Annotated in this window: 172 protein-coding genes, 1 tRNA gene and 2 pseudogenes (1 of these 175 only partly in view); 102 read left to right on the forward strand and 73 right to left on the reverse strand. The window is 47.9% G+C overall.

Annotated features, from left to right (window positions below; genetic code table 11):
* The 5 genes from ELAC_RS10610 to acpP all read left to right on the forward strand — a co-directional run.
* Positions 1-691 carry the 3' portion of a PP2C family serine/threonine-protein phosphatase gene (locus ELAC_RS10610; RefSeq protein ID WP_098039267.1) on the forward strand. It extends 1,022 nt beyond the left edge of the window, so 691 of the gene's 1,713 nt are visible here — the last part of the coding sequence; its start codon lies off the left edge, out of view; the stop codon is at positions 689-691.
* Positions 692-998: 307 nt separating this feature from the next.
* A complete protein-coding gene (locus ELAC_RS10615; RefSeq protein WP_098039268.1) occupies positions 999-2,000 on the forward strand; it encodes a beta-ketoacyl-ACP synthase III in 1,002 nt (333 codons plus the stop codon).
* Positions 2,001-2,041: 41 nt separating this feature from the next.
* A complete protein-coding gene (gene fabD / locus ELAC_RS10620) occupies positions 2,042-2,986 on the forward strand; it encodes an ACP S-malonyltransferase (protein WP_098039269.1) in 945 nt (314 codons plus the stop codon).
* A gap of 16 nt (positions 2,987-3,002) precedes the next feature.
* Positions 3,003-3,752, forward strand: a complete 750-nt coding sequence (gene fabG, locus ELAC_RS10625; protein ID WP_098039270.1) for a 3-oxoacyl-[acyl-carrier-protein] reductase — start codon at positions 3,003-3,005, stop codon at positions 3,750-3,752.
* A 30-nt stretch (positions 3,753-3,782) separates the two neighbouring features.
* Positions 3,783-4,022 (forward strand): acyl carrier protein, encoded by a 240-nt coding sequence (acpP, locus tag ELAC_RS10630; protein ID WP_098039271.1) that lies wholly within the window; start codon positions 3,783-3,785, stop codon positions 4,020-4,022.
* A 160-nt stretch (positions 4,023-4,182) separates the two neighbouring features.
* On the opposite strand, the gene ELAC_RS10635 is transcribed toward acpP, so the two are convergent.
* Both ELAC_RS10635 and ELAC_RS11955 read right to left on the reverse strand, forming a co-directional pair.
* Positions 4,183-5,466: a sodium/proline symporter gene (locus ELAC_RS10635; protein ID WP_239414544.1), complete on the reverse strand. Its 1,284-nt coding sequence runs from the start codon at positions 5,464-5,466 to the stop codon at positions 4,183-4,185.
* Positions 5,358-5,633, reverse strand: coding sequence for a sodium:solute symporter family transporter (locus tag ELAC_RS11955; protein WP_239414520.1), 276 nt, complete (start codon positions 5,631-5,633; stop codon positions 5,358-5,360). The genes ELAC_RS10635 and ELAC_RS11955 overlap by 109 nt, the downstream gene beginning before the upstream one ends.
* Before the next feature lie 531 nt (positions 5,634-6,164).
* Here ELAC_RS11955 and ELAC_RS10640 point away from each other — a divergent pair.
* Both ELAC_RS10640 and ELAC_RS10645 read left to right on the forward strand, forming a co-directional pair.
* Entirely contained in the window at positions 6,165-8,402 is a 2,238-nt protein-coding gene (locus tag ELAC_RS10640; protein ID WP_098039272.1) for a hypothetical protein, read from the forward strand.
* Between the two features lie 138 nt (positions 8,403-8,540).
* A complete protein-coding gene (locus ELAC_RS10645; RefSeq protein WP_098039273.1) occupies positions 8,541-9,641 on the forward strand; it encodes a class I fructose-bisphosphate aldolase in 1,101 nt (366 codons plus the stop codon).
* A gap of 6 nt (positions 9,642-9,647) precedes the next feature.
* Here the strand turns inward: ELAC_RS10645 and ELAC_RS10650 are convergent, their stop codons facing one another.
* Positions 9,648-10,346, reverse strand: a complete 699-nt coding sequence (locus tag ELAC_RS10650; RefSeq protein WP_158227874.1) for an SIMPL domain-containing protein — start codon at positions 10,344-10,346, stop codon at positions 9,648-9,650.
* 542 nt (positions 10,347-10,888) lie between these two features.
* Between ELAC_RS10650 and ELAC_RS10655 the strand changes: the two genes are divergently transcribed.
* Positions 10,889-12,145, forward strand: a complete 1,257-nt coding sequence (locus ELAC_RS10655; protein WP_098039275.1) for an MFS transporter — start codon at positions 10,889-10,891, stop codon at positions 12,143-12,145.
* A 27-nt stretch (positions 12,146-12,172) separates the two neighbouring features.
* Here ELAC_RS10655 and ELAC_RS10660 read toward each other — a convergent pair whose 3' ends face one another.
* A complete protein-coding gene (locus ELAC_RS10660) occupies positions 12,173-12,859 on the reverse strand; it encodes a DUF6629 family protein (RefSeq protein WP_098039276.1) in 687 nt (228 codons plus the stop codon).
* Positions 12,860-12,875: 16 nt separating this feature from the next.
* Positions 12,876-13,397, reverse strand: coding sequence for a hypothetical protein (locus tag ELAC_RS10665; protein WP_098039277.1), 522 nt, complete (start codon positions 13,395-13,397; stop codon positions 12,876-12,878).
* A 401-nt stretch (positions 13,398-13,798) separates the two neighbouring features.
* Between ELAC_RS10665 and ELAC_RS10675 the strand changes: the two genes are divergently transcribed.
* Entirely contained in the window at positions 13,799-14,689 is an 891-nt protein-coding gene (locus tag ELAC_RS10675; RefSeq protein WP_098039279.1) for a hypothetical protein, read from the forward strand.
* On the opposite strand, the gene deoC is transcribed toward ELAC_RS10675, so the two are convergent.
* Entirely contained in the window at positions 14,679-15,347 is a 669-nt protein-coding gene (gene deoC, locus ELAC_RS10680) for a deoxyribose-phosphate aldolase (protein ID WP_420810336.1), read from the reverse strand. The genes ELAC_RS10675 and deoC overlap by 11 nt on opposite strands.
* Positions 15,348-15,827: 480 nt before the next feature.
* Here deoC and ELAC_RS10690 point away from each other — a divergent pair, with 480 nt between their 5' ends.
* The gene (locus ELAC_RS10690; RefSeq protein WP_098039282.1) at positions 15,828-16,664 is read left to right on the forward strand and encodes a hypothetical protein; all 837 of its coding nucleotides are present in this window, start codon (positions 15,828-15,830) and stop codon (positions 16,662-16,664) included.
* Positions 16,661-17,041 (forward strand): hypothetical protein, encoded by a 381-nt coding sequence (locus ELAC_RS10695; protein WP_098039283.1) that lies wholly within the window; start codon positions 16,661-16,663, stop codon positions 17,039-17,041. Before ELAC_RS10690 ends, ELAC_RS10695 begins: the two co-directional genes overlap by 4 nt.
* 46 nt (positions 17,042-17,087) lie before the next feature.
* On the opposite strand, the gene ELAC_RS10700 is transcribed toward ELAC_RS10695, so the two are convergent.
* From ELAC_RS10700 to ELAC_RS10715, 4 genes are all read right to left on the reverse strand, one after another.
* On the reverse strand, positions 17,088-18,464 hold the full coding sequence (locus ELAC_RS10700) for a hypothetical protein (RefSeq protein ID WP_098039284.1): 1,377 nt from the start codon (positions 18,462-18,464) through the stop codon (positions 17,088-17,090).
* Between the two features lie 346 nt (positions 18,465-18,810).
* Positions 18,811-20,154: a 23S rRNA (uracil(1939)-C(5))-methyltransferase RlmD gene (gene rlmD / locus ELAC_RS10705; protein ID WP_098039285.1), complete on the reverse strand. Its 1,344-nt coding sequence runs from the start codon at positions 20,152-20,154 to the stop codon at positions 18,811-18,813.
* 2 nt (positions 20,155-20,156) lie between these two features.
* Positions 20,157-21,590: a 30S ribosomal protein S12 methylthiotransferase RimO gene (gene rimO / locus ELAC_RS10710; RefSeq protein ID WP_098039286.1), complete on the reverse strand. Its 1,434-nt coding sequence runs from the start codon at positions 21,588-21,590 to the stop codon at positions 20,157-20,159.
* Between the two features lie 127 nt (positions 21,591-21,717).
* Positions 21,718-22,236: an NUDIX hydrolase gene (locus ELAC_RS10715; RefSeq protein ID WP_098039287.1), complete on the reverse strand. Its 519-nt coding sequence runs from the start codon at positions 22,234-22,236 to the stop codon at positions 21,718-21,720.
* 409 nt (positions 22,237-22,645) lie between these two features.
* On the opposite strand from ELAC_RS10715, the gene ELAC_RS10720 reads away from it, so the two are divergent.
* The 4 genes from ELAC_RS10720 to ELAC_RS10735 all read left to right on the forward strand — a co-directional run bounded on the left by ELAC_RS10720 (position 22,646) and on the right by ELAC_RS10735 (position 25,797).
* A complete protein-coding gene (locus tag ELAC_RS10720; protein ID WP_239414522.1) occupies positions 22,646-23,626 on the forward strand; it encodes an NADP-dependent oxidoreductase in 981 nt (326 codons plus the stop codon).
* A 149-nt stretch (positions 23,627-23,775) separates the two neighbouring features.
* Positions 23,776-24,414, forward strand: a complete 639-nt coding sequence (locus ELAC_RS10725) for a GNAT family N-acetyltransferase (protein WP_098039289.1) — start codon at positions 23,776-23,778, stop codon at positions 24,412-24,414.
* A gap of 216 nt (positions 24,415-24,630) precedes the next feature.
* A complete protein-coding gene (locus ELAC_RS10730; protein ID WP_098039290.1) occupies positions 24,631-25,245 on the forward strand; it encodes a metallophosphoesterase family protein in 615 nt (204 codons plus the stop codon).
* Positions 25,246-25,362: 117 nt separating this feature from the next.
* On the forward strand, positions 25,363-25,797 hold the full coding sequence (locus tag ELAC_RS10735) for a baeRF12 domain-containing protein (protein WP_098039291.1): 435 nt from the start codon (positions 25,363-25,365) through the stop codon (positions 25,795-25,797).
* A 4-nt stretch (positions 25,798-25,801) separates the two neighbouring features.
* Here the strand turns inward: ELAC_RS10735 and ELAC_RS10740 are convergent, their stop codons facing one another.
* Positions 25,802-26,776, reverse strand: coding sequence for an MBL fold metallo-hydrolase (locus ELAC_RS10740; protein WP_098039292.1), 975 nt, complete (start codon positions 26,774-26,776; stop codon positions 25,802-25,804).
* A gap of 471 nt (positions 26,777-27,247) precedes the next feature.
* Between ELAC_RS10740 and ELAC_RS10745 the strand changes: the two genes are divergently transcribed.
* Entirely contained in the window at positions 27,248-28,243 is a 996-nt protein-coding gene (locus tag ELAC_RS10745) for an NAD(P)H-dependent flavin oxidoreductase (protein ID WP_098039293.1), read from the forward strand.
* Positions 28,244-28,372: 129 nt separating this feature from the next.
* Positions 28,373-29,869: an alpha,alpha-trehalose-phosphate synthase (UDP-forming) gene (locus tag ELAC_RS10750; RefSeq protein WP_098039294.1), complete on the forward strand. Its 1,497-nt coding sequence runs from the start codon at positions 28,373-28,375 to the stop codon at positions 29,867-29,869.
* Between the two features lies 1 nt (position 29,870).
* On the opposite strand, the gene upp is transcribed toward ELAC_RS10750, so the two are convergent.
* From upp to ELAC_RS10765, 3 genes are all read right to left on the reverse strand, one after another.
* A complete protein-coding gene (gene upp / locus ELAC_RS10755; RefSeq protein WP_098039295.1) occupies positions 29,871-30,617 on the reverse strand; it encodes a uracil phosphoribosyltransferase in 747 nt (248 codons plus the stop codon).
* A gap of 213 nt (positions 30,618-30,830) precedes the next feature.
* Complete coding sequence (locus ELAC_RS10760) at positions 30,831-31,877, reverse strand: AI-2E family transporter (protein ID WP_098039296.1); 1,047 nt, start codon at positions 31,875-31,877, stop codon at positions 30,831-30,833.
* 176 nt (positions 31,878-32,053) lie between these two features.
* The gene (locus ELAC_RS10765; protein WP_098039297.1) at positions 32,054-32,587 is read right to left on the reverse strand and encodes an HdeD family acid-resistance protein; all 534 of its coding nucleotides are present in this window, start codon (positions 32,585-32,587) and stop codon (positions 32,054-32,056) included.
* An 823-nt stretch (positions 32,588-33,410) separates the two neighbouring features.
* Here ELAC_RS10765 and ELAC_RS10770 point away from each other — a divergent pair.
* Complete coding sequence (locus ELAC_RS10770) at positions 33,411-37,034, forward strand: AAA family ATPase (RefSeq protein ID WP_098039298.1); 3,624 nt, start codon at positions 33,411-33,413, stop codon at positions 37,032-37,034.
* Between the two features lie 47 nt (positions 37,035-37,081).
* Here the strand turns inward: ELAC_RS10770 and ELAC_RS10775 are convergent, their stop codons facing one another.
* Both ELAC_RS10775 and ELAC_RS10780 read right to left on the reverse strand, forming a co-directional pair.
* Complete coding sequence (locus ELAC_RS10775; protein ID WP_098039299.1) at positions 37,082-38,506, reverse strand: RtcB family protein; 1,425 nt, start codon at positions 38,504-38,506, stop codon at positions 37,082-37,084.
* On the reverse strand, positions 38,499-39,326 hold the full coding sequence (locus ELAC_RS10780; RefSeq protein ID WP_098039300.1) for a 2'-5' RNA ligase family protein: 828 nt from the start codon (positions 39,324-39,326) through the stop codon (positions 38,499-38,501). Before ELAC_RS10780 ends, ELAC_RS10775 begins: the two co-directional genes overlap by 8 nt.
* 453 nt (positions 39,327-39,779) lie before the next feature.
* On the opposite strand from ELAC_RS10780, the gene ELAC_RS10785 reads away from it, so the two are divergent.
* The gene (locus tag ELAC_RS10785; protein WP_098039301.1) at positions 39,780-42,056 is read left to right on the forward strand and encodes a ubiquitin carboxyl-terminal hydrolase; all 2,277 of its coding nucleotides are present in this window, start codon (positions 39,780-39,782) and stop codon (positions 42,054-42,056) included.
* A gap of 232 nt (positions 42,057-42,288) precedes the next feature.
* Positions 42,289-44,823: a hypothetical protein gene (locus ELAC_RS10790; RefSeq protein ID WP_098039302.1), complete on the forward strand. Its 2,535-nt coding sequence runs from the start codon at positions 42,289-42,291 to the stop codon at positions 44,821-44,823.
* Between the two features lie 41 nt (positions 44,824-44,864).
* Here the strand turns inward: ELAC_RS10790 and recN are convergent, their stop codons facing one another.
* From recN to rnhC, 3 genes are all read right to left on the reverse strand, one after another.
* The gene (recN, locus tag ELAC_RS10795) at positions 44,865-46,472 is read right to left on the reverse strand and encodes a DNA repair protein RecN (RefSeq protein ID WP_098039303.1); all 1,608 of its coding nucleotides are present in this window, start codon (positions 46,470-46,472) and stop codon (positions 44,865-44,867) included.
* 13 nt (positions 46,473-46,485) lie between these two features.
* Complete coding sequence (locus tag ELAC_RS10800) at positions 46,486-46,926, reverse strand: hypothetical protein (RefSeq protein WP_098039304.1); 441 nt, start codon at positions 46,924-46,926, stop codon at positions 46,486-46,488.
* 138 nt (positions 46,927-47,064) lie between these two features.
* Positions 47,065-47,973, reverse strand: a complete 909-nt coding sequence (gene rnhC, locus ELAC_RS10805; protein WP_098039305.1) for a ribonuclease HIII — start codon at positions 47,971-47,973, stop codon at positions 47,065-47,067.
* Between the two features lie 480 nt (positions 47,974-48,453).
* Here rnhC and ELAC_RS10810 point away from each other — a divergent pair, with 480 nt between their 5' ends.
* Both ELAC_RS10810 and ELAC_RS10815 read left to right on the forward strand, forming a co-directional pair.
* The gene (locus ELAC_RS10810; RefSeq protein WP_420810337.1) at positions 48,454-48,858 is read left to right on the forward strand and encodes a helix-turn-helix domain-containing protein; all 405 of its coding nucleotides are present in this window, start codon (positions 48,454-48,456) and stop codon (positions 48,856-48,858) included.
* A complete protein-coding gene (locus tag ELAC_RS10815) occupies positions 48,858-50,021 on the forward strand; it encodes a DUF368 domain-containing protein (RefSeq protein ID WP_098039307.1) in 1,164 nt (387 codons plus the stop codon). The genes ELAC_RS10810 and ELAC_RS10815 overlap by 1 nt, the downstream gene beginning before the upstream one ends.
* A gap of 65 nt (positions 50,022-50,086) precedes the next feature.
* On the opposite strand, the gene truA is transcribed toward ELAC_RS10815, so the two are convergent.
* The 4 genes from truA to ELAC_RS10835 all read right to left on the reverse strand — a co-directional run bounded on the left by truA (position 50,087) and on the right by ELAC_RS10835 (position 52,901).
* The gene (truA, locus tag ELAC_RS10820) at positions 50,087-50,845 is read right to left on the reverse strand and encodes a tRNA pseudouridine(38-40) synthase TruA (protein WP_098039308.1); all 759 of its coding nucleotides are present in this window, start codon (positions 50,843-50,845) and stop codon (positions 50,087-50,089) included.
* Positions 50,838-51,434, reverse strand: coding sequence for a MarC family protein (locus ELAC_RS10825; protein ID WP_098039309.1), 597 nt, complete (start codon positions 51,432-51,434; stop codon positions 50,838-50,840). The genes truA and ELAC_RS10825 overlap by 8 nt, the downstream gene beginning before the upstream one ends.
* A gap of 40 nt (positions 51,435-51,474) precedes the next feature.
* Positions 51,475-52,074, reverse strand: a complete 600-nt coding sequence (locus ELAC_RS10830) for a MarC family protein (protein ID WP_239414524.1) — start codon at positions 52,072-52,074, stop codon at positions 51,475-51,477.
* Positions 52,075-52,370: 296 nt separating this feature from the next.
* A complete protein-coding gene (locus ELAC_RS10835) occupies positions 52,371-52,901 on the reverse strand; it encodes a hypothetical protein (RefSeq protein ID WP_098039310.1) in 531 nt (176 codons plus the stop codon).
* A 403-nt stretch (positions 52,902-53,304) separates the two neighbouring features.
* Here ELAC_RS10835 and ELAC_RS10840 point away from each other — a divergent pair, with 403 nt between their 5' ends.
* Both ELAC_RS10840 and ELAC_RS10845 read left to right on the forward strand, forming a co-directional pair.
* Positions 53,305-54,156: a metallophosphoesterase gene (locus ELAC_RS10840; protein WP_098039311.1), complete on the forward strand. Its 852-nt coding sequence runs from the start codon at positions 53,305-53,307 to the stop codon at positions 54,154-54,156.
* Between the two features lie 420 nt (positions 54,157-54,576).
* Positions 54,577-56,421 (forward strand): hypothetical protein, encoded by a 1,845-nt coding sequence (locus ELAC_RS10845; RefSeq protein ID WP_098039312.1) that lies wholly within the window; start codon positions 54,577-54,579, stop codon positions 56,419-56,421.
* An 88-nt stretch (positions 56,422-56,509) separates the two neighbouring features.
* Here ELAC_RS10845 and ELAC_RS10850 read toward each other — a convergent pair whose 3' ends face one another.
* Genes ELAC_RS10850 through recD2 form a run of 5 tightly spaced genes read right to left on the reverse strand, consistent with a single transcriptional unit; the run spans position 56,510 to position 62,557 of the window.
* The gene (locus ELAC_RS10850; RefSeq protein ID WP_098039313.1) at positions 56,510-57,721 is read right to left on the reverse strand and encodes an LL-diaminopimelate aminotransferase; all 1,212 of its coding nucleotides are present in this window, start codon (positions 57,719-57,721) and stop codon (positions 56,510-56,512) included.
* The gene (dapA, locus tag ELAC_RS10855; RefSeq protein ID WP_098039314.1) at positions 57,660-58,616 is read right to left on the reverse strand and encodes a 4-hydroxy-tetrahydrodipicolinate synthase; all 957 of its coding nucleotides are present in this window, start codon (positions 58,614-58,616) and stop codon (positions 57,660-57,662) included. Before dapA ends, ELAC_RS10850 begins: the two co-directional genes overlap by 62 nt.
* Entirely contained in the window at positions 58,603-59,394 is a 792-nt protein-coding gene (gene dapB, locus ELAC_RS10860; protein ID WP_098039315.1) for a 4-hydroxy-tetrahydrodipicolinate reductase, read from the reverse strand. The genes dapA and dapB overlap by 14 nt, the downstream gene beginning before the upstream one ends.
* Complete coding sequence (locus ELAC_RS10865) at positions 59,355-60,386, reverse strand: phospholipase D-like domain-containing protein (protein ID WP_098039316.1); 1,032 nt, start codon at positions 60,384-60,386, stop codon at positions 59,355-59,357. Before ELAC_RS10865 ends, dapB begins: the two co-directional genes overlap by 40 nt.
* Positions 60,383-62,557, reverse strand: coding sequence for an SF1B family DNA helicase RecD2 (recD2, locus tag ELAC_RS10870; RefSeq protein ID WP_098039317.1), 2,175 nt, complete (start codon positions 62,555-62,557; stop codon positions 60,383-60,385). The genes ELAC_RS10865 and recD2 overlap by 4 nt, the downstream gene beginning before the upstream one ends.
* A 200-nt stretch (positions 62,558-62,757) precedes the next feature.
* Between recD2 and ELAC_RS10875 the strand changes: the two genes are divergently transcribed.
* The gene (locus tag ELAC_RS10875) at positions 62,758-63,042 is read left to right on the forward strand and encodes a hypothetical protein (RefSeq protein ID WP_098039318.1); all 285 of its coding nucleotides are present in this window, start codon (positions 62,758-62,760) and stop codon (positions 63,040-63,042) included.
* Here ELAC_RS10875 and ELAC_RS10880 read toward each other — a convergent pair.
* Positions 63,039-63,644 carry a response regulator gene (locus tag ELAC_RS10880; RefSeq protein WP_098039319.1) on the reverse strand — a complete coding sequence of 202 codons (606 nt, stop codon included), beginning with the start codon at positions 63,642-63,644 and terminating at the stop codon, positions 63,039-63,041. The two genes, ELAC_RS10875 and ELAC_RS10880, sit on opposite strands and share 4 nt — an antisense overlap.
* Positions 63,645-63,993: 349 nt before the next feature.
* On the opposite strand from ELAC_RS10880, the gene dnaG reads away from it, so the two are divergent.
* The 3 genes from dnaG (at position 63,994) to ELAC_RS10895 (ending at position 67,201) form a co-directional block, all read left to right on the forward strand.
* Positions 63,994-65,796 (forward strand): DNA primase, encoded by a 1,803-nt coding sequence (gene dnaG, locus ELAC_RS10885; RefSeq protein ID WP_098039320.1) that lies wholly within the window; start codon positions 63,994-63,996, stop codon positions 65,794-65,796.
* Positions 65,797-65,807: 11 nt separating this feature from the next.
* Positions 65,808-66,230, forward strand: coding sequence for a thiol-disulfide oxidoreductase DCC family protein (locus tag ELAC_RS10890; RefSeq protein WP_098039321.1), 423 nt, complete (start codon positions 65,808-65,810; stop codon positions 66,228-66,230).
* A gap of 434 nt (positions 66,231-66,664) precedes the next feature.
* Positions 66,665-67,201 (forward strand): hypothetical protein, encoded by a 537-nt coding sequence (locus ELAC_RS10895; RefSeq protein WP_098039322.1) that lies wholly within the window; start codon positions 66,665-66,667, stop codon positions 67,199-67,201.
* A gap of 153 nt (positions 67,202-67,354) precedes the next feature.
* Here the strand turns inward: ELAC_RS10895 and glyS are convergent, their stop codons facing one another.
* Both glyS and ELAC_RS11680 read right to left on the reverse strand, forming a co-directional pair.
* Positions 67,355-70,405, reverse strand: a complete 3,051-nt coding sequence (gene glyS, locus ELAC_RS10900) for a glycine--tRNA ligase subunit beta (RefSeq protein ID WP_098039323.1) — start codon at positions 70,403-70,405, stop codon at positions 67,355-67,357.
* 285 nt (positions 70,406-70,690) lie between these two features.
* Entirely contained in the window at positions 70,691-71,068 is a 378-nt protein-coding gene (locus ELAC_RS11680) for a hypothetical protein (protein WP_143406503.1), read from the reverse strand.
* A gap of 196 nt (positions 71,069-71,264) precedes the next feature.
* Between ELAC_RS11680 and ELAC_RS10905 the strand changes: the two genes are divergently transcribed.
* The 8 genes and pseudogenes from ELAC_RS10905 (at position 71,265) to ELAC_RS10940 (ending at position 77,166) form a co-directional block, all read left to right on the forward strand.
* Positions 71,265-71,582: a type B 50S ribosomal protein L31 gene (locus ELAC_RS10905; protein ID WP_098039324.1), complete on the forward strand. Its 318-nt coding sequence runs from the start codon at positions 71,265-71,267 to the stop codon at positions 71,580-71,582.
* Positions 71,583-71,639: 57 nt separating this feature from the next.
* Positions 71,640-72,707 (forward strand): peptide chain release factor 1, encoded by a 1,068-nt coding sequence (prfA, locus tag ELAC_RS10910; protein WP_098039325.1) that lies wholly within the window; start codon positions 71,640-71,642, stop codon positions 72,705-72,707.
* A gap of 46 nt (positions 72,708-72,753) precedes the next feature.
* Positions 72,754-73,602 carry a peptide chain release factor N(5)-glutamine methyltransferase gene (prmC, locus tag ELAC_RS10915; protein WP_098039326.1) on the forward strand — a complete coding sequence of 283 codons (849 nt, stop codon included), beginning with the start codon at positions 72,754-72,756 and terminating at the stop codon, positions 73,600-73,602.
* A gap of 54 nt (positions 73,603-73,656) precedes the next feature.
* On the forward strand, positions 73,657-74,985 hold the full coding sequence (ffh, locus tag ELAC_RS10920) for a signal recognition particle protein (protein ID WP_098039327.1): 1,329 nt from the start codon (positions 73,657-73,659) through the stop codon (positions 74,983-74,985).
* Positions 74,976-75,314, forward strand: a complete 339-nt coding sequence (rpsP, locus tag ELAC_RS10925; protein WP_098039328.1) for a 30S ribosomal protein S16 — start codon at positions 74,976-74,978, stop codon at positions 75,312-75,314. The genes ffh and rpsP overlap by 10 nt, the downstream gene beginning before the upstream one ends.
* A gap of 20 nt (positions 75,315-75,334) precedes the next feature.
* A pseudogene (trmD, locus tag ELAC_RS10930) lies at positions 75,335-76,006 on the forward strand (tRNA (guanosine(37)-N1)-methyltransferase TrmD); the annotation flags it as partial.
* Between the two features lie 84 nt (positions 76,007-76,090).
* On the forward strand, positions 76,091-76,519 hold the full coding sequence (rplS, locus tag ELAC_RS10935) for a 50S ribosomal protein L19 (protein ID WP_098039330.1): 429 nt from the start codon (positions 76,091-76,093) through the stop codon (positions 76,517-76,519).
* Positions 76,519-77,166: a ribonuclease HII gene (locus ELAC_RS10940; RefSeq protein WP_098039331.1), complete on the forward strand. Its 648-nt coding sequence runs from the start codon at positions 76,519-76,521 to the stop codon at positions 77,164-77,166. Before rplS ends, ELAC_RS10940 begins: the two co-directional genes overlap by 1 nt.
* 287 nt (positions 77,167-77,453) lie before the next feature.
* Here ELAC_RS10940 and ELAC_RS10945 read toward each other — a convergent pair whose 3' ends face one another.
* Positions 77,454-78,488 (reverse strand): WD40 repeat domain-containing protein, encoded by a 1,035-nt coding sequence (locus tag ELAC_RS10945; protein ID WP_098039332.1) that lies wholly within the window; start codon positions 78,486-78,488, stop codon positions 77,454-77,456.
* Between the two features lie 44 nt (positions 78,489-78,532).
* Positions 78,533-79,357 (reverse strand): NADPH-dependent 7-cyano-7-deazaguanine reductase QueF, encoded by an 825-nt coding sequence (gene queF / locus ELAC_RS10950; protein WP_098039333.1) that lies wholly within the window; start codon positions 79,355-79,357, stop codon positions 78,533-78,535.
* Positions 79,358-79,724: 367 nt separating this feature from the next.
* Between queF and ELAC_RS10955 the strand changes: the two genes are divergently transcribed.
* Positions 79,725-80,555: a hypothetical protein gene (locus tag ELAC_RS10955; protein WP_143406504.1), complete on the forward strand. Its 831-nt coding sequence runs from the start codon at positions 79,725-79,727 to the stop codon at positions 80,553-80,555.
* A 544-nt stretch (positions 80,556-81,099) separates the two neighbouring features.
* Positions 81,100-82,191, forward strand: a complete 1,092-nt coding sequence (locus ELAC_RS10965) for a leucine-rich repeat domain-containing protein (protein WP_098039336.1) — start codon at positions 81,100-81,102, stop codon at positions 82,189-82,191.
* Between the two features lie 267 nt (positions 82,192-82,458).
* On the opposite strand, the gene ELAC_RS10970 is transcribed toward ELAC_RS10965, so the two are convergent.
* Both ELAC_RS10970 and ELAC_RS10975 read right to left on the reverse strand, forming a co-directional pair.
* The gene (locus ELAC_RS10970; RefSeq protein ID WP_098039337.1) at positions 82,459-84,501 is read right to left on the reverse strand and encodes a hypothetical protein; all 2,043 of its coding nucleotides are present in this window, start codon (positions 84,499-84,501) and stop codon (positions 82,459-82,461) included.
* Between the two features lie 484 nt (positions 84,502-84,985).
* Positions 84,986-87,007 (reverse strand): DUF3604 domain-containing protein, encoded by a 2,022-nt coding sequence (locus ELAC_RS10975; protein ID WP_098039338.1) that lies wholly within the window; start codon positions 87,005-87,007, stop codon positions 84,986-84,988.
* A 435-nt stretch (positions 87,008-87,442) separates the two neighbouring features.
* On the opposite strand from ELAC_RS10975, the gene hemH reads away from it, so the two are divergent.
* On the forward strand, positions 87,443-88,450 hold the full coding sequence (hemH, locus tag ELAC_RS10980; protein ID WP_098039339.1) for a ferrochelatase: 1,008 nt from the start codon (positions 87,443-87,445) through the stop codon (positions 88,448-88,450).
* A 185-nt stretch (positions 88,451-88,635) separates the two neighbouring features.
* Complete coding sequence (locus ELAC_RS10985; protein ID WP_098039340.1) at positions 88,636-89,214, forward strand: class I SAM-dependent methyltransferase; 579 nt, start codon at positions 88,636-88,638, stop codon at positions 89,212-89,214.
* A gap of 87 nt (positions 89,215-89,301) precedes the next feature.
* Here the strand turns inward: ELAC_RS10985 and ELAC_RS10990 are convergent, their stop codons facing one another.
* Positions 89,302-89,820, reverse strand: coding sequence for a hypothetical protein (locus ELAC_RS10990; protein WP_098039341.1), 519 nt, complete (start codon positions 89,818-89,820; stop codon positions 89,302-89,304).
* A gap of 151 nt (positions 89,821-89,971) precedes the next feature.
* A tRNA-Ser gene (locus tag ELAC_RS10995) sits at positions 89,972-90,059 on the reverse strand.
* 195 nt (positions 90,060-90,254) lie between these two features.
* Between ELAC_RS10995 and ELAC_RS11000 the strand changes: the two genes are divergently transcribed.
* Positions 90,255-92,456, forward strand: coding sequence for a hypothetical protein (locus tag ELAC_RS11000; RefSeq protein WP_098039342.1), 2,202 nt, complete (start codon positions 90,255-90,257; stop codon positions 92,454-92,456).
* A gap of 57 nt (positions 92,457-92,513) precedes the next feature.
* On the opposite strand, the gene ELAC_RS11005 is transcribed toward ELAC_RS11000, so the two are convergent.
* From ELAC_RS11005 to ELAC_RS11020, 4 genes are all read right to left on the reverse strand, one after another.
* A complete protein-coding gene (locus ELAC_RS11005) occupies positions 92,514-94,028 on the reverse strand; it encodes a carboxypeptidase M32 (protein ID WP_098039343.1) in 1,515 nt (504 codons plus the stop codon).
* A 2-nt stretch (positions 94,029-94,030) separates the two neighbouring features.
* Positions 94,031-95,248, reverse strand: coding sequence for an alanine racemase (alr, locus tag ELAC_RS11010; protein WP_098039344.1), 1,218 nt, complete (start codon positions 95,246-95,248; stop codon positions 94,031-94,033).
* A 101-nt stretch (positions 95,249-95,349) separates the two neighbouring features.
* Entirely contained in the window at positions 95,350-96,438 is a 1,089-nt protein-coding gene (locus ELAC_RS11015; protein WP_098039345.1) for an LptF/LptG family permease, read from the reverse strand.
* Positions 96,435-97,580, reverse strand: coding sequence for an LptF/LptG family permease (locus ELAC_RS11020; RefSeq protein WP_098039346.1), 1,146 nt, complete (start codon positions 97,578-97,580; stop codon positions 96,435-96,437). The genes ELAC_RS11015 and ELAC_RS11020 overlap by 4 nt, the downstream gene beginning before the upstream one ends.
* A gap of 515 nt (positions 97,581-98,095) precedes the next feature.
* Here ELAC_RS11020 and ELAC_RS11025 point away from each other — a divergent pair.
* The 7 genes from ELAC_RS11025 (at position 98,096) to miaA (ending at position 106,585) form a co-directional block, all read left to right on the forward strand.
* On the forward strand, positions 98,096-98,446 hold the full coding sequence (locus ELAC_RS11025; protein ID WP_098039347.1) for a DUF4339 domain-containing protein: 351 nt from the start codon (positions 98,096-98,098) through the stop codon (positions 98,444-98,446).
* 3 nt (positions 98,447-98,449) lie between these two features.
* Complete coding sequence (tilS, locus tag ELAC_RS11030; protein ID WP_098039348.1) at positions 98,450-99,808, forward strand: tRNA lysidine(34) synthetase TilS; 1,359 nt, start codon at positions 98,450-98,452, stop codon at positions 99,806-99,808.
* Between the two features lie 520 nt (positions 99,809-100,328).
* Positions 100,329-103,067, forward strand: a complete 2,739-nt coding sequence (gene ftsH / locus ELAC_RS11035; protein ID WP_098039349.1) for an ATP-dependent zinc metalloprotease FtsH — start codon at positions 100,329-100,331, stop codon at positions 103,065-103,067.
* Between the two features lie 3 nt (positions 103,068-103,070).
* The gene (locus ELAC_RS11040; RefSeq protein WP_098039350.1) at positions 103,071-103,511 is read left to right on the forward strand and encodes a nucleotide triphosphate diphosphatase NUDT15; all 441 of its coding nucleotides are present in this window, start codon (positions 103,071-103,073) and stop codon (positions 103,509-103,511) included.
* Between the two features lie 787 nt (positions 103,512-104,298).
* Entirely contained in the window at positions 104,299-104,673 is a 375-nt protein-coding gene (locus ELAC_RS11045) for a single-stranded DNA-binding protein (RefSeq protein ID WP_098039351.1), read from the forward strand.
* A gap of 61 nt (positions 104,674-104,734) precedes the next feature.
* Complete coding sequence (locus tag ELAC_RS11050; protein ID WP_098039352.1) at positions 104,735-105,088, forward strand: STAS domain-containing protein; 354 nt, start codon at positions 104,735-104,737, stop codon at positions 105,086-105,088.
* 456 nt (positions 105,089-105,544) lie between these two features.
* On the forward strand, positions 105,545-106,585 hold the full coding sequence (miaA, locus tag ELAC_RS11060) for a tRNA (adenosine(37)-N6)-dimethylallyltransferase MiaA (protein ID WP_098039354.1): 1,041 nt from the start codon (positions 105,545-105,547) through the stop codon (positions 106,583-106,585).
* A gap of 151 nt (positions 106,586-106,736) precedes the next feature.
* On the opposite strand, the gene ELAC_RS11065 is transcribed toward miaA, so the two are convergent.
* Together ELAC_RS11065 and ELAC_RS11070 are read right to left on the reverse strand one after the other, a co-directional pair.
* Positions 106,737-107,405 (reverse strand): DUF502 domain-containing protein, encoded by a 669-nt coding sequence (locus tag ELAC_RS11065; protein ID WP_098039355.1) that lies wholly within the window; start codon positions 107,403-107,405, stop codon positions 106,737-106,739.
* Between the two features lie 640 nt (positions 107,406-108,045).
* On the reverse strand, positions 108,046-110,265 hold the full coding sequence (locus tag ELAC_RS11070) for a ribonuclease R family protein (RefSeq protein WP_098039356.1): 2,220 nt from the start codon (positions 110,263-110,265) through the stop codon (positions 108,046-108,048).
* A gap of 509 nt (positions 110,266-110,774) precedes the next feature.
* On the opposite strand from ELAC_RS11070, the gene leuS reads away from it, so the two are divergent.
* On the forward strand, positions 110,775-113,333 hold the full coding sequence (leuS, locus tag ELAC_RS11075; protein ID WP_098039357.1) for a leucine--tRNA ligase: 2,559 nt from the start codon (positions 110,775-110,777) through the stop codon (positions 113,331-113,333).
* Positions 113,334-113,459: 126 nt separating this feature from the next.
* On the opposite strand, the gene ELAC_RS11080 is transcribed toward leuS, so the two are convergent.
* On the reverse strand, positions 113,460-116,384 hold the full coding sequence (locus tag ELAC_RS11080) for a hypothetical protein (RefSeq protein WP_098039358.1): 2,925 nt from the start codon (positions 116,382-116,384) through the stop codon (positions 113,460-113,462).
* A 517-nt stretch (positions 116,385-116,901) separates the two neighbouring features.
* On the opposite strand from ELAC_RS11080, the gene ELAC_RS11085 reads away from it, so the two are divergent.
* The 6 genes from ELAC_RS11085 (at position 116,902) to metG (ending at position 123,194) form a co-directional block, all read left to right on the forward strand.
* Positions 116,902-117,834, forward strand: a complete 933-nt coding sequence (locus ELAC_RS11085; RefSeq protein ID WP_098039359.1) for a C40 family peptidase — start codon at positions 116,902-116,904, stop codon at positions 117,832-117,834.
* 442 nt (positions 117,835-118,276) lie between these two features.
* Positions 118,277-119,158, forward strand: a complete 882-nt coding sequence (locus ELAC_RS11090; protein WP_098039360.1) for a YicC/YloC family endoribonuclease — start codon at positions 118,277-118,279, stop codon at positions 119,156-119,158.
* Positions 119,159-119,162: 4 nt separating this feature from the next.
* A complete protein-coding gene (gene gmk, locus ELAC_RS11095) occupies positions 119,163-119,756 on the forward strand; it encodes a guanylate kinase (RefSeq protein WP_098039361.1) in 594 nt (197 codons plus the stop codon).
* Positions 119,757-119,825: 69 nt separating this feature from the next.
* Positions 119,826-120,164 (forward strand): hypothetical protein, encoded by a 339-nt coding sequence (locus ELAC_RS11100; protein WP_098039362.1) that lies wholly within the window; start codon positions 119,826-119,828, stop codon positions 120,162-120,164.
* Positions 120,165-120,430: 266 nt separating this feature from the next.
* A complete protein-coding gene (locus ELAC_RS11105) occupies positions 120,431-121,126 on the forward strand; it encodes a hypothetical protein (protein ID WP_098039363.1) in 696 nt (231 codons plus the stop codon).
* Positions 121,127-121,142: 16 nt separating this feature from the next.
* A complete protein-coding gene (metG, locus tag ELAC_RS11110; RefSeq protein ID WP_098039364.1) occupies positions 121,143-123,194 on the forward strand; it encodes a methionine--tRNA ligase in 2,052 nt (683 codons plus the stop codon).
* 157 nt (positions 123,195-123,351) lie between these two features.
* On the opposite strand, the gene ELAC_RS11115 is transcribed toward metG, so the two are convergent.
* Positions 123,352-124,254: an NADAR family protein gene (locus ELAC_RS11115; RefSeq protein WP_098039365.1), complete on the reverse strand. Its 903-nt coding sequence runs from the start codon at positions 124,252-124,254 to the stop codon at positions 123,352-123,354.
* Between the two features lie 268 nt (positions 124,255-124,522).
* On the opposite strand from ELAC_RS11115, the gene ELAC_RS11120 reads away from it, so the two are divergent.
* The 3 genes from ELAC_RS11120 to ELAC_RS11130 all read left to right on the forward strand — a co-directional run bounded on the left by ELAC_RS11120 (position 124,523) and on the right by ELAC_RS11130 (position 127,065).
* Positions 124,523-125,959: a hypothetical protein gene (locus ELAC_RS11120; RefSeq protein ID WP_098039366.1), complete on the forward strand. Its 1,437-nt coding sequence runs from the start codon at positions 124,523-124,525 to the stop codon at positions 125,957-125,959.
* A gap of 339 nt (positions 125,960-126,298) precedes the next feature.
* Entirely contained in the window at positions 126,299-126,574 is a 276-nt protein-coding gene (gene rpmB / locus ELAC_RS11125) for a 50S ribosomal protein L28 (protein WP_098039367.1), read from the forward strand.
* A gap of 26 nt (positions 126,575-126,600) precedes the next feature.
* On the forward strand, positions 126,601-127,065 hold the full coding sequence (locus ELAC_RS11130) for a hypothetical protein (RefSeq protein ID WP_143406505.1): 465 nt from the start codon (positions 126,601-126,603) through the stop codon (positions 127,063-127,065).
* A 64-nt stretch (positions 127,066-127,129) separates the two neighbouring features.
* On the opposite strand, the gene surE is transcribed toward ELAC_RS11130, so the two are convergent.
* Positions 127,130-127,903, reverse strand: a complete 774-nt coding sequence (gene surE / locus ELAC_RS11135) for a 5'/3'-nucleotidase SurE (RefSeq protein WP_098039369.1) — start codon at positions 127,901-127,903, stop codon at positions 127,130-127,132.
* 232 nt (positions 127,904-128,135) lie between these two features.
* On the opposite strand from surE, the gene ELAC_RS11140 reads away from it, so the two are divergent.
* Positions 128,136-129,191 (forward strand): hypothetical protein, encoded by a 1,056-nt coding sequence (locus tag ELAC_RS11140; protein ID WP_098039370.1) that lies wholly within the window; start codon positions 128,136-128,138, stop codon positions 129,189-129,191.
* Between the two features lie 12 nt (positions 129,192-129,203).
* Here the strand turns inward: ELAC_RS11140 and ELAC_RS11145 are convergent, their stop codons facing one another.
* Together ELAC_RS11145 and ELAC_RS11150 are read right to left on the reverse strand one after the other, a co-directional pair.
* The gene (locus ELAC_RS11145; protein ID WP_098039371.1) at positions 129,204-131,036 is read right to left on the reverse strand and encodes a hypothetical protein; all 1,833 of its coding nucleotides are present in this window, start codon (positions 131,034-131,036) and stop codon (positions 129,204-129,206) included.
* Between the two features lie 172 nt (positions 131,037-131,208).
* Positions 131,209-134,187: a hypothetical protein gene (locus ELAC_RS11150; RefSeq protein WP_098039372.1), complete on the reverse strand. Its 2,979-nt coding sequence runs from the start codon at positions 134,185-134,187 to the stop codon at positions 131,209-131,211.
* 263 nt (positions 134,188-134,450) lie between these two features.
* On the opposite strand from ELAC_RS11150, the gene ispH reads away from it, so the two are divergent.
* The 9 genes and pseudogenes from ispH to ELAC_RS11195 all read left to right on the forward strand — a co-directional run bounded on the left by ispH (position 134,451) and on the right by ELAC_RS11195 (position 145,553).
* Positions 134,451-135,410 (forward strand): 4-hydroxy-3-methylbut-2-enyl diphosphate reductase, encoded by a 960-nt coding sequence (gene ispH, locus ELAC_RS11155; RefSeq protein ID WP_239414528.1) that lies wholly within the window; start codon positions 134,451-134,453, stop codon positions 135,408-135,410.
* Positions 135,411-135,489: 79 nt separating this feature from the next.
* A complete protein-coding gene (locus ELAC_RS11160; protein ID WP_098039373.1) occupies positions 135,490-136,425 on the forward strand; it encodes a hypothetical protein in 936 nt (311 codons plus the stop codon).
* A gap of 147 nt (positions 136,426-136,572) precedes the next feature.
* Positions 136,573-136,911, forward strand: coding sequence for a DciA family protein (locus tag ELAC_RS11165; RefSeq protein WP_239414530.1), 339 nt, complete (start codon positions 136,573-136,575; stop codon positions 136,909-136,911).
* A gap of 62 nt (positions 136,912-136,973) precedes the next feature.
* A complete protein-coding gene (gene gyrB, locus ELAC_RS11170; protein ID WP_098039436.1) occupies positions 136,974-139,463 on the forward strand; it encodes a DNA topoisomerase (ATP-hydrolyzing) subunit B in 2,490 nt (829 codons plus the stop codon).
* A gap of 24 nt (positions 139,464-139,487) precedes the next feature.
* Complete coding sequence (gene gyrA / locus ELAC_RS11175; protein ID WP_098039375.1) at positions 139,488-141,974, forward strand: DNA topoisomerase (ATP-hydrolyzing) subunit A; 2,487 nt, start codon at positions 139,488-139,490, stop codon at positions 141,972-141,974.
* A 10-nt stretch (positions 141,975-141,984) separates the two neighbouring features.
* Complete coding sequence (gene tmk / locus ELAC_RS11180) at positions 141,985-142,635, forward strand: dTMP kinase (protein ID WP_239414534.1); 651 nt, start codon at positions 141,985-141,987, stop codon at positions 142,633-142,635.
* A gap of 17 nt (positions 142,636-142,652) precedes the next feature.
* On the forward strand, positions 142,653-143,762 hold the full coding sequence (locus tag ELAC_RS11185) for a DNA polymerase III subunit (RefSeq protein WP_098039377.1): 1,110 nt from the start codon (positions 142,653-142,655) through the stop codon (positions 143,760-143,762).
* A 12-nt stretch (positions 143,763-143,774) separates the two neighbouring features.
* A pseudogene (gene trxB / locus ELAC_RS11190) lies at positions 143,775-144,750 on the forward strand (thioredoxin-disulfide reductase).
* On the forward strand, positions 144,747-145,553 hold the full coding sequence (locus ELAC_RS11195; RefSeq protein WP_098039378.1) for a hypothetical protein: 807 nt from the start codon (positions 144,747-144,749) through the stop codon (positions 145,551-145,553). The pseudogene trxB and the gene ELAC_RS11195 overlap by 4 nt, the downstream one beginning before the upstream one ends.
* Positions 145,554-145,754: 201 nt before the next feature.
* Here the strand turns inward: ELAC_RS11195 and acpS are convergent, their stop codons facing one another.
* Entirely contained in the window at positions 145,755-146,141 is a 387-nt protein-coding gene (gene acpS, locus ELAC_RS11200) for a holo-ACP synthase (RefSeq protein WP_098039437.1), read from the reverse strand.
* Positions 146,142-146,145: 4 nt separating this feature from the next.
* A complete protein-coding gene (locus tag ELAC_RS11205) occupies positions 146,146-147,252 on the reverse strand; it encodes a PIN/TRAM domain-containing protein (protein ID WP_098039379.1) in 1,107 nt (368 codons plus the stop codon).
* Positions 147,253-148,199: 947 nt separating this feature from the next.
* Between ELAC_RS11205 and ELAC_RS11215 the strand changes: the two genes are divergently transcribed.
* The gene (locus ELAC_RS11215; RefSeq protein WP_098039381.1) at positions 148,200-148,790 is read left to right on the forward strand and encodes a TetR/AcrR family transcriptional regulator; all 591 of its coding nucleotides are present in this window, start codon (positions 148,200-148,202) and stop codon (positions 148,788-148,790) included.
* A gap of 117 nt (positions 148,791-148,907) precedes the next feature.
* Here ELAC_RS11215 and ELAC_RS11220 read toward each other — a convergent pair whose 3' ends face one another.
* On the reverse strand, positions 148,908-149,303 hold the full coding sequence (locus ELAC_RS11220) for a Rid family detoxifying hydrolase (RefSeq protein ID WP_204250558.1): 396 nt from the start codon (positions 149,301-149,303) through the stop codon (positions 148,908-148,910).
* 337 nt (positions 149,304-149,640) lie between these two features.
* On the opposite strand from ELAC_RS11220, the gene ELAC_RS11225 reads away from it, so the two are divergent.
* On the forward strand, positions 149,641-150,651 hold the full coding sequence (locus tag ELAC_RS11225) for a hypothetical protein (protein WP_143406506.1): 1,011 nt from the start codon (positions 149,641-149,643) through the stop codon (positions 150,649-150,651).
* Here ELAC_RS11225 and ELAC_RS11230 read toward each other — a convergent pair.
* The gene (locus ELAC_RS11230; protein ID WP_098039383.1) at positions 150,648-151,052 is read right to left on the reverse strand and encodes a hypothetical protein; all 405 of its coding nucleotides are present in this window, start codon (positions 151,050-151,052) and stop codon (positions 150,648-150,650) included. The genes ELAC_RS11225 and ELAC_RS11230 overlap by 4 nt on opposite strands.
* A 74-nt stretch (positions 151,053-151,126) precedes the next feature.
* On the opposite strand from ELAC_RS11230, the gene ELAC_RS11235 reads away from it, so the two are divergent.
* Positions 151,127-152,035 carry a DMT family transporter gene (locus tag ELAC_RS11235; RefSeq protein ID WP_098039384.1) on the forward strand — a complete coding sequence of 303 codons (909 nt, stop codon included), beginning with the start codon at positions 151,127-151,129 and terminating at the stop codon, positions 152,033-152,035.
* On the opposite strand, the gene ELAC_RS11240 is transcribed toward ELAC_RS11235, so the two are convergent.
* The 4 genes from ELAC_RS11240 to ELAC_RS11255 all read right to left on the reverse strand — a co-directional run bounded on the left by ELAC_RS11240 (position 152,022) and on the right by ELAC_RS11255 (position 154,881).
* Positions 152,022-153,281 (reverse strand): ArsB/NhaD family transporter, encoded by a 1,260-nt coding sequence (locus tag ELAC_RS11240; RefSeq protein ID WP_098039385.1) that lies wholly within the window; start codon positions 153,279-153,281, stop codon positions 152,022-152,024. The genes ELAC_RS11235 and ELAC_RS11240 overlap by 14 nt on opposite strands.
* A 62-nt stretch (positions 153,282-153,343) precedes the next feature.
* Positions 153,344-153,670, reverse strand: a complete 327-nt coding sequence (locus ELAC_RS11245) for a hypothetical protein (protein WP_098039386.1) — start codon at positions 153,668-153,670, stop codon at positions 153,344-153,346.
* A 7-nt stretch (positions 153,671-153,677) separates the two neighbouring features.
* Positions 153,678-154,253, reverse strand: coding sequence for a chalcone isomerase family protein (locus ELAC_RS11250; RefSeq protein ID WP_158227877.1), 576 nt, complete (start codon positions 154,251-154,253; stop codon positions 153,678-153,680).
* A 292-nt stretch (positions 154,254-154,545) separates the two neighbouring features.
* The gene (locus ELAC_RS11255; protein WP_098039388.1) at positions 154,546-154,881 is read right to left on the reverse strand and encodes an ASCH domain-containing protein; all 336 of its coding nucleotides are present in this window, start codon (positions 154,879-154,881) and stop codon (positions 154,546-154,548) included.
* A 135-nt stretch (positions 154,882-155,016) separates the two neighbouring features.
* On the opposite strand from ELAC_RS11255, the gene ELAC_RS11260 reads away from it, so the two are divergent.
* The 16 genes from ELAC_RS11260 to ELAC_RS11335 all read left to right on the forward strand — a co-directional run bounded on the left by ELAC_RS11260 (position 155,017) and on the right by ELAC_RS11335 (position 172,518).
* Positions 155,017-155,646 carry a helix-turn-helix transcriptional regulator gene (locus ELAC_RS11260; RefSeq protein WP_098039389.1) on the forward strand — a complete coding sequence of 210 codons (630 nt, stop codon included), beginning with the start codon at positions 155,017-155,019 and terminating at the stop codon, positions 155,644-155,646.
* The gene (locus ELAC_RS11265; protein WP_098039390.1) at positions 155,647-156,510 is read left to right on the forward strand and encodes a PhzF family phenazine biosynthesis protein; all 864 of its coding nucleotides are present in this window, start codon (positions 155,647-155,649) and stop codon (positions 156,508-156,510) included.
* A gap of 9 nt (positions 156,511-156,519) precedes the next feature.
* The gene (locus ELAC_RS11270; RefSeq protein ID WP_098039391.1) at positions 156,520-157,461 is read left to right on the forward strand and encodes a pyridoxal-phosphate dependent enzyme; all 942 of its coding nucleotides are present in this window, start codon (positions 156,520-156,522) and stop codon (positions 157,459-157,461) included.
* Between the two features lie 539 nt (positions 157,462-158,000).
* Positions 158,001-159,392, forward strand: coding sequence for a hypothetical protein (locus ELAC_RS11275; protein ID WP_098039392.1), 1,392 nt, complete (start codon positions 158,001-158,003; stop codon positions 159,390-159,392).
* A gap of 15 nt (positions 159,393-159,407) precedes the next feature.
* Positions 159,408-160,607, forward strand: coding sequence for a purine-cytosine permease family protein (locus ELAC_RS11280; RefSeq protein WP_143406507.1), 1,200 nt, complete (start codon positions 159,408-159,410; stop codon positions 160,605-160,607).
* Positions 160,594-161,670: a DUF917 domain-containing protein gene (locus ELAC_RS11285; RefSeq protein WP_158227878.1), complete on the forward strand. Its 1,077-nt coding sequence runs from the start codon at positions 160,594-160,596 to the stop codon at positions 161,668-161,670. The genes ELAC_RS11280 and ELAC_RS11285 overlap by 14 nt, the downstream gene beginning before the upstream one ends.
* On the forward strand, positions 161,667-163,217 hold the full coding sequence (locus tag ELAC_RS11290) for a hydantoinase/oxoprolinase N-terminal domain-containing protein (protein ID WP_098039395.1): 1,551 nt from the start codon (positions 161,667-161,669) through the stop codon (positions 163,215-163,217). The genes ELAC_RS11285 and ELAC_RS11290 overlap by 4 nt, the downstream gene beginning before the upstream one ends.
* A 272-nt stretch (positions 163,218-163,489) precedes the next feature.
* A complete protein-coding gene (locus ELAC_RS11295) occupies positions 163,490-164,083 on the forward strand; it encodes a DMT family transporter (protein WP_098039396.1) in 594 nt (197 codons plus the stop codon).
* A 20-nt stretch (positions 164,084-164,103) separates the two neighbouring features.
* Entirely contained in the window at positions 164,104-164,469 is a 366-nt protein-coding gene (locus tag ELAC_RS11300; protein ID WP_476702594.1) for a DMT family transporter, read from the forward strand.
* A 47-nt stretch (positions 164,470-164,516) separates the two neighbouring features.
* A complete protein-coding gene (locus ELAC_RS11305; RefSeq protein ID WP_098039398.1) occupies positions 164,517-165,134 on the forward strand; it encodes a helix-turn-helix transcriptional regulator in 618 nt (205 codons plus the stop codon).
* The gene (locus ELAC_RS11310; protein ID WP_158227879.1) at positions 165,127-166,263 is read left to right on the forward strand and encodes an aminotransferase class I/II-fold pyridoxal phosphate-dependent enzyme; all 1,137 of its coding nucleotides are present in this window, start codon (positions 165,127-165,129) and stop codon (positions 166,261-166,263) included. Before ELAC_RS11305 ends, ELAC_RS11310 begins: the two co-directional genes overlap by 8 nt.
* Complete coding sequence (locus tag ELAC_RS11315) at positions 166,251-167,219, forward strand: ornithine cyclodeaminase family protein (RefSeq protein ID WP_098039400.1); 969 nt, start codon at positions 166,251-166,253, stop codon at positions 167,217-167,219. Before ELAC_RS11310 ends, ELAC_RS11315 begins: the two co-directional genes overlap by 13 nt.
* A 584-nt stretch (positions 167,220-167,803) precedes the next feature.
* The gene (locus ELAC_RS11320) at positions 167,804-168,814 is read left to right on the forward strand and encodes a patatin-like phospholipase family protein (RefSeq protein WP_239414540.1); all 1,011 of its coding nucleotides are present in this window, start codon (positions 167,804-167,806) and stop codon (positions 168,812-168,814) included.
* Between the two features lie 554 nt (positions 168,815-169,368).
* Entirely contained in the window at positions 169,369-169,575 is a 207-nt protein-coding gene (locus tag ELAC_RS11325) for a cold-shock protein (RefSeq protein ID WP_098039401.1), read from the forward strand.
* A gap of 363 nt (positions 169,576-169,938) precedes the next feature.
* Positions 169,939-171,294 carry a DEAD/DEAH box helicase gene (locus ELAC_RS11330; RefSeq protein ID WP_098039402.1) on the forward strand — a complete coding sequence of 452 codons (1,356 nt, stop codon included), beginning with the start codon at positions 169,939-169,941 and terminating at the stop codon, positions 171,292-171,294.
* A 54-nt stretch (positions 171,295-171,348) separates the two neighbouring features.
* Positions 171,349-172,518, forward strand: a complete 1,170-nt coding sequence (locus tag ELAC_RS11335) for a leucine-rich repeat domain-containing protein (RefSeq protein WP_143406508.1) — start codon at positions 171,349-171,351, stop codon at positions 172,516-172,518.
* A 20-nt stretch (positions 172,519-172,538) separates the two neighbouring features.
* Here ELAC_RS11335 and ELAC_RS11340 read toward each other — a convergent pair whose 3' ends face one another.
* Both ELAC_RS11340 and ELAC_RS11345 read right to left on the reverse strand, forming a co-directional pair.
* Positions 172,539-173,327, reverse strand: coding sequence for a hypothetical protein (locus tag ELAC_RS11340; RefSeq protein WP_098039404.1), 789 nt, complete (start codon positions 173,325-173,327; stop codon positions 172,539-172,541).
* 31 nt (positions 173,328-173,358) lie between these two features.
* Positions 173,359-174,390, reverse strand: a complete 1,032-nt coding sequence (locus ELAC_RS11345; RefSeq protein WP_098039405.1) for a protein-tyrosine phosphatase family protein — start codon at positions 174,388-174,390, stop codon at positions 173,359-173,361.
* 762 nt (positions 174,391-175,152) lie between these two features.
* Here ELAC_RS11345 and ELAC_RS11350 point away from each other — a divergent pair.
* The 8 genes from ELAC_RS11350 to ELAC_RS11385 all read left to right on the forward strand — a co-directional run bounded on the left by ELAC_RS11350 (position 175,153) and on the right by ELAC_RS11385 (position 183,071).
* Positions 175,153-176,025 (forward strand): polysaccharide pyruvyl transferase family protein, encoded by an 873-nt coding sequence (locus ELAC_RS11350; protein WP_098039406.1) that lies wholly within the window; start codon positions 175,153-175,155, stop codon positions 176,023-176,025.
* A gap of 8 nt (positions 176,026-176,033) precedes the next feature.
* Positions 176,034-177,068, forward strand: a complete 1,035-nt coding sequence (locus ELAC_RS11355; protein ID WP_158227880.1) for a glycoside hydrolase family protein — start codon at positions 176,034-176,036, stop codon at positions 177,066-177,068.
* A gap of 187 nt (positions 177,069-177,255) precedes the next feature.
* Positions 177,256-178,293 carry a hypothetical protein gene (locus ELAC_RS11360; protein WP_098039408.1) on the forward strand — a complete coding sequence of 346 codons (1,038 nt, stop codon included), beginning with the start codon at positions 177,256-177,258 and terminating at the stop codon, positions 178,291-178,293.
* A gap of 171 nt (positions 178,294-178,464) precedes the next feature.
* A complete protein-coding gene (locus tag ELAC_RS11365) occupies positions 178,465-179,550 on the forward strand; it encodes a glycoside hydrolase family 130 protein (RefSeq protein WP_098039409.1) in 1,086 nt (361 codons plus the stop codon).
* Positions 179,551-179,589: 39 nt separating this feature from the next.
* Complete coding sequence (locus ELAC_RS11370) at positions 179,590-180,252, forward strand: GntR family transcriptional regulator (RefSeq protein ID WP_098039410.1); 663 nt, start codon at positions 179,590-179,592, stop codon at positions 180,250-180,252.
* 1 nt (position 180,253) lies between these two features.
* On the forward strand, positions 180,254-181,630 hold the full coding sequence (locus tag ELAC_RS11375; protein WP_098039411.1) for an MATE family efflux transporter: 1,377 nt from the start codon (positions 180,254-180,256) through the stop codon (positions 181,628-181,630).
* A 638-nt stretch (positions 181,631-182,268) separates the two neighbouring features.
* A complete protein-coding gene (locus ELAC_RS11380; RefSeq protein WP_098039412.1) occupies positions 182,269-182,856 on the forward strand; it encodes an MC/SLC25 family protein in 588 nt (195 codons plus the stop codon).
* Complete coding sequence (locus tag ELAC_RS11385) at positions 182,853-183,071, forward strand: hypothetical protein (protein ID WP_098039413.1); 219 nt, start codon at positions 182,853-182,855, stop codon at positions 183,069-183,071. Before ELAC_RS11380 ends, ELAC_RS11385 begins: the two co-directional genes overlap by 4 nt.
* Before the next feature lie 94 nt (positions 183,072-183,165).
* Here ELAC_RS11385 and ELAC_RS11390 read toward each other — a convergent pair whose 3' ends face one another.
* Both ELAC_RS11390 and ELAC_RS11395 read right to left on the reverse strand, forming a co-directional pair.
* Positions 183,166-183,741: a hypothetical protein gene (locus ELAC_RS11390; protein WP_098039414.1), complete on the reverse strand. Its 576-nt coding sequence runs from the start codon at positions 183,739-183,741 to the stop codon at positions 183,166-183,168.
* Positions 183,742-183,912: 171 nt separating this feature from the next.
* Positions 183,913-184,440: a flavodoxin family protein gene (locus tag ELAC_RS11395; RefSeq protein ID WP_098039415.1), complete on the reverse strand. Its 528-nt coding sequence runs from the start codon at positions 184,438-184,440 to the stop codon at positions 183,913-183,915.
* Positions 184,441-184,626: 186 nt separating this feature from the next.
* On the opposite strand from ELAC_RS11395, the gene ELAC_RS11400 reads away from it, so the two are divergent.
* Positions 184,627-185,064 (forward strand): acyl-CoA thioesterase, encoded by a 438-nt coding sequence (locus ELAC_RS11400; RefSeq protein WP_098039416.1) that lies wholly within the window; start codon positions 184,627-184,629, stop codon positions 185,062-185,064.
* 131 nt (positions 185,065-185,195) lie between these two features.
* Here the strand turns inward: ELAC_RS11400 and ELAC_RS11405 are convergent, their stop codons facing one another.
* The 4 genes from ELAC_RS11405 to ELAC_RS11420 all read right to left on the reverse strand — a co-directional run bounded on the left by ELAC_RS11405 (position 185,196) and on the right by ELAC_RS11420 (position 192,942).
* Positions 185,196-186,569 carry an F-box/SEL1-like repeat protein gene (locus tag ELAC_RS11405; RefSeq protein WP_098039417.1) on the reverse strand — a complete coding sequence of 458 codons (1,374 nt, stop codon included), beginning with the start codon at positions 186,567-186,569 and terminating at the stop codon, positions 185,196-185,198.
* Positions 186,570-186,577: 8 nt separating this feature from the next.
* The gene (locus ELAC_RS11410) at positions 186,578-188,683 is read right to left on the reverse strand and encodes an ankyrin repeat domain-containing protein (protein WP_098039418.1); all 2,106 of its coding nucleotides are present in this window, start codon (positions 188,681-188,683) and stop codon (positions 186,578-186,580) included.
* Between the two features lie 78 nt (positions 188,684-188,761).
* A complete protein-coding gene (locus ELAC_RS11415; protein ID WP_098039419.1) occupies positions 188,762-190,843 on the reverse strand; it encodes an ankyrin repeat domain-containing protein in 2,082 nt (693 codons plus the stop codon).
* 92 nt (positions 190,844-190,935) lie between these two features.
* The gene (locus ELAC_RS11420) at positions 190,936-192,942 is read right to left on the reverse strand and encodes a hypothetical protein (RefSeq protein ID WP_143406509.1); all 2,007 of its coding nucleotides are present in this window, start codon (positions 192,940-192,942) and stop codon (positions 190,936-190,938) included.
* A gap of 102 nt (positions 192,943-193,044) precedes the next feature.
* Here ELAC_RS11420 and ELAC_RS11425 point away from each other — a divergent pair, with 102 nt between their 5' ends.
* Together ELAC_RS11425 and ELAC_RS11430 are read left to right on the forward strand one after the other, a co-directional pair.
* The gene (locus tag ELAC_RS11425) at positions 193,045-194,319 is read left to right on the forward strand and encodes a hypothetical protein (protein ID WP_098039421.1); all 1,275 of its coding nucleotides are present in this window, start codon (positions 193,045-193,047) and stop codon (positions 194,317-194,319) included.
* Between the two features lie 139 nt (positions 194,320-194,458).
* Positions 194,459-194,815 (forward strand): hypothetical protein, encoded by a 357-nt coding sequence (locus tag ELAC_RS11430; RefSeq protein WP_098039422.1) that lies wholly within the window; start codon positions 194,459-194,461, stop codon positions 194,813-194,815.
* Between the two features lie 104 nt (positions 194,816-194,919).
* Here ELAC_RS11430 and ELAC_RS11435 read toward each other — a convergent pair whose 3' ends face one another.
* Positions 194,920-196,323, reverse strand: coding sequence for an NTP/NDP exchange transporter (locus ELAC_RS11435; protein ID WP_158227881.1), 1,404 nt, complete (start codon positions 196,321-196,323; stop codon positions 194,920-194,922).
* A gap of 107 nt (positions 196,324-196,430) precedes the next feature.
* On the opposite strand from ELAC_RS11435, the gene ELAC_RS11440 reads away from it, so the two are divergent.
* Positions 196,431-197,297 carry a LysR family transcriptional regulator gene (locus tag ELAC_RS11440; protein ID WP_098039424.1) on the forward strand — a complete coding sequence of 289 codons (867 nt, stop codon included), beginning with the start codon at positions 196,431-196,433 and terminating at the stop codon, positions 197,295-197,297.
* Here the strand turns inward: ELAC_RS11440 and ELAC_RS11445 are convergent.
* The 8 genes from ELAC_RS11445 to ELAC_RS11480 all read right to left on the reverse strand — a co-directional run bounded on the left by ELAC_RS11445 (position 197,266) and on the right by ELAC_RS11480 (position 209,843).
* Complete coding sequence (locus ELAC_RS11445) at positions 197,266-198,702, reverse strand: efflux transporter outer membrane subunit (RefSeq protein ID WP_158227882.1); 1,437 nt, start codon at positions 198,700-198,702, stop codon at positions 197,266-197,268. The two genes, ELAC_RS11440 and ELAC_RS11445, sit on opposite strands and share 32 nt — an antisense overlap.
* Complete coding sequence (locus ELAC_RS11450) at positions 198,692-201,862, reverse strand: efflux RND transporter permease subunit (protein WP_098039426.1); 3,171 nt, start codon at positions 201,860-201,862, stop codon at positions 198,692-198,694. The genes ELAC_RS11445 and ELAC_RS11450 overlap by 11 nt, the downstream gene beginning before the upstream one ends.
* Before the next feature lie 7 nt (positions 201,863-201,869).
* Complete coding sequence (locus tag ELAC_RS11455; RefSeq protein WP_098039427.1) at positions 201,870-203,039, reverse strand: efflux RND transporter periplasmic adaptor subunit; 1,170 nt, start codon at positions 203,037-203,039, stop codon at positions 201,870-201,872.
* Between the two features lie 266 nt (positions 203,040-203,305).
* Positions 203,306-203,641, reverse strand: coding sequence for a tRNA-binding protein (locus ELAC_RS11460; RefSeq protein ID WP_098039428.1), 336 nt, complete (start codon positions 203,639-203,641; stop codon positions 203,306-203,308).
* A gap of 260 nt (positions 203,642-203,901) precedes the next feature.
* Positions 203,902-205,737, reverse strand: coding sequence for a GNAT family N-acetyltransferase (locus ELAC_RS11465; protein ID WP_098039429.1), 1,836 nt, complete (start codon positions 205,735-205,737; stop codon positions 203,902-203,904).
* 400 nt (positions 205,738-206,137) lie between these two features.
* Positions 206,138-206,728 (reverse strand): DNA-3-methyladenine glycosylase I, encoded by a 591-nt coding sequence (locus ELAC_RS11470; protein ID WP_204250559.1) that lies wholly within the window; start codon positions 206,726-206,728, stop codon positions 206,138-206,140.
* Positions 206,729-206,813: 85 nt separating this feature from the next.
* Positions 206,814-207,344: a type III secretion system chaperone family protein gene (locus ELAC_RS11475; RefSeq protein WP_098039430.1), complete on the reverse strand. Its 531-nt coding sequence runs from the start codon at positions 207,342-207,344 to the stop codon at positions 206,814-206,816.
* A gap of 12 nt (positions 207,345-207,356) precedes the next feature.
* A complete protein-coding gene (locus ELAC_RS11480) occupies positions 207,357-209,843 on the reverse strand; it encodes an ankyrin repeat domain-containing protein (protein WP_098039431.1) in 2,487 nt (828 codons plus the stop codon).
* A gap of 294 nt (positions 209,844-210,137) precedes the next feature.
* Between ELAC_RS11480 and ELAC_RS11960 the strand changes: the two genes are divergently transcribed.
* The 3 genes from ELAC_RS11960 to ELAC_RS11490 all read left to right on the forward strand — a co-directional run.
* A complete protein-coding gene (locus tag ELAC_RS11960) occupies positions 210,138-210,311 on the forward strand; it encodes a hypothetical protein (RefSeq protein WP_239414542.1) in 174 nt (57 codons plus the stop codon).
* 114 nt (positions 210,312-210,425) lie between these two features.
* On the forward strand, positions 210,426-210,638 hold the full coding sequence (locus ELAC_RS12025; RefSeq protein ID WP_338030014.1) for a hypothetical protein: 213 nt from the start codon (positions 210,426-210,428) through the stop codon (positions 210,636-210,638).
* Positions 210,583-211,328, forward strand: a 746-nt coding sequence (locus ELAC_RS11490; RefSeq protein WP_143406510.1) for a hypothetical protein, incomplete at its 3' end; no start/stop codon positions are given. The genes ELAC_RS12025 and ELAC_RS11490, both read left to right, overlap by 56 nt.

Below are 211,328 nucleotides of genomic sequence, written 5' to 3' on the forward strand. Positions count from 1 at the left end.
CACGATTGAGCGCCCTGAAGGAGCGATCGAGGTTCCGTGCTTTGCCGTGTTTGATGGTCACTGCGATGAGCGTTGCTCTCTCTTTTTGAAGAACCGTTTGGCTGGATTTATCACGGCAGAGCTGAAAGCGAGCCCTCTTCTCGATGATTTAAATATCACAAACGCTCTCAAACTGGCATTTGTCAAAGCCAATGCTGAATTTAAGAAAGAGTACTATTTAAGTGGATCGACAGCGGTGGTTGCCCTTTTAATTAAGGGGGCTCTTTGGGTTGCTAACACCGGCAGCTCGCGAGCCGTTCTCTCAGAAGGGGGTGTTGCCAGGCAGCTTAGTCAAGACGCAAAACCGACTAATGAAGAATTTAAAAAAGGGATTTTCAGCCGCGGCGGCTGGATGATTTATGGTAGGGTGAACGGCAAGCTTGCCATAGCCAGATCATTTGGTGTTCAGGGAGAACTTGGAGTGACGGCTAGGCCTAAAATTCGCAAAATAGACATAGAGCCAGACGAGCGAATGTCGAGGTATTTGATTCTCGCTTGCGACGGGTTATTTGATGTCGTCAGCTCAATCCAGGCGGCCTCTCAGGCCGAAGGCTTAACTGATCCGGCCGATGTTGCGGAGGTTTTGTTTCATCTGGCGTTTCAGCGGGGAACAAGGGACAACGTTACGGTGATGGTTGCCAAATTGAGCTAACTTGAAGGTTGCCGCCCGAGGGGCAAATTCATGAACAGTCAGTGGCGAGGGATTTCTTCCTTTTATTGGCAGTCTCCTTAGGATAAAGAACTTTCCTGTTTTTTCCCTGATATGCTATGATCCCTATTTAATTTTTTAAATCAGCGGCGTTCACTTTATGAACCGGCATCAATAAAAAGTTTTTATTCGGCTCGCGGGTTCTTGGGAACAATCGGTCGATACAAAATTTATTAGGGTGGGTTTGTGGTGTGGTTGGCGAAAAATCAGATCGTCAACTCATGAGATGTCTGCATTACCGACGAGGCGTATGGCAATAAAAAAGGCTGCGGTCATCCGTTCCATCGGATCGTATATTCCAGAAAAGGTGGTGACGAATAAAGACCTTGAGAAGGTTGTCGACACGACCGATGAGTGGATAGTTCAGAGGACGGGGATTCGTGAAAGGCGCATCGCTGCCCAAGATGAATATCCCTCGACTATGGGCGCTAAAGCCGCTAGGGAGGCGCTTGCCAAGGCCGGAATAGCCGCGTCAGATCTTGACGCGATCATCGTCGCGACCATGACACCCGATTACATTTCTCCTTCGACAGCGGTTTTAGTTCAAAAGGAGCTTGCCGCACTCTGTCCGGCATTCGATATAGGGGCTGCCTGCTCCGGCTATGTATTTGGGCTTTCGGTGGCTAAGGCCTACATCGAGTCGGGTGTTTTTAAGCGGATTCTCTTTGTCGCGACTGAAAAAATGTCCTCTTTCTTAAATTTTGAAGACCGTGCTTCCTGTGTTCTTTTCGGCGATGGCGCCACTGCCTGCATTATTGAAGAGGGAGGGACAGGTCTTAAAATTGGAGAGATTGTCCTCGGGACCGATGGAAGCGGGTATAACTTGATCATGATTCCTGCAGGAGGGGCCCGCCAAACTGCGGATGAGACCACCGTCAGGGAAAAGAAACATATGATCACCCTAGAGGGGAAGGAAGTGTTCAAGCACGCGGTGCGCCGGATGAACAAAGTCTTAGAGGAGTGCCTGCAAAAGAGCGGAATTGCCAAAGAACAGATCGCTTATCTCATCCCGCACCAGGCCAATGTCCGCATTATTGATTCTATCGTCAAGAATATGCAGTTTCCTGAAGAAAAAGTATGGGTAACCGTCGAGAAGTGGGCCAACACGAGCGCCTCCTCCATCGGTCTTGCCTTAAATGACCTATTGAACAAACGCCCACTGAAAGAGGGGGATATCATCGCGCTGACAGCATTTGGCGCCGGCCTGACGTTCGGGGCTGCCCTCTTAGAGAATGTATACGAACAGAAGTAGTGGTCGTCCTGAGAATGAACTATAGATAGCGGAGCCAATTAATGAGCAAACCTCACAAAATAGCCTTCCTGTTTCCCGGACAGGGAGCGCAATACCCTGGAATGGGAAAAGATTTTTTTGAAAGCTTTCCGGTGGTTCGCGAGACTTTTGAAGAAGCCGACGACCTTTTGGGTAGAAATATCTCAGACATTATCCTGAGAGGGCCAGAAGATATACTGACGAAGACCGTTAACAGCCAAACCGGTATCTTTATAGTATCGGCAGCACTCTTGCGTCTTGTACACGACCAGATGCCTGCGCTAAAACCGGCCGTTGCCGGGGGCTTAAGCCTTGGGGAGTATACGGCACTGGCGTCTATCTCCTCTGTTTCGTTTGAGGATTGCCTTCTTGTAGTCGAAAAACGCGGCAAATATATGAACGATGCCTGCGAAGAGACTAAAGGGACGATGGCAGTTGTCCTGGGACTGTCGGGCGAGGAAGTAACAGAGATTGTGGAAGATTTGGCTATGCCGGATGAGCTTTTTGCGGCCAATTTCAACTGTCCTGGGCAAGTTGTTATCTCAGGAACCCTTCGCGGCGTAGAGGCCGGATCTGCGCTGGCCAAAGAAAGGGGAGCGAAGAGAGTGTTGCCGCTTCAGGTCTATGGAGCTTTCCACAGCGGGCTGATGCGCTCGGCAGAAGAGCGGCTAAAACCGCATATTTTGTCACTCTCCCTGCGCAGAGGAGGAGCTGACTTAATCATGAACGTCACAGGCGATAAAGAAGAGAGTCTCGACAAGATCCGCACCAACTTGATCAGGCAGGTAACGAGTCCTGTGCGCTGGGAGCAATCGATCCGCAAGATGGAGGATATGGGCGTGGATCTCTACATCGAGATGGGCCCGGGCAAGACATTGGCCGGCTTCAACAAACGGATCGGGGTGAAAGCACCGACCATCAGCATTGAAAATGTCAAAGATCTTGAACAGCTAGCAGCATACCAATAGGAACAGGGGCATCAACATGCACGACTTTAAAGATAAAATCGCGCTGGTCACAGGCGGAACTTCGGGTATTGGCTTGGCGATTGCCGGTGCTTTCGCAAAGCAGGGAGCAACGACCTTGGTCATCGGGACCGATGCGGGAAGAGGGGAATCCGCTGTACAGTCCATAATGGAGCAAGTTCCGGGTGCTGACGTTCATTTTTTTAAAGCCAATGTCGGCAAAAAGGAAGAGGTTGATGCCACCATCAAGTCTATTCTGGAGAAGTTCAAGAGGGTCGATATTTTAGTTAACAACGCCGGTATTACCAAAGACGGCTTGATCATGCGGATGTCCGAAGAGGACTGGGATAGCGTGATGGATATTAATGTCAAATCTTGCTATAACTTATGCCAGGCTCTTGCCCGGCCTATGATGAAAGAGAGAAGCGGTCGCATCATCAACATCAGTAGCATCGTAGGGATCATGGGTAATCCGGGGCAGACCAATTATGCAGCGTCCAAGGCTGCGATGATCGGTTTCACTAAATCGCTTGCCAAAGAGCTTGCCCCGCGAGGGATTTTGGCTAATGTCGTAGCGCCGGGCTATATCGAGACGAAGATGACCGGGGCTTTAAATGACGGGCAGTTGAGCGAAGTGTCCAAGCAAGTGCCCCTCGGACGGATGGGACGTCCCGAGGAGATAGCGGATATGGTGCTATTTTTAGCCTCCCCGTCGGCAGGTTACATCACCGGCCAAGTCTTCACTGTCGATGGCGGCCTGCACATGTAAAATTACAATAACCAGCAATCAAGGAAACGTATGGCAAATATTGAACAAGAAGTGATCGACATCATCGTCGAACAGCTTGGCGTTGATAAGGATGAGGTCAAGCATGACAAGTCCTTCGTTGAGGATTTGAACGCAGACTCACTCGATCTTACTGAGCTCATCATGACTTTCGAAGAGCGTTTTGGCTGGGAAATCCCACAGGAAGCAGCGGAGAAGCTGAAGACTGTAGGTGATGCCGTAACCTATATTCAATCCCACAAGGGCAAATAAGCCACTTTTCTAATCGGAGATTCGAGGCATGCCTTGAATCTCCTGTCTCTTATGTCGCAAGTAATTTAGACAGATTCTAATCTTCAAAGCTGATTAGTTGATAAAAGCATCAATTCCGTGAATAGTTAAGCCCCTCTAAGCCAGAGGAGCCTAAATGTTGCTAGGCCACGACTTTGGGCGCGTAGGCTCTCGATACCAGATAGATTGTCAGGATGGAGGCGAAAAAGCCGGGAATCATCGAGGGGATATCAAAGCTGGAGATGTAGGGCAAGATGGAGGGCCAAAATCCTGCGATCAGGCCGCCGATGGCGATGCCGGCTATCGCGCCGTGGCGGTTTGCCTTTTTGTCGTAGAGGGCCATGATGATGGCCGGACCGAATGAGCATCCGAGTCCCGACCAAGCGTAAAGAACCGCTTTCTCCACAGTGGAATTTTTGGAGTAGGCCAAGTAGATGGAAAAGAAAGAGAGGGCGACGACGCTAAGTCTCGAAACCCATATCAGCTCTTTGTCGGATGCGTGTTTTTTCACAAAATACTTCCAAAAGTCCTCGCTGATGACCGAAGCGGAGACGATGATCTGGGAGTCCATGGTAGAGAGGGTTGCGGCGATGAGGCCACAGAGGATGAATCCACCGATCAGCGGGTTAAAAAGCTCTTTCACCATCACCACAAACACAAGCTGGGGGTCGTAGAGGGAGGCATTGAAGAAGCCGATGCCGATAAAGCCGACGATGGCTGCAAAGCCAAGAGCCAGCACTTGCCATGTCATCCCGACCCATTTGGATTTGACCAGTTCAGCCGGTGATTTGATGCCCATGAACTTAGTGACGATGTGAGGCTGTCCAAAATAGCCGAGTCCCCAGCCCATAGCCAGGAAGATAATTGAACGAATACTTTCCCAGGAGGAGTCCCCGATCAGGGTCATGGGGATGGCGTTGTCGCGGGCTACTTTGCTGACCTGTTGAAAGCCTCCGGGCATGTGTGTGTAGGTGATCAACGGCACGAGGAAGATGGCAAAGAGGAGGAACAGCGCCTGGAACTGATCGACCTTGGCGACAGTGTAGTAACCTCCGACAAACGAATAGATCATGGCAACGAACATGGCAACAGTGATGGCGATGGTGTAGTCGATGCCGAAGACCGCTTCGACAACGGTGCCGATGCCGATTAGGTTGGCGGCAAGGTAGCACCCCATGAAGAAGATGATGATCGTTGCGGTGATGATGCGTATCAAGCCTGATTTATCGTCGAAGCGGCTTTCAAGGAATGTTGATAAGGTGCTGCAGCCGCGCTTTTCCGTTTCAACCCTTAGTTTTGTGGCGATAAAATTCCAGTTTAAAAAAACTGCCAGTTTAAAAACATGCCAAGTATCAAGCCTAGTGCGATCCAGAGCGCAGGCATGCCTCCAAGGTAGATGGCTGCAGGGAAAGCCATGAAAAGCCAGGCGCTCATGTCGCTTGCATGCGCAGAGAATGCCGTTACCCAAAAGCTAAGAGAACGTCCCCCCATGATAAAATCTTGTGCGGTATTTTGCTGCCGGTGGGCAAAAATACCGATCAGTAAAATCACGGCGAAATAGAGAGAAAAGGCAATGATATATTGAGTATGCATACAATTCGCTAGTGTTAGGTATTATTGAATTTGAGTGTCGATTTTCTTAAAAGGCACGATCCTAGCACATGGTTTATTTGATTTTTTGCCAGGTAGCTGCCCGCAGTACCGTCTGTCACCTGGATTTCGCCTATTCCTTACAAGATGATGCTGGAATGCATCAAAATTGTTTTTGTTATGCTCGCAACGACAAGAACTCAAGCAAGCGTCTTTTCTGCAAAAATCCCCTGCTGATTTCAAGTAACGGTCAAGCGTTACAACGAATGGAATCGGCAGAAACTCGGTGAGTTCGCCCAGATGACAAAAACGGGAGTGCCAACCTACCATTTTATGAAGGATGCAAGCCTTATTGTCAATGAAATGTGCCGGGTTAGGTGGGGGAGGAGCGATCTTTAGATCGTAAATATTAAGTGTTTAATTCTGTTAAGCTAATATATTAAAACAAAGGTTGTATAATTCTAGTTATATAAAATGAAAACAAATTATATATTCTGCTAAAATTAAAATATATAGTTGTTTTCGGGGGAGTGTATGTCCTTGGAATCTGCCGGTGCTGCAAGATCCAATGCAGCGGTGAATTTTGACAGACTTGCCGGAGCCATTGAGCGCGAAGCGGGCGTTGACCGTTCAACGCAAGCCGGCGCCATGGAGGGGCGCCAAGTAACGGTGGGACTTCTAGGAAAAGATAAGCCTGTAAAATTTGAGATGATGACCAATGAAATGGTTCAGCAGTTCATGAAAATGAACCACGAGGAGCGGCAGGAAAGAATCGGGATGTTGCAGGCCAGGTTGCAAGAGGTAAAACATAACCCGAATTTTAGTGCTAAAGGACAGCAGGCAAACGCCAAGATCCAGCTGGCCATTACAGTTCCGATGCTGGTCAAGCAGCTGAAAAGTGAAGCGAAAGTCAACGATTTCCATGAGGCGCGAGCCCAGGAAGCGCAGATGAAAGAAGCGAGCATGAAAGCAATTCAGCAGGGAAAAGCCAGTGCAGCAAAAAATGCCAATTCCCTGGGAGATGTGGCAAAGTCTCTGGGAGAAAAATACATGGATGAATTTGCGAAAGTGAATATGGGAAGAGGATCTCCCGATGAAAAAATCAAACATTTTCAGGAGTTGTCGGCTCGTATTGACACGCAATTGAATAGTCCCCACGTCAATATGGCGCCCGAGGGAAGAAAAACGCTTGAGCAGCTTAAGGGTGTGATTGGAAAAACGATAGAGCTTGAGACAAATAAAAAGGTGATGCAGCAAGGCAAAGCAAAAGTTGCTGTAAACGCGGAAGGTTTAGGCACCGTGGCAAAAGCCCTTACCGAAAAATACATGGAGGATTTTGTCAAAGTAAAGACGGGGGAGGGGTCCCCGAAAGAAAAAATTGCCGAGTTTGAAAAACTGTCGGCTCGCATTCAGCAGCAATTGGATAGCGGCGCCCCCTTGGGTGAGAATGGAAGAGCAGCGCTGGATCAGATGAAGCAGGGGATTGGGCAGGCAATAGAACAGCAGAAAAAGCTGCTTCCGCTGGAGGCCAGGATGCCCACTATAAAGCCTCCACCACTGCCTTCAGGAGAGGCTTTACACAAGGCGTGGAACGCCAATATTGATAAGATTGTCAATTCTCCCGATAAATCGACCGAGCAAAAGATAAGTGAGCTCAAGAGCCGGTCGACTCTTATGAAAGTCGGTTTGCAAAATTGGAATAAGCACAATCCAGACAAGGCAGGCGAAAAGGCAACCCTTCAAGGCGATATAGAAAGATGCGAGAGTGAAATTCAAAAATTGATTTCCGGTGGAGGCAAAGGGGGTGCTGACGTTGAACGACAGCAAGCCCCTGAAAGACCTAAGTCCAAAGTTCTATCAGATGATGACATCGCTGCACAGGCTTACACAGCTGCAACAAGTGATCCCGTGGGCTTTAAGGCCGACGCTGCCAGAGATAAGCTTGGAAACATTTTGTATTCCTCCAAACCTGCCAATGAGAAACTCCAATTGTTACATGCAAAGCTGGAAGCGATTGACGATGATATGGCAGTAATCAAAGGTCTTAACAAAGACGCTGATGTTAAAGCGTTACAAGACGTGAAACAAGAATTTACAACGGTCATTGCCAAACTTAAGGATGAAATTTATCAATCGAGAAAAGCGTCAATGTCAGCTGTTGTCAAAGGGGATATAGATTTTTTTGTGAAAGACGCCTCCACAAAAACTAGTCAGGACATGATCGGAATTCTCAATAGTGCCAATGCTTCGGGATTTGGTACCAATACGTTGATGAGGAAGTACGATGCTGATGATGCGGCTATTTATGATCAGGGATTTACAAAAGCTTATTGTTACCTTGTGGAACACTCTGGAGAGGAATTGTTGCAGCCTTTGACGAATATCATGAGTGCCAATAACAAGGTTGCTGAGATAAGGAGTGAGTTGATCAATCAAAACCTTAGAGTATTTTATAATAATGACAATACGGTGGACCCCAAATCAGGTGAACCTCTGAGGGCGGCATCGAAAGCAACTGAGAACACAGACTTCAGGATAGTGGATGATTACAACAGTTCTGAGCTTTCTGCGGATCAAAGACAAGCCCTAGGAAGTGCCAAAGAAGAATTACTGAAGCTCAGAAATGAGATTATGCCCCATGTGGATGCTCTGGATAAGAAGGATCCTGTAGCGCAAAGTTTTGGGGGGTATCCTGAGATCAATATTAACAGGATGCTTAGAGAAGTGCGTTTTTTACTGGGTGAAATTAGCCGAGAAGAATATAGGATGTAAATTTTTTGCTCAGGAAATGTGAAATCGATGTTATCCGAATTAGCTAGCCAGTTCTTATAATTAAAAGAGAGTCTCGCGAAAAAAAAACGATAGCATTAGGATGGGGGAAGAAAAATTCCATTCCCCGAGGCTAAAGGCATGCAGACATTCGCTCAGCTGAAATCAGAGTTATCCTATAAAGACATCCAATCCCTTCTCGGAAAAGAGGCTGAAGAGCTTCTCGACTATCGCTGCACAAAGATCCGTAAGGAACAGCTTCCGGAGCCCGGACCGAACTGGGTCGACCGTATTTTCAAAGACAGCGACCGTAACAACCGTGTTCTGGGGTCACTCGAAGCCCTTTTTGGCCACGGGCGCCTGAAAGATACAGGCTATCTCTCCATTCTTCCGGTCGATCAGGGGATCGAGCACTCGGCTGGCGCTTCCTTCGCCCCCAACCCCCTCTATTTCGACCCTGAAAACATTGTCAGGCTGGCTGTCGAGGCCGGCTGCAATGGCGTTGCGTCTACTCTGGGAGTTTTAGGGATGGTGGCAAGAAAATATGCCCACAAGATTCCCTTCATCCTCAAGATCAACCACAATGAGCTCCTCTCTTTTCCCAACACCCACGATCAGATCCTTTTTACTTCGGTCAAAAGAGCTTATGACATGGGCGCTAAAGCGGTAGGGGCAACCATCTACTTCGGTTCCCAGGAGAGCCACCACCAGATCCAGGAGATTAGCGAAGCCTTTGAAATGGCCCATGAGCTGGGGTTGGCTACCATCTTGTGGTGTTACCTGCGCAACCCGGCCTTCAAAATTGACGGTACTGACTACCACCTCTCCGCCGACTTGACAGGACAGGCAAATCACTTAGGCCAGTGCATCGGCGCTGATATCGTCAAACAGAAGCTTCCTCTCGTTAACGGCGGCTACAAGGCGATGAACCAACTCAACAAAGGGTATGGCAAATGGTCTGAGAAGATGTATTCCGACCTCTGTGACATCGAAGACAATCCCATCGACCTCTGCCGCTATCAGGTGCTCAATACTACGCGAGTCGGCCTGATCAACTCCGGTGGGGAGTCGGGAAAAAATGACCTGCATGATGCCGTTAAAACAGCTGTCATCAATAAGAGGGCCGGTGGTATCGGTCTGATTAGCGGCAGAAAGACCTTCCAAAGACCTATGAAGGAAGGGGTACAGCTTTTTCATGCCATTCAGGACGTCTACCTCTGCAAAGAGATAGGATTGGCTTAAGAGATTTTAATCGATCTCGAATGTGATGCCCACTTGTGCCGATACGCTGACCGAACCAGGCTCTATCGGCATGGAGCTCTCGCCGGCATCCCGGGCCATATACAGGGCTGTCTTAAACCTGACGGGGGCAATGCCCGATTCCTGCTGGATCAGCAGCGGTTTTTTGATCTTAACAGAAGAGGCTTTGGCTAGAGTGGCGGCTGTATTCAGAGCGTTCTCTGCGGCCAGAGAGAGGGCTTCCTGCTCCGCCTCTTTATTGTCTTTCAGAGAAAAAACAAGGCTTTCGATCCTGTTTGCGCCGGCTTTTGCTGCTGAATCGATAAGCTTTCCTACCGATTTGAGATCTGATGTTCGTACCGTCAAAGTGCTTGTTGCGCGGTAGGCGACAGTTAACGGTGGTTTTGGTTTTTTAGGATCGATGGTTTCGTAGACGGGGTAGAGGGAGACAGTGTCTGTCGAATAAGTTGTCTCCTCTCCTGCACCGGCTTTGATACCCGCGATGACAGCTTCAATTTTGGCAGCCGTCTTTTTCATCGCTACATCGGCATATTTGTCTTCTTCTTCAACGCCGATGCTGACCGATACCATGTCAGGCGCTTTTTTTATCTCGGCAGTTCCCGTTACGATCAGTTTAGAGATTTCTTTTCCTTCATCGGCCTGGAGAGGGAGAGCAGCTAAGGAGATGAAACACATAAGTTTGAGCATCGGAGCACCCATCGGTCTGATCGTTTAAAAAATATTTTTTTGGTGTCTATCGGTATACAGGAAACAAATTATTTAAAAAATGGTAATATGAGAAAAACACGGTCGCCATTTTTTTATCTATCTGATAATTAAGATCATATACCGAAAGCCCTCAAAATATAGCTTTCGCGGAGCTTAAAATCTCAAAGTTTTGAGACACTCTCGGTATATCAAGCCCCTAAAAGATCCTGCCAAACGCTCTATACCGAAAGTGTCTCAGAATTTGGTTTTGGCAAAGAGAAACGCTCTCTAAGATTGAATGATTGTAAGTTACCTAATATTAAAAATATGAGATGACTTATTATCGTTCGGTCCCGAGGCCCTCTCAGAACCAGAACCCTAAATCGGGGGATCCTTTGTTATAAGAGACTGTTAGCGGATTCGGATTCCGTCGATTTGAGGGGCTAGATGCTAGGGTGATATTGACCCCAAATGCAACGGGAGGCAAATCTGCTAGCAGGCTTTAAGGCGTAACCGTTCTTTTAAAACAAAAGAGGTTGCCTATGCTCAGCGTATTCCAAATTAGGGGAATTCTGTCTCCGCTAATTTCTATTTTATTGATTATTTTCGGCACAGGGTTTTTCTATAGCTATATCAGCATGACGCTGAGGGATCAAGGCTATGGAGAGGAAGTGATTGGTCTCGTGCACTCTTGTTATTCTTTAGGACTTGTTCTTGGAGCCCTTTTTTTGGAAGGATTCATCTTAAGGGTCGGGCATATCAGGGCATATGCCGTATTCGCCGCGGTCTCGACGGCATCTTGTCTCGCCATGGGACTTTATTTTTCGCCGGCTCTTTGGTGCGCGATGCGCTTTTTGGCGGGCGGGGCGATTGCCGGTGTCTACATCGTGGTGGAGAGCTGGCTGCTTGACAAGAGCTCTCTTAGGACAAGAGCGGATGTGCTTTCCTTATATATGATCTGTTTCTATGGAGCGCAGGCAGTCTCGCAGTTTCTTTTAGACGTGGGCGATTTAAAAACGCTCCAGCCTTTCGCCTATTATGCTCTTTTTGTCACCCTCTCCATCTTGCCGCTTGCTGCCACTAAAGTGGAGACTCCTTTCATCAAGGAGCCGGAGCTGTTCAATGTACTGGGTCTTTATCGCCACTCACCATTCGGATTTATGGGGACACTCGTGTCAGGGATGATTTTAGGGTCAATCTATGCTTTCACGGCAAATTTTGGGCAGGAATTTAACCTCCAAGTCTCCTGGCTGGTGAGTCTGACGATATTTGGAGGCATGGCCTTTCAATGGCCTCTCGGTAAGTTGTCAGATGCCTACGATAGACGATGGGTGCTTTTTGGTATGAGCACGGCAAGTGTAGTGCCCTGCCTTTTACTGGTTCTCTATCCGTCTGTTGCCTGGTTGGCCTATTTATGCGCTTTTGTGGCGGGGGGCTTAACTTTCACTCTATACCCTATCAGCGTGGCGCAAGTGTGCGATCGCCTGTCGCAAAATGCCCTGACCTCAGCAACAGGAATTTTGGTTTTGGCATACGGTGGCGGCGCTGTCATCGGGCCTCTGATCAGTCCCGTCTTCATCAATTTTATGGGATATAAAGGCCTCTGGGTATCGATCATATTTTTCGCCCTCTTTCTCTCCTTCTTTGGGCTGGCTACCTATAATCCTTTACGCCGGACTGTTCATAAAAAAGCATGGGTTCCCTTCGGGAAATCAACACCTGTGGCTTATGAGCTAGACCCCAGGGTAAAAGAGGAGAGGCTGGAAGAGAGCGAAAGGCTCTATGCCAGTAAAAAATAGGTTTTGTCATGTCGCGAAGCGATCCGGTCAGCGCCTTTCTGCCAAGTGTCCTTGAGCTCTTACCACCATGGCGATAATGATGGAGAGCCAAGCGGAGAAAAAGCACCAGACCGAGGTGAAGGTGTTGTAGTAGAGGTAAAATGAGATAATGAGGGCAGCGAGTGAAAAGACGCCGAACAGCGAAAAGCCCCTGATCGACGAAATTAAAGAGGGTAAAATTACCGTTGCACCGTAGAGAAGAATGAATAAATTCAACGGCATGATCAACGGCTTTTCCGGAGTGTACTGAATGGACTTTTGAATGACTTGTAAGGTAATGCTGTTGTCTTTCAGGGATAGAACAGCAAGAGCTGCAGTCGCGATGCCGGCTAGCAGCAGAGCTCCTAAAAGAGTCTTGCGCGTAGGCTGCTTTTCAGGCAGGTAGGTCGAAAGCGGGATCCAGACTGGCCAGATGATGAAGGCGAAAAAGAGAAAAAGGGCCGCGAAAAATCCTGGCGTTGCCGCGATGCTGTTAAAAAACTGTAGCTTGATGGGTGATAGATTTTCATCGAAAGAGGCCCAAATGTTTCCTTCAGATAGCTGCTGGATGCCAAAAAAGAGGGGGATGAGCGCAGCCGGCAGGATTTTTTTTTGCTTGGCTGTCAGTACCGTATAGAGGCCTAACGTGGTCAGCAAGGTTCCTGATACGTAACTGGCTTCTTTAGAAAAACACACGGGGAAATCCTTTGTTTTAAGTGGTTTCAGAGGGGAGCGCGGTGTCGTTAGCTCTCCTGATGGTGTGGGAGTAAATTTGTCTTTCCTGGTGGAACTTGGCGGCCCTTTCTTGAAATTCGCGGATATCGCTGCGCAGCTTTGAAGAGATTGAGGCGAGGGCTGGCGAGTTTTTTGCGCTCTCTTGAATCCAGGTATCCATCTTATGCTCGATGATCTTTTTGGAATTTTTCCAAAAAAGGGGGATCTCTCCTTCTTTGAGACTCTCTCTAGTCGAGTGGTCGATGACGTCGTAGAGATCGATAATGAATCGGGAAGCTGTGTCTAAGACAGCGCGTACGATCGCCTCCTCTTTTTTGGCCGCAGCCAAGGAGGATTTTTCAATTTTATCGAAAGCTTCGTGGAAGTGTTTAGAATAAAGAGAGGATTTGAAATTGAAGAGCGCTTCCAAATACTGGTGAATTTCCTTGTCGCTGGGCATTTTGGTAATCTCCTTGATGCGGAAGCGTTTGCGTTTTCTGAGGAGCAGTAAGACCCTCATGCGACCTCACCTTGCCTGTTTCATATTCCTTTTGCAACTTAAAAAAAAGTGGATAGGTCGAGGAGGAACTTCGAGTTTAAAAGCCGATTTTGGAGAGCGCTTCCTTTTAGATCCCTTGAGAAAACTGCAATCAGATGCAAAGCGTACATATTTAGTTTTAGCGCTGTCTCTTAAAGACGAGAACCTGTTTCTGCCGAGATCGTGAGTGTTGTTTAAATAAATATATTGTTTGTTTATTTAGATGGTTTGGGGAATGTGGCCTGTTTAAAAAACATCCAAAAGTAGTATATTTTCCCTCAGAAAAATCGACGAAATCTGAATCCGTTAACATTATCTAAGTGGATAGGATCCTTCCGGGGTGAAGCATTTTTCAATTCCTTAAGTTTAACAAAGAGGTGCATATGTTGGCTTCGAGATCGCTACAATTAGATGGCTTCGGGTTTTACTTTGAAGAGGAGGAACACAATCTACAGGCACACATTGTCCCGCAGCTTTTGGGATCAACAGATGAGAAGCTGCTGACGATTCGCCGTGAAAATTTGAATCATGCTGTTGATTATGAGGGTAGTGTAATTATTTACAAGTCAACGGTCCTCTCTGTCTCTGCAGCAGAGGTTGAAATGACATCGTCGTCTTGCGATGGATTGATCCTCTCGGAGGGTAACGTCAAGTGCACCTTAAGTACTGCAAAAAAAATTGATGCGATGGGAGATGTCGATGTCTTGAGATGCTCCATCAAGGAATCGATAGAGGCAAGCGGCTCCGTAAAGGTCGCCTCGCTTCTGTGTCCGCTGGGTCTCTTGGCGGGAGATCGTGTGTGTGTAAAAAATGCGGAGATGATCACCACCGTCAAGGGGACAACGGCTCTGATTGTAAACAGTTCTGTTCAAAAAGCGGCCCTTTCAGATAGCGGCACTTTTGTCAGGACGAAAATCTTGGAGGAGATCAGCGGTACGGCATGCCGGATCGAACTCATCGGTTCAACGGCCAAGCGCATAATCTTCAAAAAGCCCTATTTCATCCCTGGAAGCGAGCACACGATTTCTGCCAAGGTTTCCGATGAATACAAAGCTGAGGGTAAAAAGCACAAGTCCCTCTCGTTTCTTTACCCCAGTGCAAAATCCTCCGAGTCCCGCGCGAGATATATCGCTGGATTGATCGACTCGGAAGTAGAGGAGATATTTTTTGATGACCCTGAAGGGTGGTGCATCGAGTTTGTCGGAACATCCAAAGTGACCCGGGTGGGATTGCTTGGTACGGATGAATATGAGATGTTTGATGTTACACTCTAAATTCGGCCGCTTCTTTCATTAAAAAAACCGAGGCGGAGCTTCCGATTCGGGTAGCTCCCGCTTCAAGAAGAGAGGATGCCTGGGAGTAATTTTTAATGCCCCCGGAAGCTTTGATGCCAAGCTGCCCCCCCACACATTCTTTAAGAAGGGCAATAGTCTCGACTAAGGCGCCCCCTTTACCGAATCCCGTGGATGTTTTAATAAAATCCGCCCCTCCTTCCTTGGAAGCGGTGCACAGAGAGCGGATTTCCTCGGGATCAAAGTTGCATGTTTCTAAAATGACTTTAAGGCAAGGCGGCTTCGCTGCTTTGATGACAGCCTCAATCTCTTCTTTGATGTAGCGAAACTTATGCTCTTTTGCTTTTCCCAGACAGATCACCATGTCGATATCGTGGGCGCCCTCCTTGACGGCTTTTTCTGCTTCTTTAGCTTTGATCAAAGGAAGGTTGCCTCCTAGAGGAAAACCGATGACGGTGGTCACTTTGACGGAAGAACCCCGGAGAAACGAGACGGCATCTTCTACCCAGACCGGAAGAACGCAGACGGAATAAAAGCGGTACGCAAGCGCCTCCTTGCAGAGGGCCTCTATTTCCGCTTTCGTGGCGTCTGCTTTCAGAAGAGTGTGGTCAATCAAAGGGGCTAGAGCGGATGGCTGGATCATTTGTCGGTCTCTTAAATGTTATCTCTGAGAGGAACAAGATAGGTGAGATTCGGAAGGTAAATCAAGTATTCTTTTCAATCCGTACAGTTTATACCGAAAGTATCTCAAAACTTGGCATGTGGGCTTTGAGAAAGCCTCGGGATTGAATGATCGTAAGCCACCTTATATTTCTAATATTAGGTGGCTTACGATCATTCAATCGCGAGAGCTTTCTCTTTGCCAAAAACCAAATTTTGAGACACTTTCGGTATATGTCGATAATGCCGCAAAATTTCACATTCTGAGGGACTTTCGGCATAGTTCCCGCCATCGATGGAGTCCAAAATCGCTAACAATCTCTTACTATCTTGAAGGTGTAGCAATAAATTACCGTCTTTTGTTTTTAAATGTTGTTTTTGTTTTAGGTATAAACTGGTATAACTTGCGTGAAATTAGATTTTTGTGTTAAAAACTGTTTTTTATTTTTCTTGGTATGACATGACCGTTTCCACCCATCAAGTGTTCAGGGAAGAGTATCCCTTTTTCAGCTATCAGGACAAGATCGCCGGCGGCAACGTCGAAGCGATTGAGGAAGCTGATCTTGTCTTTATTTTCGACAGACACAAAGACCCTGCGCATGAGGAGTTTTTTGCTGGAGTGATCGCCAATTATGCCGATAAGAGCGTTGACATCGCTTTGGTGGAGGAGTCAAGCGAACTCCTTGGCGAGTCTCTCTATGAGAAGCTACAGGAGAGATCGCCCAGAAAAGCGATCGCTTTGAGCGCCATGCAGATCTTCGGCTGGGACCATGCAGAGCGAGAGCTGTGGCTCAATAAACACAAAGACGAAATCCGCAAAATCCAGCATGCAGCGGAGATCCTTTCGGGAGAGAAGCAAGGGGGTGCCCATGAAAAAATCCAGGCCTTAGCTCTCCTTGCCGCCTGTCACAATGCGATCGAACCCGAATCTAAGATCGACCCGCGAAAACACGTTGACGGCATTCTTAAAAGCGTACAAGATGAACAGAACTCCTTGGTTACCAGATTGCAAGAGGCGGGCAGCGTTGTGATCGTGATGAAGCAGAGGGAGTTGGTTGTGCGTACATTCAATATCAGACAAGATTGTCTGGAGGCTTCCATTCAGAAAGCGGCTTCCCTTCTTAAAGCAAGAGGGGCGGAATCGACGTCCAGAAAGAAATTATTTATCGATCTGGGTACACACCACGCTTCCCTCACTGGGAATCCATTTATAGAAAAAGTCCAACCGTTTCTAGAACGTATAGGTTCACACTTTAAATACATATTATTAAATCCGGAAAAAGGAGTACTCAAATGATTATATGCGATTTTAATGTTCCCTTCAGAGATGTCAGCGTAGGCACAAGAGCCGGCCTTGCTTTCAACCACGCCGTCAACTGCCCAGCCCACGTCGTCAAAGCGATTGTCGAGATTGTCAAGTTGGTCTTTATCGCCATTGCCTGTGCCGTCACTCTCGGAAAATCACCGGAATTAAATCAATATCTGAAGCTCACTTGTGTCAAGGGAGTGATTCAAATTGTAGATGCAGCGGTTTCCGCCCTTGGGGTGTTCGCTCCTCTGAATGCGATGAAATGGAAGGCTGAAGCCTACCAGGGCATCATGAGCACAACTGAGGACTGGTTCGTAGGGGAATCGTTGGCAAACGGCTTTGCGGCGCTCAACATGAGAAGTTAAAATTGTCTTTCAGGGGAGTGTTCAACTCCCCCTTCTCTAGTCTTGTTTAAAAGTCGTCTTCGCTAAAAGACCCTCCCACAGTGTTACCTTTGTCATTTCCCTTTTCATCTGCAGGATAGGCTGTTTTGATGACCTCCTGCCTGAAATCCTCTACTTCAGAAAGGGATGGCGCCTCGGTCTTCATGGTTCCCATAGCTGAGTTCTTGATTAGGCGGTCATGGAGATGGCGGCAAACAAACACGCCGCAATTGTGCGCGTCATACTGATGTGGATAGGGGTTTTCCCTGATGAACCCGCCTTTTGTGAATTTATCCCGGCAAAATTCAAGCACATCGCGCAACGTTCCGCTTCCCTTTGCGAGCGGCTTGTTTTCGCTTACAATTCCTTTGGCATCGTAGTATTCTACGCAGTTGTCTTTAATTAAAATGACAGCGATGTGATTGCGCTCCCAAACGCCTTCGCCAGTAAATACAACGGGAATGACAACCGGCAGGCTGGGGTCTGTAAAGTAATCGGACTGGGAGTTGATAATGCTTTTGACTTGCTCTACAGTTTTGTTATTGACGGCGCTTCCCCCTGCCAAATGAAAGTCGTGAATCGCGTTTACCGGAGTTTTTTTACTGATTCCTTCGATGTAGTGATAGACATCGCTGCCGCCAAGTTGCTTGCCTCCATTCGCCACCCGCTGCTGTCCGCCCAAAGCGACACGATCAGAGCTCGCTTCATAGGCATAGGGAGAAAATGTGCCTACGGCAATTTCCTTGGCTGTATTGAAGCCGGAGGCGAGTTTACCAAGTACCGTCGGTCCTTGGCCATAAGTGCCCCACCATGAAGATACTTTTGGCAGGTCTTGCTCTAAGCCAGCGAATGCTTGACTCGGTTCCACTTCATTCGGAACATAGATGAAGCTTTTTCCTAAGTCGTTTTCCGCCTCTAGGAAAAGAAAACTGCTTGCTGACAAAATTCTTTGCGCCAGGTTCGACTCTTGTTCCTCAAAACGCTTAAGGCCCTCCTCAAACGCTTGGATAGTCTGGCTCAGCTCGTTCATTCCCTCGTGCTGCTTGCCTTCATACCGCTTGGCATAGACCTTTTGAATCTCTTTCATGCTCTCTAGCGCTTGCCCGGCTTTTAAGTAGAACTCCCTTGCGTTTGCTGCCTCCACCAAACTGTCAGAATGTTCAGCCTTGAACACCGTTTCACCGATCTCATTGAGCATGTCCTGGCAGGTACGGTTGATGACGGCGGTAGTCCCTTTTAAGTCGCTGCCGCTATACCAGCCTACGGTTCGCGCGAGGTAGCTGCCATCACTCGAGAAGAGTTTGCCGCTGCTGTCGCTTTTGATGGTGGCATGCTCGTTATTTTTGGGAAAGTTGACCAGGGCGTTCATGTTGTCCCTGAAATTCATGCTGGGTTCGTACTGCATACCTATTCTCCTCGCTTAAAACTTTACCGAATTATAGGCGCTGAATGTTCTTTGTAATTAAAGAAGTTGTTTAGATTGTTTAAATGCAAAATGTTTATATATGTATTATATAGTAAATAATTTAATTTATGTAAGGTGGTTGGTTGGGCTGAATGCGTGTCGATTTGGCGAGGGCACGAGCGTTTACGGGCTGGACAGGGGATTTGGAGAGCTGCTTGAGTGTGAAGCGACAAGTTGCCTATTGGCAAGATGATGAGGGACTTGGATCAGTCCAGAGTTAAGAGCCTGCACTAGAGCGCAAGTGGGAACGTTTTACTGATCAATGGGGTTTTATACCGAAAGTGTCTCACAGCCGGGATAACTTCACGACGGTTTCGACATGCATGGTCTGGGGAAACATATCAAACGGTTGGACCTTCTCAATTCTGTAGCCCCCGGCCTGCAGAGCGGCAAGATCCCTGGAGAGAGTGGCTGGGTCGCAGGAGGTGTAGACTATTGTCGCCGGCGCCAAGTTCAAAATCGCCTTCAAAGCCTTTTCATCACACCCTTTTCGCGGGGGATTTAAAAGGACGGTGTCGAAGCTCTCGCCCCGAAAGCTAATGCTTTCTACCGCTCCAGCCTTGAACTCGATATTGGCGATAGCGTTGAGACGGCTGTTTTCATAGGCATCTTCTACAGCGGCTTCCACCCACTCGATTCCTTTTACGAAACCGGCTTGACGTGCCATGATAAGCGACATCGTGCCTACTCCCGAGTAGCAGTCGAGCACCCGTGTCGTGTTCGTTGGCGCTGCAAATTCGAGCGTTTTGCGGTACATATTCTCGGCCTGCGCTGGATTAACCTGAAAAAATGAAGCAGGCGAGACAGTAAATCTTAAGCCGAGAAGCTCTTCCTGAATCGTGCTGGCGCCAGCAAGAAGCTCAAAGCTGTTTCCCAAGATAGTGTTGCCGGACTCCTTGTTGATAGAGAGGAACACTCCGGCGACATCGGGGCGTTTCTCCATCAGCCTCTTTGCCAGCTTCTCCATTTTCCCCTTTTCCCGCCCATTGGTGATGAAAACGGCCATCGTTTTTTTACTGGAAAGAGAGGTCTTGAGCAGAATATGCCTTAAAGCGCCCTGGCCTGTAGTTTCGGAGTAGGGAGTGATCTGCAGGAGGTTAGCTTCTTCTTCAAGCGCCTGCATGGCTTTGTCGCCCTCATCACAGTGGATCAGACAGGTAGATACGGGAACGATTGTGTGCGTGCGCTTTTCATAAAAGCCAAACACCAGCTTGCCATCGACCGCGGCAGCGGGCATTTGCACCTTATGCCGCCAATGGAATGGGTCGGGGGAGGGGATGCACTCTTCGACATGGACGTCGGTAAACTTGCCGATACGGGTCAAACACTCTTTGACCCTCTCCTGCTTGGCCTTAAGCTGGCCCGGGTAGCTGAGATGCTGGATCTGGCAGCCCCCGCAGGAGCCAAAAAGAGGACAGGGGGGAGCGATGCGGTCGGGGCTCTGCTGGACCACTTTCAGGAGCTTCGCTTCTGCAAAACGCTTCCTTTGTGCGGTGACTTCTACTTCGACAATTTCTTGTGGAAGCGCTCCATCAACGAACATGACCAGCTGGGATTGAACTCCGACGCCTTCTCCCCGATGCCCAAGAGAGCGGACGGACAAAAGATGGCTCTCTTGTGGGTCAGTCATGCTTAGAGAACCTTACCGACGAGATCGTATCCGGCCACTTCCGTGATTTTAACCCTGTAGCGCTTGCCGAAAGCGGTGACTTTTCTGCCGTCGTTGATGATGACAGCGCCGTCGATATCAGGGCATTGTCCCTTGTGGCGGCCAACCATCAGCATGTCTGTTTCCGGGTGGTAACCTTCGACAAAGACATCGATCGTTTTACCGATAAATCGCTTCTGTCTCTCCTCGAGGGCCTGCGCCTGCGCCTGCATCAATCTCTGGTAGCGCGTCTCTTTGACATCGTCGGCGATCTGATCTTCCATGTCGTAGGCATACGAACCCTTTTCGTTGGAGTATTTAAACACTCCGACGTTATCGAGCTTCCACTCTTTGACAAACTCAAGCAGCTCTTCAAATTCTTCGTCTTTCTCTCCGGGGAACCCGACGATCAGGCTGGTGCGGATGGTGACATCTTTTACTTTGGAGCGCAGCGTCTTGATGATGTTTTGAATCTCTTCTTTGGAGGTCGCCCGGTGCATCGATTTGAGCACTCTGTTATTGATGTGCTGGATGGGCATGTCAAGGTAAGGGAGAAGCCGCTTGTCTTGATTCATGATATCCAGAAGTTCTTCGGTGATTTCATCCGGGTAAAGATAGAGGAGTCGGAGCCAGAAATCCCCCTCTTCTTTCAGAATCTCTTTCAGCAGCATGACGAGGCCGTCTGACCTTTTCATCCCTTGATCTTTAGCGTAGTCTCCAAGGTCTTGGGCAATTAGAATGATCTCTTCGACGCCCTTGCCTCTCAATATGCGGAACTCTTTGATCACCTGCTCGACCGTTTTACTCTTAAGCGGTCCTTTGATGTTCGGAATAACGCAGTAGGCGCATTTTTTGCGGCAGCCTTCGGCAATCTTAAGGTATGCAAAGTGTTTTGGCGTGGAGAGTTGTCTTGGCACTTCGCCAGCTTCCAGAAAGCTCTTGGCAGAAGTGATCATCGTTCCCTGTTCTTCAGCCGAAACCGCCTTTAGAATTCCTTCGACATCACCTGATCCGAGCATGTAGTCGACTGAGGGGAAATGCTCTTTTACCTCTTCGGAGTGACGCTGCACCATGCAGCCGGTGACGATGACTTTAGCGCCCTTCTTCCTCATCTCCATCGCTTCGCCGATGCAAGAGAGAGATTCATCACGCGATGCCTGCAAAAAGCCGCAGGTGTTGATCACGATGAAGTCTGCTTTTTTCATCTCTTGTTCAGGCTCAAATCCAGCTTTCAGCAAGATACCGAGCATGACTTCCGTATCGACTAAGTTGCGGGGGCAGCCAAGGCTGATGAAGTGTATCTTGTTACCCGGTGTGTCAAACGTGATGGAGCCCTCTTTAGCCTTCTTTTTAGGCGCAGCGGCTTTTTTTGGACCCTCTTTCGGCAACTCTTTGTTTTCTTTGAAGATTGGAAGCATGGATATCACTTGTTAATGGTTGAAATTTATTTATTTCGAAGGAAAGCGCTTTATTATATCAGGAAAAGCAATAATTACCAATTTCTTTTTCAAAGAATCCGTTGACGCTTTTGACGATACAATTCGGTCATACCGAAAGTGTCGCAAAATGTTTTCCCCTTTCCCTCTCAAAGCTCCAGCCCATCACCTTTCCCCCTTGGTAGGGCATGTGGCCGTGAAAGGGGGCCTGATTTTTATCGAACACAAGGGGTAGGAAGTGGCGATCGCCTTCCCACATCGGCAGCGTATGGAGCTGATTGATAGGTACGAATTCAAGAGGGCCTTCGGCGCACTCTTTCAAGGGTGTCCCGGAAAAGCGCTCGATTAAGAAAATAAAGCCCAGCCAGTCCTCGCCGTTTTTGCCAAACCCCGTCCAGTTGACGGTGCCCCGCAGGTGAAGTTCTTCGGCGATGATGCCAGCTTCCTCAAAAATCTCCCGCTTCATGCACGAGAGGACATCTTCCCCTGCCTCCATCTTGCCGCCGAGACCGTTGTACTTCCCAAGGAATAGATCGTCTTCCCTCCCAATGCGGTGCACCATCAGGACTTGATCTTTTTCAGGGGAAAGTATGTAACCGAGAGTGCCAATGATTGGAGTATGGGGCATGCCTAACCTGCTGTCTATTTTTAAGGATCGGCAAGAACCTTATCCTCCTTTACATTTAACCTCAAGTCTCAACAGGAACCCGGTAACGGGATGGTCTCTGATGATTTTATTGATTGATTCGATCGGTTTTTGATTCATTTGTTTTGGCCCATAGGCAGTGTCGGGCAAAATCGTCGGAAGCTAAATCCGCTAGCAGACTCTCGGAGCGCCTATTCTCTGCTTGATCGAATCGTTCCGATTTGCGACATATAAGAGCTATCCATAAACTCAAAATTGTGCGCTTTGCTGTTGAATTTTGTTTTTGGACGCTCTTATACCGAAAGTGTCTCAATCTTGGAGAGCTTACTCTTTGCCTAAAACCAAATTTTGAGACACTTTCGGTTTAAATCGCTAACAATGCAATCCGGGTTTGTCAAAATCCGAAAAGGAAGAGGTGGCAATGAAGGCAGTGGTCGTCGAACATTTTGGCGGGCTTGAAGAGGTGAAGATGGCAGATGTGCCTAAGCCCAGCCCTGCAAAAGGAGAGGTGCTTATCCGCATCCGTGATGCGGGGGTCAACCCGGTTGACTGGAAAATTGGCGAAGGTGCCTTGAAAGACAAGATGCCCCATGAGTTCCCCTTGATTCTCGGATGGGACGCTGCCGGAGAGATCGCGGAGGTGGGCGAGGGTGTCAAAGGCTTTAAGGTCGGGGATGCTGTATTTGCTTATTGCCGCAAGCAAGTGGTCAGACATGGCACTTTCGCCGAATATATCGCCCTGGACGCAAAATATGCGGCCATAAAGCCTAAGAGCTTGAATTTCGCTGAAGCGGCGGCCATCCCTCTCGTAGCGCTCACCGCCTGGCAATCCCTGTTTGGTTTTGCGCGTCTGAAGGAAGGCGATACCTGCTTTATCTCTGCAGGCGCCGGAGGCGTCGGTTCATTTGCGATTCAGTTTGCCAAATGGAAAAAGGCAACTGTCTACACAACCGCCTCGTCAAATCACCATGGCTACGTAAAGAGCCTTGGAGCAGATCACGTGATCGACTACAACAAAGAGGACTTTGCTGAAGCGATCATGAAACATGAGCCCCAGGGACTCGATGTGGTATATGACTGCGTCGGCGGTAGCACTCTCAGGGCAAGTTTCCCCTTGGTAAAAAAGGGAGGTTCCTTAGTTTCGATTGTCAATTTCAATGTTGAAGAGCTGGGGAAGTCCTATCCCATACGCACCGGCTTTGTCTTCGTGGCGCCAAACGGCGAGCAGCTTGCTACTATCGCCGGCCTGATCGACCAAGGAGCCATAAAGCCAGCACATACCGAAGAGCTGAAGTTGGAAGAGGCTGTCTTGGCGCTGAAGAAAGTCAAAGCCGGCCACACGCAGGGAAAAATCGTGCTTAAGGTTAGCTAGACTGGGACTAGTCGAGTCTGCCTAAGATTTGAAATCACGGGCAGGCTCTTCTTAAGTACGCCGCCTGATTGATACAAACAGAAAGCAGCGCTACGCCATAAATTGATTTTTGGCATAGAATATACCCTCGATTTAATCAAGGATATATCATGCAGAGCCTCTCGATAAACCTACCAACGACTTCGTACGAGCCTTTTTTTCAAGAAGGCATGGATGAATTTGATCGGTTCCTAAAAGACTCCTTCTTTCCTGCAACCGAAATTGAAACCGGGCATGTTAAACCTTTGGAAGGAAGCTGCCGCGCTACTAAAAAACAATGGGGCTGCGACTACAAAATCGCCTTAATTGATAAAAGCGCCGATCAGGTCTTGAATTTTGGAGAGATCCACTTTTCCGCTTATCTTCCTTCAGTGATTGAAAGCCAACCGGAGCTTAACCCTGTCACCGTCGACTATATCCAAAATTATAAGACCGGGGTCTGGAAAGGTGTCGGTACCCATCTCATCCATATCGCATACAACGCCAGCAAGCTCATGGGCAGCGGCAACGTCAATGTGTACGCCTTATCCGATGCGGTCGGTTTCTATGAGAAAATGGGTTTTTCCGTCGACTGGGAGCATTACGAAGGGGACGATGCCGAAGGAGGGGTTCATCCTGCGCTGGTACAAAAAATCGAGGCTGCCTGGCAGAGGTGCATTAGCCGTGCTTTTAAAGAAGGAGATGCGCTGCATCTCTTGCTGGATGCCAAAGGAAAAGAACGTCTGCTCGAGCGCGTACTGAAGATATAAGACGCATTGTACCGAACATCTTTCTAAATCAGGTTTTCAGCAAAGAAAAGGTTTATTAACATTGCAAGTGACCTAATATTAGAAGGATGAGGTAGGTTATCTTCTCCCAGTCGTGAGGCCTTTCCCATAACTGCCGTGCCGAATTTTGAAACACTTTTGGTCCGCTATTTTGTGGATTCTTCCTAAGAAAAAGGGCAATCGTGTAGATTGACAGCTATGCTGATAGATGTAGAAAATGAAGAGATAGAGCTTCTTCCTGAGAAAGCCTTGTTCTGGCCGGCGATGGAGCTGCTGCTGGTGGCCGACATAGGCTGCGCTTTGACGGAAAAAAACTGGATGGAGAGCGGCGCTGCCGAGCTGGATCGGCTCAAAGCGATTTTCAAGAAGAGGCCTGTTAAGCGCGTGGTACTCTTGGGTGATGCAGCGCCCGAGGGCCGTTCGTTTGACAAGCCCTTGCTGAGTAAAGTGCAGAGCTGGTCGCGGACGCTAGGAACAGCTTTCTATTTGGCTTTCCCCAAAACACCCATGTTGAAGGTGGAGGAAGTGACATCTTTTGGAGTTGCCGCCTGGGCAGACCCACTCATCATTCCTCCTTTTGCGTTCACTAAAGAGCCTCAGCCGCACCCTAAATATTTTACCTTTTCAGGACATATCCACCCTCATGTCGTCTTGAAGAAAGGAGGGGAGCGCCTCTCGTTCCCTTGTTTTCAATTTAAGGATCGCGTGGCGATTCTTCCCTCTTTTACCGAAGATGCGCTGTCCCAGCCGATTAGCTGGACATCGGATGATCGGCTCTTTGCCATCGATGGCAATGAAATCATTACTATTTGATTAGGACTTAAAAGTTTACTGACGCCCTTATTCAAAATAATTCTTGATTATTTGCTCGCCAGAGATTAAAGTTGAAATTGGGAAAGGCTTACGAGCAAAGATGCCGGAGGTGATCGTATGCATAAAGAAACTTGGGTTGTCGTCTGCAATAAGGAAAAGGCCAGAATTTTCGAAGTGGAAAAATTTGGGAATCTGCGTGAGATCTATACCATGGTTCACCCGCAAAGCGCGATGAAAGCCGAAATGCTGACACGAGACGGACTTGGCCGGACTAACGAAATGTTCCGCTCGGGACACAGCACCATGGATCCGACTACCCCTCTAAAATTGAAAGAGGCGATGAACTTTGCCAAAGAGGTGGCAAAGTACTTGGAGTCGCAGAAAAATGGGATGCGCTACACCAGAATGTTCATTATGGCAGAACCCTCCTTCCTTGGTATTTTAAGAGATGAGCTAAACCACAACGTGGTCAAATGCGTCGAGGGAGAGATACCCAAGGATCTGACCAAGCTCGACGCGAAGGCAATATGGGAGCATATGCCGATCGCTTAAATCGCTAGTCATTTTGAAGAGGGACCTTCACCGTTCGGCCGACAGGGATGGAGAGAAACTCCTTCTCCTCCATCCGAGAGGCCTCTATTGCTTCTTTAAGGCTGATTGCGGGCGCATCCCACGGCTCGTCCGCGAGGAGGAAGGTCCTATGATGAATCGCGATAGATAGCCTGGAGGCTATATCCTGATGGATTTTAACAGCCTCTTCCGGATTCACATGGTAGTTTTTCATAAACCAGCGCGGTTCGTAGGCGCCAATGGGAATGGCTGCTAAGTCAAAAGGTCCAAACTTTTCTCCTATCTCCTTGAACTGGTAAGGGTTGTACCCTGTGTCGCCAGCGAAATAGAATTTGAAATCGCCAATTCTGACCACCCATGAAGCCCAGAGGCTTTGATTGGTGTCAAAAGGAGTTCTCTTTGACCAGTGCTGTGAAGGGGTGCATGTCACTGAGACTGCATCCAACTCCTTGCTGTCCCACCAGTCCATCTCCTCGATATGGTGAACCCCGCGCCGCTTAAACCACTTTTTCAACCCGAGCGGAACCAGCCAAAGAGGTGCATTCCCAAGATATGAGACCGTTTTCCTCTCCAGATGGTCATAGTGGTTGTGGGAAATAACCACCAGGTCGATCGGAGGTAAGTCCAGCAGGGAAATTGCCGGTGGAGAGAGTCTCTTGGGCCCGATGAAGGGAATGGGGGAGCAGCGGGTGTTTAAGACAGGATCGGTGAGTATGTTGTACCCCCTGTACTGGATGAGAAGCGTCGAGTGGCCAATCCAGGTAACTTGAGGTGTGGGGCCCGGATTTTTGATGAGGGTAAGATCGACCGGCTCAAAAGGAACTTTTCCAAGGGCTGCACTGAGCCGTTTTCTCCTCTCGGAGGAGAAATTCTCTTTTTTTCCAAATCGCCATTGCAGGAACTTGAAAAACGTTCTCTTCTCATCGCGGATGTGGGGATTGGAAAATCGTTTTTTTTTCATGAAGCCACTATTTGGTTGTTTATGCCGAAAGAGTCTCTAATTTGAAGACTTTTTCGGTAGAGGTTGATTCAAAGCCCGAAGATCGACATTATCGCGAAGGTACCTCAAAAGTTGGAATTTCGGTTGTGAGAAAGCTCCCTAAGATTGAAAGATGACAAGTCTCCTCATATTAGAAATGGGAGGAGCGCTGTAAACTTTCAATCCAAGACCCTATCGTAAAGCTTTCATGCCAAATTTTGACAGGCTTTCGGTATATACCGAAAGTATCTCAAAACTTGGCATGTGGGCTTTGAGAAAGCCTCGGGATTGAATGATCGTAAGTCACCTCATATTTCTAATATTAGGTGGCTTACGATCATTCAATCGCGAGAGCTTTCTCTTTGCCAAAAAACAAATTTTGAGAAACTTTCGGTGTAGTGTTGAAATATCACTGACCGCTTCAAAAAAATCAATCGCAGGAGCTTTTATCTCATGGCTTTTAAGAACGTATTTACAGAAACAGTCGGAGTGAAGCTCCCCATCATTTGCGGTGCGATGTACCCATGCAGCAACCCTGAGCTTGTGGCTGCAGCCTCAGAAGGAGGCGCCATCGGTATAATCCAGCCGTTGTCTCTCACGTATGTGTGGGGATATGAGTTCGCTGCCGGACTTCAGTATATCCGCCGGCTTACCAAAAAACCGGTCGGTTTGAATATCCTCCTGGAGAGTTCATCGAAGCTTTATGAAAAAAAAATGATGGGATATGTGGAAGAGGCTCTCAAAGCCGATATCCGATTTTTTATTACAGCTCTTGGGAATCCTGCCAGGCTGGTAGAAATGGTAAAGCCTTATGGCGGGATAGTCTATCACGACGTCACCGAGCGGAAGTGGGCTGAAAAGGCTATGCAAGCAGGGGTAGATGGCTTTATCTGCGTCAACAAAAGAGCCGGGGGCCACGCAGGACGCTTAGCGCCCGAAGAGCTTTTTCGGGAGATATCCAGCCTGAATAAACCCCTCGTAATGGCAGGAGGCGTGTCTTCCCCTGATGATTTCAGAAGAGCTTTGGATATGGGATATAGCGCCGTGCAAATGGGAACGCGCTTCATCGCCACGACAGAGTGCAAAGCCAGCAGGGAGTATAAGGAGGCAATCGTCAACGCGAATGAAAAGGATATTGTCCTGACGGAGAGAGTCACCGGCATTCCTCTGGCAGTCATCAACACCCCCTATGTCCAAAAAATGGGTACAAAAGCAGGTCTCTTGGCGCGCTTTCTTTTGCGTCATCGCCTGACGAAAAAGTGGATGCGCATGTGGTATGGTGTGACGGCCTTACATGATTTTAAAAGAATCGTTAAGAACGAGGGAAGTACCAAGGATTTTTGGCAGGCGGGAAAGAGCGTCGAACACATCGAGAGCGTGCTCAGCGTAAAGGAAGTACTCGATTCATTTGCCGCCAATCTGCCTGATCAGGAGCTGGTTGAGAAGTGACTGCGCTTTCTGGCGCCACGGGAGCGATGTCCGTCTTTAGTCCCTAAGAATGTGTAAGAAAAAAATAGAATTGATATGATATAATTGGTTGTCGTGGTATCAATCATATTTTGATAAATATGAGAGTATATGGACAACGAAGTAAAGACCGAGCGGCTGGTTGTTGTTTCCAACAGGCTGCCTATCACACTCAGAAGACATAAGGGAAGGCTGGTTCTCTCCAAAGCCTCGGGAGGGCTGATCACAGCCCTTCAACCTCTGCTCAAAGCTCAAAAAGGAGTGTGGGTCGGTTGGCCGGGAACGACTGATTACACCGAAGAGGAGATCGCTCCTCTGATCCAGAAATTTGAGATGGAAGCCGGGTACAGGCTTGTTCCCATCATGCTAACCAAGGAAGAGGTCAGCGGCTACTACGACGGTTTTTCTAACGAAATTATCTGGCCCCTGTTTCATGATTTGCACTCGCTTTGCAATTTCAATCCCTCCTATTGGAAACAGTACGAAGCTGTTAATGAAAAATTTGCCAGAAAGGTCATGGAGGTCTCCAGCCCGCGAGACTTCCTCTGGATCCAAGATTATCACCTCATCTTGCTGGCTAAAAAACTGAAAAATCTGGGCTTCAAAGAAAAACTGACCTTCTTTTTACACATTCCTTTCGCTCCGCTGGATATTTTTTTGAAGATACCGTGGAGGTTCGACCTCTTGAGAGCCATGCTGAGCTACGACTTTATCGGTTTCCAGACGATGCGCGATCAGAGAAATTTCATCCATTCGGTCAGAACCCTCCTGGGCGATGCCGCAGTGAAAGGGAGCGGTAACAAAACCGTATGCATGACGCACGATACTCAAACCCAGATCGGCACATTCCCGATCAGCATCGATTTCAGGGAGTTCACCAGCAAAGCAGATCGGCCTGAAGTACTGTCTGAGTGTGTCAAGCTTAAGAATAGCCTCTCGAACAGGAAAATGGTCTTCAGTCTGGACCGCCTTGACTACACCAAAGGGATTCCCTATCGGCTTGAAGCAATCAGGACATTTCTCATGAAATACCCTGAGTACCATGGAAAAGTCAACTTTATCCAGGTCGTTGTCCCCTCCAGGACAGAGATACCAGGATACTATGAGCTGAAACAGAAGATCGACAGGCTTGTCGGGGAGATCAACAGTGAGTATACAACTTCGGGCTGGATCCCCATCCACTATATGTTCCACCCTTTAACGGAGTTGCAGTTGGTTTCATTTTACAGGGCAAGCGACGTGTGCCTTGTCACACCTGTGAAAGATGGAATGAATCTTGTCTCCAAAGAGTTCGCCGCTGCCAATATAGAAGAGGAGGGCGTGCTTGTCCTGAGTGAATTTGCCGGCTCTGCCTGCCAACTGAAGGAGGCTTGCCTCCTGGTCAATCCCTATGATCGAGAGCGTATGGCCGATGCCATCTATCAGGCTCTTGAGATGGGGGAGACAGAAAGAAGGAACCGCATGAAGCGGCTCCGAAAAAAAATCCGCGACGAGGATATCTACCACTGGGTTGAATCTGTATTTCAATCTATCGGAGAGGAGCCGGGGTTTAGCCACCCTGTGGCTCCGGAATATATCCCTGCGGAAGTGTCGCCTCTTGATAAATAGGTTATTTGGTCCCGAAGAAACGGTCGCCAAAGTCTCCCAGTCCGGGCACAATGTACTTTTTCTCATTGAGCCGCTCGTCAAGTGCGCTTACGACGACGTTGATGTCCGGATATCTCTCCTCCAGATAACGAAGGCCTTCAGGAGCGGCGCAAAGGCTCGCTATAATGATGTTTTTCTCTTTGACACCCTTGTCTTTTAAAAGCGACAGCACCATGTTTAGCGTGCCCCCCGTAGCTAGCATCGGTTCTGTGATGATCACCGGCTGTCCTGATGCGATAGTTGGGGAGAGTTTCATATAGAAAAATTTGGGGCTGGCGGTTTCTTCATCGCGCTGAACTAAGATCTTGCTCACACTTGCGTCTGGAAAATGTGTGATGAAGACGTCAAGAAGAGCGTCTCCCGAGCGCATTACAGAAACCAGTTCCGGCGAGCCGGAAAATGATTCACCTTCAAATGCCGTCAACGGCGTTTCTATCACAATATTTTTAGTTTCAAAGCATTCAACAGCTCTGTTCACGAGGAGCGAACCTAACTTGAAGGCGGCTGCCCTGAACTTAGGTTTATTTGAGTTTTTATCACGCAGTTCCGTCATGAGGATGCTTTCATACCGGCTTTGAGGCGTGTTGTTTTTTAGGATTGAAATGGAAGTTTTAGTTGTGGAGGGGGCTTGACTTTGCAGACTGACTACCGAAAGCACAGCTGCGAGAAGAGACGCTTTAAGCTTGTAGGATTTCAAAATATGTTTCATCGGCAATTCCTTCAAAAAGAGTTCTGGAATGAGATAGCCGATCGATTAAATTTTGAGCAAGCGATTATTGAATGAACCTTTAGCCAACAATATAGAGTGATTATTAAGCATTTTTCGACGATTTGAATGCCTACGACCTATAGCGAAAGTGTCGCGAAATCTGGAGTTTACCCTTTGGAAAAAACTAAATTTTGAAACTCTTCAGCATAGGCTTCAATCACTGTCAGGATGGATTTCACCGTTTTCAGAAAGTAAAATGGCGATAGGCCTCGTCTTCTCAAAATGAGAGAGGATGATATTGACGATGACCATGATCGGGATTCCGAGGAAAAGCCCGACGATACCCCAGAGGTAGCCCCAAACAGCAAGGGACAGGAGGATGACGACAGGGCTTAGGTTGACAGACCTGCCGATAAGTTTGGGCTCTATGATATTTCCTTCAATAAACTGAATCGCGATGAGCGAGGTGGATATGAAGATGAATGGCATCCAAGTATCGAATTGAATGAGGGTTAAAAAGCAAGGCAGCAGCGTTGCGAAGATGGCTCCGATGGTGGGAATATAGTTTAGCAGAAAAAGAACCAAAGCCCAGAATGCGGGAAAGTGCAGGCCGATGGCGCTAAAGAGGATGTAGGCAATCAATGCGACCGCCAGACTGAGAACTGTCTTTAAGATCAGATAGGACTGGATATCCCTGGAGATGGTCCTGATGATCTTCTTTGCTTTCGCGAGCTGCTTTACGTCTGGAAAAAGAGCCTCTAATTTTTGATCGAAGGAACGCCATTCCAGCATGAGAAAAAGCACATAGAGAAAAATGATCCCGAGATAACTGATCAGGAAAGTGACGCTTTGGGCGACAGATGCCGCGATGCTGATCAGGCTGAAGCGGCTTAGGAAATCTTTTTTGAATGAAGAAATATCGAACGGCAAGATATCGAGCAGATTGTTGAATAAGCGCCCCAGCTTTTCCTGATAACGTGGAAGTTCCCGGCCTACGTCGGAGACATTGGAGGAGACCAGTTCGTAAATGAAGAGAGAGACGATAAAAATAAAGCCGAGCGAAAGAAGAAGCGCTGCCGGATAGGGCAGCCTTTTTTTTCCGAAGGTGGGTTTTTGGAACAGGGCGGATAAGGTAATGAGCAGGTACCAGATTGCTACGGAAATTACAAAAGGAATCAGCAGATCTTTCCCTATGTAAAGTCCATAGGCTATGAGGTAAAAGAGGGCGACTCCGGCGAATATGGATATTGTGCTGCTCATAAGAAAAGGGGGTTTGTACTGATTTGAGGCTATCGAAAAACTTAAATTAGTACGCTTTGCTGCTGAATTTGGCTATAGACTCCGAAAATCAAATCGCACGACTGTAGGTTGTAGATAGTCTCATACATAACTTTAAAAGGGTTGCATCCTCTCTCAAAGCTGCAACCCGGTACCGATCAATGGCTCTTAAGTGCTCCATAAATCATTGCGAGCAAGGCAACGCCTGACATGAGCAGGTTGACGCCGACCAAAGTGCCTATGGCCCAAACGGAACTGTTCGGCAAGCCAAAATAGATAAGGCTGCCGATGAGGAAGGAAAGGATGCCTGAGAGTAAGAACCAGCCCCTGGGACGAACGTCTTTTGACTGAAAGAATAGCCATATTTTAGAGGTCCCATCGAAGAAAAAGAAAATAGCCAAGAGTATTGTGAGTGCGATGATTCCCTGGATTGGTTTGGATAAGAGATAGATTCCGCAAAAAATAGAGAGGAGGGAGACTAAGATATTTAACCAAAAGCCCGCTGTTTCCATCCCTTGCTTGAGGGAGCGCACGCCCTGAACGACTCCGCCCACAAGGAACAGACATCCGATCAGCAACTCGAAGCTGATTGTGAAAATAAAAGGTGCCACGATAGCTGCAAGGCCTAGGAAAATAAAAAGAATTGCTTCCAGGGTGTAGAGAAATTTCCACTTCCTTAATGTTTCGATCATAGAATATCTCCTTCTTGAATCTAAGACCTTCTTAGTTGAGTTTTATTAAATTTGTAAAGATAAATTTTACATTGATTAGGAGCGTTTTCCCCGTTGAATGGAGGGAGAGCGTTGTCCCCAGTGCCTAGCCCACCGGTCATGGGGATTTTCTTCAAATCCTGATTGATTCACCCACGGCACCTTGATCGTCCGATCATTTTTTATCCAAGAGATTGCCCACAAACTCAAAACATCCTGATTTAAGTTTGTGGGCGGTCTCTGCGCAGTTCTGGAAATGGAACGAAATTATATTGAGATAGTCGTGGAATATATATTAACTGATTTAATCCCAGGAAGGCTACAGGGGGCTATTTAAGGGCGTAGTTGGATTTTTAAAAGAGTGTTGTGCAAAAAGATCGATTCGTTTAGTTAGAGATTAAAGTGCATTATTTGGGCTTTCCTGAAGCCCTGTGCAGCTTATACCGAAAGTGTCTCAATCGTGGGGAGCTTTCTCTTAGCCAAAAACCAAATTTTGAGACACTTTCGGCATAATTGATGGAACAGTTTCAAACAAAAGTGCCAACAAAACCGTCATCATCGTCAGATGATGTTAATGATTCAGTTGAACGGACAATAGCCGGCTTCGGTGTGAACCGCACATCTTGTCTGTCGCGGCAGACGGGTATAGCCGCTTTTGGAAGGGAATAGTTTCGTTCCAATTGAATTTTCACTATTGCCTCAAAACAGCTTTGATTTTAAGGGTTCTAAAGGCCGCGGGAGGCTTTTTAGGAGCGATCCTTGAATTTTTTGTACGGAAGCATAAGCGATCAATGGAGGGGTTATCATGCAGTTAGTTACGTTTACACCAGATTCTAAACGCAGCGCCAGCTCAAGGGGAGTGTTGCTGCCCCAAAGCAAAAGAACCCACCAGTCAGCGGGGTTTAATGCAGAAGAACTGCTTATACCACGCCTGTTTGTGAAGGTTCACTTCGATCCGGACTACACGAGAGGAGTTTCTTCAGCCCGTGTCTCTCCAGCTCTTTTCAAAGAGCTCTTTTCCAGCCAGGATACAGAAGTGAAATATATCAAAATCGCCAATACGGTTTGTCAGTGTTTCATGGACGTTTGCATGCAGCAGCCGAGAACGATCGATCTGGACCAGCTCACCTTCGATGAGATTAACGAAGAACTGTACAAAGAGGGGACCGCCGCCTCTTCGTGGATCACTCCCTTTAAGCCAGACAGGGAGAGTGCAGCCCTCCTCTCAAAAGTCAAACTGAAGATTTTTCCTTGGGGAGAGCTGAATGGTGTGGGAGGAAAAAATGAGAAGAAGTCGATACTTTCCTCGGCCATCGAAGCGGAGATTCGTTTCAAAATGAATGCTCAGGTGCTGCGTCTGGGGCAGAAGTTTTTTGTAAACCACTCTGTTTTGGGTCCTCTCTCCGTTGTTGTGGAGAATTGGGATATGGATGGCGTCAGCAAAAGCGATTCGGCGTTGTTCACCAAATTGCCCTATCATGGCCTCTTTAATCAGGATACGAAGTTGAATTTGGTTTCTGGAGATAGCTACCGACTTGTTTTAGTCGATGAGCTGCCTGCTGAAAAAATTCTTAAATTCAGTTTCACGATCACAAAGATCATCGATATTTCCGCAAGGGAGTTCAGTTCGTCAAGACCGATCGCCTCTCCGGATGCCTGGAAAAAAGGTGCAAAGCCTCTTCCGCTGATGCTCCCCCTGGCAGATATTGCCGGTTCCCTGAGGCAAAGGCTCACCAATAACTTGATTCTTCCTGAGCATGAAGAGACAATCCAGATTGACAGCGACTGGAAGTATGCCATTTCCTTAACGAAAGTTATTGTGAGAGGGGATGACACAATCGGTGATGAAATCGACGAGGCCGAAGAGAATCTGAAGGCTTTTCGCCTGACAGAAGATCACGCGATTTTAGTCGCTCCGAACAAGAACGTCATTCTGACGACGACAGCCGGGGATGCTGCCGAGGCGAAAGAGGCGACATTCGAGCTCATTGACAAAGATCACAGCAGGGCTCTTAAGGAAAATGAGCTGAATTGGATCAGCAAGGAAGATCTAGCCGACAGAATCCGCAGCAGCCGCGAACTCCTTGCCGTCGGAGGGAAACTTGTCATTGAAGGGTCAGGCGGCAAATTTTTGCTGGAGCTTAAAAAAGTGAGCGGCGACAGACTCTCAGAGAGCGAAAATGCCAACATCAAAGATCTCTGGGAATTTAGTTCCAAGACAGCCATCACAGTCTATTCCAATCCGAAAGTGGATGTGGCTGTGGTTGATTTCAAAGAGCCGCTTCCGATTCTCCAGGCGAAAGTCAAGGTTTCCACCCCTTCCGTTTCCGTCTCTGCCCTAGCCAGAATGCTCGGGATCGAAGAGGAAGGCGGGGCAAAAGTGGTGATTGCCTTTGACGAATTGGAGAAACTGTTTAAAGAAGCTGTGCCTAAGAGCGGTCACCTCTTTAACCAGCAGACTCTCTCTACGCTGACCGGGAAAGGCCAGACCGTCAAATTTCAACTATCCGATATTACGACCAGGGAGAAGAAGCCGCAGGGAACCCTTGATTTAGTCTACAGCATAGTTCCTGAGACGAAGATTGTTTTTGAAGCGGAGAGGGGGGGCGAGCTTGTGATCGCCACGAAGCCCAAAGACATCAGCACAGAGGATGTATCGACCAAGTTGATAGAGCTGGGGATAGGAGGCCTCTCGGATCAGTTTAAAGACATTGTAACAAAAATCATTTTGTCGAGGAGCACCTATGCCGAACATACCAAAGCGCTTGGCCAGTCTCCGCCAAGAGGCCTTCTCCTCTACGGACAACCAGGTACCGGAAAGACTATTCTTGCAAGGAAGTTGGGTGAGCTTTTGGGAGTCACAAAAGAGCGCATCCATCTCTATACGGGATCGCAAGTGTGGTCTAAGTGGCTTGGCGATTCCGAGAAGAAAGTGCGGGAGATGTTTGCCGATGCCAGGGACGATCAAAAAAAATTCGGCAAAGACAGCCCGCTCCATCTACTCATCATCGATGAGATCGATGCCTTCTTAAGAGACCGCTCCAATGCACAGCAGCGGTATGAAACATCGGTGCTCAACACCTTCCTTGCCGAACTCGACGGTATCTCAAGCGAGGGAGAAGAGTCTTTGGACAATATCGTTGTGGTCGGCTTGACTAACTATCCCGACAAAATCGATGAAGCGGTGCTGCGGCCGGGTCGCCTCGGAACCAAGATTCACATTGGCATCCCAGATGGCAACGGAAGAAAGGAGATTTTCGGCATCCACCTGAAATCGCTCAGCGAGAAGGGTTTTCTTAGCGAAGATGTTAGTTTGGATGAGCTGGCAAAGATGACAGTTGGAAGGACGGGTGCTTTCATTGAAGGCATGGTCTCTCATGCAACAGGATATTCGCTCCGCAGGCTTTTTGATGCAGAGGTCGCTGTGTCGGATATAGCGAACCACCCGGCAGCCAAGGTTACCCTGGAGGACTTCAAATCAGCCTACCAGGATGTAATCCACAAGGATAAAAAGACGGAGGCAAATCAGTTCTCGCCGCGAACGGAGCTTGTCACCGGATCGATAGCGAGTGACCTGCAGGCGCTCGGTCTTGGAGGGCTCGGCAATGAGGTGCTGGAGTTTCTGCTGGATCTTAAAATTTCAAGCTACTACAGCAACTACCTTTCGTCGATAAAGCACACCTCCTCCCGCGGTGCTCTTCTCTACGGGCCTTCCGGCGTTGGTAAAACATCTCTTGCCAAAGCGATCAAAAAGTTGTTTTGTTTAGATGGTCCAAGGTTCCAGTATTACAATGCTTCTCAGCTGTGGCCCCTCCAGGGAAACCATCTAAAAGAACGCATTGAAATGATTCTTAAGCCTGCGCAGGATGCTGCCAAGGACTTAAAGGACGAAGCTCCGCTGCATGTGGTCGTGATCGATGGGATCGACTCGATATACATCAATAAGAAAGAAACCGACTTGCCGGACTCATCGGTATTGAACCAGTTTCTGACAGAACTGGATCCATTTTTTGAAGGCAATGAGTGCAAAAATTTGCTTGTGATCGGTATTGCGCATCGCAACTTTGAGCTCTCTGACGCCATCCTGCGCAATGGACGCTTCGGCAGGCATATCCTGATGAAGCCGCCGACTGCCAGAGGAAGGATGGAGATATTCAAGATATACCTTGAAAGCTATATCTTGAACTCCAGGATAAGCAAGGATTTCGATTTAGAAGAGCTTGTCAAGATGACGGATGGCACGAGTGGAGCTTATATCCAAGGGCTTATCAGTCAGGCGGTCCTTTTCAGCATGAGGAGGGCAGCTTCCAAGGGTGTGATGCCGCATGAGCTTGGCACTTCACAATTGGCTCTTCTTACGATGGATGATTTTCATCAGGCCAGGGAAGTTATGGTTCAAGACGATAAGTGGAAACACTTTTATGTGTAGACAGTAAAATCTGCATTTAAGCCGCTTGGGAAAAGATTTCAGGCGGCTTATCCTTTCACTACAAGCGCGGGCTTGAGTTTTGCGACCATGTCGGCAAGACCGGCTTCCTGAACTGCCAAAACCACTTCATCGACATTCTTGTAGGCATCAGGCATCTCTTCGAGAATCGTCTTCATTGAAGAGGCTTTGACGGATACCCCCTTAGATGACATGTACTGCAGTGGGTCTTTGCCTTTCCAGGCTTTTTCCGACTGGATACGGCTTCTGGCTCTGCCTGCCCCATGACAGCAGCTGCAGAATGTGGTGGGATTACCTTTGCCTACCAGAATATGGCTCGCCCTACCCATATCCCCGGGCACCAAAACGGGCTGTCCCGTTTGCCGGAAAAGGGGAGGAAGTTCGGGGTGACCTTTGCCGAACGCTCGGGTAGCCCCTTTTCTGTGGACACACACTTCTTTCAACTTTCCATCGATCAGGTGTTTCTCGAATTTTGCGATATTATGGCAGACATCGTAAAGAAGTTTGATTTGGTGTTGTTCAATGCCAAGCGCTTCAAGGAAAGCCTCCCGGACTTCATGGAGGATCACCTGCCGGTTGCAGAAGGCAAAATTTGCGGCGGCGGCCATGGCGGCCAAGTAGTGTTTGCCCTCCGCGCTTTCTATGGGCGCGGCGACAAGCTGCCTATCTTTCAGCCCTTGAGCGAATCCCTTTTTTATATAAAGATCCAACGTGTCTTGGCAGATCTGGTGGCCGAATCCTCGTGATCCTGAATGAATGAGGATATAGGTGCTGCCTTTTTTAATATTCCATGCTTCCGCCACATCAGGCAGGTAGAGAGTGTCGACTGAACCGACTTCTACAAAATGATTACCTGAACCGATGCTGCCAAGCTGTCCCCTCCCGCGCTCTTTGGCCGTTTCCGAGACAGCTGCCATATCGGCGCCCTGGATCAGGCCGCGACTTTCTGTGTGCATCACGTCCTCTTCTAACCCATACCCCTGGTTAATGGCGAAGAGCGCTCCCTCCTTTGCGATTCGTTTGTAGTCGCCATCAGACAATGTTTGCCGGCTCTGTCCCTTCCCCATCCCGGAGGGGATATGTCTGAAGAGAGCGTCGAGAAGTCGCTGCCTCGCTCCTTGGCTGATGCTCTGGAAGGGGATATCAACAGTGGCCAGTCTGACGCCGCAGTTGATGTCGTACCCGACTCCTCCGGGACTTATCACCCCACTCCTCACGTCCATCGCCGCCACCCCGCCGATTGGGAAGCCATAGCCCCAGTGGATGTCGGGCATGGCGATGCTGTACCCTAAGATACCGGGCAGCTCGGCTACATTTTTTACCTGCTTAAGCGGTTCTTCCAGATCCATGTCGCGGATGAGTCCCTCTGTTGCAATGACGAGGCCGGGAACTTGCATCTTTCCTTCTTTTGGAAGGAGGAAGGTCGCAGGATTGATTTTTTTTAAGTTAAACATCGACGATCATCTCCCATTCGAAAACCCCATTTCCCAAGGTTTTTAACTCCCCATGATAGCTGACTGCTTTAAAAGGAGATCCTTCTTCAATATCCATACGTGAGACGGAGTGGTTAATACAGGCAATCAAATCATCCAACGATTCCACCTCCGACCATGGCGGCATATACCGAACTAGTGGAGGGTGCACCCCTGTTAGCGCCATGAACGCATGCAGGGTCAAAGATTGAATGGATTGACCTCTGATATAAAATGCCAGATCAGCCGTGTGGTTCATCTCTTGGGCAGGAGCGATTACCGGCCATGAGTGCAGGGGGGTGTAGGTAGATCCGCCAAGGCTCTCGTAGAGATGCAAGCTTCCCAGAGTGATGAATTGTTTAGTGAAGCCCTTTATCCACGATGAGCTATCAAAAGGGGCGCGGGCCAAGGTGACATGCGGCAGAAAGTGGCGACTCTTTTCCCGAGGGGTCACGAATCCTTCGGCGCAGAATAGAGAGAGAAGCGACTCCTGGTAGGCAAACAGTTGCTCTCTATTTTCGAGAAGCTCAAGCTCCCAGGAGAGACAGCGCGGTTTTTCTGGCGGCAAAAGAAGAGGGGCGGTAGCCAGAGCGCCCAATCCGACCGGCCAGGGCGGAGGGGGAGTCATGCCAACCAACTCTTTGAGGCGCTCCCCCTGGACCAATCCCAAAAAAACAAGTGTCGCATGCCTTCCATTTTCGGGAATGATTCTGCCGTTTGGCATTTTGGCTGGCCATGGGCCTGAGGTTTCAAGTCCGAGAAAGAGTCGTTTACCGGATGAAGGTTGATTTCCGCTAAGCATCAGGAATTCCTTGATTATGAATAGTTCTTGCGGCAATCAGCCATGTTGAGCGAAAATTCGGCAGTGCATGCAGCTTTTTAAGCCCTTATCGGCACAAACTTGGAGACTGCCCACCACCTGAAATCGTATGATTTGTCTGCTGAATTTGTCTATACCGAAAGTGTTTCAAAATTTGGTTTTTGGCAAAGAGAAAGCTCTCGCGATTGAATGGTCGCAAGCCACCTAATATTAGAAATATGAGGCCTTTCAGATAATTTCGATATAACTGGCGGTACAAACCGGGTGTTTTCGCTCTTAAAATATTGTACTAAATGTCATTTAAAAACTGATTTGAAGATCGGAGTTTAAAGAAGAGATTTTAAAAACCCCTGGGGAGATACTATTTTTATTGTCATGATAGTAACTATCTGATATAATTCGCTCTAATTTTATATAGTTGTAGGTAATAATCTTATGTCATCAAGAATTGAAGAAATCGGTTTTTTTAATCCAGTCTACCACCAAGCTGAAACCCAGAGAAACGAAAAAGTTTCGTGGCTTGGCCGTGCCGTCGAGTGGTATTTCGATGTTGGACAGGAAGTTTATTCAATTCTCCCCGGGCCTGTTGCCGACCGCTCGGTTCCAGTAGTTAAAGAGGACGCTCCTCAGAGATCTTTCGTTGGCGTCATCTTGCGCGTTGTTTCCGTTGCGTTAAAAGTCATCAGCTATCTCTCCTTGATCCTTCCGTTGATGATGGTTGTCGGAAAGCTGATTTACCGTGCTGAAAATCGTTTTTCGCTTCAAAAGAAAATCGGAGACAAAGAGCTTCAGCAGTTTATTGAACTGGCTGAGAAGACGGCACGAGACGCGACATCCTCCAATGCTATCGATGAACTCGGTTTCGAAAGACCCGGAGAGTTAAACAAAGCTGTTCAAATTTTTGAGGCGATCAACAAGAAAAAGGATCAGTTCCACGCTATATTACGCAACTCCTCGGCCTTTTTAAATGAAGAGGAGTACAAAAAATTCTTAAGTGCGATCAACACATTGGATTTACATATCGGCAAACTCGCCGCTAAAGTGACCGATTACAAAGATGTTGTGATCCAGGATATCATCAGGATGCAACAAGTTCTTTTGGAAAGGTTCGATCAGCTGGAGGGAAATGAGCAGCAGGTCGAGGCTGAGGCCGCATGGCAAAGTGTACAGATGATCCACAGGTTTGTCTACCAGTTCAGGGAAAGGCTTGGAGTTGAGAGCATCGAGCGTGAGACCAACTGGAGAACAGAAGACGGAACAGAGCTCTATGACCGCATTTTGGTGGCTAAGTTGTCCAACATGATAGTGCCAAAAGGCATCAATAACCTTGGCGCCACCTGTTTCATGAACGCATCCATTCAAGCTTTAATAGCCAACCATGAATTCCGCACACTCATCAAGAATCAAGACCAGCCCATTTATGGATTGATCAGGGAAAATCTGACGGCAAGGCTTGAAAACGTGCATCTTTTTGATGACGCCCAGGCAACAGCCGATATGCTGATGGAGAGTTGGGGAGAGTTGACAATTAAGCAGCTTTCAAGACGCTCGAACATCATTAATAATCCGGCAGTCATTAATGAAATAGCAAGGATAATTGAAGGTCTTGAAGATTTGGCTGCTCTTGAAGATCTGGCTGCTGTAGAAGCTGACGGGGTCAGGCATGGTGAAGACGATGAAGAGGCGGTTCATGATGAATTAGACCATCAAGAACCCAATCGTGAAGTGGAACAAGCAAGGCAGCGCGTCAATTCAAAAGAGCGAGCCCTTCTTTTGTGGTTACGCACTGAGCTTCCCGATGAGACACCGATTCTTTTGGGCGATGGCGACCGTCCCGACTGGCAGCGCGCTGATCTCTTGATCAAAACCCTGCGATCGCAGCTGCAGGAGTATGCCCGCTACAAGTCAGTGATGAAATTTTTGAGAGATTTTGTCGTTCGTTACGAAGAGAGAGAGACGCAGCCTAAGAATTTGGAAGCGTTAGCGAAAAACTTGCGAGCTGCTTTCTTCTTCGCCGGACGAATGGAGGGAAGCCAGTACGAACAGCAGGATGCACCGCCGATAATAGAGTATGTCCTTGATGCCATCGGCTATGGCGTTCCTTTAGAAATCGTAAGAGAAGCTGAAAAAGTCGAACCCAACGAGCCCGCAGTGCAATTTACCCAAAGAGCGACACAGCCGACCCAGCTCCTGCAAGTTCCCATCACGGGCGGCGACGGTGTTTCCCTGCAAAAGCTCGTGGATAATTTCACGGCTGTGAATGAAGAAGGGGACGAGGAAAATGTTTGGAGACCCGAGCATCCTGTGACCAATGAGCCGGTATCTTTCAATAAATGGGATGAAAAGCAGCGCATCCGAGGAGAGGCTCCCAAGTACCTGCAAATCCAGTTGAAGAGATTTGAATTTACTGAAGATGGCCGCAGAAAGAAGATCAACGACAAGGTAGATGTCGGTGATATGGTAGTCGACATGAGTGAACTTTTTGAAGGGGCACCCAAAGGAAGCGTCAAGTATAAGATCGTTTCGGGTGTGATTCATCATGGTTCTTGCACGGGCGGCCATTACTACGCCGTCGTAGAAAAAGCGCATCAGTTTTTCAAGTGCAATGACGCGAGTGTCAGCCCGGAAAACAACCCGGAATCTGAATTGGCCTCGGCTTACGTCTTATTCTTGGAGTTGCTGGAACAGCAGGAAGAAGCTTTGAGCCTGTAGGCTGCATGACGGACGCATCTAAATTTTAAGATCCGGTCGGTAGCGAGCCAGTTCACTTTGCCTGAAGCCCACAAACATCTTACCTTAATAAATAGAAGGCTAGTTGTTTGTGGGCTTCTTGTTTTTAAGCGTCCGTTAATTTTACTTGATACAAAAAATTAATTAAAAATTAACAATTAATAAAAATTTTAAGTGCTATAATTAGGTGTGTCCGCGTAAGAAGGAGGAAGCAATGTCCACACCCATCGGTTCCAGATCTACCCCTCCCCCAGAGCAGTCCGGATTCGTCGAGAGTCTGAAGAAGGGGGCTGAAAACTTTAAAAAGATTTCATTGTTTGAAAAAGTTCTGACTGTCACTGCCACGGTGTTTGCCTCCATTCCTACTCTTTTCATCGGAGGCTTTTTTGCTTTCATTGCCTGTTCTAACTATTTTGCCAACCGCAATGTGCAGCAAGTCGACATCAAGGGTGGCGGTGCAAAGACTCCCACATCAGAGAATGCCTTCAAGGCAGACAAAGCCGCTCGGGAAACTTTAAATGGCCCTATCGTCAAGCCTGAGACAGGTATTAACATTCAGGAAGAAGCTAAAAAACTCGCCGGTAGGCTAGGATCTTTACAGACCCAAGTGGATAAAATCGATCTAGATTCCCCAAAGGCTATTCAGACAATCTTTAAGCTGAGGGAGGGTGTGGAGAAAGAGAAGCAGCTTTTGACTGCCCTGAAGTCTAAAGGGGACTTAGGAGAGGGTGCTAAAGAGGCGGTTGCTGCTCTTTCCAAGTTGGAATCTGCCCTATCCGGGCAGGAAGAGAAGCTGCTCTATAAAGCGGGGTTGCAAAATGCCGGTGGGGATATGCGCGCATCAAATACGGGTGCAGACAAGGCTTTAGCGCTCCCGAAAGAGATTGAAAGGATTCAACAGGCTTTAGCATTGGTCGACAGAAAAGTGGATGATCTAGCTGCGGTTTCAGAAGATAAATTTGCCAAGATTGCAGCGCTGAACGAGGAGTTGGATAAAGAGCGTCCCGCCCTGCTGAATGCGTTTACGAAATTGAAAGAGAGCTATCCTGAAGAGGCCAACAAGCTTGCTCAGCTCATGGCCAGTGTCGAGAGCAAGCTGCAAGAGCAGCAGGAAAGTTTTACGAAAGAGTTGCTGCTTTCGACCAGCGAGATTGTTGCACAAGTTGAAGAAAAGAAGCTCAATGCTGATTTTGTTTTGATCGACAGCAGGGTGGATAACGTCTCGTTTGATAGTATCGAGGATCTTCAGGAGGTGCTGGCGCTTTACACAGAGGTCGCCGGAAGGCGAGAAACGATGGAAAAGATTTTGTCCTATTCCTCCCTTGATTCCAAGGTGAAGGCGGAAATTGTCGAAGATCTGAAGGAGTTGAAAGAAATAGAGGGCAAGCTGAACGAGAAGGTCAAAGTCAACAGCGAGCTGATCAAAGAGACGCTTCAAGAGGGGGTTGAAAAGGCAAAATTAGGTTTAAAAGGGGGAAAGGAAGGGAAGACAGCTTTGCTCGTTACAGATAAGTTCGTAGAGGCATTTGGCAGAGAGCTTAGCGCCGGGTTGAATCAGATCGCAAAGAGTGAGATGGGCGCCTTGCTGCAGGTGGTGAAAAAAGAGACTGAAGCGTTAAAGACCAAAGGGATTAGTAATATCGGCAACAGCTGTTATATGAATTCGTCTCTGCAGGCGCTTCTATCGGTTCCCAGTTTTAAAGAGAAAATCATGAGCGAAAAGTGGCCCGCCTTTGGGCAGCTCAAAGATGAGATGGCAGTCCGGGCGGCAAGTAAGCAGAAATGGGAACTCATTCAGGATTTTGTGGGGTATTTTAACGAGTGGGAAGCTATGGATCCGAAGAATCTTCCTAAAGATGCCTTGAGCAAAATCTTACGAGACAAAAGTAATAAAGATGAGATCGATCTGATCCGTTCGGCCTACAAGAAATATTTTGTGCTGAAAAACCTTCAATCCACTCTACAGGAGTTTTCCACTGCCTTAGACCAGTCGAAAAACCCCTCCGACATGAAGCCTTACGCTTACGCCCTTAGAAAGGCAATATTCGACACCGGCATCTACGGCTCCAACTTATCAAAGCTCACAGGCCAACACGACGCGGCGCAGTTGATCGGGATGATCAATGAGGTTATTGGTTATCAGATTACCTACCAGACGATTCGCTCCGTTCCAGACCAAGGGATTAAAAAGGTTAAAAATGAACCGATGGGAACGCTGCAGATCCCAATTTTGAAAAAGCCCAAAGGAGATAGGACGCCGATCAAGTTTCAGGAACTTTGCGATCACGTGTTTAAGACAACAGAGATCGATGACCCGAACAATGCCCTGAAAGTGGAAGAGGACGGACAGGCAGCTAAGTTCTACGGACAGTACCAAGAAAAAATCCAGATTGGGGGACCGCCTCCTGAGAATTTGGTTTTGCAACTGAAGCGTTTTGAGTGGTTCAACCCGGAGTTGGGTGGTGCGAAGATCACAGACTTAGTGGAATTGCCCAAGGACCATATCATCAACATGTCCAGCGCATTTGAAAATGCGGGTGAAAAGAACGTGCGCTACAAAGTTGTGGCCGCAGTCCATCATGGTGGCGGCTTGGGCGGAGGGCACTACACCCCCTATGTCGACAAAGGCGATGGTCAGCCCGCGAACGAAGATTGGCAGGTGGCAAACGACAGCAGTACCTACAAGCCAGCCAACATCGGACACGAGTTGGGAGATTCGTATGTCTTCATTCTTCAAAGAGTCTCATAAGAGTTAAGACTGTACTGAAGTCGCATGTTGCTTTAGAAGTTTTAGAGGACGCAGCTGCCCATCATGCGGGCCAGCTCTCCTTCGCGGGTGTCTGCTTCTAAAGCTTCGATGTGAGTGTAGGTTCTTCCCTTTTCTTCCTTCTTGGAAATTTTCAGGTGGCGGCAGGCAAAACGGGCAAGCTGTGGGAAGTGAGTGATCAAAAGGATCTGTTTCCTCTCTCCCAATTCTTTTAGTTGCTTGCCGATCACTGCGGAAGTGCTTCCTCCGATGTTGGCATCGATTTCGTCGAAGACGATAGAAGTGTTTGTGCTGCTTTCAACCAGTTTGATGGCCAACAGAACACGGGAGAGCTCTCCGCCGCTTGCCGCTTTAGACACGGAAACAGGGTTTTCGCCCAGGTTGGGGGCTAAGTAAAACTCGATCAGGTCGTCCCCGGAGGCAGACCTAGGCTTAATGTTCATCTCGACGCTGAAGTTTGCACTCGGCATATTAAGTGTACGGATGGCTGCAGTTACCTTTTTTGCAAATATCTTGGCGAAATTCTGCCTAGCTAAGGAGAGTTCTTGAGCAAGCCTATCCGTGTGGGCGGTCAGCGAACGGATCTCTTGTTCTAAGGATTCTATCCTTTCATCGGCGTCAAAGGAAGATGAGAGCTCTTCTTTTAACTCTTTCCATCTTCTCAGCACGTCCTCAAGCCGCGGTCCGTACAACTTCTTAAGGCGCTCAATGGCTTTCAGACGCTCAGAGAGGAAATAGAGTCTTTCAGGGTTGATCTCAAGGTCGGAGAGCCTCAAGCTGAGAGTCCTTTCAACTTCTTTCATGTTAGCTAGGGCTTCTTTCGTCATTTCCAGCGGGTCTTTCAGCTTCTGGTCAATTCTGAGATACTCTTCTGTTTTCTTTCTGACAGCATTTAAGCCGCTGAGCACGCCGCTCTCATCATTGATAAGAATGTCTAAGATTCCCTGTAGGTTTTCCTTAAGCTCCTCCACATTGGAAAGAGTGGAGTACTCCTCAAAAAGGGCGTCATCTTCCCCTTCAAGCGGGGAAACAGCTTCGATCTCTTTTAGGTCGGCGGCCTTTTTGTCGAAGAGGGCTCTTGCCAAATCGATCGAATCAGTGAACTGCCGGAGTTCGGCCCTCTTTTCTGTGAGTGCATGAAAACTTTCCTGAAAGGTTACGCGAAGAGGGGTCAAATCTCCTATGGAATCTAGGATGATGAGGTGGTTGCCCACGTCGAAGAGCTCTTTTGCAGCCCTTTGTCCGACAAATTCCATCAGCAGGGGAGAAAGGGATTTTAGCGAAGCGAGCGTTGCCACCTCCCTGTTGATCCAGATGCGGCTCTTACCCTCTTTGCTAATTTCACGTTTGATGTGCAGCACAGAATCGTCGCTATCGATACCCATGGAGTTGAGTAATGCCGCTGCGCCATCGAGAGGGGAGAGCTCGAATAGCGCTTCGATGGAGGCTTTCTCCTGGCCTTTACGGACTAGAGCGGCATCGGCTTTAGCCCCCAATATCAACGACAGGGCCTCCATGATAGCGCTTTTTCCCGAGCCGGTTTCTCCGGTGAGAATATTTAAGCCCTTAGTGAATGCAATTTCTGCTTTGTCGATCAGGACAAAATCGCGGATAGTGAGTGAAAGGAGCATTGCTGTTTGAATTTTATAGTGTGTCTCTGGAACTGTCGATCAGCTTTTTCATCGATCCGGCGCTTTTCTCTGCAAGAAGCTGATCTTTGCCTACCGGTTCTGCTTTGAAGATGGCCTTGCCTTCATTGACTCCTACCACAGTGACTGTCACGTCGGGCTGGCCGGAAAACCTATAGAGTAGAAGCTTGGGCCAGCTGACGGCTGTTAATGAGCCGGTTTGCGAAAAGAGTTCTGACTCATTTACGATGGAGATAAGCTCCATTTGCTGGTCGAGATTGAGCGTGTAGGGTTTCTCTCCGATAGTCGCTGAGGAGCCGCGTATCCAGTTGGGGTTAATTCTTTTTTCAAAGTGCACCTCTTCTGTTTGCATGTAGTTAATCAGTCTCTGGACAAGCAAGACTCCCGACAGGGTGACGGCAACAGCGATCATCACGAGAAGCGGCTTGACTTTCATGGTCAACTCCCTTTGAAAAATAATAACTTATACCGAAAGCGTCTCAAAAATCACAGATTTTAAGCGCACGCTGCCATGCAACCTGGAAATTGGTGGAGAGGGCGGCGTACGAAATGTAATAGTTTAGCGACTATAGATTCAATGGTTATCTTGGATTTCAAAATAAGTTTTAAAGTGTGTCTTCGCAGTCTCTGTAAGTCGCACTTTGCCGAAGCGGCGAGCAAAATCGTTGGCCGCGGCGATTGTCTTGGATGAAGCTCCTTTTGGAAACGGCATGCCATAACTTTTTTCAAGGCCCATCATCCCAAGGAGGAATCCCTCTCTTGCCAGAATGGAAGCGGCCGCTACGACTACATCCTCTTCGCCTTTATGTCTCTGTGTCAGGTCGATATCTTTCTGCTTTTTCATGAGGGCATTTTTTACGACATGCTCGCTCGCAAACTGGTCGATGATCGCTCTTTTGCAACCTGTTCGTTGGGCCAGATTTGAGATAGCTTGTGCATGGCCCCAGGCGAGGAGCGTGTTTAAATTGCCGAATTTTGCGTACAGTTCGTTGTATTTGGCCGGCGATATGCGGATCACGTCGTGATGGACAGTTGCCCTGATTTTTTTAGCCAGCTGCAGGATATTGGCATCCTTCAGCGCCTTCGAGTCTTTGCAGCCTATTTCAAGAAGTTTGGGAATAGTCGATTCATCGCCATAAACTGCCGCAACGACGAGGGGGCCAAAAAAATCTCCTTTCCCGGATTCATCGACTCCGATTCTCGGAGAGGTGTCCACATAGGCCTCTTTGCTTGTGTGAGCGAAGGTTCCGAGGATCTCAGGCTCCAGGTAGAACTCGATCAGCTCCTGACTGTCTTTGCCCTGTACTGTTAGTTTGCCGCTCTGGTAGAGAGTGACCGAGAGGCGCTCTTTGCGGGCGGAAAAAACGGTGTATGCGGGCCGTGTGATAGAAAACCCTCTCTCGGTCAAGTCGCTTTCGATTTTGCCACCCAGGGCGAGATCTATCTTGGCCACAAAGACCGGGCTTTTTTTGGGTTCTTCCATAATCAGGGCCGTCCGGAAAATTTCGATGGTGTCGATTATAGAGTGCCTTAATCCCTGAAGTCAACCGCTAACGTAGAACCTCGTTGTCTCGTTTTACAAATTGGCTTGTGGGGGGCTAGACTAAAACTGAAATCCTGCCATTTTAGTTTATGGACAGTCCCTTAGTACAGGGCCTAAGAAGTTGATCGATCTGAACAGGGCAAGAGTTAAAAGGGGGTAAATGTAAAGAATAGTGTTTCAGTGGGATGTGGCAGACGAGAGGCGGCATGCCAATGCAATGTTATTTTTGACGCCTCCAAAAGAAGGACTTCGATCGATGAGCGACTTAATCTGCAAGTTGGCGGTCACATCCTGCAATTACTCATGGAAATAAAGGTGTTTTAAGAGGTAACATGGTCACTTGATAGGTAGCATTAGGCCCCATCGTCGGGACCGGGTCTTTGTTTATTTTAGCCTTAGGAATGTGGAAGGAGAGTTATGATGGACGAGCAGCTTCTTGAGCTGGGCGAGCAATTCAAACAAAAGCGGAAAGAGAGAAATTTGACTTTGAAGGAAGCTGAGAATGCGACTTCAATCCGCGTAACCTATCTTCAGGCTATTGAGAATGGGGATCTCAGCAAGCTCATCTCACCCATCTACGCTGAAGGTTTTGTCAAGCAATATGCTTCATACCTGGGTCTTGACGGTGAGACGATCGTCCGGGAGAATATGGAAGTTTTAAGGCGGGCTATCTCGCAGGATTTTGCTTATGGCATTGGAACCCTGGAAGTGAGGGAAAATCCCGGTGCCAAGGTAAAATGGCTTCCCAACGCCTTCTGGATCGCAGGTTTTTTGGCGCTGTTGCTCTTTTCTTGGTGGCTTGCCAAATATCTTGAGGTCCTTTAATGGATAAGCCTGCAAAGCCCAGAAGTCTAATCGCTCTGTTTGCGAGCGGCTTTTTGATGGGGCTTGCCGATCTGATACCAGGCATATCGGGAGGTACTGTCGCCTTCATTTTAGGAATCTGGGAGGAGCTGATCCTTTCGATTAAAAATGTGTCTGGCGCAGCTTTGGCGTTTGTAATGCGGAAGAAGGGGCACGAGAGCGCCGGTGTGAAATCCCTTCTTTTCCTCGGACCAGTTCTCCTGGGGATCGGGCTTGCCATATTGCTCTTCACAAAAGCTGTCGATCAACTGCTCAACAATCCGGTGGAGAGGGTGTATCTCTACAGCGCCTTTTTTGGACTGATCATCGCCTCTTGCGTTCTGTGCCTAAGCAAAATCAGCAGCTGGTCCCGGCCACGGTACATGCTCTTTTTTATATCGGCCGCTGCCGCCTTTTACCTGACGAATGCCAAACCGGGAGAAGTATCCGGTCAACCCCTCTACACCTTGCCTCTCGATAAATCCTTGGCCACATCTGCAACTCAACCTCTGAACAACTACGATAGAGGTCTCCATCGCCTGACGGGGGTGGATGAGACGACGCTTGCCGCCATGAAGGCAAAAGGAATTATCAGTAGTGATCAGACGGTTATAGATGAGACGACCGGCACTGTGCTTACTTTACGAGATATTTCCCTCAAAAAAGAGGGGAGTGCGCTTAATTTTTGGGTCATATTCTGCGGCGCCGCCGCCATTTCGGCAATGCTTCTGCCCGGTATTTCCGGCAGTTTTTTGCTGGTTGTGCTGGGGATGTATCCGACCGTGATCGGTAACGTTGCCGACTTTATCAATGCCCTGCAGAACGGACACCTTGACTGGGGCAGTTGTTTGTTTCTTCTCCAGTTTGCCTTAGGGATATTGCTGGGTGCTGCTTGCTTTTCCAAGGTGATCGGAGCTCTTTTTGAGAGATATCACGACAATGGGATGGCGTTGGTGGCAGGTTTTGTCGCCGGTTCGTTAGGTGTTGTGTGGCCTTTTTGGTCCTATGGATATGTGCTGGATCCCATCAAAATTGAGAAAGGAGCGCGTCTTATTGCTGTCGAGCCCATTATTCCCGGGTTCCAGGAGATGGCTCACTGCCGCTTTGTCATTCAGCGCTGTCTTTGTGATAGAATACGTCGCTAACAGAAAGAAGAGGGGTCCCAAATTCAACGGAAAGGCATGTTGAGTTGGCGGTGTGGACTGCTTTTTTAAGATTTTAAGACAGGTTCATAGAATACACGGGTTAGAAAGAGGCCTTTTGCCGGAGCAGTAATGCCGGCTCTCGTCCTGTCTTTACTAAGAAAAACCTCCTCAATGTCGCTGGCGTTAAGCTTACCCATTCCGATATATGCAAGGGTTCCGGCGATATTGCGGGCCATTTTGTACAGGAAGTGGTCTGCTCTGATTGCGATTGCGATCTCCTCTTTCGACTCTTCGATCCGGATTTCCATCAGGTTTTTGACTGCATCTTTTTCATCTCCACCCTTGCAGGCGTTGGAGAACCCGCTGAAGTCCTTTTTCCCGACAAAAAGAGGGGCAGCTTCCCGCATCGCTTCTACAGATTTTATGAAAGGACAATGCCAGGAGTAGAGTCTTTTGAAAGGCAGCTCGACTTGTGTCCGGGAGATGTAGTAGTGATACTCTTTGGCCACGACATCCAGTGTGGGATGGAATTTGTCAGGTGCTATCTCGCCACTCATAACGCGGATATCGTTCGGCAGTATGCAGTTCAAGCTGTAGACTAGCTTCGATAAGTTGAGAGGGGATTCTGTGAAGAAATTGACAACCTGTCCTCGGGCGTGAACGCCCCTGTCGGTTCTTGATGCCGCTTGCAGGCTAAGGGGGTGCCTCAATATAGTTTGAAGCGCTTTTTCAAGCTCCTCTTCTACGCTAGGTCCGGTTATGGTTTTCTGCCACCCGAACAGGTTGCTGCCATCATAGGCGATGACAAGTTTGACATTAGCCATGATGCGGGATTGTTTCGATGAAGAGAATCACGCCTTCGGCCACCCTCTGAATGGCTAGGAGAATCAAAATCATGCCCATCAGTCTCTCCGCCGCCAGCAGCCCATTCTCTCCAAGAAATGAGCGGATTTCATGAGAAAATGATAAAATGAGCAGGCCAAGGCACCACGCAATAGCCATTGCTAAAAGCACAAAGAAAAACTCCTCTTCATGAGAGAAGAGCATGATGGTTGCGAGAAGAGAGGGTCCGGCAATCAGGGGGATGGCCAGCGGTATGATGTAGGGAGGTTCTTTCGGAAGGTTGTTTCTCAGACTTTTACTGGAGGGAAACAGAATTTGAAATGAGGTCAGAAATAAGATGGCGCCAGAGCTGATATAAACAGTCGGAACTCCCAGTTGTAAAAATTGCAGCAGCCACTCTCCTATCAGGGCAAATACAAGCATGACAATGCCCGCAAACAGCATTTCGCGTAAAACTGCCTTCTTGTATTCCGAACGGCTCGTTCCCTTCAATTGGTCAATGAATGAGCTGATGTTGCCGAAGGGATCCATGATGAGAAAAAAGATTAGCGAGAGTGAAGCTAAGGTCATGATGTATTTATCCTCTAGTTAACGATCCCGTTGCCCTTGTCTAGGCAGCGGCTAAAAAAAGTTTGATGCCGGAAAGAAGCATCTGAATGGCAATCATCGCCAGGACCATTCCCATAAACTGCTCGAGTGCGGTGACTCCCTTATTACCCAAAACCTTCTGCAAATAAGGTGTGAACAGCAGTACCGGGATGACTCCCAGCCAGGCGATTAAGATACCGGTTGAAAGGGTCAGAAAGCCGGGTAGCTCTCTCGATTTCAACATGATTGTCGCCATCAGGCTTGGGCCTGTCAGCAAGGGCGTTGCTATTGGAACGATGAAAGGCTCTTGTTTTTTTTTGTCCCCTGAACTTTCTCCCTTAACTGGAAAAATGAGGGAGAGGGAGACAAAAAAGAGAAGCAGGCCGCCGCAGAAGGAGACGGTGTAATCCTTAAGATCGAGCAGATGGAGAAACCATTCTCCAAAAAACTGAAAAAATAGGGCGATCAGAAGGGAAAAAATCCCTTCCCGTATCATGATGGCCCGTTGCCTCTCGATGGGAAAATCTTTGATGATGGCCAAAATGGCAGGAGAGTTCCCGATGGGATTGCAAATGATGAACAGCATGGTCGCTATGGCAAAAACAGCTGAAAAATCGATCAAATTATCTCTCCGTCTTGAGTCTGTTCAAAATCGGTTTCTTTTATTTCTTACGGTGCAGACTAACTATAACCGATCTTCCAATATCTAAAAAGGCGCGGTTTTTTTAGGGCAGTATGGCGTAGGCCGAAATGATCTCTAAATTGGGTATGGGGGCTTTGAGAAAGGCTCAAGATCGAAGAGTGTAAGTTGCCTCATATTTCTAATATTAGGTGACTTATGGTCTTTCAGTTTTGGGGCTCTTTTCTAGGCAGCAAATTTTGCGACAATTTCGGTATATTCATGTGAAGCGAAAAACGTTAGCAGTTTAAGATCTCATCACGCATCAGGGAATCTTCCTTACCGGAGGATGCTCTGTGCTTTTCTGCGAGGGCAAATCTGTGGTTGGCCTCTGCTACGATGCCGTTAAAAATACCGAGCAGAACAGCTGCTATTATCGAGGCGATTTGTGAGATGATTAGGAGTCCTGCGGCAGACGCTAAAGCTGCTGCCTGCAAAAAGGGGTGCTCCTCCTGGAACTGAACAGCTCTTCTTTCGAGCGTGTGGATGATTGATAAGTCAGTGAAACATAATATCTTCCACAGGAACTTGGACGAGAAGGTCGCGGCAGCCAGTGCGAAACAGGTGGCCGCGATCGGAGGAAATAGTACGGTCATGACAAGACCAGCGATGATAAATCCAATGGCAGCGAGAGGGGTCTCGGTAATCAATCCGACGACTACCTTAAAGCCTCGCCATAGAAAAGAAGGTTGCGGAGGAGCGAAAGAGCCCTCGAAATCGAAGCTTTCATCAAGCGAATTTACTTGATATGGTGGGATAAATGCGCTCATCAATCTTTCCTGAAATAGCAGATCAGTCGGTTCTATCTGCCGAAAGTGTCTAAGTCACTGTTTGTATCTGAAAGGATGCCATTGAGCTGGAACCGGCAGATAGGCTATAGTGCCAAGCGCGTTGAATATTCGCCAAGAATAAATTATACCGTATACCTCTCGAAATTTAGCAGAAGGGTTTTTGTAAATATCCCAATCCAGAGTTTTGAAACAGTTTCGGTAAATCGCGAAGAGATTTGAAATGAGGATTGGCGACCAGAAAGAGGGTGGAAAGTGCCCATAAAAGGCAAAAAACTATTCGACAACCTCTTTTTGGGCCAATAGCTTACGATGATAAGCATTGGCATTAAATTCACGCTTTTTTTAGGTTTCTTCGGTATCAAATAATCCTGACAAGGTACTGATGGCTAAGGGATTTACCCACGACATTTCTCTTTCTCCGGCTAGCAGCGGCGCTGCACGATCTCTTTATTGGATGACGGATTTGCATTTGGACGCAATGCCTGAGGAGAAGTGGAAGCTGTTCTTCCGCCAACTCTCCCATGAGGCGTTTGATGGCCTTCTGATTGGAGGCGATATCGTGAATGGGATCAATTCCCTCAAAGTGCTCAAAGAGATAGAGGGTATTATCGAACGGCCCCTCTATTTTGTACTGGGCAATCACGATTTTTATTACGGGTCGATCGAGAAAATCCGTAAACTTGCCAAGGCCTTGGCAATGAAAACTGCAAATTTACACTACCTCACCTACAGTGATCCGATTCCGCTAAACGCTGATGTGGCTTTGGTGGGACATGATGGCTGGAGCGATGCGCGAACCGGCAATTTTCTGGCCTCAACCATCATGCTCAACGATTACCTCTTTATTGAGGAATTGAAGAAGCTGAAAGGGAAGGATCTGGAAGGGAAGTTGCAGGAGCTGGGACATAAGTCCGCCTTAAGCGCCGAGATTGTGCTCATGAAAGCCTTGGATCAATTTAAAACAGTGGTTTTTTTAACGCACTCTTCTCCCTTCAGGGAAGCGTGTCTTTACGAGGGCAAGATATGCGATGACAATTGGGGGCCTCACTTTGTGTCCACTGCGGTAGGTCAGATGTTATCGAAGGCAGCGAGGGCATATCCTGATAAATCTCTGCTCGTACTCTCCGGTCACTCGCATGAGAAGGCTGATGTGTCCATGGCCGATAATCTCCGCGTTCTCTCTGGAAAAACCGATCTTGGCAGCTTATGCCTTCAAGGGGTGATACGCTTGTAGTATCGCTTCAGTTCCAAAAGCAATAGTGATGTATTGTTCTGTTATACCGAAAGCCTATCAAAATTTGGCATGGGGGCTTTGAGAAAGCCTCGGGATTGAAATCTAATATTAGGTGACTTGTGATCTTTCAATCTTGGGGAGCCTCCTCTTTGCTGAAAAACAATTTTTGAAACTCTTTTGGTATACGTCAGCGTGGTGCAATGAATCGATCTTGTAGGCGCCCTTTCAGGACGGCTCTTGGAAGTAAATAAAAATTTCGTGGGAGTCGCAGCAACTCTCTGTAAAGAGATGAAAAAATGATGCTGAAACGTGCTCAAGATCTCAAATTTTGAGTTTATTTCGGTATATCCAAAAATGGAGGTGGTGTATAATAAACCGTTTTTTAGTCCTGTATTTATATTAGTTAATTAAAGGATTCGAATGTTGAAGATAGATGAAAGTCTTAAAGAGTTTTCCTACGCTTTGCGGACCGGCCAGCAGGTGAATGTGACTAAATCGGGCCATTGGTACGTAGAGGGCTGGTTCATGCGTATCATACGCTGGCTGTTTGATTTAGACACTCCTCGGCTAAAAAATATCGCCAGTGCGGTTCACAAAGTATTCGATGCAATAGAGCAGGAGCCGCTTAAGCTGGAACAGCCCGGAAAAAAGTTGCGAATCGTTCTGAAGGTGGCTGCGGCAGCCAGAAAAGCAATTAAAGACTCCAGCATGTACGACGGAGTTTCTGAAAAAAACCTTCTTAAAAGAAAGATTACTGCATTGAAATACCGGATCGGTGAAGAACATGGCGGGTGGGATAAGAAACCTGAGCCTGATTCCGACGCGTTTTCAAAAGTTTCAGAGCTAGCCAAGGGTTATAAGGAAAAGTTGTGGCAGTTTGCCGGGGATGATAAAAACCTTCATGAAGAAGATCTCAAAAGGCTGAAAGAAGTTGCCTGCTATCCTCAATTTGTCAGAATGCTGGAGAAGGATCCGGTTTTAAGGGAGGAGTACTTCAGCGCAACCATCCGCTACTTAAATCCTCCGGATGTATATATCGAATACCCGGAACTTTCGAAAAGGCTCAAAGCCTCTTATATCTGCGGTTCGATAGGACGGTTCGCCTATAACGTGCCGCTCAAGATTTCCGTCCAGGGAGCTGAACGTAGTAAGACAGTGACGATGCCGTTTGACGGAATGGAATTTTCCGTTTTGGATCCCAAGGCGACCGTGATTTTTGGTGATGGCCACCAAAATACGGTCGAGGCGATTTTTAAAGATATGTACAACAAAAATTACGGTCCGGGCGATTACTATTTTACTGGCCCAAATGGCTTTATCCGCTGGAACTATCATAAAATGGCCTCTTACAATGAGCTGAAACAAGAGTGGGAACCTGTGAATTTGACGCAACCGAACTGGTGGGAAAATCTGCCGGAGTTCGAGACGCTCACCAAAGAGGAGCTGAAGAAGCGATTCGATCTTAAGAGGGATATTCAAGATGGTGAGTGGGTTGTCGTTTCGCTTGCCGCCAAACAAAATGACCGCCTCCGCATCGACGACTGCCACGGGTATTGCGAAGTGGCGATACCTAAGGGAGATGGCACGTATGGCTATTATCCGTTCGGTAAGTACGCCACGCGCTTTCCTCAGGGAGCGCTTGAGTTCTTAAGTTTCGTCAGCAATACCGTGCCCGCGGAAATTGTCTATCCTGATCCTAACCCGAGCTATTCTGGCATCAGACAGCAGGCAGCGCATCCTAGGATTGTGAGTGAAGCCAAAGGAAGAAAGTACTTAGAGCAGATAAGGACCGATATCCAAAAAGGGCGTGAAGGCAATCTCGTATTCCAGTTTGCTTGGGAGAACTGCGCTTATACAGTGCAGGATTGGGCTGACAGGGCCTTTTGTAAGAAAGGCGCCTGTAATCAAACGCCCCACCTGTTTATAGCACCACTTGTGGATGCCGGAGCCGTTGAACCACTCGATTCGCTGATCGGAATTTTCAAGGATCTGCCACAAGGGATGCAGGACGCGCTAGTCGGTACGACCGCCAGTTTACTCGGCTCGGCAAGAGGACTGGTCATTGAAGATGACAACGGGAAAAAAGTGAAGAAAAGTGTGGAGAAAAGCCCCTTCCATCAAGGATTTGAACTGGATGGAAACAAAGTGTATCACCACATCCACTTGCCTTCCCAGCTGCACCGGCAGATCAAAAAAGGAAAGCTTCCAGGCGTCATTTGGTCCGGATTTCAAAGAATGCAGATCACGTCCAGAACGCCCACTTAAGTGCGCTCAGTACGCCGGCTTGTGGGCTTTAAGTCCACAAGCCGTGACGATATACCGAAAGGGGTTCAAAATTTGAGGCGCTTTCGGGTTATACAATACTTTTAAGCCGCGAGACAGCTTCGATAATCTCATCGTGTTTTGCAAAAGCGCTGAAGCGAAGATACCCTTCCCCTGAAGGCCCAAAGCCGCTACCGGGTGTCGTGATCAGTCCGCCTTGGTTCAGGAATTTGTCGAACAGCTCCCATGATTTACCTCCGTCCTTTCTCGCAAAGACGTAAGGGGCGTGATCGCCGCCATAGCAATGAAAGTGAAGCGACTCAAGCCCCTTCTTCAAGAGGGCGGCGTTTTCAAGGTAGCCTTTTCTAATTAGGGCCAGCTCTTGCATTCCTTTCTCAGACAACGCCGCGATTCCACCCTTCTGCGTGATGATCGAGGCACCGTTGAAACAGGTGCTTATGATTCTCTCAAAATCCTTTTTGACCGCTGTGCCGTCTTCATAGTGAAGTTCGCTCGGAACGACTGTCCAACCGAGGCGGAGTCCCGAAAATCCGGCCATCTTCGAGAATGAGTTAAGCTCTATCGCTACCTCTTTAGCCCCTTCGATCTCGAATATGGACCTGGGCAGGCTTTCTCCTTGGATATAGCTACTGTAGGCTGCGTCGAAGAGAATGACGCTTTTGTGCTTCTTTGCAAAGTCGACAACTCTCTTGAGCTCTTCTTTAGTATATACTACCCCGGTGGGATTGTTGGGCGAGATGATCGTGATGACATCGAGCGGCGGACAAGAGTCGATATCCGGAACAAACCCGTTTTTTTCGGGGCAGGGGATATAATGCAGTTGGGAGTAGATGCCCTTACCTTCGTCGAAGGGGCCTCCTTGTCCTGTGATGACGCTTGCATCGACATAGACAGGGTAAGCGGGATCTTGTATGCCGATTTTAGCCTGCTTGTTAAAGAGCATTAAGACGCGGGCAATGTCGGGTTTACAGCCATCGGATATGATGATTTCATCCGGTTTGACGACTCCTTTGTAGATGACTTGGGCGATCTTTTGCCGAAGTTCCTGAAGGCCGAAAGATGGTCCATAACCGGAGTACCCCTTTTCCTGCCCCATCTCTTCGGATGCAGCACTGATGGCTTCAACGATGCTTCGCGGCAGAGGGGTTGTCGTATCTCCAATCCCTAGACTGATGAGGCTCTTGCCTGGATTGGATTCTAAGAAAAGGCGCTTTCTTTTTTCAATCTCGGGAAAAAGATAGCTCCCTTTTAAGTTCTTGAGGTGCGGATTGGCTTTTACCATGCTGTTTAATGAGGTGGAGGGTTTCTAGTTCTTTTTTAAGTTCGTTTACAAGTGGTTGAGAGAGGTCTGTTAAAGGTAGTCTTACAGGGCCGGCCATGAGTCCCATCATGTTCATAGCGCATTTAAGGGGGATGGGATTGGTTTTTATAAAAAGAGATTGGATGAGGGGGAAATATTTGGCCAAGATTTCTCTTGCTTCTTTGAAGCGGCTCGTGAGGGCGTACGTGGTCATCAGGACGATCTCTTTGGGGATAATGTTGCTCGCAACGGAGATCAGGCCATCTCCTCCCATAGCAATCAAGGGGATTGCACCGCTGTCATCGCCGGAGAGAATGGAGACGTCGGGTCTTTTTTGCTTTGCTTTGAATATGAGCTCCTGCGCTTGTGGGACATTTCCCGTGCACTCTTTAATGGCAGCGACGTTTTGTTCATCCAGAAGCTGCATGATGGTGCTGTTATCGACGTTGACCATGCATCTGCCGGGAATATTGTAGATGACAATCGGGCCGCGTGATTGTCTTGCTATCTCCTGAAAATGGCGGCAAAGACCTTCCTGAGGGGGCTTGTTGTAGTAGGGTGCGACGACGAGCGCTGAGTCGGCTCCCATCTCGAAGGCTTCGGAAGTCATTTGGATGGCCGATCGGGTGGAATATGATCCCGTTCCCACCATCAGGTGAAGCGATCCTTGCGTCTCTTCTTTTGCCACTTTGATGAGAATAGACCGCTCTTCATGGGTTAATGTGGGCGCCTCGCCGGTGGTTCCTAAAATGGCGATGCCTGCCACTTGCGCTTGTTTTTGCAGGCGGATATGTGTCCTGAAAGCATCCAGATTAATTTCGCCATTTTGATCAAATGGGGTGGCAAGTGCTGTGATAACGCCTTTAATGAATCCCATGTTTGTCCTTCAAAATCTGGTTGATGATATCGTCAAAGGTGAAAAATCCTTTGCGGTCCCTGATCCAGCTTGCTGCCAGCAGCGCACCCATGGCAAAGCTTTGCCGGTTTCTCGACACGCAGGAGATGGTTACCGTCTCGGCGGGAGAGTCGAAGATGACTTCATGCGTACCGGGGACGTGGCCGATTCTTAGCGAGGGGTAGTGTATCTCCCGCTCCGGATCTTTAATTTTCTTGGAGCCATAAACGACTGACTGCTTCCTTGGAGCATGTTTAAGGAGCGTCTCGCAGACAAGTTCCGCGGTTCCTGAGGGAAGATCGGCTTTTTGGTTGTGATGTATCTCAAAACCTCCGATATCAAACTCGGGGAATGGGTTGAAGAGTTCGGCGGCTTTCGCGGCCAGCTTGACGAACAGATTGACTCCCAGGGAGAAATTGGGCGAGTAGATAAGGCCTATGTTGGATGCCTTGACAATTCTTTTAACTTCCGGTATCTGGTCATACCACCCTGTGGTGCCTACAACGAGGCACTTTCCGAGCGCCGCAGCTTCCCGGATATTTTCTTTGACGCTGTCGGGGTGGCTGAAATCCAGGCAGACGTCGGCTTGCTGAAGGGTTTGCGGGAAGATGTCTTTGAAGGGGGTGAGGGGGTCGACTTTTCCGGTGACGTCAATCCCTTTTTCCATCGCGAGGGATTCGATCGCTCGTCCCATCTTTCCGTAGCCTATCAGTGCGATTTTCATTGGAGAAGTTTTGATTCCTGTTTCAGATCCTGCCATAGCTTTTCCAACGTCTCTTTTTGTTCTGGGGTTAGTTCCTCAAGTAAGATATTCGATTCGCGATTTTGGGTAAATGCGGCCTTGGTCCAGTTCGCAGATCCGGTCAATAGTTTAGTGCTATCGACATAGAGGAACTTATGGTGTAAAAGCCCGGGGCCCTGATAGATCAGGGTTGGCACACGCCCCTTTACAAGTGCTTGTATTACAGGGTTTGGCGTTCTTTGGATGACGGATCTGTCGAGCACCACTTCCACATCGACGCCCCGCTGTTTTGCTTTGGCACACGATTGGGCGAAGTCTTCCCGAGTCCACGTATACATCGCGATCCGAATCGTTTTTTTTGCCCCGTCAATCAACTTTTGAACTTCCCTGACTTTGTCCTGTTTGGAAGGAAATAGGATGAGTTTAGCCCGTTGGCCGCCGACAACAATCATTTTACTGAACTCCTCTTGAAATTCTTTTCCCTTATCAGAGTTTTCAAGGTGTGTCAAAAGAAAGTTGGCAGCATCCGGGCTTTTGAAGGCAAGTACCAAATTTCTGTGTATGTTCAGCGATCTCCACGAAAAATTGGCCGACCCGAGATAGACGGCATTTTGGTCAATCAAGAGAATTTTTTGGTGCATCAGAGCACCCTTTTTCCAGAGGTGGACACGGATGTTTTTTTTAAGGGATTTAATTCCTTGCCATGAAGCGTTAGCATCGGTGTAGAGAAATACCGGCACACCCTCGGCGGCCTTTTTGTTCAGGGCGCTGATCACTTTATGATCTGAAAGATTGAAAACCGAGAGGTGTACGGACTCCTTTGCGGATCCAATGGCCGAGAGAATCGTTTGTGTTAGGTCGTCGCCGAGCTGTGCGGAAAGTAATTTGGGGGGCTCCGCCTGCTCCGGTTCATAAGTATTAAGCGTCTCATAGGAGAGTTCAAGAATCAGGAGCAAGAAGGTGACGAAGAGGCCGAGAAAGAGGCCGGATTTTCCTTTCTTTCGTCTCATAGCTTATGAAAATGGAGGGCTGTCATCGCCTGTTTAAGTCCAGTGTGGCGCATCTTCACCTCATCATTGTGCACAGCGATGGCGAGAGCTTTTTTTGAACCGACCAAGACAACTAACTTTTTGCCTCTGGTGACTCCAGTGTAAAGCAGGTTGCGGGTCAGCAGCTTGAAGTGGGTTGTGTGAATGGGCATCACGATGCAGGGGCATTCGCTGCCCTGATATTTATGCACAGAGACGGCATAGGCGAGCATGAGTTCGTCGAGTTCCATGAAGTCGTAGGTGATAGGTTTGTCATCAAAGGCGACAATAACTTCCTTTTCAATGGCGTCAATCGATTGGATATAGCCGATGTCGCCGTTATAGACTTCCTTTTTGTAGTTGTTGCGCATCTGCATCACCTTGTCGCCTTCTTTGAAAGTTGCTCCCTGGCGAATAAGGCTTTTGTCGGATTTGTTCAACTCACCCTGAAGAACCTCGTTTAGGCTGTATGTCCCAACGACCCCTTTTTTCATTGGAGAAAGCACTTGAATCTCCTCCCGTGCTTTGAACCCAAACTTTTGCGGGAGCCTGTCGACAACTAAGGTGATGATTTCTTTAAGAACATCCTCCGGTTCTTTGGCCTCGATGAAATAGAAGTCGCTTCCACTCCTGTTTTGAATATCAGGGTAGATCCCTTCGTTTATCTTGTGGGCGTTCGTGACGATTCTGGATCCTTGCGCCTGGCGGAAAATTTCGTTGAGATGCGTGACTGAAATGGCTCTTGAAGCGATCAGATCTTTCAAAACGTTTCCAGCGCCCACGCTTGGCAACTGGTTGATGTCGCCGACGAGCACAAGACGCGCCTCGTCAGGGATAGCCTTGAGAAGCTGGTACATCAAAAGCGTGTCGATCATGCTGGATTCATCGACTATGATAAGCTCGGCATCCAAGGGGTTTTTGCGGTTTCTTTTAAAGCCCCCTTGAGAGAAGTCAAACTCCAGCAGACTGTGTATTGTTTTGGCCCCTCTTCCGGTAATTTCAGATAACCGCTTTGCGGCGCGCCCCGTCGGTGCTGCCAGGACGATTTTTTCGGTTAAATGGGACAAAATGGCCAAGATGGCTTTTGTAATAGTGCTTTTTCCTGTTCCTGGACCGCCGGTGATAATGTGGACTTTGTCGCTAAGAACTGCGCTGACAGCTTCCTTTTGCTTGGCGGCAAGTTCAATCGATAGCTTTTTCTGAACCCATTCAAGGGCCTTTTCCTTATCGACAGAGCGCAAGTTCGAGAGAGCCGATAGAAGACGCCTCAGCTCTTTGGAGATGCCTGCCTCGGAAAGAAAATAAGAGGGTGTCCAAACATACGGCTCCGGATTGCCCTCGACTGGCAGATCTTGGATCATCAGCTTCTTTTCTTTGGCAAGAGCCTGCATGGTTTGATCGATAATTGACCGGTCCACCTCAAGCATGGCCTCGGCCACGGGAAGGAAATGACTGACGGGAAGGCAGCTGTGCCCTCCTTCGGCGGCTTCGAACAGGACATGGTGGATGCCTGATTCGATGCGCAGAGGCGACTGTTTACTGATCCCAATTTTAGTGGCGATCGAATCGGCGCTTTTAAAGCCGATTCCAACAATCTCCCGCGCCAAAAGATAGGGGTTTTCTTTAACTTTCTGAATCGATTCCGCCCCAAAAGTACGGAATATCCTGAAGGCAAAAGAGGGACTGATGCTGTAGGTCTGCAAAAAAATCATCAGCTCGCGGATGCTCTTCTGCTCAGACCAGCACGCGTTGATTGCTTTCAGCCTTTTCTCGCCCACTCCCTGAACCTCTAGCAGACGTTCAGGAGTGTTGTCAATGATGCTGAGAGTCTCTTCGCCGAACGCGTCCACGATACGGGTTGCGAACACAGGCCCAATGCCTTTGATGAGTCCGGAGCCTAGGTATTTGGTGATTCCGGTAATGTCCTGGGGCATTTCGACGGCGTGCTCTTTCGCTTCGAACTGCCTGCCATGCACAAGGTGGCTTTTGTAGAAACCTTTGACTCGGATCGTCTCACCGCACTGCACTGAAAGCATGGTGCCGACGACGGTTAACGGTTTGGTTGCCTTTTTGACGAGCAGCTGCAAGACAGTATAGCCTGTTTCAGGGCTTTGGTAAGTGATTCGTTCTATAGTGCCGACTAGCTCTTCCATATCTATGGGAAGTTATCCGTTTTTTTAATTGATCAATGCCCCAGACAAAAGGTAAAAAAAGAGTAGCACATCCGCTTGCTGCTGTGCATCGTTTTTTTGGCGCTTGCAACGAATGGGAAAAAAGGGGATGATGCGGTTTGTTGACTAAAGAAATTTTTTAAGTGTTTAACAGTGAGCATCTTTAAAAGGTGGTGACCCCAGTGCGCTATATTTTCTTTCCTTGTCTTTCGGTGATGTTTGCCGCTTACGTAGAACCGCTGGCCGCACACGATGGTGCGGACTGCAAGCGATGCGAGCGCGGGGAAGAGAGCGATTCCGGTTGCTGCGAGAGAGATAGGCCGGCAGGATATGATCCTTATAAACGCTACTATCCCTACAATTCGATTTACCAAGACAGCAAAGTACGCGACGTCTCCAGCGATGACGACGAGTCTTATTGGCCAAGCAAAAGAGATGACGACTTCATGGATGCGCTGATGCGTTAATTCGATTTGTTCGCGTGCAAGGATGAGGAGTGCCTTTCCGGAAGTGTTGGCGGCAGATGCTTCTTTACAATCTCTTTCAGCTTCTCTCGGGATATGGGTTTTGACAAGACATCGGTGGCGCCGCATGTGAGGCAGTTCGATTTCATGGACTGATCGCTGTTGGCTGTTAAAATATACATTGGAAGAGCCTCCATCTTGCTCTCTTCTTCTTTCTGTCTCCAGCGCTTGATGGCAATGTGACCGTTCATCTCTCCTTCTCCCATCTCCATATCGAAGATCGTGAAGCTGTATTGACCTCTGTTTTTATTCAACAGCTCGAAGGCCTCATTTCCCTCGTTGGCAATATCCGCTTCGATATCAAGCGTAGCGAGCATTTTGCTCATCATCGTCCTCAAGAGCTTGTTATCATCGGCATAAAGGCACTTCGCCCTTTTGGAGTTAAGAGGGGGAGGCTCGTGATCATCTTCCATCCGGGGGAGAGGATTGCTGTCCCATTCCGTTGTATTGCTTTCATCAGAAATTCTTCTGGGAGGACTTTCGTGATGGCTCCTTTTTAAAGGTCTTTGATTTTGAAGGGGGGGAGTGTGATGAATCGGGTTCATATTTTCCTTGGGAGCGGCTGTTTAACTAAAAATCTTCAGTTGAGGATTGTCAACTTTAATAGTGTTGTTTGTCAATGTTTTGCGGAAAATCCACAATCCGAGGCCGCTAATGAGCTTCGGTCTCTTGCATGTGTTATTATAGTATTGGAGTATGTGGGTGCTTGCGCACCCTCGCTCCTTGATTGAATCCAATATTTGTTTTGCTCAAAATCTCTCAAGAAAGTGGGGGGAGGGCAGCTTTTTTAAGCAGATATTGGCTGATGCTGCTATAATTCGCTTCAATATAATCCCCGTAAGAATTTGAAGTGGAAAATTCAACGGGAAGTAAGTTTCTATTACTGAGGGTTTAATGGCTCTATACAGCAGAGAGAGCCTTGAGAATCTGAGGAATAAAGTCGATATTGTCGATGTTGTTTCCCAGCATATCGAGGTGAAAAAACAGGGGGCAGTCTATAAAGCGCTTTGCCCATTCCATGACGAGAAGACCCCTTCTTTTATCTTAGATAAAAGCGATGGCCACTACCACTGCTTTGGCTGCGGAGCCCATGGAGACGCCATCCAGTTTTTGCTCGAGCACCAGCGTCTTTCCTTTACGGAGGCTGTTGAACGCTTAGCTGAGAGGTACCATGTCGCTTTAGTCGCGATTGAAAAAGAGGATGTGACGGAAGCAGAGAATAAAGCCCGCCTCCGTGAAGTGCTGGAGTCGGCGTGCCAATATTTCGAATTCATGCTGGTGCACACCGAAGAGGGCCGTAAGGCAGCCCTTTATCTCCAGGAGCGGGGGCTTACCGTGAAGTTCATCAAGAAGTTCCGCTTAGGTCTTTCCATCAATGAGCCTAAGCTTTTTCAGAACTACATGAACAAGCGCGGCTTTTCGGGAGATCTGCTCGAAGAAGCGGGTCTTTTGTCAAAAGCTCCGGCCAGACGCGAGTTTTTCTTTGACCGGATCACATTCCCCATCCACCATCCCAGCGGTTATGTGATAGGGTTTTCCGCACGTAAATTCAAGGAGGGGACGTTCGGAGGCAAATATATCAACTCCCCCGAGACTAAGCTGTTTAAAAAATCCAAGCTCCTCTTTGGGCTTAACTACTCCAGAAGAAGGATCGCCAAAGAGAGAAAAGCACTCATTGTCGAGGGGCAGATCGACGCCCTGCGCCTAATTGATGAAGGTTTCGACTTTGCGGTTGCCTCGCAAGGAACAGCGTTTGGTGAAGAGCATGCCAAGGAGCTGCAGCGTCTCGGAGTTGTCACCGTCTACCTCTCGTTTGATGGCGATGACGCGGGCGGAGAGGCTGCCACCAAGGTGGGCGATCTCTTTTTGAAGATGGGCGTGGAAGTGAAAGTCGTTTCGCTGGAAAAGGGGGAAGACCCTGATAGCTTTATGCGCAAATGGGGCAGGGATGCCTTCGCCAAAAAGCTGGAGGATGCCGAAGACTATCTGGACTTTTTGTTCCGAAGAATGGCTAAAGGGGCGGACTTAAGTTCTCCGGCAGTCAAAAAGAGAGTTGTCGACGAGATCGCTTCGATGATCAACAAATGGGAGAGTGAAATCATTATCCATGAGAGTTTGAAAAAGCTCTCCTTTCTTGCCAAGCTTCCAGAAAATCTTATCACGCGGCAGATCGAGAAAAAGCCCGTCCTCTTACACCAGCGAACCTCTTTGGCCGGGGTTGCCAAGATCGATCCGCATTTCATTTTAGAGTCCGATTTTATCCGTTGGCTTTTGCTCTTGATGCCGAAGGGTCCGACCCACTTAAGTATTGCTGCGCAAAATATCACCCAGGATCACTTTAACACCCCCCTCTGCCGCCAGCTTTATCAGAAGATCCATGAGATGAGCTCTCAGGGGACTATGAATTTGCTCAAGTTCTCAACATCGCTTCAGAATGGCGAACTGGAAGCCCTTTTGCAGGAAATTCTCTCCAAAAGCGGCGACCCCTCACGAGCTGAACCCTCCTTTTTTGAAGCCATGCAAAAGCTTTTGGACAGAAGCTGGATGGACAGGCGCGAGAGTATCCGCGTCAAGATCCAGAGCGGCCATCTAAGCGAAGAGGAAGCTTTTCGCCTCTTGAAGGAGTTCGAGGAAGTAAAAAGGCAAGAGCCTAAAATACGGTATCTTGACGGGTCGGAGAAACGCTATAAAAACTGAGAGAGGCATTCATGAAAATGAGTAGTGAGAGGTGGCATCTGATTTTCTATGACGGCACCTGCGGCTTTTGCGATCTCTCAGTGCAGTTTGTGATGCGCCATGACAAAAAAAAGAAGTTCTTCTTCGCTCCTCTGCAGGGAAAGACTGCAGAGAAGTTTCTTCGGGGCCTTCCTCAGGAAATTAGGGGGTTGGATAGCGTCATCCTGATCGAGGATTTTCAGGGGAATGATGAAAAAATCCACACCCTTGGCAAGGCTGCTTTTCGCGTCTTGTGGCTGCTCGGGGGCGGCTTTGCCCTGCCGGGGCTAATTTCTTTCCTGCCATCTTGTCTCTACAACTTCGGCTATCGGTTTATTGCCAGGCGACGCCATTATTTTGGAGGGAAGATTTCGTGTGTGGTTCCTGACAAGAAGAGCGGTCGCTTCCTGCCCTGAAAGGGTAGATTTCCTATGCACATCATGACTGTGAGATGGATTAGTTGAAATTCTCTGCGGGAAGGTTGAATCGTTTCCATCTCTTCTGACGGTACGGTTTACACCTTTCTCGTTTGTTTAATCCACGCTATGCAGGGACTGTCTTGCTCCCTATGGATAGCTATACCGAAAGTTTGTCAAAGCCCTCTTGCTAAATTCCGAGATACTTTCGGTATAGCGCTCTGTCATGGTTGCCTCCGGCGATGATGTGGGGGCTTCCTCGTTTGATGCGTGCGCTCGGAGGGCTCACGAATCATACGATTTCAGTTTTAGGACAGGCTTTAAGGCTGGAGGCTGTGGAAAGACTTCGAGGATATTTTCTTTTTATATAATTGTTTGTAGTTGAATGTATCGTATGTTTTTTGGTATTTTATTTTCTAAAAAACAGGATTAAAATGTTTAACTTAAGAAATCTGCTTCTGCTGTTGATTTTGATTTCATCTATCCTGCATTCCGATCAAGAAACACGATCGTCTCTGTATTATATCAAGTTAGGTGCAGCGCATCCTCCGGGTAATTCTGCAGTTGTTTTACCCAGCTGCGGGATTGGCACGCGATTTCAGCGAGATAATCATGGGTTTGATCTATCAGCGAATCTAGGCTCTGTAGTCTTCGTTAACTATGCTTCTTTAAAAGGTCTGTTTTTATTTTATCCTCAGCCAGAAAAACAACATCAACTCTATTATGGCGTGGGTCCTGGATTAGGATATCATCTCGCTTCAGTTCCTATGGGTGGGCCATTCGGTGGCAGAACAACTGAATATGGAAATATAACTTTAGAGGGGGTTTTGGGATATGAATTCAGGCATGCCAGCCACTTTAAATCCTTTATTCAGCTTGAAATAAGTCAGCCTGCTATGGGGTTTGGAAGGCATAGAATCTATTGCCGCTTTACACCGGGAGTAGCATTGCATGGAGGCTTTGGATTTTGAACGCCGCCATCAGTGAGTTTTTGCCTATTCTATAACGAAAGCGTCTCAAATGTTGGTAAAGGGGCCTCGAGACACTTTCCAAAAAAATAACCGGCTGTTTCCGCTCAAAATGACGCAATTGCCCCTTGGAGAAGAATTGAAGAATCAGCTTGGCTACTCCCTGATTTTACTGAAGTCGAGCAGTTTGCTAAAGCGGTCAAACACAAGCTGGAGAAGAGCAAGTCGGTTTCCCTGAATTTTTGGATCTTCTGCCATGATTTTCACTTCGTCAAAGAGGGTTGCCAGAGCAGGCTGGATTTCCGCGATCATCCTGTAGGCTTCGTCATAGCGCCCTGAGGAGACGGCTGAGTGAAATGGCTCTTCGGTCGTTTGCAGAAGTTTATGAAGGGCAATCTCCGCCCGCTCTTCTAATAGCGCCTCTGAAAAGTTTATGCTCTTTTGGCTGGTAAGCTGTCCTTTGACCCTTTTATAGACTTCAAATAATTTGTAAAAGCGCCCCTCTTTTTCTCTGAAGTTCTGGAAGGCTTTGGCTTTTAAAAAGCTGTCGTAGACGTCATTGAAGCCAATCGATGCCGAGGCTTCGATTGCGTCCTTGGAGAGGCCGAATTCCAAAAAAACAGTCCGTATGCGATTCATCAAAAATTCCAGTACCTCATCGACGGCGCCTTCCTTTCGTTTTCTAAGCTCCAGAGGGAAGTGATCGATTAGATCTTGCATCAATTCTCGGAGCGGCAGTTTCAAAGAGTTTGCGATCAGGATTTTGATCAGGCCGAGAGCCTGACGGCGCAAGGCGTAAGGGTCGCTTGAGGAGGTCGCCTTCAGTCCGACAAGAGCCGAGCCAAGGAGATTGTCAAATTTTTCGGCGAGAGAGATGACGATCCCTGTGGGGGTTGAGGGTAGTGGCGCAGCTTCTCCTTTTGGCATCCAATGTTCTTCGATGGCGTGGGCAATCTCGGCTGTCTCGCCTTGCGCTAAAGCGAAGTGGCGCCCCATGGTGCCTTGCAGCTCGGGAAACTCAAACACCATCCGGGAGGCGATATCGCACTTGGATAAAAGAGCGGCTCGGGCGCATTGCTCGGGGGTGCTGATGCCAAGCTTTTGCTGGATGAGGGCTGCGTGCCTGGTGAGGCGTTCTACCTTTGCAAAGACGCTTCCTAAGTCTTTTTGGAAGGTGATACTTTTGAGCCTTTCATTTAACTCGTGCAAGGGAATCTTCAGATCGGCCTCAAAGAGTGCCAGGCCATCGGCTAGTCTTGGGGATAGTGCGCGTTCATTGCCTTCTCTTACTTTATCTGTCGGCCGCGTGTTGGCAGTGATGATGAAGCAACTTTTAAGTGTTCCGTCCTTTTTGATGAGAGGAAAGTATTTTTGGTGCTCCACCATTTCAGAAATGAGAACTTCTGTGGGCGCCTTCAAATATTCTGCTTTGAAAGTGCCCGTTAAAAGTTCCGGCCACTCTACCAGATTAACTACCTGGTTTAAGACTTTTTCCTTCTCTGCCGCAACAGCTCCCTGACACTCCTCGATCTCCCGGATTTTTTTGGCGATGATTTTCTTTCTTTCGGCAATATCGGCGATCACTTTGTGATCTTTAAGGATGGGGAGGTAATCTTCGGATTTGACGAGTGCAAAAGCCCAAGGGTGAAGCTGGCTGTGTCCTGTCGACTCCCTTCCGGCCGTGATATTCCCGACAGTGAAGGGAACGATATGATTGCCGAAAAGAGAGACGATCCAGCGGAGAGGGCGCGCGTAAGAGATATCGAGATCCGACCAGCGCATTTTTTTGGGGAAGTCGATCCCTAAGATGATGTCCGGCAGGGTTTCCATCAAAATATCGGTGGTGGGGCGGCTATCCTCTTGTATTGTGGCAAAGAGGTACTCTTTTCCTCCGATCTCCCGGAGCCGGACTTTAGGGTGACGGCCGGCAGCGATCTCTTGTAGGGCAAGTGGTTTTGCGGCAACGGCTTTGAAAAATCCTAGTCCAGCCGGCTTTAGGGAGCCGTCCGCGTCAAAAGCGGATTCCTTGGCCGGCCCCTTTCTTTCCTCCGTCCGGGCTGGTTTTGCGAGCGATAACCCTTTGACGCAGGCGGCAAGTCTTCTAGGGGTGCCATACATCTCGATGGCCGTGTAGGGTATGTTCTCCTTATCAAAGAGCGCCCTCAGTTTTCCTTGCAAGCTCTCTAATGCCGGCTCGATGAAGGATGCGGGGAGCTCTTCAGACCCAATTTCAAGCAGATAGTCCATTTTTTCATCGCTTGAAGCGTCCATCAACTCTTCCGGGAGTCGTTCTTTGGGGGTTAACTTGACAGGGACCTCTTCCCTGATCCCCTTGAACCTGGGCATCAGGGGGAATTTTTGCTTTTCTCGAGATAGCAAATACGCTTTGGCGACATCACAGGCAAGCTGCCTGACCCGGGCTATATAGGATGTTCGTTCCGTAACGGAGATCACGCCTCTAGCATCGAGCATGTTGAACGCGTGAGAGGCCTTCATCACAAAATCGTAGGCGGGGATAACAAGACCTTTTGCCACAAGAAGGGAGGCTTCTTTTTCATAGGCGTCAAAATGCTGGAGCCAAAGTCTGGCATCTGATTCCTCGAAGTTGTAGCGGCTCCACTCGTACTCGCTTTGCTGGTAAATATCCCCATAGGTGATATCTCCGGTCCACTGAATATCAAAAATGCTCTCCACTTTTTGGATATAGAGGGCAAGTCTTTCGAGTCCATAGGTCAATTCACCGGTGACGGGCTTCAAGGGAAGTCCGCCACAGTTTTGAAAGTAGGTAAATTGGGTGATCTCCATGCCATCCATCCACACCTCCCAGCCAAGACCTGAAGCTCCAAGCGTGGGGGACTCCCAGTCATCGTGGACAAAGCGGACATCGTGCTCCTTTAAGTTGAAGCCGACAGCCTCCAGGGATTGGAGATAGAGCTCCTGAATATTGAGAGGGGCCGGCTTGAGCATGACCTGGAATTGAAAATAGTGCTGTACTCTGTTTGGATTGAGGCCATAGCGACCGTCAGTGGGGCGTCGAGAAGGCTCCACATAGCACGCGCGGTAGGGTTCGGGCCCTAAGCAGCGAAAGAAGGTGGCCGGATTGAAAGTGCCGGCTCCCACTTCCAGATCATACCCTTGCTGTAGGATACAGCCCTGTTCTTCCCAAAACCTTGTCAGCCGCCGGATGATGTCTTGAAACGTAACCATAGTGTGATGCTCCTCTTAAGGAAACGATGGGGTCAAAAGAATATCGATTTTCGTGAGGTTGCCATTTTAAGTCAAAGAACCAGTCCAGAACCCGGAGATGTGTTCACTTACAGAGCCCTGTTCTTTTCTTTGTTGAGAACATGTGAGAATATCAAATTGTTTCGGCGGTCTTGTGTTTGTAGTCTGTAATTGGTGATGTAGATTCATTTTTTTATGATTGTGAAGCGCGTCTGACTTCCCAACGAGACAGAGGCCCGTCCGAATCCCATTGCAAAAACGAGTATCTTAGCGATTGAAAAGGAATAAGCATCCGAAGCGACAGGTAAAGCGGGAGAGTTGCTGCTGGCAAAATACCGGGTAAAACGGCGAGGTCGACGAACTACACCAAAATGGATCGAAGCAGGGTGTCTTCAAGTGCCGATCAGTCCATAAGTCGGAGACGATAATCGCCGCGCAAGTCTCTCCTCGGAGGGATTTGGTCTCTTTAGTGTCGAAGTGGGCGACAATCTGCCATGCTTCAAAGGAAAGGATAGGGTGACCGAGATTTTGGCCATCTTTATTATGGACATGCCGATTGTCTTGAACGATCCGCAAGGGATTTGATGGCTTGGTGAAGTATTTGGTCTCCACGCCGAAAGGGTGGGGGGATGCTGCAATGAACAAGGAACTTAAGAAAGCTCTTCTCTATGAGGACTTTGAAGTGGATAATCGGTGCCCGGCACGAGGCGCGGCTCCGTTTCAAAAACAGCGCCTCTCTCACTCGCCACCCCCTATTTAAATTCCCTTGAATTTAATCGCTTCTTCGAGTAGCATAGCCCTTTATTATTTGAAAATCTAAGTGGCCGACTGGAGAAGTGTCATGAAAAAAGAAGTTCACCCCGAATATCAAGAAGTGCTGTTTGTCGACTCCTCGACAGGACACCGCTTTGTCTGCGGATCGACTCTGAAGACAGATGAAAAAGAAGTTTTTGAAGGGAAAGAGTATCCTGTATGCAGGATTTCCATCTCCTCCTCTTCCCATCCTTTCTTTACAGGTTCCAAAGGGCTCGTCGACGCTGAAGGACGTGTTGACAAGTTCCGTAAGCGTTACCAGGCTAAAAATGAAAGCGTTAAAAAGGATGTAGAAGAAGACGCTGAAGCTTTCGATAAGAAGCCTTCTAAGTCCAAAAAAATCTAAAATAAGCTCTATCAGCCGAGATCGTATTCCCAACACTGCTCGTTTCTTTAGGATATCATGGAAGTAAAAGCAAAAAAGCTTGTTGATCGCCTTGAAGAGGTGGAGCGGCAGTTGGGAGATCCGGCTGTCTTATCTGACAAATCCCGTTACAAAGAGCTCGCACAGGAGCACTCCTACCTCTCCGAGGTCAGGAATGTTTTTCATGCGCTCATCCGTGCGCGACAAGATCTTGAAGATGCAGAAGCTATGGTGAAGCAGGAAAAAGATCCCGCTTTCGCTGATGCGCTCCGCGAAGAGATTGTATCGTTGCAAAGCCAGATCCTCGACGGGGAAGCTAATCTGAAAAATCTTCTGGTGCCTCCAGATCCCAACGACAGTAAGAACGCGATCGTCGAACTCCGCGCTGGTACAGGCGGCGATGAAGCGTCGTTGTTTGTTGCTGATTGCGCCCGTATGTATAAGATGTTTGCTGATAAAATGGGCTGGAAGTATGAACTCCTTTCCAGTACTCCCACAGACATGGGCGGCTACAAGGAATTCGTCATGGTCATGTCGGGGCAAAACGTCTATCGATTGCTGAGGCATGAAGGCGGCACGCATAGGGTTCAAAGAGTGCCTGAAACAGAAGCTCAGGGACGCGTTCACACCTCCGCCATCACGGTTGCTGTTCTATTGGAGCCGGATGAAGATACCGATGTCCATATCGAGGAAAAAGATCTTCGTGTCGATACGTTCCGTTCATCAGGAGCCGGAGGCCAGCATGTTAACACGACAGACAGCGCAGTACGATTGACGCACATTCCGACAGGTGTCGTTGTCGAGTGTCAGCAAGAGCGAAGTCAGCACAAAAACAAAGCTCAGGCAATGAGATTGCTTAAAGCGAAGATTCTTGAAGCGGAACGCCGAAAAAAACAGGAAGAAATTTCTGAAAACCGCGCCCAGCAGGTTGGCAGCGGGGATAGATCGGAGAGAATACGTACCTATAACTTCCCTCAGAATAGGGTTACAGACCATCGAATTAATATGACGAAATATAACCTCGATTATGTGATGGAAGGTGATCTTGAGGATTTCGCAACGGCGTTAGTCGCCTATTTTTATGAGCAACAGCTTCAGCAGGAGTAGCTTTCGCTCTCCTCTTTCAAATCTGACAGAAATTTGATCAACGTCCGTGGCTAGAAAAGTACAAGCGGTAAAACAATCGGGTGCCGCCTATTTAAAGAATCATGGAGTTGTCAACTCAGCTGCTGAGGCCTCCCAAATATTGTCGTCCCTTTTGAATGTATCCGAACAATCCCTGTTCTTTGCGTCTGATTCGCTCTCTGATTCCGTTTATGAAGAATTTTTCCAGCGTCTCACAAGACGCATTGCGGGCGAGCCTCTGCAGCAGGTGATCGGTTATGTCGATTTTTTGGATTGCCGCATTAAAATCAATCGATCGGTGTTGATTCCCCGCCAGGAGACTGAGATTTTGGCCGATCTGGTAGTCAGGCGCTTAAGACCGTTGTCGCTGGAGGGGAAAACTCTCCTGGATCTTTGCACGGGATCCGGTTGTCTTGCGATTGCGATTAAGAAGAAGCTGCCGGAGGTGCGGGTCGTTGCGGCGGATATCTCTTTGGAAGCGCTGGATATGGCGCGAATGAATGCGGAAGAAAATGGGGTCCGGATCGATTTTTTTCAGGGGGATTTTTTCGAGCCGCTTCGAGGAGAAAAATTTGACTTTGTCGTGTCTAACCCGCCCTATATCAGTAAGCTGGATTACCAGGAGCTTGACGCTCAGGTTTCTCTATATGAGCCGAAAGGTGCGCTTTTGGCGGGGGAGACGGGAATGGAGTTTTACGAAAGATTTGAGAGAGAGGCGCTTCGGTACCTTAATCCGACCGCAAGAGTTTTCTTTGAAATCGGTTTTGACCAAGGAAAGGCGATTGCCGCTCTTTTTTCCAAATCCCCATGGAAAAAGGGTGTCGTCGAAAAGGACTTTGCCTCGCACGACCGCTTCTTTTCCCTTGAAATTGAATGATTTTTTAAGCATACTATAGCTCTTTAGCGTGAGTAATAAGATTTTGCTGGTACGATGCTCGGTGTTTTAACGGAAAAAATGCAAACTCTTCTCTCGAAAATCGGCGGAAAAGGCCGGTTAACGGAAGAAAATGTCCAGGATGCGATCCGCGATGTGCGGATGGCGCTTTTGGAAGCTGACGTCAACTATGCGGTTGTCAAAACCCTCGTGCAACGAGTGAAAGAGAAAGCTCTTGGCGATGAGGTAATTAAATCCGTTACGCCGGCGCAGCAGTTCGTTAAAGTCGTGCACGATGAGCTTGTCCGCCTGATGGGCGAGGGTGAGTCGACTCTGGCTCTTAAGTCGAAACCCTCTGTCATTATGATGTGCGGGCTTCAGGGGTCGGGAAAAACCACCAGTTCCGCGAAGCTGGCGCGCTACCTGAAAAAAGCAGGGGAGTGCCGCTCTCCGATGCTTGTGGCTTGTGATTTGCAAAGGCCGGCTGCAGTAGAGCAGCTTAAGACCCTGGGTGAGGCTATCGGTGTTCCTGTGTTTTCGGTGCCGGGTCAAATGTCTCCCCTGGACGTTGCCAGGAAGGCACTTGCCGAGGCAAAAGAGAAAAAACACGATGTTGTCATCGTCGATACGGCAGGCAGGCTTCATCTTGACGCCGAACTGATGAAAGAGCTGGTCGCTCTCAGGGAGTTCTTAAACCCTGACGAAGTGCTTTTTGTTGCCAACGCAACACTGGGCCAGGACGCTGTCAATGTAGCGGCAGAATTCGACAAGCAAGTGCAGATGACCGGCACAATTTTGACGATGCTCGATGGCTCCACACGCGGTGGTGCAGCTATTTCGATCAGGGAAGTGACAGGAAAGCCCTTAAAGTTCGAAGGGGTGGGTGAAAAGACAGAAGATCTGCAAGTCTTCAGCCCGGCATCAATGGCGGACCGAATCTTGGGAATGGGAGACACCATTAACCTGGTTAAGAAAGCCAAAGAGCATATCGATGAAGAGGAAGCGAAGAAGCTGGAGGAGAAGATCCGTTCAGCGACTTTTACTTACGAAGACTATCTGAAGCAGATCCAGATGGTAAAAAAAATGGGGTCTTTTAAGTCGCTTTTCAGTATGCTACCTGGAGCTTCGGCGCTTAAGGACTTGAATATCGACGATAAGGAGTTCATGAAGGTCGAGGCGATGATTCACTCGATGACTCCGAAAGAGCGCAGGCTGGACGATGAACTGACGGTGCCGAGAAGGAAACGCGTTGCCAGAGGATCCGGAACGAAGATCGACGACGTGAACCGACTGGAGAAGTCGTTTAAGCAGGCGAGAAAATTTTTTAAAAACATGCCAAATATGAAACAGTTACAAAAGATGATGGGAGGATCCCTATGGGGTTGAAAATCCGTTTTAGAAGACAAGGGCGCATCAATATGCCCACCTATCGGCTTGTCGTTACCGATTGCCGCACTAAAAGAGACGGCAAATATGTCGAAGCCTTAGGTTGGTACAACCCGACGGCGCCAAGCGAAGAGAATACGCTTTCTCTGAAAGCAGACCGTATTGCCCACTGGCTTGCACAGGGCGCAGAAATTACTGAAAGAGCACGTTCGATCGTTAAGAAAGTAGCTCCTGAAGTGATTCGTACCCAGACGCAAAAAGAAATTGCGCACAGGGCAAAAATTTCTCAGAAGAGAAAGGCAAGAAGAAAAGCTGTTAAAGCAGCCTAAGGAAGAAAGAGGGTACGCCTGTGCGCGTTGACATCCTGTCTCTCTTCCCCGGTTATTTTAAGGGCCCTTTTGATGAAAGTATTATCGCAAGGGCTGTAAAAAACGGGCATTTGTCGATCAACTTGGTAGATATCAGATCTTTTGCCGAGGGAAAGCATAAGAGGGTGGATGAAAGGCCATATGGCGGCGGACCCGGAATGGTACTTCAGCCGGAACCGGTTGTAAAAGCTATACGATCGGTTCAAAGTGAAGATGCCTGGGTTGTGTACCTCTCGCCTCAAGGTAGTCTGTTTAATGCCGGAAAGGCCAAAGAGCTCTCGCAGAAGAAGCACCTGGTTTTTCTCGCCGGACACTACGAAGGGGTAGATGAAAGGGCGCTTAAAAGCGAAGTGGATGAAGAGATATCCATTGGCGACTACGTATTGACGAATGGATGCCTTCCGGCCATTGTAGTTCTTGATGCTCTGATTCGGTTTATACCGGATGTATTGGGGCATGAAGACGCAGCGAAAGAGGATTCCTTCGAAAATGGCCTGCTCGACTGCCCGCACTACACGAGGCCTGAGTTGTTCGAAGGAGAACGTGTTCCGGAAGTGCTCTTGAGCGGCGACCATGCGAAGATAGCGGCATGGAGACTTAAAGAGTCGATAGCTAAGACAAAAAGGGTTCGGCCCGACCTTTACGAGAGCTATCTGAAAAAAGGGCCATAGCACCTGCCGGTTTGAATGGGTGCCCCGTAAAAAAGTTAATTATTTATCGTTGAGGAGACTTAAACTATGAAACGAGCTGTGATCCAAATGCTGGAAAAGCGGCATCTCAAAAGCGATATCCCCCAGTTTAAAGTGGGAGACACGCTGAAGATCCACACAAGAATTGTTGAAGGCGACAAGGAAAGGGTGCAGGTGTTCACCGGCACTGTAATCGCAAGAAAAGGAACCGGCTTGTCCGAGACATTTTCCCTGCACCGTGTAGCTTTTGGAGAAGGCATGGAGAGAGTATTTCCTCTGCACAGCCCCCGTATTGCCAAGATCGAAGTAATGCAGCGCGGCGACGTCAGAAGAAGCAAGCTCTATTACCTCCGCGGAACACACGGTAAGAAGTCTAAAGTTAAAGCTCTCTATACAGCTGTCTCTGCCAGCAACACTGCTGCTACTGCAGCACCCGTTCAGATGGCAGAATCCGGACTGAGTAAAGAACAAGAGTAATGTCAAAGGACACTCCAGGCGGCGCCGAAGAGATGACGCGCCTCTATGAGATGACATCCTTTGAAAGAGAGGCTTCTGCCCAGGGACACACTGCAATCGCAGGTGTGGACGAAGCGGGCAGAGGTCCTCTTGCTGGTCCCGTCGTTGCAGCAGCAGCCATCGTTCCTCCGGGCCTTTATATTCCCTATATCAATGACAGCAAAAAACTCTCTCCTGCGAGACGGAAAGAGCTTTTTCATGCAATCAAATCCAATTCCTCTATCCTCACGGCAGTAGGCATAGTCTCCCCTGACGAGATCGATCGTATCAACATTTACCAAGCGACACAAGAGGCCATGCGGATTGCTGTGCGAGCGCTTCCGCAAAAACCCGATATCCTTTTAGTCGATGGCATGAAAATAGGCGAGTTTCCCTACCTCCAGTGGAAAATCATTAAAGGCGACGCTCTTTCCCAGTCGATAGCAGCCGCTTCCATTATAGCCAAAGAGACGCGGGATGCGTTGATGGAAGAGTATGACAGGCTCTATCCCGGCTATGGCTTTCTGAAGCATAAGGGCTATGGCACAGCCATGCATCTTGACGCGATTGAAAAACTGGGGCCTTGTCCCATCCATCGACGTTCATTTGCCCCTATAAGGGACTTTTAACAGTCCCTGAGCGCTTTATGAATTGCCCATTCAGAAAGCAAACTATCCATATTTGACTTTATACCGAAAGTGTCTCAAAACTTGGGATTTTGGCTTTGAGATACTTTCGGTATAGTATAGGCTCTTAGCGCTGATTTGGGAAACTGTCAAGCGAACGCATTCCCATTCATTCCATGGTTTGCTTCATTGGCGGAGCAGGCCGGCTGGACAGAGACGCGGTATTTGCCTCCCACATTTGGATGGGATACGGTATGACGAATTACAAGCAGATTAGTGGAATCGAAGTTCTATTCCACCGCAAAGAGGATCACCGATTTCCTGGAGTTTCCATGGTCTGTCGACAAAATTGCCAGTACTTTGCCGCTTGGTGAAAAGGCAACCCCTTTCACACCTCCTTCTTCCGGTTCGTAGACATGCATATGGTAGGTGAGGGGATTGTATATTTCCAGTATCTGGGACGGGATGAGAGGGTAGGAAAGCGCTTCTCCGGGCTGCCGCCTGAAGATTGCCACCGTTTTTTTGCCGGCAGCCGATGAGACAACCAACGTATGATCGAAAGGGTGGAATGCCAAAGAGTGAGTGAAGTGAAAGCCTGTTTCCTCCCCATGGAGAATTTGTATGGGTATCGGGTCGTACTCATCAGCTGCGGTGGGATCGTTAGCAAAGAGAATCACGGAATGGGTGGCATGACTTGTCGCGGCCAAAAGAGAGCCGTCGCTTGAAAAGGCAACACCGTCAGGCCGATCCATAAGGGAGAGAGGCAGGCTAAGAATTTGGCAGGGAATCTCATCGTAATGATTGTTTGATCTCTTGAAGAGGGCGACTGAATTCCCCGCTACATCGCAGACTGCTAGCCTGTTGCCTGCTGGGTTGTATTTGACGGTATGTGCGTTCCTGAGGCCTGCCTTTTTGCCGTGGATGACGGCCATAGCTTCCGACTTATAGAAACCACTGACTTCATCCCGTTCGTGGATAGTGATTTTATTTGAGTAGCTGGAGACGATCGCCAGGTGCTCTCCCCCTGGAGAAAATGAGAGGTCGTGCGGGTAGGAGAAGGCGGGATGCCCTTTCATGATGAATGCCGGCTCCGGCGTCATCTTACTTATATCATTTTCAAATATACGGTAGAAAAGAATGTTGTTGCTTCTTGCATTGGCTACCGCAATGAAGTCGCCTGAGGGTGAGAAGGCAATCCCTTCGGGATGGTTGAGCTTGCTTGCCGCTCCCTCAATGGTATAAAGAGGGGGGCTTGAGATAATTTCCACAGAGGATAAAAGGGCGGGGCAAACAGTCAAATGAAAAAATAGTATCAAAAGAAGCATTGCGAATCTCCCCGATCCCGTCTTAAAATTCTTGTGAAAGGTATCTATTGCCTTATCTGCCTTGCGTTGTCAGCCTCTGTCTCAAAATTCGAGCGGAAAGGGTTGATGTCAAGCCCCCCACGCCTTGTGTATCTTGCGTATACAGTCAATGAATCGGGCCGACATCTCTCCTGAATATCGAAAAATACTCGCTCTACGCAGTGCTCGGCAAATCCTGAGTGGCGTCTAAAGGAGATGATGTATTTCAGTAAGCCCTCGTGATCAATTTTAGGCCCTTTGTAGCGAATCAAAAGCGATCCCCAGTCTGGTTGTCCAGTCGCCAGGCAGTTAGATTTCAGCAGATGGCTGTGGACCGTCTCGTCGATGTGAGCTCCTTCCGCTTTCAAGTGGTTTGGATTGAACTCATAATCATTAATGCTGATATCGAGAGAATCGAGGCAAACGCCAGGGAGTTCATACGCCAGTTGGTCACGGGCTTTGTGGGCAGGGGTCAGAGAAACCTGAACGGACGCTCCGACAGCTTTGGAGAGATCCCTTACCATGACCTCTCTGACAGCTTCGTATGAGGGGAAAATGCTTTGGTTGAATGAGTTTAGATAGAGCTTGAATGATTTCGATTCGACAATGTGTGGTGAAGCGCAGGGGAAAGTGAAGACGGCGATGGCGATCTCAGGCTTTCCCTTGGGTCCAAGCCAGGAGAGTTCCATTCCGTTCCATATATCGAAGCCGTCAAAAGGCAAATTAGCGTCCTGCAGGCCGATTAAATCGCGCGCCAGCTTTCTCTCAACAGGGAACAGAAGCTCAGGGCAATACTCTTCCACATAATCGGTTTTTTTTCCCAAAGGGGCGGTTTTCAATCCGTGATCCATGGCTACCTCAACTAGAGCGGTTTTGATGAAGGTTGAAGAACAAAAAAACGAGCCGGATGATTATACCGACGGTGTTCAAAAATTTGGTTTTCGCAAAGCGAAAGCTCCTCTAGATTGAAAGATTACAAGTTACCTAATATTAAGGTGATAAGGTTAATTGTAATCTTGAGGGCTTCGTGACGTCAAAATCACAAATTTTGCGATACTTTCGGTATAGGGACAAGCTCAACGCAAATACTATGCCATGGACTCTTGGAGAAAGTAAACGCTTTTCTTTATAAATCCTTAATTCGCTGCTGTTATATTATATTTGTTATAAGAAAAAAGGTTGTAGTATAATATAAAAGAGTAATTAGCGGGGTTTATTATGAATCCAATGAGAAACAACACGTTCCTTCATTTGAAGCAATTTGCAGATCATCAAAATGTGCAAATCGCGGCGGTCTCCAAAAAAGAGTCTTACCTCGAAGAAAAGGGAGAGCTCGCACTGGGAGGAGATAAGGCTGTCATCACCTTAAAAAAGCTTGATATCGCCAACCTTCCTTCCGAGAAGTTACGTAAATATCACGAAGAAGGCAGAATTGCTTTCATTTTAGACGGTGGGTTTGTTCAGTTTAACAAAACATTCGCCGAAGCTAATCTTTGTGATTTGGAAGTGTGCCACTTGAAAGTGAAGCCTGCCAAAAGCGCAGAGCTTCAAGAAGGGGAGGTACCTCCTGAGCATGAGATGCTGATAAACGTTGCGATCACTCACCTAAACCAGGAAGAGTACGATGAAATCATGAATGTATGCCACGAGATCTTGGCATCTTTCAAACAGGAGAAGTCCGATGAGAAAAAACTTCAGGGGAAAGTAAAAGTTTCCGAGATCAATTATGACTCCTCTGTCAGACAAGCTCTCCGCAAGCTGCTCATGAAAAATGTTTTAGATCAGATGACCGATATCACCCAGCGCTACATCGAAAGTATGGAGCGTAACCGTGAAGAGCAGCGGGCAGAGCAGGAAGCGGACGCCAAGAGGCAGCAGGACTTGAAAGAGCGCCTGAGCCGTGAACGTCTTAGCGATGAACGTATCAAAAAGGACATCGAAGTGAAAACAATCGAGGGCACAGAGCTGAAAGAGACCACGATCAGTGATGAAAAGAGGGAGGCTCTCGAGCGTAAAACAGGCAAGCCCATCGGCGAGCATCAAGCGTAAGATTTGATCCTTCCTTCATGGTACATGCTAAAAATGCGGCTCAATTGCCGCATTTTTTTTGTATCTTGCTTTCGGCTCCCTTTCTAAGAGACTGTTAACCTATTCGGAGTTCTTCGAATAGGGAGGATTATTGTGACCGCTTTTCGATCTCGTGCGAGAGCTGATACTGCCTCCCAATGAATCGGAAAGGGGTTCAAAAGATTTAAAATCACCAGGACTGAATTCGTTGACAGTCTCTAAAAGCTTCTTTGTATGCCGGAATCGATTCAAAATTTGGCATGAGAGCATTGAAAAAGCCTTGGGATTGAAAGTCATCCCATGTTTCAAAATCTTTCATTCTTGGGGAGCTTTTTATGTGCTGAAACCCAAATCGTGAGACAATATCAGTACGATCTGAATTTTGATTTCAACACTTCTGTTTTTCTATGGCTAATCAAATCGATTATCTAATAATCTTAATTAAAACTTTGCAATAAAATATTGATCTTGTTTATCATTGGACAAGTGCATGTATTATTAAAAACTGAATTGTTGAGGTTTTTCTATGGTTCATTCGCTTACTGCTCCATTCTTAAGTTTGGTCAATAAGGGTCTAACATCCATTCCTTCCAGCATAGTGGCCGACCACTCCGATGTGACCGAAGTGATTCTCGACGGAAATCCCCTAGGCAACCTAAGCACTGCTATTTTAAATTTTCCCAAAATCTCCTCTCTGAGCCTCAACAATATCCGCATGACGGAATTTCCGTCGGACCTGGGAACATTGAAGCATCTTAAGGTTCTCAAGATCAATGAGAATAATATGGAGATGTTGAATGAATCTATAGGAGAGCTTGATGAGTTGGAAGTTTTGGAAGTGGAAAGATGCGGCCTGAAAGTCATCTCCCCGCTGATCGACCGGTTGAAAAACCTGAAGGTTTTGAAGCTTAGCGGCAATGAGCTCACCGAGATCCCTGATGAGATTTGTAAGCTGGAATCATTGAGAGAGCTTCATCTCAGCCATAATCTGATTACAAAGTTGCCGGAGAGCCTCTCTTCGTTGCAAAACCTGGAAGTGTTGAACCTTTCCTTCAACCATATCGATACGCTTCCTAGGGCGATAGGAGCTATGAGGGCGCTGAAGAGGCTGTATCTTACCGCGAACAGGCTCTGGGGTGAGTTTCCGGACTCAGTGGGTGATTTGGCCTCTCTTGAAGTATTGGCTGTCAGCAAAAATGCGATCGAATCACTGCCTTTTTCGATGGGTCGTTTGGAGGCTTTGAAAGAGCTTAGGGCTGAACGTAATCAATTAAAATCCCTGCCCGCCGAAATTACTAGCCTGCCCCACCTGCGCGCTCTCAGCCTGGCAGGCAACCCACTTGCGAAAAATGATGAGGTCATCAAACCCGGCTTTCCCTCCTTAGTCGATCTGGCTCTTACCTATCTTTTAAGGGCGCCCACGGGGGATATCACCCAGCTTACCGAAGACCTGCAAGATGATTTGGCTGAACCGCCAGTTACTTGCAAAAGTTGCAAGAGGCTATTCTTTGAGAGAAATCTGTATCGTGTACTTACGATCAAGAGGCTGTTTTCGCAAAATATTCCGCTGCTGTCTTACTGTTGCGTTCAGTGCAACACCCGAGCTAAGGGTACCTAAGAGCCTGTCTTAAAAACTCAAATCATACGATTTTAAGTTTTATGAGAGGATCTAGAGATCGTTGACGATTTGGTTTCTGTTGATTTGGGGATTCTTTTAAATCAATTTTCGATTCATCTTTGGGAATCAATACCAGCCTCCTTAAACAGCCACTACGCGATTTGTTTCGAAGAAGGTGTGCTTCAGGTAACAAAACTTGGGACATTGGCGCTACGGGGTGGAAACCAATGCATTCACGTTACCTGAAGCGCATGCGTTTTTTGAATGCTATACTTGTTCGTATTCCTCTTTTGTGATGATGCCTAAATAGTCGAAGCTCTCCTGGAGAAAGGGGCCCATCTGCTTCCAGGCGTTTTCCGGGGCTATTTTTTCTTCCAGCGTGTGCTCTCCCGCCTCTTCAACGACGTCGGAAGTGAAAATTCCCGGCAGAATGCGGGCGGTGGGCGTTCGGTTCTCTACAAAAGCCTTCATAATGTGATAACTCTCTACATCCACAGAGTTAACTTCCTTTGCGGCCGCATCATGAAGCCATGCTTTGTTTTCAACGAGCGGCGAGTCTACGGTGATGTTTCTCTGCCCAGCTATAGCCTCAAACCGGCTAAAGGGGACATCCATAACCATCCTTGGATCAAGATCTATCTCCGCCTCTTGGTACATAGCCCCTGTCAACAGTTGATAGGAGGAGACATCAGCGCTTTTGCTAAGAGATCCTCCAGCTCCTACAGTGAACAGGTTTTCAACGCCATTTTGCATCAGTTTTTCTGTGACGTTTCCAGCCAGACTTCCATTCGGCATGCGCATGCCCATAATGCCTATCTGCCCTCCCTCTTTGCTGGGTATGGCAACGTAGGAATATTTAATGCTGCCCACTTCCGAAGTGGTGAGTGTGAGGCCGTTGCGCTCGAAGATTCTTTCCACTTGCGAGTCTCTATCTTTACCAAAGGATACTGACTCCATCTCCTCCGGAAACAGCCTTGCAGCTAGAGCTTCGACGATAAGGGAGCGGTTGCCGATAAAGCAAATGGAAGGAGGGACTTCCAAAGATTTTAAATTGCGGTCGAGGTTATCGAGCAAATCCTTTTGGGCGATGGAAAATAGCCCTCTCACCCCAACTTGTGTAAGGTCGATGCCCGCGAACTTTAACTGAATGAGCTGGTGGAACAGCTTTGATGAATTGGAAGCTCCTGTAATGATAACTTTGGCATCATTGGGGTTTTCCGGGTTCTCAAAATAGTAGTAGCGGTTGGATGTGCGACCAGCCAGCTCTCCTTTCATTACATACCCGAGCTCTTCATAGTAGTGGCGCATATCCTTTTCAGGACCGATGAAAACTTCTATATTTTTGCCGGTTCCTCCCCGAGGCTCATGCCCGGAGACAAACTTCATGCTCTCTACCGCTTTTCGTGCCAGACGGACATCCAGATATCCCTCCGGATTCATGATATGCTCGCTTGTTACATCAAATTCCATGATATAACGCGGGATCTCCTCGCCTCTCTCATACTTTTCTTTTATGCTCATCTGATGAATGCTGGAGGGGGCTCTAGGGGCTACTTGAGGATGTTTTACGGCGTAAGACATGGACTTGGAAAAAACTTCCTTATTGAGGTCTTTGATGATCTCCTCGCTGTTCGCAGAGTCCTTTCCGGATGTTTTGATAAAATCGGTGGCTGTATCCAGCATCAGTTGCTCGAGTATTTTCATCCCTTCTTCCGGCGTCAACTTTTTCTCAGGCTCGATTAACATCTTATTCGACAGGCAGCCCAGCAGCTGGACATAGAGATCGCCCTCTTCTTTTTTATCCAAGCCATAATGTTTGGTGATGAGTTCACTCGTTCTGTCGACGGCTTCACCACGCTCTTTAATGAAGAGTCTTAGCGTTGCGGAGGGGTGGACCCATTGCTCTTTGCCCTCTGGCACGAATACGATATTGGCTACGGCGCTGCTTAGCGATTCGATTAGTTTAGCATCGTGCCCTCCATCGTCGCCGAGATTTAACTTCAGCTGGGCGTGCGTTTCAATACGGTTCATCAATTCACTTTTTAGATCACTATCGCGCGGCAGCATGGCGATATTGGCGAGTTCGCCTCCGAAGATTTTTGCTATCAAGCGACCATCATTCTTGGAGAAGCGGAGTCCGGCTTCGCGGAAAGATTCGTTCACCGCGGCACAAATTTTTTCAATTTGCTCATCAGAAATTGTGTAGGTCTTTCCGTGAACGACGGCACCTGCTCTTTCTGCAAGTTTGGCATTGTAGTCATAAGGTTGACTACCCCCACTTTGAAGACTGGATCCAGAATTTTCGATCATACTAACCTCCGTGTTAGAGATCTGTTCCTATTATAATCTATCTATGTTAAAGAACTCATTTAAATTTATTATGAAGATTGTCTGTTGTAAATATTAACGTTCTTTTTAATAGTTATTTAATAATACACGAGGTGATCAGAGCTTCCGAAGGTATAAGGCACTAATGCCTTGTTGAAATCTTTTTTAAGAGTAAGTGAGGTGAGAACCGAACTCTTTGACGCGTGTCAGAAATGAATGGCAATTGTTTTTAGTGAGTGAGAAGTGGTATTTGGTGAAAACGAGGGGGATAAGGGTAAAGAATCTGGCGTGGCGCTTTGAGAAAGCTCCCCACGATGGAGCCATGGCAAATCACCTAATATTAGAGCTATGAGGTGCGTTGCCATGGCTTGGGTGCGAGAACTTTCTCTTTGTCCAAAATTAAATTTTCAGAAGCCTTCGATATAGCCCGGAATGAAGGGCCCTTGAAAAGGGGGAGAAAAGGAGGTTACTCCTCATCGCCCTCATATTCTTCCAAGTCCTCTTCCAGATCATCTTCATCTGCGGAGAAATCGAGGATATCCTCTTCTTTCACCTGTGCTTTGGGAATAACGCGCTGCATGCGTTTTGCTTTTCTCTCCTGAGGGGAGAGTTTGACAAAATCGATCCAGATTGGAGAAGACCATGCAATATGGCCATCTTCCTGAGTGACTCTGACGTAATAAAACACGAAGGGAGGACGCTTATCTGGGCTTTGTAAGATGATTTTCGACATATCCACCATATCGTCAAATTCAAACTCGAGACGATACGTTTTTACCGGTTTAAAGGTTTTGATCACTTCGCCATTGCGGATGATTTCTACAGTCTTTAAAGGGCATGTGCCGGCAGCAAAACCAGCGATATGGCGGTTGATGGTAAGTCCTGGTTTGTCCGCTGTGGAGACTTCTTGGCCCATGGACGTTCCCGCGATGTTGACGCTGAGCAGCATCCTCTCACCAGTCGTTGCATAGCACGATCTTCTGTAGAGCGCATCTGCGATACCAGCCTTGGAAAACTCCTTGGCGATCACGGCGGTGATGCCGGGTGTGTATTGGATCTGGTCGCCCTCAAAAAAGTCGGAGAAGGCGCCTCTGTCGTCGAGCCCACCGGCTACGAAGCCAAAGCGGCAATTATTCTTAAGAGCCTTCAATACCGACCCATCAGAGCATTCTTTGACACCTTTTTTTCCTTCGGTGTCAATGGGTTTGGTATTACCCTCTTTTACGGAACATTCCGACGAACCCCACGCATTGTAGATTTCGACGACTCTTTCAAATTCGGGATTGTATTCTTTGAAGTTGTACTCGCAGCCTTTGCCCATCGTGAACGTTGGGATGGAGATCAGCTCTTTGGGCGAGAAGCACTTATAGATTTTTTTCAGGGAAGAGGATTTGGTGTCTTTTTTCCTGAGTATCTGCTTGCCGTCTTTTAAGTAGACGAGCTGATGAAGCCCTTCCTCTCCGGATTCTCCTTGCCACTGGAATCCGATGAAGGTGGTGAAGCGGTCGGCCTCGTCAAACTCCACCGCGTTTTGTGTAATTTGCTTCCAGCTTTCATTAGAGGTTTCTTCTTGACTCTCAAACGAAGAGGTCGAGAAGAAGTTTAGCGCTTTCTCATCTCTGAAGTGCCTTAAGCAGCCCTCGATGTTTTCGGCGGAGTCGATCCGTTCCGACTCGCCATGGAACAGCCCCCACAAAAGAACTTCATTTGCTTCGGCAAAGCACTTAATGGGGCTGGCCTTGAATGTTTCTTTTGTTGTGGTGTTGGTCAGTTGGATCGTGTAGATGCCCGGTTCGTTGAAATAGAGGTTGGGCAGGGAGATAAAGCCTGTCTCTGGAACGAAAAGCTTCCAGTTTAGATTTTCCCGGATGTTCTCATAGCTGAGTTCGATCAGTGTGTCTTCAGGAGCGTTGCTGGTCAGGTTGCCATGCTCATCTTCGAATCGGATGACAACGTCGAAACGTTTGTTTTTGGCGACAAAGGAGGGTGCCCACACTTTGATGTTTTTCAGCTCTCCGCCCTTAACGTCCATGTTGAATATTTCCGGCTCGCCGTAGCGGCCTTTTCCGGTGGGATCGATGTAGAGGTTGAATGCCCGTCTGCGGTGAGAGTTTGTCTGAACTTGGTTGCCGGTTTTCTCATTCGATTTAGCACCCTTTGGCGCTCCGACGACAATGGTTACGGGCGATCCGGCGCTCACTGCTTGGGGTAGAGCACACTCATACTGAGGTGTGAAGCGCCAGTCGACTTCCACTTCATGAAAAGCGGCCGTTTTACCGTTTTCAAAAAGAAGATAGATCTGATTACGGGGCTCTTTAAGGTCTACCGACGGAATTTCCCAGTCTATCGGTCTGCCTTCGGACCCAAGATCAAATTTTAAAAGCGTTCCTTTGGGGAGGTTAGACCCGGGAGTGTACACAAATTTCCAGGTGCCTATTTCGCCGGCATAGACAGTGTTCGGTTCGCAAAAACAAATTGATCTTCTCATGGGATTTTAGTAGCTCCGGGCTGTTTTGATATGCAAGGTGCTCTCCATTTAAGCAGAACGATCCATTCTTTTTCAAGTTGGATATCCTCCGCAGCAGGTTGATGAAATTAAGGGGTTTTTTCTTTTAATGGACCCATGCGGCTTAAGGCCAATTCATCTAAATTTAGGAAAGACAGCCCTCACGTTCTACTATCCGAGGTGCCGCCAGTCGATAAATCAACCTATTTCAAATGGCCGACAGGCTCTGAGGCGCAATCTCTTTCAATTGTGATTAAATGCTACATCTTCAATACTGGCTTTTGAAGAAAGCCATCCGGTAGCGTCTGGGTATTAAAACTTTGCCGATTGCGACTAAATTAAATTTTGACTGGATCGGAAGCTTGGCAAGGGCGCATGCCCTAGGTGGAAATTGGGGAAAATGAGGAGTGAGTTAAGGTGAAAGGAGAGACAACGGGGGTACTGCTGGTTAACTTAGGAACACCCGATACGCCTGCCGTTGCGGATGTCAGGCGCTATTTGCATGAGTTTTTGCTCGATCCCCGTGTGATCGATATCCCCCGATGGAAAAGAGAGCTGCTTGTCAGGTGTCTGATTGTTCCTAAAAGGGTGAAGAATACCGCAGCTTCCTATTCTAAGATTTGGACCGGCGGGGGGTCACCGCTCCTGTTTTGGGGGAAAACAGTCAGGGATCAGTTGCAGGCGGCTCTATCTGACAGTTTCAAAGTGGTTCTCGCCATGCGTTATCAAAATCCCTCAATTGAGCAGGGGCTTGAGCAGCTCGCTTTCTGCAAAAAAATCATTATCTTGCCCCTGTTCCCACAGTACGCTTCGGCGACGACAGGTTCCATTTTCGAAAAGGTTATGTTTTATTTGAAGAGGTGGTTGACAGTTCCTGAGGTGCATTTCATACCGAGCTATCCTGTTCAAAAGAAAATGGTCGCCTGTTTCAGCGAGAGAGCGCGCGAAAAGGGGTACGAGAAGTTTGATCGCATTCTCTTTAGCTTTCATGGGTTGCCAATTAGGCAAATTCGCAAATGCGACCGTTTGGGTGTCTGTAAATCTTCGCCGGATTGCTGTGTGCAGGCAAAAAATCCGCAGTGCTACGCTTCTCAGTGCGTGAGCACAGCGCATGCTGTGGCCAAGGAATTGAATATTCCTAAAGAGAAGTTTGTAGTGACGTTTCAGTCCCGGCTCGGAAGTGAACCCTGGCTGGAGCCTTCAACCCAAGATACTGTCCATCAATTGGCTAAAAATGGTGTTGAAAATCTGCTGGTCTTTTCTCCTTCCTTTGTTGCGGATTGCCTGGAGACATTGTATGAGATAGGCGTGGAGCTGAAGGATGAGTTCACTCAGCTTGGGGGAAAGAGGTTGGAGCTCGTTCCCAGCCTTAACGACCATCCACTTTGGATTGAGGGACTGAAGGAATTAATCCTCGCCAAGTAAGGCAGGCTCTTAGAGACTGTTAACAGATTCGGATTTCGGGAAAAGCGAAAGTCTCCCAAGAAGGAAAGAGTGCAAGTCGTCTCCTATTTCTAATAGTGGGCGAGCGGCAACTTTCAGTCCTCAAGACCCTCTCGCAGGCCCCAACGCCAAATTTAGAGATGTTTTTCGGTATAGATGAGGGATAAATGGACAAGATCAAGTCTTTACTTACCATGCGTTTTGGTAAAGAGATCCGCACCCATAGCATGATCCATCATGAAGAATTGATGACCAAGCTTATCAAGCTTGCCAAAGTACAATCGATTGTTGAAATCGGCACGCTCCATGGAGTCTCGGCAGCTCTTTTTGCATCCCTTGGATTAAAGGTCGCCACGTTTGACATTGTAGCCAGTCCTCTTGCTGAAGAAATCTGGAAGTATCTGGATGTGAGTTCGCTAATAGATTACTCTATCTGCCGGGACGATGAAGAAAAAAAGGAGATTCTTTCAGGGCGCTCCTTTGATGTTGCCTTTATCGATGGAGACCATCATCTAGATAAAGCCCGGTTTGATTTCGATTGTGTAAAACGTTGTGGATTTGTCATCTTTCACGATTATAAGCCCCATGCCCCTCACTTTAAACCGCTCGCCGACTTTATCGACTCGCTGACGCCTCAGCGGTATATTTTCGGTGAACCGGGAAGCCAATTTGCGGTCTGGATTGCAGAAGACAGCAACCAACGGGAAAACCTGGATCTTCTCGAGTGGCTGAAGGCGGGTGCCTGATCTATATCGCCTCGTAGGGTGGGGTACGAACCGCCTATCAATCGCTCCGGAGATGATTACCAATTAAAGGAGCCCGTACCAAATAATCTAAGCTAAGTGGAGTATGCCGAGGGGGACTGGGTAGATAATGTCCGGGTATGGAGCTGCCTGCACAAAAAGCGTTTCCCTGTCAGCCGGAACACTTCGTGGCGGCGGGCATATTTCCTTATAGATGTTTAAAGGGGTTGCAATGATGTCGAGAGAGGCATTGGCGATAAAGCCAAATGGGATCAGCGCTTCAAGTGCGCCGCGGACAATCTGAGCCATTCCTGTGTTTATTGCCTCATCATACCAGCGCCCGATAATAGGTCCACAGGTGGCTTCACGCTCGCCGATAGCCGCTGTGAAGCCGGCGATGGCAATGCCTGCCACTATCCGCAAGGCTCCCGAGACAATTTGCACCCCTGGGATATATCCCAAAATATTCATCACGATATTCCAGATTCTCATCGCCGTGATCGCGACATTACGCACCTGGATTGGCATATAAAGCGAATCGTTTGGCTTGATGTTGAACGTTTCCCGGTTGATGGATCGGATACCCCAGGTATTTAGAGAAATGGACATACGAACTTTCCTTCACGAGGTTAAGATGGTGATATAATGACTTCTATGAATGTGTAGGGGTAATCTGTATTTATCTTTCGTACAATGCTATACAGGTGCTTTGCGTAGTGTACTCTTGTTAGACCTATCTACACAGGAACATGGGAGACTTCGGAAGAGGAGGGATTCGAACCCCCGGACGGCTCATCACCGCCTTCTGTTTTCAAGACAGACGCAATCGGCCACTCTGCCACTCTTCCGTATTTTGGAATAGACCCATTCTAGGCAAGCTTTTAAATTATCACAATATAAAGAAATATTTTAACACGTCTTCAGATTCTTTTTAAAGAATAATTATTAATATCGCCTTTGTTGCAATAAATCTTTCAAAAAGTTTGAGTAATAATATTTTGAATGGCGATAATTGTATTAGGTAAGCAACAAGGAAGGGGCTTATGAAATCGAAGAATAAGGAAAAAATAAAAGCTTTAAGCTTGATTGAGGCTGTTGAGACTTTGTCCAACATCGCAGATTTGAAGCTCGACAAAGAAGCTGCTGTCACAGAAAAGCACGCCCTCCTATTTGATGACCGCAAGATAAACTATCGAACGATCCACTGGCTCAAGGATGCCGGAAAGAGCAAAACGCTCAAGATGATCAAAGAGATTTTCAGGGTAATCCTGAGCCACCTAAAAGATTCCTGGGAAGCCCAGTTTGTTTTGTCGACCCCCACGGATAAGGTGGAGAGTATCAAGAGTATCATGATCTTGGTCGGAGAAGCAGCCAAGAAGCTCGATCGCTATACAGAGCTTTTCAATCAGGCACAGGAAAAAAGCGTGACTGAGCTCAAGGAATATGTTGAGCTGAAGAAGTTTTACCGCAGCAAAGTAGCGCATGTGGTCGATCAGGGAACGCTGAGTAAATGGCTCTTTGGACTAACCAAAGGCTTTATCGGCAAGCAGGAAGCCACGAAGGGAAAGGAGACATCGCTCTCCCAGCACATCTTTATCGATCTCGAACAGATCAAAAAAGACACGGCATATGAACTTCTTTTTGTCCGAAAAGAAGACGGATCACGGTTCTTCAACCCGCGGCTGATCAGGAATATCAAACTTGTAATCGACTTCGGAGGGACGCTTCAAGGGGTTGAAGAGGATCGCTTAAGCTACATGCGCGACTGGATGGACAAGATTGCGCATGGAGCTGCACGCTCGATCTTAAAGTCGATGGGTAGTCGTCTGGACTTCTTCTACAAGGAAGCTGCAAAGCACAGAACAAAGCCTTTGCCAGGGTATGTATCCAGTGCCATCATGGCACTGTTTTTAGCCGCATCTCAAAATACTCTTCAGTCGAAAATCAAAGTGAAGACATGCCTCGATTATCTGATCGACTTTGAATCCTACCTGCATGAGGCGGTGACTTCAATTGAGTATCAGAAAATGGCTGCTTACCCACCAAAAAGCAACCAGCATCTTGCCTCTGTGCTGTTCGATACCATCCATGCCTTGATAAGAGCCTTTTTTATTCACTTTGACGGCTTTCATGAGCTTTCTCCTGTGATAAATAACCTAGTTGCGGAAGGGCGCCTTCTTTCCAGGCATCTTCATCAAGAAAGAGGGGGTTCGTTGAGCAAGACGCTTGAGATTGATCACGAATATTTCAGGAAGCTCATCCGTTCAGGAACGCATGGACCGATGATCCGTAACGTCGAGATGCTGGAGGATTGGGAGAGCAAGTTCGCGCCCCTTCTTCAGAGAAACTGGCCGGGGCAGCTCTTTTCCATCTATGTTAAAAATAAATGGGTTCTCTGCATGAAGCTGCCATCGCCGACATCTCAAGATTATATCAACAAGGCGTATGTTCTGGAGGAGTTTCTTGCTTTCTTGAGAGCTTCGACCAAAGATTCGGTCCCGAAACAGCACTTGATGTTTAACCTGCAAGACAGAACCTCTTGGAAGGAAATAGCCCGTTGCAAGGCACTGGAAGCTTTACCGGAAAATGAAGAGCTTAAAAACCATTTCGGGATTGTCACTCTGCCGTTTGATACAGACTTCTACCACCAGCTGGCACCTTATGACCAAGATAGGCAGGCCGATCTTTTCAAACAGCACTTCGTTGAGCAGATGCAGGATGAAAATACCGGTTTTCTGTTCCTTGGGAAAATCAAGAAAGTGCTGACGGATAGATTTGCTCAGGATTTGTTGAACGCTGTCCATCGCGTGTTCTTCCAAAGCAAGCCCCAATTGACAAGACAGGAGAGGCTGGATTTCATTGGCATCACCTATCTGATGCTGTACTTTAAATCGATTGAACTGCTGGAGCCCGATTCGATCAGTTTCACCTGTAAGGATTCTGTCGACATTGGAATGAGCCAGACGGCTCTGATGTATGCGTTCATGAAACTTTTAAAGGAGCCGTCTTTAGCTGAGGAGGAGATAGCTGAGCTGCACTACATTCTCTTTGCCCCGGCCCTTCAGGTGCGCGAGAGGGCTATGCTGCAGGAGCGATTCTTTAGGATGGTGTCCACCATCAAGGCTATCGAGGAGGCAAGAAACGTTTATGGCTTGGAAGGATTTAAAAAATCCTTTCACGAAGTGTTCGGCGACTTGATAGATGTTTCGGTCGTTGACGGGCAGATCGTTTTCAGGCATCGCTAAGATGCCATTCCGCCTGAAAAGGAAGCGCTGAACCTGTCAGCGCTTCTTTTGTTTTTTTTATGCGCCATATTTCTTTTGCAGGTAGTTCAGGTAAGCCGCAGGGCTGAACGCCTTGCCGGTCGCCCTTTTGATCAACTCTCTGCTGTCATATTGCCTGCCGTGTCGATGGATTGTTTTTCCCAGATAATCCTTGATGAAGGAGAGTCCTTCTTTCTGAATTCTTTCTTCGAAATCAGGATTCTTAGCTTGGAATGCATCAAAAATCTGCGCTGCATACATGCTTCCGAGTAAATAGGTAGGAAAGTAGCCGAAAGCTCCCATCGACCAATGGATATCCTGTAGACACCCTTCCTGATCTGTTTTGGGAACAATTCCCAGCATTTCCTTCATTTTGCTTCTCCATAAGTCAGGAATTTCATTTACGGAGGCACTTCCTTCGATCAAGGCTTTTTCGATTTCGAAGCGTAAGATGACATGCATTGGGTAGGTAAGCTCATCAGCATCCACACGGATAAAGGAGGGGGCTACTTTGTTAATGGCTTTGTAGAAATTGTCAAAGCTTACCTTTTTGAGCTTTCCACCGAAGGTATCCGCAAGTTTTGGGAAATAGCGCTTCCAAAAGGGTTTTCCTTGTCCGATCCAGATTTCGTAAAAACGTGACTGGCTTTCATGAATTCCAAGGGATACCGCTTCCGCGAGGGGAGATCCATACTCCTTTTCAGGTAGCCCCATCTCGTAGAGGCTATGGCCGCCTTCATGCATGAGGATGCTGATGTTCGCGATCAAATTATCCGAGGGCTTCCTGGTCGTTATGCGGCTGTCTTGTGGGTGAGATGAGGATGAGAAGGGGTGTGTGGAGAAATCGACTCTTCCATAGCGGAAGTCAAAGCCGATATCCTTCAGAATTTCATTGCCAAGCTCCATCTGCTTTTCCGGGTCAAAATTTCCTCGAAGAAAGCTGTCGTCAATTTTCTTCTTTGTTTGTGTTTTAGCAATGAGAGAGACTAAGGAAGGCTTCACGTTGCCGAAGAGTTCGGCCAGGTTATCGGCGGTCTCTCCCGGTTCGAATTCATCGATGAGGGCATCGTAGGGGTGTTTTTCGTATCCGATGAGCTCAGCTTTTTTTCTGCATAAGTCTATGATTTTTTTCAGATAGGGGGCAAATTCTTTGAATGATGACTTTTCCTTCGCCGCGCGCCAGACCGAGACTGATTTCGAAGTGAGAGCCGCAAATTCCTCCACAAAGGATGTCGGCAGAGCTTTGGCTTTGACAAAGTCTCTTCTCCACATGATAAGGGCCCTTTGCTTTGGCAAGGGAAGGTCTTTGGCTTTCAGGGCGCCTGTTTTGATGTTGATCAACGATCCCAAAGCGCCCTCATACTCTTTGGCTGTTTTGCATTGGTGTACGAGGCCTGCAAGCGTTTTGACTTGCTCGGCCCGTATCGAGGCGGAGCCTTCCGGCATGTAGGTTTCGTGATCCCACTCAAGAAGGGAGGAAATGCCCTGGAGGGTTTTGGCGTGCTTGGAAAGGGAGAACAGTAAGTTGTATTGTTTTTGGCTGTTTTTTGGCATGGTCAGTAGCTCCAGGTCGTGTTGTTTGTTTCAGGCAGAGGAACATAGGCTCTTTTGACTCTTCCCGAGATGCGGCAGAATATTTCATGGGAGATAGTTCCTGCCCAGGAAGAGAATAGTTCTACGGGAATTAAAGTCGAATCTTCGCCCCCGAACAAAAGAACGTCGTCTCCGATAACAGCTTCCGGTATGTCCGTCAGATCTACCATCATGTAGTCCATGCAGATCCGCCCGACGTAGGGCGCTCTTTTACCTTGGATGTAGACATACCCCTTACCGGAGAGAGAACGAGGAAGTCCGTCATGGTAACCGCAGGAGATGACTCCGATCCGTTCGTGGTTTTTTTTGACAATATAGTCCCGGTTGTACCCTACTGTGTCGCCTTGGCGGCAGTCATGGATATGCACCAGGTGGCTGTAGAGTGACACAGCGGGGTCTAAGGTAATGCGTTTACGCATCCCTTCGCTATTTGAGACTCCGAAAATAGACAGGCCGACGCGTGCCATGTTGAAACGTTTTGGTGCAAGACGGAGCAGGCCGGCGGAGTTGGCGCCGTGGATCCAGGGCACGTCGATTCCTTCCGCATACAGTGCTTCAACGATGTCTTCAATTGTTTTGATCTGAGAAAGAGTGAATGCGTCTTGCTCCTCATCGTCCGCGGATGGAAAATGGGTCATGATTCCTGAGAGTTTTAGAGAGGAGCTCTGCATGATGTGACGGGCAAGATAGAGACTTTCCCTGGGACAGGCGCCGAACCTTGTCATTCCTGTGTTAATGTGCAGATGGACTTTGACAGTTCTGCCTCTTTTTTTAGCTGCCTCCTGCAGGCTGTCTACTTCTCCGGGTGTGCTGACAGCGACTTCAAGATTGAAGTCGACGATGCACTCTGCCTGATCGGGTGTGGCATGGATGACAAAAACATCTTTTTTCATCCCCTTATTGCGCAGTGCTACAGCCTCTTGAGGATAGGCAACACCGAAGATTTCAATTCCTAAATCCTCAAGAGCATTAGAAAGCTGCCAGTCGTCAAAGCCATAACCAAACGCTTTGATCATAGCCATCAGGCGGCCGTTGGGGGGAAGCAGTGATTCGAGTTTAATGATGTTGGAGGAAACTTTTGGCAGGTTAAGAAGAAGCGTAGCCGGGGCTCTCAAAAGGGAGGAAGTAGTGTTTTGGAGTGTTTGCATGGGGATAGTTCCCTTCATGAACAGGCGGAACATCACATCATCCCGACTTCTTGTTTTTTTTTCGAGCAGATACTTGAGTGCTTTTAAGCGGAGGAGCTAAAAAGTGGATGGAAAATTACTCAACGCTCTGATTATTAACGAAGTGAAAAGTGCCGGTATAAAATGAGGGAGAGAAGGATCCCGAAGGGAACCACTATGGCCTCAACGGGGGTCAGGGCTTGTCTCCTTCCGAGGATGGAGGCCGCTTCAAACAAGAGAAATGTGAAAACTAAAAAGAAAATGGAAAAGCCAAATAGTAAAAACATCGGCTGGCTTCTTGTGTGTCTGATCAGGAAGGGGAGAGGGGCCAATACCGCAAAGAGAGCGATCCAAGGCAGGATCAGGCGATGTAAAAGGGTTGTCATCAAAGCGCACTCTTTATCTGAGGTGCACTGAAAAGGGGAGGGAGCAACACTCAGCAAGTCTGATAAGGGTAGCTCCTCTTTCTCAATAAACGTATCCAGAATGAAGTTGTCCGGTATCTCCATGGAGGCAAATTTTTCTTCCCTCTCTTGTGAGCTCAGTAAGAGCTTACCCTCTTTTCGGACAAAGTGTTCGACTTGGAGCCCTGATATGACTGAGCCTCTCATCTTCAGTGTCTGGATTCTATAGATGTCATCGATACTTCTGATCCAGTAGACATCCCCGAGGGAACCCTCTTCCGGGTCGAACGAGGAATAGAGCAATGTCGATCCATCTTGCAGTTGGACGCTCTTAACGGCGCCTGCCGGTTCTTTTCTTTTTTTGCTGACCAGTTTTTTCTTCGCTTCTATCAACCTAAGTTCCTTTACCGCTCTTGGATAGAAAAACTCTTGGTTGAGAGTCAAGAGCAGAGAGAGGAAAATGCCGATCATAAGGAAAGGCCGCATCAACTGTTGAAGGCTTATCCCGCCAGCCAAAAGGGCGATCAGCTCTCTGTTTTTGCTCAGGGAAGATACAGTCCTGAGAGTGGAGATTAATGCGGAGAAGGGCAGCAGTACTCCAATTTCTTTAAAAAAGGAGAGAACATAGTAGATTGCAATATCGGCGACAGAAAAGTGCATGCCGTGTGACTGGAAGGAGGCTTTTCTGCTTGAGAAGTCGATCAGGGTGTAGAGTAGGAAAATGATGAGTAAAACGAATGAGAAGGTTTTAAAAAACTCCAAAGCAAAATAGCGCTGCCACTTCTTCAAAAAAAGGGTCATACAGTCCCGCCTTCCAGTTTGTGAATGCGGATCAGTGAAAGAAGAACGATCACCCCATGGGGCAAAGTATATAGTGCAATGGCTGTTGCTGCTTTATGATCCGATCCTTTTGCAGTAAAATAGCAAATGAGGAATAGGGCGGCCAAGCAAACGATGTAGATAAGATTTTTAATCGAGCCACCGCGCCCAATCCGGATTCCGAAGGCGAGGCCAAGCATTGTGAAGGTGAAGGGGGCGATGCCAACAGATATCCTACGCATAATCTCCATCTCGATACGGCCGATATCCCTTTCTTTGGCCTTGGCTTGAGAGACCTCTTCCGCCTCTTGCAGCTCCCGCAGAATTTGTTCCTCCTGCTCTTTCTTTATAAGTAGCAGAGGCATCTTAAGATAGTCCAGGCTGACGCTCCAAGTCTTGTTCTCCATCAGCAGTGAAAAATCTTGCAGAGGAAGTGAATAGTCGCCGATGTTCTCCACAAAGAGGGAGTCTAGATCCTTTCCGTTTTTGGAGCTGATCGACCCGATCAAGGTCACATCAACACCATGAAACGAGTCCTCGTCCAGCGACAGTTTCTTAGCCACCAACAGCGCGATCCGTCCGCTTTTTTTTTCAGGATAGGCAAAAATGGCATCCTCGGCGCTCTCTCCTAATTTTGAGGAGCCTAAAGCATCGAAATAGAGTCCTTTGATTCTCATCAAATGTTTGTGGCTGGCCAAAAGCAAGGGATTGACCTGTCGGACTTCAGCTTTCAGTTTTGTGCATTTGAGATGACAGGTTGTCGCAAGCTCGGAAACAATCCAGAAATTAAGCAGTGAAACGAACAGGGCGATAACCAAGATGGGGGTCATGCAATTCCTGATGGAAAGCCCGAAGGAGCGGATGGCGGTCAATTCGTGTGTCTCGGAGAGATTTTGAGAAAGAAGCAGCGCCGCAATCAGAGAAGAGACCGGTATCGCGATTGGAAGGACGTAGGGGATTTGATAGAGGGCAAATTTTAAGACAAGCTCTAATTCCGGTCCAAGAGTGGCGAAATGGGCGATCTCTTCCATGCGCAAGGTGATCAAAACCACAACAAAGGTGAATATGGTAAGAAGGAGGCTTTTGATGTAGCGCGAAGAAAGATAACGCCAGAGGATGGGCATTCTCTTGTTTTCCTTTAATAGTAATGTTATGCAGCTTTATAAATCTTAGCCATTGCAGGATAAGGCTAAAAACAAGGTAACATACCGAAAGCATCTCAAATTTAGCTTTTTGCTTCGAGAAAGCCTTGGGATTGAATGATCGCAGAACTATAAGACACCTTCGGTATAGGTCTTCGGTCATTACTTTCCTAGAGACAGTCACCGGTCTCTAAAGAAGAAATCCCACTTTGGGAGATACTTTCGGTATAGTATAGGCTGAAACTCTTTTCTTTCCTAAAATAATAAAAGGCGAGCATAATTTGTCAGGAATCGGAAAAAACTGAAAATCTGCCGCATCCTTTGTAGGGATCTGGGAAGTTTGGTGTTTTAAGAAACTGCCCACAAATCGAAAATCGTATGCTTTGTGTGCTGAATTTGGCTATACCGGAAGTATCTTAAATTTCGGGGTTTTAGCGGTGAGAGCTTTCTCTTTGACGAAACCAAATATATCGGCGTTAGAGCCTGGGATCTAGAGGATGCGCAAACGGGAAAAAATTTGGTATATAAGGATTGTGGGCGAAGAGGAAGGTCCCTATTCTTTCATCGACCTGCGCAGAGACCCCAGAGTGACCCCTGAAGTGGAGGCGAAAAAAAAGGACTGGCCCTACTTTGTGCCTATTGGCAAGATTGCCGAGCTGAAAGATCTTTTTCAGGATCCGACCCCCTTGGATGAACCCTCTCCGCCGGTCAAAAAAACTGCGTTTGACTGCATCGGTCAAGATGACGAATTGACCATCAGTTTAGATCCGCAAAATCCGCTTTTTTTATTGCTCTTGCTGCTAACGTTGCTACTTGCTTTTCTCTCTCTTTTGCAGTTTTTGTATTAGATCATGAATTTGTTAACTCATCTGAAAAAATTTTTAAATACGCACACAGATCCTGCTCTTCCGTTGCTTTTGGGGCTGTCGGGAGGAGAGGATTCCATGTGTTTGTTTCATCTGCTCGTTCACGCAAAAGCTCAATTTGCGTGCGTCCATGTAGATCATCGGTGGAGGGCGGAAAGCAAAGAGGAAGCGGCATCCCTTCAGGAGATTTGCGTCCGGCAAGGAATTCCTTTTCACAAAGAAGAGGTTGACTATTCCGCAAAAACGGGCAACATGGAAGAGTATTGCCGGGAGGAGAGGCTGCGTATTTTTCACCGCCTTATTCTTGCGCACAACTATCAAGGAGTCATGCTCGCGCATCAGGCGGCAGATCTCTCTGAGACGGTTCTTAAACGGGTATTTGAAGGGGCGTCGATTGTCCACTTGAAAAGCATGGAGAAGGTTAGCTCGTACAAAAACATGCTAATTTTAAGACCGCTCTTGGACGTTAAGAAACAAGAGATACAAGACTATATCCGCTTAAATCAAATCGAGTATTTCACGGATCGAACAAACAGCGACGAGAAGTACCTGCGGGCCCGGATGCGCCTGAAGCTTTTCCCTGAAGTGACTCAATTGTTCGGGAAGTCAATCGAGGATCCGCTCATTCGCATTGCGGAAGAATCAGCGATGATCAGCCACTTTTTAGACCAGCAAACAGAGCCCTTTATCGCCGCAGGCCACTCATGTAGCTTGGGGTACTTTCTTGATTTATCGAATGTAGAAAAGATGCATATCGCGTTAGCGATGCACCTGTTGACTAGGGTATCTAAGGAGCTGAAGATGACCCTCTCACGGACCCAAAAGGAGGATGCGGCAAAAGCCCTGATTGATGGCAGGGCCAATCTTTCTTTTGAGACTGAGGGTAAGAGGTTGGAGATAGACCGAAAAAGAATTTTGTTTTTTACATCGGATAAGCTTGCGCCTTTTACGTTTGAGGCCTTAAAAAAAGGGGGAGTCAACAGCAGCTCGCTGATCATTCAAGAAGACGCGGAGGCCTCCACTCAGCCCTGGAAAAAATTCATGGGATGGCAGTGTCTTTTCAGGGGCGGGGGAGTGCTACAAATTCCGGTGGAGGGAGATCTGCAAATAAAAAGAGTCATGCCCGGCGAGTCCTTTCCCGGAAACTCCCCGATTGCAAAGTTTTGGACGAACCGAAAAGTGCCTGCTTGCCTTAGGTCTTATCTGCCAGGGATTTATCAAGGGGAGCAACTCATCGCTGATCTGGCAACGGGAGAGGTTAGGGGCGGGCATCAGAGGAATTGCTCCCGCACGTTTTATGTAACACTAGATCCGTTGGCAACACAAAATCAGGGACCTTGGTAATGCAGAAGAAAAAATTCAAAGTATCTAAAAATCAAGTTTTTGGATTTAAAACACTATCTGCATAGGTTTTGGAGGAATTTGTATCATAGCAGTGAGTTCATGCTCATGATGATAAATTTTGATGGACAATGGAAGCGTCAAAGCGCTGAGTGCAACGCCAATAGAGGGAATTTGATAGACTGCGCGGGACGTGTTATCCAATGGACTGTTCATTATTTGATAACATGCCGGTTCAAACCGAAGCTGCTGTGAGTTCATTTAGATGTAGGAGATGAAAGCCTTTACCTGGATCCTTGGTGTGTGGTAAAATAGCACATATTGGTTGCAGGCCGCCGGCATGGCTTTTTTCAAATGCAACCGATGGCACCAGCCAGAGATGGCTCAAGAAACTAGCCTTTTGGGCCCTTCAATTCCAAGACGCTATGACTTCAGGGTGGATTTAGTGCGGCCCGGGTGTGAATTTTTTTTGACATAACAGTGATCTAGAAGATCGTTTGCCTGATCCCAAGGAATCTTAAGTATGAAAGACGACAAGAAAGACGAATTCAAAAAAGGCCTTTCCAACAGCTTGATCTGGTTTCTCATGGCCGCCTTCTTCATGGCGCTGATGGTGCAGAATTTCATTGATGCGAAGATTGCTAAGATTTCCTTCAGCTATCAGCTTGAGCATCTGGTGAACTTGCAGCTAACCCAGCCGGAAGAGAACAGGAAAATAGCCCTTAATGACAATTTGGTCACATTCAGTGGTCGTTTCAGAGAGAGGAAAACGGAAGATGGCAAGAAGCGCTTCAAGTTTTTAGAACTCTTGGATGAAAATCACCTCCTCAAGACAGAAATTGCAGAGACTGTCCAAGAAATTACTGCCCTAAAACCAAAAGTAATCGATTCCGCCAAAAGATTTTATGATCTGGCTGGTATCACGATGCCGTCGCAGGGTGTTGTCATTGCCGGAAAAGGCTATACTTTCCAGGATCAGGATTTTAGCCTGACAATCAACGACCTGCAAAAGCAGACGCATCCAAACTTGGCTGATTTGACAAAACAGATCGAAACCCTAAGTCCTACCACAACAGCTTCTGAGCTTGACAGCGCTCAAGAGAGCCTTCTCCGTCTTGTCCAGGGATTTCGTTCACCTGCCATAGGGATTGGAAACCAGCAGATGAAACAGGCGCTTGCCAAGATGGAGTCTGATCTGGAAACCCTCAAGAAGCCTGCCGATTCTGCACTTCTTAAGCAGACAGTGGCTAAACTGAATGATATCGTCGAAGAAATATCTAAAGGAAAAGAGGGGACGGCGCTGACAGATCTAAGATCTGTAAGAAGCTACAGAGACGCAGTCGAGTCCTATTCCAAGCTCTCCACAAAGTTGGAAGATAACAGAATTCAGTTGGAAAAGGCGGAATCCGCAGTCGCCGGAGTCGTGTGGTTTTACAACAATAAAGAAGTGTCGACAAAGGGGCTTGAAAAAGAAGAGCCCGAAGCGTTTAAGCATTGGTTCAACAATGCTAAAGAAGAATGGGATGCTTTTGAGCAGAATGCAGGTGGTGTTTTCAAGGCGCCAGACCAGCCTCTAAATATGGTGCTTGAAAAGAGATTCAAAAGCCAGGAGCCTACTCCAAACTACTTAAGCTACTTGATCACTATCCTTCCATTCCTGCTCGTGATTTTGATTCTTTACTTTATCTTTTCGAGACAGATGAAAGGGATGAACAGCAGCGCTCTCAACTTTGGAAAGTCTCCAGCGCGCCTTTTGAACAAAGACCAAAATAAAATTACTTTCAAGGATGTAGCCGGTCTTGAAGAAGAGATTGAAGAGCTGCAAGAAATTGTTGATTTCTTAAAAAACCCCAAGAAGTTTACGGCTCTGGGAGGCAGAATTCCCAAAGGTGTGCTGCTTGTAGGTCCTCCTGGAACAGGTAAAACACTCATCGGCAAAGCGGTAGCGGGCGAAGCCAACAGACCCTTTTTCTCCATCTCGGGCTCGGACTTTGTTGAAATGTTTGTGGGTGTTGGCGCGAGCCGTATCCGTGACCTTTTCGACCAGGCCAAGAAAAGCGCTCCCTGTATCATATTCATCGACGAAATCGATGCAGTCGGAAGGCACAGAGGTGCCGGGATTGGCGGCGGCCACGACGAAAGGGAACAGACTCTGAACCAGCTTCTGGTTGAGATGGATGGTTTCGACACCAATGAAGGCGTTATCATCATGGCGGCGACAAACCGCCCCGATGTTTTAGACAAGGCGCTGCTGCGGCCGGGACGCTTTGACAGGCGTGTCATGGTTTCGCTGCCGGATATCAAAGGACGCTTTGAGATCCTGAAAGTGCATGCCAAGAAGATCAAGCTGGATCCTTCGGTAGACCTGATGAAGATTGCGAGAGCCACTCCCGGATGTTCCGGAGCTGATCTAGCCAACATCTTGAATGAAGCGGCGCTGCTCGCGGCACGAAGAGGGCGGACGGCCGTCACGGGTGAAGAGACGCAAGAGGCCAGGGACAAGGTTCTTTATGGTAAAGAGCGCCGTTCCATGCAGCTTGACGAACAAGAGAAGTTGACGACTGCCTATCATGAGTCGGGACACGCTATTGTAGGTCTCCATGTCGAGCACTCAGACCCTGTAGACAAAGTGACGATCATCCCACGAGGCTTTTCCCTAGGCGCGACGATGTTCCTGCCCAAGAAGAACAAGGTGAGCTATTGGAGAAAGGAGCTGATAGATCAGTTGGCGGTCTTGATGGGAGGCAGGTGCGCTGAGGAAGTTTTTGTCGGAGATATCTCTTCGGGAGCAAGACAAGACATCCAGCAAGCTACGAAGCTTGCCCATAGCATGATTTGCGAGTGGGGAATGAGCGACAAGATGGGAGTTGTGTTTTACGGCGAGACGTCCGACTCCGGCTATCATGGAATCGGCGGGCACTACGAAAAGCAATATTCTGACGATACAGCAAAAGCGATTGACGAAGAGCTGAAGAGAATCTTGCAGGAAGCGCATCAAAAGGCGCTTCAATTGATTGAAAAGCACAGGAATCAAGTCGAGTTGATGACTCAAATGCTTCTTAAGTACGAAACGCTGTCTTCAGAAGATGTTGAAGAGATTGCCAATGACACTTTCGAAGAAAGTAAAACAATCAAAAGAAGGCAGGAGGCTGAAGAGGCCCATAAAAAGAAGCTTCCACCAATTCCTCCGAAGCAAGATAAGGAAGATTCTAGCAAAGGTAACGAAGCCGGCCCCGGAATCACTCAGGATATCAGGGTTTAAGCTGTGTCAGGAGCCTTATCGAAGGCCAACGCTAAAAGCGTTCGAGTCGGTGTGGGAGTGATTGTTGTCAAAGACGACGCACTCCTGCTCGGCAAGAGGAAAGGCTCCCATGGGTCAGAAACATGGGCACCACCCGGAGGCCATCTTGAGTTTGGTGAAACACCTGAAGAGTGCGCCAAAAGAGAGCTTCTGGAAGAGACGGGTATTACGGCTCTAGAATGTGCTCTGGGCCCCTGGTCCAATGACTATTTTCAAAATGAAAATAAACATTACATCACGCTCTTTGTCTTTGTGAAAGCCTTTTCAGGCCAGCCAAGGGTGTTAGAACCTGGAAAATGCGCGGAGTGGCGCTACTTTCCAATATCGGATCTGCCTCACCCTCTTTTTCTACCCATGGAGTCGATGTTGCGTTCTGGAAGGCTTGATCTGGCAGGCTCTCGGTGATCATCTAAGAAGGGTCGATTCCTCCTGATAAGATCTCACAATTTATGACTTTCAATCTCCCATTCCTGTGGTTTTCTGTTTGCTCAAACCTCAATCTTGAAACGTAATCCTCCTGCAACTATTTATATTTACGCCCCTTACAAAGCTGGTGTTTGATAACTCTTTAAATATGAGAGGTTATCGATTTTACTCTTTTTCTTGTCCTAAGATAAAAATAGTAGCTCATTTTCTCGCAGTTAGTCGCCTTTTACACCGAAAGTGTCTCAAAATTTCAATTTTCGGTTCCGCGAAAGCCTTAGAATTGATGCAGTGCAAGTTACCTATTATTAGAAATATGAGGTGACTTGCGTGTCTCAATCCCGAGAGTTTTCTCTTTGCCAAAACCCAATTTTGAGACACGTTCGATATAACCAAAATCGTTATGCTATAAACGACTTCTTCTCCGCCAAATCCCTAACTTCATAAGCGATAATTGCTGTCTTAAGATAAGCATTACTCGGTTTTTCTTGTGTAAAAATATTTATTTAAATATTGAAATGAAGAGGACGATAACTCCTTACTGCAGTGAATTGGCGCGAAAAATACGCTGCTGAGCGAGATGACGGGAAGGTGTACGACTATCGGTGGAGCAGACGTGTCTTTTTAAGCTTGGCTATAGCGCCAGATGGTAAGGCGTGGTGTGAATACAGCCACGTGAAACGGCTGAGGAATCAGAAAGGGTGTGCTTGTTTTAACGATTAAAATTTAATTGATCTCTTATGGGAGAGCAAAGGGAGAAGTGAGTGCTATGATGGCACTAAACAAAGTATTTATCGCAGGGAGGCTTACAAGGAAGCCAGAGCTCCGGAAGACCCCTGGAGGAGTTCACGTAACAGATCTCTTCATTGCCCTAAACCGTGAATTTCAGACGCAGTCGGGCGAAAAGCAGCAAGAAGTTTGTTTTGTGGACGTCGTTGTATGGGGCAAGCAGGCTGAAGCGTGCGCCGAGCATCTCAACTGTTCTTCCCTAGTTTTTGTGGAGGGAAGGCTGCAGCTGGATGTGTGGTACGGCAAAGAAGAGCGAGATAAACGCTGCAAACTTCGAGTTGCCGCGGAGAGGGTGCAGTTTTTGGATCCTAAAGAGCTCAGCAAATTGGAAGAATACGCAAATTGTGCTGGGTGATTATTTTTAACCTTGGTATATGTAAGTTGTTGATTGACCGCTAAACTGATAGGATTCCCATATGCCAAACACTGAAGGTGCTGTAGATCTTAAAGAAGAGAAGCAGGGCAACGTCACCGTTCTTAAACTCAAAGGACGTCTTGATGCCATCACATCCCCGCTAGCAGAGAAAAAAGTGTTTGACTGCATCAACAATGGGCAGCATCTGCTTCTCTTGGATTTTTCCGAAGTGGACTATTTGAGCAGTGCGGGAATGAGAATGCTCCTATCAACAACCAAGAAACTGAAGACTCTTTCGGGAAAACTTGTCTTATGCTCCGTCAGCGTTAATGTGATGGATGTTCTTAAAATGTCGGGTTTCGATCACGTTCTTGAAATTACGGCTAATCAACAGGAAGCGCTTAAGAAATACTAGTTGTTAAGGCCCTCTTTACCGCGATAGGAATACTGTAGTTGTCAATTTCTCGGGTATATACCGAAAGTGTCTCTGAATTTGGTTTTTGGCAAAGAGAACGCTCTTGCGATCATACATTCCCGAGCCTTTCTCAAAGCCAAAATCCCAAATTTTGAGATGCTTTTGGTATAAGATGGCTATTGACGGTAGATCGCTCATCTTCTATCCTCTTTGTGACTGACGTTTTGTTCTTTTAGCGCAGAATCAGTTTATGCAGAAAGTCTCTCAAAATTTGGTTTTCAGCTGTGAGAAAGCTCCTCAAGATTGAGAGATTGCAAATCAACCGACAGTAGATAAGGTGACTTGCAATTTTTCAAAGACCCAATCCAATTTTTGAGATACTTACGGTACACTTGTAAATTCGGTATAGAGTAGTCCCTTGACTGCCTCATTTTTCACATTAAGTTGGAGTAGCCTGTGTCGTCGGGAGCGTCCTGCGAACAAGAGATTGAGCGCATTTTTTTTGGTTTTGGCATACAAGCTCAAAAGCAGCTATCGTCCAAACTGACAAGACCTAGAAAAAAAGTCATCGTCATTTCCGGCCCGACAGCGGTAGGAAAGACTAATTTTTCTCTGGAGCTGGCCCGTGAACTCGGTGGTGAGATTGTCTCAGCCGATTCTATGCAAATCTATCGTGGAATGGATATCGGGACGGCCAAACTCAAACAGGAAGATAGACAAGGCATTCCCCACCATTTAATCGATGTTTGCGATGTCCAGGACAACTTTAACGTTGTGGATTTCTATTATGAATCGCGCCATGCCTGTCAGGAAATATTGAGCAGGGGATCTGTCCCGATCGTTGTCGGTGGTTCGGGTTTTTATCTGCACTCCCTAATTTTTGGCCCTCCGAACGGCCCTCCTTCCGTTCCTGAAGTGCGAAAAAAACTGGAAGAGGAGCTTGAGTCTAAGGGTGTCGAGGAAATGTTTGAAAAGCTGAAGCGGCTCGATCCTCAATATGCCGCCTCGATCACGTGCAACGACAAACAGAAGATTGTGAGGGGAATAGAAATCATTCAGCTGACAGGCAAGCGTGTCAGCAAAATGACGTGGAAAGGGCGCAGGAAGCCTTTGAACTTTGATTTTCGCTGCTGGTTCCTCTACAGGCCACGAGAGCACCTCTATCGCCTGATCGATAAACGCTGTGATCAGATGATTCTGGAAGGCTTTTTAGAAGAGGTGGAAATGCTCGACAAGAACGGCATCCGGCTTAATTCCTCCGCTTCCCAGGCAATCGGTTACCGCCAAGCACTCGATTACCTCAAAAGCAAAAAGACTAAAGAAGATTATAAGATCTTTATTGAAAAATTCAAGCAGGCGACAAGGAACTTTGCCAAGCGGCAGTTTACCTGGTTCAGGCAAGAGCCCTCTTTCCGCTGGTTGGATATGGATCTGCATGACTTTGAGGTGGCTCTCGACATGGTCGTGCAAGACTATCATGCCGGAGCGGGCAACTAAGAGCTGTATCATACCGAAAGTACCTCACCTTGCGAGATAGGCGCTTTCGATAGACCTTTTTTGATTTGCCGATTCCTTCCCGCCGGTGACTCGATTCGACAAAATGGTGCTGCCGTAACCGGTGTAAGCGCCTGTCTGATTTACAGGTTTCTTAAGTATTTGATACCTCTGATGCGTTAAGTGGCCTGAAAGGCTCGTTCATGATCGCTCCGCAGGAGATAACATATTTCAGGGCATCCTCGACTTTCATATCAATATAGGTCACTTCGCTTACATCATAGAGAACGATAAAGCCCGAGGTGGGGTTGGGGGTTGTGGGGACAAAGACCCCTACCATTGTCTTACCCTCTTTTCCAGGCACATTCTCCATCTTCTCTTTCGTTACAAAGCCGACTGCATGAGAGGTCGGATTGGGAAACGGGACAATGACTACCTGCTTAAAGGAGTTTGAGTCTTGCTTGAGCACTGTGTGGATAACGTCTTGGCTTGTTTTATAGACTGTTGAGATGAAGGGAATCTTCTTGATGATTGCATCCCAGCGACTGAGAAGGAAGTGGATGAAAAAGCGGCTGGCAACAAATCCCAGCAGCAAGGTAATCAGCACAAGGGAGGAAACGATCAGCAGCTTGCTCAAGAGAAGTTGGAGCGTCTCTCCAGGAATGAACAGGAATCCTGCTTCAAGAATCCTCCATTTTGCAAAAACAGACAGAACCGGGCCCGAGAAGGGAGCGGTTAGCCATGAGAGTAAAAGGGAAACGATCCACACCGTCATTGCGACAGGAAGTAGTATGATTAGTCCGGTGATAAAATTTCTTTTCATTGCCAATTGCCTATGCCTTTTTTTGATGTCGGTCTATCACTCCGAAGTGTGAAATCATCAAGCCCTTTCTATCCCAAATTTTGAGACGCTTTCACTTTGCCAAAAACCAAATTTTGAGACACTTTCGGTATATATCCTCCTTAGCGGAGGTGATGCCGATGCGGGGCGATGTGACGATATTTTAAGACGGGGACTACTTCGCCGCTGTTCTTGATCCATGTAACATCGCTTAGCAAGGGAATCTTGTTGTGCAAGAAGTGCGGTGTCTAAAGACTTAGAGAGGTTTCTCACCGATGTGTGAGGCCTTTAACGGCTGAACTTTTCATCCGCCTCTTTATCATTCCATCCATCCGACCGTTTTCTCGATTGTCCTGGTCGGGGTGATATGAGGGAGTTCTTATCCACTCGCCATGACTATGCCGTAGCAGAGATAGACATAGATTCTTCCGCCTTAAAGAAGCGTCGCCTCGTTGTGTTTGGTTTTTTACCCTATGGGTGTTTGAGGCTCCTTTCCTTAAGCTGTCATCGCTTTAGAGCCCGTCTTAAAACCTGAAATATGCCAATTTTGCTGGTGAATTTGGGGTCAAGACAGGCTCTTTGAGGCTGACCACTAACTGAATCGTATGATTTGTTTACCCGATTATCGTCTGCGCCTTCTGTTATTCTTCTTGGCTCTCTCGGGTCTGTGTTTCCTTTCTTTGCCTCTCGAGGCAAAGTCAGATTTGTCCGGAACTTCGGAGAGGAGCTCCCATTTTGTCTCTTTCATGATCAGGTCGACGTTGTGCAAGAAGGCGGTAACAGGTGTTCCCGTGGTAAATGTCTCTCCTGTGGAGCGCCCTTTGAGCTCTTTTCGTCTTTCATTGTATTCATAGTAGTCTTTACCGATCTCGGAAATGTGGATGAAAGTCTCCAGCATGATGTCCAAAATGTCGATCGTGATTCCGAAAGGTTTCACGGAAGTGACGACAGCTTTGAATTCCCTGAACGGCTCATTGCTTTTTAGAGCGGCCAAATAGCGCAGCTTTTTGAGCAGCACGACGTTCTGTTCCGCTTTCGAAGACAACCTTTCCTGCTCCGAGAGAGTTGAAGTGATCTTGTCCAAATTTTGCTCATCGACAGGCTCTCCAGAGAGTAGTCTGTGGATAATAAGGTCTGCGTAGCGCCGAATGGGGCTTGTGAAATGGCAGTAGTGGGTGAGCGAAAGGCCGTAGTGTCCGATATTGTCCGGAGAGTAGTACGCCATGCGCATCCGCCGGATGTAGTTGGTTGCGAGGTATTGGCCGTAGGGCGTGTCTACCGCCTTGGCGAATAGCTTCTGGATAAGTTGAGGAGAGGGGTTGTCCTCGATTTCAAAACCGAACGAGCGTGCCATCAGTGCGAATTCCTGAATGTTCTCCTCTTGTGGAATATCATGGACGCGGTATGCAACGCTTTTACCTTCGTTGGCAAGATGTGTCGCCACTGTCTCATTGGCCTTCAGCATGAACTCTTCAATCATTTGGTGAGTGATGTCATACTCGACGGTTTCTGTGCCTGTGGGAACGCCTTGATCGTCAACTTTGATGATGAGCTCCGGCAGGGCTAAGTCGACGCTGCCTCTTTCCATTCTCTGCTTCTTCAGCAATGTCGCCAGCTCAACCATCAGAAGGAGTTTGTCGCGTAAAGGGCTTTCTTTATCGCTGTCAAGCAGCTTTTTGGCTTGCTTGTAGGTAAGCCTTTTTGCGCTTTTGATATAGCTGCGCTGTATGGTGTATTTTGTCATCTCTCCCTTTTTATCGAATTCCATCAGGGCGCTATAGGTGAGACGGATGCAATTGGGTCTTAAGCTGCACAGGTTTTCAGAGAGTTCTTTGGGCAGCATCGGAAGGCACATTCCCGGGAAGTAAGTGGAGTTGCAGCGTCTTTCCGCTTCTTTATCGAGAGCCCCTCCGGGTTTGACGTAGTGGGAGACGTCGGCGATGTGAACTCCCAGCTTATAACCTTTCTTTCCCTTCTCGATCGAGATGGCATCGTCGAAGTCCTTTGCTGTGTCAGGGTCGATTGTGGTCGTGAAATCTTGTGTTAAGTCCAGTCTGCCTTCCAGATCGCTCTTTTTAACACGTGCCCCAAACAGCTTGGCTTCGTTAAGAGCCTTGATGGGGAACGTGGAGGAAAGATCAAACTCTTCAATGGCTGCCGGAATATCGATTTTTGGGTCGTGGATGCTGCCTATTGTGTGGAGCCATTTTCCTTCCGCCATCTTCTCTTTGGAGCCCCAGTCAAGGATTTCCATTACGATGCGGTCTCCGACCGAGAGAGTAACTTCGTGAGAGGGTTGAATGAAGATGCGCTGGCTTGTCCCGAGAAGCGGCGCATAGGCATGAAAGTAGCCTGCATTGTCAATTTCCGACACGATTCCCGCCAAGTGCTTGCGCGATCTTTCAAGAATCATGGAAACTCTTCCCTCTGGTCCCTTTTCCGGGCAGGGCCCTGCCGCCAAGACGGCTTCCACTCTATCGCCATCGACCGCGTTTTGTGTGAGGTGCTTCGGAATGAAAATGTCTCCGCCACACTCAAAACCGGGGTCGGTAACCACAAATCCAAATCCCTTGGGGTGCATTCGGATAGTTCCCGTAATGCCTTCAGGATGAGGTTTTTGCTTGACGGAAAAGCCCTCTCCGCTTCCGGCCATTTCTCCACCTGTCTTCAGTTCCGTTAAAATTTCCTCGATGACAGGGGCGTGCTCTTCCGGCAGGCTCAGCCTTTGTAAAATTTCTGCGACAGTGAGTGGTGATTTTCTTGCCCCAAGGAACTCCCTTAAAACTTTAGTTAAGTTGTCCTTGAGACGAACTTGCTTTGACTTTTTGCGTTTTTTTGCCATATAATCCTATTCTTAAAAGGGCGCTTTTGCTCCGTGAGATATAAACCGAAAGTGTCTCAAAAATTGGGATTTTGGCCTTGCGAAAGCCTTCGGGTTCTGTAGAGACTGTTCACAAACTGAAATCATTTGATTCGGTTATATGCTTCGGAAACATTTTCAGAATATTGGGTTGATATGCTGAAAGTTTTTTCGAAGCTTATAACCAAATCCAGCAGCAAAGTATACTGATTTGAGTTTGTGGGCAGTCTTTGCGATAGTAACTCACCTCATATTTAATATTAGGTAAGTTTCAATCTTGCAACCACGATAGCTTTCTCTTTGCCAAAAACCAAATTTTGAGACATTTTTGGTAAAGTTCGACATCAAGACCTCTATAGCGAAAAGCGTCTCAAGCTGACCTTTACAAATCCTGGAGATCTTCCAGGGAAAGGCAGTTTTTCATTCTGGGAAGATAGTTACCCAAACAAACGCCTTCAGAAACACTACGATAAATTTGAGTCAGGGTCCTCATGAGATATAATCATAAAGCAATTGAAGCTAAATGGCAAAAAATTTGGGATCAAACCAAGCCATTCAAATCAGAAAGGGATGACAATAAGCCAAAATATTATGTCCTGGATATGTTTCCCTACCCTTCCGGATCAGGGCTTCACGTTGGCCATGTCGAGGGTTACACCGCTACCGATATTATTGCCAGGTACAAAAGGCAGAAGGGGTTTAACGTTCTTCATCCGATGGGCTGGGACAGCTTCGGACTTCCGGCTGAGCAGTACGCCGTCAGGACAGGAACACACCCCAGGGAAACCACGAAAAAAAATATCGACACCTTCAGACGGCAACTTAAATCTTTAGGATTCAGCTACGACTGGGACAGGGAGTTTGCGACATCCGATCCCCGTTATTACAAATGGACGCAGTGGATTTTCACCAAGCTTTATGAAAAAGGGCTCGCTTATGAAGCCGATATGATGGTCAATTTCTGCCCTGCCCTGGGAACTGTGCTCGCCAACGAAGAGGTCGAGGATGGAAAAGCCAAAGAGGGCGGCCATGCCGTGGAGAGACGTCCTCTGCGCCAGTGGGTGCTCAAGATCACCGCTTATGCTGAAGAGCTTATCCGTGACCTAGATCTAGTCGATTGGCCCGAAAGCTTGAAAAGATTGCAAATCAACTGGATAGGGAAAAGTGAGGGAGCCAAGATCTTCTTCCCCGTAAAAGATCGTAAGGAACAAATCGAGATCTTCACCACCTGTCCGCATACTCTTTTTGGCGTGACCTACATGGTTCTCGCTCCTGAACACCCCTTTGTTGCTGACCTGACGACCCCCGAGCAACAATCTGCTGTTTTGGCCTATCAGAAAGAGGTCATGAGCGAAAGCGACATGGAAAGGACTGAGGTGGGTAAGAAGAAGACAGGGGTCTTCACAGGCAGTTATGCCATCAACCCGGCGACTGGTGAGCCAATTCCGATCTGGATCGCCGATTATGTTCTCATGGGATATGGAACAGGAGCTGTTATGGCTGTGCCTGCCCATGACGAAAGGGATTTTGAGTTTGCCAAGCAGTTTAACCTACCGATCAGAGCTGTCATCACTCCTCAAGAAAAGGACATCAAGGATGGGGAAAGTGTGGAGACGGTTCATGAGGAGATTGTCAAAGGGCTGCGGTGCTGGATCCACGATGGTCTTATCATCAATAGCTCTTCGAGAGTTTTTTCGATCAACGGTAAAAGTGTCGAAGAGGCGAAAAAAGCGATCGTGGAGTGGATGGAAGAGGAAAAGTCTGGTGAGCGCGCTATCTGCTATAAGCTGCGCGACTGGCTCTTCTCCCGTCAGCGCTACTGGGGCGAGCCTTTCCCTATTTTGCACTTTGCCGATGGCACTAAGAGGGTGCTGGGAATCGACGAACTGCCTCTGATACCACCTGAGATTAGTGACTTCAAGCCCGCAGGGGATGGTCAAAGTCCGTTGTCCAAAGTTAAGGAATGGGTGGAAATTGAAGACCCCAAAACTTCGAGAGCGGCAAGAAGGGAGACCAATACCATGCCGCAGTGGGCCGGCTCTTGCTGGTACTATCTGAGATTTGTCGATCCCGGTAATGAAAACGAAGCGTGGGAGCCGGGTAAGGAAAAGTACTGGCTGCCGGTCGACCTTTATGTCGGGGGAGTGGAACATGCCGTACTCCATCTTTTATACGCCAGGTTCTGGCATAAGGTTCTCTATGACTTGAAGCTCGTGTCGACCAAAGAGCCTTTCCAGTCACTAAGGAACCAAGGGCTGATTGTGGCAAGGTCGTTCCAAGATGAGAATAACCTCTACGTAGAACCGGCAGATGTCGTGGAGAAGGGAGGCAAGTATTTTCACAAAGTGACGGGCCAATCTCTTAAAAGCCAAGTTGAGAAGATGTCGAAATCGAAGCTCAACGGCATCACGCCAGATGATATTATCGAAGAGTTTGGAGCTGACGCGTTGAGGCTTTATGAGATGTTCATGGGGCCGCTCGAGAAAGAGAAGGTTTGGAATACCGATGCTGTCAGCGGTTGCCGCAGGTTCTTGCAAAGGTTTTACGATCTGTCGGATTCGGAGCTGCTCCAGGATGAAGACACGGAGGAGGCAAACAAGCTGGCACACCGGTTGGTTCGTTCGGTCACAAAAGACATTGAAGCGCTTCAGTTTAATACCGCGATCTCGACGATGATGGAGTTCATCAACGACTTCACGAAGCTGCCGAAGCATCCAAAATCTGCTGTGGGATGCCTCGCTCAGTGCTTGCAGCCTTTTGCTCCGCATATGGCCGCAGAAGTTTGGGAGCGTCTGAAGCTAGAAGGTGATATCAATACCAAGCCCTATCCTGAAGTTGATGAGAAGTACCTTGTGGACGCGACGGCGACGTATGTGGTGCAGGTCAATGGAAAGTTGCGAGGGCGTTTTGAGTTGCCGAAGGATCGTGAAGAGAAAGAGATCCTGGCTTTGGCCAAGGAAAATCCGCTTGTATCGAAGCATCTTGACGGCAAGATGATTCTAAAAGTGGTTTTTGTCCCTAACAAGCTTTTGAATATCGTCACCGAGTAGCAAGCTTAGATTGTTTGCACCATCTTGTTCATCCAAGGCATCCTCTTTGAGGATGCTTTGGATATCTCTAAATTTGGGCTTTCTCTGGGCCGCACACAAATTTTTCAGTCTTTTTCGGCATTGTCTCTAAACAGTGGTTAGTTCACCACTCGAGACAAGAGCTGTTTCCCTTTTGATCGACAGATCCGCCGTTGCGAGCGCCCTTGCTGCGATATCTTTTAGCCTAAAGACTAAGTTGGAGTTGAGCGTCTCATTTTGCAGCAGGCGATTGTAGATCCTTCGAACGGTGTTGTCGATAGCCGATGAGTCCATTCCCAGGAAAGGGGTAGCAATCAGGGATTGGAATGTTCCTGTAAACCCTGTAGAGGGTACGGCCAAGTTGTAGAAGATGTCATAGACGAGCCCCGAAATTCTGCTGATCGATCTCGAAAGATCGACAGGCGGATTTCCTTCCTCTTCACCAAATAAGAGTTCCATCATCGTCTCTTTATCGGAAAACTTCTCCTGGAGCTTCGAGAAAAGAAGCTCGACGAGCAGGTAGTCATCGTTTTTGAATCTGTTCAATGTTTTTGCAAGAGACTGATTGATCTGGTGCTTGAACGAGGTTACAATTTGCTGGGTAAACATCCCTCCAAACTCTCCGACGCCAAAGAGAAGGTCGAGCACGATTTCAGAGTAAATGTTTGTGCTGTTTTCTTCGGTACTGCCCTCGCCCGCCAGGTATTTACCGACAGCTTCGTCAGGTGCATCCAGCGCGAACTCACGACTTGCAAGTACATCTTCAAACTCTTTGATCAGGGGATAGGCAATACGGGTTAGATAAGTTTCTTTTGGATAGACACCACCATTTCTCCTGAATTCCGATGATTTGGCGCTGAACAGGGTAAACAGTTTTTCCCCGAGCTGTTCTTCGGCGGCAGCAAGTCGTTTAGTTTTCTCAAACGCCTGCATGATAAAGGCTTCTATTTCGTCAAGGTTTGGCAGCACAGCTTCCCTTGCGAAATCATGGTGAAGGCGATGCCCCTGACCCGGGCCGGAGAGAGCAGTTTTGACTTTCGATATGTTGAAAGTCTCAATCGCTTCCCCTTTGAAAACCTCTTCCAGATCCTCAAGGATAAGATCGGTCACTTTTTTGATCGATTCTTCGATATTTTCTGAAGATCGCGCTGCCTGCCTCAACTTTTGAAGGATAAAGAGGCGGATCCCTATCATAAGCGCGGTAAGATCCGATTTAGTGGAGCGGATGTGTGTCAATTCGGTTTTCAACTCTCTCACTGACAAAGAGGCCGCATGCCTTGAGATCACGTCAATACACTGCTCTTCAATCACAGGGGCCAATTGGCTTTCAATCATCTGTGAGAAGTGTTCGGGTGTGATGAGTGTTTTGAAAAGGTTGTAGATTTTGGTGGAAAGAAGTTGACGCACCTGCGATTTGGCTGTTGTCAGGATAAATTGCTGCACGATGTTGCTGATCAGAGTCTTCATATCTGCGGCTAAAGTGAAATCGGCGGGAAGAAATCTTTGGACGAAAGCTTCCAGTTCAGAGACAACTTCTTTAAATTCTTCAGGGATGATGACCTTTCGCCATAGGTTGGTCAAGCCGTCTATCTCGACAATACGATCATCTTCAACTATCTGCTTTTTGGGGAGCAGGGTTTCGACCAGCTGTTGGCAAAGATCCGAGATAAAGACCTCTTCGATAGACCCTTTCCAATTCATGAACTCACGCGATACGGGCCAGGTGATTGGATCCTTATCCTGTGGGATGGTGGCGATCTCGACTATTTTAGGATGGGCTTCGGGATACGTGGCAAATCTCTTGGCACACGCCTTGATGAATTCAGCTTCCACGTCCGGCCTGCTTGTCCGGTGTTTGTAGACCGATCCGGTTTCTGAAATGATACTTTCTTTGGCTTTGAGATAGGTCTTTGTGTGCTGGAAAAGGGCGAATGTAAGATCGTCTACCAGTGTGGACATTTTAACATGGGAAAGAAGATCGGCGAGACGTCCCCCGAGTTCTTCAGTCAGCATTTGACTGTTTGCCTTCATGATATTTTCTATCAGTTCCGGCAGGGTATCGATCACTCGTCCTTTTAAGTCGACGCATAGGGCATCAAATTTTTTATTGATAAGGATAGTCAGGCACTGTTGATAGATGGGCTCGATGACCGTTTGGGGATAGTGTCTTCGGTTATGCTCCGTATGGAATTGAGGGGATCTCTCGTCATTAAAGATCCAGTTGATAAGGGGGGTTGTATAAAAGGAAAGAGTGTTCCCGTTGGGCAGAGTCAGTTTCTCTTGCTCTATCAACTCCTGGCATGCCTGTTCAAGACTTTCCTTGATTTGCAGCCGGTGGCGGTCTCTATCCTCATTTTCAATCAGCCAGTTCAAGGCTTTTTTGGAAGACTCCTGGAAAATGACGTTTTCCCCTTGGGGTAAAGGGGTGGTTCTCAGCAAGTCGAAAATAGGAACGCGCAGCTGGAAGCCAATCTGAATGACAAGGGCCGAGAGGTCTTTAATCATTTGCGTCGCTTTATCGACAAATTCTTCCCGCCGCTCCATTAGAGGCAGAATCTTTCTTTCCTGGAAACAGTCTACGACATTTTCTACCACAGAACTCATAGATCCCCTCATATGCTGCAGGGCGATCGGGAAATCCTTGGTCTCATAGTCGCTAACCGGAGGCTCTTCTATAGGCGGGTTCTCCACCCCTTCGTGCACAGGCAGTGTTTGATCGATCTGACTCCTCGTCATCAAAAGCAGAGGCCGAAGGCTTGCGTAATCATTTTTTTGAGGACGGTTCAGGGGTTTCAAATAACTTTCGCGTTGAATCTTTTTAAAGGCATTCAGCTGCGATTCTTCGAGTTGGTAGGGATCTGATTTCCAAAACTGGAAAAAATCAAAAATCGCCTTCACGACTTCGATGATTAAAGTGATGATCTTCACGAGGATGTTGGGCTTGTGGTCGCTTTCCACATAAGCAAGTGTGGGACGGGGGATAGCGCTTTGAGCGATGGGGGGCGTGGCTCCCACAGTACTGATGGTGGTCATCGAATACTCCTTATTATATACTTATTAAACTAAGAGGAATAACGATATCATTAATGGAAGTTCTTTGCAATTTTGGGCAAAGAGAGTGTTAACGGAATCGGGTTTTCATCGATTGGAAAAATTTCCAAAGGCGATCGTCTATGAGGCCGCCTACAAACAAATCATACGATTCCAGTTTGTGGACAGTTCCTAGTCATTCCGCGGTGTTGAGAGGACGCACTTTATACTAGGTGATTTACAATCTCTCACTCTTGGGCAGCTTCCTCTTGTCAAAGATCAATTTTTTAGACATTTTCGTTATGGCTCTATCAATATATTATAATGAATTTTTAGAACTTAGGGCTGTACTAAAACTTAAATAATTTGGCTCCCATTAACTTGTCTCAATAAAAATTTTCATATAAAACTACTGAATCTTTTATGAGGACAGGCTCGTGGAAAAAGGCGGATTTTTGGCCCGATTCATCAATTAAAGGAAGTGTCCGAGAAAAGCAAGTAATTTATTGGGGGTAAAAAGATGAGTTCTGTCGGGCAGATGTATCGAGTGGTAGTTCCTGTTGCGGAGCTTAGAAAGAGAGCTTTTATTCCCTTGCAACCCGAATGGATCGACCGAGAGCTTGAGACGCAGTTGCTTTTAGGTGAGGATGTTAAACTGCTTGCAGAGGAGGGTGATTTATACTTTATCGAAGCGGTAGAGCAGGAGGTGTTCAGTCTGGAGAGGGGATGGGAAGGGTACCGAGGTTATATTCGAAAAGACGCAGTTTGCCAGCAGGTTGGACAAGGGCAAGCAAGAGGTGTTGTTTTAAATTTTAATACAGCTTTATATCCCGATAAAAGGGGGCTTCAGCCTTTATCGATTCTGTCGTATGGATCGACGGTCTCTTTGTGCGGTGAGGAAGATTGGCTTTCCGTGCAGCTCGATCAAGGAAGGCAAGGTTGGATCAGGAGAGAAGCTGTCACTGAATCGGAGCGGCTGTCAGCGGCTTCGTCTGGAATTTCGGCTCTTTCAGAAGCAAAAAAATTCTTGGGTACCCGCTATTTTTGGGGCGGGAGGAGCTCTCCGACTGCTGAAGAGAAGCCTTTCAGGGGAGTGGATTGTTCCGGTCTTGTGCACTTAAGTTACAAAGCAATAGGAGTCAACATCCCAAGGAATGCGCATGATCAATTTTTGAAAGCTGCACAAATTCCCTTTGGCGAGCTTGAGCCGGGAGATCTGATTTTCTCCTCCGAAAAAGGAATTGAGGGTCGGATTGATCATGTGATGATGGCGGCAGGGCAGGGTCAATTAATTGAAGCTGTAATGAGCCAGGGGATTGTGCGTCTGATCCGTTGGGAAGAGAAATGGGCGGGTCATTCACCGGACATGAAACAGAGCTGCCAAAGGATCGGGGGGAGCGCCGTCTATGCCGCAACTTTTAGACCGTTTACTAAGAGACTGTCCACCAACTGAAATCGTAAGACCTTGTTTTTAAATTATAAAATTGATGTTTTTTAAGATTGCAACTCACCCAATAGTAGAAATATGAGGTGAATTGCAATCTTTCAGTCTTGGAGGCGCTCTCAAAGTTTTCATGCTAAATTTTGAGATGCTTTCAGTGTAATGAAGTTTGCATCGGCAGGCATGTTCTTGTCGCCCCGCACATTCTCTCGGTCTTCTCCCAGTCTATTCTTTTGACCTAAATACGTTTTTTTTTTAATATAAACCATTGAACCTATCTCGGTAAAACGTTCCCGGCAGTTTTAGTTTTTAAAACACTCCTTTGACTGGCAAGTAATACCTCCGATGGAGGCGCTTTAGAGGCTTTTAACGGATCCGTAAACTCTCCTTCGTAGAAGGATTGTCCGGCTAATTTTTAGGTTCGTGCTATTTTTAATTTAACCGTAGTGTCGCCATGTTAAAAAGTATGACGGCATATGGTCGATCCATTTCTGAAAATTCGATCGGCCAATGCACTCTGGAGATCAACTGTGTAAACAGGAGGCATCTGGAAGTGCACCTTGTGCTGCCTAAAGAATTTATGCGCTTGGAATACCTTCTCAGGAAACGTATCTCTGAGCGGATCTCCAGGGGGAATCTGACTGTTAAAGCCGGCTTTAAGTTTCATGAAAGTGCCCCTTTTTCAGTAAAGCCCAACATGCCTCTTTGCAGGCAGCATTTCGAGGCATGGAAGAGCATAGCCGCCTTGATAGGTAAGGATGAGAAGGAGATCTCCCTGTCTCTGTTTCAGAGGGATGCACTGTTTACTCTTGAGGAAGATGAGGAAACTCTTCAGAAGGTCGAGGGTCTAATTGTTGCGGCGCTCGATAAAGCGCTTGAAGCAATGCAGGCCATGATGGCCAATGAGGGAAAAGCCTTAACCGCCGACATTGAGGCAAGACTTGACTTGTTGAGTCGAGGTCTAAAGGAAATTGAGGCTTCGGCGACAAAAGCTTCTGAAAAAATGCGCGAGCGGCTCCTTGCAAAAATATCGGAACTGCTACCCCTAACCGAAGAAAATCACGAAAGGGTTTTGCGAGAAGTGTGCCTTTTTGCAGACAGGGTCGATATAGCAGAAGAGATCACACGCCTTAAATCCCATTTCCTCCAATTCAGGGAAACACTGCTTGAACCCGCGCAATCCCAAGGGAAAAAGCTGGAGTTTATTTTGCAGGAGATGCACCGGGAAATTAACACGATCGGTTCCAAGTCGCAGGAAATTTCGATTTCTAAAACCGTGATCGAATTTAAGACCGAAATCGAAAGAATACGCGAGCAGTTGCAAAATGTCGAGTAGCCGGATGTCCAAAAAAGGGGAGGGAGCAAAGAGAAGAGGACTTCTTTTTGTGCTTAGCGCGCCCGCGGGAACCGGCAAAACAACGCTTGTCAAGAAATTGCAGAAAGAGTGTCCCAATATTGTTCAGAGTATCTCATCGACGACAAGATCGATGAGAGCGGGAGAAATTGAGGGAGAAGACTATTTCTTTGTGACTAAAGAGGAGTTTGAAGAGAAAGTTCAAACTGATGCTTTTTTAGAGTATGTCAAACTTTATGGCGATTACTACGGCACATCGAGAGAGTGGGTTGAAGAAAATCTATCGCGAGGAAAGCACGTCTTTTTAGTGATAGATACCCAAGGAGCCTTGAAACTGATTGATTCGGTAGCCTGCATTTTGATTTTTGTGCACCCACCCTCGTTGGAAGAGCTGAAAAGGCGTCTCGTGGGCAGGCAGACAGAGAGCATCGAGGTTATTGAAAAAAGGCTGGAGTGGGCCAAGAGCGAATTAGAAAAAGCACAGTTTTACGATTACAGCATTGTCAATGACGACATCGATATAGCGCATCAAGTTTTGAAGAGTATCGTAGTGGCCGAAGAGCATCGAACGGGCATATGAAGTATCGATAAGCCTAGCCCGGGTCGAAGGATTAAATTTTTAAAGAAGAAATTTCCAAAGGAGCGTTTGATGAAATTTGAGGAAAATCTAACCAATGAATCTCTGACGAAGAGATTCAACAACCAGTTTGAACTCGTTCGTTACGCCATTTCCAGAGCAAGAAATGCCATATTGTCCGGAAGAGACCCGCAAGTAAAATCGGAAACGCAAAACCTTTCGGCGAAAGTGTTAGTGGAGATCGGCCTTGGCATCGACCTTTATGAAGAGGTGGATTCTCACGAGGAAGAGGAAGAGGTCAATGAACCTGTTGCGACCAAAAAAGAGATTATCGATTTTGACGACGACGAAGATGAAGAAGAAGAAGTGGAAGTTACCCCCAAGGCAAAGAAAAAGGCCTCCGAGGAGTAGCCCCATCGTAATCTTAAAATCGGTGTAGATTAAAGTATCTATAGCCGCGAATGAGTCAAGGGTCAGGCAACCTCTAGCGTCCTGGCCCTGATTGAAGAGGCTCTCTTTTTTAGAATTCTCTCCATCCCGACTTCTCATTAAGAGGGTGTCTGCATATACCGAAAGTCACCATAAATCCGGTATAATCCAATCTGGATGTTAAAATTGTCTGCAGCGGCAAAGCATACTGATTTGAGCTAAGCCGCTTAAGCGGGGTAAGCACTCTGATGAACCAATTTATCAAATGGACACCTCTTTTGCTTGAAGTGGACAACCTAAACATCGCTCTTTTTGCCCTCTTTGTGATCGCCTGCTTTTTTATTCTCTGCCTGTATGCGTTTTATGTGTTCTGGCTAGTTCCCTCGAGGCCAGCTATCTCTCCTTACACCAAGCAACCTCTGCGCTTTGGGGAAGATGTCAAGCTCAGTTCGGCGGAAACGATTATGCGTTTTTTGCACTACGAAGTGGGCGGATACGACAATAAAGTGTTCGCGATGAAAAAGTCTATGGTGTGCCGGGATACGGGCCGTATTTTTCAAGACTGCGTCAATGCGATGGGCAGGGCCCAGGTCGACTGGACCTTTTTGCAAAAACGGTGCCCAGGAACTTGGGTATCGTGGGGAAGCCTGACCGATGAGCAGAAGCAGGATATACTGGACAGCCAAGGGCAGGTTGATGGATTTCAGACCGAAAAGTCTTGCCCTCATCCCTCACCCAGGGCTGTAACCGAAGAATATATCTACATCAAACCGGGTCCTCTTTATGTCGATTTGAAAACCAAGGTGCTGCTGGGATGGAAGTGCGTGCCCGGAACTATTTTTGAAGTGCTGGTAGTCCAGAGGCCGGGGGACAAACAGCTTATTAAAGACAGCCTGGCCATTGTCAAGAAAAAACCTACAACGATATTGCTGAAAGACAGCTAAAGAGAGTAAAGCCCGCATGAAGAAGAAAATTCTCATTACTTCCGCCCTGCCCTATGCCAACGGTCCCTTGCACTTCGGACATATAGCAGGAGCCTACCTTCCCGGGGATTGTTATGCCAGGTTTCAAAGAATGCAGGGAAACGATGTCCTCTATATCTGTGGCTCGGACGAATATGGCATTGCGATCACGTTAAGTGCCGAACTTGCGGGACGCTCCCCAAAAGAGCATGTAGACCATTTCCATGAGGTGAATAAAAACTTCTTCAAGACCCTGAATTTTTCGTTTGACCACTTCTCGAGAACAACGACAAAATTTCACGAAAATCCTGTTCATCAGTTTTTTAATGATCTTTTGAATAACGGGTTCATCGAGGAGAGAATGACAGAACAGCTCTACTCAGAACAAGATGGCCGATTTCTCGCGGATCGTTATGTCACCGGGACATGCCCTTCCTGCGGCTATCCGGAAGCGAGAGGGGATGAGTGTCAGAAATGCGGATCGAGCTTTGATGCGACCGACCTGAAAAATCCTCGCTCGAAAATGACGGGAGCTCCTTTAAAGCTTAAGGAAACCAAGCACTGGTTTTTGCTGCTTGAGAAGTTTCAAGACCGGCTCAACGAGTGGATCGAGAAAAAGAACTGGAAGCCCAATGTCGTAAACTTCATCAAAGGATATATTAAAAATCTTAAGGCGAGAGCAATCACCCGTGACATACGCTGGGGGGTTCCTGTTCCCTTAGAGGGTGCTGAGGGTAAGGTCCTTTATGTCTGGTTCGACGCTCCGATAGGTTACATCTCCGCCACGCAGGAGTGGGCTGAAGGGAAAGGCAATAGCGACCTTTGGAAGGATTATTGGTGCGATCCCGCAACAAAACTGGTTCAGTTCATCGGCAAAGATAACATCCCTTTCCATGCAGCGATTTTTCCGGCGATGGTGATGGGACAGAACGAACCGTATGTGTTAGTGGATGAACTACCGGCCAATGAGTTTTATAATCTGGAAGGAAAGCAGTTTAGCAAATCGGACGGCTGGTACATTGACTTAGAAGAGTTCTTCAAAAAATATTCCGCCGACCAGATACGCTATGCGATTGCGGCCAATGCTCCGGAGACGCAAGACAGCGAATTTACCTGGAAGGATTTTCAACAGCGATGCAACGCTGAATTGCTTGGAAAGCTCGGCAACTTCGTTAACCGCGTCTTGGTATTTGCCAAAAACAACACAGCAAGCGCTGTTCCCGAAAGGGGCGAGCTAACTTCCGTTGATGCCGAGTTTATCAAGGAAGTTTGCAAGACAGTTGAGGAGATCAAGGAAGCTTATGAAGGATTTAAGCTAAGACGGGCCTCCCAGCTCATCATGGAGCTAGCCCAGAAAGGCAACGTTTATTTCGATTTCAAAAAACCCTGGACTGCAGCCAAAGATCCTTCGCTTACCCCTTCGATGAAAACGACCATCAACTTGTGTCTTGAGACTCTGAAGTTGTTGGCGCTTGTCTCCTGCCCCATTATGCCGGCGACTGCGACCAGAATATGGAATATGCTGAAGCTGCAGGGTAAGGTAGAAGAGGCTCTTTGGGATGATGTTGTAAAGAATCAGTTCGCGACAGGGCACTTACTCTCCGAGCCTGAAATTCTATTCCGCAAAGTGGAGGATGCAGAGATCGAGGCGGAAATTGCCAAGTTGAAGGAGATGTCTTCCAAAGCCGCCCCTAAAAAGATTGAGGCAGTGAAAGAAGCGATTGTCAAAGGTGAAATCTCCTTTGATCAGTTTCAGCAAATCGATCTCAAGGTAGGCCTGATCAAACATGCTGAAAAACTCCCCAAGAGTAAAAAGCTCCTGAAATTGCTGGTCGATTTGGGCAGTGACGAGCGGACGATTGTCAGCGGGATCGCCGAAGTGGCAACTCCAGAGTCTTTGGTTGGTAAGAAAGTGGTTGTGGTAGCAAATTTGGCTCCTCAAAAGATCATGGGAGTTGAGAGTCAGGGGATGATTCTGTGCGGGTCCAAGGAGTCGGGACTTGAGATATTGACGCTCATCGATTGCCTTCCGGGAGCTTCCATCCGGTAGTTCAACTCCTCATAAGAGGTTGTCAACGACTGAAATCGTTTGCTTTGCCTGCTGAATTGGCTCTTAGGCCAATTCAGCAGCAAGTATAAATCGGTGTGTTTTTAGTAAAGGCTCCAAGGTCGCATTTTTACTGGCAGCTCTTCCAGCAGTGCTGGCGTTAAAAAATTGGGTAATCCAAAGCGCCTTCTTGATTGGCCCATAAGGCATATTTTACCACTTGCGTCGCTCCACTTAAGTCATCAACTTGAGGATAGGGTGTTCCATCCCGCAGGGCCATCAGCATTTTGCCCAGCATATTTTTGCCTGTGCCGTTGCTGTTATCGGACCAGTAGTCATCTCGCGCCGCTTCATTGTGTTCGAGTAAATATGCCCCCTTTGTCGCATCCAGCAACTGTTTTAATTCAGGGTTTTGCTCAAATTTGGCTTCGAGAACACTTTGCATCACGAGGTCGCGTACGCCAGTGCGCCAACCGACAGGTACGATGCCATGGTATTGCTTCCTAAGCTCTTGATTGATTCTGTAGGCCTTTTCTCCGTTGGCTGAGAAGAACTCTTTCATCCTGGGGTCATTCATCAGATCGTCCCGGGCATGCTCGACGGCGGCAAGATAGTATTTTCGCCATTGAAAAGCTGCCTCCGAGCACTGAAATGTGTTTTCAAAGACCCGAACACCCAAGCGACAGTGGGCGAAATTTCCCAAAAATTCCGTGGGGCCGTGTTTGTAGAAGCAGACTAGATAAGTCCCGATAGCCTCGTTGTACTTGGTGGCGATCTTCCTGACTTGTGAGAGAAGCGCGAGGTGTTGATTGCCGATTCTTTGATTTTTCACCTTTTCCACTTTTCGCAGGTGCGGATCATCTGCCGCAGCGAGCTGTTCGATTTTTTTTGTCCTGAAATAATAGGAGGCTCCAAAGAAGGCAAATAGACTGCCGATCAAAAAAAATAGGGCACCCGCTACCGTTGCGATGATGATTTTTTTGATGTCGCTGGCATCCAAGGGTTGGATCCGAGACCTGTAATCGACTGAAAAAGGACGGTCGGTAAAAAATGATACGTGCATATCGAGGGAAATCTATTGGTTTTCAGGTTTATGGTATCAATTGCTTTTGTTTTTTAACATTATTAAAATTTATGTGTTTATAAATCAACTGTTGTTTATCTTTTTGTATTTATTTTGGTGGTTGAAATAATCTAAAATTTCGAGAGGGCTAATCCGGTAGCTAAGGGTCTATCCACAAGCTGAAATCGTACGAGTTCAGCTTGTGGATAGTCTCTAAGAATCCCAGGAGGGTATTAGATCGCTCATGGAACCATCATTTCGCAAATGTATGAATATAGCAGTCTCCGGCCAGCCGATGGGTAAATTCGATGGCGTCCCTGAAGAGGGGGCGAAGTCGGAAGCTTTCTCGGTTCGAGGGGGAAGGGGGTACGCTCATGTGACGCAGGGGTCAAGGGCGGATTCCCTGGAGGTTGAAGTGATCAGGCAGGTTGCTAAAGAGCATCTTGAGCGCTGTGTGCCCGAATTGATCGACAAGGAGATGAAAAGGGCGGTGCCTACCCAGGGCGATCAAAAAGGGGCGACCACCTCTAAAATATTGTCTGGAGAATCCCTTCAACGACCTGCAGGCCCACTCGTTTGTGACGAATTAAGGGAGAGACTCCTTAATTGGAAGAGAGCAACTGAGTCGACCGGTAAAGATGTGAAAGAAGATTTTTTCCCTGCCTCCAATGAAACCACTGCCTCGGGCCTTGATCCTATTTGGAATATTCAAAGGCTGATGTCTCTCTCCCATGCTTACCAAAACAATATTGTCATAGGCGTGGGCGGGCTTTTGAATTTGGATATCGTTTTAGCGAGGATGAAAGCCAATCCGGAAAAAAAATTCTTTCTGCTTGTCGTCGATATCAACTCAGACTATGAGAAATTTTGGGAGGATATTTGCGATGTTCTTATAAGCACCCCTGACGTAGAGGTAGGCAGGGCGGCCATCAACCGGGTGATCGGGCGATTTGGCGGACTATGGGGAGGCAAGGAAGAGCTGACATGCTATTTTCTATCGGAGCAAACCAACTGGGATCAAGCTAGAAAGCTTGCCCGGGAAGAAAAAATCCTTTTCGGCCATTTTGATATGTGCAGTCACGAAGAGTCTCGTCAGCTAAGGGAGTTGATTGACTCCTCCGGTTATTATGTCGATACTTATAATGTTTCAAACGTTGCCGGGGTCTCTGAAGAGGGTTCTAGTCCTGGGGTGGCGGCCCTAAGCCGGGCAGGAGAAGAACTGATGATGCCCGGATCGCTTTTGATTGCGTCGAAAATATACTACAGCACGATCGAGGAAGAGGGGAAATTATTCAGATCCGACGAGGGATACTGCGTTCAGTCTGTGATTCCTTTTGCGTGCGTTGAATCGCTGCCGAAAATGTTGGAAAATCCCCAGAAATTCGAAAATCCCGACTGGTTTTTGCAAGATGTCAGGATGATTATAGACAGAGGCCATCCTGAGATGCCGCGCGCCTTGATGCAGCTCGCGCAGAAGATGCCACGAGAGCTCATCACATCTCTTTTCCAGGAAATATTTAACAGGCTGCTCCTGGAGCCGACGGACGGAATCGAGAAATTTATGACGATGATTGCCGAGGGTAAGGGCTCCCTGGAAGCGGAAAAGATGAATTACCTGCGGGCAATCCGGAGTGCTTTAGAGGGGATTGACCACGAGAGTGCATTATACCGAAAGTATCTCAAAAATTGGTTTGGGGGCCTTTAGAGAGCCTCAGGATTGAAATATAGCTCGAAACATAAGGTGGGCTATAATTATTCAATCTAGGGGAACTATTCGCTGCTAAAAATCAAATTATGAGACACTTTTGCCATCGATCTCGGTTAAAGGGGGAAATTGGAAGTTCTGAGAGGGAAATTGTTCCGATGGGCTAAAATTTATTAAACAGAAGGGAGGGGAGCCGGCCCTTCACAATCTCTGAAAAATTTTATAGGGGTAGGGTTCAAGACAGGGGTTGAATCATTTCTATCCAAAGCTTTTGATTTACCCTTGTCGGATAAAACGGACTTTGATATGATAACGCCTTATTATTCTACGGAGTCGCAAATGTCTAGAGTATGTTGTGTCACAGGTAAAAAACCCAGAACGGGCTTTAAGTATGCTATCCGCGGTATTGCGAAAAAGCAAAAAGGGATCGGTCTAAAAGTTACAGGAAAGACCAGAAGAAGGCACTCACCCAACCTGACTAAAAAAAGAGTGTGGTTGGCTGAAGAGAACCGCTTCATAACCCTCCGTCTTAGCATGAATGCATTGAGAACGATCGACAAAGTCGGCGTAGGCCAAATTGTAAGACAGTTGAGAGCTCAAGGGCAAAAAGTTTAATTCATTCCCTTTGAATGAATAGTAACTTGTTAGCTTTACGTCTATATTACTTCAGAGAGAAAAGTTTCACCTTTTCTCTCTTTTTTTTTCCTCTCATTCTTTTTCACTTGCTCGGTTGCTCCCATTCGGATGAGTCGTTTCTTCGTGAGCGGGGAAAAGCTAGTCTTTCCGCCCTACTGCAGGAGTTGCAAGGCATCACCAAAAGAGAGGACGCGCTGGACAGAGAGAGCCGACTAGCTGCCTGTTTTGAGGAGGTGGCGGAGACAGCGATCGCCTTAAGGGAGAAGGGTCTAGTTCTTGATCAAGTGGTTCAGGAAGGGGATAGGAATCTCTCGCTGCAAAAGAAGATTTTGATTGAAATGGAGCGCATCTACCAGATTGACGGCTGCCCCGAGATCATTGAAAAGGCAGAAGAGACAGCGCTCTTCAAGCTCGATCTACACGAGTATGAGCGGGAAATGAAGCTTAAGAAAAAAGAACGGAAGCTCTAAAAGTCTGTCTTAAATCTTAGCCTGCCTGCCAAATTGCGAGACAATTTCCGGTATTGCCCAAGATTTAAAAATGCTGCTCGAAAAGAGTTTTGTGTGCATCGAGATGGCCCACGTGGGTTAGCTCGCCGATGTGTACTGGAACGGCAGTTGCATACCCTTTTTTCAAAAGAGCCACATCGCTGTCTTCCTCTTCGTGGCACTCTAAAAACCTAATCCCCATCCAGAAATATGCGCTTCCTTCCGTAGGGTGTTCCCGTTTGAGGGGAGATTCTAAAATATACTCACGGCCTTGTCTGGCAAGTTTAAACCCTTTGATTCCGGCCTCGTCATAAAGAGGGAAATTCACGTTGAGTATAGTCGCCTCGGGAAGAGGGTACTTGCGGGTGAACTCGATGATTTTGGGGATGTATGGGGTGGTAAACGAAAATTGCGGCTTGAGGTAGTCGCTGACGGAGAAAGCGATTCCCGGGATACCTCTAAGAGCACCTTCGATTGCGCCGCCGCACGTCCCGCTATAGAGGACGGTTCTTCCTGAATTGGCTCCCCGGTTGATCCCTGATATGATCAAATCGGGCGCTGAATCAAGGATAACACTCAAGGCCATCTTGACGCAGTCGGCAGGTGTGCCGCTGACAGCCCATGCCTCAGCTCCATCCCATGCGCGCTTTTTCACGTGCAATGGGGTTCTTGTGGTAATCGAAAGAGCCGTAGCAGATTGTTCTACCTCAGGCGCGACAATAGTAACTCTCCCTAAGTGCTTTACAGCATCCCAAAGATGCCAGATACCTGGTGAGTCTATCCCATCGTCATTGGTAATCAGTATGTTAAGTTTTGGCATGGTATCCGGGGGTGAAGTGGTCTGTCAGTTTGTAATCACATCGATGATGGAATGGGGTTTTGCGTAAAAAAACCCAAAATCCCCCTTAGAGATAGCAAAACAGGGGGAAAAATACAAATAGAAGATGGAGAAATTCAATTAAACGATGTGTTAAGATGTGACAATATTGTTTATTTAAAATTTATTTTTAATATATAATTATTGTGGATGCGTCTCTTTTTAAAGGTTTAATATGGCGAAGAAGTTTTCCGAAAAAGGAGATACAGGCGCGTTTTTTGAGAAAATCCCCAATTTAAAAACGACGCTAGGTATTGAAGACAAGCCACCCGATCGCCTGGTGGGACGGATCTATCACCGCATCAGACGACTTTTTTCTTTTTTTGAAAAAGGCCCCTCGCCCCTAAAAGGGAGAGTCGAGGAGATGCACTCCAAAATAGCCGGAGTGAAAAATCGCTTAAAAGAGATCAGGGAATCGGCGCTTGCCGAAGGAGCCTCGGCCGAGGAGATGCAAGCGTTTGTCGATATGATTTTACACCCTTTGATTGAAGAGGGTAAAAGATTGCAGGAGATGAGAGATCTCACGGATCCATTCCACCAGGTCAAGGTCTTAGATCTCTACCAGATATGGATGGATAAGAGCGAGTTTTGGATCATTGCCTTTAGGACCCACGCGCGCGGCTCTTTTTTTCGCCTTGTCAATGAACACATCTGGAAGGATCTGGCCGCAAAGGTCGAGAGAGACTTAAAAATCTTGCAAGACTATGCCGAACATGCCGTTCAGTCGCTCTTGGTCAGCGAGAAAGATAAAATGGTTCTGAAGAATCAGATCGATCAGGCTGTTTCGGCACATATCGTCTCCCTCGCAAGTTTAAAGAGGCTTCCGAAAGAGATCACCTTTAAAGATCTTGAAGCATGGAATCGGAAAATTGACAGCCAGCGGCTGCAGCACTTTGAGGAGGGTCTTTCTCTGATCGACAGCATGATCGAACAGTTTAAACCTCACGCCGCCCAAGAGGAGTATCAGCACCTTTTGGACGTGATTGAAGTGATCAACAGCATAGAGGAACAGACGCTCAGGCTAAAGCAGAAGGCGAAAAGGACTGGAGTCGACAGCGACGAGTGGCAGATCATCAGAGACAAGGCAGCGCTACTCGGTAGGGAGGCGCACAGCATTTCTTTAGATCTTAGACTTTCCCAACCCTTAGTGGAAAGACTTGAGGATATCGACGAGATGTTAGCATCTATCCTCACTCATGCCTCAGGCACATTTTCGGAGAGTGAGACTTAAAAAAACTTAAGATCAATAGATATAATCGCCGGCAATCTCTCTCTTATCGTAACCGTCAAGAACATGAAAAACCCTAAGCTTGTTGAGGGTGACCGGTGAGAGCTGTCCGATCGGGATGTAGACCACTTTTTTACCGAACCTCTGGGCGTATGATTTAAGGAAGCTCTTGGGCGGTTTTTTAGCCACATAGGTAATCAGGGGTTTGACCGAGTAGTCGATTCCCGCCATCAGCAGGACATCGGCTTTTGTCTTGAGGTCGAAGTAGTCAGGATCGTTCCAGATATCCCACATGCGGCGTGGAGGATAGGACATTAAAAATCCGCCATATTCGCAACGGCTGATTCCGGGACCTACCACCATGTCTGTTAGGGATGTGGCGAAGAAGGCCATATCCGACTCCTGAGTGTGCTCACCCAGCCACGTCATTTTCCAGGGGTAACGCTCCTTGAAAGAGCCCCCTTCCTCGGGGTTGTCTTCATCGAAAACGACAACAATGGAACCAACAGCTTTAGTCGGTTTGGCAAATACTTTCACAAATAGCTTTTTTTGAGACAGGTGCCTAATCGTCTCTTTGGCATCGATGCCATCTTCGAGGCTCGATTGAAACTCCCGGGTTCTTGCAGAATCTTCAGTGAGGATTTGAGCTCCCTTTTTCTGCAGAAAGCGTCCAAAATTTTCTATTACCACATCTTCAGGTTGGTAAGAGCAGAGGCTGAAAGGGCCAGGCGGTTTAAACACGGCCTTGGACTTATCTTTTTTTCTTAAAGTGAACCGGTTTGATTTCGGGTTTTTCTGCTTTAAGTGAAAGAGGACAGACTTGCTGTGGCCCCAGATATCTTCTGCGAGAAGATCTAGTTCCGGAAGATTGTCGATGTTGCGCAGCAGGGGGTATTCGGTGGCTTTAAACCACGCTTCGTAGGCATAGTTGTGGTCCACACACCCCTTGGCGGCAGAAACCAGGTGATAGAGATCGGGAACAAGTCGGCCTGTCACAAAGCTTAAGTTACGTCCGAATTTCATGGTATTGCGGAGGTGGTAGCTGTGAAAGTCGTTACCGGTATTTTCTTTGTATGTCTCTGCCGCTTCGCGGTAGAGTTTCAGCAGAAGCTGTTGCCTGTCGGGATATGCTTTTTTTCGAGGAGTCTCTTCACGCCACCTTTCGTAGGCCAATGTGAAATAACCGCACTCACCCATCACCTCGCGCATGGACTCTTCTGTCAGCGTGCACAGGTGAACGCCCTCTCTCGATGCAGGGGCGTATGTGGGAAACGCGGATTCATCGGTTAATTTGAGAACACGTTCGATATGCTGCATGCCGCCGATATAGAGGATTTTTTCGTGGGAAAAAGAGAGCTCTTTGAGCCGGCGGGCCATGTGCATCTCTCGTTTTGAATCTTCGGCATGCGCCGTTTGGTAACCTCTGGGCGAGTGGCTTTTATAAGCTTCATAGTAGGGTTTGAGGCCAATTCTCGTCAGGGAGTAGGGGTCGGGGAAGGGTTCTTTGAACACCGGATAGCTCGGGACATCCAAGTCGATGCAGAAGACCGGTCTCTGTCCCTCAAGTCCTGAGCGAAGCCCTTCAAAGGCTGGGTCGCATGGTTCGGCAAGGAAATAGAGAGGGTCCTCCGTTTGGCTGAAAGCGACTAAAACACTCACATCAGGAAGCCTTGATGCAGCGTGCAAAAACATGTCCTGCATAGTTTCCGGCAGCTCCACGGCGACGCACGATGGCTTGATTTCCTCAAAGGCTCTTTTGACTTCTGCCGCGAATTCGAGTGTGTAATGGATGATGGGAACCGCGAAGATAGATCCTTTTTGAATGTAAAAGGGATGGCTTTGCGGCATTGCTACTTCCGAATATGTTGGGGACGATTCTGGAACCTATCTCAGTCAAATAGTAGACAGGCGCAAAGATTTAAGCAAGGGGGCTATAGCGTCAGTGCCTCAAAATCGAAAACTCCGAGGCACGCTGATTTGAGTTGGTGGATAGTCCCCACTGCAGTTTCACCTTAGGCCATTAGGCAAGTTTGTAGAACCTCGCATCCTGTACATCCCATCGTTGGATGCAGCGGTTGAAATGATGAAATATTCTGTCTCCCAGATATTTAGAGTTGATGTACTCTAAGCTGTCGCTCGGATCGTAGAAGAGAACTTCATCGTCTTTTTTGATGCAGACTAAAGAGTGACCAAACTCTTCTTGCTTGTCGTTGTCCAAAGGCTTGATGATCCTTAGGAAGTGGACGCCGTTTTGCAGGTCTTTCATGATCTCGATCGCTCTATTTTGCTGATCGTGAAGGATCTTGAACTCGGGCGAGGCCTGAGAGATGTCTAAGTCATAGAACTTCGCCATTGCTTCGATCTTTCTTCTGGAAAGGTCGATGGAAGCTCCCTTTTGGACCTCGATGGTATTGAAGGCCTCCTGATAGCTGCGCATTTTCGAGATGTCTCCGGCATCGCCTGCTTCGTAGAGGGATTTCCACTCCGAGATTTTGGTCACCATCTCATTCATGGGCAGATTTTGGTTGTAAAGAGCCAAAGCGCGCTTGCCAAAATCAAACGCAAGCGATGTGCAGTTGCCGCCGTCGACGTGACCGGTGATTTTTTCCTTGTTGAAGCTGACAGGGCTGACGGTTTTTTTGTTCAGCTGTCTAACCGTTCTGAGAGCTAGGGTTTTTTTAGTGGACCCGTTGCACTTCGGCCACTGGGCGCACGAAAAAAGTTTTTGAATTTTAGTTTTGGCGTGCACTACGTAGCAGGTGCCTACATCGTAGACCCCGTTCATGTTGCTGTAGTGGCTGTTGACATACTCTATGGGCGAGGGACAACCCAGCGACTCGACAGTACCTGAGTAGCGATCGCTTAAGAACGAAACATTGTCATCGTGGTTTCTGTAGCAGGAAACCAGTGTGATCCCCAACTCTTCCGATAGGTTTTTGGCGTAGGCAATCATCGCGCTTTCAAGAGTATGGTCACCCTTGGCACTCCCGGCGTAGTTGGTTTGCTCTAGGAAAAGAACCGGCTGATTGTTTTGAGCGTCCCACATCAGCTGCAGCTGCGTTTCTGCCGCAGAGACGGCGTCTCCGGCTTGTTTTGCAAGCAACGTATGCGTTTTTCCATCCGCCAAGTAGCCAAGCAGTCCCGTGACACGACTCAGGCGTCCTTCGAGGTTGACGCATGTTCCCAAATCATTGCCAATCAATAACATGTCGGATGGGTCTTTGGCGATGACAATCTCGAAGTCTTTGTAGGCCTTTGAGGGATGTGCGACTAAAGTGCTCACTTTCACCGGAGGGCGCTCTCTGCACCACTCCCTTTTCAAATCGGGCCGCCCCGCAAACACTGTCTTCAAATGAATGCTCTGCTCTTCGTTGAAGCGCTCTTCATAAAACGTTCCTTTTAAAACAGAAAGGAATACCGCGCGGTTTTTATCCAGTATCGCCTGTCTGTCGGAGGAGTTGTTTTCCATGAGGCGTAGCTGGAATTTAAGGAGGGCTTCCGGCGATCTGATTCTTTTCAAATTCTCAAAGTCCGGGGTCGCGGATTTGTCGCACTCAAAAATACGTTTGAAAAGATCTTCGACGATCTCTTTGTCGCTGATATGGAAATACCCTGTTTCCTCTGCAGTCTCTTTCCCAATTTTAGATAGAACCTCTTCCAGCATTTCGTTTGATGGTAGTGACAGGAGGATGGAAAGATTTTGTAACCCCTTGGCAATCTGTGGAACAGGCTTTTCTCCGTGTGCACTCAAGGCCAAGGCTGCCTCTAGGTCGAGGATCTCCGCTTCCACCTTTTCGAGGTTGGATTTATACTGCTGCATTAGGTTTTTTGCCTGGGAGTAGGCAGTGGTGCCGATTGTCTGTTCTGCTAGCCCCTCCAGGGACTTCTGATACTTTTCCTCTTTGCTCTGTTTTTCTTTTTTTTTCTTGCTGATTAGTGTCGCGATTTTTTTGGGAGCGAGTTTTTTAGCTCCTTCGTGCGATGAGCCTTTGGCCAGCTCGACGACTTTGCTGAGTAGCAGGTTTTTAGTTTCCGGCGAAAGCTCCCTCTTTTGGATGACGAGGAGCATGGAATAGAAATTTCGTCTATTGACTAAGTTGTTCAAGTGACTGCTCTTGGACAGTTTGCTGAGCTGGCCGAGGAGTTCAGGATCACTTGTCAGTTGCCTTGCTAAAAATGAGAAGAGTGGGGAGGTGGTGCTGCTTAAATCGATGGGTTGCGTCAGTTCTTTCCAAAGCTTCTCCTTGGCCAGAACATGTTTTAGAAGGCGTTCCCGTAAATCGGGGTCGCGGATCTGCACAAGCTCTGTAAAGATCTCCAAAAAGCACTTTTTTTCAGAAAAGGAGATGCGCTCATTGGCGGCCTGGACTAAAAAGGTTGCGGCCAGGTTGATGTAGTGAGATACAACCACTTCCATTTTTTCAGGATCGGTGGGGAGGGAGGCGACCAGCTCGCGAAGACATTCATAGAAGAGAGATTTGATCTCAGGACAAATCACATAATCCTCGATCTCTTCATGTAAAATCTCTTCGAAGCCTGTTTTCAGGTCTCTTTGGGATACTAAAGAATTAAGAGTCTTCTCCATCTTCTTTATAGTCTGCTCTTTCTGGATCTCCTGCCAGCGTAAATCGTTTCTTAAGACTAAGTCAGGCTTGAAGATGGAAGGTATCCATACAGGGATGATAAGAATAAAGAGCTTTAGCGCTTTGGCGCAGTTTAAAAGCGCGTATTGCACTCCGTTTTTGTCCAAGGTAACAGCGCGAAAGAGTATCTCACCGGCAAAACGGATCACATCCATTAGGGCAAAGAGCGGAATGGCGAACGCGTAGACTCGCGTCATGACGTCTGAGTAGATGATATTGTATTTCAGAATCTTGTTGCTCTCGTAGTGATGGATTTTATTGTACGCTGAGGACGAGAGGGAGTTACTGGGAGGGGAGAAGAGATATCGGTTTAACGACTGTAGGTTTGTTAAGTTTGTATTATAATTATAAGACATAAACAAAAACCTTTTATAATTGTTAAGCGCGTAATTATATATTTTTTTCAAAATAAAGAAAAGAGTTAAATTTATTGTCTTTTTGAGCGTGTAAAGCAATCAAAGGGGCTCTGGGGGTAGAAGCGTATTTTTTTACTGGCCTTTAGGTTCCAGGTGCAGCGCTTTTGGTTCTTTCTGCTCCATGTTTTTTGTTTCCAAAAAGAAAGGGGTAGGGGTATGCTTTGCCCGTTTACGAAATGAATCAGGCTCGTTAGGTGACGACAATGCATGCAACAAAACAGATAAAGCTCCTGCTTTCAAAACCGCGCGGTTTTTGCGCCGGAGTGGAAAGGGCGATCGAAACCGTTGAAAAAGCGCTTAAGCTTTGGGGTCCGCCCATCTATGTCAAACACGAAATTGTGCACAATCGCTACGTGGTGGATGACCTGAAGGAGAAAGGCGCTGTTTTTATCGAGGATTTAGAGGAAGTGCCAGAAGGTGCTCGCCTAATCTACTCGGCCCATGGAGTATCCCCTATGGTAAGAGAGCATGCGAAAAGACGAAATTTAATCGAAATTGACGCCACCTGCGGTCTCGTGACCCGAGTTCATTCTGCGGTAAAACGGTTTGCGGCGCTCGGTTATCAGATTCTTCTGATTGGACACCGCAATCATGTTGAAGTAATTGGAACGGCTGGGGAAGCGCCTGATGTCACGACGATCATCGAGTCGAAGGAAGATGTTGACAACTTGGCATTCGCTCCCGGCGAAAAACTCTTTTACATCACGCAGACAACGCTCAGTCTGGATGATGTGAAAGACATTACGGAAGCATTGATTGATAAGTATCCGACTGTGGAAACTCTACCCTCCTCTTCCATCTGCTATGCTACTACCAACCGCCAGATGGCTCTCCGTGAAATTACCGACCAGACCGATCTTATCTTGGTAGTTGGGGATCCGCAGAGCTCAAACTCCAACCGTTTGCGTGAAGTGGCAAGAAACAGAGGGGTCAAGGCTTTCCTGATCAATAATGAGAAAGAGATCGACCCGGAGTGGATGGAAGGTGTGAAAGTCATCGGGTTGACAGCGGGGGCCTCCACGCCGGAACCCATTGTGCAGCGTTGTATCGAGCGGCTGATTGAGCTCGGCGTCGGTGAAGTGGAAGATGTCGTCTACACGCAAGAAGATGTAGTGTTCCAACTCCCAAAACCTGTATACAATGCCCTTTTTGCCAGAGTTTAGGGCAAGGGGGGTTTTGCAGCCCTTTCAAGTGGGCAAGTCATCGCATTTTGAATCGGGGACGGTATTTTGAGGAGTCATTGTGGGTTTTGGCAAAGCGCTTTTGCTACTGACACTCTTCTTTTTTAAGGTCTTCAATCCGCTTGTTGCCCATGACGTGTTATGGGTACAAAATCCCTATTGCGATTTAGGGGGTGGTCTAAGAGAGGACTCTCTGTCATGGAGTATTGCCGGTCCGGACGGGACTCCCAATGTCGCGTCGTTACTGAGTTGGAAAAGCATAAGAAGTGCTGAGGTGTCGCTGGATGGGGGGTGCGCCCTGTTTAACCGCTGGCCGGTACACATCATGGCCTCGTATGGTTGGATTTACTCCGGTAAAATGGTCGATGAAGACTTTTTTGGCGAAGACAAGAGCGATCTGTTTTTGAAAAGTCGGGCGAAAGCTTCCCGAGGGAAGGTTTTTAATCTCTCCTTTGATGCCGGCCGCACTTTTTGCTTAAAAAGGGGCATTCAGTTCACGCCTCTTGCCGGGTATCGCTTAAGCGGGCAGAACCTCAAACAGTTTCATGGTTTCACAGAGGTTAACCTGATTGATCCTGATGATGTGGGGCCGATTGAGGGGTTAAATAGTGGTTATAATGCCAGGTGGTATGGTCCTTTTGTCGGATTTAAGGCGGATATCCCGCTCTTTGGCGGCTTTTTGGGGTTTGGTTTTGACTATCATTATCCCAGATACTCAGCGCGCGGTAAGGCTAATTTGAGAACTGACATCCTCGGCGACTACATCCATCGTTCCCAGGGATTTGGCAAGGAGTTTTTTGCGAGATATCAAGCCGCTTTTCGCGAGTTGTGCTTATTCGAGCTCAAGCTCAAATGGGGTAAATTTTGGACAAAGCGCGGCGATGAGACCGAAACGGTGGAAACTGCAGATCAGGGACGAGTTCCTGTTAAAGTCGATTTAAATCGGGTGGAGTGGAAGTCGAAATCGGTCTCTGCTCACCTGATTAAGAAGTTTTAGTTCATTTTTAGGCCAAATCCGGTCCCTTTTTTCATAGCGATTTTTATGTGAATAAATATCTTGAATTACTGTGAGAAAATCACTTGCTGATCAGTAGAGAAAAAGATATAATGGCTTCTTCTTTTATTCCATAAGCAGAGGTCTCCTTTGATAAAGCGCGTAAGCCGCAAGCCGAAGGGTTATGATGGGACGAAGACGACAACCAGGCAAATGGATGACGTTTTGCATCATGTGCTGTCGCAAGTTGAGAAAGTCTTTGCCGACAGGCCTGACCTCGTGCTGAGCTCGTGGCCTGATATCATTGGGAATAAGTTCGCCTCTATGACGAGGGCGGAGTCTTTTGCAGAAGGTGTTTTAACTGTCAGGGTGGCCAATTCCACCCTTCTAAGCCTTTTGAACCAGTATGAAAAGCCGAAACTCTTAGAGAAGCTCAAGGAGCGATTTCCTGCTGTAGAGTTCCGGCAGTTGGTATTCAAAATTGGCTGACCTATTTATCCGGGGGAGCGATGCAGGAAAGTGTTTTAGATCAAGAGGCAGAGAAGTTGAAGATGAAAGAGGAAAATGCAGTGGCTGCGAAAGAATATGATGCAAGCTCAATTACCGTTCTTGAGGGCCTGCAGGCTGTGCGAGAGCGTCCTGGAATGTATGTGGGAGACACATCTGTGGCAGGTCTTCACCAGCTCGTTTATGAGGTGGTGGACAACTGCATCGACGAGGCAATGGCAGGCTACTGTACCGCTATTTATGTGAATTTGAATAAAGACGGTTCCGCCTCGATCGAAGACAACGGACGGGGCATCCCTATCCAAAAGCATGAGAAAGAATCGATCAGGCAGGGCAGAGATGTATCGGCTCTTGAAGTTGTCATGACCATTCTTCATGCCGGTGGAAAATTCGATAAGAATACCTACAAGGTTTCCGGGGGGCTTCACGGCGTCGGCGTCTCTTGCGTCAACGCGCTGTCTAAGAAATTTGTCGCTGAAGTGTTTAAAAATGGCAACGTCTATGAGATGGAGTTTTCCAAAGGCAAACCGCAAACTCCTTTGAAGGTGACAGGTACCACAGACAAGCGTGGGACAAAAATCACATTCTGGCCCGATGAAACGATCATGACGGCGACGAATTTCGACTACGACATTTTAGCCAAGCGTTTAAGGGAGCTTGCCTTCTTGAACCGCGGTATCAACATCTACTTCCACGACGAGCGCTCTGAGGAAAAGGATGATGTCAACTTCTGCTATGCCGGCGGCATCAACTCCTTTGTGTCTTACCTGAACGAGAACAAGCAGCCTCTTTTCCCTACTCCAATCTATATTAAAGGGGTGCGCGAAGGTGGCGACGGGCCGGTTGAGGTCGAAATCTCGATGCAGTGGAACGACACGTTCAACGAGGTTGTTTTTTCCTATGTGAACAACATTTCAACCAGGCATGGTGGAACCCATTTCTCGGGCTTTTCCGCCGCGCTGACCCGTGTTCTAAACAGCTATATCAAAGCCCACAACATATTAAAGAATGATAAGATCGGGATTACGGGCGATGATATGCGGGAGGGGCTTACTGCTGTTATTTCCGTCAAAGTGCCAAATCCCCAGTTCGAAGGACAAACTAAGCAGCGTCTTGGAAACAGCGATGTGGGATCGATAGTTCAGCAGGTTGTAGGGGAAGAGCTGACAACGATACTGGATGAAAACCCCTCGATCGCCAAAGCAATTTCAGAGAAAGCCATTCTCGCAGCGCATGCGAGAGAAGCGGCCAGAAAAGCACGCGACTTGACTCTTCGTAAATCTGCGTTGGATTCAGCGAGGCTTCCCGGAAAGTTGACAGACTGCCAGGAGAAGGATCCCGCCTTTTGCGAAATCTACATCGTTGAAGGGGATTCAGCCGGCGGCTCCGCCAAGATGGGCCGGGATAGAAGGTTCCAGGCTATATTGCCTATCCGTGGTAAGATCTTGAACGTCGAGAAGGCAAGGCTTGACAAGGTTTTGGCTAACCAGGAAGTGGGCACCATGATCGCCGCCCTGGGCTGCGGTATCGGTACGGATGGTTTTAACTTAGAAAAGCTAAGGTACCATAAGATCATCATCATGACCGACGCCGACGTCGACGGATCCCACATCAGAACACTTCTTCTGACCTTCTTCTACCGCAATATGCCCGCGCTGATCGAAAATCAGTTTGTCTATATTGCCCAGCCACCCCTCTATAAGGTAACCAGGAAGAAAAAGAGTCAGTACATCCATTCCGAAAAAGAGATGGACGATTACCTGACCGATTTAGGCCTTAGCGATATCAGCTTTAAACTGGAAGGAAAAGAGGATGTGCTTGATGAGGCGGAAAGAAAGACTTTGGTTCAAATGATTCTGGAAGCCGAAAGCTTCGCTATCCGCCTGGAGAGAAAAGGGATCTCGTTCCGCGAGTTTATTTCGGCAAAAAATGCCGAAGGCAGGCTTCCTCAGTTTCAGATTGACTTGGCGGATGGAGTGCGTTTTGTATACAGCACAAGCGAGTTTGAAGCCCTTAAGAAGGCCGATGAAGTGCGTCAGCGCAGTATACACGAAGAGACGATTCGTGAAATTCCGGTGGAAGAGCTGACGGAAGAGATGAAGATCTTTAAGCCAAAGCGCCTACATTTCATCGAGCTTTATGAAGAGAACTCCCTAAGAGATTTGCAAGAAAAGCTCTCCCGCTATGGGCTCATGCTGGAAGATTATTCGGTGGCAAGAAAGAACCTGATCACGGTGAAAGAAGATGAAGGGCGCGAGCATCCCTTCGCCACCTTGAAAGAGATTGGCGATTTCATCCGCGCAAACGGGCGCAAGGGAATCGAAATTCAGCGATACAAAGGTCTTGGTGAGATGAACGCTGACCAGCTCTGGGAAACCACGATGGACCCGGCCAAGAGAACGTTGGTCAAAATCACTCTCGAAGATGTCGTGGCGGCCGATCAGATGTTCACGATGCTTATGGGAGAAGAGGTGGCGCCCCGCCGTGTCTTTATTGAAAAGCACGCCCTGTCCGTTGAAAATTTAGATATATAAAGCCAGAAATTCCGGAGTTGATCGATGTCCTACACCGAGCATGAACATATCGTAACGAGAAACGTCGAAGACGAAGTCAAGGGTAGTTACCTGCGCTACTCGATGTCTGTCATCATCTCGAGAGCCCTTCCCGATGCACGGGACGGATTGAAACCATCGCAAAGACGTATCTTGTTCGCGATGCGCCAGCTCAACTTAAGCCCAAATGCAAAGTTCCGTAAGTGCGCTAAAATCTCAGGCGACACATCCGGTGACTACCACCCGCACGGCGAACAGGTGATCTATCCGACGCTTGTCCGTATGGCTCAGGACTGGGTGATGCGGTATACGTTGATTCAGGGTCAAGGAAACTTCGGTTCCGTCGACGGTGACCCTCCCGCTGCGATGCGTTATACGGAGGCGAAGCTGACGCACGCTGCAGTCCAGTTGATGGACGATCTCGACAAAGAGACCGTCTCGATGGTTCCGAACTACGACGAAACGAAGGTGGAGCCCTCCGTGTTTCCAGCGAAGTTTCCGAACTTGGTTTGCAACGGATCCTCCGGTATTGCAGTCGGTATGGCCACTAACATCCCACCGCACAACCTTAAGGAAGTGTGCAAAGCTGTGCAGCTCATCTTGGCCAACCCTCAGGTTACCATTGACGAGATCGCTTCCGTGATGCCCGGACCCGATTTTCCGACAGGGGGTGTCATCTGCGGACAGCGCGGCATTCGCGAAGCATACCATACTGGAAGGGGGAAGATCATCCTCCGCGGTGTTTTGAATGTCGAAAAGGTGGAAGACAGTCATGACAGAGAGAGGATCATCATTGAAGAGATCCCTTATAACGTCAACAAATCTAGGTTGATCGAAGCAATTGCCGATCTAATCAATTCCAAGCAGATTACTGCTATCTCGGATATCCGCGACGAGTCGGACAAAGACGGTCTCAGGATTGCCATTGATTTGAAACGGGGAGAGATCGCCGAAGTTGTCATCAACCAGCTCTATAAGTTTAGTGATCTGGAAATCACCTTTGGCTGCAACATGCTGGCCCTCGATAAGGGTCTTCCCAAAACTATGAACATCAAACAGATGCTCACCGCATGGGTGGAGCACCGTATTGATGTTATCAAGAAGCGAACCAACTTTGAGTTGCATAAAGCCGAAGCGCGCGCTCACATCCTTGAAGGTTACCTGAAAGCGATTGACCATCTCGACGAAGTTGTTAAGGTCATCCGCGCAAGTTCTTCTCGTGACGAGGCGAAGACCGCACTGATGAGTCAATGGGAGTTTACCGACAGGCAAGCCAACGCAGTGCTAGACTTAAGGCTTTATCAGCTTACCGGACTCGAACACGACAAGATCAACACCGAGTATCAGGATCTGCTTAAAAAAATCGAACACCTGCGCTCTGTCTTGGCCAGCGATGAGATGGTGAAGGACATCATCCGTGAAGAGATGGACGAGTTGATTAAGCAAAGTCCGGCAGACAGGATGACGAAAATCGTCTCCTATGAGAGTGATGTTGAGATGGAGGATCTGATCGCCGATACAGAGGTTTTGATCACCATTTCGGAAGATGATTACATTAAGAGAATGCCGATAGATACCTTCCGCGAGCAAAAGCGGGGAGGTCAGGGAGTCGCAGGCGTCAAGCTTAAAAAAGAAGACGATGCGATCAAGAGCCTCTACACGGCTTCGATGCACGACTATTTGCTGATCTTTACGACTCACGGAAGATGCCTCTGGCTGAAAGTGTGGCAGATCCCGGAAGGCAGCAGGACAGCGAAAGGTAAACCGCTAATCAATCTGCTTGCAGACTTGCAGGAGAACGAACGCATCGCGACGATCTTAAAGACTCGCAACTTTAAAGAAGAGGCGGATATCATCATGGCAACGGAGAAAGGAGTTGTCAAGCGCAGCGAACTTTCCCATTTCAGCAATCCCAGAAAGCGAGGTATTATCGCGCTCGCTATCGATGAAGGCGATGCCCTGGTAGCGGCCCGTCTGATTGGCAAGTCGGAAAAGGCGATGCTGTTCACCTATCACGGGATGGCCGTTCGCTTTGACGAAAGCAAGGTGCGTCCGATGGGGCGGCAGGCACGCGGGGTCAAAGGTGCGACTTTGAAAGATGAGTCTGACCGTGTGATTGCTCTTGAAGTGGTCAAAGGATCTGAGTCGATCTTGGTGGTTTGTGAAAACGGATTTGGCAAGCGTTCCCAGGTAGAAGACTTTAGGGAGACAAACAGAGGCAGCTCCGGTGTGCGCTCCATTATCACGAGTGAAAGAAATGGTAACGTGATTGCTGCCCTCCGCGTCGATGACAATGACAGCATCGTTCTGATGAGTGCCTCCGGCCAGACGGTGCGTATCAGCATGAAAGATGTGCGCGTCATGGGCCGCAATACGCAAGGGGTCAAGCTCGCCAACGTTAAAGAGGGAGATTCCCTGGTGAGCGTGCAGAAGCTTCAGCATGCCGACGAAGAGGTCATCGAGGCTTCGGAGCCAGCTACTACCCCGCAGTAGCGTCATGGGCATGAAGAAAGGTTATTTTATTACCCTGGAAGGCGGAGAGGGAAGCGGAAAGACTACGTTGGTCCAGGGACTTAAAAAATGGCTGGAATCCCAAGGATTCGAGGTCGTATCCACAAGGGAGCCGGGTGGTACGGCGCTTGGTGAGAAAATACGCGAGATACTGCTATCTTCTCACAAGATGCGCATCGGTTCGCTAGCGGAGCTTTTTCTTTTCTTAGCTTCAAGAGCGCAGCATCTCGAAGAGATTGTTGCGCCTTCGATCAAGAGAGGCGCTGTCGTTCTTTGCGATCGATTCAATGACTCCACAGTTGCCTATCAGGGGGCCGCGAGAGGCCTTGGCGTCGATCAGGTCAGGAGCCTTTGCAGCGCAGCCTGCCGGGAGAATGTTCCTGATTGCACCCTGCTTCTCGACATTGACCCACGAGTTGGACTTGAGCGATCGAAGGCAACGGGCAAGCTCGAAGCATCTCCGGGGGCGCATGACAGAATCGAGAGCGAAGCGTTGAATTTTCATGTGACCGTCAGAGAGGCCCTTCTTGAGGAAGCAAAGAGAGACCCCATGCGCATCAAGGTCTTGGATGCATCCCTGTCCAAAGACAAGCTTCTGAACGATGCCTGTCATCAGCTTCAGAAGATTTTTTCGGGCGCTTAAAACAGTCAAGCAGCGACATGGACGATTTATTTTCCCATTTAATAGGCAATCAGCGGATCAAGAGCAACTTAACGAACGCTCTGCATAAGGGAGCCTTTGGCCAATCCCTCTGTTTTCAGGGAAAAGAGGGTATCGGTAAAAGCCTTTTTGCAAGGGCTTTCGCCAAAGGTATCTTCTCGTCCGATATTCCGGGATTTTTAGCCAGGCATCCGACTGTTGCCTATACGCATCCGGATCTTGTAGAGCTCAAGCCTGCCGGAAAGATTGGTCAGCACCCGATAGAGTCGGTGAGACGCTTCTGTGAAGAGGTATACATTGCCCCTTATGAGGCACAACACAAAGTGTTTATCATCCACGATGCGGAGAGAATGCTTCCAACCAGCGCCAACGCTCTCTTAAAAACACTGGAAGAGCCCCCGGCGGGGGTCATCATTATTTTGCTCACCGAGTCGCTGCAATCTCTGCTGCCGACGATCAGGTCGAGGCTTCAGACTCTCTATTTTGAGTCGGTTGACAAAGAGGAGATTTCCGTTTTTTTGCAACAAAGCCATGGCTTGAGCAGAGAGGAGGCGGATAAAATCTCGTTGGAGTCTTTCGGTTCGGTTGGACGTGCGCTGAATCTCCATCGCGGTGAAAGAGACCTCTCCGAAGACTTGATCCGCTTCCTGATGAAGGGCAGAAAGAGCTATGTCGAGCTTAAACAGTTCATCAATGAACTCGACGGAAGGCACGCTCTTAAAAGAAAGGAAGCCGAAGAAGCCCTTTTAAAGGCACTCTGCGAGACCTATCGGGAGGGCGACCTTTCTGCCAAACAGCGGCAGGAGATGGAAAAACAGGCGGAGGGCATGAGCGCAGTGGAGTCGTTGCGCGAGTCAAAAAGCATTCTCTTATCACTCCTCTTTTTTTTCAGGGATCTTCACGTGATCTACCATGGCGGGCAGGAGTCTTTTCTTGCATTCCGCGAAAATGCCTGTAAGCTCTTTGACCTCGCGACAGCAAAAGAGCCGATTCCCATCGAAAAGGTGGAGGCAGCGGTGGCCGAATCGATAATAGCGCTGGAAAGATCCACACCGCTTGCAGCGTGCCTCGAAAATTTATTTCTTAAACTCAAATTAGTACGGTTCTAAAAGGAAGTAAGCATGAAAGAAGAAAACGTAGTCATTATCGGGTCTGGCCCGGCAGGGTATACAGCAGCCATTTACGCAGCCCGCGCCAATCTGAAGCCGGTCATGTTCACTGGTTTTTTCTCAGGACCAGCCGGAGGGCAGCTGATGACGACAACGGAAGTTGAAAACTATCCAGGTTTTCCGGAAGGTGTGATGGGTCCCGAGCTTGTTGACTCGTTTCGCAAGCAGGCCCTGCGTTTCGGTACAGAGATGATTGCCGATGATTGCGTCGAGATCGACCTTACCACCCACCCCTACACCGTTATCGGGAAAAAAGAGAAGCGCAAAGCCAAAGCGATCATAGTCGCCACGGGAGCTTACGCAAAAAGACTGGATATCCCGGGAACGAGAGACGGAGAGCTTTGGCAGAAAGGGGTCACCGCCTGCGCAGTTTGCGATGGGGCCATGCCCATCTTCCGCAACAGGGAACTCTACGTGATTGGCGGAGGGGATTCCGCTGTCGAGGAAGCGACGTTTCTCACCAAATTCGGCAGCAAAGTTTATATCGTCCACAGACGTGATGAGCTCCGCGCTTCAAAAATTATGAGAGAGCGGGCTCTTTCTAATCCTAAAATCGAAATACTTTGGGACAGCGTGATTGAAAAAGTGGAAGGCAATGGTAAAGTTGAGACCGTCTTGATCAAAAACGTCAAGAGCGGCAAAGAGGAGTTAAGAGAGGCTGGCGGCGTTTTCTTTGCTGTTGGTCATAAGCCAAATACAGACTTTTTAGCCGGCAAAGTTGAGCTTTACGAGAACGGATATATCAAAACACAACCGGGTACGACAAGAACTTCGGCTGAATTTGTATTTGCTTGCGGGGATGCAATGGATTATATCTATCGTCAGGCAATCACTGCCGCCGGCACAGGCTGGGGGGGGGGGCGGCACAGGCTGTATGGCTGCGCTGGATGCTGAACGAGAACTAGCAGCCAAGGGACTTGCACATTGATCAGAAGGCTCTGTTTATTATCTCTTGCCTGGGCGCCCTATGCGGGCGCCACGGATTTTTCTCCCTGGATTGGCAATAGCTTAGAGCTTCAGGGGGAGGTGGGTTATCTTTATCAACGGTTTAGAGAAGTCGACAGCGGTGACGGCGATTTCGAGAAGAAATCAAACGGAAACCTGCTGTTTGCCGGATTAAAAGTTGCCTATCAGGATATATCAGGCGAGATAGAGCTGTTCCTGGCTAAAACGAGTGAAATGTCCTTCGGCTTCAGTCATGCCCGGGAGACTTTTCGTTATCAACCTTATGACGAGTTGAATTGCGATCCTGTCTCTCTGGTGTTTGGCCTGTCGCTGGCAGAATCACTATCCCATTCATTGAAAGACTTCACATTTATTCATCACGGCCATTTTGAGGCCTACGCTTTTGGTTCGATCGGCAAGGAGCTGACCACCTCGTTCAAGCGCTGGTGCTCAAGAGTCTACGGTACCGTCGGAGTGGGCGTTGCCGACATCGGATCTCCCTGGATCGACAGCTCTTGTTTTTATGAGAAAAGATGGGTTGAAGGGCATCGGGCGGGAGCCGGAGCTTCATTCGGTATGGGTTTCGGGAGAGAAAACCTCTGCCTGCACCATTTTGACGGCTATGGACCGGTGCGCTATCGTGAAGCGAACCTCAAAGCCTATTACGTATACGATATTGATAGGTGCCATGCACTGAAGGTTCTTGCGGATGTTAGAGTTTACGCTGACAACTGTCCGAGGGCGGCTAGCATTTCAATTGCCTACCTTGCCAGTTTTGGTCTCTAACTATACCGAAACAACTTGACGAATTGGAAATTTGGCCAGGAGGGCCTTAAGAATTTTTGTCCGGAGCGAGCGACCATTGCCGAGAGGCAAGGCGCGAGTGAGAACGAAAATTCTTAAGTATACCCAAATTTTGAGACAATTTCGGTATAAACCCGACGAAGCCAAAGACCAATTCTTCAAGTTGTTTCGGTATAAGGCACGTCAGGAGCGGGTTTGGAGTAGGGCGGTGGCTGTTGCAAACTCTTTGCAGTGGCTGATAGAGATGAGAATATGCCCATTCCTAGTGATGGAATCGACTAGGCCTTGTGCCTTTTCAGATAAAATGACAGTGGGTTTTCCGGAAGCTTCATTGAGAATTTCTATATCCAGCCAAGACACCTCCTCGCCGATTCCGGTCCCCAGAGCTTTCGCTATGGCTTCCTTGCCTGCAAACCTTCCGGCGATTCTTGCATAGGGGGGATTGAATCGCATACAGTAATCATATTCTGAGGGGGTTAGTATTCTTCTCAGAAACGGCTCACCCCGTCGCTCGATAGACTCTCTGATTCTTTGGATTTCGATAATGTCAGTCCCAAGAGCAAGAGTCATAAGATCAGAGGGCAAAAAAGTTTTTAGGTTGCGGCTCTTCATCTCCGACTGTATGTGCTTTGTGATAGCTTCCTTCTGCAAGGAAATTGTCGTCGAGGGTGTTGCAGAAGATCATCCTGCCAGACGAGGTGTGCTTGACTGAGAGCACCTGCACTTTAATGATCTCACCGATAAATTCAGCTCCCCCGTTAACGACAACCATCGTCCCGTCGTCAAGGTAACCGACGCCTTGTCGAGGCTCTTTTCCATAGCGTTGAATCTTGATGTTGAGAAACTCGCCGGACTGAGAGAGGGGCTTCAGAGCGTTGCAGAGTGTCTGGAATTTGATGATCCTTAAGTCTTCGATCTGTGACTGCTGGATCTGACTCATATCCTGGGTTAATATGTTGGCATCGAGCACACGGGCCAGCTTGATGAGTCGTTCGTGGTGGTCTTTGATATCAGGAAAATCGGTGCTGTTAAATCTGATGCCTAGTGTAGGGATGTTCTCAAGTTTCTTGATGACTTCCAGCGCCTTTTTGGCTTTTGCTTTCTGCTGTTCATCTCCCTTTTCACTTAAGTCATAAAGTTCGGTGATCAGAAAGCGCGGAATGATCAGGTGGTGGTCTAAAAGGCCGGATGCCGCCAGGTCAATCAGTCTGGCATCACCGAGGAGAGAACCGTCCAGGATGATATCTTTTTTCTGCAAGCTGGCAGGGCTGAATTTAACAAACGGAATGCTGACATAGAACTCTTCTGCAGCTCTAGATGTCATCATCATCGCGATATAGACTGCGGTTAAAAGGACAGATGCTTTTAGCGTGAGCAGGCTGTGGGGCGAGATAGTTGCCGGCAGTATGCTGAAAAGAGTGCCCAGGATCATGAAAATGGCCTCTGAGAGCATGAAGCCGAGGAAAAGGCCGATGATCGCAAGGTTGAGCGTGCGCAAGTTGAACTTTCGGAAGAAAACATCGGCGCCAATCAGCACGATTCCAAAAGCGGTTCCACAAAGAGTTCCCAGGAACATTGAGAGAAGTGAATACTCTTCGGAGGCCAAGATCCCATATGAAAATCCGATGAAGACTGCCAGGCAGAAAAATATTCCCCTTAAAAAAACAAGCGATATATCCATGGTCTGTTTTCCGTTAGTTTAGCTGCAATATTCAAACACTGCCAATTCATTTTAAGGCGGTTTTGGTCAGTGTGTTTCGCTCCCATCAGGCTGTAGAGAATGTCCAGAAACTCAAATCGGCACGCTACGCTGCCGAACTAGGGCATGCGCTTCTTAGTATTTTCAGGATACCGCATTGATATGCTGAAAATTTTTTGAAGCTGATACTTAATTCAGCGGGCAAATCCTACGATTTCAGCTTGTGGGCAGTCTCCTATCATAAGCTTAAACGGATTTTTGAAAAAGCTTCGATGGAGAGCGCGTTAAAATTGCATAATTCCAATTTAAAATATCTGCACCTGCGCTTAAAACTTCAAGAATCGTTGTTCGGTAAATCTGCTGAACGATCTATCTTTTTAACACACACTTTTTAAAAGAAAAACAGGCGACTTCTCAAAAGTTGTTTTTCTTTTAGCGTAGCGTGTTGAACGGAGCGGTTCGTAGAACATCAGTTCGCGCAATGCTTTTATACCAAAATTCGTTGAAAAATTTGGTATATAACTGTGTTTTATAACTTTTTATCTATTTTTTTGTCTATGATAAATTAAAATTTTATGAAAACGTGGTTTTTCATTTTGCCAGCCGTATCGCTACAAGTCGAGGGGGTGTGTCAGAAATAGGCTGAACCGAAAGTGTCTCAAAATTTGGTGTTTTCGGAGCCTCCTTGGCAAATTTTGAGGTACTTTCGGTATAGATAAAAAAGGGTAAGGGTGATACGCTAGCCAATTAATATTGGTATCCCGAAAGCAAATCGAAATTTGAGATTTCGGTGCATTACTCGCGTTAGAAACAGGACTTGACCGAAAGGCATATTTTGCAGCTGCTTTTGTGTGTTTGAGCCTGTCTGTCGACTTTAATTTATTGTCGACAGAATATTTTTCAAATTTTCAGGTTAATGAAGGGTAGACATGCCTCGAAAGAAAGGACAGACACAGACGCTGGGTAAAATCTTGGCTGCCGCGCAAGAGCTCTTTGTGGCGAAGGGGTTTGACGGTGTATCGATTAGCGAAATTGCACGTAAGGCGGACATCAATCAGAGCTTGATCTACCACTACTTCGAAAGCAAGGAAAATCTCTGGAAGGAAGTTAAGAAACGCATCGGTGAGAAGGGAAAAGAGGCGAAGGAACAGGCTCCTTCAGAAGGTCCCAAGGACCTGAAGGAATTTTTAGAAAATTCGATGCGCAAGCGATTTCGCCACATGCGCGAAAGCCCTGAGTTCATCCGGATGATTTTGTGGCAGCTGCTTGAACCGAAAGAGGCTTTGGCCGGTGAAGAGCGATACACCTCGACCAATTGGACAAGCATGATCGAAAAGCTGCAGCAAGAGGGCAGTATCCGAAAGGATCTGGAGCCGAGGCAAATCACTTTGGCTATACGCGGCTTGACAATCGGCGCTCTAATTCACGATCCGGAGCACTATCTCCGCACTAAGAAGCACGCGGATGAGTATCTCGAACTGATCGTCGATATGATGGAGAAATTACTCTCTCCTCGATAAATTACCGGAGGCGACCCATTCAATCAGCCTCCGCCTTTTCTGAGTGTACAGAAAGTGTCTCAAAACTCCCAAATTTAGCAATGCTTTCGATATCAGCGTGAACTGAAATCGTGCCTATTAGGCTTTAACGGCGATACAGGAGATCTCGATCGGGGAATCCAAGGGAAGTCTTGCTGCCTGTACTGTTTGACGAGCAGGAGGCGAGGGTTCTCCGAACACTTCTGAGTACGTTCCGTTAACTTTCGAAAAATCACGCAGGTCCAGTAGAAAAATTTCCACTTTGACGACATGCTCAAAGCTCATTGCAGCGGCTTCCAGGATGGCTTGGATGTTCTTGAGTACTTGCTGGGTTTGTTCTTCTATCGTTCCCTGGATCAGGGTGCCCGTTGCCGGGTCGATTGGCAGCTGACCGGATACGTACAGCATCTCGGCGCCGGGGATTTTTTGCAAAATTGCCTGAGAGTAGGGTCCTAAGGCTTTAGGTGCTTTGGATGTTTCGATTTTTGATTTCATGATCAATTCCTGATTATACCGCAAGTTTCTCAAAGACCTTGGGTCAAATTTCGAGATCCTTTCGCCAGATGATCGGTTGAGAAGTGTGGGTAACGCTGATTTACAGAGCAGTCTCGTTGAAACCGTTGTCCTTTGCAACCCTTTTTTTACGCCCGTAATACCAAGGCTTGCTCATAGCCAAAAAATCAGATTTCGAGATGTTTTTGGTGTAATAGAAGGAGATTAAAACGGATTGATTAATGAAGTGTTATGTTGTATTGTGTTTTCAGTTAATTAATTTTCGTATTTTGATGTTTATCAAAAAAGATTGTCAATCTCGTAATAATGGAGTTTTTTTATGAGTACGCTTCATCACAGTATCCATTGGCCAGCTCAGAGGGGAGCTGCAACCCAGGAGACTGTCCTAGTGAACAGCAGAGGGGAGGGTCTTGCCCGGGTCATTTACCTACCGAAGGACTTTACTAATCAGTTAACACTTCTTTTCAGCTCGATAACGATTGGAAGCGTGAACGAAAAAATGGCTTTGATGGCCAAGCAGACAATTCAAGCTTTGTCTCGGGGTGAAGCTCAACTGAGCAATCCTATGGGTTTCTTTTACTGCAACCCGACAAAAACCATGGGAGAGTCGCTCCAACAGATGAAGGTGGAATTCAGCAGTCAGGGTTTAAAAAAGGTGACTTGGGAGAACAGAAAGCTTTTGGAGGTCCTTGGTATAACCCAGTCTAAACTGCTCGAAATCTGTCCGAAAGTAGAGGAGCTGGTGCGGGAGTTTTTTAGCAAAAATACCGGAGGCGGAAACCTTATGTTTTTTGGCCTAGGGGCGTCTCAGCAGCAGAACAGGTATTTTTTTCATAAAGATCAAAAAGGAGCGGCGTTGTTTGAGTGGGCGCAGCAAATCACATTGGATTCGATGGGGTACATTTATGAGAAGATGGGAATGCAGCGTCTGGGGGCTGTTGAACTATCGGAAGAGGCCCAAAAAGCTCTGGGATTAACTAAAGAGAGTGCTGGCAAAATGAGCTGCTTTCAGTATGCCCTGATGATGATCGACCTGGAAACTGCCAAAGCGTTTAGCTCCGGTAAATACCGACACGATTCAGAGTTGGAGCAGTGTCTTGACGACATGGATTGGCGCCCTGTTTCTGAGCCCGATGCAGGAGATTTAGCAGTTTACTACAATCATGTGACGAAAAAGGTCATGCATGCAGGTGTTTATAAAGAGAACGGAAGGGTAGAATCCAAGCCGGGTATCGCCAACCCTGCCACCTATGAGCATGGGCTGTACGATGTGCTCGGGCTTTACGGCACTTCAGTGTACTTTATGAGAAAATCGCACGCCAGAATCTAGTTGTTGTAGCGGCGCCTTTCCCACTCTCTGTCTTCGAGACGGCGCCTCTCCCGAGCATCGTCGAGACGTCGGTTCTCGATCATGCGACGGTTGACGTCGTCTTGAAGACGCTGCTGCTGCAGCCTTTGCTGTTGGAGCCGCTGTTCCTGAAGCTTTTTGTCCTGGACCGCGCGTTGAACCCTTTCATCTTGCAGGCGTTTGTCCTCAAGTGCTTCATCCTGAATCCGCCGCTCTTCACGCTCTTGCTCAAGCTTGCTGTTTAGATCACTCTCCTCCATCTGCAGGTCTTGACGGGCCCCGGGCGACTGGATAAGGGGAGTTTCTTCGCTCAGATTGACGGTTTCAAGGCCTGTGAGGGACGCAGCAATCAAGAAGAGAGGGGTAAAAATTTGATGGCGCATGATATCTTCTCCTTATAGTTGTTTTACCGTAGCTCTATATATACCGAAAGTGTCTAAAAATATGGGATAGAACAATGTGGCAGATTTTTCTGATGTACGCCCTGTTTGGGTCGGTTTTTACGGTGGGGAAGGCGGCCCTTGCTTTTTCGCCACCCTATTTTTTGACGGCCTACCGGATGCTCCTCTCAGGAGGGGTGCTTCTTGTGTATCAATGGATTAAAGATCCTTCAAGTATTAAAGAAGCAAGAAAGTGGGGCCCCCTTCTTTTGGGGATCGCGTTTTTTAATGTATTTATTACCAATGCGTTCGAGTTCTGGGGGCTGCAGTACATGAGCGCCGGAAAGACCAGTCTTCTCTATAGCATCTCGCCCTTTGCAGCGGCTCTTTTTGCCTACTTGCTAAGCACCGAGGCGATGAATAGAACAAAAGCTGCCGGTATTGCCTTGGGTCTCTTCTCATTTGCACCCCTCCTTTTGAATCCTTGGCAGCAGCCCGGCAGTGATATGAGAGATGAGCTTGCCGCAGAAGCTGCGCTTGCCGTGTCTGCGCTAACTTCCGTGATTGGCTGGTATCTATTTAAAAGCCTCTCCTCCCAAAGCGCGCTTCCCGGGGCGGCAATTAACGGCATCAGCTTTATTATAGCAGGGGTGATGTCGCTTGCCGTGTCGCTCCTATTTGAAGAGGCTCCGCCCCTCTCCAACCTTGTTGAATCTAAGTTTCTTTTAGCATTTTTCTATATTGTTTTGGTTCACAACCTTTTCTGCTATGCCATCTATGCTAAGAGTTTGAAGAGCTATTCGGTAACATTTTTGACTTTTGCCGGACTCTCCAACCCTCTATTCGCCGCCATCACAGGGGCGTTGATTTTGCAGGAAACTGTCGAGTGGCCCTTTTATATCGCTCTTCTGGGTGGAGCAGGCGGGCTATACCTCATATTCAGAGGGGATGAAATAAGCGCTTCACAAAAGGCTACGCCCAGATAATCCATAAGACGATGGCCGCGGGTATGGTAGCCCACGCCGTATAGATAATTCCTATCTTGACATAGCTTAGGAAGGAGATGTGGTGACCTTCTTTCTTAAGCAGGCTCACGCATGCAATGTTGGCAGATGCACCGATCGGTGTGATGTTGCCTCCAAGACACGCTCCGACAAGAAGCGCGAAAGCCAGAAGATGCACCGGATAGCCGGAAGCGGCGGCAATCTTTTCCACGACGGGTATCATTGCCAGAATATAGGGTACATTGTCGACAAAAGCGGAAATGATCACCGAAAAGATAATGATGAACAGATAGAGTAAAATTAAGTTTTCCGGAACTTCCCGAATCACGAATGCAGCAAGGCTATCCATCCATCCGTTGAGCCGGATGGCTCCCACCAAGATGAACAGCGCCAAAAGAAAGAGGGAGGTGTCCCAATCCAGTGTGCGAATGATGGTGAGGGAAGAACCCCATTTGGGTCCGTAGTGATTCCAAACAAGGCCAATGACTCCAAGTGTCATGGCCGCTGTGCCCGCAAGATAAATGGAGTCGGGATCAAGCTGTGAGCTGAAGACTAGCAGGCTGATCAATATCAATAAAAGCGCGCTGGGAACCAAAGAGCGCACGTTCTCTACCTTAACCAACTCGATAGACTGTAGCGATTTTCTAAAAAGCCAAAAGGCATAAATGAGGGTCGAGACGAATCCCGCCTGGATGATAAAAAAGATGCTCGGTTTTTCTTCAAAGAAGAAAAAGTCATTGAAGCTCATCTTGAGATAGGAGCCCAGAATCATGCTGGGAGGGTCTCCGATCAGTGTGGATGCCCCTTGCAAGTTGGAGAACATCGCGATCAAAATCAGGGGCTTTATAGGCGAGATTTTGAGCTTTTCTGTCAGGGAGAGGGCTACAGGCGCCACTAACAGGACGACGGCGACATTTTCCACAAACATGGAGATAACGCTGGAGAGTATGAAAATTTTGATCAGGGCCGACCGGACAGAGCGAGAGTGGTCGACAAGCCACTCGGCAATGACGGCAGGTACTCGCGAGAGCATGAAAAGCTCAGCGAGCACCAGGGTTCCGACAAAGAGTCCCATTACGTTCCAGTGCACCTCAAAGAAGGCGCTTGAGACGCTGAGTTGCCCAGTAAGTATCAGGATTAGCGCCCCTCCCAGGGCTGTCCATGCCTTGTAATGGGGTGCGATTACGAACAGCACATAGCAGAGTAGAAAGGTTGCCAGTGAAATCATCTGTACCTGATGTTTTGCTTTTTATGTGCGAATCTCATTCAGCGAGTTATTCCGAAAGTATTTCAATTGTGCTTTGGCACTGCCGCGTTATCCTCTGGGAACTTGATGGAAAAGGTCCAGGAGAAATTGGACGGTCCAGGCATCGATTGGGGCTGGTAGCGGATACGTGCTTCGAGCGTGTGCTTGGTTGTGATGATTTCATATCCCCATTCACTGCGTCTAATCTCTTTAATGGCCTCGGAGCTGTCTAAGTATCTGCCAATTTCGGGGCTCTCGAGTAAAGATTTGATCTCATCGCGAGATTGCCACAGCGGGGGTAACGCCGCCTCCATCGATCCAGCGAATAAAATGCAGGTGAGGGGCAGAGCCAAGTAGGACATGATTTTCATAGTCACCTCAATACGATTGTTGAATATCGATATAGTCATCGATTAGAAGGCTTTTGTTGACGACGCTCTTGGGGCCAAGCCATACTTTCCATACTGCTTTGGCAAACGGGATGCTGTTGATCTCTCCTTTGAGATCAGATCCGTAGAATACCTGTAGCTGTCCTTTTGCCATCCAGAGGATTTTAATCTGGTCTTTGGCTTTGACATCTTGGTTGAAAAAATTGATGAATGAAGCAATCTCTTTTTCGTGCTCGGCAAGTTCTTTCTTGTCGAGAGCTTTTTCAAAGGAGCTTTTCAGCTCTTTTTTGATCTCATCTTGCTTGAAGTCTTTCATCCATTCGATGAGAAATTCTTTTGCTTCTCCATCGCTGAAAATTTGCACCAGGATCACTCTCTCCTGTGCTTCAATCGCACCTTGCAGATAGTGGGCAATACTGTAGAGTTCGCCTTTGGTTGTCTCACCCGTTTTGTCCATCGTGTAGATTAAGTTGTTAACACGCAGTTGTACATGGCTTGGAAAGTCGAACGTTTCAGCGAAATTGGGTGTGGCGAAAAGCAGCATCAGGCTGAGAATCGGGCGCATGGATATCCTATAAATTGCAGTAAATTTCGCAAGATGAATGATATAGGATTTTTTTGAAAGAGGTTTTTTGGGTGCTTTTCTGCACCTATAGCGAAACAACTTGAAGAATTGGAAATTTGGCCAGGAGGGGCTTAAGATTTTTTGTCCGGAGCGAGCGACCATTGCCGAGAGGCAAGGCGCGAGTGAGAACGAAAATTCTTAAGTAAATCCGACGAAGCCAAAGGCCAATTCTTCAAGTTGTTTCGCTATAGGTGCAGAAAAGCACCCACCTCGTTTTAGGGTTGCGCCAGCACTAGATGGTTTTGACGAAGATCCCCAGAAAGCCGGACCTCGCAATTTCTTCCTCTGTGCTCCACTGCAGGTAGACGGCAGTCGCCTCTTCCATCGTTTGGATGCCGGGCAGTGCTTTCTCAGGGGTAACATCTTCAAGATAGGCAGTTAGCGTGTCATAGCGCCGAATCTCGGTGACTGTTGTGAGAAAGGAGTTGTCGCCGCAGTAGAATTCGATGGTGTCACCGGGGGAGATCAACTGGTATTTGGGCGAGTTCTTTCTGCCTTCGACACGTTTTAATCCCTCGCGGATGAGGGAAAAATAAGGTTCTTCACAGTGGATGCGGTGCTGTTTCATGACTGATTCCGAATTTTTTTAGAGCAGTATAGCAAATTCAGGCAGAAGAGTCTATGGCCAATACAAAACGTCTAAATATTGACAAAAAAAACAAACTCGTGTTAGAATCGCCCTTTTATCCAAGGAGAAGCAAGGATGGAGAGAGAGTTGCTGGAAAAGCAGGTGCGGCTGATGGAGCCGATGATCAAGGCTGTAGTCGAATTGTTCAAGCCGTTTGTGGAAGTGGCGGTGCATGACCTGGAAAAAGGGACGGTTGTTGCCCTCTACAATAATTTGTCGAAGAGAAAAGTAGGAGATCGCTCTCCAATCAAGGAGTTGGGAGTTTCCACCAAGGAATTTCCCGATTTTTTTCCTCCCTACTACAAAATGAACTATGACGGAAAAGTCATGAAATGCACCTCCATTACCCTGCGTGATGAAAAGGGGGAAGCGCATGGCCTTATCTGTTTCAATGTCGATACAAGCTCAGTCAAGGGGCTGTTCGATTCGCTTGCCGTTTTTTTAGGGAATGCGCGTGAAGGGAAAAATCCTGTCGAAAGCGGTGGGGGCAGCTTTGAGGAAAAAGCCCGAGCTCTAATGGATGAATTCTTGCAAGAGCGAGCTATATCCTCGGATCACCTGGGCCGTGATGAAAAGCGGGAATTGATTCAGTTTCTCTATAGTAAAGGCATATTTAATTACAAAAAGGCGCCCCAGGAGATAGCGAGCTGGCTGAAGGTGTCGAGAGCGAGTATCTATAATTATATTAAAGAAATGGAGCAGTGAATGCGTACCTATCCCATGGTCCACACAGACGCTTTCACGGATGTGTTGTTTGGCGGAAATCCTACAGCGACAATTCTTGAAGCCGATAGCCTGTCGGAACAGGAAATGAAGAAGATTGCAATTGAGATGAATCACTCCGAGACAGCATTTATCTTAAAAAGCCGGCTAGGTGATTTACGGCTCCGTTATTTTACAAGGACGGGAGATGAAATTGATTTTTGCGGACACGCTACTGTCGGTGCAATGATTGCCTATGTCCATCAAGAGGGAGAAATGAGCGAGGGCCCTTCTGCGTTTGTCTTAGAAACGAATAGAGGCCTTCTGAAAATATGGGTGGAGGGCAACACCGTGGAAATGGAGCTTCCGGAGGTGGAGCTGGTGCCAATTTCCATAACTCATGATGAGTTGGAAGAGGCTTTTGGGTTTCCTGTCCTTGATAAGAGCCGCCCCCTGATGATGGATAAAAATAACAACTACCTCTACGCGGCGGCAGCTTCCTTCAGTCAGCTGCAGGATCTTAAACCGGACTTTGCCGGGCTGAGAGCGTTTTGTGAAAAATATAAGCTGATCATCGTCTGCCTCAGCTATCCGGAAGTCTTCGACAAGGAGAGCAGTCTTCATTCCAGAGGATTTGCTCCTTGGGTAGGAGTCCCTGAGGATCCGTTCACAGGATCTATGCAGGGCGGTGCGTATCTCTACGCCAAAAAGCAGGGGTGGATTGGCGAGAAGACCGAAATCGCCGTCGAGCAGGGCCACATCATGGGTAGACCGGGAAAGGCAATTGTGAAAGTCGCCGATCCACGGAAGATGTACTTAAAGGCAAGCGGAAAGCGGTTTTTTAAAACGACAATCACTTTGGAATGAGAATATTGAATGGAGCCGCTTTATTGTAAAACCCCTTTGATTCAATCGCGCAGAATGAGTGAGCGCCTCGGAGCGGATGTCTATCTTAAAATGGAGTTTCTGCAGCCTTCCGGATCGTTCAAAAACAGGGGCATAGGCACGCTTTGCAAGTACCATAAAGAGCAAGGAGCCCCACTGCTCGTCTCTTCGTCAGGTGGTAATGCAGGGCTTGCCGCAGCCTATTCAGCGCGGATTCTGAAACTGCCCATCAAAGTTGTTGTTCCGGAATCGACACCCGAGCAAATGCGCCATCTGATCCAAAAAGAGGGTGCAGAGCTTATTGTGCATGGCAAGGTTTGGTCGGAGGCGGATGCTTTGGCGCGCGCGGCCTGCAAGGAGTTGGGAGGAGCTTATATATCCCCCTACAACCATCCTGAGATATGGGAAGGAAACGCTACCCTCGTTCAGGAAATTCTGGACGAGGGTGTAGTGCCGGATGCCGTCGTCATGGCAGTCGGAGGAGGGGGACTGTTTTCAGGAGTTGCAGATGGGTTGTGGCAGGCCGGGCTCAGGCAATGCAGGCTGATCGCCTGTGAGACGGAAGGGGCTCCTAAGTTTAGGCGCGCGATAGAAGCGGGCGCTCCAGTCACCTTGGACAGCGTGCAATCTTTTGCAACATCCCTTGCAGCCCCCCGAATTGCTGACCAGGCCTTCTTCTGGACCAAAAAAATGCACGTGGACTCGGTTGTTGTCAGCGAGAGTCAAGCCGCTCAGGCTGCCATCGCATTCTTGGAACAGGAGCGAATCTTGGTCGAGACCTCGTGCGGAGCGGCTCTTTCCATTGGAGAGAGGGGGTTGATTGAGCCGGGCCTGTTCAAGCGGATTGTGATCGTCGTGTGCGGCGGAAAGTGTATTAGCGTAAAAAAATTGAGGGAAATTGCCGAAATAACCGGCGTCCCTTCTGAATTATGAATACCACCCTCACTAGTTCTTCAAGGAGAAACCTTTGCCCCGGGTTATTGATGGAGGGTGCCTGTAAGCTACAATCCCAAATTTTGAGATAATTGCGGTACAACTCCAAGGGAGTTTAAATGAAGTATTGAAAAAAAAAGGTGTTTCTTGTACAATCATCCCAACCAATAGTGGTTATTAATATAGGAGAATTTATGAACATGCAGTGTAGCAGTAGCTCTCAGCAGTTATTGCACGATGATATTCCCTCTCAACAGTCAAGTGCCATCGTATCATCCCTCTATTCCCAACTTCCCCTCTTTCTATTCAAGAAAAATTATTCTTTTTGGCGCAAACGCCGCGCTTATTAATTCTCACACATTTTTATAAATATCTACAGGCAACTTGGGTAGCTTTTAAGCCATCTAGATGACTTAGAATAGCTTTGTGCTGTCTGTAAGCGACTCTTTGGCCTTTTGGGCCAGTTATTAGCTGATGTGATCAGCAAAAGAGTTTCTGTATCAGTGTTATCAAATAATTACTTTAATAAAGGTGTATTTATGTCTGTTCTTAATAATACGGCGCAAAGGGCCGACCTGCTCGGTCCTTTGCTTAATTTGCAGGCGGGGCCTGCAGAGATATCGGAGGAAATTATTCTCGACACGATTGAGATTGTCGCCCTCAATGCGCTTCAAGGACTGGAAGTTTTTTGCGAGCGAAGACTTCACTTGCTTGATCCGAGCATCGGCGATGAATGCTGTCAGCTGAGGGCGCTGATGATGCTCAAATTAACTGAAGAGGGTTTCGGTGCCGGCATGAAAGAGGATTTTCAGGCACTAAAGGAGCTTGTTCTCTCGGTCGAAAAAGTGAGAACCGCAATCGCCGGCCTAAGCAAAGAGTATGAAGAAGCCAAATGCGTAGTAGACCTTGAAAGGGAGGAAATCAAAGCGAAAAAGACGCGCCTTAACAAGCAAAAAGAAGAGGACTTGCTCTTGCATGACAGGGGAAGCGAAGGCTCCGCTAAAGTCATGGAGGCCTTCAAAGCAGCGATGATCAAGCTGGTCCAACAGGAGACGCCCATTCTTCAAACTTTGCAGAGGACTGCGCTGCAAGTTAAAGAAAAGAAGCTGACTCTAATTAGCTCGCTGCAAGCACATCTTTCTAAAAACGCTAGACTGATCGCGCTCTCCTTCATCCTGACAAAGATCAAGGAGTGCGTGCTGGATAAGTCAAGCGAGGTTCATGTCCTGCATGATAAAATGAATCTGAGGGGGATTCAGATAGAGGGGAAATCGTTCCATGGCGCACTTGTTGGCTGTGTCATGGAGAGAGCTAAGCAGATTCTCAACCATGAGTCGGTTGTCATGATCCGGGAAGAGGGAGCAAAGCTAGAGGGTAAAAGAGCTTCGCTTCTGCAAGCAGCTATCAACCATACGTTGCCGTCTGCAAAGGCAGGTTTTCAGGAAGTTTCGTTCTATCACGGCTGCGAAGTTGTGATGAAAAGGGTAAAGGCTTTGGGAATCCCTATTCTTCTCAAGGCACGAGGTCCACGGGATATCACATCGGAGGGGCCTGTCTTCTCTTCCGTGCAGCTCTATGTTGTGGATAAGTCATCGGGGAAATATGTTCCCGCACAGCAACCTCTAAGTGGACAGGCTGTACTTGTGATCGAAGGGATCAGCAAGAGAGCGATTCATGAAGGAGTCGAATCGGTGATCAAGGAGTGCGGCGGTGTGATGAAGGCGGTCAGGTATAACCTTGCCCAGCACAGATTCTGCACGGCTGAGCAGATCGCGATCCCGAAAACCCTCTTGGAAGCGAAAGCGATATCCGAAGAAGAGGGCTCGAAGATAGAAGAAGAAAAGAGCATCGCTTGCATGAAGGGATTTTCTGAGGTGAACTACAAAGCCTTTAGAATTGAACACATGTTTGCGGCCTCGTTGCAGAGTTAAGGACGGTAGGAGGCTATGATGAACTATACCAGCAGCTGGAGGCACTTAGCGGCGGTTCAGATCGGGGGGGCGGTATGCCTTCCCATCTTTGTCGTCGGCCATGCGATGGCAATGGAGTTTGGTTTTCTGTCAGCTCTTGTCGCAGTTGTGGCCGGTAACGGAGTACTGCTCTTGCTTGGCCTTTCAGCGGCCAACTTCGCCGCCAAGACGCGGATGAACACAACGGAAGCGGCGGCTTATACTTTTGGCGAAGTAGGGCGGCCCTATTTTGCCCTGGCCATCATCATTTCGATGATGGGATGGTTTGCCATTCAATTGGATATGATGGGGCTGATGGCAGGAAAGCTATTAGGGATCGAGGCGACAAAAGGGATTAACCTTCTCATTGGTTCTATGATTACTCTTGCTGCGCTGAGAGGATATAAGGGACTTGAGACTCTCGCCAATATTTGTCTGCCTCTCCTGATCGCCACGGTGGCTTATGCCGTTTTTGATGCCTCGAAATCTCCCTTCACGGTGACTTTTGAGCAAGAGATTGCGTTCGGGGGAGTTACTGTGGCGATGGCGGCGGCAATCGGCGCAGTGATTGATATGCCGACATTCTTTCGAATGGCGAAGTCGTCGAAAGACGGTCTGATCGCAGCTGCGATTCTATTCGGGGTCGCACTTCCCCTTCTCGAAGGAGTGGGCATCTACCTCGCGGGGCATGGACAGAGTGAAAACGTTGCAGACAGTTTGGCCGGCTCGTCTTCTTCAGCTGTCTGGAAGGTGTGGGTTGCCCTGTTTATCCTGCTGGCAGGGTGGACAACGAACAACACCAATCTTTACTCCGCAGCGATCAGTTTAAAATCGCTGCTCCATGCGCAGAGTGAGGTCAAAGCCCAGATAGCGCTCGGAATTGTTGGAACGCTGCTGTCCACACTTAATCTTCAGGATAACCTTTTTGTTTTTCTGGAGTGCTTGGGGGTGATGCTTGCTGCCGCGGGGGGAGTGATGCTTGTTAACCAGTTCAGCTATGGCGCCCATAGCAAAGTGGGCAACAGGCTAGGTCTCTTGGCAGGAGTTGTTGTTGGGTCTTTGGCGTTCTTTGGACTGACGCTGACAGGATCGTCGCTTGTTGATGCACTATTCACATCAGGAGGTGTTGCGTCCTTTGCCAAAGCGTATGCTACTAAAAACAGAAATAAGGAAATGGATTGTTATGAAATTTGTTGAAATTGATGACCTGCAGGATCTGGCTCTCGGAGCGGCGTTACTTGGATCCGGTGGAGGGGGGTGTCCTGATTACGACCTGCTGATGGCCGAAAAGCATCTCATGGAATACGGTAAAGTACCGCTTGTCGATGTCGCCTCGCTTGAAGACGATGCACTGGTGTTGCCGATTGCCTTTGCCGGTGCTCCGTTAGTCTCGGCGGAAATGCTCCCCTCCGGAGAGGAGTGTTCACAGCTTTTGAAGGCGGTGGAAGAGTTGACAGGAAGAAGACCGACGCATTTGATGCCCGCTGAAATCGGTGGAGCCAATTCACTCTGCCCGTTTCTCTTTGCGGCCAGGCTTAAGCTTCTCGTACTGGATGCCGATACTATCGGAAGAGCATTTCCCGAGATGCAGATGTCCTCTTGCAATCTCTCCAAAGTGCCCGCAAATCCGGCATTTATTGCCGACTCGATGGGTAATACGCTCATTTTGAGGGCAAATGACGCCAATACAATGGAAATGATTGCCAGAAACGCGATTGTGGCGATGGGATCATCGGCGCTAGTCGGCATCTATATGATGGAAGGAAGGGTGGCCAAACAGGCAGTCATTAAAGGGTCGGTCTCTCTTGCCATGGGTCTCGGACGAGCCATACGGGAAGCTAAGGAGAGAGGGGAGGAGCCTATTAAGCCGCTGATTGATTCCTATGGGGCTGCGGTGCTCGGAACAGGCGTGGTCGATCAGATCGACCAACGCATCGAGGGCGGCTTTCTTAACGGATCGGTCTCAATTCTCACAAAAGGGGGAACTGTTTCCATCCAGTATCAGAATGAGTATCTGAAAGCAGAGATCAACGGAGAGACAGTCGCGCTGACTCCGGAGATCATCGCTCTAGTGGATAGCGAGTCGTTTATGCCGATTACAAGTGAGAGGCTTTTGTTCGGCACACGAGTTACGGTGATTTCCCTTCCCTCGCCGTCCATTTGGATGACCGAGGAAGGGCTTAAGTTGGTGGGTCCTGGATACTTCGGGTATGAGGACGTAAGATGCAATGAGACATGTAAAGAGTTTGAGGCGATATGACAAAAGAGAAGCAATACACGATCGGCATTGATATTGGGGGAACCAACACAGATGCTGTCATAATCGAGCAGGGAGGAGGCATCCGGGCTTGCTGCAAGATCCCGACCGAAAAACCGTTGGAAAAGGGTGTTGAAAAAAGCATCAAAAAATTATTGGAACTTAGCGGATTGGCTGAGGGGGATATTGGCGGGATCTACATAGGAACAACACACGCGACGAATGCGATTTTGGAGTCAAAAGGGCTCTTCAAAGTCGGTGTTATCAGGCTTGCCGGCCATCGACCGACGACTCTGGATCCGTGCTTTAAATGGCCGGAACCCCTAAAGCAGTCCGTGCTTGCCGGCTACTTGAGCGTCGGCGGCGGGCTTCGGTGCGATCAGATTGCGCTTTCACCCGTTTCAAAGGGGGAGATTAAGGAGGCTATACAGCGTCTTACCGATTTAGGGATGGAGAGTTTGGCCATCTGCGGAGTCTTCTCACCCTTAAACGCCACTCAAGAGAAGGAAGCAATGCAGATTGCCAAAGAAATCTTAGGGGAGAATTATCCTGTCACGATTTCTTCTGAAATAGGCGGAATGGGGTTTGTTGAAAGAGAAAGTGCTGCGATTTTGAATGCGGCGCTAAAGAAGCCGATGGCTCTCGCTTTTGAAAATATGGAGAAAATGAAGGGGGCACTGGGGATTGACGCTCCGCTTTATGTCACGCAAAATGATGGAAGCATCATCGGGCTGAGTGAGGCGATCAGCAAGCCGCTGCTGACCGTATCATCGGGTCCGACCAACTCGTTTATCGGCGGCGCCAAGCTTGCCTCGCTTGAGGAGGCGATTGTGGTCGATATTGGCGGCACTTCAGCGGATGTGGGCGTTGTCTTAAACGGATATCCCAGGCGTTCGCTCGGTCAGGCGATGATTGGGGGGATTCCATTAAATTTCCGGATGCCGGATGTTTTGTCCCTGCCGATCGGAGGAGGGAGCATCGTTCGCAAAAGAGGCAGCGGCTTTGTCTTGGGACCCGACAGCTTGGGCAGCAAACTCTTTATGGAGAGTTTTTCCTTTGGGGGCAATACTCTGACTCTAACGGATGCTGCAGGGAAAACATCCCTAAGAGCTGTCGAGAAAGATGTTTATGAGGCCATCCCGCTCACTGTCAGCGAGGCAGAGTCCATTCTTGCCGACGCAATCGACAGGATACAGGACGCTGTCCGGATTATGCGAGGGAGTAAAAGAAATCTGCCGGTCATTGCGGTCGGTGGAGGAGCCTTTTTCCTTAGCGAGAGCGCCGATGTCATTCCGGAAAATTCGGGTGTTGCCAACGCCTATGGCGCCTCGCTGGCTGAAGTGTCCTGCACGGTCGATACGGTAGTTTCGCTGGAAAATCGGGAAGCGGCTCTTGGGGCCGTCAGCGACGATGCCCTTGCCGGAGCTCTTAAAAAGGGAGCAGACAGGGGAAGTCTCAGGATTGTCGATATGCAAGTGATGCCATACCATTACGTCCCAGGGAAAATGGCGCGTGTTGTCGCCATTGCCTCAGGGCGAAAGAGAGCTTAGGAAAATATGGGAGGGCGCCTCTTTGGCGCCCATACAAGGCTCTCCTTGAGCGTCAGTCAGTGTGATTTTTGCTAGGGCCTGTCGATGGTTACTAATTGTCTGATACCGAAAGTGTGGTTAGATTTAGTATTCTAAATATGAGGTATTTAGATATAATTTGACTGAATTTGGATTCCTGTCTTGTAGGGTCGGTGAAGCGGATCAAAAAGCCTTCCGGTCGACAGAGTAAGAATCTGCCAAAAAGTCGCTACTTTTTATTAAATGTGAAAATCATGCCAATAAACGCAATTTTGCTCTCTATTCTCGCCTGTTTTTTCTGGGGGATAATTTTTATTGTGCCCCTATTTCTTGGCGACTTCTGCTGTATTGATATCGCTTTGGGCAGGTATCTATCTTATGGTCTCGTCTCGCTCGCGCTCTTTGCCTTCGTGGCGCAAGGGGTGCAAAGGCTTAGGCAACACTGGAAGATTGCCTTTCTTTTTGCGGCCATCATGAACGTCGGCTACTACACGACGGTGGCGCTCGGTGTCAGATACTCTTCCGCCTCGATTGTCGCTCTTCTGATGGGAATAGCCCCGATTTCGATCGGTCTTCTGGGGAACACTAAGGGCGTAAAAGAGATCTCCAAAACATTATTAATTCCGGGCCTGCTTATTTTTTTAGGGTTGGGATTTGTCAATTTTGAGACTTTGTCGGGTCAGTGGAACAGTCAAATTCCTCATGACTTTGGCTGGGGAATTTTTTTCGCTCTGCTGGCGCTTGCCGCCTGGACGTGGTATGTCGTCGCCAACACCAATTTCCTGACGCAAAACCCTGACATAGACCCAAAGGATTGGACGACGATCGTCGGTGTGATGCTGCCGTAGCCGTCTTGGGCAGAGTCGCTGTGCTGGAGCAGGAGTACCTTGATCAGTTTCTTGACCTGAGGGGGAGTGGTCTTCGTTTCATTGCCCTAGTCTCCACCTTAGGGATCCTCTGTTCGTGGATCGGCACGACACTGTGGAACATGGCCAGCAGACAGCTTCCCTCCGCTCTTTCTGGGCAGATAGCTATCCTGGAGACTATTTTTGGTCTGATCTTTGTGTACTCCCTAGAGAGGAGATTGCCTACTCTTTTGGAGCTCCTTGGTATTTGCCTGATCGTCGCGGGCGTTTTAAGGGGTGTGAAGGCCTTTCANTCAACAGAAATGCGCTACACACTAATGGGTGTATCTAGTAAAGGCACCCCCTTTTTTGGGTTTAACCTAGACTAAAATGTCTAAATAAGACAGAATTGTCTTGTTCTAACATTTAGGTGCCTATGAAAATACGAAAAGAAATCGAGCGGTTTATCCCGGCTGCCAGAGCCATTGCCGGGTTGCTGCACCCCCATGCAGAAGTGGTGCTCCATGACACCGAAACCAATACGATAGCTGCTCTATACAACAGTTTTTCCAAAAGGAAAGCGGGCGACAGTTCGTTACTTGAAGAGGGGGAGACGGGCAACTACCCGGACTATTTCGAACCCTATTACAAGACCAACTGGGATGGCAGAAAGCTCAAGTCGACAACCTCCGTGATCAAAGATGAGAAAGGCAAGATAGTGGGCCTGCTTTGCATTAATCTGGATATCTCGCAGATGGAGGGGATGAAAAGGCTTCTTGAGGAATTTACCGGAGGAGCGCTTGCTTCCGCTTCCGATCTCTTTAAAGATGACTGGCGTGAGAAGATCAATACCTATGTCCATGAATATGCCAAAGAGAATACGACCACCCTTACCCTGCTGACTAAAGAGCAAAAGAGAGAGGTGATTTTCCTCTTGCAGAAAGAGGGTGCCTTCAAGGCAAAGAGGGCGGCTGAATATGTGGCCGATGTCCTGGGGATATCGAGGGCGACAGTCTATAAATATTTATCGGAAAAGGAGGGGCGTCATGCATAGTCTGCCTACATTCAAACTAGAAGAGTATTTTGCTGAGTGGGAGTTTAAGTCACGCTACCTATTGAGTTCCTCCGATGTAGAGACGCTTTCCCTTGAGCAGTTACTTGCAACAGCCAATGATGAAGACCGCCAGCTATTTCATTCTCTAAAGTTGGGGTACACAGAAACAAGGGGGCATCCGTTGCTTTTGCAGCAGATCGCTCTTCTCTATGAAAAAATGCAGCCAGATCACATTTTAACGGCCGCGGGAGCAGAAGAGGCCATTTATGCCTTTTTCCGAGCCGTTATCAGTCCGGGTGATGAGGTGATCGTCTTTACTCCCGCATATCAATCTCTTAGGGATGTGCCCGCCTCTTTAGGAGCTGCGGTTGTTGAAATCGCTCTTCATGAGAGTAGGGGATGGAGGCCCTCGATGGACGAGGTCATAGGCAAGATTAACTCTAAAACCAAGTGCATCGTTCTCAATTTCCCGAACAACCCGACCGGCTCTTTGCTTACTTTGGACGAGCTGGAGATGATTGTCGCAAAAGCCAGGCAGTGGGGAGTCTATATTTTTTCCGATGAGGTCTACCGCTTATTGGAGAGGGACACGCAAAAGAGGTTACCCGCTGTTTGCGATCTCTATGAGAGGGGAGTCTCTCTTTCCGTCATGTCCAAAGCTTTTGGCCTAGGTGGATTAAGGATTGGCTGGCTGGCATCTCAGGATAAAGCCCTTCTTGCGAGAGTCAACGGCGTGAAGCACTATCTCTCGATCTGCAACAGTGCTTTAAGTGAGATCATCGCCATGATAGCTCTGAAAGCAAAAGAGAGTATTCTGGCAAGAGCCTCAGGAATCATTCAGGAAAATTATCCCCTGCTGCAGAATTTCTTTAAACGGCACATGGATCGCTTCAGCTGGGTGGAACCTTCCGGTGGGTGCATCGCCTTCCCGAGGCTTCTTCAAGGGCAATCCGATCGATTTTGTAAGAGTGTGCTCGAGAATACGGGGGTTCTTCTGCTACCGGGTGAGGCCTACAAGATGCCGGGAGGCTATTTCCGGATCGGTTTTGGCAGGGCGAATTTTAAGGAAGCTCTAGCTCATTTAGAGGAATTTTTGATCAATCATCGGGAACAATCATGGAAAATTTAATCATCACGCGCAAGCAAATAGAGCAGGCTATCACGTACCCTGAAATTATTCAGGCGATGGAGGAGGCTTTTTATAATTATTCTCAGGGAAAATCCGTAGTTCCCCCGGTTGGCAACTTGAATTTGGAAAAGGCGGGCGGGGAAGTGCATATCAAATCCGGTTTCATCAAAGACGATGATTACTACGTTGTCAAAATCGCGTCCCACTTCAAGGGTAATCGGGAACGGGGAATTCCCCCGGGAAATGGAGTGATGCTTCTCTTCTGTCAAAATACGGGAAAGCTGGTTGCTATCCTGCACGATGAGGGGTATTTGACTGATCTGAGAACCGCAGCGGCGGGAGCATTGGTCGCGAGAGTTCTTGCTCCCCAAAAGATTAATTCGATAGGAATTGTCGGAACAGGGAGGCAGGCATTTTTACAGCTAGCGTTGCTCAAAGAAGTTACAGATTGCCGCGACGTGATTGTCTTCGGCCGCTCAAAAGAGAGGGTAAAAGAATTTGGAGCGAGGTGTGAATTGAAGGGCTTCACCATTCATCCTTCCACGAGTTTGAAGCAACTTGCCGCCTCCTGCAATCTCATCGTCACGACAACATCGGCTGACAGACCGCTGATTATGGCTGAAGATGTAAGGGAGGGGACTCATATTACCGGTGTTGGTGCAGACAGCCCAGGAAAACAGGAGTTGGATCCGGCACTCTTTAAAAGAGCTTCTGTTGTCGCAGTGGACAGCAGGAGTCAGTGCTTTCAGTTTGGGGACACGGCCCACGCTCTTCAGAGGGGAATGATCAGCGAGGATGATGTGGTGGAGATTGGAGATATCCTGGCAGACGCTTCCCTGGGCAGGAGGTCGGAGGGGGATATTACGATAGCGGATCTGACGGGAGTGGCCGTTCAGGATATGGCTGCCGCTAGATTGGTATATCACAAAGTGATCAAAGGAGCCTGCATAGCTTAGATACCGAAAAAATTAAAGTGGCCGCTATCTTGAACTCATGTCATGAGGTTACAGTCGCGGATTCAGTTAGCTGCGGCGGAACGGAGGCGTATGTCAAAGAGGTTGCCTGTAGGAATCAGCCCTCTTCGTGCCACTATTCGACCATCCCCTGATCATGCCAGTAGGAGAATGCCCACAAACTCCAATCTGTAGGCTTTGTTGCCCTGTAGGGGTGTAAGCTTAAAGAATCCGCTTTTTGGATCACCTCACGACGTAAAGTCTCGCGTTGTAAGTGAGAAAATTTCTTAAGTAATCACCTCTAATGATCGGGGAGGCTCTTGCGTGATTCTTGTTTAAAAAAAATGATTTCATGCATTACCTTGCCTAAGAGACTGCCCGCAACCTCAAATCAATATGCTTCGCCGCCGAATGTATCTACATGCCGAAATGTCTCAATCCCAAGGCTTTCTCAAAGCCAAAAAAATAAATTTTGAGGCGTTTTCGGTATAAGCGATTGACCATTAATTAAATTGCTCAACAGGCTCGCCATGCTGAAGATGATACAGTGTTCTCTCCTATCGATTCTACGATCTGCAAGAGGAGAGATGTCTTTTCCACTTTTAAAGCGCAAAACAACGCACATCACCTTAGTGATACTGATTCTATCCGCCTCGATGCTGCTCACCGGCTGCGGCTCTTCAAAACGGCTTCTGCCGTCTTGCGAACCCGATCCACCGGAGCCTTTCGCTGTCCCTGAAAAAATTCGCGTCGCTCTTGTCCTTGGCAGCGGAGGTGTGCGAGGTATGGCCCATGTGGGAGTGATTGAGGAGTTGATGGATGCGTGCGTGCCGATTGATCTGATCGTCGGATGCAGTGCTGGAAGCATCGTTGGAGCTGTTTATGCCGATAACCCAGATCTTGACGCGTTAAAATGCGCGATCTGGAAGATCAAGACCGACTCCGTCCTTGATATCGACTTATGGAATTGCAAATACGGACTTTCCAAAGGAAATTGCTTACACCGCGTCTTGGATGAGCATCTGGTGGCCGAGACGTTCGATGAGTTGAAAATTCCTCTTGTTGTCGTAGCTTCTGATCTTAACACAGGAGAACTCGTCCCGATTGGTTCAGGTGATCTTGTGACAGCTGTGCAAGCCTCCTGTTCGATACCGTTTGTGTTTGTGCCTTGTAAATACCGTGGTCGCGTTCTGGTCGATGGAGGTGTTGTCAACCCTGTTCCGGTTAAGGTGGCGAGAGATCTTGGAGCTGAAATCGTGATCGCGGTTGACTTAAGTGAGCTGCTTCCAAAAACCTTTCCCACCAATCTGTTTCAGGTAGCGACCCGCAGTGCAGAAATTGCCTTCATGTGGCAAAACGAGGTGTGCACGAGAGGCGCGGATATCGTTATTCGCCCACGCACAACGGGAATTGGTACTTTTAATGAAAAAATGAAGTGGGAGCTGTACTGCGCCGGAAAGAGCGCTGCGGAAGAGAAGAGAGGGGAGATTATCGAACTGCTCAGGAGAAACGAGGTTTTTTCCACTCCGGTCAACTGTAAGACCCGCTGTGTCGCCCTGCCCCCCTACTTGCCAAAAATTTGTCTCGAAGGATCGTGACCCAATCACGGAAACGGCTGAAGTTTCCGTTTTTTTTATTCTGCCGATGTTGATCTTTTTGAATAGAGTGGGCGACTTTTTCTTAAAACCCTTAAATATAGTTTGTTGTGATTGATTTGTGCTCCCGGATGTGATCGGTGTTGATGCTAAATCGGCACAATTTTCGATTCTAAATCCTCTGTGAAATGTAATATTATTATTCTGTTTCTTAGAAAACCTCTAAATTATAATTCGCTTTAAAATGCCTTTGAATACCTAGGGGAAATGTTTGAATATCTTTTGTATGCAAATCGAATCGCCTTGTTCTGTAAAATAAAATTTGTTGATCTAATTCTCTCTCTTATGTAATATGGTCTTGAGTTCAATATTAACTCTATGTACGCACGATCTGTAAACTATGTTCCTTCCTACGGTGTCCAATCGGGTGCTTTCGAGGCCTCTTTTTCAGTTTTAGTGTTCGACAAAGAGTTTTTGACAATGTGTCGTATTAGAAACTCGCATCACAGCCTTGAGCTTGTGGTACAAGCCATGATTAAAACTAAAGGAGATTCGTTATGGCATTCGGTAAAGTCAAGTGGTTCAACGTAACAAAAGGTTTTGGATTTATCCAACCGGAAGCAGGTGGTAACGATGTATTCGTCCATATCACTGCTCTCAAGCGTGCTGGCCTTGACAACTTGAATGAAGGACAACGCGTCAGCTACGAACTTGCGACAAGCAACGGAAGAGTTTCCGCTGACAAATTAAAACTTGCTGACTAATCAGCATGAGCTAGGCGATGAGCCACTTCGAACAGATATTGCCATCGCCTAGCAATATCTAACAGGAAGTGTCAATTCTTTCCCGTATACCTGCGTCGACTCCGACTCTTCGAATTCTCGTGGTATCCAGTGAATGTCAATGATGGTCCTTGCCTCGTATGAGGCGAGGTGCCTTTGTCTTTTCATTTGATGGACGGTTTTTGAATAGGTGAGCATCTTGTGATGCCTGTGTACGCTTTGGGGCAAAGCTCTTCTACTCTCCGGATGGAGAGTGGTCAAGTGAATCCCCATGAGGACCGTTTTTCTCTTCGGCCCGGCTCCCTATTTTAACAAACATGATCCAAATATAAGGTAATCAATCATATGACAACTACTTTTGAAACTTTAGGAATACCCTCTGCTCTGATGCGTTCGCTAGAAAAACGCGGCATCACGGCGCCAACCCCCATTCAAGAGATGGCCATCCCGGTCGCTTTAACCGGTAAAGACCTCTTTGCGTCCGCCGCCACAGGCTCCGGAAAAACCATCGCTTACTTAATCCCTGTTCTTGCCAACTTAATGGAAGACAAAGAGTCCAGTGCATTGATCTTGGCTCCCACCAGAGAGCTGGCTCAGCAGATCAATGATGAGATCCTTAAACTGATCAATCACGCAGCTCCTTTTAAGATCGCCCTGCTCATCGGTGGCAGACCCTACTTTAAACAAGAGATCGATCTTAGAAAAACCCCTCGTTTTATCGTTGGAACTCCCGGACGTGTGCGCGATCATCTCGAGCGCGGCACCTTGAAGCTGGAAAAGACTAGCTACTTCATTCTTGATGAAACAGACCGGATGCTCGATCTCGGGTTTAGCGACGATCTAGCGGCAATCGCCAAAAAACTGCCGGCCCAGAAACAGACCCTGATGTTTTCGGCTACCATGTCCCCGACAATTGAGCAGATGTCCAAAAAGTGGTTGACCGATCCAGTGCATTTGGCTGCTGATACAGCGATGCAGCCTTCGCAAAACATCAAAGAAGAGTCAGTTCATGTCACAACCGACAGAAAGTTTGATACTCTTCTCGAGGCACTAGGCCAGAGGGAAGGATCCGTTATCGTGTTCGTCCGCACAAAAATCGGCGCTGAAAACCTCGCCCGTAAACTGAGGGACGAAGAGCATCTCGCCGAAGCTATCCACGGTGACCTGCCTCAGCGAAAGCGTGACCGAGTTATCAAATCATTCAGAAATCAGCGAAGCAGGATCATGGTCGCGACAGATGTTGCGTCAAGAGGTCTTGATATTCCCCATATCATGCATGTCATCAATTTCGACTTGCCTGAATGTGCAGAAGATTACATCCACCGCGTCGGTAGAACAGGCCGTGCCGGTAAAGAGGGTTTTGCCCTGTCATTCATTTCCCCAGAAGAGAAAAAGTTCTGGAGAGCGATAAAAAAACTCTCCGGCGGCCAGGACGAAGATGAGGGCGAAGAGCGTGGTTCAAGACGCGGTCCTCCGAGAGGAAGACGCTCCTTCTCCGGTCCAAGAAACGGCTCATGGAAACCAAAACGCCGTTTTGGTGGTCCAAGAGAGGGTTCCGGTGGTGAAAGAGAGAGCTTTGGCGGTAGGCGCGAAGGCTTTGGCGGTCAAAGAGAAGGTTTCGGCGGTCAAAGGGAAAGCTTTGGCGGCCCAAGAGGCTACTCTGCTAATAAGAGGGCCCCTAGATTCAATAAAGTTGATTAATTAATCAATTTTAATTTAAAATGTTCTTTTGTTTTGCCGAATGGTTAATATAAAATGAACGTTTTATCGGAATTATCTAGCTCACAAATATTCCCCTCCTCACCTAATGGGGAGGGGTATGACACCCCTTCACTTCCCCTAGAAGTCACCTACACCATTTTAGAACAGATCGCAGAATGCGCTGACACAAGGCAGCAACTGGAACGTGATGTAAAAGCGTTCATGATCGTTCAAGCTCAAATTTTCAAACGCAACGCTCCTGAGTTTTTTGCTGGCGACCAGCTGGGGTTCATGACCGTACAAAAAACTATTGCTCATGCCCTTGCTTTCAGCAAGCTTCATGCGTGCAATGCTGGCACACTAACACCCCATTCTCTGGGAATTCAAAATTACAACGATCTCCTCTCTTTTATCAAAGGATCGGGCAAATTTTTAAAAACTCTTAAAATAAACCGCTTTGGGATTCGCCTTACCGATGAAAGGGCTCTGCAGCTTAGCGCTCTTTGTCCTGCACTGAAACGGCTCGATCTGTGGGTGTCTCCACTTTCGGATGTGGGCCTTGAAGGTTTGATCCAGGGAAAAAAAATAACCAGTTTGAAGGTCTCCGGACACAGGTTATCTTCAGCGTTCATCGCAAGTTTGGCAAATCTCCCCTTGACTGAGCTCTCGATAGATGCCGCCAGGCAGTGCGAAGATGAAGCCGTACAAGCCCTGTTGCAGAATAAAAAACTGAAGCGCCTCAGCCTCTCTTATGCAGATCTGCTTACCGACCGGGCATTTGCCGGGCTTGAAAATTCCTCGCTTGAGTCGATTGATTTGACAGGTCTTGAAGGGTTGACAGACGAAGGCGTAAGGGCGCTTATGAGGGCTCCCAAGCTTACTCGGGTAGCTCTAAGGTCGATGCCGCAGGTGGCAGGTTCCGCATTCAGCGAAGACGGCGAGTTCAGGCAAAGAATTGAAGTACTTAACCTCACGGGTAGTGCGATCGAGAATGACTCTCTTGCGGGGATTGCCAAATTCTCGGCTCTATCCCTGTTGGTACTGGATTGCTGTGAAAAAATCACCCCTACGGCTGTAGCCTTATTGGATGCGCCGTTGATCGGGACAGTCAGCCTTAAAAATATGCAGAAGAAAAAGAAACTTCTCGCCCTGCCTTTTGTCCATCATGCATTGGATTCCAATGAATGGCGGCTCGCGCGGCGGGCGCAAACTGAAGAGTTCTGATCGATCAGAGCCGCTAGGGCCTATAGCTCCTTTGTATAAAATGCAAAGGTGTGTCTCTCTTCCCCTAAATCCAAGTGAATCAAAATGAATTGAAGATCTTTTTCAACAGTCTTTGGGATCTCGATTTGAAAATTGGCAGCGAAATTCTCGTCGGGGTAAATCGTTTGCGCATCGAAATAGTGACTGTGCATGTCTTCTTCAAATATTTGCTGGCGGGCGACAATAGCGCTGTTCCTTGCAGAGGCTTCGTGTCGAACGGCTCGCAGTGCCCGTTGCCGCTCGGCTTCATTGTGGATGACGCCGCATGAGGTGTAGGTCGCTGCGGACTCCACGTTGATCGGCCGGCCCCTCCTTTCGTCTCCTTGATACCTTACCCGTTCGCGTTTCCGAGTTACTGTGTGGATGGTGGTATCGCCGGCGTTATTTGCCCTGTCAGCCTCGAGACACTCAACTAGTCCGGAGGCGAACAGGTTCCAACGGGTCTGTTGCTTTTTACTGCGAATGAGCTCTCTTTTCGGAATAATGCGTAGCGGTCTGCCCATTTGATCGGTTGCTGTCAGGCTTTCGAAGTACAGATTCACAGGCCTGTCTCCGTAGTGGGTGATCGAAAAGAAAAAGTTGGCTCTTCTGCCTCTGATAGTTTCTTGTGTCTGGTAGATGAGCACATCATGAATTTTAGACGACAGAAGCATGACGCCACCGTTCTCTAAAATCTCTTCTTGATCTTCATATTTTGTAGGATGAATGCTCCTCTCGGAAAAGAGAGGAGCGGACAGTAAAAGTATCAGGGCGATTAGTCGGTGGCGCATGGGAATCCTCAGTAGCGGCTATGTGTATAATCTAGCGTTCATTTTTCTCAGGGTCGGTAGCCTCAGCGACAATTTTAGGCACGAGCCGCCTTACCTGATTCTTTTGTGTTTCTGTTTCCGGGGCGTTGTACTGGGGGTTGATCCTGATTTTGTGATAGGTATTGACCTTCTTCAGCGCTGTCTCGGCATCAAGCCCGAACAAAGCGGCTAGGACGATAGACGAGATCGTGCCTGTGCGCCCGTTACCTCCCCAGCAGTGAATATAGGTTTTCATTCCGGGCTTTGTGATAGCAGGCAAAAGGGTCTCTAACACGAAATGGTAAACATCGTTGTCGGGTGCGATGCTGACGTCGCGGATGCCAAAATGAAGGAACTGTGGTGTCGTCAGCTTGAGTTCACGGGCAATTCTAAGGGCTGTTTCCTGATAGGGTGTAAACGAAGCGTCTAGCTCATCTTGTTTTTGCAAGCAGACGATCTGGTTGATCCCCAGTTCTTTTAGGAGAATGGGTAATTTAATTTCGGCACCCAGATCTGTATGGTCGTAGGGATTGTCTCCGGGATAGCTACCCATGTAAATTGTGCCCGATGGCTCAAGAGGATTGACTTTGGGGATGAGGTGTTGGTGGGGAGCGACCAGGAGATGCATGTTCGACTCAAACTTTTCGAGCGTTTCAAGGGTCCCCCAGCGCTCGGTCCACAGGCTGTCAATTTCTTCAATTTGCTGCAGTTGTTCAGATGTATAGGTATAGGCAGGTGAGAAGTAGAAGTCGTCACTAAAGTCCAATTCGTCGTTGTCCGTAGCCAACCCTTGGCTGCTTGCTGAAGTGGAGGTGATGGCAGTCTGGCTGGAAGAGGAGGTTGTTCTTTGCAACTTCAATTCTTTAACTGCTTTTTGAGGTGATGCATCTTCGGCTTGCGCTTTGTGCTTGTCTGAGTGAAAAAGAGCGCCTAGTGAATGGAGTGCTTTTGCAATTTTATCTTTCTTTGACTGTTTTTGCGGGGGAAATTCTGCGTCGCTGGGATTCTCCGCTGATCCGGTCCTGTACTGTTCTACTGGTAACATAAATTTCTCCCTGTCTGTAGTTTTTTAGTGGGTATAATCTTAATAGTAAGTAAATATATGAATAATTTCAATAAATGATTTTCGTTAATGTGTGTTTATTTGTTTTTAATAAATACTGTATTTGTTTTTAAAAAAATAATTTAAATTTGAGAGCGTTGCGCAATCGAAAGGTCGTGCGTGAGGTGATATTCCACATGGTATTCTGCAAGCGCTTCAAAACATGGCTTTCGTGGGGGCAAAATCACAAATTTTGAGACTTTTTCGCAGAAGAGAATTCGTCGGTCAGAGGTTATACATTGCGGGAAGAGTGGTATAGGTTCCGGTGGAATAGAAACTAAGCGCCACTCTGGCAAATTTTGCGCACCCCATTTCAGTGGCGAGGCTATATCATCCGAGTCTCTTTCAGGAGTAGTTGAAGATAATAAAATCAGTGGGGCTTTTCAATCCGGATCCTGAGGAAATGGATGTGAATTTAGCTGAGTGATCCATTGCTGAGGCGTCTTAAAACTGAATTCGTAGGACTTGACGCAAACCGAAAGTGTCTCAAAATTTGGCTTTAGGCTTTTAGGAAGCGCACCCGATTGAGGCATAGCAACAGACCGAATAGTGGAGATATGAGCTGGAATGCCGTTTCGCGCTACTTTCGGTATAAACCACTGCTGGAGATGACCTTTAAACTCTGAGTGTCTCTGAGATGAAATAATTAATTGAAGAATAGCTTCCAATTTGTTATAGAGGTTTTTTAACCGCTGACAATGGTATATGAAAGCATTATTCATCATCACGATATCCCTTTTTTGCTCTTTTTGCGGACATGCGGAAGAGGTTGGAAAGGCTGGGCTGCCCCTTTACTGGTGGCAGCAAAAAGCATTTGTTAACTTTGGAGATTATATCTCCCTCAAACTGGTTGAGAGGATTGTAGGGGAGCCTGTAAAGACATTTCAGCGCAAACCCGCCAATAATCCAAAGAAGCTCTTGGCGCTGGGATCTATCCTTTCGTTTGCAGACGATGGTGATGTGATTTGGGGGACGGGTCTCAACGGCAAACTGCCTGAAAAATCCAGCTATAGGTTTAAAAATCTTGATGTGAGGGCTGTTAGAGGTCCCATCACAAGGGCATTCCTTCAAAATTCCTTCAGTATACCCGTTCCTGAGGTGTATGGGGATCCGGCGCTTCTCTTCCCCTATCTTTTTCCTGAGTTCTCAAAGAGTGAGGAACCTCTTTACGACTATATAGTGATCCCTCACTATACGGAGCTGCACCTCTTTCCCAGAGAGCTTTACAGTAACGTCGTTTACCCGACAGATCCATGGGATGTGGTTGTCAGGGCAATATTGCAGTCAAAGTTTGTGGTCTCCAGTTCCTTGCATGGCATAATCATAGCCGAAGCGTACGGGATTCCGGCACGTCTACTGCGCGTCACCGAGACGGAGCCTTTGCTGAAATATAACGACTACTACAGAGGGTCGGGAAGGGCGACGTTTGAATACGCCGAGTCAATTCAGGAGGCATTGGAAATGGGTGGAGAGCGCCCGATTCGATTTAATCCTGAGAAGCTTTATGAGGCTTTTCCATTCGAGTTTTGGTCGACGGAAGTGAGAATCAAACCTGATTTCAAAAGAGGAATTTTATGAGGAGCCCGTTGATCCAGTTTACACTTCTTTTGCAATTGGCCCTCTTTAGCCTCATTCGATGTTACTCGGCTCCCGATTATGTTAATCTGGAAGAGAGCGCTCAGGATTTTGTCTTGGAAACGAAGAGAATCATCATTCCCGGATATCCGGATGCCTTCAACCCCTCCATCGTCAAGTGGCAGGGGAAGAATTTGATGAGCTTCCGCTTCAGAGATAAGGAGACGGGTAATACCGATCCGGTCGGACTGGTTTGGCTGGACAGTCACTTTGAAGTCAAAGGCACACCGCAAATTTTACAAATCGACGAAGAAGGCAGAAGTTATCCGTCTCGCGCACAAGATCCCAGGCTCATTAAAATTGGTGAGAATCTATTTGTCGTCTACAGCAATGTGTTCTTAGAAGAGGGGAAAGAGGTACGGCGTGTGATGTACTCTCGCCTGATTTTTGACGGCTCCGCATTCTCTCTGCAAGATCCTGAGGCAATCCACGCCATCGAAGGCAAACCCTTGAAGCCAATCGAAAAAAACTGGGTGCCGTTTGTCTATAATAGGGAGCTCTATCTCTCTTATACCATTGTGCCCCACCGCGTTTATCAACCCGTCAAGGGAGCAGAGGCGTGTCGCTTGATTGCTGAGACCAAGGCAAAGATCGAATGGCCTTGGGGTGACATCCGAGGGGGAACCCAAGCGTTAAAGCTTGGAAACGAATACCTGTCTTTTTTTCATTGCTGGAAAGATATGTTTTCCGCTCACTCCAATGGCAAAAAAATCAGTCATTATTTTATCGCAGCCTACACCTTTAGCGCTGAGCCGCCCTTCGAGCTCAAGCGGGTGAGTCCGGAGCCGATCTTCGCCAAAGGCTTCTATCAAGAGCCGTATTACATCACATGGAAACCGCTACGTTGTGTTTTTCCCTGCGGTTATATTGTAGAAGGGGACAATATCTGGATTTCCTACGGTAGGCAAGATCACGAGGTGTGGGTCATGAAACTCGATAAGAAAGGGCTTCTGAAGAGCCTTGTGCCGCTAGAAACCGAATATTAACGCTCGTGTATAGCGAAAGTTTCTCTGGATTTGGAATTTTGGCTCGTCTAATTCTTCAGTGGATAAAAGATTGTGAATACCCTCATATTTCCAATATTAGGAGACTTGAGGCCCTTCAGTCGTAAAGAATGCCCTTTGCCAAACCAAAGTTTAAAACACTTTCGATACAACAACCTCTAAGAGCCATATGTATATCAATCTCTTGCTTCTGTTTGCTTTGCTGAGTTTTCCCCCGGCCCTTTTCGGTAACGAAGAGTTACCCGATCTTGAAAGCAATCTAAGCGACTTTGTGCGAGAAGTGAAGAAGATCGAAGTGCCCGGATATCCCCACGCATTCAATCCTTCAATTATCCGATGGAAAGGGAAAATTTTGCTCTCATTTCGTTATTTGCCGGATCTAAAAAATAAATTTCTGTCCTGCATCGGCCTGATGTTTGTCGATGAGAACTTCGAATCTGCCGGCGATCCTTATATCCTACCTCTCAAATTGTCCTCGGGATCTTTTCCCTCGAGGGCCGAAGATGGCCGCCTTCTCTATGTCGGCGAAAAGCTAATGCTGGTCTACAGTGATTGTAAAGATGTCAAAGTCTCAAGAGGAGGGTTCAGGGTATACATCACGGAACTTTTGCACAATGGATCGCAATTTGAGATAGGTCCTGAGATATGCTTGAATGAATATCCACAGAATGACCCCTCGAGGAGAGAGAAAAATTGGGTGCCTTTCGATTACAATGGAGAGTTGATGCTATCCTATAGCATTACACCCCATACTGTCTTCCACAACAATTGTAGAGCGGGTCGTTGCGACTTCATCTCCACCTCGAATAAAGCGGTTGATTGGTCCTGGGGTGAGCTTAGGGGCGGAACACCAGGATTACTTCTTGATGATAACCGCTATCTTTCTTTTTTTCATTCCTGGATTGATATGCCGTCAGTTCACTCTCAGGCTAAAGTGTCTTCTCATTATTTTATGGGGGCTTACACCTATGCTGCAGACCCTCCTTTTGATCTGCTTGAATGTAGTCCAGAACCTATTGTGGGAACGGGTTTTTATCACGGAGAATCATATACTCCTTATTGGAAACCTGTTGTAGCTATATTCCCATGTGGATTCTTGATGGACAGTAACTTTGTGTGGGTTGTCTACGGAAGGCAAGATCATGAGATGTGGGTGGTGAAATTGGATAAAAAACCCCTGTTGGATAGTCTTAAGACAGTGAATTGAGACAGATTTAATTCCTGATGAACAGCGTCCCTGGCAATTTATCCGCTAACTCTTTTGAGTTAAGCTGGCTTGGCGAATTCTTCTTCCAATTTAGTGAGTCTGTTATACTGCCGTAGGTTTACTAGAGCTTATTTACACGATAGGCTCGTTAATACGGATGCATAAGCTATCATGTCCCATTCCCTTGTCGCTAAGATTACCCCATTCCCTCCCTGGAAGCCCCTTTTGTTTCTCGCGGTCATCTGCCGTGCCCTCCTGCATTCCTCTCTCATTGATATAGAAGCCTCCTCGCAGTCTTTCGTCCTCGAGTCGAAAAAGATTGAAATCCCTGGATACCCTCACGCCTTTAATCCTTCGATCATTCGCTTTCAGGAAACGATCTACATGACATTCAGGGTCATGATTGCACCTGCTCGCTCCGCCTCCTCGCCCCACTTCGGATCAAGGATTGGCATTGTGGAGTTGAACGACGATTTTACCGTGAAGAGCGTTCCTCAGCTGCTCCGGATCGAATCACTTTTTCGCGAAGGCGAGCTTTCTGCCAATGCTGAAGATGCCAGGCTAATAGAAGTGGGTGGACGATTGTACATCGTATTCAGTGATACGGCCGATGCGGCACGTGAGTGGGGGTCATGGCGAGTTTTCATTGCGGAGTTGGATTGCCGCGGCAACTCGATTGAAATCGTGAGAGTTGACCCCATCCGGGATTTTCCCGGGGCTTCCAATCGACGCCGCGAAAAGAACTGGGTTCCCTTCGAATTTGAGGGGCATCTTCTCTTGTCTTACTCTCTTGCACCGCATCGCGTGTTTTTGCTCTCTAAAGAACAAGCCTCCTGCAGGGAGATATTCTCGTCAGACCGAGAGCTCTACTGGCCTTTCGGCGAAATGAGGGGCGGCACTCCCGCCTTGTTGATTGATTCTGATCGCTATCTCTCATTTTTTCACTCCTCCTGTCCGATGGCAACCATTCACTCCGACAGCGAGTCGATGCCGCACTATTTTTTCGGTGCTTATACTTTCTCTTCAAAACCCCCGTTTCACCTTTTATCCATCAGTCCCGATCCGATCGTGGGACTTGGGTTTTATACCTCGGCAAATTATGCCCCTTATTGGCATCCGGTGCGGGTTGTCTTTCCCTGTGGGTTTCTCATCGAAGCAGATCATTTTTGGGTCTTCTTTGGAAAACAAGACCATGAGTGTTGGGCTGTTAAGCTTGACCGGCAGCGGTTGCTCGATTCCCTTTCTCACTTGAAATAATATCGATAAAACGATATAATATCGATAAATTGGAGTTTTATGATCTTATCGCATCAGTGTTTCGATACATTGCTGAATTTAATTTTGACGGCCGAGCTGAAGCCGGGCGAAAAGTTAAAAGTGCTGCCGCTCTCAAAAAAGTTGAGGGTGGGCCCGACTCCGGTGCGCGAGGCGCTATCGAGACTCGCTGAAACAGGTCTTGTCGAAGCGACAGACAATAAGGGGTTCCGTGTCTCCGCAATCAGCGAAAGTGACATGCTTGATCTCTATGCCACCTATATCGACCTTGAAACTCTTGCGATTACCAAGGCGATAGAGAGAGGGGATAAGAACTGGGAGGCGACGATCGTTGCCGCGCTCTACCGCCTTAAAGAAGCTGAAGAGGGGGTTTTGATTGATGAGAGCAACTACCTTGAGTGGACAGAGCTTAACAGGGTTTTTCATGAAGCACTGGTGAGTGGCTGCGGGTCTAAGACTCTGATGGAGATTCGAGCGTTCCTTTTCAAGAAGTTCGAAAGGTACTGGAATGTTGCTTTTGGTGGGAAGGTATCTAAATTTCAAGTGAACCATACCGAGCATTCCGGTCTGGCTGATGCTTGTTTAAAGCGCGATAAGGCCCGCGCTGCATCCATGATTAGGCAGCATGTGGAAACAGGCTTAAAAAGAATAATGGCAGAACTTAAAGAAAAGAAGATGATTTAAGATGAAACCTTCATATCAACTGACAAAACATCCCCTGGGATCGATCAGAGAATTTTGGGCTATGTCATGGCCGCTGATGATCGGCCTGATGTCCTCAACGCTGATGATGTTTGCAGACCGCCTTTTCCTCTCCCGATTCGATCCGATGGCACTGAATGCTGCCGCGAGCGGAGGTATTGCCTACTATATGTTCTTAGTGATGCCGATGGGCGTCGCAGCCATTTCAGAGGTCTTGGTAGGTAGGCTGCATGGCGAAAACTCCTGTGCCCGTGCCGGAAGTTCTGTTTGGCAGTTTATCCACATGGCGCTTCTCTCCCTCCCGGTTTTTCTCTTGATCAGCTGGGCGGCCCCTGGGTTGATTTTTTTCGGGAGCGGCAACACCGAGTACGAGACGGCCTATTTCAGCACGCTTATGCTCTTCGGTCCCGCGCAATTGATACAGATTTCTCTGGCGGGTTTCTTTATTGCCATTGGCAGTGTCCGTATCGTGACCATAACCGCCCTGATTGGCAATGCCATCAATATTATTCTCGATTGGCTGCTTATTTTTGGAGCGGGCAGTATTCCCGCACTGGGTGTGGAGGGAGCGAGTCTTGCCACGGGGATTGCACAATCATGCCAAGTTCTGCTCCTCTTGCTTGTCTTTTTAAGTTCCGGCTACCGCAAGGAATATGGCACAGCCTCAATCGGCATCAGCAGAGGGGTGATGAAAGAGGGACTGTCGATCGGTATGCCGTCGGGTCTTGGACATCTGATGGAAGTGATTTGCCATTTTTTGTTCTTCCGGATGATTATGTCGGTGTCTCAAGAGCAGATGAGCCTTGTCGCCATGGTGCAAAGCTTTTATGTACTGAGTTCGTTCATTATCGAGGCAGAGTCTAAAGCTGCGGGGGCTATCGCCTCCAATTTACTCGGAGGAAAGGCTTACAGTTATCTTGGGAAGGTTCTGAAGTCAGCATTCTCCCTGCATACCCTCTTTTCGTCGGGCTTAATGTTGATTGCTATACTATTTCCAGGCGCCCTATTGAAATTGTTCCTGGCTGAAGAGAACGTGGCATCGTTTACCAGAAGCGGCTTTGACGCTTCCTTCACAACAGCGCTGTTTTACATGTCCCTCTTTTTCCTGCTGGACGGACTCAGCTGGATTCTGATCGGCTTTATTCAGGCAGCCGGTGATACACGCTACATCTTTTACGTCAGTGCCTCCGTGCACTGGATCGCCTATATACTGCCGACAGCCTGGTTGATTTATCTAGGGAAGGGAGGCGCCGATGTGGCGTGGATGATCATTGCTTCGATGAGCTTTTTTACCTTCTCCCTCTATTTTATCCGCTACTGGAGAGGGTCTTACTTAAAGGCATATCAAGCATCCGTATAGACATTAAAAAAAGGGGAGGGGTGCGGCCTTCTTTCTTCAAGTCCTTGCGTATAAATTCCATTTCAGATATCATGGCTGCATGGAAAACCAAAAACATTCCCACTTCCAATCTGACGCAAGTCCTAAGGCTCACCTGCAAAGCATTTCAGGTTCCCTTAGCATTTTCGCTCTCTCCCTTATTCTTGTGCGTTAGCGCGCACATACATTAATCCCTATTATAACACATCCGTCAGTTACCAAAATAAGGCTTGATATGAGGGCCGGAAGCCGCATATAGAAAATACCCGGCACTTAGAAAAATACCATAAAATCAAAGGATCATTGCAGCCATGAATACATCTCGTTGTGATACACCGCACAGGGATCAACCCTACGCATCGTATGCGTCGAACTTAAAGTTTGCCTCCTCCCTCCTTTTTTTCTCTTTCCTTCCCTTTATTCTTGTGTGCTAGCGCACACATTCACACATCTCTTTAGATCATTTTTTAGTTAACTTTCAGACAGCGCCTTAAAAGGCTCTGTTCGGAAAGCCACCGCCTGCACGCAAATGTCCGTCTATCGGCATTTGTGATGCTTGTACCGATTTGCCTCGAAATCGAGCGAGGATTAATTTTTGTTATTATTATAAGGAGTAAACTATGTCTACACAAATCAATGAAAAACAAAGCGTAAAACCGTTCTGGCAAGATTTATTTGCGGGGGGACTCTCAGGGGTGGCTACAGTGGGTTTGCTGCAGCCCATGATCTATTACAAGAACATGTCGCAGGCAAGATCGATTGAATCGCAATCAACAACTCTCGCAGGAAAAATGTGGACGTTCAGCCCGCGGGCTTTGTATCGCGGTGCTGGGGGCTTCGCGGCGAGTTTTGCCCCGACAATCGCCCTGCAGACCGTCGCGAATAGTGTCTTCGCAAACTGGATGAATCCTCTTGCGGCAGCAGCCTTGGCCGGAGCGGCCTCCAGCATCGTCGTCAACCCGGCGGAGCTGATCATGATTCAGCAGCAAAAAACAGGGAAATCTTTTCTCCAGACGATGAAGATCTTGGTTAAAACCGCAGGGCCTCAGGTTTTTTTCCGCGGGCTTGTTTATACAGCGGGCCGAGAAGTTGCGTTTACGGGGGCTTATCTCGGTTTGACCCCCTATATGAAGGAGCGCTTTAAGCAAATGGGGGCCGCACCCGGTCCGGCACATATGGCTGCCGCCCTGGTGTGGCTGCCGCCATGATATCGGGTCTTTTTGCAGGCATCTTCAGCCAGTCGTTAGACACTTATAAGACAAGGCTGCAGAGGGATTTGAGCTATGCTGAGAGATTTTCGAGCATCTGCTTCACTAAACAGGCATTTGCGGGTTTGGGGTGGAGATGTGCGATGATCATCACCGCGACGACAGCTCTCCCGTATGTTCAGGGAAAAATCAAACAGCTGCTGAATAATCAATAAGCTGAAAATGCGCCTGCTTGCAATCAAAAGCTGGCTTTTACATCGGAAGGTGTCTCAAAATTTGAGACACTTTCCGGTATGCATCGGTTCGCTATCAGTATTTTAGCAAAGGAGAGGAAGCTAAACGGTCAATCCAGATCTTTCGGGTTACCGCGTCTAAAGTCGCTACCCTCTTTTCATAGGCAATGCGGTGAAAGCCCCTGTCTGTTGAAATGATGCGGACAATCTCGTGCTGAGGGTCAATACCGTCGGCCCCCCTTGGGAGGATCCATTCATAGAGATAGTCTGTCTCGCCATCCTTAAGTACATTCCAGCGCAGCTCCGGGTATTGCATACGAGCCTGCTTGTAGATATTGGTCGCCAGTTCCTTGGCAGTTGACGGCTTTATGTCCTTTAGCCTTTTGGCCATAAACTGCACTGTCAAAATTTCTGTGCGATTTTCCAGCTTTTGCATCTGGGGGATCCACTCGAATGTGGCGATGCCGTCGTCGGCAACAATTCGGTTCGCAAGTTTCCATTTGTCGCGTACTTCATCGTCCGGCACATTGATTTCCATGTGCTCGGAATAATCATATTTAGTGTTTTTCCCGAAATAGTCCGGAACGATATTGGCTGCCAGAGGGAGTGGAAAGATGAAAGCCGCTAGCAAAGGACGTATAAGTGAGATCATAAGAGTGCCTCAAAAGACTCATAAGTGCAGTGAAATTTTGATTTGATAGGCTGGCTGCCATCATATGAAAGCCCTCTTTTTTTTTCTATACCATATCCTGTAAGAGATTGACCATAAACAAATCAGGCGATTTAGCCTGCGACCGGTCGTTAAAGCTTATAGAACAGGGCACTAGGAAGAAAGGACGCCATTTTTTTTCAGAAGGGCTTTGAACTCTTTAACACGCCTTTCATTTTCCTTCATGAGATCCGGGTCTTTGCCGCTGTAGAAGTAAAAGCAGCCGCGGAAGTGCATACCCATATAGTCGGCGGTTTGAATGAAGGGCTCTTCAAATCCTTTGGGCATGCTGGTACCGAAAGAAGTGATTAAGTAGAGGTCTTTTCCTTTAAGCTTCTTGCCCAAGTCTTTTCTGAACGTCAGGAGATCGCTCCAGCGGTCGAGGAACGTTTTCATGACGGCGCTCATTGTGTACCAGTAAACCGGCGTCGCCAAGATCAGGGGATTGTGCTCGACGACCTTTTCCATCAGGGGGATAAAGTCGTCAGCTCTGTTTTCAAAATCATAATCGAAATACGTCATGTTGAGGGAGCTGAGGTCAACAAAGGGAAGGGGAGACGTGCCGGTTATCGTGTCGATTGCTTTGGCGGTGTGGCCATCCTTCCTTGAGCTTCCTAAGATGATAAGTGGCTTACTGTTCATGGATTTAAAATTAACGTTGAGTTATATCGAAAGTGTCTCAAAACGTGATTTTTGGCCTTATCATAGTCAAAAAGTCAAGTTTTGAAGCACTTTCGGAATATATGGCAGTCAGTATGCTAAATCATTGATGGACATCTTTTAAAGAAGAAGATCGTTGATGAGGGCTGCACAAGCTAATGGGGGTATATGGATCAGTATGTGAAAGAGATACAGGTGCGGTGGTCAGATTTTGATCCTAATCTTCACGCTACCCATTGGGCTTATTATCAATACGGAGCCCTCTCGCGCGTTGATTTTTTGAAGGAGAGGGGACTGACGCTGGAATACATGCACAAAGAAGGGTTTGGTCCCGTACTCTTTCGGGAAGAGAGCGTTTTTAAAAGGGAAATCCGGCCCGGCGAGCGTATTTTTGTGGCTTTGTTCCTTAAGAAGGCAAAGCGGGATTTTTCCCGCTGGACTCTGGAGCATCCCATTACCAAAGAGGACGGCACCTTGGCAGCAGTTGTGACAGTCGATGGAGCGATGATTGACCGCAGTAAGCGGAAAGTGATCATCCCACCTCCCTTTGTTGTCGAAGTGTTTTCACAGATGCCGAAATCCGAATCCTTCGAATGGATAGACTAGCGCCCCGGTAAGCGTAAAATCAGGGGATTGCTGTCTAAAGAAATTGGCATTGGGGCTTGTTCTTTGTCAAACCCAAATCTTGAGACACTTTCGCCATAGCCTCACTCGGCCAAAACGTATCAGAGAGAGAGCTATTCTATTCCTCGGGTGGTCTCGACTCGCGGTCTCTTCGCAGCGGGTGGATCCACCTCGCTGCAAGCGGGATGCGGCCGCGTCATTTTAATGAGTGCGGATGCAGCCCCGGAGTGCTTTGCATCACTGGCAGCTTGATACCACTTCTTTGCCTGTTCGAGATCCTTCATTACGCCAAAGCCCGATTCCAGGCAGAGCCCTTTGTGATAGGCCCCTTCCGCTAGCCCGGCTTCGGTCGCTTTGCAAAAAAGGGAATAAATCAATTCAGGAGAGGCATGTTCATCGTATGCTTTCAAGTAAAGTCCCAGCCGCAAAGAGCCTTCAGGGCAGCCCAAATCCTCGGCAGCAATGTAGCAAAGGCGCGCTCTTGTGAGATCGGCTTTTTTACCCACTCCATTCTCGAAGCATTTGCCCAGGCGCGTTGAGGCCAATCTGTTTCCTCTCTCGGCCGCCAATTGGTAGAAGGTGAACGCTCTTTCGTAATTTCGATTGCTGCGTAAGCCCTCCGCATCGATGTCAGCCAACGCGAGAAGGCCGGGAGGATAATTGTGGTTTGCAGATTGGCCAAGATGCTCCATGGCCGCCCTTTTGTTGTAAAAAGACGATCCGGGAAGGGAGTGGATTTTATAGAACAGAAAATGCAGGTGTCCCGATTGTGCAGAGAGCACATTAAACGGGTACAAAATCGCATATAACTCGGGCGTGACCTCTTGAGGGTCGTTTAATTGGAATACCGCTTCACCTATGCTAAGGGCAAGTGGGAGAGCTGTTTTTTTATACTCGTCAATTTTACTTAGCAAATCTGTAGAGGGGTTTGAAACGAGGGGGGAGGGGTGCTCATTCATGATGTAGATTGGACCTGGAGCGTCTCTGCTTCCATCGGAGCTAGTGGTAAGTTCAATAAGATTGAAAGGGTGGAGCTTTGTTCTGATGGTCTTAAGGGCATGATTGAGTTCTCGATCGAGAGGAGCGACCCTGAGAAATGGCTGTAGGACAGTGTTTGCAAGGCACGGTTTACCGCACTTAAACAACGCCTTGGCAAGGTCCATGGCGACCCCTTTCGCCAAGGTGAAATAGGCTGCTTTGGCTTGTCCTATTTTTTTTCTTTCGATGACGTACGTTTTAAACAGATCCGCGTAAAGGGGGGGGCTCCGGAACCTGTAATCGGTAATTTTAAATGGAAAGTAGCGTGAGACGCTGATCTTCCAGTAGTGGCTGTTTGACACCACCATGATGCAGCGATGAAAGATTTTACAGACACGGCTTTTGGTCACAAGATCTTTGGGCTCTATATCGCCTGAGTGGAACACCTGATCGAGAATCTCTTGCGGCAGCATTAAGATGTGCGTGGAATTAACGGTTTGAATCTGCATGGGTCACCTTATTCAGGACTTTTTCTTTTCTTTGTGTTTTGCTTGTTTTTTTTCGGCACGCTCGCGTGAGTATTTTTTGAAAAATGCTCAGGGCATTTTGTCTTAAGAATTTCTATGGATGGAAGATAGGAAGGGATGCCGCAATCTAGATTTTGATGGAACGCTTCATACTCTTCAAGCAGTTGCCTGCGCCTTGACTGACGATGTGCGCGTTTAATGGCGCGGGCGATTTCAATGGCTACATCCTTGTCAAGACCGGACAGCTCCTCTTCAAGAGCTGTGATAAGGATGCCAAGCTCCATTGATCCGAAGCTGGCAACAGGACAGTTGTCTGCCTGCTGGTTCTTTTGTGTGGCTATGAAGGGGCTTGCCTTGCCTCTTTCAATCCTTGTGTGAAAAAATTCCCGCGTGAACCGGTGGAGGTCATCGCCTTGAAGAGCTTTTTTTAATGCGATTTTTGTCTTTTTGTTAGACAGAACATGGCGACTGATCCCTGAGCGCTCTGCTAGGTCGTACCCCTTGTTGCAGAAGAGGACGACCGGCGGTTTAAAGATCAGGCCAATGCTATGCCTTGATTCAGCTTCCCCCGTTGACATGCTGGGGACAAAAGCAAAGAAACCGTTGGCGTCGACAAGATTTTTGATGGGCTTGAATTTTCTTAGTTTCCGATGGGTGAAAGCTGAACCAAGTGCTTCTCCGGTTATTTTAAATATTTTGGCCCATGTTTCCTCCGCTATTGCTTCCATCAACTGTACCGTCTGAGAGGATAGCTTCTCAGCGCTTGCGTGGCAAAGCACCTTCGCCTGAGACGGAGAATGAGCAATTCTTTCATAAAATTCGCTGGATTCTGTCTCGAGCCATCGGTAAAAGTCAGTCATACTGGTGATGCATCCGGATAGGGGGGCTTTTCCTTCCTCATTGGAGTAGTCAGCATCCGTCGAAAAACAGTTGGCGATTAGTTTTAAGAGTAAATATTCCCGAAACCAGTCTTCATGAAGCATTATCTTGACGATTTCAGAAACTTCTTCACATTTCAGGTTGTAGTGCAGGAGAGTCTCGATTAGTCGGATGGGTGTCGGCATCGCACTCTCTTCATCGCCCTGCGCCGTCAGGGAGCAGGTAATTCCTGCATCCATCATTTTTCGAAGGATCTCTTTCTTTTTTTCGAACGAGTATTGGCAAGTAATCAGGTTCTCAAAGAGGGAGTGATTGTGCCCACAGTTCTCAGTATCGATTCCCCACTTGGCGAAAATCGTGAAGATTTTAACCATTTCAGTCGGAGAATTGGACCAGTTCAGCAAGGCGAAGTATATCAGGTTATTTCCGTCTTTGTCGCAAGCGAGGGAGGGATTGAAATCTTCCCCGAGTCGCTCCAGCAGGTTTTCTAACATTTCCGCTGCATCTCCCTCGGCAAATTCCAGGCTTTTTAAAAGCTTGATGAACAGCTCCTCGGCCGCTTTTTGCCTATGCTCTTTCGGGATGTATGAAAAGTAGTCTGCAATGATCTCTGCACGGTCAGGGGCAGGGATGCCGGGCGTTTCGGCATGCTCGAGCAGGAAGTTTGCCAGTTCATGATGGGGGTTGTAGAATGTAAATCCTTTATTCGATAGAAGTTTGAATAGTTCTTTAAAGTTGTTTACATCGAGATTCCAGGAGCCTCCGAGGTGATCGAGAAATGTATTCCCTCTATTGCATCTGGCGTTGGGAGAGCATCCACCCTTAATTAGCAATTCCATGAGCTCGAAGAACTCCTCATCCGCCCATGCGCAGCAAGAAAGACAATGCAGCGGAGTCCAGAGGGTTGCCGGTTCACGGGCGTTGAGCAGCCCCCATCTCTTAATTTCCTTTAGCGCACCGGCGCGGTCACCCTCTTTTAATGCGGTGTGAAGTTTTGTGGTTCCGCTGGTGGGGTCCACCTTAAGCGAGGGTTTAAGAGCCTTGACAACCCGTTGCCTCTTTGGGTTTTTAATCTCTTGCCTATCAAATTGTGGCGCGAGTGTCTTGCGGCCGGCTGGGTAAGGTGCGACTTTGCTCCCTCTTTTGGAGGTCGAGTTTAACCGGCCCGAGGGGGCAACAAACCCTTTGGAGAAATCATTGAATTGGTTGACTTGCATCTGTTTGCATAGGTTAAAATATTTTGATTGAGCCTTCTTTTATCTGTGAGAAGTTTTTTTTGAAACACTTTCGGTATATCACTTATCTTCAGATCCCAAGAGGGGTACGCTCTTTTCTATGTCTTTTTCCTCTTGATTTACTCTTAGTATGGGTTCTTTAAGCGCTTCGAGGCGGAGATTGTTCATGAAAGGAAGGTATGAAGGCAAGCCCAAACCCTCCTGCTGATGAAATAATTCGTACTCTCTTATCAGTGTTTTCCTTCTCTCTAGGCGGTGCACCTTCTTAATGTTTTTTGCAATCTCGACGATGCTGTTTTGATCGGCCTCTGGCAGTGCTTGTTGTATGAGAGTGATCAGGATACCGAATTCAAGCGAAGACAGGCTTGCGACAGGGCAATTGCCTGTGGCCTGAGGTTTTTGGCTGACAACGTAAGGGGACTCCTTTCCCGCTTCATCCTCTATTCTTTCAGGAAAGTGTTCCCTTATAAACGGGTAGAGGTTCACACCTCGGACAGCTTCTTGGAAGATTGTATCTATCTTCTCTTGCGGGCGGCTATGGCGGCTGATGCCGGCGCGCTTTGTCAGGTCGTCTCCTTTGTTGCAGAAAAGGATTTCTCCAGGCTTGAAGAGGAGTCCAATCATGTGATTGAAATTGATTTTTGTAGTTCTTAAACTGGGGATCAAGGCTAACAGCTCCCCATTTTTGTGACGCGGCAGGGGAGAATTTGCGTGGAAATTTTTGCAATAGGCGCGCGAGAGCAATTCCCCGGTTTCTCTCAAAATTGGGTTCCACTGGCTGGGATCGATTTGCTGAATCAATTTTTTTGCTTCCTCATTCACTAAAGACTCAACTTGGCGAAGCAAGGATTCCAAACTATCCCCGGACTGGGTGACAGCTCCATAAAACTGCTTCGATTCTGTCTCGAGCCAATGGTAGAAGTCGATCCACGATGTCAAAGCTCCCGTGAGAGAAACTTTGCTATAAGTAAATCGCCATTCGGAATTGCTTGAGAAGCAGTTGGCGATCAGTTTCAAAAGCAGATACTCCCGGTACCAGTTGTTTTTATAATATATCTGCACCAAATCGGAAATCTCATGGCCCGGCAAGCTGCAGGTTAAAAGATATTCGATCAACATCACATGATCTGGCTTATAGTGAGGGATTTCCTCATAGGTGCGTACAGAAACAGACCACGATATCCCGACATTTAAGAGCTGTTGAAGCAGCTCTTTTTTCATCTGGAACGGCCATTGGAGACGGATGATGTTCTGGAAAAGCGAGTCTCCCTGGTGGCAATTGTGGATATCCACTCCATTTTCTTTGAGAGTTTTAACGATGCGGGCTTTCTCTTTGGGGTTGCTGAAGGGATTTCCAAAGATTAGATAGGCCTGGATCAGGTTGCCGCCGTAAGAGTCCCTTGCGAGTGCCGGGATAAACGTTCCTCTTAATCCCTCTAGCAGCTTTTCGATCAGTTCGGCCAGCTGGCTTTCATCGTACTGATGACTGCTTAGTAGCTGAAAAAAGAGCTTTTCTGCAGCGCTTTGTCTATACACCACCGGGATATAGGAAAAATAACTTAAGATAGCATCGATGCGCTCACTCACCGGAGTATTGGGTGTTGCAGCGCATTTGAGCAAAAACAGGGGGAGTTCTTGATGCGGGTGATAAAAAATGTGGTTGCTGCCCGCTATGAGTTTGAATATCTCCTTGTAGTCGCTGGTTTTGAAATTCCATGAGCGAGCCAGGCAGTCAAGGAAGGTGGAATTGCAGTGGCTTTTGGCGTTGGATGCGCATCCCTTTTTGAGGAGGAGGGAAAGCAGGTTAAAAAAATGTTCTCTATTCCAGGGGTAATAGCAAAGGCAGTGCAGCGGTGTGAATCCGGTAGCATATTCGCTCACATCCACCCCAATGTGCTGCTTGATTTGTGCAAGGGCGGTATCATACTCGCCTCTTTTCAATGCGATGTGCAGAGCTGTTGTTCCGCTCAGAGGATCCCTTGTGAGATTTTGCTGAACAACTGCATCAATGCGCAATTTTTTCAGGGGGGGATCGAGCCTTGCGAAGCGCGGCTGGTATGCTTTCCGGTTTGTAGCCGCTGTTTGATCGGCGGTCGTTAACGAGGGTGTATTTGAAATAGGGAGGAAGAAGTTGACTTGCATATATATAGATAATTGATAGGGTTTAGAAATTATTTAGGAAAGATGAGGTGTCTTTAGAGGTTCTCATCTTGACGATCTTTTGCCGGGGACTCTCACATTCTCATCGGATCTTCTGCCCCAAAGGGGTCTGTTTCCGAGGAGATTTGTGAAGGAATATTTGCGCCATCGCCCGCGTGGAATGTTCGATATTCTTCGATCAGTTTACTGCGCCTCGCAGAGCGGTGCGCTTTTTTGATCTTGCGTGCAATCTCTATCACAATGTTGTGGTCACTCAAGGGCATCTGCTCTTTAAGCAAAGCAACGATGAGACCCAATTCCAGTGATGAGAAGCTGGCAACAGGACAGTTGGATGCCTGCTGTTGTTTTTGATCGACGATAAAAGGAGCGTTTTGCCCTGTGACCTCCTGTATCCTCTCAAGAAAGTGCTCCCTTATGAATGAGTAGAGATGAACGCCTTCATGAGCCTGCTGAAAGACGGTGTTCATCTTTTCATCGGAGAGGACGTGGCGACTGATCCCGGAGCGGCGTGTCAGGTCATCCCCTCTGTTGCAAAAGAACACTTCGGCGCCTCTGAAGAGAAGGCCTATCATGTGATTGGCTTTGGGGTCGTCGGTTTTCAGGCTTGAAACGACAGCATGAAGACCTTGAATCTCGAGGAGAGTGGTCAATGTGTAGTCCCCGCTGTTTTGAATGAATGCGTGATTCAGCACACCGCCGGCTTTCCTTAGGAGATTAATCCACGCTGTCTGGTCCAATTCTCGAAGAGTTTTTTGGGCAGGATCTGATACTTGCGAGGCGATCGTTTGAAGAAAGCTGTCTGCGCTCTCTGACGATTGCGCTTTAGACTCATAAAACTCCAAAGCGTCTGTCTCAAGCCACCTGAAAAAATCCTTGAATGAACCTCTGGCACCGGAGAGTTCCACGCTGCCACTTTCGTCATCCCAGGATAAATCCACGGAATAACAGTTAGCTATCAGTTTCATGAGCAGAAATTCCCGGTACCAATCCTGATTGGTCACAAGGCGCATAATCTCTGTAATCTCATTTCCAGCAAGCTTGTGCCGTATCAGGTATTCAATCACCGCTACATGGGTGGGAGAGGAATCGTCTTCACTCCGGGTAATTGTGCATTGAATGCCGTAGGCCATCAGGTGTCTGATGAGCTCCTTTTTGAAATGAAATGAGTTCCTGAAAGCTATGATACATTCAAAAACGGAGCCTTCCGATGTGCATTTTTTCGTGCTGACTCCGTGCTGATGAAGAATGTGAATGATCCGGGCCAACTCTTCCGCTCCGGTGTAGCAGTTGCTGAGGGCGTAAAAGCAAAGGTTGGCCTCTTTTTCATCTAGGGCCTCAGCGGGGTTGAAATCTTCTCCAAACGCATTCAGTAACCCCTCTGTCAATTCAGCTATTTCTCCTGAACCAAATTCAGAGCTTTGAAGCACTGTGCGGAAAAGTCGTTCAGCAGCCTGCTGCTTGAGCTCCATTGGGATGAAATTAAAATAGTTTTTGATGATTGCGACTCTTGTGGGGATTGGAACTGAAAAATGGGCTTCGGCGGTCTCCAGTAGAAACTGAGGCAGGTCGCTCTTCGGATCGTAAAAAACATACCCCTTTGAGGCGATGGTCTTGCAAATTTCGTTATAGTGATCGGGGGAGAGGGAGTTCGAATTGGCTAGGTAATCCAAAAATGTCTTGCCGGAAGTGGTTTTGACGTTTGGCTGGCAGCCTCCATTTAGGAGTGAATTGAATAAGGAAAAAAATTGCTCGCTGGTCCATGCGCAGCAAAAAAGGCAGTGCAGGGGTGTCCAACCTGTTTTGAGTTCAACGACATTGAGCCGGCTGTGTTTTTTCATTATGGCTAAAGCATCCTCATATTGCATCTCTTGAAGAGCGATGTGTAGGGGAGTGGTGCCTGTCGCGGGGTGTAAGGGCAGAGGGGTTTTGATGATCAATGAGTAGTAGCGCGGCTTTTTGTTGGCAGCTTGCAGGTCTGGCAGGTTCCTCTCCAATGCCCTTTTTTTTGTCTCTCTGGCGGGCAGCGTTATATTGAATGGAGAATAATTGCTTGTATTGTTTGTAAAACCTGTTGGTTGCATCTTTTTCTTTTGTTGTTCTTCTGTTTTTTTTGTTTTATTATTTGTTTTGATCAAATACTATATCACGAAATTGTTATTAAATAATAGTGTTTTAGGAGTTTTATGCAGTATTTGACATCATTAGTGAGTGCGCTTCAGGGAAATGATCTTGAACCGATAACAAAAGAGCTCAATCAATTGGTTCGGCGGTTTGAGTATCTTTCAACGCTTGAACCCGGGGACAACCTGCAGCCGACGACATGGGGAAGAGCTTGGTTAACCCGCCCTATATCAGGGATGGAAGAGTGTCCTATCCAGAAAACATTCAGTCTCGGTGTCGGCCTCTACTCTGCAGCAACCGGAGCCTACTCCCAGGAAAATTTTGACAAGGTTGTCGAGTTTTATACCGGTGAGATCCATAAGGCAAAAACGCTGTTTGAAGACTCCATCACTGTCATCGCTCATTTCGGAGAGATCCAGTGCGACAACGAAGCAAAATTGCGTCTTTTGAAGGCTGGAAAAAGCGCGTTTTGGCATGTGGCTGTCGCGTGTCAGGGTCTGCACATTTGGGCGGAGACGCTCTCGCAGGCATTCGTTAGCGATCACGAAGCCCGAGATTACAGAGTGAAGGCGATCAATGGCCTTTTCCTGCAGCAGAACGTAGCCATTTGCAAAATTTTCAAAAAATGCCTGCAACTTTTCCCCCAGGCTATCGACGCTCTTGCCGACAAGGTGGAGCCGCAAGTAGAGACCACTCCTTTGCTGATTGAAGCGGTTGCAGATGACAATTCTTCCAATTTTGAGCGCGAAGCGCTATTTGCCACTAGAGCCGCCGGCGAATGTGTTATTGTAACAAGAAATTTCATCAAAAATTTGATGAGGTATCAGCCGGAGTTGCTCTCTCATGAGCACAGTGAAAGGTATGAAGAGAAACTGCAGATCAAAGCCTACCGTTCATTGATGGAAAAAGGGGAATTCGTCTTGGGAGCGCTGGAAGCGCTGCCCGAGGAAATTGATTTTGGCAATGCCAATATAGATGCCGTTATCCACACTATTGACACTCTGCATGCCCTCTTTGTCAAAGGCGAGGGCGGTGCCGTAGCTGTTGAGTTTATTGCCGAATTAATCAAAGCAACTGTCGATATCGACTTGGAGAAGAGAGGGAAAATTCTTGATCTTCTGCGCTCAGACGAGTGTAGGTATTTTCCTCAATCTACGACAACGCTCTGGCAGATTTTGGCCATGCAGATGGTTACCTCCCGCTTTGTGATGCCGCTTGGTGAGCTGATGAAACACGCAAAGAAGCATCCGCTGCTAGTGGGAACCACCGCAAAGATCAAGCAACTCTGCGATCTTTTCTTAGTTGCCGCCGATTTGACCAATAAATCGCACAGCTAAGAGCGCTATAGGGCAGGCCGGCCACAAGCCGGCTTGTCCTCTCTTGAGAACTATTTCTTCTTACACTAAAGTGTCTTCCGGTTATTTCAACCAATCGTCTATTTATTTTGTTAACAAATGGGTAACTAAGGAGAATTGTATGGCACTTGATCCGACAACTTTACCATCGGCTTTGGTCTTTTCCGATGAGGGACCGAGGGGTGCCTGGGCTAGTGTGCAGCTGAATAAGCACGACCTCCCATCCCACGAAAAGGTGCTTGCAGCGGGCAATTTTGGCCTGATGCCCTACCAGAGGGAAACCAATCTCTTTTTAAAATCCGTAGGCCTTCCGGAAGCGTGCTATATCGAGCAGCCTGAATTCGAAGGATTCATGAAAAGATACTTCATCCTGACTGTTTCTCACGAAGACTTTGAGACAAAAATCGAGAGCGCAAGACAGTCAAATTCCAAGATGGAGGTTATACAGAAGCTTGCTGCTGAGGCGTTCTTGAATTAATAAGGCGAGGAAGTTCTAACTTCGTCCCCGCTGGCGGCCCTCCCTTTTGGGAGGCGGCCCTCCCTTTTGGGAGGGCCGGTAGTAAAAGATCGCGTTTAATGCGATCAGCAGACAACTTTCTTTCCGGAAATCGCCTGTTTGAAAGTCCTTCCCAGGAAGAGGGCCGTGACCAGCCAGAGGGCGAGCAGGGGAAACCCGATGCATCCACTCATCAGGAGATAGTAGCTTCGTCCGGTTATCGCACCAAAATATGACTGAAGGGGGCTGAGCAGCATATTGAAGAGAGAACCGGCCTCTTTAGATGCCCTTGAACCAAAGGTTTCGATCCAGGCCTGGGCTTTGAAGCGCGCATCTTGGGATGTGGGGATATAGAGTTGTTTCAGGGCAGGGCCGTTCAAGGCATAATTGATTGCTTTGGAGCCGACCATCAGAGCAAAAAGAAAGTTCAGACTGTCGATGGTCAGGAAGCTGAAAAGGGCCCCTCCGACGATCAAGGGCATCAACGCCAAAGCTGTACCCACTCCCAGAAAGCGCGTGATGTTGCTGATTCCGAGCAGAAGGCAGGTTAAGGAAACGATGTTCACCGATGAACCGTACAAGCTTAAGTAGTGGCTAAGCTCAACCCCCGAGTACAGGCTTCCGGCAGCGATTTTGAAATTGAAATCAAATATTGTCACAATCACTTCATAAATGAAGTTTACGGCAAACATCCCCAGAAGATAGCGATGCTTAAGCATCAGCTTAAGCCCCTCTAAAAATCCCGGCTCCTGCGCATTTTCAGCCTCTTCTATGTTTGTTCCTTGAAACGACTTCAGCAGGTTTATTGGGGTCACCTTTAGAAAGTGCCGGACAAGGGGGATGATACTCAGTGTAAAAAGGCCCAGTATAGCCATCGAGAGTCCATCGTTTGGTAGGCCCAGACGGTGGGGCAATCCACCGATGCTGTAGGGGAATATGATGCCGCCGATCTGTCCGATGGCAACAACTAGGGGAAAACCGCGCCTCGCTGAAAGGGGTTCGGTGGTGTCGGATGCAAAGGCCCAAAAGAGTGCTACCACGAGCGAACCGAAGCTCTCGACAAAGAGGTACCAAAGATAACCAATGAGCTGCACGAGGATGGAAATCGAGAAAGAGAGAGCCTTCATCTCTTGAGGCGATTTTTCCACAAAGGGCATCAGAGAGGCAAATAGCAGCACACCCGCACCGTAAAACGAGGGAAGAATGATCAGCATTTTTTCTCTGGAGGTTTTCTCCAGGAGCTTTGTGTAGAACATGACAAGAGGTAGAAGCGCGACTACAGAGGCAGTCTTGGCATAGGGCAGCGAAAGTTTACCCACCAGATGAATGAAAACGGCGTCCTTTAGAGGGCGCAGGGTCCAATACACCCCGATAATGAGGGCGAAGATGAGCCCCATGCGCAGGAATTTTTTAAACTCCTCTCTTTCGAAATCTCCAAAATTGAATCGGCAAATTTTCTGGAGGCAATTTAGTAGAGTGTTGCTAATCATAGAATGAATCCTTGGATAATTAAAATCGCCCCCAAGCATAAAGAGGTCGTTCAATTTCTGTATTGTCGATATAATCGCTTTTCAATATCGATAAAACGGATATCCAGATGAACCGATTCAATGACTTGAGGCTATCAGATCTCTCTCTCTTCATCACAGCTGCCAGAATGAGCAGCTTAAGTCGAGCGGCCTCCCATCACCATTTGAGCCAGAGCGCCGCAAGCGCTGCAATCCAAAGAGTCGAGAGAGCTCTTGGCAAAGGGCTTTCCACCCATGAGAAGAGACGGTTTTCCCTGACAAAAGAAGGAGAAGCGCTGTTACCGAAGCTCGAAGGGTGGCTCTCCAGTTTGTCTGAGTCGATGCAGAGCGTCGATCATATGCCTTTAAGGATTGCGACGACTCACGCCATAGCGAGAGTCGCCGCAGCTTCGGTACTCGATATCGACAAGATCAATTTAACTTTGATGAGGCCTGATGCAGCATATGGAGCGGTTTTGCGCGGGGAGGCGGATATCGCGATCGTTTTGGATAATGCCCCATGGGAGGGAGTGGAGGCCGTTGAGGTAGGTTCAGGGCTGTTTCGCCTGTTTTCAAAGAAGAGAAACGCCCCCTTCGGATCCGTGCTTTTACCGGAAGATCAGATCGAAGTGCTGACGATGCAGCAGAGATGGCAGCAGATGCATGGAGGCCCTGTTCCCGTTAAAGCACGCTTTCCCAGTTGGTCTTTAATTGCCGACATATGCCGCAGCAGCCATGAAATCGGGTTTCTGCCCGAATTTTTGGCAAGGCAGATTGGCCTGCATCCCGTGCGTTGGCAGCCGGGCGGATCCAGCTACCGGGTACTTGTTCTCTATAGGGCAGGAGGGGAGCTGTTCCAAAAGCGGGTGGATCGCCTTTGTCTTGCCTGGCGCTCAAGCTTCGGTGGCAAAAAGAGAGAAAACTCTACCACCCGCCGCCCAAAGACTTGTAAGTAGATACAACGCTCTGGAAGATGTTCCCTTTTGATTCAGCAAGACGCTCTTCGGCCTCTAATGCCTTTTCAGAGGCTGTCAGGACGCGTGTATAGTCGGCCATCCCTTCCACATATTGCGTATTGGCAAGCGATGTGGCGCGTCTTGCCGCTTTGGCCATCTCCTCTAAGACGGTGACCTGATCGTGGAAATAGACGAAGGCTGCGAGGGCGTTTTCCGCTTCGGCATAAGCACTCAGCACGCTGTTTTCAAGTTCGGAGAGAAGCGAGTAGTAGATTGCCTTTTGGCGGATGACCTGATTTTCCAGCCTGCCATAGTTGAGGATGGGCCATGAGAAGCTGGGGCCGTAGCTGAAAAAGAGGCTGTCGGATGAAAAAAACTTTCTGTCGGCTTTCGTTGATTGTGTGGAGAAGGCGGACTCGAGACCGATCGAGCCGCTGATCGAAAGGCTGGGATAGAGCTCTGACTCCGCGATGCCGATTCTGGCAAGGCTCGACCTTGCGATCAGGGTCGCTCGCCTGATATCAGGACGTCGGCAAAGAAGGTCTGCAGGAACTCCGGCTGCCATCTGCAGAGGAGGGGGTGGAAGCGGATTGAAATTGCAGGAGAGATTCCTCATTGTTTCAGGACTTTTGCCTGTCAAAACAGCCAGGGAATTTTCGGCATTGACCTTTTCCAGGAGTAGCAGCGGCTTTCTGGCTTCTGTCTCTTTTAGCAAAGCTTTCGCCTGCTGAACGTCTAAATCGGTGACATAGCCTGCTTCGAATCTGGCTGATGCAATTTCTAGTCCTCGTGCCTGGATGCGGATGTTGTCATCTAAAATCAGTAGCCGCTCTTCGATGGTTTTTAAACGGAAGTAGGCCGAGGCGACATCGGCAGTGAGGATCACAAGGAAATCTCGGTAGTCTTCGATGCTAGCCGAGTAGTCCGCTTCGGCCGATTCGATGCCGCGTCGGAACTTTCCCCAAAAATCGAGCTCCCAGGAAGACTGGAAGCCGAGGAGCGCGTCTTTGAATTTCAGATCGGCAAGCTGGGTGTTCGGACCGTTTTTGGAAAGCTGTATATCGTAATGGGAGCCGAATGCTCTTTGCTGCTGCGGGAAGAACTCCCCGACGGCGATCCCAAGAGCGGCCCTTGCTTCTTCGATGCGCCAAGCCTTGGCGGTGAGTGTGGCATTGGAGAGGCGAGCCGTCTCGATGAGGTAGGTTAGCGTGGGGTCATCGAATTGAGTCCACCAATGGCTTAAGTCTTCTTCGCCGCTTGTGACACGGGCATTGTCTTCAGTCCATTCATGGTAAGATGTCACACCGGGTGATTTCCAGTCCGGGCCTACTTTGCCGCACGATGTCGTCAGACAAAATAGCGTAGGCAACGAAGCGATGAGGGCGCAGAGTCTCTTAGTGTTCAACGGGGGCCTCCTGGTCGCTTTCGATTTTATAGAGAATCGCGTACAGGACAGGTGTTAAAATCAGCGTCAGAAGCGAGCCGATGGCAAGCCCTCCCATGATGGAAACGGCAAGTCCTACCCAAAAAACGTCCGACAGCAGCGGAATCACTCCCAAAAATGTTGTTCCGGCCGCCAGCATCACCGGTCTTGCTCTTTGGATGGTCGCTTCGATGATCGCCTCGCGTCGGCTCATGCCTTTTTGTAAATTCTCTGTGCAGGCGTCGATCAAGATGACGATGTTCTTGTTCATCATCCCGGCGAGGCTCATCGCGCCCAAGAGGGCAACAAACCCGAAGGGTACATTGAAAAGAAGAAGGCCGAAGGTGACGCCGATAATTGAAAAGGGGATCACCAAGAGAATGAGGGTGACAGGTCTTAAATCGTTGAATACTAACACCAGTATCAGAATGATCAGCATGATGGCAGGGATGACCCCCGGCACCAACTCCTTTTGTGCAGTTTTAGAGCTGTCTTCCTCACCGCCCCATTTAAGTTCAAAACCCTTGTTAAGAGGAGCGCTGAATATTTCCTTTTCGACGCTTTCCTTAAGTTCCGGAAAGGTGGCGTCAAACGTTGCCGCTCCCTGGATGGCCGTTTCCCGTTTTCTGTTATAATGAATGATCAGAGGATCTTCCCAGTTAAAGGCGACATCGGTAACGACTTGAGTCAGTGGTGTCGAGTTGATCGAGTCGCTCGGCTTTACCTGGACTAAATTGAGCTTGGAAATCAGGTTTTTCCTTTCGTTTGACGGACTTCTCATGATGATGGGGTAGAGATCCTTACCCTCACGGTAGAGTCCGACATGGATGCCATCGTGGCTGCGTTTTAGAGAATCGGCAAGGTCTTCACGGTCAATCGAGGACCAGCGCCCCTTTTTTTGGTCGTAGGTTGCATCGATTTTGAGCACTTTGTTTTGAGTATCGAGCCGGAAGTCTGTGGCATAGGGTGATCCCGCGGCAATGTTTTTGATCTCTTCCGCCTGCTCACGAAGGGCGTTTAGATCCGCATCGGCCGGCCCTAAAACGCGCAGCTCAAACGGCCACGGATTCGAAGGGCCGAGGCCATATTTCCGGAATCTGCCGGCGGCATCCGGCACGATCTGTGCCAACTTGGGCGATAGCCAGGCTATGAAGGGATCGACCATGGTGTAGTCTTTGAAGTTGACGATAAGCTGCCCATAATTGGAGTAGGGCTGCTCGGAATCGACAGGGAGGTAGAAACGAGGCGGTCCGGCTCCGATAAAGGCTGTCACGCCCGTCACCGAATCATTTTTTAAAATCTCTTCGCTGAGTTTCAAGGCGTCTGCTTTAGTTTTGTAGATACTCGTGCCTGACGCTTCCCAGAGATCGACCATCAACTGATTACGGGCAGCCTGAGGGAAGAAAAGCTGCCTGACAAAACCGAATGAGAAAAGGGAGAGAACCAACAGACCGGTAAAGAGGGCAAGGACGAAGTACTTCCTATTAATGCATTGGTTAAGTAGGGATTTGAACTTCTTGTAGAAGGGAGTGTTGAATTCTTCATTTTCGTTTTGATTATCCTTACCTGCAGGTTCCGGCAAAAAGTCGATGCATTGCAGAGGTGTGATTACAATCGAGATGAGCCAACTGATGAGCAGCGAGCTGCCGACGATTGTAAATAGTGAGCGCAGGTACTCGCCTGCATTGGCCTTCGATACAAAGATAGGAAAGAAAGCCAAAGCTGCGATCAGGGTCGCGGCGAGGAGCGCCATGGCCGGTCCTGCGGCAGATTCGAGTGCTGCCGTGATTCTGTCCTTTCCCTGCCGCATCTTCACGGCCATTCCATCCGCGATAACGATGGAGTTATCGACCATCATACCCATGGCGATGATGAGGGCTCCAAGAGACATCCGGTGCAGGGGCTCTCCGATGATAAACATGAAGGCAAAAGTGGCTAAAACAACCAAAATCAGGTCGACGCCAATGATCATGCCCATCCTGAATCCGGAGGGGATAATCAGCACGATCAGCACAATGACAAACGATTCAATCAGGCTGATGACAAAGCTATTCACCGACTCTTCAACGTAGGTGGATTGCCAGGATATCTTCTCCATAGTAATCCCGATGGGCAGCTTTGTAGAAATTTCTTCCATCGCTTTGTCGAGAGCCTTGCCTACGTCCACAATATTGGAGTCTTCCAATCCTGCTGCGATAATTCCGATGGCAGGTTTACCGTTGAATAGCATCATCGTCAGAGGCGGGTCGGCATATCCGCGTTCGAGATCGGCGATATTGCGGACGTGGACGACTTTGGAGCCGGCATCCTGAAGGGTGAGAATACTCTCTTCCAGCGAGCTGCCCTCTTCCCGCCTCTCTTTGACTAGGTTGTTTAAAATGTCTTGCGTTTTGGGAACTAGGATAACCTCTTTGATCTCTTCGGGCGACGTGAATTCGCCGGTGGGATTCATCCTGAACCTTAAGCGTTCCACATCCATCGAGCCGGCGTTCACAACGGCATTTTGCTTCTTGAGTGTGGAGCTGATCGTGTTCAGGGTGATGTTGAGCCCCTTGATCTTCTCTTCAGATATATTCAGATAGATAACCTTGTCCTGAACCCCCCAAAAATCCACGCGCGCCACATTTTTAACGAGTGAAAGGTCCCTGCGGATATCTTCGGCATACTTTTCGAGCTCCCTCATAGTAAATCCGTCGCCGACTAAGGCAAACATGAATCCGTAGACATAGCCGAAGTCGTCGTTGACCAAGGGAGCGGAAACACCGGGAGGGAGCTTTCTCGAAGCGTCGCTCATTCGTTTTCTTAAGTTGTCCCACACTTGAGGCAAATCTTTGGACCAATAGCTGTCTTTGATGGTTACTTTGATGATGGAAATTCCTGCTCTCGATATGGAGTAGAGCTCTTTGACCTCACCCATCCGTTGCAGCTCAGCCTCCAATACTTCCGTAACCTCCTTTTCCACTTCCAGGGGAGTGGCTCCAGGGTATTCAGTGATGACGGTCGCTACTTTGATTGAAAAATTGGGGTCTTCAAGTTTACCCAGGAAGAACAGACTGGCGATGCCTCCCACGAAGATGAGAGAAGTGATAAAATAGACGCTGATCCTGTTGTTCAATCCCCATTCGATGAGCCCTTTTAACATACGGAAGCTATTGCCTCGTTTCCGGCAATGCTAGGGGCGCGTTGTACTCTTCGATCTCGCCGCTGTCATTGAGCCTTACTTGTTTTATAGTGATTTTTTGTCCTTCCCTGAGGGTGTGTACGCCTGATGTGATGATCCACTCACCGGGTTTTACTCCCTCTTCGATCACGATGCCGCGGCTTGTCATGGACCCCTTCTTTACAGGAGCTTTGATGGCCTCTTTGGTGTCTTCTTTGAATTTGAAGACAAACTCCTCTTTGCCATTTTCAGAGAAAAGGGCTTGGGCGGGCAAAATGATTTTCCTTTCTTTATCCTTTCCCTCATCGTTCCATATCGCTGTTCCGGTCATGCCAGAGAGGAGGGGATATCCTTCAGGCTGATAAATCAAGAGGGTTACAGGAAAGGTGCTGGTGGTTGAGCTGGCCTCGGTTCCAATTTCGGAAATTTTCGCCGGGTGCCATTTTCCCGGATATGCGTCGAACTCCACCTTTAGGGAGGAAATCTCAAAGATTTTGCCGATCATCTTTTCGGGAACATCAATCACCATCTCGATGGCATCGCTACCGAGGAGACGCATTATCGGCTGTTTGGCTTTGATGTATTCAAAGTTCTGTACGTAGACGGCGACGATTGTGCCATCGAAGGGAGCTTTGAGAGAGGCGTAATCGAGGTTGTTTTTCGCGGCTCTCTCCTCTGCCATCAGGGATTTTATCTGTCCTCTCAGCTCGTTGACGGTTTCCTTTTTTTGATCCAGCAGCACTTCGCTGATGGCGCCCCTGTCTTGCTGGTAAAGGCGCTCGGAGCGACTGTAGTCATTTTCGGCAAATCGGAGCGCTGCTTCCGCCCTCTCCTTTTTCCCCAAGATGTTTTCCAGAGCCGTCTCAAAATCTTCCGTATCCAGTCGGGCGATGGTATCTCCCTTTTTGACGCTGTCGCCTACCTGGGCTGTGCGCTCATGCATCAGCCCATCGACACGGAAGGAGAGATTCACCCGTCTCGAAGCCCTTGTCTTTCCGGGAAAAAGCAGAGGTTTAATGATCTCTTCCTCTTGCGCCAAGATCGCCATTGCCGGCCGGGCCTGCTGAGCGGCTTCCTGCTTTTTACAACCGGAGGTTAGGAGCGCTAGGGTCAGCGGTAGCAGTAAGATGGAGACAAACAATGATTTGGCAGTCATCATTTTTTTGCTTTGGTGGCGAGTTAAACGGATTGTGTAAATTGTTTTTTATAAACTTGTTTCATATAAATCAAGGGTAACTGATGGATGGGATGATGAGGAGAGATTTGGGTATGCACCGATTGTGTCTAAAAATTTTACTTTGAGAACCTCTCCGGGATTACAAGAGTGCGACTTGCACTCTTGGGGAGTCATCTTTTTGCCAAAAGGACAATTTTAATTAGCTTTCATTGGATCTAAGCAGAGTTGGAGCCGGATAACTTCACCCTTTACAGAAGCCGTGTCCCATTTTCCACTTTTCTTTCAGGGATTGCCAAGACGACCTCTTCGCCTTCGATAAAACCCATGGTCAGTACCTCTGAAATGAAGGGGCCGATTTTTTTGGTCGGAAAATTGACAACGCAGAGAACCTGCTTGCCGATAAGATCTTCTAGCGAGTAGAGCTTTGTGATCTGTGCAGAGGAGCGCTTTATTCCGATGAAAGGACCTAAGTCGATTGTAAGCTTGTATGCCGCTTTTTTCGCTTCGGGAAAGGGCTCTGCGCTTAGGATGGTACCCGCAACGATATGAACCTTCTCAAAGTCTTTCCATTCAATCTGATCCATAAAAAATACAAAATCCTTACGTAATTAGTGAGAAGAGGCTAACTCTTTCATGTGTGAGAGAAGAAAGTATACGACTTCAGTTTGTTCGCAATCTCTGATATACACCGCACGCTAAATGTGAGATACTCACGTTAACACGCCTGCCAAGAGATTGCTGTCACGGCAGACAAGAGCTATTGGCTGGAATTTTTCATCATGACACTCAGCGGCAGGGTATGCCAGGCAAATCCTTCATGGAGGGCGTCTTTCACATAGGTCTATCAGGTACGGGGAGGGCTCCACGCGTATTCCTTAAATAGGCACAGGTCTTTGAAGCCAAAATTTTCATAAAGCAATTTTCCTTCCTTGGACGAGAGAAGAACGGCCATCAGATAGCCGCGTTCCTTCGCTCTCTCAAGCAGGTGTTCCATCATCGCTCTTCCATATCCTTTCCGCCTCTCCTCAGGATGGACGGCCACATAGTATATTCCGGCGACATTCGCTGATAAGACAAGCATCCCGGTCGCTATCGGTTTACCCTCGATAGCTGCTGTATGCATTTCAAAAGGGCTGTCTCCGTTGTAGAGTATCTCGGGGAGTGGGGAGTATATTTGCTGATAAGCATGTGGAGAAATGTTTACACTTTCCAATACTTTACAGAATTCCAGGAGGTCCTCTTTGTTCTTACAGCGCTTAAGTGTAAGTCCGGCGGGAGTTTGAGTTTTAGTAAAATCGTCCATGGGCATAGCCATCCCGATATCTTCCTCTTTGAGATGAAGACCTGCTGCTTTTAGATGCTGGTCTAAGTCCGCTGGCTTATCGGAGGGGCCGATCCAGAAGGAGAAGGGAAGTTTTTGAGAGGTGTAGAGATCGGTGATCAACTTCACGCGGTGGGCAGCTTTGGCTTTTGGAAAGTTGGCAGCCAAGACGATGTTGAAGGTGTCATCGTTAATGTTCGAGCGCAGGCATACAGCGTCTTTTTGAAAGACGATCTCCATGTTCGGCACGTATTTGGCAAAGGTGGTCATCTGCCGGAGCATGTTCAGCTCCAGAGCCTTCAGCACTTCATCCGGGGTCCAGTTTTCCTTTTTGAGGGGCGCTTCCGGCGCAGATATTCTCTCTGAAAGGGCTTCTGCCGCTTTGATGTCGATCAATTTAATGGCGAGCTCTTTCCCGAGGCAGTAACGCTGGATATTGGAGGGAAATTTCTCTGCAAGAGCCAGTTTGAGTTTGGAGTAGGAATCGCGATCTTCTTTATTTTCTTTCAAGTACTTAGAGAAGCGCAGGTGCCTTTCCGTTTCGGGGTCGGATTCCTCGAAGATGTGCAGGTTGACAGCTGTTGTCCCTCGTTTTGTAAAAAAGCGGCGTCCTCTCATCCCATATTCGCCAAGGGCTTCATAGTTAAGAGCGGAAGAGAGGTTTCCTGTTGCATCGAGAAGGGTCATATCGGGGACCGTTCCCAAAATATCGATGATTGGTTTCGCAAAGCAACCCGGAATCGCTGTGCTGCCGATATGATAGAAACGAATGCCCACATTTTTAAAGGCTTCGCTGAGTTTGTTTTTCTCTTCTTCAAATTGCCGGGCCCACTCTTCTCGGTAGGGGACAACTTCAATTTTTTGCAGCAGATAGATTGAAACAGGAATATCGAATAAGACAGTTTTCTTCCAGGGCCGCATCCCGAGGCGCTCGGCGATAGCCAGGCCCTTTTGGTTTCTGGGGTCGACCATCGTGATTATTTCATTGATGTGAAGCCGGGCGAAGGCGTGATCCGCGATTGCGGAAGCCGCTTCCAATCCAAGTCCTTTACCCCAAAAATCTTGAGAGAGACGGTAAGCAAGTTCGATTTTGCTCTCTCCTTGAATACTTTGTGACAGAAGGCCGGCTAGGCCGATCAGAGAACCGCTCTTTTGCTCTTCGATGGCATAGAGGCCGAAACCGAAACGGGCATGGTGATCCATGATCCGTTGCAGGTAATTCATCGCTTCTTTTTCTTCTTTAAGGGGGCCGGTTAGCGAGAAGCGTACGATGTCTTCATCCGCGAGAATAGGAGCTAGTTTGTATAGATCGTCTTTTGTTAACGTGCGGATTTTGAGCCGCTCTGTCAGGATGTCCATGCTACACCGGTGTAAGATTACCTGATTTTATCAGGGGAGTTGATCGATGAAAAGATTTTTTAACAATTGGTTTGCTATTTAGTATTGTTGACTAGGTTGTCGATTTGTATCTTAAACATATCAAGCAGTTTATGGGTTTTTGATGGGACTTCCATCCTGCAGTAAAGTCGGCTATGGATCGCAATTGGGCTTAAGTGGCCATTTTACTGGAAACCCTCTTCCGTCGTCATGATAGTTTTTCTAAGATGTTACGGCCAAGAGAAATAGTCAATTTTAAGGAAGCGAAACAAACAATCGAAGGCGATAGCCTCTTTTTCATTTGAATAGAGGCGGGTGCAGAGGACTATACTGAAAGATTCATTTCTTTCCCGTGGAAGCGGGCTAAACCATCTTTCGTCTGTTACTTAGGTTTTCCCGAGATGAGATGGCAGTCTTGTAGGTGGTCATCGACAAGCCCCACTGCCTGCATATAGGCATACATGATGGTGGAGCCGACAAAATTCATGCCGCGTTTTTTCAAGTCTTTGGAGAGAGCGTCGCTCACCTCCGTCTTGGTGGGCAGCTCTTTTATGGATTTTTTTCTTTTGGAAGAGGAGACTTTCGGGCAGAATTTTTTTAGGTAGCTGGCAAAGGAGCTAAACTCTTTTTGGATAGCGAGGAATGCGATGGCGTTTTGTCTCGCGCTCCATATTTTTAATCGGTTACGGACTATCTCGGGATTTTGCGTAAGTCCTTCCAGTTCCTGATCGCTCATGGTGGCAACTTTTTTTGGATCGAAGGCATGGAAGGCTTTTCTGTACCCCTCTCTTTTTTTGAGAACAGTCTCGAAACTGAGGCCAGCCTGTGCGCCCTCGAGAATCAGCATCTCAAAGAGGTGGCGGTCGTCGCTTGATGGGACGCCCCACTCATGGTCATGGTAGTTTGCCAAAAGCTCTTGGCCTTCCTTGCCGCCGAAGCAGCGTTTTTTTCCATCGATGCCGTCTATCGTCATAAAGTACTGCCTGTTTATGGATGAGCATACCAAACAGCAGTATCGAAGTGAACAGAAAACGGCAGTCGATGGACAAGGGCGAGTGTTACAGCGAGCTTTGCAAAATCTCAAGCCTCTCTTTGATGACATCGGTCATAGCCTGGCCCTGTCCTGTTTTCTCCAGCGTGGGTGACGCTGTATCGAGCCAGAGTAGTGTCATGCCGATCAGGGACAGAAGTGTGTCCTTTTGGATTTCTTCCCCTGGTTTCAAGAAGGTGTAGCGGAAGAAGACCTGGCGTAAGTTTTCATCCAGGATAAACCCCGGGGTCGGGATGGCTCGATTGAAAAAGTTGACGGAGCGCAGCACTTCCCACAGGCTTCCTTCTTCGATGGTAAAGGGTAGGAAACAGGTGAAGTGAATGAACGATTCGTGGTGCTCGGAAGCGCCTTCAATGGGCATCGAGACGGCTGCTTCCTCATTTTTGATGATGAGTTTCCGCCCTCTTCCTTGATCGTCTTCAGGAAGATTCATCAGAAGATACTGGCTCGGTCCTGCCTGTTCTTCGTTCATCCAGTTTGTGATGTATCCTGCTTCATGCAAGATTTTCTCAATACGTTCTAGTTGACTGTCTTTCATTGCATCGGCTCCTTAGGTTGTGAAGAATTTCATTAAACACCCTTCCGGATCTTCATTGAACTCGGCCTCGGTGGTGCCATTGGCTTTAACAAGCGAGTAAATGAAATCCCGCCCATCTTGATAGCCCAGGGCTCCTTTGAGGGCGTTGAATCTCTCATTGAACTGCTCTCTTGTCATCCCCACTTGACGGGCCATCTGATGCTCTTTGAGCTCTTGATCGACCCTCGCAAGCCTGCCTTCTAAATCATTTGCTTTATTGGTCAACTCTGTGTGTTCCTTTGAGCCGGGTTCGGGCTTCTCGAAAGCTGCAAAGGCGATCTCATATCCTACATACAGATCATGGTAAACTCTGTCCAGCTCACTCTCCAGGTTCGATTTATCCTTCGTCAGGTTTGTTTCATGTTCTTTATCTGCAGTAGCATGCCTCTCCCATTGCCTCAGATCTTTCCCTATCTGAGTTAGCCTGGAATCAATGAAGGCCGCACGTTCGGTAAGCTGCGTATGCTCTTTGGATCCAGGCTCCGGTTTTTCAAACGTTCCCAAGGCAATTTCATACCCCTCCAATTCGCGCTCAATCTGCGTGCGTTCCGACTCCAGTCTCTTTTTTTCTCCCTGCATTTGCTTGGCATCATTATTGGTTACCCGATAGGGTGCATCCGCTTCTACTGGTACGGGAGGCTTAGATCTTAGCGTAGGTGCTTTATTCCAAAGCCACCCCACTCCTGAAGAAAGGGCGGAGCCAATTGACGGAATCGCGCTTTGGGCTATCCCTACGACCAGGGGGATATGAGCCGCGTTGTCGACTGCAGCATTGATCCCGACGCTCGTGTCGCCGCTAATTACCCTATTGTAAAATTGATAACACGCATAACCCATCATAAGCGTAGAGGCTATGTTAGCTCCTGCCAAAACACCTTTTGACTGGATCTCGGACGAGAGTTTATCTATCTCTTTCTGAACGAGGACGGACTGTTCATAGACGCCGCTCATTTTCATTTCGACGAGGGTCGCCAATAAATTATTTCTCTCAACCGGACCAGCACTGATCTGGGAGTAGAAGGCGCCGAGTTCTCCATAGGCCGAGTTAAGACTGGTGGCAATATCCTGGAGACGCTCTCTTCTGAGGCGTAGATCGTGTATATCATTGATATTTTGAAGGGCATTAAATGTCGTTGCCAAAAGGCCGGATGCATTGGTTAATGCTTTAGCGCCTTGGGCAGCTACTCCTGCGAGTTCTCCAGCGAAAGCCGTGGCGGTGCCTTGTGTTCCTTGAAAGAAGGCGACATGTTTCTTGTAGACTTCCAATTCAGAATTTCTTGCCTCTTTGCGGCCATGTTCTTTCAGCACCCCAATATCTTGTTGAAGCCGATTTTTTTCTTTGATCAGAGCGGATTTTGCCGGTTCTTTAGCCTGGCTAATCTGCACATCCAACTGATCTATCTTTTCTCTAAGCTGTGCGACTTTCTCCTCTAGGGCAACGTTTCTTTTCCCAAGTTTTGACTCTTCGATGCTAAGCGAACCCTCTTTTAAGGCAGGCACTAAGGCCTGCATCGGAGTTACATAAGCGGCTACGCTAGCCGGAACTTGAACATGAGCTGCAACAGTAGGCAGTTGACCGATGGCCAGTGCTCCATAATCAAGGGCTGCTTGTGCAAATCCGCCGGGAGTTAGCTTGGCGGGAGGTGTCAGTATTTCTGCAGTCGGTCGTGGAAGGTGGGATGCGGCCTGCCCCATGATGTTCTTAGCGAGATATTTTTGGGCGTCCAATGAAAGATTACCGTTAAGGGAAAGGAAGTTCGGCGGTATTTTTGCGCCTGCGCGGACAAAGGCTTTGATGGTGGGCAGGTGATTGGCATGGATGGCAGTTTCCAGGGGAGTTTGGCGATCCCCGTTCATGGCCTCTAAATGGGCTCCGTACTCTGCAAGCGCTGTAACCGCTTTGGCCCCGTCCTTTAAACTTGCGGCTAAATGCAGCAAAGTACTTCCGCTGGCATTGGACGAGCCGACGTCGATATCGCAGAGGAAAAGCATATTGCTGACAAACTGCTTATCTCCATGCGTGACGAACTTCAAGAGGGCCGATGGATCTTGCAGCACCTCTTTGAGCTGCAAAACGGCGGCAGGTATCCCGTCTTCCGTGTGGATTTCAGCGAATGAAGCCACGTCACTGCGGGGCAGATGATGCAGCAGATGATCCATCCCCTCATTGAATCTCTCTGTGCGTGAGTTGAATACCTGCTCGAAAACCTCATTCATTTTGGCACGTACTTCAGGCGAGCAACGCGTGTCTGCGAGTTGCTTGTATTGATTGAGAGTGTGGGCAATTTTGGGGTTGTCTGTCTGTAGGTACTCTTGGTTCGCGAGGATCGTAGAGGCAAATTTGAAGACCACGGTATCGACGGATTCCGTAACCGTCTTGGGGGTGATCTTATCGGCTATGGTCTGGTACTGGGATATAGTATTGGAAAATTCAGCCTGAGATTGAGATACGGGTAACATACTAACCTCCGAATTCAACATCTATATAATTATATTTTACAAAGTAGATGTATTAATGTAATTATCTTACTTTATTATTTGTTGTTTATTTTTCTTGTTAATAAATTTATTTAACGAAATGGTGGGTGGGTTTGTTATCCTAACTGGAGAAAGTGAGGTTGCTGTGAGCGGCTTGCTGTAGGATGCTGCAAGGCAAGCAACAGGTGATTTCGCTCTAATTGCCGTAGACGGGTCTGCTCCCCCCTCCCCAGCGGAAGGTCAAGAGGTCGCTCACGTACATAAGGGTCAGGACATTTGCTGATCGATGGAATGGGCAATCCTCTGGCTTTTGAAGCACCAGCAGAAAATGGCGCTGAAAGAAAAGAGGTCGCAAAGCTTAGAGCAAAAATTAAGGAAATACGCACAGAGAGGGAACAGATGACAGTTTTAGAAGCGGATGAAGGTTATGATGTCAAATGGCTAAGGTAAGCACTTTTGATAGCTCAGATTTTCCCTCTAATTCTTTATCGAAAAATTCGAGGTAGGAAATCGCCGACGATGCAGGAAGTTTGCTCGTTGTTCGGATTGACGAGAAAACGCTGGATGGTAGAGCGGGCATTTGTATGGCTTAAACGCAGATGCCGTCGATTACTTTTACGGTGGGAGAGAATAGCGATTATTTGGAGCGGTTTTGCAACCCTTGGCTTGATCTTATACATGGGTGAAAATTTTATTTGGATAGGTTCTAGGAAGCATCAGAATGATAGCAGATTCTTTAAACTATTTAAGCGGCAAAGCCCCCCACACTCCCATTGATAATATTTACCCATCAAACATCTTTAATTTAACAATATTTATTGTTATAATATCTTTTCAAATTAAATTTAATGTTATTAACTTAATAAAGTTTTGGTGTTTTGTGAATTTAAATTTTAATCAAAAGTGTGGGAGTTATAGCAAATTTTCTCGTCGACTGGATGAAATTGGGATCGAGCTGGGAAAAACCAACGGAAGTGAAATTCTAGAGAGGGTGGCGAACTTTATCGATAAGAACAAGGAAGTTTTTCAGAACGAAAAGGGTGCAGCGGTCCACTTCAACTCCTTAGCGATGAGGGTTCAACGTATTTCTAAAGACAATCCCCTGATTGATAAGTTGAGGGAGTGTTCCCTTCAACTTCTTCCCTTCGATAGCAATCACGTCAAAGAGTCTATCGAATTTTTTCATACAGCTATCCATGTCGAGCAGCAACAACTCCGGGCTATGGCAGATTGGATCAATCTGAACAAAATTCCTCTAGGCAGTCTCAAACTTTCGATGAGAGAACTCGGGAATTTGCTGCTTAGATTAGAGTATATAAATTTTGAAAATTACGACATCGAATCTGAAGACGTGGATACGCTGGTAAAAACCTTGCTGCGTACGGATCTGAAATTTGCAACCTCAGATGAAAATTCCTTAGCTGAGATCGCGAAGCTCTGCGCCAGGCAAGATGGCTGGGGCACGGC

Source organism: Estrella lausannensis (assembly GCF_900000175.1).
In the GTDB taxonomy this organism is placed as follows: domain Bacteria; phylum Chlamydiota; class Chlamydiia; order Chlamydiales; family Criblamydiaceae; genus Estrella; species Estrella lausannensis.

Bases quoted from the DNA above. Each gene is read 5' to 3' on its own strand.
- ELAC_RS11295 (WP_098039396.1), top strand. From the start codon at position 163,490: ATGCCAATAAACGCAATTTTGCTCTCTATTCTCGCCTGTTTTTTCTGG.
- ELAC_RS11405 (WP_098039417.1), bottom strand. From the start codon at position 186,569: ATGCAGATTCAAACCGTTAATTCCACGCACATCTTAATGCTGCCGCAA.
- ELAC_RS11415 (WP_098039419.1), bottom strand. From the start codon at position 190,843: ATGCAAGTCAACTTCTTCCTCCCTATTTCAAATACACCCTCGTTAACG.
- ELAC_RS10770 (WP_098039298.1), top strand. From the start codon at position 33,411: ATGCAGTTAGTTACGTTTACACCAGATTCTAAACGCAGCGCCAGCTCA.
- ELAC_RS11315 (WP_098039400.1), top strand. From the start codon at position 166,251: ATGGAAAATTTAATCATCACGCGCAAGCAAATAGAGCAGGCTATCACG.
- ELAC_RS11955 (WP_239414520.1), bottom strand. From the start codon at position 5,633: ATGCATACTCAATATATCATTGCCTTTTCTCTCTATTTCGCCGTGATT.
- dapB (WP_098039315.1), bottom strand. From the start codon at position 59,394: ATGGCAGGATCTGAAACAGGAATCAAAACTTCTCCAATGAAAATCGCA.
- ELAC_RS11375 (WP_098039411.1), top strand. From the start codon at position 180,254: ATGAAACCTTCATATCAACTGACAAAACATCCCCTGGGATCGATCAGA.
- ELAC_RS12025 (WP_338030014.1), top strand. From the start codon at position 210,426: ATGGTAGAGCGGGCATTTGTATGGCTTAAACGCAGATGCCGTCGATTA.
- alr (WP_098039344.1), bottom strand. From the start codon at position 95,248: ATGTTCCGCCTGTTCATGAAGGGAACTATCCCCATGCAAACACTCCAA.
- ELAC_RS10700 (WP_098039284.1), bottom strand. From the start codon at position 18,464: ATGCAGTACGAACCCAGCATGAATTTCAGGGACAACATGAACGCCCTG.
- ELAC_RS11395 (WP_098039415.1), bottom strand. From the start codon at position 184,440: ATGAACAGTAAGCCACTTATCATCTTAGGAAGCTCAAGGAAGGATGGC.
- ELAC_RS11450 (WP_098039426.1), bottom strand. From the start codon at position 201,862: ATGTTAAAAGGGCTCATCGAATGGGGATTGAACAACAGGATCAGCGTC.
- ELAC_RS10745 (WP_098039293.1), top strand. From the start codon at position 27,248: ATGGCTTTTAAGAACGTATTTACAGAAACAGTCGGAGTGAAGCTCCCC.
- ELAC_RS11215 (WP_098039381.1), top strand. From the start codon at position 148,200: ATGCCTCGAAAGAAAGGACAGACACAGACGCTGGGTAAAATCTTGGCT.
- ELAC_RS11025 (WP_098039347.1), top strand. From the start codon at position 98,096: ATGCGCAAACGGGAAAAAATTTGGTATATAAGGATTGTGGGCGAAGAG.
- ELAC_RS10645 (WP_098039273.1), top strand. From the start codon at position 8,541: ATGCAGACATTCGCTCAGCTGAAATCAGAGTTATCCTATAAAGACATC.
- ELAC_RS11365 (WP_098039409.1), top strand. From the start codon at position 178,465: ATGTCCCATTCCCTTGTCGCTAAGATTACCCCATTCCCTCCCTGGAAG.
- ELAC_RS10940 (WP_098039331.1), top strand. From the start codon at position 76,519: ATGTCAAAGGACACTCCAGGCGGCGCCGAAGAGATGACGCGCCTCTAT.
- truA (WP_098039308.1), bottom strand. From the start codon at position 50,845: ATGGCTAATGTCAAACTTGTCATCGCCTATGATGGCAGCAACCTGTTC.
- prfA (WP_098039325.1), top strand. From the start codon at position 71,640: ATGGAAGTAAAAGCAAAAAAGCTTGTTGATCGCCTTGAAGAGGTGGAG.
- ELAC_RS10730 (WP_098039290.1), top strand. From the start codon at position 24,631: ATGCTGATAGATGTAGAAAATGAAGAGATAGAGCTTCTTCCTGAGAAA.
- ELAC_RS11320 (WP_239414540.1), top strand. From the start codon at position 167,804: ATGTCTTTTCCACTTTTAAAGCGCAAAACAACGCACATCACCTTAGTG.
- ELAC_RS10890 (WP_098039321.1), top strand. From the start codon at position 65,808: ATGAAAATGAGTAGTGAGAGGTGGCATCTGATTTTCTATGACGGCACC.
- ELAC_RS11435 (WP_158227881.1), bottom strand. From the start codon at position 196,323: ATGATTAGCAACACTCTACTAAATTGCCTCCAGAAAATTTGCCGATTC.
- ELAC_RS10775 (WP_098039299.1), bottom strand. From the start codon at position 38,506: ATGTTTAACTTAAAAAAAATCAATCCTGCGACCTTCCTCCTTCCAAAA.
- ELAC_RS11255 (WP_098039388.1), bottom strand. From the start codon at position 154,881: ATGAAACAGCACCGCATCCACTGTGAAGAACCTTATTTTTCCCTCATC.
- ELAC_RS11150 (WP_098039372.1), bottom strand. From the start codon at position 134,187: ATGTCTTATAATTATAATACAAACTTAACAAACCTACAGTCGTTAAAC.
- ELAC_RS10765 (WP_098039297.1), bottom strand. From the start codon at position 32,587: ATGATCGAAACATTAAGGAAGTGGAAATTTCTCTACACCCTGGAAGCA.
- ELAC_RS10825 (WP_098039309.1), bottom strand. From the start codon at position 51,434: ATGACCTTAGCTTCACTCTCGCTAATCTTTTTTCTCATCATGGATCCC.
- ELAC_RS11305 (WP_098039398.1), top strand. From the start codon at position 164,517: ATGAAAATACGAAAAGAAATCGAGCGGTTTATCCCGGCTGCCAGAGCC.
- ELAC_RS11360 (WP_098039408.1), top strand. From the start codon at position 177,256: ATGTATATCAATCTCTTGCTTCTGTTTGCTTTGCTGAGTTTTCCCCCG.
- ELAC_RS11115 (WP_098039365.1), bottom strand. From the start codon at position 124,254: ATGCACGTATCATTTTTTACCGACCGTCCTTTTTCAGTCGATTACAGG.
- ELAC_RS10690 (WP_098039282.1), top strand. From the start codon at position 15,828: ATGACCGTTTCCACCCATCAAGTGTTCAGGGAAGAGTATCCCTTTTTC.
- ELAC_RS10615 (WP_098039268.1), top strand. From the start codon at position 999: ATGGCAATAAAAAAGGCTGCGGTCATCCGTTCCATCGGATCGTATATT.
- ELAC_RS10955 (WP_143406504.1), top strand. From the start codon at position 79,725: ATGAATCCAATGAGAAACAACACGTTCCTTCATTTGAAGCAATTTGCA.
- ELAC_RS11420 (WP_143406509.1), bottom strand. From the start codon at position 192,942: ATGCAACCAACAGGTTTTACAAACAATACAAGCAATTATTCTCCATTC.
- ELAC_RS11380 (WP_098039412.1), top strand. From the start codon at position 182,269: ATGTCTACACAAATCAATGAAAAACAAAGCGTAAAACCGTTCTGGCAA.
- ELAC_RS11465 (WP_098039429.1), bottom strand. From the start codon at position 205,737: ATGGACATCCTGACAGAGCGGCTCAAAATCCGCACGTTAACAAAAGAC.
- ELAC_RS11410 (WP_098039418.1), bottom strand. From the start codon at position 188,683: ATGCAAGTCAACCAATTCAATGATTTCTCCAAAGGGTTTGTTGCCCCC.
- ELAC_RS11005 (WP_098039343.1), bottom strand. From the start codon at position 94,028: ATGCCAAAAAACAGCCAAAAACAATACAACTTACTGTTCTCCCTTTCC.
- ELAC_RS11440 (WP_098039424.1), top strand. From the start codon at position 196,431: ATGAACCGATTCAATGACTTGAGGCTATCAGATCTCTCTCTCTTCATC.
- ELAC_RS11000 (WP_098039342.1), top strand. From the start codon at position 90,255: ATGAAATCGAAGAATAAGGAAAAAATAAAAGCTTTAAGCTTGATTGAG.
- ELAC_RS11120 (WP_098039366.1), top strand. From the start codon at position 124,523: ATGAATATAGCAGTCTCCGGCCAGCCGATGGGTAAATTCGATGGCGTC.
- ELAC_RS11185 (WP_098039377.1), top strand. From the start codon at position 142,653: ATGGACGATTTATTTTCCCATTTAATAGGCAATCAGCGGATCAAGAGC.
- ELAC_RS10845 (WP_098039312.1), top strand. From the start codon at position 54,577: ATGTTGAAGATAGATGAAAGTCTTAAAGAGTTTTCCTACGCTTTGCGG.
- acpP (WP_098039271.1), top strand. From the start codon at position 3,783: ATGGCAAATATTGAACAAGAAGTGATCGACATCATCGTCGAACAGCTT.
- acpS (WP_098039437.1), bottom strand. From the start codon at position 146,141: ATGACTCTTGCTCTTGGGACTGACATTATCGAAATCCAAAGAATCAGA.
- ELAC_RS11230 (WP_098039383.1), bottom strand. From the start codon at position 151,052: ATGCGCCATCAAATTTTTACCCCTCTCTTCTTGATTGCTGCGTCCCTC.
- ELAC_RS11330 (WP_098039402.1), top strand. From the start codon at position 169,939: ATGACAACTACTTTTGAAACTTTAGGAATACCCTCTGCTCTGATGCGT.
- ELAC_RS10945 (WP_098039332.1), bottom strand. From the start codon at position 78,488: ATGCTTCTTTTGATACTATTTTTTCATTTGACTGTTTGCCCCGCCCTT.
- metG (WP_098039364.1), top strand. From the start codon at position 121,143: ATGAAGAAGAAAATTCTCATTACTTCCGCCCTGCCCTATGCCAACGGT.
- ELAC_RS11390 (WP_098039414.1), bottom strand. From the start codon at position 183,741: ATGATCTCACTTATACGTCCTTTGCTAGCGGCTTTCATCTTTCCACTC.
- ELAC_RS11370 (WP_098039410.1), top strand. From the start codon at position 179,590: ATGATCTTATCGCATCAGTGTTTCGATACATTGCTGAATTTAATTTTG.
- ELAC_RS11400 (WP_098039416.1), top strand. From the start codon at position 184,627: ATGGATCAGTATGTGAAAGAGATACAGGTGCGGTGGTCAGATTTTGAT.
- ELAC_RS11340 (WP_098039404.1), bottom strand. From the start codon at position 173,327: ATGCGCCACCGACTAATCGCCCTGATACTTTTACTGTCCGCTCCTCTC.
- ELAC_RS10810 (WP_420810337.1), top strand. From the start codon at position 48,454: ATGGACGAGCAGCTTCTTGAGCTGGGCGAGCAATTCAAACAAAAGCGG.
- ELAC_RS11350 (WP_098039406.1), top strand. From the start codon at position 175,153: ATGAAAGCATTATTCATCATCACGATATCCCTTTTTTGCTCTTTTTGC.
- ELAC_RS10650 (WP_158227874.1), bottom strand. From the start codon at position 10,346: ATGCTCAAACTTATGTGTTTCATCTCCTTAGCTGCTCTCCCTCTCCAG.
- dnaG (WP_098039320.1), top strand. From the start codon at position 63,994: ATGGCTCTATACAGCAGAGAGAGCCTTGAGAATCTGAGGAATAAAGTC.
- gmk (WP_098039361.1), top strand. From the start codon at position 119,163: ATGTCCAAAAAAGGGGAGGGAGCAAAGAGAAGAGGACTTCTTTTTGTG.
- ELAC_RS11325 (WP_098039401.1), top strand. From the start codon at position 169,369: ATGGCATTCGGTAAAGTCAAGTGGTTCAACGTAACAAAAGGTTTTGGA.
- glyS (WP_098039323.1), bottom strand. From the start codon at position 70,405: ATGGTTACGTTTCAAGACATCATCCGGCGGCTGACAAGGTTTTGGGAA.
- ELAC_RS11310 (WP_158227879.1), top strand. From the start codon at position 165,127: ATGCATAGTCTGCCTACATTCAAACTAGAAGAGTATTTTGCTGAGTGG.
- tmk (WP_239414534.1), top strand. From the start codon at position 141,985: ATGAAGAAAGGTTATTTTATTACCCTGGAAGGCGGAGAGGGAAGCGGA.
- ELAC_RS10665 (WP_098039277.1), bottom strand. From the start codon at position 13,397: ATGAGGGTCTTACTGCTCCTCAGAAAACGCAAACGCTTCCGCATCAAG.
- ELAC_RS11265 (WP_098039390.1), top strand. From the start codon at position 155,647: ATGCGTACCTATCCCATGGTCCACACAGACGCTTTCACGGATGTGTTG.
- recD2 (WP_098039317.1), bottom strand. From the start codon at position 62,557: ATGGAAGAGCTAGTCGGCACTATAGAACGAATCACTTACCAAAGCCCT.
- ELAC_RS11335 (WP_143406508.1), top strand. From the start codon at position 171,349: ATGAACGTTTTATCGGAATTATCTAGCTCACAAATATTCCCCTCCTCA.
- rplS (WP_098039330.1), top strand. From the start codon at position 76,091: ATGAAACGAGCTGTGATCCAAATGCTGGAAAAGCGGCATCTCAAAAGC.
- ELAC_RS11080 (WP_098039358.1), bottom strand. From the start codon at position 116,384: ATGACCACCATCAGTACTGTGGGAGCCACGCCCCCCATCGCTCAAAGC.
- ELAC_RS11105 (WP_098039363.1), top strand. From the start codon at position 120,431: ATGAACCAATTTATCAAATGGACACCTCTTTTGCTTGAAGTGGACAAC.
- ELAC_RS11345 (WP_098039405.1), bottom strand. From the start codon at position 174,390: ATGTTACCAGTAGAACAGTACAGGACCGGATCAGCGGAGAATCCCAGC.
- gyrA (WP_098039375.1), top strand. From the start codon at position 139,488: ATGTCCTACACCGAGCATGAACATATCGTAACGAGAAACGTCGAAGAC.
- dapA (WP_098039314.1), bottom strand. From the start codon at position 58,616: ATGGGATTCATTAAAGGCGTTATCACAGCACTTGCCACCCCATTTGAT.
- ELAC_RS11015 (WP_098039345.1), bottom strand. From the start codon at position 96,438: ATGACCCTTTTTTTGAAGAAGTGGCAGCGCTATTTTGCTTTGGAGTTT.
- ELAC_RS11475 (WP_098039430.1), bottom strand. From the start codon at position 207,344: ATGAAAGACAGTCAACTAGAACGTATTGAGAAAATCTTGCATGAAGCA.
- ELAC_RS11090 (WP_098039360.1), top strand. From the start codon at position 118,277: ATGTTAAAAAGTATGACGGCATATGGTCGATCCATTTCTGAAAATTCG.
- ELAC_RS11280 (WP_143406507.1), top strand. From the start codon at position 159,408: ATGATGAACTATACCAGCAGCTGGAGGCACTTAGCGGCGGTTCAGATC.
- ELAC_RS11065 (WP_098039355.1), bottom strand. From the start codon at position 107,405: ATGAAAAGAAATTTTATCACCGGACTAATCATACTACTTCCTGTCGCA.
- recN (WP_098039303.1), bottom strand. From the start codon at position 46,472: ATGCTCCTTTCACTCACTATCCGCGATTTTGTCCTGATCGACAAAGCA.
- ELAC_RS10715 (WP_098039287.1), bottom strand. From the start codon at position 22,236: ATGCCCCATACTCCAATCATTGGCACTCTCGGTTACATACTTTCCCCT.
- ELAC_RS10740 (WP_098039292.1), bottom strand. From the start codon at position 26,776: ATGAAAAAAAAACGATTTTCCAATCCCCACATCCGCGATGAGAAGAGA.
- ELAC_RS11100 (WP_098039362.1), top strand. From the start codon at position 119,826: ATGAAATTTGAGGAAAATCTAACCAATGAATCTCTGACGAAGAGATTC.
- ELAC_RS11085 (WP_098039359.1), top strand. From the start codon at position 116,902: ATGAGTTCTGTCGGGCAGATGTATCGAGTGGTAGTTCCTGTTGCGGAG.
- ELAC_RS11240 (WP_098039385.1), bottom strand. From the start codon at position 153,281: ATGATTTCACTGGCAACCTTTCTACTCTGCTATGTGCTGTTCGTAATC.
- ELAC_RS10725 (WP_098039289.1), top strand. From the start codon at position 23,776: ATGCAGAGCCTCTCGATAAACCTACCAACGACTTCGTACGAGCCTTTT.
- ELAC_RS11385 (WP_098039413.1), top strand. From the start codon at position 182,853: ATGATATCGGGTCTTTTTGCAGGCATCTTCAGCCAGTCGTTAGACACT.
- ELAC_RS11225 (WP_143406506.1), top strand. From the start codon at position 149,641: ATGAGTACGCTTCATCACAGTATCCATTGGCCAGCTCAGAGGGGAGCT.
- ELAC_RS10785 (WP_098039301.1), top strand. From the start codon at position 39,780: ATGTCATCAAGAATTGAAGAAATCGGTTTTTTTAATCCAGTCTACCAC.
- ELAC_RS10880 (WP_098039319.1), bottom strand. From the start codon at position 63,644: ATGAACCCGATTCATCACACTCCCCCCCTTCAAAATCAAAGACCTTTA.
- ELAC_RS11140 (WP_098039370.1), top strand. From the start codon at position 128,136: ATGGCGAAGAAGTTTTCCGAAAAAGGAGATACAGGCGCGTTTTTTGAG.
- ELAC_RS11270 (WP_098039391.1), top strand. From the start codon at position 156,520: ATGGAGCCGCTTTATTGTAAAACCCCTTTGATTCAATCGCGCAGAATG.
- ELAC_RS10975 (WP_098039338.1), bottom strand. From the start codon at position 87,007: ATGAGAAGATCAATTTGTTTTTGCGAACCGAACACTGTCTATGCCGGC.
- queF (WP_098039333.1), bottom strand. From the start codon at position 79,357: ATGGATCACGGATTGAAAACCGCCCCTTTGGGAAAAAAAACCGATTAT.
- ELAC_RS11145 (WP_098039371.1), bottom strand. From the start codon at position 131,036: ATGCCGCAAAGCCATCCCTTTTACATTCAAAAAGGATCTATCTTCGCG.
- ELAC_RS10865 (WP_098039316.1), bottom strand. From the start codon at position 60,386: ATGAGACGAAAGAAAGGAAAATCCGGCCTCTTTCTCGGCCTCTTCGTC.
- ELAC_RS10790 (WP_098039302.1), top strand. From the start codon at position 42,289: ATGTCCACACCCATCGGTTCCAGATCTACCCCTCCCCCAGAGCAGTCC.
- ELAC_RS10970 (WP_098039337.1), bottom strand. From the start codon at position 84,501: ATGATCGAAAATTCTGGATCCAGTCTTCAAAGTGGGGGTAGTCAACCT.
- ELAC_RS10985 (WP_098039340.1), top strand. From the start codon at position 88,636: ATGGACAAGATCAAGTCTTTACTTACCATGCGTTTTGGTAAAGAGATC.
- ftsH (WP_098039349.1), top strand. From the start codon at position 100,329: ATGAAAGACGACAAGAAAGACGAATTCAAAAAAGGCCTTTCCAACAGC.
- ELAC_RS10750 (WP_098039294.1), top strand. From the start codon at position 28,373: ATGGACAACGAAGTAAAGACCGAGCGGCTGGTTGTTGTTTCCAACAGG.
- tilS (WP_098039348.1), top strand. From the start codon at position 98,450: ATGAATTTGTTAACTCATCTGAAAAAATTTTTAAATACGCACACAGAT.
- ELAC_RS10850 (WP_098039313.1), bottom strand. From the start codon at position 57,721: ATGGTAAAAGCCAATCCGCACCTCAAGAACTTAAAAGGGAGCTATCTT.
- ELAC_RS10675 (WP_098039279.1), top strand. From the start codon at position 13,799: ATGTTGGCTTCGAGATCGCTACAATTAGATGGCTTCGGGTTTTACTTT.
- ELAC_RS11260 (WP_098039389.1), top strand. From the start codon at position 155,017: ATGGAGAGAGAGTTGCTGGAAAAGCAGGTGCGGCTGATGGAGCCGATG.
- ELAC_RS11205 (WP_098039379.1), bottom strand. From the start codon at position 147,252: ATGGATATATCGCTTGTTTTTTTAAGGGGAATATTTTTCTGCCTGGCA.
- ELAC_RS11045 (WP_098039351.1), top strand. From the start codon at position 104,299: ATGATGGCACTAAACAAAGTATTTATCGCAGGGAGGCTTACAAGGAAG.
- rpsP (WP_098039328.1), top strand. From the start codon at position 74,976: ATGGGGTTGAAAATCCGTTTTAGAAGACAAGGGCGCATCAATATGCCC.
- gyrB (WP_098039436.1), top strand. From the start codon at position 136,974: ATGAAAGAGGAAAATGCAGTGGCTGCGAAAGAATATGATGCAAGCTCA.
- ELAC_RS10840 (WP_098039311.1), top strand. From the start codon at position 53,305: ATGGCTAAGGGATTTACCCACGACATTTCTCTTTCTCCGGCTAGCAGC.
- rnhC (WP_098039305.1), bottom strand. From the start codon at position 47,973: ATGGAAGAACCCAAAAAAAGCCCGGTCTTTGTGGCCAAGATAGATCTC.
- ELAC_RS10815 (WP_098039307.1), top strand. From the start codon at position 48,858: ATGGATAAGCCTGCAAAGCCCAGAAGTCTAATCGCTCTGTTTGCGAGC.
- rpmB (WP_098039367.1), top strand. From the start codon at position 126,299: ATGTCTAGAGTATGTTGTGTCACAGGTAAAAAACCCAGAACGGGCTTT.
- ELAC_RS11235 (WP_098039384.1), top strand. From the start codon at position 151,127: ATGTGGCAGATTTTTCTGATGTACGCCCTGTTTGGGTCGGTTTTTACG.
- ELAC_RS10760 (WP_098039296.1), bottom strand. From the start codon at position 31,877: ATGAGCAGCACAATATCCATATTCGCCGGAGTCGCCCTCTTTTACCTC.
- ELAC_RS11430 (WP_098039422.1), top strand. From the start codon at position 194,459: ATGGCACTTGATCCGACAACTTTACCATCGGCTTTGGTCTTTTCCGAT.
- ELAC_RS10990 (WP_098039341.1), bottom strand. From the start codon at position 89,820: ATGTCCATTTCTCTAAATACCTGGGGTATCCGATCCATCAACCGGGAA.
- ELAC_RS11050 (WP_098039352.1), top strand. From the start codon at position 104,735: ATGCCAAACACTGAAGGTGCTGTAGATCTTAAAGAAGAGAAGCAGGGC.
- ELAC_RS10655 (WP_098039275.1), top strand. From the start codon at position 10,889: ATGCTCAGCGTATTCCAAATTAGGGGAATTCTGTCTCCGCTAATTTCT.
- ELAC_RS10895 (WP_098039322.1), top strand. From the start codon at position 66,665: ATGTTTAACTTAAGAAATCTGCTTCTGCTGTTGATTTTGATTTCATCT.
- ELAC_RS11470 (WP_204250559.1), bottom strand. From the start codon at position 206,728: ATGACGATAGACGGCATCGATGGAAAAAAACGCTGCTTCGGCGGCAAG.
- ELAC_RS11070 (WP_098039356.1), bottom strand. From the start codon at position 110,265: ATGGCAAAAAAACGCAAAAAGTCAAAGCAAGTTCGTCTCAAGGACAAC.
- ELAC_RS10695 (WP_098039283.1), top strand. From the start codon at position 16,661: ATGATTATATGCGATTTTAATGTTCCCTTCAGAGATGTCAGCGTAGGC.
- ELAC_RS11245 (WP_098039386.1), bottom strand. From the start codon at position 153,670: ATGAAAATCATGTCCTACTTGGCTCTGCCCCTCACCTGCATTTTATTC.
- rimO (WP_098039286.1), bottom strand. From the start codon at position 21,590: ATGCTTCCAATCTTCAAAGAAAACAAAGAGTTGCCGAAAGAGGGTCCA.
- fabG (WP_098039270.1), top strand. From the start codon at position 3,003: ATGCACGACTTTAAAGATAAAATCGCGCTGGTCACAGGCGGAACTTCG.
- fabD (WP_098039269.1), top strand. From the start codon at position 2,042: ATGAGCAAACCTCACAAAATAGCCTTCCTGTTTCCCGGACAGGGAGCG.
- ELAC_RS11020 (WP_098039346.1), bottom strand. From the start codon at position 97,580: ATGCCCATCCTCTGGCGTTATCTTTCTTCGCGCTACATCAAAAGCCTC.
- ELAC_RS11290 (WP_098039395.1), top strand. From the start codon at position 161,667: ATGACAAAAGAGAAGCAATACACGATCGGCATTGATATTGGGGGAACC.
- ELAC_RS11250 (WP_158227877.1), bottom strand. From the start codon at position 154,253: ATGCGCCCGATTCTCAGCCTGATGCTGCTTTTCGCCACACCCAATTTC.
- ELAC_RS11460 (WP_098039428.1), bottom strand. From the start codon at position 203,641: ATGGATCAGATTGAATGGAAAGACTTTGAGAAGGTTCATATCGTTGCG.
- ffh (WP_098039327.1), top strand. From the start codon at position 73,657: ATGCTCGGTGTTTTAACGGAAAAAATGCAAACTCTTCTCTCGAAAATC.
- ELAC_RS11275 (WP_098039392.1), top strand. From the start codon at position 158,001: ATGTCTGTTCTTAATAATACGGCGCAAAGGGCCGACCTGCTCGGTCCT.
- ELAC_RS10780 (WP_098039300.1), bottom strand. From the start codon at position 39,326: ATGCTTAGCGGAAATCAACCTTCATCCGGTAAACGACTCTTTCTCGGA.
- upp (WP_098039295.1), bottom strand. From the start codon at position 30,617: ATGAAACATATTTTGAAATCCTACAAGCTTAAAGCGTCTCTTCTCGCA.
- surE (WP_098039369.1), bottom strand. From the start codon at position 127,903: ATGCCAAAACTTAACATACTGATTACCAATGACGATGGGATAGACTCA.
- ELAC_RS11285 (WP_158227878.1), top strand. From the start codon at position 160,594: ATGAAATTTGTTGAAATTGATGACCTGCAGGATCTGGCTCTCGGAGCG.
- ispH (WP_239414528.1), top strand. From the start codon at position 134,451: ATGCATGCAACAAAACAGATAAAGCTCCTGCTTTCAAAACCGCGCGGT.
- leuS (WP_098039357.1), top strand. From the start codon at position 110,775: ATGAGATATAATCATAAAGCAATTGAAGCTAAATGGCAAAAAATTTGG.
- ELAC_RS10905 (WP_098039324.1), top strand. From the start codon at position 71,265: ATGAAAAAAGAAGTTCACCCCGAATATCAAGAAGTGCTGTTTGTCGAC.
- ELAC_RS11220 (WP_204250558.1), bottom strand. From the start codon at position 149,303: ATGAAATCAAAAATCGAAACATCCAAAGCACCTAAAGCCTTAGGACCC.
- rlmD (WP_098039285.1), bottom strand. From the start codon at position 20,154: ATGACTGACCCACAAGAGAGCCATCTTTTGTCCGTCCGCTCTCTTGGG.
- ELAC_RS11425 (WP_098039421.1), top strand. From the start codon at position 193,045: ATGCAGTATTTGACATCATTAGTGAGTGCGCTTCAGGGAAATGATCTT.
- ELAC_RS10800 (WP_098039304.1), bottom strand. From the start codon at position 46,926: ATGAAAGTCAAGCCGCTTCTCGTGATGATCGCTGTTGCCGTCACCCTG.
- ELAC_RS10640 (WP_098039272.1), top strand. From the start codon at position 6,165: ATGTCCTTGGAATCTGCCGGTGCTGCAAGATCCAATGCAGCGGTGAAT.
- ELAC_RS10735 (WP_098039291.1), top strand. From the start codon at position 25,363: ATGCATAAAGAAACTTGGGTTGTCGTCTGCAATAAGGAAAAGGCCAGA.
- ELAC_RS11455 (WP_098039427.1), bottom strand. From the start codon at position 203,039: ATGATGACTGCCAAATCATTGTTTGTCTCCATCTTACTGCTACCGCTG.
- ELAC_RS11480 (WP_098039431.1), bottom strand. From the start codon at position 209,843: ATGTTACCCGTATCTCAATCTCAGGCTGAATTTTCCAATACTATATCC.
- ELAC_RS10965 (WP_098039336.1), top strand. From the start codon at position 81,100: ATGGTTCATTCGCTTACTGCTCCATTCTTAAGTTTGGTCAATAAGGGT.
- ELAC_RS10835 (WP_098039310.1), bottom strand. From the start codon at position 52,901: ATGAGCGCATTTATCCCACCATATCAAGTAAATTCGCTTGATGAAAGC.